This window comes from Pseudomonas syringae CC1557, assembly GCF_000452705.1.
Taxonomy (GTDB): domain Bacteria; phylum Pseudomonadota; class Gammaproteobacteria; order Pseudomonadales; family Pseudomonadaceae; genus Aquipseudomonas; species Aquipseudomonas syringae_F.
On record NZ_CP007014.1, the window covers coordinates 620001 to 850686 of the forward strand.

Below are 230686 nucleotides of genomic sequence, written 5' to 3' on the forward strand. Positions count from 1 at the left end.
TACGCGAAAATCCCTTTGCAATGAAATCGAGTAGGACGGGGCACGAGAAACCTTGTCTGAATATGGGGGGACCATCCTCCAAGGCTAAATACTACTGACTGACCGATAGTGAACCAGTACCGTGAGGGAAAGGCGAAAAGAACCGCGGAGAGCGGAGTGAAATAGATCCTGAAACCGTATGCGTACAAGCAGTGGGAGCCCACTTTGTTGGGTGACTGCGTACCTTTTGTATAATGGGTCAGCGACTTATTTTCAGTGGCGAGCTTAACCGAATAGGGGAGGCGTAGCGAAAGCGAGTCTTAATAGGGCGTCTAGTCGCTGGGAATAGACCCGAAACCGGGCGATCTATCCATGGGCAGGTTGAAGGTTGGGTAACACTAACTGGAGGACCGAACCGACTACCGTTGAAAAGTTAGCGGATGACCTGTGGATCGGAGTGAAAGGCTAATCAAGCTCGGAGATAGCTGGTTCTCCTCGAAAGCTATTTAGGTAGCGCCTCATGTATCACTGTAGGGGGTAGAGCACTGTTTCGGCTAGGGGGTCATCCCGACTTACCAAACCGATGCAAACTCCGAATACCTACAAGTGCCGAGCATGGGAGACACACGGCGGGTGCTAACGTCCGTCGTGAAAAGGGAAACAACCCAGACCGTCAGCTAAGGTCCCAAAGTCATGGTTAAGTGGGAAACGATGTGGGAAGGCTTAGACAGCTAGGAGGTTGGCTTAGAAGCAGCCACCCTTTAAAGAAAGCGTAATAGCTCACTAGTCGAGTCGGCCTGCGCGGAAGATGTAACGGGGCTCAAACCATGCACCGAAGCTACGGGTATCATCTTATGATGATGCGGTAGAGGAGCGTTCTGTAAGCCTGTGAAGGTGAGTTGAGAAGCTTGCTGGAGGTATCAGAAGTGCGAATGCTGACATGAGTAACGACAATGGGTGTGAAAAACACCCACGCCGAAAGACCAAGGTTTCCTGCGCAACGTTAATCGACGCAGGGTTAGTCGGTCCCTAAGGCGAGGCTGAAAAGCGTAGTCGATGGAAAACAGGTTAATATTCCTGTACTTCTGGTTATTGCGATGGAGGGACGGAGAAGGCTAGGCCAGCCTGGCGTTGGTAGTCCAGGTTTAAGGTGGTAGGCTGAGATCTTAGGTAAATCCGGGATCTTAAGGCCGAGAGCTGATGACGAGTGTTCTTTTAGAACATGAAGTGGTTGATGCCATGCTTCCAAGAAAAGCTTCTAAGCTTCAGGTAACCAGGAACCGTACCCCAAACCGACACAGGTGGTTGGGTAGAGAATACCAAGGCGCTTGAGAGAACTCGGGTGAAGGAACTAGGCAAAATGGCACCGTAACTTCGGGAGAAGGTGCGCCGGTGAGGGTGAAGCATTTACTGCGTAAGCCCACGCCGGTCGAAGATACCAGGCCGCTGCGACTGTTTATTAAAAACACAGCACTCTGCAAACACGAAAGTGGACGTATAGGGTGTGACGCCTGCCCGGTGCCGGAAGGTTAATTGATGGGGTTAGCGCAAGCGAAGCTCTTGATCGAAGCCCCGGTAAACGGCGGCCGTAACTATAACGGTCCTAAGGTAGCGAAATTCCTTGTCGGGTAAGTTCCGACCTGCACGAATGGCGTAACGATGGCGGCGCTGTCTCCACCCGAGACTCAGTGAAATTGAAATCGCTGTGAAGATGCAGTGTATCCGCGGCTAGACGGAAAGACCCCGTGAACCTTTACTATAGCTTTGCACTGGACTTTGAATTTGCTTGTGTAGGATAGGTGGGAGGCTTTGAAGCGTGGACGCCAGTCTGCGTGGAGCCAACCTTGAAATACCACCCTGGCAACTTTGAGGTTCTAACTCAGGTCCGTTATCCGGATCGAGGACAGTGTATGGTGGGTAGTTTGACTGGGGCGGTCTCCTCCTAAAGAGTAACGGAGGAGTACGAAGGTGCGCTCAGACCGGTCGGAAATCGGTCGTAGAGTATAAAGGCAAAAGCGCGCTTGACTGCGAGACAGACACGTCGAGCAGGTACGAAAGTAGGTCTTAGTGATCCGGTGGTTCTGTATGGAAGGGCCATCGCTCAACGGATAAAAGGTACTCCGGGGATAACAGGCTGATACCGCCCAAGAGTTCATATCGACGGCGGTGTTTGGCACCTCGATGTCGGCTCATCACATCCTGGGGCTGAAGCCGGTCCCAAGGGTATGGCTGTTCGCCATTTAAAGTGGTACGCGAGCTGGGTTTAGAACGTCGTGAGACAGTTCGGTCCCTATCTGCCGTGGACGTTTGAGATTTGAGAGGGGCTGCTCCTAGTACGAGAGGACCGGAGTGGACGAACCTCTGGTGTTCCGGTTGTCACGCCAGTGGCATTGCCGGGTAGCTATGTTCGGAAAAGATAACCGCTGAAAGCATCTAAGCGGGAAACTTGCCTCAAGATGAGATCTCACTGGAACCTTGAGTTCCCTAAAGGGCCGTCGAAGACTACGACGTTGATAGGTTGGGTGTGTAAGCGCTGTGAGGCGTTGAGCTAACCAATACTAATTGCCCGTGAGGCTTGACCATATAACACCCAAGCAATTTGTTCGAAAGGCCAGATTGCGGTGACTGTGGAGATGACACGAACCGAAGGTTTGCGTCACGAACGACACCTGAACGACTGACTATCACATACCTGATTTGCTGAAGCGCGCCGAAAGGCACGACTCGGTACCCGAATTTCTTGACGACCATAGAACATTGGAACCACCTGATCCCATCCCGAACTCAGTAGTGAAACGATGTATCGCCGATGGTAGTGTGGGGTTTCCCCATGTGAGAGTAGGTCATCGTCAAGATTAAATTCCAAAAACCCTCATCGCTTACGCGTTGAGGGTTTTTGTTTTTATGGCGTGGAAAACATATTTTCGTTTCTATGCATCATGCTTCTGCATGGCTATGATGCGTGCCTCATTGCCGGGCGACTCTAAATGCTGACCTTGTTAAAGCTTCTTGCCGATGGTGCGTTTCATTCCGGACAGGTTCTGGGGGAGGTGCTCGGAGTAAGTCGTAGCGCTGTATGGAAGCAGCTTCAACAGCTTGAAGCTGAACTGGGGATTGAATTTCATAAGGTGCGCGGCCGTGGTTATCGGCTAGCGACACCTGTCTCTCTTTTAAGTCCTGATGCCATCACACAATCCGGGCTTCCTGCTGGCTGGTCCGTGCGCACTTATGACTCCATCGATTCCACCAATGCAGAGGCTGCACGCTTGATTGGCGACGGCCTGCCGATGCCGCTGCTGGTACTTGCCGAGCAGCAGACCTCAGGCAGAGGGCGGCGTGGCAGGAAATGGGTGAGCCCCTTTGCGGAAAACCTGTATTACAGCCTGGTGTTGCGCATTGATGGCGGAATGCGTCAGCTGGAAGGTCTCAGCTTGCTGGTGGGCCTTGCAGTGATGAATGTTCTGCGCGACCTCGGAGTATCGGATGCGGGCCTCAAATGGCCTAATGATGTGCTCGTCGGCAAGCAGAAGATTGCCGGTATTCTTCTGGAGCTTATCGGCGATCCGGCAGACGTATGCCATGTGATCATTGGTATAGGCGTGAACGTGAACATGAAGGCCTCCACTGAGGTGGATCAGTCATGGACATCCATTCGTCTCGAGACCGGCCGTCTTGCTGATCGCAACGATGTTGCGGCCCGTATAAGTGCCCGCCTTGACTCCCTCCTGACCTTACATCGTGAGAAAGGCTTCGCAGCCTTTCGTGAGGATTGGGAGCGTGGCCATCTATGGCAGGGTGCTGCCGTCACCTTGCTTTCCGGTGTCCAGACGGTCGAGGGTGTCGTTCTGGGGGTGGATGTGCTTGGTGCTCTGCGTCTGGAGGTCGGTGGTGTGGAAAAGAGTTTTAGCGGCGGTGAGCTTAGTCTGAGGTTGCGCGATGATTCTTGAACTCGATTGTGGCAACAGCTTCATCAAATGGCGCGTCATGAGTATTAGCGACACTTCAGTGGTGAGCGGTGGTGTTGTGGACTCGGATGAGGCGCTGCTGGAGCAGCTGGGCAATTTGACCAGCGTAATGTTGACTGGCTGTCGGCTCGTGAGTGTCCGCAGTGCTGAAGAAACCGATGAGTTGGTCTCTACGCTGACCAAGGCTCTGGCCATTTCTCCCGAGCGCGCTTTGCCTGCACGAGAGCTCGCGGGGGTCATCAATGGCTATGATGATTATATGCGCCTTGGGCTGGACCGCTGGCTCGCCTTTGTGGGGGCTTATACCATCGCCCGTAATGCATGCCTGGTGATAGATCTTGGCACCGCAGTGACGTCGGATTTCGTCGATGCGCAAGGTCAGCATCTTGGTGGCTTCATTTGTCCTGGTATGCCGTTGATGCGTAGTGAGCTGCGAACCCATACACGGCGAATCAGATATAACGACACAGAGGCTGAAAAGGCCCTTGTCCAGTTGGTGCCTGGTCGGGCTACGCCTGAGGCGGTTGAGCGCGGGTGCTCGCTGATGCTTCGCGGTTTTGTTCTGACCCAGATCGAAATAGCGCGCGGGTATTGGGGTGATGACTTTACTGTCTTCGTGACTGGAGGAGATGCTCCTCTGGTTGCAGATGTATTGCCTGGGGCTCGCGTTGTGCCTGATCTGATATTCGTTGGCCTGGCTCTCGCTTGCCCTTTGCGTTGAGGTCTTTATGCGTTGGTTATTTCTGTTGCTGTTGATGCTGAACGGTTTTTACTACATCTGGCACCAGCAAGAGGCTCCGCTGAGGGCCAAGCAGGTCATGCCCTTATCGCTGACTCGAGCTCCGCAACAGGATATCCGTCTGTTGAGCGAGTCCGACGCCGGGCGTGTGTCACAAGAAGTCGATACCAATTGCCTGTACGTCGGCGGTTTGACCCGTCAGGAAGATGTCCGGCTGGTCGAGCAAAGATTGAACAGTCTTGATATTCAGTCGAAATTTCAGACGCTGCAGGCTAACGGGGTGACGGCATACTGGCTAAGAATAGCCCCTGAAAGCCGGCGCCTTGTGGAACCCGGTCTTATTGCTCAAATGAGCCAGGATTTTCCGCAATTAAAAAATCAAATAATGTCATGCGAAGGCATTGCAACTGGTCAGTAGTTTACATAGAATGGCGCCCGCTTCGCAGCGAGCTGAAAATCTCGCGAACGTAGCGAAAGTTGTCAACGCATGTAACCTCAGGTTTTTAATGAGAAAAAGGTTGACAGAAGGGTAGCATGAGTTGAGAATGCTGCCTCGCTTAGGAGGGGTTCCCGAGCGGCCAAAGGGATCAGACTGTAAATCTGACGTCTACGACTTCGAAGGTTCGAATCCTTCCCCCTCCACCAGATTTAGCGCAAGCTGCAAATTGCGCGGGTATAGTTTAGTGGTAGAACCTCAGCCTTCCAAGCTGATGATGCGGGTTCGATTCCCGCTACCCGCTCCAAGCTTGCAGCTTATGCATTGTGTTTTGCTCTTGTAGCTCAGTTGGTAGAGCACACCCTTGGTAAGGGTGAGGTCAGCGGTTCAAATCCGCTCAAGAGCTCCATTGCTAAAGGCAGATATGAAAATATCTGCCTTTGTTTTAGGTGGGTCGGCTGTACTTGATCCGCTTGATGTCTTGTTCGGACCCTGCTTTTGGGGTGGGGATGTTCTGAATAAGGTGTTGAAAAACTCTCGTCAGGTCCGCATAATGGTCGGCCTGATTTTGCTTTTAGGTCAGTAGCTCAATTGGCAGAGCGACGGTCTCCAAAACCGTAGGTTGGGGGTTCGATTCCCTCCTGACCTGCCAGATTTCCTAGATGTAATCTGGCTTTCTTTTCACAGGATCTCCGTAGATGAATCCCAAGGCTGAAGCATCAGACTCTCGCTTTGATTTGCTGAAATGGCTTCTGGTAGTCGTTTTGGTTGTCGTGGGTGTTGTCGGTAATCAGTATTATTCTGCTGAGCCGATCCTGTACCGTGTTCTCGCTCTCCTTGTTATCGCTGCTGTCGCCGCTTTTGTAGCGCTGCAGACTGGCAAAGGTAAAGCTTTTTTCGTTTTGGCGAAAGAAGCGCGCGCTGAGATTCGTAAAGTCGTTTGGCCTACTCGCCAAGAAACCACTCAAACCACTCTGATTGTCGTGGCGGTTGTGTTGGTTATGGCGTTGCTGTTGTGGGGGCTAGATTCCCTGCTCGGCTGGCTTGTTTCCTTGATAGTTGGCTAAGGGTGTCCCGTGGCTAAGCGTTGGTACGTAGTGCATGCTTACTCGGGTTACGAGAAGCATGTCATGCGCTCGTTGGTCGAGCGTGTGAAGCTGGCAGGCATGGAAGATGGCTTCGGCGAAATTCTGGTTCCCACTGAAGAAGTGGTTGAAATGCGTAATGGCCAGAAGCGCAAAAGCGAACGTAAATTCTTCCCTGGTTATGTGCTTGTTCAGATGGACATGAATGAGGGTACTTGGCACTTGGTCAAGGATACCCCGCGTGTCATGGGCTTTATTGGCGGTACTGCTGATAAGCCAGCTCCGATCACTGACAAGGAAGCAGAAGCCATTCTGCGCCGTGTTGCTGACGGTAGCGATAAGCCGAAGCCAAAAACACTGTTCGAGCCGGGTGAGGTTGTTCGTGTCACCGACGGTCCGTTCGCTGATTTTAACGGCACGGTCGAAGAAGTTAACTACGAAAAGAGCCGTATCCAGGTGGCGGTGCTCATTTTCGGACGCTCTACTCCGGTAGAGCTAGAGTTCAGCCAGGTCGAAAAGGCATAGTTGAGCTGCAATCCCATACCCCGCAGCCTAAGGCTGTGGGGTTTTTTCGTCACTGGGATATACGCGTAAGTAACCGGGGAGCCTTTATTGGCGCTTGAACCCGTAATTGGAGTGCCTCATGGCCAAGAAGATAACCGCATACATCAAGCTGCAAGTGAAAGCCGCTCAGGCTAACCCTAGCCCGCCAGTTGGTCCTGCTCTGGGTCAGCACGGTGTGAACATCATGGAATTCTGCAAAGCGTTCAACGCCCGTACTCAGGGTATTGAGCCAGGCTTGCCGACTCCAGTGATCATCACTGTATACAGCGACCGTAGCTTCACCTTCGAAACAAAAAGTACCCCTGCATCGGTTCTGCTGAAGAAAGCTGCAGGCTTGACCAGCGGCTCGGCTCGCCCGAACACCGTTAAAGTTGGCACCGTGACTCGTGCTCAGCTGGAAGATATCGCTAAAGCAAAAAATGCGGATCTGACTGCTGCTGACATGGAAGCGGCCGTGCGTACCATCGCCGGTTCCGCTCGTAGCATGGGCCTTAACGTGGAGGGTGTGTAATGGCTAAGCTGACCAAGCGTCAAAAGGCAATCGCCAGCAAAATCGAAGCTGGCAAGTCCTACAACTTTGTAGACGCTGCTGCTCTGCTGGCTGAACTGTCGACTGTCAAGTTCAGTGAGTCTGTAGACGTTGCTGTCAATCTGGGTGTTGATCCTCGTAAATCCGACCAGGTTGTTCGTAGCGCTACCGTATTGCCGCACGGCACCGGTAAAACTGTACGCGTTGCAGTTTTCACTCAGGGCCCTGCTGCTGAAGCTGCTCTGGCTGCTGGCGCTGATCGCGTTGGTATGGACGATCTGGCTGCTGAAATGAAAGCAGGCGATCTGAACTATGACGTCGTTATCGCTTCTCCTGATGCGATGCGTGTTGTAGGTCAGTTGGGTCAGATTCTCGGTCCTCGTGGTCTGATGCCTAACCCTAAAGTCGGCACTGTTACTCCTGACGTGGCTAACGCTGTCAAGAATGCCAAGGCTGGTCAGGTTCGTTATCGCACCGACAAAAACGGCATCATCCACACGTCCGTTGGCAAGGTCGGCTTCGACGCCGTCAAGCTGAAGGAAAACGTTGAAGCCCTGATCGCTGATCTGAAGCGTATCAAGCCAGCTTCCTCGAAAGGTATTTACGTCAAGCGCATCACCCTGAGCACCACCATGGGTCCGGGCCTGGTCATCGACCAGGGTTCGCTGGAAGCGTAAGACAAAGCGGCATGGTTTTCCGTGCTGTTTGAAAGATTGGGGTCCCTGCATGGCGGGGGCTATCCAAGACCGTAGGCGACGCAAGTCTTAAACCACAAGCCTACGCAGATGGTGCTCCCGGTTCCTTACCGAATCAGACACCAAAACGACATCTGGCTTCGGTCGGATGAAACGGTAACAAGCAGGAGTTAAACCCGTGGCAATTAAACTCGAAGACAAGAAGGCCATCGTCGCTGAAGTCAACGAGGCTGCCAAAGCTGGTCTGTCCGCTGTCGTGGCTGATGCCCGTGGTGTGACGGTTAGCGCTATGACCGGACTCCGTAAAGAGGCTCGTGAAGCTGGTGTTTACGTACGTGTTGTACGTAACACTCTGCTCAAGCGCGCTGTTGCTGACACTGAATTCAGTGTTCTCAACGACGTGTTCACCGGCCCGACCTTGATCGCGTTCTCCAACGAACATCCTGGCGCTGCTGCCCGTTTGTTCAAGGAATTCTCGAAAGGTCAGGACAAGTTCGAGATCAAGGCAGCTGCGTTCGAGGGCAAGTTCCTCGCAGCTAATCAGATCGATGTACTGGCAAGCCTGCCGACCCGTAACGAAGCAATTTCTCAGCTGATGAGCGTGATTCAAGGCGCTACCAGCAAGTTGGCTCGTACTCTGGCGGCTGTTCGCGACCAAAAAGAAGCAGCTGCGGCCTAAGGCTGAGTCAGATCTTTTCGCGTATTTTTGTTTATTTTGATGGTCGCGTAGGCCGTCCCCCAATTCAGGAATTTGAGTCATGTCCATCTCTCAAGACGATATCCTTAACGCCGTAGCTGAAATGTCCGTTCTGCAAGTTGTAGAGCTGATCAAGGCTTTCGAAGAGAAGTTCGGCGTTACTGCTGCTGCTGGCTCTGCTGGCCCAGCTGTTGCTGCAGCTGTTGTTGAAGAACAAACTGAATTCAACGTCATGCTGCTGGAAGCTGGCGAGAAGAAAGTTAACGTGATCAAGGCTGTACGTGAGCTGACCGGTCTGGGCCTGAAAGAAGCCAAGGCAGTCGTTGACGGCGCGCCAGGCATCGTTCTGGAAGCTGTTGCCAAAGACGCAGCTGACAAAGCAAAAGCTACCCTGGAAGAAGCAGGCGCTAAAGTCGAGCTGAAATAAGCATCGACTTTGAGTGTCCAGCCCACGCGTTGAGCGAAAGGCTGATGGCTGGTGGCTTTTGCCACCGGCCTTTTTCCGTTATAGATGATTGGCGCTGTCAACGTCTGTAACGTGCGGTATCCACCGATGGCGGTGGCGCAAACCAAGGGGTTTGCAAGATTTTCTGGCTGCTTCCGTCGGGAGGGAGCCAAACAAGCAGGTGACCAAGCTGGGGAACGCTGATGGCTTACTCATATACTGAGAAAAAACGTATCCGCAAGGACTTTAGCAAGTTGCCGGACGTAATGGATGTGCCGTATCTCTTGGCCATCCAGCTGGATTCGTATCGCGAATTCCTGCAGGCGGGAGCGACCAAAGATCAGTTCCGCGACGTCGGTCTGCATGCAGCCTTCAAATCCGTTTTCCCGATCATCAGCTACTCCGGCAATGCTGCGCTGGAGTATGTAGGTTATCGCTTGGGCGAACCGGCATTTGATGTCAAGGAATGCGTGCTGCGCGGTGTGACTTACGCAGTACCTCTGCGGGTCAAGGTCCGTCTGATCATTTTCGACAAAGAATCGTCGAACAAAGCGATCAAGGACATCAAAGAGCAAGAAGTCTACATGGGTGAAATCCCCCTGATGACTGAAAACGGTACCTTTGTAATCAATGGCACCGAGCGCGTTATCGTGTCTCAGCTTCACCGTTCGCCAGGCGTATTCTTCGACCACGACCGTGGCAAGACGCACAGCTCCGGCAAGCTGCTTTACTCCGCTCGTATCATTCCTTACCGCGGTTCGTGGCTGGACTTCGAGTTCGATCCGAAAGACTGCGTATTCGTCCGTATCGACCGTCGTCGCAAGCTGCCTGCGTCCGTACTTCTGCGCGCACTGGGTTACACCACCGAGCAAGTGCTCGATGCTTTCTATACCACCAACGTATTCCATGTTCGCGGCGAAAACCTGAACCTGGAACTGGTGCCTCAGCGCCTGCGTGGTGAAATTGCCGTTCTGGATATTCTGGACGACAAGGGCAAGGTCATTGTCGAGCAGGGTCGTCGTATCACTGCCCGTCACATCAACCAGCTGGAAAAAGCCGGGATCAAAGAGCTGGAAGTACCTCTGGACTACGTCCTGGGCCGTACAACTGCCAAGGTCATCGTGCATCCGGCTACGGGCGAGATCATTGCCGAGTGCAACACCGAGCTGAACACTGAAATCCTCGGCAAGATTGCCAAGGCTCAGGTTGTTCGCATCGAAACGCTGTACACCAACGATATCGATTGCGGTCCATTCGTATCCGACACGTTGAAGATCGACTCCACCAGCAACCAACTGGAAGCGCTGGTCGAGATCTATCGCATGATGCGTCCTGGCGAGCCACCGACCAAGGATGCTGCCGAAACCCTGTTCAACAACCTGTTCTTCAGTCCTGAGCGTTATGACCTGTCTGCTGTAGGCCGGATGAAGTTCAACCGTCGTATCGGTCGTACCGAAATCGAAGGTTCGGGCGTGTTGTGCAAGGAAGATATCGTCGCGGTTCTCAAGACTCTCGTTGATATCCGTAACGGCAAAGGCATCGTCGATGACATCGACCACCTCGGTAACCGTCGTGTTCGCTGCGTAGGCGAGATGGCCGAGAACCAGTTCCGTGTAGGTCTGGTCCGCGTCGAGCGTGCGGTTAAAGAACGTCTGTCCATGGCAGAAAGCGAAGGCCTGATGCCTCAGGACCTGATCAATGCCAAGCCTGTCGCGGCAGCGGTCAAAGAGTTCTTTGGTTCCAGCCAGCTTTCCCAGTTCATGGACCAGAACAACCCGCTTTCCGAGATCACTCACAAGCGTCGTGTTTCGGCACTCGGCCCTGGCGGTCTGACCCGTGAGCGCGCTGGCTTTGAAGTTCGAGACGTTCACCCGACTCACTACGGTCGCGTGTGCCCTATCGAAACGCCGGAAGGTCCGAACATCGGCCTGATCAACTCCCTCGCGGCTTATGCTCGCACCAACCAGTATGGTTTCCTTGAGAGCCCGTACCGTGTTGTGAAGGAAGGTCTGGTAACCGAAGAAATCGTATTCCTTTCGGCGATCGAAGAAGCTGACCACGTCATTGCCCAGGCCTCGGCCGCAATGAACGACAAGCAAGAGCTGATCGACGAGCTGGTTGCTGTGCGTCACTTGAACGAATTCACCGTCAAGGCGCCAGCCGACGTCACCCTGATGGACGTTTCGCCCAAGCAGGTTGTCTCGGTAGCAGCTTCGCTGATCCCGTTCCTCGAGCACGACGACGCCAACCGTGCGTTGATGGGTTCGAACATGCAGCGTCAGGCCGTACCCACCCTGCGTGCCGACAAGCCGCTGGTAGGTACCGGCATGGAGCGCAACGTTGCTCGCGACTCCGGCGTTTGTGTCGTGGCTCGTCGTGGCGGCGTGATCGACTCGGTTGACGCCAGTCGTATCGTGGTTCGCGTTGCTGATGACGAAGTTGAAACAGGTGAGGCTGGTGTAGATATCTACAACCTGACCAAATACACCCGTTCGAACCAGAACACCTGCATCAACCAGCGTCCGCTGGTCAGCAAGGGTGACCGTGTTCAGCGTAGCGACATCATGGCCGACGGCCCGTCCACCGATATGGGTGAACTGGCACTGGGTCAGAACATGCGCATCGCGTTCATGGCCTGGAACGGCTTCAACTTCGAAGACTCCATCTGTCTCTCTGAGCGTGTCGTTCAGGAAGACCGCTTCACCACGATCCACATTCAGGAACTGACCTGTGTGGCGCGTGACACCAAGCTTGGGCCTGAGGAAATCACAGCTGACATCCCGAACGTGGGTGAAGCTGCTCTGAACAAGCTGGACGAAGCCGGTATTGTTTATGTAGGTGCCGAAGTTGGCGCTGGCGACATCCTGGTAGGCAAGGTCACTCCGAAAGGCGAGACCCAGCTGACGCCGGAAGAAAAACTGTTGCGAGCGATCTTCGGCGAGAAGGCCAGCGACGTTAAAGATACCTCCCTGCGCGTGCCTACCGGCACCAAAGGTACTGTCATTGACGTACAGGTCTTCACCCGTGATGGTGTTGAGCGTGATGCACGTGCACTGTCCATCGAGAAGTCGCAACTCGACGAGATCCGCAAGGATCTGAACGAAGAGTTCCGTATTGTCGAAGGCGCTACTTTCGAACGTCTGCGCTCTGCGCTGGTGGGTCGTGTAGCAGAAGGCGGTGCTGGCCTCAAAAAAGGTCAGGAAATCACCAACGAAGTGCTCGACGGTCTTGAGCATGGTCAGTGGTTCAAGCTGCGCATGGCTGAAGACGCTCTGAACGAGCAGCTTGAGAAAGCGCAGGCTTATATCGTTGATCGTCGTCGTCTTCTGGATGACAAGTTCGAAGACAAGAAGCGCAAACTGCAGCAAGGCGATGATCTGGCTCCAGGCGTGCTGAAAATCGTCAAGGTTTACCTGGCTATCCGTCGTCGCATCCAGCCGGGCGACAAGATGGCCGGTCGTCACGGTAACAAGGGTGTGGTCTCCGTGATCATGCCGGTTGAAGACATGCCGCACGATGCCAATGGCACGCCGGTGGACATCGTCCTCAACCCGCTCGGTGTACCTTCGCGTATGAACGTGGGTCAGATTCTCGAAACTCACCTTGGCCTCGCAGCCAAAGGTCTGGGCGAGAAGATCAACCGCATGCTCGAAGAGCAGCGTAAAGTGGTTGAGCTGCGCAAGTTCCTGAACGAGATCTACAACGAGATCGGTGGTCGCCAGGAAAGTCTGGAAGACCTCTCCGACAAGGAGATCCTCGATCTCGCGAAGAACCTTCGCAACGGCGTGCCAATGGCTACTCCGGTGTTCGACGGTGCTAAAGAAAGCGAAATCAAGGCAATGCTCAAACTGGCAGATATGCCGGAAAGCGGCCAGATGCAGCTGTTTGACGGTCGTACTGGCAACAAGTTTGAGCGCCCGGTAACGGTCGGCTACATGTACATGCTGAAGCTGAACCACTTGGTGGACGACAAGATGCACGCGCGTTCCACTGGTTCGTACAGCCTGGTTACCCAGCAGCCGCTGGGTGGTAAGGCACAGTTCGGTGGTCAGCGTTTCGGGGAGATGGAAGTGTGGGCGCTGGAAGCATACGGCGCGGCGTACACTCTGCAGGAAATGCTCACAGTGAAGTCGGACGATGTGAACGGTCGTACCAAGATGTACAAAAACATCGTGGACGGCGATCACCGTATGGAGCCGGGCATGCCCGAGTCTTTCAACGTGTTGATCAAAGAAATCCGTTCGCTCGGTATCGATATCGATCTGGAAACCGAATAACACGTGACGCGAATCGGGGGCAGGGCGGTCATGCCTGCTCCCTGCTCCGCCAGGAGGAAAAGCCTTGAAAGACTTACTGAATTTGCTGAAAAACCAGGGTCAGGTCGAAGAGTTCGATGCAATCCGCATCGGGCTTGCATCGCCTGAGATGATCCGTTCCTGGTCGTTCGGTGAAGTTAAAAAGCCGGAAACCATTAACTACCGTACGTTCAAGCCTGAGCGTGACGGTCTGTTCTGCGCCAAGATCTTTGGCCCGGTAAAAGATTACGAGTGCCTGTGCGGTAAGTACAAGCGCCTGAAGCATCGCGGCGTCATCTGCGAAAAATGCGGTGTTGAAGTGGCGCTGGCCAAGGTTCGTCGCGAGCGTATGGCTCACATCGAACTGGCTTCGCCGGTTGCCCATATCTGGTTCCTGAAATCGCTGCCGTCCCGTATCGGCTTGCTGATGGACATGACCCTGCGTGATATCGAACGCGTTCTCTACTTCGAGAGCTATGTCGTTATCGATCCAGGCATGACCACCCTTGAAAAAGGTCAGCTGCTGAACGACGAGCAGTACTTCGAAGCTCTTGAAGAGTTCGGTGATGACTTCGACGCCCGCATGGGTGCTGAAGCTGTCCGCGAACTGCTGCACGCTATCGATCTGGAACACGAAATCGGCCGCCTGCGTGAAGAAATTCCGCAAACCAATTCCGAAACCAAGATCAAGAAGCTGTCCAAGCGTCTGAAGCTGATGGAAGCCTTCCAGGGTTCCGGCAACCTCCCTGAGTGGATGGTGCTGACCGTTCTGCCGGTTCTGCCGCCAGATCTGCGTCCTCTGGTTCCGCTTGACGGTGGCCGTTTCGCGACGTCCGATCTCAACGATCTGTATCGTCGAGTGATCAACCGTAACAACCGTCTGAAGCGTCTGCTGGACCTGTCTGCTCCCGATATCATCGTGCGCAACGAAAAGCGCATGCTGCAGGAAGCAGTCGATGCTCTGCTCGACAACGGTCGTCGTGGTCGCGCCATCACCGGTTCGAACAAGCGTCCTCTGAAATCCCTGGCTGACATGATCAAGGGTAAGCAGGGTCGTTTCCGTCAGAACTTGCTCGGTAAGCGTGTTGACTACTCGGGTCGTTCGGTAATTACCGTAGGTCCGACCCTGCGTCTGCACCAGTGCGGTCTGCCGAAGAAAATGGCTCTCGAGCTGTTCAAGCCGTTCATTTTTGGCAAGCTGGAAATGCGTGGCCTGGCCACGACCATCAAAGCTGCCAAGAAAATGGTCGAGCGCGAGCTGCCAGAAGTCTGGGACGTTCTTGCCGAAGTCATTCGTGAACACCCAGTGCTCCTGAACCGTGCGCCAACGCTTCACCGTCTTGGCATCCAGGCATTTGAACCGGTTCTGATCGAAGGTAAGGCTATCCAGCTGCACCCGCTGGTCTGCGCTGCGTACAACGCCGACTTCGACGGTGACCAGATGGCTGTTCACGTGCCTTTGACGCTGGAAGCCCAGCTTGAAGCGCGCGCACTGATGATGTCGACCAACAACATCCTGTCGCCAGCCAACGGTGAGCCAATCATCGTTCCTTCGCAGGACGTTGTACTGGGTCTCTACTACATGACTCGTGAAGCGATCAACGCCAAGGGCGAAGGTCGTGTGTTTGCGGATCTGCAGGAAGTCGACCGCGTATTCCGTGCCGGCGAAGCGGCTCTGCACGCCAAGGTCAAGGTCCGCATCCACGAAACGGTCAACGACCGTGACGGTGGCAGCGTCAAGAACACCCGTATCGTCGACACCACTGTCGGCCGTGCGCTGCTGTTCCAGGTGGTTCCGGCCGGCCTGTCCTACGACGTCGTCAACCAGCCGATGAAGAAGAAGGCGATTTCCAAGCTGATCAACCAGTGCTACCGCGTGGTTGGTTTGAAAGAGACCGTGATCTTCGCTGACCAGTTGATGTACACCGGTTTTGCCTACTCGACCATTTCGGGTGTTTCCATCGGCGTTAACGACTTCGTTATCCCGGATGAAAAAGCCCGCATCATCGACGCGGCCACCGAAGAAGTTAAAGAGATCGAAAGCCAGTACGCTTCGGGCCTGGTTACTCAGGGCGAGAAGTACAACAAGGTAATCGACCTTTGGTCCAAGGCGAACGACGAAGTCTCGAAAGCGATGATGTCGAACCTGTCCAAAGAACGCGTTATCGATCGTCACGGCGTCGAAGTTGATCAGGAATCCTTCAACTCGATGTACATGATGGCTGACTCCGGTGCGCGTGGTTCTGCTGCCCAGATCCGACAGCTGGCCGGTATGCGTGGTCTGATGGCCAAGCCTGACGGCTCCATCATCGAAACGCCGATCACTGCGAACTTCCGTGAAGGTTTGAGCGTACTTCAGTACTTCATCTCCACTCACGGTGCTCGTAAGGGTCTTGCGGATACCGCCTTGAAAACCGCTAACTCGGGTTATCTGACTCGCCGTCTGGTAGACGTGGCTCAGGATCTGGTCGTTACCGAAGTGGATTGCGGTACCGAACACGGTCTGCTAATGACTCCGCATATTGAAGGCGGTGACGTTGTAGAACCGCTGGGTGAGCGCGTATTGGGTCGAGTTATCGCCCGTGACGTGTTCAAGCCGGGTACGGAAGAAATCATCGTGCCTGCTGGCACCCTGGTTGACGAGAAGTGGGTCGAGTTCATCGAGCTGAACAGCATCGACGAAGTGATCGTTCGTTCGCCAATCAGCTGTGAAACCCGCTATGGCATCTGCGCCAAGTGCTACGGTCGCGACCTGGCACGTGGTCACCAGGTCAACATCGGTGAAGCTGTCGGCGTAATCGCTGCACAGTCGATCGGTGAGCCGGGTACCCAGCTGACCATGCGTACGTTCCACATCGGTGGTGCGGCAAGCCGGACCTCGGCAGCCGACAGCGTTCAGGTGAAGAATGGCGGTACTGTCCGTCTGCATAACCTGAAGCACGTAGAGCGTGTTGACGGTCACCTGGTTGCGGTATCCCGTTCCGGTGAGCTGGCAATCGCTGATGACTTCGGTCGTGAGCGTGAGCGTTACAAGCTGCCATACGGTGCAGTGATTTCGGTGAAGGAAGGCGACAAGGTCGACGCTGGCTCTATCGTAGCCAAGTGGGATCCGCACACTCACCCAATCGTCACCGAGATGAAAGGTACTGTTACCTACGTCGGCATGGAAGAAGGCATCACGATCAAGCGTCAGACAGACGAATTGACCGGTATGACCAACATTGAAGTGCTTGACGCCAAAGACCGCCCGGCTGCTGGCAAGGACATTCGTCCTGCCGTGAAGATGGTGGGTCTGGATGGCAAGGATCTGCTGTTGCCAGGTACTGACGTACCGGCCCAGTACTTCCTGCCGGCTAACGCCCTTGTTGGTGTAGCTGACGGTGCACAGATCGCGATCGGTGATGTTATCGCTCGTATCCCGCAGGAAACGTCGAAGACTCGTGACATCACCGGTGGTCTGCCGCGTGTTGCCGACCTGTTCGAAGCGCGTCGTCCGAAAGAGGCGTCGATCCTTGCAGAAGTCAGCGGTACCATCGCATTCGGTAAAGAGACCAAGGGCAAGCGCCGTCTGGTCATTACCCCGAATGACGGTAGCGATCCGTACGAGGAGCTGATTCCAAAGTGGCGTCACCTGAACGTCTTCGAAGGCGAACAAGTGAACCGCGGCGAAGTTATCTCCGACGGTCCTAGCGATCCACACGACATCCTGCGTCTGCTGGGTGTGAGTGCGCTGGCCAAGTACATCGTCAACGAGATTCAGGACGTATACCGTCTGCAAGGCGTGAAGATCAACGACAAGCACATCGAGACCATTTTGCGTCAGATGCTGCGTAAAGTTGAGATTGCCGAGTCTGGCGATTCCAGTTTCATCAAGGGCGACCAGATGGAACTGACTCACGTACTGGTAGAAAACGAGCGTTTGGGTGCGGACGACAAGTTTGTCTCCAAATTCACTCGTGTGTTGCTGGGTATCACCAAGGCATCGCTGTCCACCGAATCGTTCATTTCCGCGGCCTCCTTCCAGGAGACAACCCGCGTACTGACCGAAGCGGCTGTGACAGGCAAGCGCGATTACCTGCGCGGCCTGAAGGAAAACGTGGTTGTGGGTCGTCTGATCCCGGCCGGTACCGGTCTGGCTTATCACAGCGAGCGCAAGCGCCGCCGTGAAATGGACAAACCGACCCGTGTCAGCGCAAGCGAAGTAGAAGCTGCTCTGACCGAGGCGTTGAACTCCAGCGGTAACTAAGACCAAAGCCTCGGCATTTTCATTCGGCAGACAGCACATTTAGTGCTGTTTGCCAGACGAAGCGGCCGGGGCTTTGTCTTGACTGGGGGCGGGATCCTCTTTAGACTCTTGTACCCCTAAATTTGGCGGGGCCTATGCCCTGTCATTTGCTTTTCTTGTAAGACAATAGCGTCGCAAGACAACAGTGGAGCTAGTAGATGGCAACTATCAACCAGCTGGTACGTCAGCCGCGTAAGCGTATCGTCGAGAAATCCGACGTGCCTGCGCTGCAGAACTGCCCGCAACGTCGCGGTGTGTGCACTCGTGTGTATACCACCACGCCGAAAAAACCTAACTCGGCATTGCGTAAAGTCTGCCGTGTGCGCCTGACCAACGGTTTCGAGGTTTCCTCGTACATCGGTGGTGAAGGTCACAACCTGCAAGAACACAGCGTGGTACTGATCCGTGGCGGTCGTGTAAAAGACTTGCCAGGTGTTCGTTATCACACCGTTCGTGGTTCTCTGGATACTTCCGGCGTTAAAGGCCGTAACCAGGGTCGCTCGAAATACGGTACCAAGAAGCCTAAGTAGTCTTTGGCTTCTGTTTGAAATTGCAGATTTCTATTTTTCTGAGTCGATAAGAGTAAGGTCGGGCGCATCCTTAGCTGGATGGTGGTCCCGAGCTAACCTGAAGACCGTTTGAGGGCTTATCCATGCCAAGAAGACGCGTAGCAGCCAAGCGCGATGTGCTTGACGATCCAAAATACGGCAGCCAGATTCTGGCCAAGTTCATGAACCACGTGATGGAAAGCGGCAAGAAAGCCGTTGCCGAGCGTATCGTTTATGGCGCGCTGGAAAAGGTTAAAGAACGCAAGAACAGCGATCCCCTGGAAATCTTCGAGAAAGCTCTCGACGCCATCGCTCCGCTGGTCGAAGTAAAGTCGCGCCGTGTAGGCGGTGCTACTTACCAGGTTCCTGTTGAAGTTCGTCCGTCCCGTCGTAATGCTCTGGCAATGCGCTGGCTGGTAGACTTCGCGCGCAAGCGCGGTGAGAAGTCTATGGCTCTGCGTTTGGCTGGCGAACTGATGGACGCCGCCGAAGGTAAAGGTGCTGCAGTCAAGAAGCGTGAAGACGTGCACCGTATGGCTGAAGCCAACAAGGCTTTCTCGCACTACCGCTTCTAATTTCAGCGTCACTAATTTTGCGAGGGCTTTATGGCTCGTACTACTCCGATTGGCCGCTACCGTAACATTGGTATCGTCGCTCACGTGGATGCTGGTAAAACCACCACCACCGAGCGCGTCCTTTTTTACACCGGCAAAAGCCACAAAATGGGCGAGGTGCATGATGGCGCCGCGACCACGGACTGGATGGTTCAGGAGCAGGAGCGTGGTATTACCATTACTTCTGCTGCTATTACTGCCTTCTGGCAGGGTTCCGAGAAGCAGCACAAAGACCAATACCGTTTCAACGTTATTGACACCCCGGGTCACGTAGACTTCACCATTGAAGTTGAGCGTTCCCTGCGTGTGCTCGACGGCGCGGTCGTTGTGTTCTGTGGTACTTCTGGCGTAGAGCCTCAGTCCGAAACCGTATGGCGTCAAGCCAACAAGTACGGTGTTCCACGTATCGTTTACGTGAACAAGATGGACCGTGCCGGCGCTAACTTTCTGCGCGTAATTGCTCAGATCAAGCAGCGTCTGGGTCACACTCCGGTGCCGATTCAGTTGGCTATCGGTGCTGAAGACAACTTCCAGGGTCAGATCGACCTGATGTCCATGGAAGCTGTCTACTGGAATGATGCCGACAAAGGTATGGTTCCAGTTCGCAAGCCTATCCCTGCTGAATTGCAGGAACTGGCTGACGAGTGGCGCGGCAACATGGTTGAGGCTGCGGCTGAAGCCAACGAAGAACTGATGAACAAATACCTTGAGGGTGAAGAACTCACCAACGAGGAAATCAAGGCTGCTCTGCGTCAGCGTACTATCGCTGGTGAGATCGTTCTTGCTGTTTGCGGTTCTTCCTTCAAGAACAAGGGTGTTCCCCTGGTTCTCGACGCCGTGATCGACTACCTGCCGGCTCCAATCGACATTCCTGCTATCAAGGGTTCCGACCCTGATAACGAGGAAATTCAAATGGAGCGTCATGCAGACGACAACGAGCCGTTCTCGGCTCTGGCGTTCAAGATCGCTACCGACCCATTCGTGGGTACCTTGACGTTCGTCCGTGTGTACTCGGGCGTGTTGGCATCCGGCGACGGCGTGATCAACTCGGTCAAGGGCAAGAAAGAGCGCGTGGGCCGTATGGTGCAAATGCACGCAAACGCTCGCGAAGAGATCAAGGAAGTACGCGCTGGTGACATCGCGGCCCTGATCGGCATGAAGGACGTCACCACTGGTGAAACCTTGTGCAACGCTGATAAGCCAATCATCCTGGTTCGCATGGACTTCCCGGAGCCGGTTATTTCGGTTGCCGTTGAGCCAAAGACCAAGGATGACCAGGAAAAAATGGGTATCGCACTGGGCAAGCTTGCTCAGGAAGACCCTTCTTTCCGCGTCAAGACTGATGAAGAGACTGGTCAAACGATCATCTCTGGCATGGGCGAGCTTCACCTGGACATCCTGGTTGACCGGATGCGCCGTGAGTTCAACGTCGAAGCCAACATCGGCAAGCCTCAGGTTTCCTATCGTGAGCGCATCACGAAGAATTGTGAAATCGAAGGCAAGTTCGTTCGTCAATCCGGCGGTCGTGGCCAGTTTGGTCATTGCTGGATCCGTTTTGCACCTGCTGACGAAGGTCAGGAAGGTCTGCAATTCGTAAACGAAGTGGTAGGTGGTGTTGTTCCCAAGGAATACATCCCGGCTATCCAGAAGGGTATCGAAGAGCAGATGAAGAACGGCGTTGTTGCCGGTTATCCGCTGATCGGCCTGAAGGCTACCGTGTTTGATGGTTCCTACCATGACGTCGACTCGAACGAGATGGCGTTTAAGGTGGCTGCTTCCATGGCGACCAAGCAACTGGCCCAGAAGGGCGGTGGTGAGTTGCTCGAGCCGATCATGGCGGTAGAGGTTGTTACGCCTGAAGACTATATGGGTGACGTGATGGGCGACCTTAACCGTCGTCGCGGCATGATTCTGGGTATGGAAGATACGGTTTCCGGCAAGGTAATTCGTGCCGAGGTTCCGTTGGGTGAGATGTTCGGTTATGCGACCGACGTCCGCTCCATGTCTCAGGGTCGCGCAAGCTACTCTATGGAATTCAAAAAATACAATACAGCTCCGTCGCACATCGTCGAAACTGTAACCAAAAAACAAGGCTGATTCAGCGCCTTTAGGCTAGGAGTTATTTGTCGTGGCTAAAGAAAAATTTGATCGTTCCCTTCCGCACGTCAACGTTGGCACCATTGGTCACGTTGACCACGGTAAAACCACACTGACCGCTGCTCTGACTCGCGTCTGCTCCGAAGTTTTCGGCTCGGCTCGTGTTGACTTCGACAAGATCGACAGCGCACCGGAAGAGAAAGCTCGCGGTATTACCATCAACACTGCTCACGTTGAGTACAACTCGTCCGTGCGTCACTACGCACACGTTGACTGCCCAGGTCACGCCGACTACGTGAAGAACATGATCACCGGTGCTGCCCAGATGGACGGCGCTATCCTGGTTTGTTCGGCTGCTGATGGTCCGATGCCACAAACCCGTGAGCACATCCTGCTGTCCCGTCAGGTTGGCGTTCCGTACATCGTGGTCTTCCTGAACAAGGCTGACCTGGTAGACGACGCTGAGCTGCTGGAACTGGTTGAGATGGAAGTGCGCGATCTGCTGAGCACTTACGACTTCCCGGGCGACGACACTCCAATCATCATCGGCTCTGCCCGTATGGCGTTGGAAGGCAAAGACGACAACGAGATGGGCACCACTGCCGTCAAGAAGTTGGTTGAGACTCTGGACAGCTACATTCCTCAGCCAGAGCGTGCTGTTGACAAGCCGTTCCTGATGCCAATCGAAGACGTGTTCTCGATCTCCGGTCGCGGTACTGTTGTGACTGGTCGTGTTGAGCGCGGTATCGTCAAGGTTCAGGATCCACTGGAAATCGTTGGTCTGCGTGACACTACCGTCACCACCTGCACCGGTGTTGAAATGTTCCGTAAGCTGCTCGACGAAGGTCGTGCTGGCGAGAACTGCGGCGTTCTGCTGCGTGGTACCAAGCGTGACGACGTTGAGCGTGGCCAGGTTCTGGTCAAGCCAGGCACCGTCAAGCCGCACACTCAGTTTGAAGCTGAAATCTACGTGTTGAGCAAAGAAGAAGGCGGCCGTCATACTCCGTTCTTCAAAGGCTACCGTCCACAGTTCTACTTCCGTACTACCGACGTAACCGGTAGCTGCGAACTGCCGGAAGGCGTTGAGATGGTTATGCCAGGTGATAACGTTAAAGTTTCCGTTACCCTGATCAAGCCAATTGCAATGGAAGACGGTCTGCGTTTCGCTATCCGTGAAGGCGGTCGTACCGTCGGCGCTGGCGTCGTGGCCAAAATCATCGCGTAAGCGTTGATTCCCAAAAAGAGCCCCCGCATTGCGGGGGCTTTTTTATTGGGTTGACACCTTGTTAGCACGTCTATAGAATTGCGCCTCCTTTTAACGGGCGTATTGCGCTCGGTGGGAACAGCAATCTGGAGTCTGAATCCAATGCAAAACCAGCAAATCCGTATCAGGTTGAAGGCTTTTGACCATCGCCTGATCGACCAATCAACCCAGGAAATCGTGGAAACCGCGAAACGTACTGGTGCACAGGTGCGTGGTCCGATTCCACTGCCGACTCGTAAAGAGCGGTTCACCGTTCTGGTTTCTCCGCACGTCAACAAAGACGCGCGCGACCAGTATGAGATCCGTACTCACAAGCGTGTTCTGGACATCGTCCAGCCAACGGATAAAACCGTTGATGCGCTTATGAAGCTTGATCTTGCGGCCGGTGTGGAAGTTCAGATCAGCCTCGGCTAAGACTTGGGTCTTAGTCGTGTAACGCTCTGAAATGGGCGGCCATAGCGGGTGAAAGCCCCGTACACTCATGAGGTTTACAACATGACTATTGGTGTAGTCGGTCGTAAATGCGGTATGACCCGTATTTTCACCGAAGAAGGTGTCTCCATTCCGGTTACGGTCATTGAGATCGAGCCGAATCGCGTCACTCAGTTCAAAACCGAAGAAACCGATGGCTATCGTGCAGTGCAAGTCACTGTCGGCGAGCGTCGTGCTTCGCGTGTCACAGCCGCTCAGGCTGGCCACTTCGCTAAAGCGAACGTAGCCGCCGGTCGTACCGTCATGGAGTTCCGTCTTGAAGAAGGCGACTACCAGGCTGGCGATCAGATCAACGCTGAAATCTTCGCTGCTGGTCAACTGGTTGATGTAACCGGTCAGTCCAAGGGTAAAGGCTTCCAGGGTACGATCAAGCGTTGGAATTTCCGTGGTCAAGACAATACCCACGGTAACTCCGTCTCTCACCGCGTCCCGGGCTCTATCGGCCAGTGCCAGACTCCTGGTCGTGTATTCAAGGGCAAAAAAATGTCCGGTCATATGGGCGCTGAGCGCGTGACCGTGCAGTCCCTCGAAGTAGTGCGCGTGGACGCTGAACGCAATCTGTTGTTGGTCAAGGGTGCTGTTCCTGGCGCTACTGGCGGCAACCTGGTTGTACGTCCAGCAGCCAAGGCTCGCGGTTAAGGGGAAGCTGACATGCAATTAAATGTAAATGACGCTCAGGCAATCGAAGTTTCCGAACTGACATTTGGCGGCGAATTCAACGAGACGCTGGTTCACCAGGCAGTCGTGGCCTACATGGCTGGCGGTCGTCAGGGTAGCAAGCAGCAGAAGACCCGTTCCGACGTTCGTGGTGGCGGTAAGCGCCCTTGGCGTCAGAAAGGTACTGGCCGTGCTCGTGCCGGTACTATCCGTAGCCCAATCTGGCGTGGCGGCGGTACCACTTTCGCGGCTCGTCCTCAGGATCACACTCAGAAGCTCAACAAGAAGATGTATCGCGCAGCACTGCGCTCCATCCTTGCTGAACTGGTTCGTACTGATCGTCTGGTCGTGGTTCAGGACTTCGCTGTTGAAGCACCGAAAACCAAAGATCTGCTGAACAAGCTGACTGGCATGGGCCTGACTGACGTCCTGATCGTGTCTGACGCTGTTGACCAGAATCTGTACCTGGCTGCTCGTAACCTGCCACACGTCGATGTACGTGATGTTCAAGGTTCCGATCCAGTTAGTCTGATCGCATACGACAAAGTGTTGATCACTGTGTCGGCCGTGAAGAAATTCGAGGAGCTGCTGGGATGAACCAGGAACGCGTATTTAAAGTTCTGCTTGGCCCGCACGTTTCCGAAAAGGCTACGGTTCTTGCAGACAAAAAAGGTCAGTTCGTTTTCAAGGTTGCTACTGACGCAACCAAGCTGGAAATCAAGAAGGCCGTCGAAAGCCTGTTCAGCGTGAAAGTAGAGCGTGTTACTACCCTGAATGTTCTGGGTAAGAGCAAGCGCACTGCTCGCGGTCTGGGCAAGCGTAATGACTGGAAGAAGGCAGTTATCTCCCTTCAGCCAGGCCAAGATCTCGATTTCAGCAGCAGTGCTGAGTAAGGAAGGGGTGCATCATGGCAATCGTTAAATGCAAACCGACTTCCCCTGGCCGCCGTTTTGTGGTCAAGGTGGTCAATCAGGAGCTGCATAAAGGCGCTCCTCACGCACCGCTGCTCGAGAAAAAATCGAAGACTGGTGGTCGTAACAACAATGGTCGTATTACTACCCGTCATATCGGTGGTGGCCATAAGCAGCATTATCGTCTGGTCGATTTCCGTCGCAACGACAAGGATGGCATCGCTGCCACCGTCGAGCGTATCGAATACGATCCAAACCGTACTGCTCACATTGCTCTGCTGCTTTACGCAGACGGCGAGCGCCGCTACATCATCGCCCCTAAAGGCGTGAGTGCTGGCGACCAGCTGATTGCAGGTGCTTTGGCACCAATCAAGCCGGGCAACGCTCTTCAACTGCGTAACATTCCAGTTGGTAGCACCGTACACGGCATCGAATTGAAGCCAGGTAAAGGCGCACAGATCGCACGTTCCGCTGGTGCTTCTGCACAGCTGATCGCTCGTGAAGGTGTGTACGTAACCCTGCGTCTTCGCTCCGGTGAAATGCGTAAAGTACTGTCTGAATGCCGTGCAACGCTGGGCGAAGTCTCGAACTCCGAGCACAGCCTTCGTTCGCTGGGTAAAGCTGGTGCCAAACGCTGGCGTGGCGTTCGCCCAACCGTTCGTGGTGTTGCCATGAACCCGGTTGACCACCCACATGGTGGTGGTGAAGGTCGTACCTCTGGTGGTCGTCATCCGGTATCGCCGTGGGGCTTCCCGACTAAGGGCGCGAAGACTCGTGGTAATAAGCGTACCGACAAAATGATCGTCCGTCGTCGCAAGTAAATAGAGGGATACGACAGTGCCACGTTCTCTGAAAAAAGGTCCTTTTATTGATCTTCACCTACTGAAGAAGATCGAAGTGGCGGCGGAAAAGAACGATCGCAAACCGGTGAAAACCTGGTCGCGTCGTTCGATGATCCTGCCACAAATGGTCGGTCTGACCATTGCAGTGCATAACGGTCGTCAACATGTTCCAGTTCTCGTGAACGAAGACATGGTCGGCCATAAACTAGGCGAGTTTGCCGGTACCCGCACATATCGTGGGCACGTGGCAGACAAGAAAGCCAAGCGTTAAGGGGTAAGGAACGATGGAAGTAGCCGCTAAGTTGTCGGGCGCTCGAATCTCCGCCCAGAAAGCCCGCTTGGTCGCCGACCAGATCCGCGGGAAGAAGGTGGGCGAAGCGCTCAACCTGTTGGCTTTCAGCAGTAAGAAAGCCGCCGAGATCCTGAAGAAAGTGCTGGAGTCGGCTGTAGCCAACGCCGAGCATAACGAAGGCGCAGACGTTGATGACCTCAAGGTCTCCACCGTTTTCGTCAACGAAGGGCGTTCGCTGAAGCGCATCATGCCACGTGCTAAAGGCCGTGCTGATCGCATCGTCAAGCGGTCTTGCCATATAACTGTCAAGGTTGCTGACAAGTAACGGAGTCGAAGAGATGGGTCAGAAAGTACATCCCATTGGCATTCGCCTGGGAATCGTCAAGGAGCACACCTCCGTCTGGTACGCAGACGGTCGGACTTATGCGGACTATTTGTTCGCTGATCTGAAAGTGCGTGAGTACCTCCAAGACAAATTAAAAAGCGCGTCCGTCAGCCGTATCGATATCCATCGTCCGGCTCAGACAGCACGTATCACCATCCACACTGCTCGTCCTGGTATCGTAATCGGGAAGAAAGGTGAAGATGTTGAGAAACTGCGTCAGGACCTGACCAAGCAAATGGGTGTGCCTGTGCACATCAATATCGAAGAGATCCGCAAGCCGGAGCTTGACGGTATGCTGGTTGCGCAGAGCGTAGCTCAGCAGCTGGAGCGTCGCGTAATGTTCCGTCGCGCTATGAAGCGCGCTGTTCAGAACGCCATGCGCATTGGTGCCAAAGGCATCAAAATCCAAGTGAGCGGTCGTCTCGGCGGTGCTGAAATCGCACGTACTGAATGGTATCGCGAAGGTCGTGTGCCACTGCACACCCTGCGTGCCGACATCGACTATGCCAACTACGAAGCTCACACCACTTACGGTGTGATCGGTGTAAAGGTTTGGATCTTCAAAGGCGAAGTAATTGGTGGTCGCCAAGAAGAACTGAAACCACAAGCACCAGCGCCTCGTAAAAAAGCTGCTAAGTAAGGGGTACGCCAAATGTTGCAACCAAAGCGTACGAAGTTCCGCAAGCAGATGACCGGCCACAACCGTGGTCTGGCACTGCGCGGTAGCAAAGTCAGCTTCGGCGAGTTCGCGCTGAAGTCTGTAGCTCGTGGTCGTCTCACCGCTCGTCAGATCGAGTCAGCGCGTCGTGCTCTGACCCGTCACGTTAAACGTGGCGGCAAGATCTGGATCCGTGTATTCCCGGACAAGCCTGTTACCAAGAAGCCACTCGAAGTTCGGATGGGTAAAGGTAAGGGTAACGTGGAGTACTGGGTTGCCCAGATTCAGCCAGGCAAAGTCCTGTATGAAATCGAGGGTGTTACTGAAGAGCTGGCGCGTGAGGCTTTCGCCCTGGCTGCTGCAAAGCTGCCGCTCGCCACCTCCTTTGTTAAGCGGACGGTGATGTGATGAAAGCGAATGAACTTCGTGAAAAATCAGCACAGCAGCTGAACGAGCAACTGCTCGGCCTGCTGCGCGACCAGTTCAATCTGCGTATGCAGAAAGCAACTGGCCAGTTGGGGCAGTCTCATCTGCTCTCGCAAGTTAAGCGTGACATCGCTCGCGTGAAAACTGTGCTCAACCAGCAGGCAGGTAAGTAATCATGGCTGAAGCCGAAAAAACTGTCCGTACGCTGACTGGCCGTGTTGTCAGCGACAAGATGGACAAGACCATCACCGTTCTGATCGAGCGTCGCGTAAAGCACCCGATCTACGGTAAATACGTTAAGCGTTCGACTAAGCTGCACGCGCACGACGAAACCAATCAATGCCATATCGGCGACAAGGTCACGATTCGTGAAACTCGTCCGGTAGCCAAGACTAAATCTTGGGCGTTGGTTGATATCCTCGAACGCGCTGTGGAAGTCTAAGGACTAGGGGTCGGAGAAATTATATGATTCAGACTCAATCCATGCTCGATGTGGCCGATAACAGCGGCGCTCGCCGCGTTATGTGCATCAAGGTGCTGGGTGGCTCCCATCGTCGTTACGCTGGTATCGGTGACATCATCAAAGTGACCGTCAAGGAAGCAATTCCGCGCGGCAAGGTGAAAAAAGGCCAAGTGATGACTGCTGTTGTAGTCCGCACTCGCCATGGTGTTCGTCGCGCAGACGGCTCCATCATCCGCTTTGACGGCAACGCTGCTGTTCTGTTGAACAACAAGCAAGAGCCGATCGGTACCCGTATCTTTGGGCCAGTGACCCGTGAACTTCGTACTGAGAAGTTCATGAAGATCGTCTCGCTCGCCCCTGAAGTGCTTTAAGGAGATCCGACATGCAAAAGATTCGTCGTGACGACGAGATCATCGTGATCGCCGGCAAAGACAAAGGTAAGCGCGGTAAGGTGCTCAAGGTTCTCGCTGACGACCGTCTGGTCGTTGGTGGGATCAACCTGGTGAAGCGTCATACCAAGCCAAACCCGATGTCGGGCGTACAGGGCGGTATCGTCGAGAAAGAAGCGCCACTGCACGCTTCCAACGTCGCCATTTTCAACGGCGCAACCAACAAGGCTGACCGCGTTGGTTTCAAAGTTGAAGACGGCAAGAAAATTCGTGTCTTCAAGTCGACCCAAAAAGCGGTTGATGCTTGAACACTGCTAGGTAGAAGACCATGGCACGACTAAAAGAGATTTACCGGAAGGAAATCGCTCCGAAACTTAAGGAAGAACTTAAGCTTTCGAACGTGATGGAAGTTCCGCGCGTTACAAAAATCACCCTGAACATGGGTCTGGGCGAAGCGATCGGCGACAAAAAAGTCATCGAGCACGCTGTTGCTGACCTGGAAAAGATCACCGGTCAAAAGGTCGTTGTGACTTACGCTCGGAAATCCATCGCTGGCTTTAAAGTCCGTGAAGGTTGGCCGATCGGCGTCAAAGTGACCCTGCGCCGCGATCGTATGTACGAGTTCCTGGATCGTCTGCTTTCGATCTCCCTGCCTCGGGTTCGCGACTTCCGCGGCCTGAATGCCAAGTCCTTCGATGGTCGTGGTAACTACAGCATGGGCGTCAAAGAGCAGATCATTTTCCCGGAAATTGACTACGACAAGATCGATGCTCTTCGCGGTCTGGACATCACCCTGACCACCACTGCCAAGAACGATGATGAAGGTCGCGCATTGCTGCGTGCTTTCAAATTCCCGTTCCGCAACTGATTGGAGTAGGACAATGGCCAAGATGAGCATGAAAAACCGTGAGCTGAAGCGTCAGCTCACTGTTGCCAAGTACGCCAAGAAGCGTGCAGAGCTGAAAGCTATCATCGTCGATCTGAACGCAAGTCCAGAAGCGCGTTGGGAAGCTACCGTAGCCCTGCAGAAGCAACCACGTGACGCAAGCGCTGCGCGCATGCGTAACCGTTGCCGCATCACTGGTCGTCCACACGGCGTCTACCGCAAGTTCGGCCTCGGCCGTAACAAGCTGCGTGAAGCAGCTATGCGTGGCGACGTTCCAGGTCTGGTTAAAGCCAGCTGGTAAGGCGCACCTCTCGTTTCCTTCCGGCCGGTCACGCAAGTCACTGGTCGGGATGAAGCCTGAATTTGAATCAAGCCCCTTTTGGGGCTTGATTCATTTCCGGGGTAGGACTAGAATTGCCGGCTCGCCTGAGCCCGTGTTTTTACTTGCCCGGAAGTTCTCGGCGATCAAGCTGTAGCCGCAAGGCTAATTATTTTGTTTTAGGAGCGTCTAGCCCATGAGTATGCAGGACCCGTTAGCGGACATGCTAACTCGTATCCGTAATGCCCAGATGGCTGAAAAGCCCGTCGTAAGCATGCCGTCTTCCACGTTGAAGGTTGCTGTAGCAAAAGTCCTGAAGGACGAAGGCTACATTGCGGGTTATCAGATCAGCAGCGAAGTTAAATCCTCGCTGTCCATCGAGCTTAAGTACTTCGAAGGCCGTCCGGTCATTGAAGAGGTTAAGCGCGTCAGCCGCCCAGGCTTGCGTCAGTACAAGTCCTCCGATGATCTGCCGAAAGTTCGTGGCGGTCTTGGTGTGTCTATCGTCTCCACCAGTAAAGGTGTGATGACGGATCGTGCTGCGCGCGCTGCCGGTGTCGGTGGCGAAGTGCTTTGCACAGTGTTCTAAGGGGGGATAAGCATGTCACGCGTCGCTAAGAACCCCGTTAAGTTGCCATCCGGCGTCGAAGTCAAACTCGTCGGCCAGCAGCTTTCGGTGAAGGGTGCCAAGGGCACTCTAGAACTGAACATCCATTCGTCCGTTGAGATTGTTGAAGAAGCTGGTGAGCTGCGTTTCGCTGCTCGCAATGGCGATCAACAAACCCGCGCAATGGCAGGCACCACTCGTGCACTGGTAAACAACATGGTCCAAGGCGTGAGCCAAGGCTTCGAGCGTAAGCTCCAGCTGGTCGGTGTTGGTTACAAGGCGCAAGCAAAAGGCACGGTATTGAACCTTGCACTTGGCTTCTCGCACCCAGTGGACTACGAATTGCCGAATGGCATCACCGCTGAGACCCCCAGCCAGACCGATATCCTGATTCGCGGTATCGATAAGCAGTTGGTTGGTCAAGTGGCCGCTGAGATCCGCGACTTCCGCCGTCCTGAGCCTTACAAAGGCAAAGGTGTGCGTTACGCAGACGAAGTCGTCCGCCGTAAAGAAGCCAAGAAGAAGTAGGGCATAGCAAATGACCGTCAAAAAAGTTACCCGACTGCGTCGCGCTCGCAAAGCACGCCTGAAAATGCACGAGCTGGAAGTCGTGCGTCTCTGCGTGCACCGCTCTTCGCAGCACATTTATGCCCAGGTCATCTCGGCCGACGGCAGCAAAGTCCTGGCAAGCGCCTCGACTTTGGACAAAGAACTGCGTGATGGCGCCACTGGCAACATCGACGCGGCCACTAAGGTTGGCAAGCTGGTCGCCGAGCGCGCGAAAGCCGCGGGTGTATCGCAAGTCGCTTTCGACCGTTCTGGCTTCAAGTACCACGGCCGTGTCAAAGCGCTGGCTGATGCTGCTCGTGAAGGCGGGCTGGAGTTCTAAGTTATGTCAAATCACGACCAAAAACGCGACGAAGGCTACATCGAGAAGCTGGTTCAAGTTAACCGCGTGGCCAAAACCGTAAAAGGCGGCCGTATCTTCACTTTCACTGCGTTGACCGTAGTGGGTGATGGTAAAGGGCGCGTTGGCTTCGGCCGTGGCAAGTCACGTGAAGTGCCTGCTGCGATCCAGAAAGCGATGGAAGCTGCTCGCCGCAACATGATTCAGGTTGATCTGAACGGCACTACCTTGCAGTACGCAATGAAGTCTGCTCATGGCGCCTCCAAGGTGTACATGCAGCCTGCTTCCGAAGGTACCGGTATCATCGCTGGCGGCGCAATGCGCGCAGTGCTGGAAGTTGCTGGTGTCCAGAACGTATTGGCCAAGTGCTACGGTTCGACTAACCCTGTAAACGTGGTTCACGCTACGTTCAAGGGTTTGAAGGGCATGCAGTCTCCTGAGTCGATCGCTGCCAAACGTGGCAAGCGTGTTGAGGAGATCATCTGATCATGGCTACCGTTAAAGTAACGCTGATCAAAAGCATGACCGGCCGCATCCCTAATCACAGATTGTGCATTAAGGGTTTGGGTCTGCGTCGCATCGGTCACACTGTAGAAGTCCTGGATACTCCCGAAAATCGCGGGATGATCAACAAGGCTTACTACATGCTGCGAGTCGAGGGTTAATCGATGAAACTCAATGATCTGAGTCCAGCGCCGGGTTCCCGTCGCGAAAAGCATCGTCCGGGCCGTGGTATCGGTAGCGGTTTGGGCAAGACCGGTGGCCGTGGCCACAAAGGTCAAAGCTCCCGCTCCGGTGGCACTATTGCTCCGGGCTTTGAGGGCGGCCAACAGCCGCTGCATCGTCGCCTGCCAAAATTCGGTTTCGTTTCCCTGAAGGCCATGGACCGCGCAGAAGTGCGTCTGTCCGAGCTGGCTAAAGTGGAAGGCGACATCGTAACTGTGCAGTCCCTGAAAGATGCCAACGTGATTAACCAGAACGTACAGCGTGTGAAAATCATGCTGTCGGGCGAAGTTACTCGCGCTGTCACTATCAAGGGTATCGCCGCCACCAAAGGTGCGCGTGCGGCTATCGAAGCAGCTGGCGGCAAGTTCGAGGAATAAATGGCTAAGCAAGGTGCTCTCTCTGCGCTCGGCAAAGGCGGTATGTCTGAACTCTGGGCTCGTCTGCGTTTTCTGTTCCTGGCGATTATCGTCTACCGAATAGGCGCACACATCCCGGTTCCAGGTATCAACCCGGACCGACTCGCAGAACTGTTTCGACAGAATGAGGGGACCATTCTTAGCTTGTTCAACATGTTTTCCGGTGGCGCGCTGGAACGGATGAGCATCTTTGCACTGGGGATCATGCCTTACATTTCGGCATCGATCATCATGCAGTTGATGACCGCCGTCAGCCCGCAACTGGAGCAGTTGAAGAAGGAAGGTGAAGCTGGCCGTCGCAAGATTAGCCAGTACACCCGCTACGGCACTGTTGTCCTGGCATTGGTTCAAGCTATCGGCATGTCCGTTGGCCTGGCCAGTCAGGGCGTCGCGTTTTCTGGGGACCTGGGTTTCCACTTTGTGGCCGTTACCACCTTCGTGGCTGGTGCGATGTTCATGATGTGGCTGGGCGAGCAGATTACCGAGCGCGGTGTTGGCAACGGTATCTCGATGTTGATTTTCGCAGGTATCGTCGCCGGTCTTCCGAGAGCGATAGGGCAGTCTTTCGAGTCTGCACGTCAGGGTGATATCAATATCTTCGCTCTGGTTGCAATCGGATTGCTGGCAGTAGCGATCATCGGTTTTGTGGTGTTCATTGAGCGTGGTCAGCGTCGTATTGCTGTTCACTACGCCAAGCGTCAGCAGGGCCGTAAGGTTTTTGCTGCGCAGACCAGCCACTTGCCGCTGAAAGTGAACATGGCTGGTGTGATTCCGGCCATTTTCGCAAGCAGCATTTTGCTGTTTCCGGCTTCGTTGGGGTCCTGGTTCGGTCAGTCTGAAGGTTTGGGCTGGTTGCAGGACATCTCGCAGTCGATCGCTCCTGGTCAGCCGTTGAATATTCTGCTGTTTAGTGCAGGGATTATTTTCTTCTGCTTCTTCTATACGGCGTTGATGTTCAATCCGAAAGACGTAGCGGAAAACCTGAAGAAGTCCGGTGCCTTTATTCCGGGTATTCGTCCAGGTGAGCAGTCGGCGCGCTACATTGATGGCGTTTTGACTCGCTTGACCATGTTCGGTGCTCTATATATGACGGCCGTGTGTCTGCTTCCCCAGTTTCTGGTGGTCGCGGCAAACGTACCGTTCTACCTTGGCGGGACCTCGTTGCTGATCGTGGTAGTGGTTGTGATGGACTTTATGTCGCAAGTACAATCGCACCTCGTTTCGCACCAGTATGAATCCCTGATGAAGAAAGCCAACCTGAAGGGCTACGGTGGCAGCGGCGGTATGCTGCGCTGAAGCACCCCTAAGGTTCGAGGAGTTGGTGATGAAAGTTCGTGCATCGGTGAAAAAGCTGTGCCGTAACTGCAAGATTATTCGCCGCGAAGGTGTTGTTCGAGTAATTTGCAGCGCGGAACCACGTCATAAGCAGCGCCAAGGCTGATTGTGATTTGTGCTTAAGCCCAGCAGCTAGTGCGCTGCTGGGTTGATTATTTGTTACTACAGCGATATTATCTCGCGCCCTATTTCTTGGCTTCCGGGGCGTAGGTAGCTGTCAATTGGAGTCCCACTGAATGGCCCGTATTGCAGGCGTTAACATTCCAGATAACAAGCATACTGTTATCTCGCTGACCTACATCTATGGTGTTGGTCGCACCACTGCACAGAAAATTTGTGCAACCACCGGGGTTAACCCGGCGGTGAAAATCAAAGATCTGAGCGACGAGCAGATTGAACAGCTGCGTGGCGAAGTGGCGAAGTTCACCACTGAAGGTGACCTGCGTCGCGAAATCAACATGAAAATCAAGCGCTTGATGGACTTGGGCTGCTACCGCGGTCTGCGTCATCGTCGTGGTCTTCCAGTGCGCGGTCAGCGTACCAAGACCAACGCGCGTACTCGCAAAGGTCCGCGTAAGCCGATCCGCAAGTAATCGCTCCAGCGCAACGACAGGAATTTAGTCATGGCAAAACCTGCTGCTCGTCCTCGTAAAAAAGTTAAAAAGACAGTGGTTGATGGCATCGCCCACATCCACGCGTCGTTTAACAACACAATCGTCACCATCACCGATCGTCAAGGTAACGCTCTTTCGTGGGCAACCTCCGGCGGTTCGGGTTTCCGTGGTTCACGCAAGTCCACCCCGTTTGCTGCTCAAGTAGCTGCTGAACGTGCTGGTCAAGCTGCGCTGGAGTACGGTCTGAAGAACCTCGACGTCAATGTCAAGGGTCCAGGCCCAGGTCGTGAATCCGCTGTCCGTGCATTGAACGGCTGTGGCTATAAGATCGCCAGCATCACCGACGTGACGCCAATCCCGCACAACGGGTGCCGTCCGCCGAAGAAGCGCCGCGTGTAATCCAGGAGACTGTAAGAAATGGCTCGTTACATTGGTCCAAAATGCAAACTTGCTCGTCGTGAAGGCACCGATCTCTTTTTGAAGAGCGGCGTTCGCGCTATCGAATCCAAGTGCAACATCGAAGCAGCTCCAGGCATCCACGGCCAACGCCGCGGTCGCCAGTCCGATTACGGTACTCAGCTGCGTGAAAAGCAAAAAGTCCGTCGTATCTACGGCGTTCTCGAGCGTCAGTTCAGCGGCTACTATAAAGAAGCCGCCGGCAAGAAAGGTGCAACAGGCGAGAACCTGCTGCAACTGCTCGAATGCCGTCTGGACAACGTTGTATACCGTATGGGCTTCGGCTCTACTCGTGCAGAATCCCGTCAATTGGTTTCGCACAAGTCGGTTAGCGTAAACGGCAAAACCGTTAACGTTCCTTCTTATCAGGTTCGTGCTGGCGACGTCGTTGCTATCCGCGAAAAGGCTAAGAACCAGCTGCGTATTGTTCAGGCTCTCGATCTGTGTGCCCAACGTGGCCGCGTAGAATGGGTAGAAGTAGACACTGAGAAGAAATCGGGCGTTTTCAAGAACGTACCAGCTCGCAGTGATCTGTCCGCCGACATCAACGAAAGCCTGATTGTCGAGCTCTACTCCAAGTAAGGGCTAGAAAATAGGTGCATCCATGCAGATTTCGGTAAATGAGTTCCTGACACCCCGCCATATTGATGTGCAGGTTGTCAGTCCAACCCGCGCCAAGATCACACTCGAGCCTCTCGAGCGTGGTTTCGGCCATACCCTGGGCAACGCGCTTCGCCGCATTTTGTTGTCCTCAATGCCCGGCTGTGCAGTAGTCGAGGCCGAGATTGACGGTGTACTCCATGAGTACAGCGCCATCGAAGGTGTACAGGAAGACGTCATTGAAATCCTGTTGAACCTTAAAGGTCTGGCTATCAAGCTGCACGGTCGAGACGAAGTTACGCTGACCTTGTCGAAGAAGGGTTCGGGGGTGGTTACCGCTGCCGATATTCAGCTGGATCATGATGTCGAGATCGTTAACCCCGATCACGTAATCGCTAACCTGGCGTCTAACGGCGCCTTGAACATGAAGCTCACCGTAGCTCGTGGTCGTGGTTATGAGCCGGCAGACTCGCGTCAAAGCGATGAAGATGAAAGCCGCAGCATTGGTCGCTTGCAGCTCGATTCTTCGTTCAGCCCGGTTCGCCGTATCGCATACGTGGTGGAAAACGCCCGTGTCGAGCAGCGTACTAACCTGGACAAGCTGGTTATTGATCTGGAAACCAACGGTACTCTGGACCCTGAAGAGGCAATCCGTCGCGCTGCAACCATCCTGCAACAGCAGTTGGCTGCGTTCGTGGACCTCAAAGGCGACAGCGAACCAGTGGTAATCGAACAGGAAGACGAGATCGATCCGATCCTGCTTCGTCCGGTTGACGATTTGGAACTGACCGTGCGTTCGGCCAACTGCCTTAAGGCGGAGAACATCTACTACATCGGTGACCTGATTCAGCGCACCGAAGTAGAGTTGTTGAAGACTCCGAACCTGGGCAAGAAATCCTTGACCGAGATCAAGGACGTTCTGGCTTCTCGTGGTCTGTCCCTCGGCATGCGCCTCGACAACTGGCCGCCGGCAAGTCTTAAGAAGGACGACAAGGCTACGGCCTGATCGTCGTAATCACCGAACGCGAGTTTGGTAAGGAATGAACCATGCGTCATCGTAAAAGTGGACGTCACCTGAGCCGTACCAGCTCTCACCGTAAAGCCATGTTTCAAAACATGGCGGTGTCGCTGTTCGAGCACGAGCTGATCAAAACTACCCTGCCGAAAGCCAAGGAACTGCGCCGCGTTGCCGAGCCGCTGATCACCCTGGCCAAGGAAGACAGCGTTGCCAACCGTCGTCTGGCTTTCGACCGTACTCGTTCGAAAGAAATCGTCGGCAAACTGTTCAACGATCTGGGCAAACGCTATGCAACCCGTCAGGGCGGCTACCTGCGTATCCTCAAGTGCGGTTTCCGCACTGGCGACAACGCGCCAATGGCGTACGTCGAGTTGGTTGATCGTCCTATCGGTGGCTCTGTAGAAGCCGCTGAATAAGACATCAGTTTGAACAAAGAACCGGGCCTAGGCCCGGTTTTTTGTTGTCTGCGATTTGGGGTGCTGCCCTCGACCTTGATCAGTGAGCGCTTGAATCGTTGGGCTGAGTCGAAGTGAGAAACAGAACCGCCCTCATTTAGCCGGTTTTTCGCTTCTGAACGGCGTAATATCGCTGCTTTTCGTCTATTTATTGCGTTTTTCCCAGTGACCTCGCGCATCGCTTGGTTCAAACTAGCGCCTTTAAAGCAGGAGTTCGTTGCGATGCAAGGCCACCCGGAAGTAATCGATTATCTCAACACGTTGCTCACGGGCGAATTGGCAGCTCGTGACCAATATTTCGTTCACTCGCGTATGTACGAAGACTGGGGTTTTTCCAAGCTCTATGAGCGTATCAATCACGAGATGGAAGAAGAAGCACAACACGCTGATGCGCTGATGCGTCGTATCCTGATGCTGGAAGGCACGCCACGCATGCGCCCGGATGATCTGGACGTCGGCACCACAGTGCCTGAGATGCTCGCCAGCGATCTTCGTCTCGAATACAAAGTCCGTGCTGCTCTGTGCAAGGGTATCGAGCTCTGTGAGCTGCACGGCGACTACGTGACTCGCGAGATCCTGCGCGTTCAGTTGGCCGACACTGAAGAAGATCACACTTACTGGCTGGAACAGCAGATGGGTCTGATCAAGTCCATCGGTCTGCAGAATTACCTGCAATCGCAGTTCTGATTCAGCGCCCATAAAAAAGCTCCTGCACGTGCGTGACAGGAGCTTTTTTGTGTCCGGGCCTGACCGAAGCCGGGCCGGCCCTCAGCGCATCAGTTACGTTTTGTCTCTGAGCAACAGCGGCTTGAGGTAGTGCCCGGTATAAGACTGCTTCATCTCGGCGACCTGTTCAGGTGTACCTGTTGCGATGATCTGCCCACCTCTCGATCCGCCTTCCGGCCCAAGGTCGACCAGCCAGTCCGCCGTCTTAATCACATCCAGGTTGTGCTCGATCACCACCACCGTGTTGCCGTGGTCGCGCAGACGATGCAGAACATCCAGCAATTGCTGAATATCGGCAAAGTGCAGGCCGGTAGTCGGCTCGTCGAGGATGTACAGCGTTTTGCCTGTATCGCGCTTGGACAGCTCACGGGACAACTTGACGCGCTGCGCCTCGCCACCTGACAAGGTAGTCGCTGACTGCCCCAGCTTGATGTAGGACAGCCCCACATCCATCAGGGTTTGCAGTTTGCGCGCCAATGCGGGAACAGCGTCGAAGAACTCGCGTGCTTCCTCGATCGTCATCTCCAGCACTTCATGGATGTTCTTGCCCTTGTACTTGACCTCAAGCGTCTCGCGGTTGTAACGCTTGCTCTTGCACACGTCGCATGGCACGTAGATGTCCGGCAGAAAGTGCATCTCTACCTTGATCAGGCCGTCGCCCTGACACGCCTCGCAGCGGCCGCCCTTGACGTTGAACGAGAACCGGCCCGGCCCATAGCCCCGCGAGCGAGACTCCGGCACACCGGCAAACAGTTCGCGAATCGGCGTGAACAGCCCGGTATAGGTCGCCGGGTTAGAACGTGGCGTACGACCGATAGGGCTCTGGTCGATGTCCACGACCTTGTCCAGATGCTGCAGGCCGTTGATGCTGTCGTGAGTCGCGGCCTCGAGCGTCGTCGCCCCGTTCAACGCAGTGGCGCTCAGCGGGAACAGCGTGTTGTTGATCAGCGTCGACTTGCCGGAGCCGGAAACACCCGTCACACAAGTCAGCAGACCAATCGGAATCTCGAGGTTCACGTTCTGCAGGTTGTTGCCACGCGCGCCCTTGAGGGTCAGCGACAGCTTCTTGTTACGAGGCGTACGCTTGGCTGGCACAGCGATTTTCACGCGGCCTGACAAGTATTTGCCGGTCAGCGAGTCAGGATGCGCCATTACTTCGTCCGGCGTACCTTCTGCAACGATATGGCCGCCATGCACACCGGCACCCGGACCAATGTCGACCACGTAGTCGGCCAGACGAATAGCGTCCTCATCGTGCTCGACCACAATCACCGTATTGCCGATATCGCGCAGGTGCTTGAGTGTGCCCAGCAAGCGATCGTTATCGCGCTGGTGCAAGCCGATCGACGGCTCATCGAGGATGTACATCACCCCGACCAGGCCTGCACCGATCTGGCTGGCCAGACGAATACGCTGGGCTTCGCCGCCTGAGAGGGTATCGGCACTGCGATCCAGAGTCAGGTAATCCAAACCGACGTTGACCAGAAATTGCAGACGCTCGCGAATTTCCTTGAGGATCTTGTCGGCAATCTCGCCGCGTCGCCCGGTCAGCTTCAGTGTGTCGAAATACTGTGTGGCATCGCCAATCGGTAGATTGGTCACCGCAGGCAGGGTCTTTTCACCTACCCACACATGACGCGCCTCGCGACGCAAGCGCGTGCCGCGGCAGTCAGGGCAGGGCTGTGTACCCAGAAACTTGGCCAGCTCTTCGCGCACGGTCGCTGATTCTGTTTCCCGATAGCGACGCTCCAGATTCGGCACGATGCCTTCGAAGGGGTGCGCACGCTTGACGATATCGCCGCGATCATTCAGATAGCGGAAGTCGACACTCTGCGAGCCACTGCCGTTGAGCAGGATCTTCTGCATATCGGTCGGAATTTCTTTGAACGGCACCTCAAGGCTAAAGCCGTAGTGCTTGGACAACGAACCCAGCATCTGGAAGTAATAGACGTTACGCCTGTCCCAGCCACGTATTGCGCCCTCGGCCAGGGTCAGCTCGGCATTCACCAGGCGCTTGATGTCGAAGAACTGCTTGACGCCCAGGCCATCGCAGGTAGGGCATGCGCCAGCCGGGTTGTTGAAGGAGAACAGCTTCGGTTCCAGCTCGCTGATCGCATGGCCACAGATCGGACAGGCGAAGCGTGCGGAGAAGATCACTTCCTCGCCTGGCTCGTCGTCCATTGGGGCAACCAAAGCGATGCCGTCTGCCAGCTTCAGCGCCGTTTCAAACGATTCCGCCAGACGCTGTTGCAGGTCTGCGCGAACCTTGAAACGGTCCACCACCACATCGATGGAATGCTTCTTCTGCTTGTCCAGCTTCGGCAGCTCATCCAGCTCGCACAGCTTGCCGTTGACTCGTGCCCGGACAAAGCCCTGGGCACGCAGCTCTTCGAAGACCGAAAGGTGTTCACCTTTGCGCTCACGGATGACCGGGGCCAGCAGCATCAACTTGCTGCCTTCAGGCTGAGTCAGCACCAGGTCAACCATCTGGCTGACCGTCTGGGCTTCCAGCGGGATATCATGGTCCGGGCAGCGGGGCTGTCCAACCCGCGCATAGAGCAGGCGCAGGTAGTCGTAAATTTCGGTAATAGTCCCCACGGTCGAGCGTGGGTTGTGCGACGTGGACTTCTGCTCGATGGAAATCGCAGGCGACAAACCTTCAATCGTGTCGACGTCCGGTTTTTCCATCATCGACAGAAACTGCCGGGCATAGGCCGACAGCGACTCGACGTAGCGGCGTTGCCCTTCGGCATACAGCGTATCGAAAGCCAGCGAAGACTTGCCTGAGCCGGAGAGCCCGGTGATAACGATCAGTTTGTCGCGGGGAAGTGTCAGGTCAATATTTTTCAGGTTGTGGGTTCGTGCCCCACGTATCAGGATCTTGTCCACTGCGGCCTCGCTTGGCGGGCATAAACGACGGAGTATACGGCTCCGAGCCATCACGCGGCAAAGCGTCGCGTATGTGCTGTACAACGATGGGACTGGTAGAATCGCCGCCGGTTCACACGAGGTTATTCCATGCACGATACCCACAGCGAACGTATGAGTAGCGGCGAGACCCGCGCAGCAGGCGGACTGGCCCTGGTGTTCGCGTTCCGCATGCTTGGCATGTTCATGGTTTTGCCGGTTCTGGCAACCTATGGCATGGACCTGGCGGGCGCGAGTCCTGCACTGATCGGTCTGGCAATCGGCGCGTACGGCCTGACACAGGCGGTACTGCAGATCCCGTTCGGCATATTGTCCGACCGGATCGGCCGGCGACCGATCATTTATTTCGGGCTGATCATCTTTGCGATCGGCAGCGTGGTTGCAGCCAACGCTGACTCGATCTGGGGGATTATCGCCGGGCGCGTCCTGCAAGGCGCCGGGGCCATTTCCGCTGCGGTCATGGCCTTGCTCTCCGACCTGACCCGCGAACAACATCGCACCAAGGCAATGGCCACGATCGGCATGACCATCGGTCTGTCGTTCGCCATCGCCATGGTCGTCGGCCCGGTGATAACCGGCGCATTCGGATTGTCAGGCCTGTTCCTGGCAACCGGGGGTATGGCGCTTTTCGGGATTCTCATCGTCGCCTTTGTGGTGCCCAAGGCCAACGGCCCATTGCTGCATCGAGAGTCCGGCGTTGCCAAACAGGCACTGAGTGCGACCTTGCGTCATCCGGACCTTCTGCGTCTGGATTTGGGTATCTTCGTGTTGCACGCGATGCTTATGTCGAGCTTCGTGGCATTGCCACTGGCACTGGTCGAAAAAGCCGGTCTGCCCAAGGAAGAACACTGGTGGGTCTACCTGACCGCCTTGCTGATTTCATTCTTCGCGATGATCCCGTTCATCATTTACGGCGAGAAGAAACGTCAAATGAAGCGGGTTCTGCTCGGCGCCGTCACCGTTTTAATGCTGGCTGAGCTATTCTTCTGGGCATTCGGCGATACGTTGCGGGCACTGGTCATCGGAACAGTGGTATTCTTCACCGCATTTAATTTGTTGGAAGCGTCCTTGCCGTCGCTGATCAGCAAGGTTTCACCGGCTGGCGGAAAAGGCACGGCGATGGGGGTATATTCCACCAGCCAGTTTCTTGGATCAGCCGCAGGTGGGATACTGGGCGGCTGGTTGTTCCAGCACGGCGGGCTCAATGTGGTGTTCCTTGGCGGTGCAGCCATGGCCGCCGTCTGGCTCGCCTTCGCAGTGACCATGCGAGAGCCGCCTTACGTGACCAGCCTACGTCTGCCGTTGTCGCCGCAGGCGCAGCGTGAAGCAGGCCTGGCTGCGCGTTTGATGTCCGTAGCCGGCGTGACAGATGCAGTGGTGGTTCCTGAAGAGGCGGCCATCTACATAAAACTCGACACAAAATTATTGGATCGCGCCTCTCTCGAGAAGCTGGTCAATCCAGCATCAGAAGCGTGCGAAGCCTAGGAGAACGTTATGGCCCGTGGGGTTAACAAAGTCATATTGGTCGGTACATGCGGCCAGGATCCCGAAGTTCGCTACTTGCCTAACGGTAACGCCGTGACCAACCTGAGTCTGGCAACCAGCGAACAATGGACTGACAAGCAGACCGGCCAGAAAGTCGAGAAGACCGAATGGCACCGTGTTTCGATGTTCGGCAAGGTTGCCGAAATCGCCGGCGAATACCTGCGCAAGGGTTCGCAGGTCTATATCGAAGGCAAGCTGCAGACCCGCGAGTGGGAAAAAGACGGCATCAAGCGCTACACCACTGAAATCGTCGTCGACATGCAAGGCACCATGCAACTGCTGGGCGGCCGTCCACAGGGCGACGCTCAACAAGGTCAGGGCGGTGGTGGCAACTACAACCAGTCCGCACCTCGTCCACAGCAGTCGCGTCCACAGCAATCGGCGCCGCAGCAGTCCGCCCCTCAGCAGAACTACAACCAGCAGCCGCCACAACAACGCGACTCGCGCCCAGCGCCGCAACAACAAGCGCCGCAGCCAGCTGCTGATTTTGATAGCTTTGATGACGATATTCCGTTCTAGGATATAGCTCGGAGTCAACGCGTAAAGTTTCACCCTGAAGGCCCCAATGCAGAAACGCTTGGGGCTTTTTGTATGCCTGGAAAAAGCAGGATATGCACCGTGCCGATCACGTGGGGGATGTAAAACCAGAATGATTACTGATGAGTGTCCACATTCTCAGCCGGATAAAACTCTCCCTCTCTCCCCTGTTGCTCCAGCCGTTCGCGCACGATTACCTCTACGCTGGCCACCGCGGCCTTATCGTCGGGGTTGACCAGTTGCAAGCACAGGCGCCGGACATTCTGATCGTGAGTGCCCTCGCTGAGCATGTCGTGGGTGAAGACCTGTTCGCCACGCCACAGGCATAGCTGGGTATGAGTCCCGCCGAGCCATATCTCGTTGATCGGTCCAAGGTCAGTGGCTGCCAGTTGGTCCACGGTGATTGTCTTGTCCATTGCGCTGTACCTTTTCAGTGAGTCGATACAGGTCTGACGTACAGGCGTAGCGTGTCGTTCCCGGCTTCGACTGTTCAACAGCGCCAACGGTGGCCGATCAATCAGAAACAGTGGACGCTCTCTCAAGGCAGTGCTCAACCACCCAACTCGCAGGCTTCACCTCACCTCGCGGCCCGAAAACCAATGCACGTTGCGCCAGTGGCCCTCGGGTAGACGTAGCTCCGGCGATGTGCGGGCTGTCCCAAACACCCCACGTAATAACGGTAGATACCGAGCGCGTGGCAAGCACCACGTCGAGATACCGCTTATAAGTCGATGCAACCGATCCATCACGATCTGCGATAGTCCCCGTCAGGCGGCTGTCGTCGACGTCCAGTTCTGTGATGTGGACCGATAAGCCCATATCCCGCACGGCCAGGATAAAGTGCGACAGGCCTGGACCAAATATGTCGCCTGCACGCAGATGCGACTGGATGCCGAGACCCTGTACCGGAATGCCCCGCTGCTTGAGCCCATGCAGCATGGCGAGCACGGCTGCGCGTCGGCTTTCTCCGTAGTGGGTATCTTTTTCCAGCCCGTAGTCGTTGTAGCAGAGCAGGGCGTTCGGATCAGCCTTGTGTGCTGCTTGAAAGGCGATATCCAGATAGCGAGGCCCGAGCATCTGATACCAGAATGAATTGCGTAGCCCGTCAGTCTGACCGTCTTCAATCTGGATGGCTTCATTGACGACATCCCACGCGCTGATGAGACCGTGATAATGACTGGCGACGGTACTGATGTGCGCAGTCAGCACTGCTTCGGCGTTCGCTGGTGTGACTGTCCGATATACCCAGTCGGGTAAGGAGCGGTGCCAGCAGAATGTGTGCCCGCGCATGCGTTGGTCGTGCGCTTTCGCAAAGGCTGCGATTGTGTCGGCAGGTGCGAAATCATAACGGTCTGGCTCGGGATGGACCGTCTGCCATTTCAAAGCGTTTTCGGGCACCACAATGCCGGCCTGAGAGGCAACCAGGTCGCCATAGGCCGCATCGTTATTCAGCTTTACCGGATCGACAGCAAAGCCGAATCGGATGCCTTTTTCGGCTGCAAGCTGCCGCAGCGTCGTAAAGGTTTCAGACGCCGCCAACAGCCTGCTGTTCACGAAGGGCGCGCAAGCCAGCAGGCGGAGGAATGCAGTCAGAAAACTGCGTCGACCTGTCGGGCGCATTACGCACCAAAAATCCCCATCAATTCCTCACCCCCAACCATCACCGTCATCGATCCTTGCTTCTGCTCACCCTCAATCTCACACAACAACCCGGCTTCTCGACAAATCACTGCACCGGCGGCGATATCCCACAGGCTGGTGAATTTCTCCATGTAGCCGTCCGTCTGACCCAGCGCGGCGAATGCCAGGCCGATCGTGGCGCAGCGGTAGCCGGCGAGGCCCCAGCCTTGTTGGCGCAGGCTCAGTTGCAGTTTGCCCAGCTCTTCGGCGTCCCAGCGGGTGTTTTCACCGATGCCGGCGATGCGCAGGTGTTCTGGCGGTTGCGGGCGTACGAAGGGGACGCCGTTGCGCAGCAAGCCATCGCCAGTGCGGGCTGCGAGTGTGTAACCCAATGCCGGGTAGGCGACGACGCCGATTTCGGGCACGCCTGCCGACATGTAAGCGACGGCGATGCCCCACAGCGGGGTGCCGCGCAGGTAATTGCCGGTACCGTCGATAGGGTCAATGACCCAGCCGTCGGTGATAAATTCTCCGCCCATTTCTTCTCCGAGAATGGCGTCGTCGGGGAAGTGTTTGCTCAGTTCTGCACGCAGCAGTTGTTCAACTTCAAAGTCGGCACGGGAGACGAGGTCTTGCGCGCTTTTGGTGGTGATGTCGAGGGTGTGACGGTCATTGAAATACGCCATAGCCAGGCCAGTGGCGTTTTCTACGGCTTGCATGGCGACGCTGAGTCGGTTGTTCATTGTAGGCAGCCTCCGTTTGGCAGGGTCAACAGGTCCGGGTAATCGCTGAGAATCGATTGCGCGCCGTTTTCAAGCAGGTAGCGCGCGCGTTTCGGGCTGTTGATGGTAGCCACGGCGAATTCGACGCCGCTGCTTTTCAGGCGAACAAGGTGATGGTCATCGAGCATGTCGTCAAGTACATGAAGTATCTGGCAGTCATATTCGGCGAGCAGGGCGACTGGATCAGCAGGTGCGACTATCGAGGCCATTGCGAGCGGTACATCGGCCCACAATCGGCGTGCGGCGGTGAGTGAACGCACTGAGAAACTGGAAACATATAACCTGTCGTTATCGGCTGGCCACAGGTGTCTGAGGATTGGCATGACGACTTCTGCTGTCTCGATGTCGTCGCCTATGGTCGGCTTGAGTTCGACCTGCAGCCCGAGGTTCAAACGCAAGGCGCAGGCCACGATTTCTTCGAACGTGGGGATTTGCAGGCCAGCGAATTCAGGTGCGAACCAACTGCCTGCGTCCAGTCTGCGAATCGCATCCAGATCATGCAGCACCACCGCGCCGCGGCCGTTGCTGGTTCGGTCCAGCAGGTCGTCATGAATGACAACGGGCTGACCATCGCGAGTCAGTTTCACATCAATCTCGACCCACTCGGCACCGCATTCGGCAGCTTTTTCGAGGGCCAGCAGCGTGTTTTCCGGGACATAGGCCTTGGCACCGCGATGAGCGATCAGCGGTGAGCGGACGATGGGGGATTGTTTAGGCATGGACGGTCACTTGGCGGGTTGGGAAAAGGAAACGAGTTGGCGCTGGCCACTCTCGATATCGAATAACAAGGGCGTGGCGTTGATCGCCAGTCGAACCTGAGTGCCGGGTGTCAGGCACTGTCGTCCGGCGAGGCTGATCACGCAGCGGGTGCCGGCCAGTTGGCAATACAGCAAGCTGTGGCTGCCCAGGTTTTCCGTGGATTCCACGGTTGCCGTAACACCCTCCGGGTTCAGCGTGAAGGTTTCAGGCCGCAGCCCGATCAGCCATTTGCCCACCCGATTGGAGGCAACGCCGAGCTTGATAGGCAGGCGTTGTCCATCTGCGAGCATCAGGACGTTGTCGTCCAGGCAATTCACCGGCAGCAGGTTCATGGGCGGTGTGCCGATGAAGCCGGCGACAAAGGTGCTGGCTGGTTGAGCGTAGATATCGGCGGGCGTGCCCACCTGCTCGACGTGCCCTGTGTTGAGGATCATCACGCGGTCGGCGAGCGTCATGGCTTCTGTCTGATCGTGGGTGACGTAGAGAATCGTCGCGCCGGTCTGCTGATGCAGGTTGCGGATCAGCAGACGCATTTCGTGACGCAGGGCGCTGTCCAGATTGCACAGCGGCTCATCGAACAGCAGCACTGGCGGCTTGCGGATCAGCGCCCGGCCAATGGCAACCCGCTGGCGCTGACCACCCGAAAGCTCTCCGGGTTTGCGTTGCAGCAGGTCCTCCAGCCCCAATGAGACGGCACATGCCCGAATGCGCTGTTCCCGATCCTTGCGTGAAACACCGGAAAGCTTGAGCGCATAACCAATGTTCTCGGCCACGCTCATGTGCGGGTAGAGCGCGTAGTTCTGGAACACCATGGCGCAGCCGCGTTCCTTGGGTGGCAGCCGGGTGACATCCCGGCCACCCATGAGCACTTGCCCTTGGCTGACTTCTTCCAGGCCCGCCACCAGGCGCAGCAAGGTCGACTTGCCGCAGCCGGACGGGCCGAGAATGACGCTCAGCTCACCGGCCTTGAAGGTGAGGTCGAGCCCGTCAAGGATATGCCCGGCACCGTAACGTTTGTGCAGGCCTTTGAGGACGATATCCGGAGCGCATGCAATAGGTATGAGCGCGGTCATTTACCGACTCCAATCAGGCCTTTGACGAACCATCGCTGCATAAACGCAATGACGAGGATAGGGGGCAGCATGCTGACCACGGCGGCGGCCATCAGCAGGTTCCATTCGGGGACCTGAGTTGTATCGGTCGGCAGGAAGCTGGCGACGCCCAGTACCAGCGTGCGCATGTCCTCACGGTTGGTCGCGACCAGCGGCCACAGGTAGTCTTTCCAGGCACCGATAAACACCAGTGTGCCGAGCGCCGCGAAGTTGGTCTTCGACAGCGGTAACAGAATGTCGACGAAAAAGCGCCAGGGCCCGGCGCCGTCCATGCGCGCGGCTTCGACCAGCTCGGCGGGCAGGGTCTGGTAAAACTGCCGGAACAGAAAAGTGCCAGTGGCCGAGGCGATCAGCGGCAGGGCGAGGCCGGGATAGCTGTCGAGCAGATTGATGGTCGGCACTGGCAGCCACTGGATGTCAAGCCATTGCAATACGGTGCGCACCGGGCCGAACAGATCGCTGGCCACCGCGTAGGTCGGGATGATGCGCACTTCCAGCGGCAGCAGCAGCGCACCCAGTACGGCGAAGAAAATTACCGAGGTGTAACGGCTGCGAAAATACACCACTGCAAAGGCCGTCAACGCCGAGAGTGTCAGCTTGCCAATCACCACCAATGTCGCGACCAGCAGGCTGTTGCCCAACAAGTGCAACAGGTCCAGACGCCGAGTCACCTGTTGCAGATTTATCAGCAACTGGTCGCCGGGTATCACTGCCAGGCCCTGGCTGAATAGCTGTGAATTACTGACCGTTGCCGAGCAGACCGCCATATACAGCGGCCCAAGCGCGAATATCAGCCCCAGCGTCAGCAGCAGGTAGGCACCTGCGTTGAACAGCCGATTGTGCTCACTCATGCTTTCACCCCACGACGCTTGAAGTGCAGCATGAGCTTGAATTGGGCGACGCTCAGCACCACGACCGCCAGCAGCATGAGCACCGAAAGCGTGGATGAACCCGCCAGATCCAGTCCCATGAACCCGTCGGTGTAAATCTTGTACGCCAGCACATTGGTGGTATCGCCCGGTCCGCCGTGCGTCAGGGTGTCGACCAGGCCGAAGCTGTTGGACAGGCTTTCCAGCAGATCGATAACAAACACGAACAGCAAATACGGCGCGATCAGCGGCAACTGGATATCCAGCATGCGTCTGAGCGGACCGGCACCGTCCAGCGCTGCGGCAGCGAGGTAGTCGTCTGGCACCGACTTCAGGCTTGCAACCAGCATCACGAAATTGAACGGCACCAGGCACCACGCATAGGCCACAACCAGCAGCAGCATGCTTTGTACCGGGTTGGCGTAGGGCGCCCAGGTGCCGGGCGCGATGGCGTTGATCCAGGCAAAAATGCCCATCACCGGGTTGGCCAGTACATGAAAGACAATACCGATGGTGGCGCCCGATACCGCGTAGGGCCAGATCAGCAGGTTGCGGAACACGGCGTTGCCGCGCAATTTCAGTTCCAGGCACAAGGCAAGCACCAGCGCGATGAGGATTGAAAGCACCACGCTCGACAGACTGAACACTAGCGTCGAGCCCAGCGACGCGAGGACGCCGGGATCATTCAGAACCCGCCAGTAATTGCTCAGTCCGACAAATACCTCATGGCCTCCAAAGGGCGGCACCAGATGAAACGACCACCAGAGTGCCTGGACCGCGGGCCAGTAGAAAAATAGCCCGAGTGCCAGCAATTGCGGCAGGGCAAACAGCAGCGCCAGACGCGGCTGCGGAAAGTACGCGCGGGGCTTCATGGTGTCGCCTCGTTTGGTGGGGTACTGATGGGCGGCTGATGCATCTGTTGAAACAGGCCGAGCAACTCGTTGACACGCAGGGTTGATTGGCGCAGCGCGTGATCAACGCTTTGTCGGCCTGCCAGTGCGTTTTCCATTTCTTGCGACCAGATCAGGCGCATCAATGTGATGAAACCGCAGCGCAATGGGACAGACGGCTGGCCGTCGATGTCGGCGAGCGCTGTCAGGCCGACTGTCACGGCTGACGGTTTCCGGGCGCTGGATTGCAGCGTCTCTGCAGCAGCCTGAGTGACTGGTAGGTAACCAGTACGTGCGCTGAAGGTCAGCTGGTTTTCCGGCAGCAGCAAGAAGGCGAGGAATTCTGTGACCAGCCGATAATCCCGCACTGAATGCCCGCGCATCACCCACAGCGAGGAGCCGCCGGGCACATTGGCCTTGCGCGTTGTGTTGGCGTAGATCGGCAGCGGGGTCACGTCTATATCGGACTCAAGCTCGTCGTGCATGACATTCCACGCCCCGGTCGAGTCCAGCAGCATGGCGCAATCATCTGTGGAGAACGCCAGCGCCTGCTGACCGCTGCGGGTCGAGGCCTCGTAGCGAACCAGCCCCTCGGCAGTCCATTGCGCCAGGTCATTCATGAGGCGCAGATGCGTACCTGTGTCGAACTGGTAACGATCATTTTTTTCGATGCGCACCGCGACATCCGAGCCCTGCGCCGCGCTGGTTTGTTCCAGCCAGATCCACGGCGCGAACTGAGTAGCGACAGGGCAGGCATGACCGTTTTTCTTCAGCGCGCGCAAGGCCGTGGCAAATGCCTCCCACGTGGCGGGCGGCTGATGGATGCCTGCTGCGGCCAGAGCGTTTCGATGGGTGTAGAGCACGGCTGTTGATACTGCGAAAGGCTGGGCCGCGAGCGCGCCATGGTCGTCCGCGTAATAGCGGCGTAATGCGGGCAGAAAAGTGTCGCTCGCATAAGCCCTCTGATGATTGGCCATCGTTGTCTCGACATGCTCTGTGGCTCCACCCAGCAACATGTCCGGGGTGGCGACGTCGTAAATTTCCACCAGCGCGGGACCGATGCCTGCCCGATAGGCTGCCACCGTTTTCTGCAACGTTTGCTCGTAGGTTCCCTGACGAATGCAGTGCAGGCGATCACCTTCTTCACGCGGCGCATTGAAGCTTTTGCACAGGTCAGCGATGGCGGTGCCTGCCGCGCCGCCGTGGCTGTACCAGAACTCGGCTGGCGCGGCGAGGGTATGGGCGGCGAGTGGCAGCAGAGCCAGCACAGACAGAAATTTATGGATGACAGGCATGGGGGCACTCACAGGAACTGAGTGTTATTTAATACAGGTTGTGTGTAGTATTTGTGACCTGTGGGACTTTTATCAAATGTTCATGATTGAAGTGTGTAATCGACGACGGGCGATACACTGCTCCACACGCCGACTGTTTTAATCCTCTTCTGACACGTTGATTCCATGCCTCTCGACCTCCAAACGCAGCCGCATCCGCTCTTGAGCCTCAATGAACGCAAATTGCTGGACATCCTCCGGCGGCGCGGCGCGATTACGCGCGCCACGGTGTCTGCCGAAATGGATCTGGCGCAGCAGTCGGTTCACCGGCTGATCGAAGAACTGATCAGTCGCGGGCTGTTGCGCAGCGGCGAGCGCGTGAAGAATGGCCGTGGTCAGCCCAGCCCGCGTATCGAACTGGTCAATGAGGCGGTGTATGCCATTGGCGTTTCGATCAACACTGACTCGGCCGTGGTCTGTGTCGCCGACCTGGGTTGCAATGTGCTGGAGCAGGTCACCTTGCGCACGCCGCCGCTGAGCCGCAATAGCACGCTGGATGCGCTGGAGAAAACCATCGAACGGATGCTTCAGCGCAACGGCATCGAAGCGGATCGGGTCATCGGGATCGGCTTCGCCATTGCCGGATTTTTCCTTCAGAACCGCCAGATCAACGCGCCCGAACCGCTGCGCGACTGGTCATTGATAGACTTGCAGCCAGTCCTCGAAGCGCGCTTTGGCATGCCCGTCTGGCTGGAAAACAACGCCACCACGGCGGCTATCGGCGAAAGCCTGGTGGGCGTTGGGGCATGGGCCAGCAACTTCATCTACCTGTCGTTCAACTTCGGCTTCGGCGCCGGCGTGGTCATCAACGGCAAACCGTATTTCGGCAGCCACGGCAACGCGGGCGAGATCACCCTGTACAGCGATCAAGAGTCGATAAACCGCCCGGCCTTGCGCTACTTGCTGGAAGAACTGCATCAGAACGGCGTGCATGTGGATTCAATCGAAGACCTGAGCTCGCGCTTCGACCCGGACTGGCCCGGTGTAGACGCCTGGCTAAAACGCATCCAGCCAACGCTGGACCGATTGGTCAATGCACTGGCAGGGCTGTTCGACCCCCAGGCCGTGGTGTTCGGTGGGCAATTGCCCCCCGAGCTGGGAAGACGGCTGATCGCCGCGACTACTTTCTGGGGGACCCATCGCTATAACGCGCCGCCGCCACGGCCTCAGTTGTTGCTGAGTGAGACAAATGGGGATGCGGCGGCTATCGGGGCGGCGCTGGTGCCGTTGAAAGAGCGGTTTTTTGTTTGATTTTGATGCGTTGTTTGCTGGGTTCGTAATTGTTAATTGCGCTTGGGCGTTGCTGGCTAAACATTCGCGAACCCCGCTGGTGCATTCCAGTATTGAAAAGGCAGTGTCTTCCGCTGTCAGCAGAAAAATCATTTATATACGGCGTTGTCAGCATGTACGGGCGCAGGGCAGCGAAAAGCGTCATAAATAAGCGTTTGTCGTCCAGGCAGCCGGGCTGCGACGTACTCGCGAGACGTATAGACGAGACGACACGCCAGGGCTCCGTCCAACGACCGTCATTCTATTCAGGGCCATCATGAGCCTGACTAATACTTTATTGAAATCAATTCGTTTTTGTTCATGTTGTCGTCCTGCTTAAAATGCGTGCAGCTCTTCACGATAGACAGAATAACGTCTGCCGGGTGAAGAAAAAAATATTGGTCGACGCTGAACAGAGCAATGAGCTTATTCAGGTTTGCCTCAAGAGCAGGGTGCCAGGCCGAGATGAAAAAAGAATTCACATTTGCTATCAAGAGCCTTTGTTTTGATGAGAATTATTTACCCTCAGACACAACGCGTATCACGACTAACTTTGCCAATCTGGCCAGAGGGGAGCGTCGCCAAGAGAATTTGCGCAACACGTTGAAGATGATTGACAATCGTTTCAATGCCTTGGCGCAGTGGGACAATCCTACCGGTGATCGTTATACGGTCGAGCTGGACATCATCTCCGCTGAAATGAACATTGATGCTGAAGGCCGTGACTGTGCTATCCCGTTGATTGAGGTCTTGAAAACAACGATCGTTGATCGAAAAAACAACGAACGTATCAAGGGGGTCGTAGGCAATAACTTTTCCTCTTATGTACGAGACTATGACTTCAGTGTGCGGTTATTGGAGCATAACAAGAGTCAGCCCGGGTTCAGCACGCCAGAGGGGTTTGGAGAGTTGCACGGAAAGCTGTTCAAGTGCTTTATTAATTCAAATGCCTATAAAGAGCATTTCGAAAAGCCACCTGTTATCTGCCTGAGCGTCTCGAGCGCCAGGATTTACCAGCGGACCGAGAATTATCACCCTGTCCTGGGGTTTGAGTACCAGCAGGATCAATACTCCCTGACGGATGAGTATTTCAAGAAAATGGGCTTGAAGGTTCGCTATTTCATGCCGCCTGGCAGCGCTGCGCCTTTGGCTTTTTATTTCTCGGGCGATTTGCTGGGTGATTACACCACCCTAGAGCTGATAGGCACTATTAGCACAATGGATACCTTCCAGAAAATTTATCGGCCTGAGATCTATAACGCGAACTCAGTGGCGGGGAAATGCTATCAGCCGAGCTTGAAAAACCAGGACTACTCATTGACTCGAATTGTGTATGACCGCGAGGAGCGTAATCGACTGGCAGCTGAGCAAGGAAAGTTTGCCGAAGAACACTTTATCAAGCCCTACCAGGCCATGCTTGAACAGTGGTCCATTAGTTGCGCTCTTTGATTCATTACAAAACAAGGCCATTTTCATGAAAAAACTGTTGCCCACATCGACTGCTGGCAGCTTGCCTAAACCCTCCTGGCTTGCACAGCCTGAGACCCTTTGGTCACCGTGGAAATTGCAAGGTGAAGAATTGATTGAAGGTAAGCAAGATGCGTTGCGTTTGTCACTGCAAGAACAACAATTGGCCGGTATCGATATTGTCAGTGACGGTGAACAAACTCGCCAGCATTTCGTGACTACCTTTATCGAACACCTCGACGGCGTTGATTTTGAAAAGCGTGAGACCGTCAGGATTCGTGACCGCTATGATGCGAGCGTGCCAACGGTCATGGGGCCTGTTGCTAGGAAAAAGTCTGTTTTTGTTGATGATGCAAGGTTTCTACGTCAGCAAACGACACAGCCTATCAAGTGGGCGCTGCCAGGCCCAATGACAATGATCGACACCCTCCACGATGCTCATTATAAAAGCCGTGAAAAACTGGCTTGGGAGTTTGCCAAAATCCTCAACCAGGAGGCCAAGGAGCTGGAGGCTGCCGGGGTCGATATTATTCAATTCGACGAGCCTGCCTTTAACGTGTTTTTTGATGAGGTGAATGACTGGGGCGTTGCCACCTTGGAGCGGGCAATAGAAGGACTCAAATGCGAAACGGCCGTGCATATTTGCTACGGTTACGGCATTAAAGCGAATACCGACTGGAAGAAGACGCTGGGTTCAGAGTGGCGACAATACGAAGAGGCGTTTCCCAAACTGCAAAAGTCCAGTATCGATATCATCTCGCTTGAATGTCATAACTCTCACGTCCCTATGGATCTGATTGAACTCATTCGGGGAAAGAAGGTGATGGTAGGCGCCATTGACGTAGCAAGCCATACCATCGAGACGCCCGAGGAAGTTGCCAATACCCTTAGAAAGGCACTCCAGTTCGTCGATCCCGACAAGCTCTATCCATGCACCAACTGCGGCATGGCACCCTTGCCACGTCGAGTCGCCAGCGGCAAGCTGCATGCGTTAAGTGCCGGTGCAGAAATCGTCCGCAGAGAGCTCTCGAACAAACGCTGAGCGACATTCGGAAATGGCTTACGTAGGTTGAGCCGGTTTCATCACTGAAAAGGCTGAGGTCAGCCGGATATCGGCTGCTTCAAGCCTCCTGTCAGCAATGTCAGCCCCATTATATGTTTAGGAGCTGCTATGTCACCTTTTGGTATTGCTATCAAACCATTGAGCTTTCGCGATGCGCTCGGCCACTACGCATCGGGTATCACAGTGATTACATCACACATCGCTGGCGAGCCGATTGGCTTCACGTGTCAGTCGTTCTATAGCGTGTCGATGAGCCCGCCACTGGTGTCATTCAGCGTCATGTGCGGCTCTGCAAGCTATCCCAAAATTCGCCAGGCAGGTCGATTTGCGGTCAATATCCTCTCGGGTGAGCAAGTCAATATTTCCAATCAGTTCGCACGGCGAGGCTCGGACAAGTGGCACGGTGTCAAATGGGAGGAATCGCCGCTGGGTAATCCGATTATTGTCGGCAGCCTGCACTGGCTTGATTGCGAAATTTACGCAGAGCATGCCGCAGGCGATCACATGATCGTGATCGGTGAAGTAAAAGCGTTAAACTTTCAAGAAGCCGCTACTACACAACCATTGCTGTATTTCAAAGGGCAATATCGAAGCCTCGCCGACCTTGGATAACCCTGGCGCTGGAGGGTAGTGAGATGGACTCACACGAGCAATAACCGCTTTTGGCCCACAGCCCCTGATTGTGATCAGCCGTTTGTTTTTCTCCCAACCAATCCAAAATCGGCGTATTTACAGGCTTTGCTTCCACCCATCCTTCCCGCTAAAGTCAGCACCTGGGCGTTTGCTGCGCCTGCGGTCCGGGCGAAGGGGTTACCCAAGGCATGCTTTTTCAATTTTTCATTCCAGCTCCCGGCTTGTCGGCGGACCGAGCCCTGTAAGGAGTTGGCATGCCCGCCACAAATGTTTCCCGTCATCACGGTCTTCTTGATCTACCTTCGCTGCGCAAGCGCGCCAAGCGTCTTTTGAAGGCACTGCAAAACAACGAGGCTGACGATGCGCGCTCGCAGCTGCACGCGCTCGGCTTGTGTGGCCCTGACTATCGCCTTGCCGACACGCAGTGGCTGGTAGCTCGCGAGGCCGGGTTTGCCAGTTGGCCCAAGCTGATCGCTCATGCCGAGAGTGTCGCGTTCGCCGCACGACATCCGGGTTTCGCTGCGACGAGCGAAGCGGCTGTCCAGCACTGGCGTTGCGGCAACGACATCGAGCACCGCCTGCGGATCGCCGGCTTCTCGGGTTCGTTTCATATGTTTGATGATCCGATGGTCATGGGCCCGGTCCCCGCATTACCTGATGACGACTACTGGTCAGTGCGAGCGGCTTTCGTGGAGCAGGCATTTGGGCTGTCTCCTCGTGATAGTCGACAGCGCCAAGCCATACAGCGCGACGCGTTGGCAAAACTGGATGCGGACAGTGAGCTGGTGCTGTGGTGCGAGGGCGACGCTTACGACCAACTGTTTCTTATACGGCTGCTGGCGAGTTTGCCAGCCTTGCCGCGCAGGCTCGAATTGATCGAGATCAATCGGGTGCCTGGCGTGCAGCGATTTATAGGTATTGGTCAACTCGCACCGGATTTGCTCGCCTGGCTCTGGCCGCAACGGCGTTCGCTCGGAGAGGACGCCCTGGCACTGGGGCGTGAAGCATGGACTGCCTATACCGCGCCAGACCCAAGCGAATGGGCGCGCCTCGCAGCACAACAGCATCCCGCGTTACCGCTACTCGGGCCTGCCTTGGCAAGGCAGCTACAAGAGCTTCCCGGCGCTAACGATGGCTTGAGTCTGACGCAACGTTTGACGTTGCGTATCCTCGCCGATCATGGCGAGTTACCCGCCGCCAAGGCTTTCGACCATCTGATGATGAGCTATGAGCCCCTGCCTTATCTGGGCGATCTGATGTTCCATTCGCTGCTGCGACCGCTAATCGAGGCACCACATCCGTTGGTGCACGAGCAGCCTGGAGGCGTGTGGCAGAAGCGCCTTCTTCGAATCACTGCCTTGGGCGAGCAAGCACTGTGTGAGCAGATTAACTGGCTGGATTACGCGCCAGCAGATCGATGGGTTGGCGGGGTGCAGATCGTTGCTGACCAATCACCTTGGGTGGTGAATGGCGAAGGGCGGGTGTGGCGTCGCTGAGCAAAGCCGAGAATGGGTTAATAACGCCAGTCACTGACAGTTACCGGTAATGGGATTCGCATGTGAATTTCCTTATGGGGTATTGGCTCTGCCTGCGCCAAAGCACCGAGACTCGCGTCACCAGCGTGCTATACCTGAGTCCGCCGATTACCTTGCTCTGGGCTTGGGCCATGTTTGATGAACCGCTGTCCTGGCAGATGGGGGCGGGGATGGCGATTTCCGCGATCGGCATCTGGCTAGTGATGCATGCCGAGGCCTGGAAATCCTTTGATGCGCCATGCGATTCAGTTCCTACTGCCCCCTCTGACGATTCAAGCGGTCATCGAGGTGCTGCCCGTCAGCATATCCCGATGGCGAGGGATCGCTGACTTGAGCAAGCGTGCCGATCAGATACTATTTCAGCGTTCGCTCCTGGGTCCATTCCGTCTGCAGGTACATGCCGCGAGCAATCTGCGTTATGGATTGCGGTATCTTGAGAACAGTAAATGACGCGCAGCAGCCTCAAACGCTGCCCTCACGTTCGATAACCAGAATCCGTGCTTCTCCACAAGGATGCGCAACATGTTCACATCCAGTCCCTGCGAAAAACACGTCGCCAACTACCAATGTAACGACGCGCTCGATGCCCGACTCGCGATAATGCATATCCACCGCTCCGTCGAGGACTGCGAAAACTTCCTCACCATCGTTGATATGCCACTTATATGGCTTGTCGGTCCAGTGGAGGCGGACAGTGGTTCCACCCATATTCGCTATGTCGTCAGCCCCCCACGCTTGAGTGGCGGTGAAGTTTTTGCTACGAATAACTCTCATTGATCGCGATTCTCGAACAGGTATTTCCGGCAATCTATCAGAACCATTGACCCACCGCTGCTGGCCAAAAAGAAGACCTGAACTGCACGGCAGCTGTCGGCCGTTTTTTTCTTTTGCCACAGGCAGCTTTGAGTCGATTCTGTTGAAAAAGTCGGAATTTCAAACTGGAAGACTTCGAGATTGATCGTCTCTTCAGAACCGCTCACCACGTTGCGTGGCTTTTCTGGTTCTGCGTTGATCGTTGTGGCTTAGTCAGTAGGTTGATTTGAGGTTTTTTGCTGGTTGCGGGCGTGCCTATCCCGTGGTCGGAGGCCCTTGTGAGGTCAGTTTTGCCAGTCTTCTGAGATTCTGTACCGCAGCCGCCAAGGTGAATTCGTCTTTCGCACCCGTCATTCCTCGTAGTCGCAATCGATCCAGTTTCAGGATTCGGTTGAGGTGAGCGAACAACATTTCGACTTTCTTGCGTTTGTGGCGAGAGCACACGTATTGAGGTGTCTTTGCGATGCGCCGCGCAACATCGCGTGCCGCTTCACGGACGCTGCGTGCAATTTTTCTAAACTAAGTGTTCGGGCAGCAGCGCTCTTTCATTGAGCATTTAGCGCAGTCGGTTTGCCGGGATCGAAAGATGATTGTGTCGGCTTTCGTGATATGTGAGCGCTGGTTCTTGAAGGCCCGCCACTCGCTACGCAACGCGTGTCCGGTGGGGCAACGATATTCTTGCGCCTCTTCGTTCCATTGAAAATCGCTGATTGAGAGGCTGTCGTTCTTGCGCTCGGTTTTGTCCCAAACCGGTACATGTGGCTCGATGTCTTTTTCGTCGACCATCCAGGCAACATCGGTGCGGTTCCATAGGCGGTATCGCCGATGAGCCGATCCAGCTTGATATCGAAGTGTTCTTCGACCCGCTCGATCATGGTCTTGGTGCTCTCGACCTCAGCGGTTCTGTGAGCAGAGGTCGGCTCCACGTCCATGATCACGCAATGCTCGACATTGATCAGGTAGTTCGTCGAGTAAGCGAAAAACGCCGGGCCTCCGGGCGCTGCGGTCCAACGAGAAATCGGATCAGTCAACGACAGACGCTTAGGCAGTGCTTCGGTCAAAGCCTCATCATCCAGCTCATCAAGGTACTCGCGGACGGCGCGAGTACTGAGCGACGGATCGCTCCAGTTGACCTCTTCGTTGCCGGGTACGCCTCTTTGCCGACGGGCATCTGCCTTGATGACGCTAGCGTCGACAGCAAACCCTACGCCCTTGACCAGACCCGCGTCCATGCACCGACGCAGCACCTGGTTGAACAGCCAGCGGAAAGCGAACTGTCACGAAATGACCGTGGCGATTCTTGGAAAACGTAGAGTGATTGGGGACTTCGTCTTCAATACTCAATCGGCAGAACCACCGATACGCCAGGTTCAAATGAGCCTCTTCACACAACCGACTTTCGGAACGAATGCCGTAGCAGTAGCCCACGGCCAACAGGCGAATCATCAGCTCGGGATCAATCGATGGACGCCCGATTGGGCTATAAAAATCGGCGAGATAATGGCGCAGATCGATTAGATCGAGGCATCAATCAATACTGCGCAGGAGGTGATTGGCTGGGATGTGATCTTCAATGTTGAACGAGTAAAACAGTCTTTCTTGCCCGTTCGACAATTGTCCCATCATGCTGCGAATCTTCCAGCTGGCCGATGACCTGACTTTGCCGCAGGCCAGGCAGGAGATCTACTTTTCAACAGAATCGGCCAGAAGCGGTCATTCAGCCCTACCTGCATTTTTAACCAACCCAGTTTTGAAGCGAGCTGCCATCCACCTGTAAAGTGGCAACGTGACCGCTTGTATCAAAATCATTCGAATGATTTGCATCGCCGTCACGAGTGTGACGGCCAGATTCAACGCCTCAGCCGTGAGGCTCATCTCGGGGGCACTTCCAGGCATCATGCCGAGTGCCAGTGAAAGCCAGGAGACGCCCAGCAGCCATCCAAGCACCCACGCGACCGACCCCGTAGCTATCACCGACCCCGCGAGCAAAGACATCACTTTGCACAAGAATGCCGGTGCCCGGCGGAAGAATACGCGATCAAAATTGATCGCAAGCGCGCACCCGACCATCAACTGCCCAAAGGCACTTAGCCAACCTGGCATGCTCATGTGCAGATCGGCGCCTGGGACTACTGCTGCACACACCAGAAAAGGACCAAAGGTCCAGGGGTTAGGAAAATCGAAGCGCTTGAACAGCAATGCTGCGACCAACCCCAACGGCAGAATGGTCAATAGCCACCCCCATACTACAGGGAGAGCAATGCCCTGCACCGCATTGGGTGCAGCAAACGATGCGGCTAACGGGACGCCGAGCAGAATCAATAACAGCCGAACGCTATGCGCTGCCGCTACAAACCCGGCATCTGCGCCGCGTTGGCGTGCCAGGTGGATCATCTCTGTTGAATTGGCAGGCATCAGTGCGAAGTAAGCCGTTGAATAAGGCACGCCCCAACGACACAGTATGATAATACCCAGCAAGGCCAACACCAAGGTGAGCGCAATTGCCACCGTCACAACCCCCAGATTTGAAAGCACCTCGTGCATGACGCTCAAGGTGAAGTGGCAACCGATTGCCGTAGCGACGATCAGTTGCCCAGCTTTACGGCCATGGGGAATCTCTGGCAACAACCAACCGCAGCAGCGCACTACCATCACCAGAGCCAATGATCCAATCACCCAAGGCAGTGGCCAGCCAATCAGACTGGCAAGACCGCCGCCGAGCACGCCAGCGAGCAGAGTTGTAAGAGGGGACACAGGAAGTTTGAGCATGAATGCCTCGATATTCGGGCCACGCAAGAGTCGCAGACCACGATCATTGGCGCGCATATTAATAAGTCGCGCTCATCACGAATAATATTAAGATGTGATGACTTTCATCACAGGTTGTTATTCTGTGATTTTCACCACGAGCGTATCTGCCATGAACCTGAAGGCCCTTAGATGCTGCGTCGAAGTGGCCCGGCAAGGCAGTTTCACCAACGCTGCACAGAGCCTGCACATCGCGCAACCTGCTCTGAGCATGGCTGTGAGCCGGATGGAGGAGGAGCTGGGTGTCACTCTCTTCAATCGCGCAGGCCGGAAAATCACCGTGACCGCTGAAGGGCAAAGCTTTCTGGCACGTGTGCAAGTAGCGTTGCTGGAGCTGGACATGGCGCGGCAAGAGCTACGCGATATGACGCAATTGCAGAGTGGCGAAATCCGCGTAGGCGTGCCCCCGATGTTCGGTCTCAACTATATCCCCGAGGTGCTCAGCGCATTCCGGATCCAGCATCCGGGCATTGTGATGACAGTGCTGGAAGGCAGCGCCGATGACATCAGCCAGCGCCTTGAAGACCGCAAAATCGACATCGCGTTATTGGAGTCGCGACGAGTCCAGTCGAGCTGGGACTCAGTACTACTGGGAACAGACGAGATGGTGCTATGCATGAACAAAGACAACCCGTTAGCCCTGGAACCCTTTCTAGAAGCCCGACACTTGCAGGATGAGCCCATGGTGGTGTTCGACGAGACATTCCTGCAACGCCATTTGCTCGACGCTTTCTGCGATGCTGGCAGCGCAAATTACCGAATTGCACTGCAAAGCAACTTCGTGTCACTCGTCATCAAGGCCACTGTCGACGGGATGGGAATTTCCACGTTATTGCGCTCTGTTCAGGAGCGCGTGTCGAGCATTGTGGGCGTTCCTTTCAAACCCGCACAAACTATGAGTTTCAGCTTGTGCTGGCGGGCGAACGAATACCTTTCCTTCGCTAACAAGCGGTTCGTCGATTTTGTCCAGACGACGGACATTTTTGAGAGGGAGTCGGCCAGCGGACGGAGTGACAGCTATGGGTCGATTCTGTTGAAAAAGTCGAGTGTGGCTTTCACAGCAGAAAAGTACGCGCCTGAGATTGAAATCTAGCGTGCCAGCTGCGATTGGCACGTCGTTAAACATGGTGTTGGATACCTCGCTCGGGCAGAGCTACTGCTCTGCGAACGAATCCCGATTTAAATCACTGTAATAGCCGCATTCAGGATCAACACCACAATCAATCCGACCACAGCCACGATGGATTGAACCACCGAGATAGTCTTGGTGGCTTCGCCCATGGTCATGCCAAAGGATTCCTTTACCATCCAGAAACCTGCGTGGTTCGCATAGTTGAAGAACAGCGAACCGCAGCCAATGGACAGGGCCAGCAAAGGCAGGTTGAGGCTGGGGTCAGCGCCAGCAAGCGGCGCCAGCAAGCCAGCAGCCCCTACGATACCCACAGTGGCGGAACCCGTAGACACCGAGAGCAACATCGCGATCACCCAACCAAGGATCAACGGAGGGAAGGCAGACTGCTGAGTCAGGTGCACAATGGCATCGCCTACTTTGGCGCTGGTCAGCATCTCCTGAAAGGCCCCCCCTCCTGCGATTATCATGATGATGGAGGCGATTGGCTTAAGGCTGTTACCCAGCGAATCGCGCACCTTTTCGGCGTTTCCACCGCGCGCGAGTAGCAGGCTCGCGCCCGCGAACAGCACGCCCAGGAGCATCGCAATCAGAGGGTTGCCGAGGAAACTAGCCATTTGCAGGATAGCATCGCCCTTGGGTAGCACCATCTCAGCGACGGCATGAATAAGCATCAGGATCGCCGGTAGCAAGGCTGCCAGCACGCCGAGCCACACACCGGGCCGGGGTTGATTATCGGCTTTTTCAGCTAGGGTGAATTGATCAAGTAACGTCTGATCAGGCCGAGTGCTCATTCGCCGTGAAATGAACGCGCCGTAAAGCGGGCCGCCCAGAATCATTGCAGGAATGGCCGCGATAAAGCCATAGAGCATGGTCGGCCCAACCGAGGTTTTGAGCGCGGCGATGGCCGTCAAAGGGCCAGGGTGCGGCGGTACCATACCGTGCATAGCGGCAAGCGCCGAAATTACCGGAACACCCACATAGACATAGGCCGAGCCTTTGAAGCGAGCCTGGCTTTCCAGCTTTCTCGCCACGCTGAATATCAGCGGCAGCATGATCACCAAACCCACCTCGAAAAACATAGGTATGCCAATTACAAAGGCAACCATCATCATTGCCCAAGGTATCATGCGATCCGAGGTGCGTTTAAGGATGGCCTCGGCAACTTGCTCCGTGACGCCAGCGTCAGCCAGAATTTTGCCTAGCATCGCGCCAAGCGCGATTACGAGCCCAACTGCCCCCAGTGTCTTTCCGGCGCCGGCGATCAAGTGGGCGACTATACTTTCTGGCTGCATTTGGGTTGCAAAGCCCACGCCAACGGAAACTATGATTAGGGCCAAAAGCGGGTGCATCTTGAGTCGCGACACAATGAGCGCTACCAGCACCAGGACGCTGACCAAGGCGATCATTAAGAGCTCTATATCTAAGGGTGTCATGAAAGGATCTCGGTTGGGCTGGCGCTCGACGTGCACTCAGCATTTGAAAACAGGTTAGAAATCGTAACGCTTGCAGAAGCACGCTAAAAACCAGGCAGCGTTCGCGTGCCTCCACGAGTAACGCCTGCATCATTAGCGAACACTTAATCTCTACAAGTTATCAGCGTCATAGCCCTTCCTTTGACTATCAATCGGCGGACACTATAGGGGCCATCGACGCTCAGTGAAACCCTGGGAATTCGGACATCTGGGTCAGGTCTAAAGCAGGCTAGGTGGAAGGTCTGCTCCTGGCCGTTCTCGGCAGGTCGCCACTACCGCGTACGCTGGTCAAGTCCATGCAGTTTGGCGTGTGAAAACGCGGGCCGAAAGCTCGGTATGAGTGCAGTGCATCTTTATACCCGCGAGAAGATGACCGACAACCTCTCGATTTACCCCAGGCTTGGGTATGTTCAAGTAGCGCTGCGCACTGAGCACGGTTTCAAGCGCGTTTATTTTGAAAAAAAAAGCCTGGGTTCATGAAGCGCGATAGTGCGTTATGTTTGGTAAATCGCAACCGAGTTGTAGCGTCGGGCCATCGGCGCAAAAGCGTTCATGGCAACGTCCTCTAAAATCACCGCCATTCAGAGGACGATCATTCCCGATAGAGCCAACGTGACCATTCAGCATCAGGCCGCTTTCGTTGAGGTCCCTTGTCAGCAACCGCTCACCTGAACGTCATGCCCTGTTCCGAAGTCATAAAAGATACTTCAGCCATGCTCCTCAAAGGTGCCTTATGAGTGTGATACCCGAACTGAATAGCGAAGCTCACGTGTTGATATGCGGAGCCAGCCGAGGTATCGGCCTGGCACTGTGCGCGGCTTTGCTTGCTCGCGATGATGTGGCACAGGTATGGGCAGTCGCACGAAGAGCCAGCACATCCGCAGAGTTGGCAAAGCTTGCAGAGCACTATGGCCAACGCCTGAAACGAGTCGACTGCGACGCGCGCGATGAGCAATCCCTCGAATCTCTCGTGAGCGAGACGCTTGAAGGGTGCAATCATCTGCACCTTGTCATCAGTACGCTAGGCATTCTTCATCAGGACGGCGCAAAAGCAGAAAAGGGCCTGGCACAACTGACGCTTGCGAGCCTGCAAGCGAGCTTCTTTACCAACACCTTTGCTCCGATCCTGCTGCTTAAACACTTGCTCCCGTTATTGCGCAAACAACCTTCAACGTTCGCGGCGCTCTCTGCGAGGGTTGGCTCCATTGGCGATAACCGACTGGGGGGCTGGTACAGCTATAGAGCCAGCAAAGCGGCGCTCAACCAGTTGCTGCACACGGCCAGTATCGAGTTGAAACGCTTGAACCCTGCCTCTACTGTCCTGGCCATACACCCAGGCACGACTGACACGGATCTGTCTCAGCCATTCCAGGCGAACGTACCTGATGGGCAACTATTCGAGCCGGCGTTCTCGGCGGATCGCATTATTGAGGTGTTAGGAGCACATGGACCGGCTGACAGCGGAACATTCTGGGACTGGAACGACAGACCCATTGCCTGGTGACTGCTGCTCAGAATCCTGAAAACCAAGGTAAAACAGCGCTACTGCTATGCCCTTTGTACTCAGCTTGCCCTCGAAGATCGCTGAGGCACATAAACAAACTGATCGTGGCTGGAATAGAAAGAACATTTAGCACCCAGAGAACGCCATTGCTGGAGTCAAATGTCACCAAGGCGACCAGGTTAATGACTGCCATGCTGATGATCAGAATATTGCAGATGAGGTGCTGACGTCTGGAGGAAGCAAAGCCTTCCCAGTCATAAATCAGCCACTCGTGAGAAAAAACTCCGCATTCTGAGCACTTATGAGTGGGCGGTATCCTGATGGGGATATGGCCACAGCTAGGGCACCGAGACTTCATAGCGTTATCCACTGCCTGTTAGATGGTGTTCCTGGTGGCGCTTGCCTGGCGATGTAATCGCAAAAGTCGCCCGGCCTATCGAGGAACACCCGAACTGGAGGGCGAGATTAGCAGGGCGCTCTCTTGTTTTCACTTCTTGCTCGGTAGCCGCTTCCAGCTTAGTGCCATTGGAGCTTACACGCTGCATACGGTCAAAAGTGGCAGTTGAGTACAGCCGTCGGTCATGACTGCTCTCGCAGACGCTAACAATACTACGTTACGCAACACCACTTTCAGAAAACCTGACCTCCAGACTACGTGACGCTTTAACCATGGCAGCACACTCATCACTGATGACCGGCTTACTAAAAAGATAACCCTGCATTTGATCGCAGCCATACGTCACAAGCCGCTCTAACTGGTCGACTGTTTCGACGCCTTCTGCAATGACTTTAAGACCCAGCTCGTGCGCTAATACGATTACCGCCCTGGTGATAGCGGCGTCCTCATGATTGCTCGTTATGTCTTTTATGAACGCCCTGTCGATTTTGAGGGCATCAAGAGGAAAACGCTTCAAGTAGGCCAAACTGGAATAGCCCGTTCCGAAATCATCGACAGAAAGACTTATGCCATATGATTTTATGTCTCGAAGTATTTCAACCGCCGACTCGGGATCAATCATCAGCATCGACTCGGTCAGTTCGAACTCTAAAAGAGCGGGGTTGATACCGTATGCTTCAACGATATGTTTGACGTTCTCGGCCAGGCCTTTTACCTGAAGCTGTCTGACTGACAGATTGATGGCGATCGGTACCAGCCTTATATTATTCTCTTCCCAGCTTTTTAGGGTTTCACAGACTTTCCGGATAACCCACACACCGACAGGGATAATCAGGCCGGTGTCCTCAAGAATAGGGATGAAATCAGCCGGAGAAACCATACCTTGCTCTGGATGATTCCACCGCAATAAAGCCTCCAAGCCACTTATCCTGCCATCGACGAGGCTGACTTTTGGCTGAAAATGTAGAATAAACTCATCGCGCTCAAGCGCGCCCCGCAATAGCGTTTCAGTTTGCAAGCGTTTAGTTAAACTTTCGTTCATCGTGGAGTTGTAAAACTTGAAATTATTACGGCCGCTTTTTTTGGCGTGGTACATGGCGGTGTCTGCATTCTTTAAGATAACGCCCGTGTCACGCCCGTCAAACGGATAGTTAGCAATGCCTACACTCGCTGAAACAAATATATCCTGGCCGCCAAGGTTGAACGGTTTTTCTAACGCATCAACCACATGGGCTGCAAGCGATTTGATGAGGCTCTCGGAATAAAGCTGGTGTGTGACGACGATCGAAAACTCATCGCCTCCCAGCCTCGCAACCACACTGTTCTCATCAATGCAGTATTTCAAGCGTCGACCTGCCTGGATAAGCAATTGATCGCCCACTGAATGCCCCATGGTGTCATTCACGGCTTTGAATCTGTCCAAATCTATGAATATGACGCTTACAGCATCTGGCGCTGACGTTTTCCGACTGATTATCTCGCGCAGATAATTGCTGAGAAACCAGCGATTAGGCAGATGGGTGAGCGAATCGTTTTCGGCCAGATAGGTTAGCTTTTTCTTTGCGTCATACCGTTCAAGCGCGGCTGCCAACAGGTTGGAAAGTGTTTGGATGTAGGTAATGTCTTCACGTGTAAAGGGGGAGTCCGTGCTGGCATAAACCCCAAGAACGCCCTTGAAAACATCCCGGCAAGAGATATCAACCTCTATGCCGCTTCTAATGCTGTAAGCTTCCACTGTTTCAGCAGGAAGCAGCATGTATCTGCTATCAGGCGCATCAAGATGAATGACAGACCCGGCAGAAGAAGCAGTGCCGTTCAAAAAATCATTATGATAGCCACTGCGTATGTCAAAGTGAGTCAAGCCAACCTCCGCTTTGAGGATGATCTCGTGACTCTCTCGATCAACGACTAACACTGCGGCCTTGCTCAATTTCAATCCTTGCGCCGCGGTCAGTGCTGCCAGTTCACCTAGAGCATTGACGTTTTCTTCTGTCAATGCCTGCTGGCCAAACAAGGCAATAAGGTTTTGCCTTCTGGAGTTATCCAGAATCGCGACCTCAAACTCTTTTCGATCTGTAATATCGATGTCGATGCAAATATATTTTTCAACACCGCCCATGTCATCGAGAATAGGTATGACAGTGCGGCGATGCCATGCTTCCTTACCGGTACGACCTGAAAGCCTGACCTCACCGTTCCACACCTCATTTTCGGGTGCCCATTGCCACGGCTCATTGGCTGAAGACATGCCGGTCCAGACTTCATCGATCGTCAACTCTAAAAGTTCAGCTCGCGAATGCTGCGAGCTTGTTACGAATCGTTCGTTAACATAGGTGATACGTCCGGAGGCCGAAACCTCGCAAACGATTGAAACTTCATCCAGGGCATTTTTATGCTGCACCAGGGTGTTCATCAGCGATTCGATACGCAGGCCAAAGTGATTGCGCATACTCGCGGCAGTACGGTTTACCGCTTTTATAGCCTCCTGTATTTCCATGGGAGCATCCGCGACCAACATAGCTTCTGCAGCCACTGCGCCTGAAGCGATTTCTGCCTCATAAGAGTGAAGCTTGCCTAGGTGGGCAAGTGAACGCTTGATCATGAACCCCATTAAAATCAAGCTTATGAGTAAAAAAAATACGGCGAATAGTGTAGCTTGGACTACCAGGTTATAGAGTTCACTGGCAATTTTTTCAGGATTAAAAGACAGACGCATCACGCCATAATCTTTTCCCCCGATAGTAATCGGACGATTGACATCGAATAATCGTGCCGCGACTTCGGATTCTATCCACGCAGGGGCTCTTCCAAAAGGCGCGCTGGCGGCCTGCAGGCGAATGGCTCCACCCGACAGGTCAATAAACATGGCCGACTTGAACGGCGAGCGAGCCAAGGTTTTTTCGAGGGTTCTTTTGATGGTGTCGTAATCGCCGATTACTACACTTTCCTCAACAGCTTGTGCGGCAACCTCTATCAGCATGTTAGCGGTGTCTTGTATCTCTTCAATATGCTGAAGCAGCTGGTTTTTATAAAAAAGAGTCAAGCCAGTCGTCAGGAAAGTCAGTATCAGAATAGATAACATCGCCAATATACGCGACGTCAGTGATTTGGGCAGCAGGCTTTTAAAGAAATTCATTAACAGCCTCTCCAGCTAAAGGTGAAATTGTTTACTTACGGTTTGCGGGCACGCTATTATAAAAATCACGATAGGCAGCATAATCCGCTTCCGTCGCAGGAATGAAGGTGATCGGTGTCGGTGCGTGGACCAGTTCGGTCGCCTCATTAAGAATTCTGCTACCCTCGGCATCATGTTGCATATTGAAAAAAGCGTTGGCTACCGCATCACGTTCTTTTTTAGACACTCGAGGGGATGCCATGAGGGCTAAATCATTGAACGAGGCCGAATTCCAAAGTACGCGAAATGACTTGCCTTCTCTCTCGGTGTAGCTACTCACAAGCTGTGAGTTGGCCCCCATCGCTTGAGCCTTACCACTAAGGAGTTGACTGAACGCACCATCCATGTTTCCTGCAAACACAGTAGACGTCTGTATCCCTTTCTTTACCAATTCCGAGCTTGTGACTTTATAAGCAATAAACGCTTCGGGTCCTGGGTAAACTACTTCCTTGCCCTCTAGTTCCGAAAGGCTATGAATGGGCGAGTCGGCAGGTACCACGATTTGTCCTTCGAGGGCCGGCGCGTCACGGCGACCAAACACCTTCCAGCCCATGGTGTCGCGTTCGGGGCTAAACAGATGGTTGGTAAAAGCGAAATCTACTTCTTGCGCGAGCACATAACTCGTTGTGTCCGAGGACGTTCGCCCTAATTTCAGAGTGAGATTCACCCCGCTTTTTTCGGACACGTACTTTATGATTGGATTCCAAAAACTGGCTGAAAGATTAAGGTTGTATTGATTGACAGGCGAAAAGTTGTACACTTTAAGCTCTTCAGAAACTGCCGCATTTGACAAGGCAAAAGACAGAGCGATCATTATAGCTTTGCAGGTCAGACGTAATGTCACGTGTTAACTCCAGCTGTATACTAACTTCTTGCCCAAAATTGATTAGAGCCAACTTAGGCTCAGCAATATAATAGGATCGGCCGAGGCTCTTGAATCTTAAGCGCCGATTGCATGAATAAATATTAACCGGCCAGCCAACACACCTGGCTGCCCCCGCCGCCAAAGGCGATGGCGTCTACCTCACATTTGAAGCGAGCACCACGCGTAGCCATTCAAGAGGTTTTTCATGCAGCCACAACGCTGTTCCTATTCACATCGTTCAAGGCTCAGGTCAGTCAAGAGTGCGCGCAGTCCATAGCCTCGATTGGCAGCATTGCGCTTAACCACGGCCTCGGCGCGAACCTCCTTCACAAGTGGAGTCTGCTTAAAACGCAGAACAGCATGGGAATGCAGTCCGTTTTTGTGTCATATCCGCGTTGAGATCCAGCACCCTGGCGGCACCGTAAAAATCAATCGGCCAGCCGACAGCGTAGACCCAGAGCAAGAAATCCTTCGTGGGTGTGATCAATGGTTTCTCAGACCATTCCCCTTGAAGGTCTGCGCCTGCCTAAAGATTATTGACGAATTTTTAGTGGCTGGCACAATAATGGCTACTACCGCTGTCGCATGAGGCAGTGGTAAGGCCGCAATTCTTGAAGGGATTCGGACAGACGTTCTGTTATTGACCAAGGAAATCGTAAATGAAACGTGTAAAGGTACTAGGCCTTGCGGCGATGCTGGTATTAAGCGGTTGCGCCAGTTTTACCAAGGATGAAGTAGCGCCCGTCACCATGCCCTCCATGGCCAGCTACGCGAATAAACCCAACGTGTTTGTTGCCTTTGATTTTTACCAGGGCACACCCGGCACCGCTAGCGCAGTAGAAGTGCCGCAAGCTCGGGATGCACTCAGGCCCCAGCTGCAAAAAGCGCTGACTGACTCTGGGTTGTTTGGCCGGGTGACCCTTGATGAGTTCAAGAAACAGCCAGGCGACTACAGCCTGCACCTCAAGGTTTATAACCATCCGCCAACCGGTGGCCAAATGGCAATGGGGTTTATCAGCGGCCTGACCCTGACTATTATTCCGTCGATGGCCACCGATCAGTACAGCATGAGCCTGGACGCGCAGGATCCCCAGGGCAAGGTGTTGAGAACGGTCAGTAACCATGATGCAATCAATACCTGGATGGGCATCTGGTTTGTGCCGATGATGGCCAATACGCCACAGAAGGCTGTAAACGATACATTTACGCGCCAGGTCAATTCACTGCTCAAACAGATGGTGGATAGCCAAAGTCTGAAGTATTCAATGCTGGATGTTACTGTTCCGCGGGCGTGATGAACTCACCGCCCTATAAAAAAGAGCCTCTATTGAGGCTCTTTTTTTATTTGTGATTCAGCGCCTGAGTAAACAGTGGGTCGTTGTATAAGGCCTTGAGCAAGTCACGCACCAGCGGGTTGTAGGCGTTGGCCGCATTAGGGATAGCGATCACACCCCAAAAGCTGCTGTTCCATTGGCTGCTGACCTGCTTGGTGGCGTCGTATTCAACTTTCTCGCCTTCAAGCAGGGTGAAGCGCGCGGCGATTGTGCCGTTGCCGGTGCCCATCCCGGCGGTCAGTTCATTCCGGGTGACCAGCACATTCAGCTGGCGCGGCGATCGCGGGTCGATGAGGCCTGCGCGATCCAGTTCACTGTTGAGGGCATCCTGGATATGTTGCGTGATGCTGCCGCTGGGGGATGTGACAGGGTTACCCCGCACCTGCAGTGAACCCTGACCTGCCGCAGCGCTGACCTGGGCCTGATGGATCGGTCGCAGGGGAGGGCTTTGCTTGAGCGTCTGGACGTTATCAAAGCTGGGCTCGTAACGCGTCATGGTCACGCCACAGCCTTGCATCAACAGTGCAAGCAACGTAACCACCAGTAGATTTCTTTTCACTGCATTTCCTTGCATGAGTTATTTGTGGGCGTGATTATCAGGAACCTCAGGTTCAAGGGCAATGCTTGATCGCCCGCCCTTTAAGCCGTGCAAGTCATGGGGGAACTGTGTCGAGGAAACGGTGATACCCAGGTCAGTGGTTTCTCTGGCAAACCCAAGGCAGTGTGAAGTGAAACTGATTTTTGAGATGTAGTTGATGTTCAGCAGTTACGCGTTTTCCAGTTGCACTAGCATCAATGACCGTAACTTACGCCCAATGTGAATCCGGAAAGCACTGATTTTGGCTGTGCTTATTGATCGTTCCACACGGGCTGTCAGACGTCTGTCACTGCTCATCGCGACCTCTCGCGATGTAAACCTGGAAAAAGAAGTGTGCCCCCCGCAAGGGATGCAATAAGGTTGCGACGGTCCAGATTCCGCCACACGGGGCTTACCTCCGCAGCGCTACAGCCTCTGCCACCAGGCACTCCAGCGCAAACTGCTCGGTATACGTCATCTGAATCGGCGTGGTCTCGCCCTTCACAGTCCTTTCGCCATCGAGAATGTAGCGAATTCGCTTGTCCGTGACACCGATACGCTTGGCGATCCACGAGGGTGTTTGTCCGATGCGCGAGATCAGTTTGTCGGCGTATTCGGTGGAAGGGTTGTAGAGTTCTGCATTGGGTGTCATGTGATTTCCGGATAAAGGTCAGTCGCTATATAGGCGCAGAGTATGCAGCACCGTGCGCTGTTCGTCGCCGTGGGCTGGTAACCGACACTTATTATGCAGCTATGCAGCGACTGGTAGATTGCCTTCACGAGCAAGCTTGTACACAAGACCATGCATGGGATCGAGCGATCCTTCGCCCGTTCACTGTCAGCAAAAAATCAAAGCTTCACGGCCAGCGTCACAAACGCGCTGCGTGGTGTGCCCACTTGAAGAACCTGCAAGTTTTCTGACGGATCAGCCGCCGCGCTGGCGTCGGTGTTGAGGGTGGAGATATAGCGTTTGTCGAACAGGTTGACCATATTCAGCGAGACCGTGGTGTCCTTGAGGGCGCCGAGTTTGCCAAAGTCGTAACCGAGGTTGGCGTTCGCCAGCCAGTAGCCGCTGACGCTGGAGTCGTTGGTGTACGTGTAATAACGTTTACTGACGTAGTTGCCTTGCAAGCCGGCATTCCAGTGTTCCCAGTTCCAGTCCAGGTTGCTCGAATACATCAACTTCGGCGTGTCGACCACGGTCTTGTCTTTTACATGCACCGTGTTGCCGCCACTGACATAGTCATCGTCGTAGGTGCTGCGGTTATAGGACATGGAGTTGGACCAGCGCCAGTTCTCATTGGGTGTCAGGCCGAACGACAGTTCCAGGCCGCGGCTGGTGACCGAGCCGACGTTCGCCACGCCGTTCTGGCAAATCACGATCCCGGTGCAGTTGGTGATGGCGACCAGGCGATTATCAAACTTGGTGCTGTAGACCGCCGCAGAAGCTGAATACAGTTTAGTGCTGCGGCGCAGGCCCAGTTCGACGGTTTTCGACGTCTCGGGCTTGAGGTCCTTGAAGCCGTTCTGCGCATCGACGGCGGTCTGCGTGGTGAAGAACGGGCTGTAACCGCCACTCGGAAACGCCGCCATGTTTTCGGAATACGAGGTAAAGACTTCATCGTCTTCGTCGAGCTTGTAGGTCGCGCCGACTTGCGGCAAGAACCTGTCCCGCGCCTCCAGCGAACCGCTGGCATAACCGCCACCCTTGCCCTCGGCGGTCGAAGTGGTGACTGTATTTTTCGCCCCGAACTCAAGTTTGAGGCGGTCATCGAGCAGGGTGTAGGTATCGCGCAGGTAGAACTGGCGGGTCAGGTCGTTGTAACTCTGGTCCAGCACGGTGGCGGCCAGCGGCAGCCCGTCAGTTTTGACGATATGGTTCTGCGGCGTTGCGTTAGTGGTGTCGAACAGGTAGCGGGCAATGTCGTTCTTGTTGGACTGAATCCAGAACCCGCCCTGAATTTCATGCTGCCCCAGGTAGTAGGTCAGCGAACTCTGGAAGCCGGTTCGGTCAATGCCGTACACGGTGCTGCGAATCGCGTTGCTGGGCACTGTCGTCGAGCCGCTGGTGTAGATGAACGGATAGTAGGAGTTGCCCCGGCCCGAGTCATGATGGTGATAGGCCGTAGCGTCCAGTACCAGATCATCGGTCAGCGAGAAGTTGCCGTTGAGAATATCCAGTTCGTCATCACGCAGGCTGCTGGCGTTGTAAGTAGCATCGCCTGCGCTGGTGACGCCGCCGGTATAAATGCCGTTGGCGGCGTTGACTGCGCGGGTCCAGTCCGGTGTGTAGTAACTCCAGTTGTAGCCAAGGCGCTGGATGATGCTCTTCGACAGGCTCGGCAGGTTGGCTTCGTCATGCGATGAGGTGCTGTGAAAGAAGCTCACGCGATTGTCGCCGAAGTTGTAATTGACCTTGGCGTTCACGGCATCGGATTTCTGCGGGTTGTCGTGGCCTTTCCAGGCGTCGGCGTCGTACTTCTCTCCGGACACGTAGGCCGACAAACCGTTGTACTCGCCTGTGTCGACGCGCATGAACGTGCGCGAGGTGTCGTAGCTGCCCATGGTTTGCGACAGGCGTGCGCCGAACTCTTTGTCGGGGTTGGAGCTGGTGAACTGGATGGTGCCGCCCAGGTCGCTATTCGACGCAGTACCCAGCGATCCGATACCAGGAGCTACTTCGCTGGCGCCGATGTTTTCCGCGATGATCGCCCGGGTAATGCTCAGGCCGTTGAAGTTGCCGAAGCTCATGTTGCCCAGCGTGACGCCGTCCAGCGTGTAGCCCAGGTGGTGCATGTCGAAGCCGCGCAGGCTGATGCGCTGGCTGCCTTCTTCACGGCCCAGCGGGTCGCCGGACTGGAAGTTCACCCCTGGCAGACGTTGCAGGACTTTCAAAGGGCTGGTGCCTGCGGAATAGGCCTTCACATCCTTTTGCGTGACACGCTGTACCTGACGGGTTTCGCCCTGGCCGATTACCGAGACGGTGCCCAGTGTCATCGCTGCGCTGTCGTCGCTGGCGGTTGGCGTTACGGGGGCGGGCACGGTGTCGTCGGCCTGAATGAACGGGCTGATCAGGCACAATGAATTCAATGAAATCAGCAACGCGAGACGTGTTACCGGAAATCGAGGGCTGCGCGGTATCGATCGAGTGTTCATGAACGGTTTTCCTGGGGCGTCAGGGGGCCACGCTTGCGCGGGTCATTGGAATGAACGATTGGTTTTGGTTCAGGGGCTTTCAGTGATAACCGACAGGCGACTGATGCCGGCTTTTTGTACATCGGCCAGCACCTGAGCGACCCGGCCATAGCCTGTCGCCTGATCGGCGCGCAGGCTGACCGCGACGTCCGGGTCCTTGTCGTGCAGGTTTTGCAGTGCTTGCGGCAGGTTCTCCAGCGGCACCGCTTCACTGTCGATGAACACGCCGCCACTGGCGTCGACACTCACGACCACCGGGCTGGCCTGATCCAGCGAGGTGGTGGCGACAGTTTGCGGCAGGTCCAGCGGGATGGAGTTGTTGAGCAACGGCGCGGTGACAATGAACGTCACCAGCAGCACCAGCATCACGTCCACCAGCGGCGTGATGTTGATGTCGCTGATTGCATCGTCATCATTGGAAGTGGAAAAGGACATGTCAGATCACTCCTTTCAGGTTGGGGGCTGTCTTGTCGCGATTCTCGGGTTGCAGTCGGAAGGCGTTGCGCTGCGAGAGGTTGAGAAAGTCCACGGCAAACTCTTCCAGATCCGCGATCACCAGCTTCATGCGCCGTCCGAAAAAGTTGTAAGCCAGCACGGCAGGCACCGCGACAGCGATACCGACGCCGGTTGCGACCAGTGCTTCACCGATAGGCCCGGCGACCACCGCGATGCTGGCCGACTTGGCCTGGCTGATCGCGGTGAGCGCATGAATGATCCCGAACACGGTGCCGAACAGACCAATGAACGGCGCGGTGCTGCCGATCGAGGCAAGCAGAATCATGCCGCTCTCCAGATGGCGTCGTTCCTTGTGAATCTGCTGGCGCAGGCTGCGCTCCAGCAAGTCCTGACGATTCCAGCTATGGCCAAGGTCTGGCGAGTCGTGAGGCGTAGCCAGCGCTTGTGCGCCAGCATCGGTCAGGCGCGCCAGGCTGCCTTCGCCGTGTGGCATTTGCAGCGCGTTCTGCAAGTCGCGTGCGGCCCAGAAATCGGTGGCGTAGCGTCGATTCTGACGAGCCAATCGCCAGTGTTGGAGTGTTTTGCCGAGCAGCAACGCCCAGGTCACCAGTGAGAAGATCACCAGCAGCATCATCGACGTCTGGGTAATGATTACGGAGTAAGCGGTGTTCATGACGTAAGCCTCAGGGTGCGAGTTTGAAAGCCATGGGCACGTTGACCCAACCTTCAACCGGGGTATCGCCGCGTTTGGCGGGAATAAAGGTCCATTGCCGAACAGCAGCCTGCGCGGCTTCATCCAGCGCCGGGACGCCGCTGGTTTGCTGCACTTGCACCTGATCGGCGCGTCCGTTGGGCAGCACGTGAACACGTAGCAAGGTCGTGCCTTCCTGATGCCGGCGTGCGGCCGCAGGCGGGTATACCGGCGGCGGATTATTCAGGTAGCCGGCACGGCCTATCGGCGCGGTGGTGGTTTGCGCTGCCGCCGGTGCAGGTTTTGACGCTACGGGAGCCGGCGCAGGTGCGGGCGTTGTCGGTGCTGAAGAAGGTGCAGGCTCGGCAGGTTTCGCCAGCGTTTTTGTCGGTGTCGGTCTGGCTTGTGCTTTGGGCTTGGGCTGCTCGGCAGGCTTCGGCTCGGCGGGCGCAGATTTTTGGGGCGGCGCAGGCGCAGGCGGTTCTGGCTGATGCACGGGCTCGGGCGGCGACGGCGTCGGTTGAGCTACGGGTGGCGGAGCCGGTGGCACCCATTGCACCGTGATCGGCAGGGGCGGCGTCGGCTCGGGCGCTTGCGGATGATCGGCCATCAGCCAGAACGCCAGAGCTGCATGCAGGACGAGCGCAACCAGAATCGCCAGCGCATTGCCAGGCGATGCGTTCGGAATGACGCTGCTGTGAGGCGCTACAAACAGCGAGGACGGCGCAACAAACCGCAGGCCGGCAGACAGCTCAGGCCGGGTGCGGCGCTCATGCGGTGGTAGTCGGCGGGACAGGATCAGCGTTGACATGAGTTCAGCTCACCATTGAAAGAATGCGAGCTCGACGCGTTGGCGAAGAGCCCGCTTCAACTGGTGCTGATATTAATACTCATAGTGTGTATTAATTATGACCGATGCCAGATGATCCTGTTTTTTCTCTCATGACTGGCGCGGGCATTTCCGGAGACTGACGGATCAGCCCTTGAGGAACGTCAACAAATCTTCGTTCAGTTGCTGCGCATGGGTTACGGCAAAACCGTGCGGTGCTCCCGGATAAACCTTCAGCTCGGCGCCCTTGATCATCGCCGCCGCGCGCTTGCCCGAGGCCTCGAACGGGACGACCTGATCGCCATCGCCATGGATGACCAGCGTCGGCACATCGATTTTCGCCATGTCTGCACGGAAGTCCGTCGCAGAGAACGCCGTGACGCAGTCCAGCGTGCCTTTGAGAGAGGCGAGCAGGGCGATGTTCAAGGTCTGAGTCTGCACGCCCTCGGAAACCGTCTGGCCTTTGTTCAAACCGTAGAACGGCGTGGCAAAGTCGCTGATGAATTGGGCGCGGTCTTTGAGCAGGGCCTCCTTGATGCCGTCGAACACTGACTGATCTACGCCTTCCGGGTTGTCGTCTGTCTTGAGGAAGAACGGCGTGACCGAGCCCAGCAAGGCCAGTTTGGCGACCCGTTCGCTGCCATGGCGGGCGATGTAGCGTGCCACGTCGCCGCCGCCCATGGAGAAGCCGACCAGCGTTACATCGCGCAGGTCGAGGTGCTCGATCAGCGCCGCGATGTCGTCGGCGAAGGTATCGTACTCGTAGCCGGTCCACGGCTGGCTTGAGCGGCCGAAGCCACGGCGGTCAAAGGCGATGGTGCGGTAGCCTTTGCTGCTGAGGTACTCCATCTGGTATTCCCACATGTCTGCATCCAGCGGCCAGCCGTGGCTGAACAGTACCGGCTTGCCCGTGCCCCAGTCTTTGTAATAGATCTCTGTGCCGTCTTGCGTGGTGAACTTGCTCATGCAGATTCCTCTCAATGTCGGGTTGATCGGGCAAGCGTCTTGGCGAACAGGCTCATATACGCCTTCGGCCGCTCCTGATTATTCCGGCAGTGGGCACTTTGCATAGTTCAGTCGAGCAGACTGCGCGTACGGCTCTGACGAAATTTTCTGAAACATCGCCTTATTGTATTTCCCTTCCATAACCGAACTTGCCGGGCATATGGGAATCAGTTCCATGGGGTCGAAGCGTGCTTTGACCTGTCCATGGTTTGACTTGCCCATTGAAGGAGAGAACTGCGTGGCGTCTCAGCTGAAAATCTTGATCCTTTCGGGTCTGCTGCTATTCGCAGGCAGTTTCAATCTCCAGGCGGCTGATGTACCTGCGCTACCCATGGGCGCTGCAGTGCCAGCGGACGATAAGGCGGCTGAAAAAGCCGATACCAAGGCCACCGACAAATCAGCTGCCAAACCGGATGAAAAGGCTGCGGACAAAACTGATGCCAAGTCAGATGCTGCAGCCGACCCGGCTGCGGCTGACCCTGCGGCAGAGCTTCTGGTGCAAGGCGGTTTGCTCGGTGCGATCAGCACCAGCATCGATGACGTCCAGCAAAAGCTCAACCTGGACGACAACCTGTTCGATGCCTGGCGTTTGCGTGCCGACCGTGCCGCTGACGAGCTGGAAAAACTGGTCAACAAGCGCACCACGCGTTCACCCTGGAGCGTCGTTGGCGACTTTCTTGCGCTGTCCTTTGTGTGGATAGGTGCGTTCGCGGTTCTGACTACGCTCGGTCGTTTTCTGGCCGTACGCTTGTGCCGAACGCCATACATCCAGGTGCGCGAGCGCAGCCAGGCACTGCTCAAATACGTATTGCCGTTCACCTTGCCCGCGATCATCTGCCTGCCACTTACGCTGTACGTCAGTCACTTCATGCCGTCTTCGGTCGGCCGGGCGCTGGCGCTGTGTTTCGCTTACGCTACCAGCAGCGGCATCGTGTCGACGTCGGTGCTGCTGTGCGTGATCGTGATGTTCAACTCCGGCCACAAGCGCGCTGCCGTGCGCATGATTCGCCGCTACGCGCCAAAACCGCTGTTTGTGGTGGGCTTTCTGGCGGCGTTGAGCGACGCGCTGACCAGTCCGCAGATCGCCCGTCAACTGGGTAGCAACGTCACCACCAGCGTCGCGGTATTCGCCGGGCTTTTCGCCTCGGTGGTGTTCTGCATGCTGATCGTCAAAGTGCGGCGTCCGGTAGCGCACCTGATTCGTAACCGGTCGTTGGGCAGTCGCCTGCACAGGCCTGCGCTGCAACAATCATTGAAGATATTCTCGAACCTGTGGCACCTGCCGATCCTGCTGATGATTCTGGTCTCGGCGATCAACCTGATCGGTGCCGGTGAGGACAGTCAGGAGGCGCTGCGCTGCGCGTTGTTCACGACCATTTTGCTGATCGCCACCGTATTCCTGAGCACAGTGTTTCAGCATATGTTCAAACCGACTGAGTCTCTGGGGCGCGGCGGGCATGTGTACAAGGCGCGGCTGCTGAGCCTGGTGTACGCGGTGTTGCGCATCGCGCTGGCGCTCACCTTCATCGAAGTGCTCGGGCGTATCTGGGGGTTCTCGATGTTCGAGTTCGCCCAGCGCAATACGCTGGGTCGGGTCATCAGTGATTCGCTGAGCAGCATCGGCCTGATATTCGTGGTCACCTGGCTGTTGTGGGTGGTGCTCGACACGGCCATTCAGGAAGCTCTCAAACCGCCGGTCAATCAGCGCAGCGGACGCCAGCCAAGCACGCGCATCAAGACCATCCTGCCGCTGCTGCGCAATGCGGTGAAAATCATTCTGGTGGTGATCTGCGCCATCACCACCATGGCCAACCTGGGGATCAACGTCGCGCCGCTGCTGGCCGGTGCCGGGGTAGTCGGTCTGGCCATCGGCTTCGGCTCGCAGCAACTGGTCCAGGACGTTATTACCGGCCTGTTCATCATCATCGAAGACACGTTCTCGGTGGGCGACTGGGTGGTGCTCAGCACCGGCCATTCCGGGACGGTTGAAAGTCTGACTATCCGTACTGTGCGCCTGCGCGACGGCAAAGGCTTCGTCCACTCGGTGCCGTTCGGCCAGATCAAGGCAGTCACCAACCAGTCACGGCAATTCGCTTACGCGTTCTTCTCGGTGCGCCTCACCTACGATTCGGATATTGATGACGCGCTGGCGCTGATCCGCGAAACCGGCCAGTCGATCAGCGAAGACATCCTGCTCAAGCACAACCTGCAAGGACCGCTGGAGGTGTTCGGCGTCGATAGCATGGACCTCAACGGCATGGTGCTGACCGCGCAGTTCCGTACCTCTTCCGGCGGGCAGTACGCCGTAGGACGCGCCTTCAATGAGCGTCTCAAGCGGCTTGTGGATAAAAATCCGAACGTGCGTTTCGCGCAGACTTATCCACAGATGGTCATGGGGCCGGGCTTCAACAACCCGCAGGCTGGCGCCGAAGCGGAAGGGCCGCCCGCGCCGTCGGACCCGGCTGCCGCCACCCCATCTGCGCCTGCACCTGCGCCGCTCGGTCTGCCCAAGGGCAACAGTCCTCCGGGGCCTGCGGCTCAGTAGTTCGCCGTGTGATATGTCAGGGGTAAGACGCTGTAACGCCTTGTTTCGGCTTCATTAACCCGACAGGCTGCGCAACTGTTGGGGGTTGGCAGCCAACGTGTTATGTTTGCAGGCGTTTTCAATTTTTTGTTTGATTACTCTGATACCGAGCCTGCTGACTCTATGCGTATGCGCCTTATGCTGTTGGGCGGCGGGAATGCCCTCGGGCAGGCGCTTATTCGTCTGGGTGCCGAGGAAGACATTGGCTTTCTCGCACCACGTCCACCGCAAGACGGCTGGGACGTGGCAAGCCTGACGCAACTGCTCGATGACACCCGTCCCGATGCCTTGATCAACCTTGCTTACTACTTCGACTGGTTTCAGGCGGAGACCGTGAGCGAAGCGCGTCTGACCCACCAGGAACGCTCTGTCGAGCGCCTGGCCGAACTGTGTCAGCACCACAACATCACGCTGGTCCAGCCGTCCAGTTACCGTGTCTTCGATGGCTCGCGGGCGACGGCCTACAGCGAAAAGGACGACCCAGTGCCCTTGGGGCTGCGTGGCCAGGCACTGTGGCGTATTGAACAAAGTGTACGGGCGACCTGCCCGCAGCATGTGCTGGTGCGTTTCGGCTGGTTGCTGGACGACAGCGCCGACGGCGTGCTTGGCCGCTTTCTGTCGCGAGCCAAAGAACCCGGCGAGCTGCTGCTTGCCGATGATCGACGTGGCAACCCGACGCCGGTCGATGATGCGGCGCGAGTGATCATCTCGGTCGTCAAGCAACTCGATTGCGAAGCGCCGCTGTGGGGCACTTACCACTATGCCGGGCACGAGGCGACCACGCCGCTCGCGCTGGGGCAGGCGGTGCTCACCGAAGCTCGCCTTCTGCACCCATTGGTAATCGAATCGCCCACTGCGCAGGCACATGCCGCGCGTCCCGACGCAGCTGAAGAACCGCAACACGCGGTGTTGGCCTGCAAGAAAATCCTTCACACTTTCGGCATCAAGCCCCGCGCCTGGCGAGCCGGCTTGCCAAGCCTTCTGGATCGGTATTATCGACATGTCTGACACTCCTGTTCTGATCACGGGAGGCGCTGGTTTCATTGGCTCGCACCTGGCTGACGCATTGCTCGCCAACGGCTACAGCGTGCGTATCCTCGACAACCTCTCGGCGGGCAAGCGCAGCAATCTGCCGCTCGACAACCCGCGGGTAGAGTTGATCGTCGGTGATGTCGCCGATGCTGCGCTGGTCAGGCACGCCGCGCAGGGTTGCCAGGCGGTCGTGCATCTCGCCGCCGTTGCCTCGGTGCAAGCGTCAGTAGACGACCCGGTGCGTACCCACCAGAGCAACTTCATCGGCACGTTGAATGTCTGCGAAGCGATGCGTGAAGCCGGTATCAAGCGCGTGATCTTTGCTTCCAGTGCGGCCGTCTACGGCAACAATGGCGAAGGCGAGGCGATCACCGAAGGCACCCCCAAAGCGCCGTTGACCCCCTATGCATCGGACAAGCTGGCCAGTGAGTACTACCTGGACTTCTACCGACGTCAGCATGGCCTGGAGCCAGTGATTTTTCGCTTTTTCAACATCTTCGGACCGCGCCAAGACCCGTCGTCGCCGTACTCCGGCGTCATCAGCATCTTTGCCGAACGTATCCAGAAAGGCCTGCCGATCGCTGTATTTGGCGATGGCGAGCAGACGCGTGACTTCTTCTACATAGGTGACCTGCTCAAGCTGCTGTTGCAGGCCCTGTCGAGGGAAAGTGCCATCGAAGGCGCGGTCAATGTGGGGTTGAACCAGACCACCTCGCTCAACGAACTATTGTCGGCGCTGTCGGAAGTGGTGGGCAAACAGCCGGAAGTTACCTATAAGGCGCCGCGCCCGGGTGACATCAAGCATTCCCGCGCCAGCAACCAGCGCCTGCTGGAACACTTCATCCTCGACGAGGCCACCCCCTTGAAGCGCGGGCTTGAGTTGTTGATGGGGGAGTGATTCCCGCGATCGTCCCTACGCTCTGTCTGGGGATGCATTTCTGGACGTTCGGCGTCCGAGCCTGAGCGTATGGTGCAGGGCCTATTTGTGACGCAGAGCGTCACCAACTGCATGCCGACGCAGAGCATCGGCACGATATCCGGCAATCCTGGACGCGGGGCTCAAACCACAAAAGACAAAGGCACCCAATGAGGGTGCCTTTGTGTTTGTGGCGTTTGATGGTCTGCAGATCAGAACTTGTAGCCCACACCCACCATGTACACCCAAGGGTCGATATCTACATCCACCTTGGTTTGACCGACCGCAAGGGCGGAGGGGCCGTCCACGGTGGCTTTGGTGTCGATGTCTACATACCAGACCGAGGCGTTGACCAAGACGTTTTCGGTGATCATGTAGTCCATGCCCAACTGTGCGGCCAGGCCGACGGAGTCCTTGAGCTTGAGGTTGCTGAAGCCCTGACTCTTGCGATTGCTGGTCAGGTCATTGTCGAAGAACGTGGTGTAGTTGATGCCCACGCCAGCATACGGCTGGAATCTGGACGAAGGCTCCATCGGGTAGTACTGCAGCGACAGGGTTGGCGGCAGTTGCTTGATGTCGGCCAGTTTGCCGTCCAGTCCAGGGCCCAGACCTTTGACTGATACGGTGTGGCTGAAGGGCGTGGCGGCCAGCAGTTCGATGCCGACGTGTTGGGTCAGCATGTATGCGAAGGTCAGGCCGAGCTGGTTTTCGCCGTTGACCGTTGCCTTGGTACCGGGAACCTTGGCGCCATCGAGGCGGACTTCGCCGCTGTCTTCGTTAGGCTGGACGTGCGCGACACCGGCACGAACGATGAAATCGCCTTCTTCGTAGGCGTGTGCTGCCACCGGGGCGGTGAGGGTGAGCGCGACAAGGGATGCGCTTAGCAGATGCTTGTTCATGGAGGCTCCAGAGATCATTCAAAATTTATGGGCGTAATGTTAAAGCGCTGTCGAGCGGCGACTTTGACTCAGCTCAATGAAATCGCTGGGAACCTCGTCATCCTCATGAATCCGGCAACTCGTAGACAAGAATCTTGTCTGCCTGCATCTGATAACCCGCTTCTGCCAGCTCGCTGCTTGACGATTTGGCCTGCATCGGTCCTTCGATCCAGTACGGCTGATACAGCTCATCGACCTTCACGCCCAGCTCACTCGTGACATGCACGATCTGGTTCGCTGGCGGCGGCGGCACATGGATGCAGGCGCCGAAATAAGGCACCAGCAAAAACTCCGTCACTCTGCCTTCTTCGCTGACCTCAAGCGGCACGATGTAGCCCGGCAAACGCACCATCTGACCGTCCAGTGCTTTGACCACCGGCGCATGCGGGGCCAGTTGATGCGCCGCAGGCGCCGCCTCCATGGCCAGTGCATCGGACAGCTTCGACATGTCGTGCAGTGGCGCCGTTACCGGTTTCACCACAGGTGCGTCGGGTGGAATCATGTCATTCCAGGTCAGTTCACGCGGCTCGGCGGCCCACAATTGAGTGGAAACCGAGAGCAGCAGAGTGAGTAGCGTGCGCCGCATCATGAAGGTCCTCATAAACGAATTGACAGTCCATCGGCCAGTGACTGCCTGTAGGCTCGCCAGGCTGGCACGGTTCCCATCAACAGCGCGCAACCGAGAATGCCAGCCAGTAATGTCCATTCATATTGGCCAGGTGGCATAGACGAGAGGTACAGACCGTAGTTTTCGAGCACGTAGTCACGTGCCGCGAAGATGCCGATATAGAGCAGCGCAAGGCCACTGACGACACCGGCCAGCGCGAGCGCGAAAGCTTCCAGTATGAGCAGGCTCGCGATATGCCAGGGCCGTGCGCCGACCGATCGCAGGATGGCCATTTCCCGACGTCGTTCGTTGAGGCTGGTGAGAATCGCGGTGAGCATGCCGATCAGGCCGGTCAGTACCACGAACAGCGAAATCACGAACAGCGCTTTTTCGGCGGTGCCCATCAAACTCCAGAGCTCCTGCAAGGCCACGCCCGGCAGGATTGCCAGCATTGGCTCGCCACGGTACTCATTGATCTCGCGTTGCAGGCTGAACGTCGAGATCTTGCTGTTCAGACCCAGCATGAACGCGGTGATCGCGCTGGGCGTCAGGTCCATGTTGCGCGCCTGATCGGCGGAAATGCGTTCGTTGCCGCGTGCCGGAGCGCCGTTGTGCCAATCGATATGAATGGCTTCCATGCCGCCCAGACTGATGTGCAGTGTGCGGTCCACTGGCGTGCCGGTCGGTTTTAGAACACCGACGACGGTAAACGGTTTGTCGTCATGCTTGACCAGGCTGATCGCCGCCACGCCGTGCGCCAACACCAGTTTGTCACCCAGTTTGTAATGCAGTGCCTTGGCCACTTCAGAGCCCAGCACCACTTCGAAAGGATCGGTCTTGAACTCGCGCCCCTCGGCCATCTCCAGGTGCTGCTGGCGACCGAACTGATAATGCTCGAAATAAGCTTCGTTGGTGCCCATCACCCGATAGCCACGGTGGGAGTCACCCAGCGAAATCGGGATCGCCCATTTGACCTGTTTGCTTTGCGCAAAATGCTCGAAACTGTCCCAGCGAATGTTGTTGGTGGCATTGCCGATGCGGAATACCGAATACAGCAAAAGATTGATCGAGCCGGAGCGCGCGCCGACGATCAGGTCGGTGCCGCTGATGGTGCTGGCGAAACTGGCGCGGGCCTCGGTGCGCACCCGCTCCACTGCCAGCAGCAGGCAGACTGACAAGGCGATGGCGAAGGCAGTGAGAAAGGCGGTGAAGCGGCGATTGGCCAGGCTGGCGATGGCCAGACGAAACAGATACATCTCAACTCTCCACGGCGACGGCGGCGCGATTCAAATCGCTCAGCGACAGATTGCGATCAAACAAGGGGGCCAGGCTCTGGTCATGGCTGACGAACAGCAAGCTGGCCCCGGCCTCGCGGCATTCGGCGAACAACAGGCGGATGAACGCCTCACGCGAGTCCGCATCCAGCGCGGACGTCGGCTCGTCGGCAATCACCAGTTCCGGCTGACCGATCAATGCCCGGGCGGCGGCCACGCGTTGCTGCTGGCCGATGGACAGCGAGTCGGCACGGCGCACCAGCATTGCCGGATCTTTCAGGCCCAGGTGGGCGAGCAGGGTGGTTGTGGCTTTTTCCACGCTGCCGTGGCGTTGCCTGGCACGCTCTGCGCGGAGTCTGGAAAAGTGACAAGGCAGCTCGATGTTTTCCCGCACTGACAGGAATGGCAGCAGGTTGAACTGCTGGAAGATGTAGCCGGTATGATCGACTCGAAAACGATCACGCGCCGCTGACGACAGGCCCGACAGTTCCTGATTCAACAGGCGGATGCTGCCACTGACCGGCTTTTGCACGCCGCCGAGCAAGCTCAATAATGTGGTTTTGCCGCTGCCGCTAGGGCCTTTGAGAAACAGCGTTTCGCCGGTTTGCAGGCGGAAGCTGGGGATGTCCAGCAATTGAGGATGACCGGGCCAGTTGAAGCTCAGGTCCGACAATTCGATCAGTGCTTGGGTCATGGCTGACTCACGCTCGGTTGGAAATTAAAAGACCGGGCCAGGCCCGGTCGTGGTGCCGCAGGGTGCGATTAGAATTTCAGCGTCGGATTCGCTGCGATCACTTCTGCGCCCGACTGGCCGCCCGGCGAAATCAGTTGTACCTGAAGCTTCTTGGTATCGGGAAAGGTTTTGAAGATTTGCGACAGGTCGAGCTTGCGCAACACGCCCGGCGCGTCACAGACGAATTTGTAGTGGCCGTGGATCTCACTGTGCTCATGATGATCAGCGTCGCCGGCTTCGGCGTGTTCTTCGTGATCATCATCCTTGTCGCCAAACAGCGGGCTTTCCAGCTTTACCGAGGTAGCCGAGCAATTGGCCGCATCGGCAATGCTGAACAACGCGTTGGGCTTGAGCAGCAATTCACGCGTCTTGGCCACTTTGGCCTTGTCTTCGTCTGACGTCGCAACGTGTTCGAAGCCCACGATGTTCATGGCCGGGCTGTCGAATTCGAACTCCAGTGTCTTGCCTTCCAGCACCACGTCCAGACGCCCGACACCGTGCTCGTGTGCGCCAAGGCTGCCGTGTTCGTCGCCGTGATCATGATCGTGTTCTTCAGCAGCATGGGCAGCAACCAGTGGCAGCAGGGCAAAGGGCAGGGCAAGTAGCAAACGGCGCATAGCGGACTCCGGGGCATCATTCGGTAAACTGTTATGTGATCTTATAACAACTGTGTCGGTGGGTGGACGTGTTTTTATTCGCCGTGCGGCTGGCGAGGCACTTGCAATAAAGCATTCGACAGTGTCGCTGGAATACGCGGCCCAGTGCTTATGCCGAACGGGTCTCACACTCTGCATCATCGAGTCCTACTCTGTAACATGAAAATCGCTACACCTGCGCCTTAAACGCAGCAAATGGTTTCACCCCAGCCGGAACGGCATTCGACCTGCGGCGAGTGCACTATCAAGGACGATATCGATGAACAAGCTCCATCCGAACAGAGAAATCCTGCGTGCGGTGTACAAGGATCTGACACGCATTGCCGAGTTTGCCGATGCCGATATTGTGCTGCACAAGGCGGATCAAGGCGCTGGCGGTGGCTTGTCCATTGCCATCGGCAAAGACGCGGTGCTTTCCCATGAGATCAGTCTGCTCAGGAGCACAGGCCAGACTTTGTACATGGATATCCACGATATCGTTGCCAACGATAACTTCGGCTCGGTGCTGGGAGATATGCGCGCCAGTTGCGAGGGCCGGAAAATCATCATGCCGTTCTGCGGCCTGTGGCGGTTTCGTGATGGCAGGATTGTCGAGCATTGGGAAAACGTCTATGACGTGCGTGCACTGGGCGACTTCCTGAGCGGCAAGCAACCGACCGTCAACCAGTGGCGTTACGCGTGAACATGGGAATACCGGTCAGCCTGTGGGAGCATGTGCGCCTGATTGTCAGCAGGTAAACATCATGTTGCGTATTCGTGGAACCGTAGGCGAGTGGCCGGTGGATTTGACCCTTGAACTGGACGAGAGCGACTGGGCGCAACTGGGGGCACAGCTTAAAGCAGTCGCCCCCGAAGCGTCGGCAGTCGAGGTCGAAAGCAAGCCGGTCAATCAGGATGACAGGCTGTGGCAGGTCGCTCAGGAGTTACTGCAGAAGGCCGGGCACATGAGCGGACCGGATCTGTTGGCACAGCTGGAAGGGCTGACCGGCAGCACGGCGGCAGGCAAGCATCTGCTGGTGCGCTTGCGTCATTCTGCCAACGTGAAAGTCGAGAGTGGCGGCGATGCGCCGTTGTACAGCTGGATCGAGGCGGTTTGATCTGAGTATCAACAACAGGCACCGAAGCAGTGCCTGTTGCTTGATGGATTAGTACAGCGCAGCAAACAGCTTGCGGCGGTACGCCGTGACCAGCGGATGATCGTTGCCCAGCAGGTCGAACACTTGCAGCAAGGTTTTGTGCGGCAGGCCTTCGGCATAATTGCGGTTGCGTATGAACAGCTTGAGCAGGCCGTCGAGCGCTGCTTCGTACTGTTGGCGCGACAACTGCTGAATCGCCAGTTGATGCGTGGCTTCGTCATCCTGCGGGTTTTGCGCTAGACGGCTTTTCAGCTCGGCGGCATCCGGCAGGGTGGCGGCTTCGGCGAGAAACGTCAGCTGCGCCTTGGCGCCTGCCAGTTCGGCCTTGTGCGCATCACCAGTGACAGCATCCAGTACGGCTTTGGCTTCGCTCAGCTCGCCCCGTTCAGCCAGGCAGCGCGCGTACAGAATCAGCGCAGCGGCATTGGTGTTGTCTTCGCCCAGCAGCGCCTTGAGTAGGGCCTCGGCTTCGGAGAAGCGGCTTTCGGCAAACAGTGCTTGCGCCTGCTTGAGCGGATCGGCCGCTGGCGGTGGGGGCATGACGACGTGCTGGTCGAGAATCTTGCGAATTTCCGACTCCGGCTGGGCTCCGGCAAAGCCGTCTACCGGCTGGCCGTCCTTGAACAGCACCACAGTCGGCAGACTGCGAATACCGAAGCGTGCAACGACATCCGGCTCGGCGTCGCAGTTGACCTTGGCCAGCAGCAGTTCGCCTTGATAGCTCTCGGTGATCTGCTGCAACAGCGGCATCAAGACCTTGCAGGGTGCACACCACTCGGCCCAGAAATCGACCAGGACCGGCTGATCGAATGACTTGTCGATCACCAGTTGATCGAAGGTCGCGGTGGTCGCGTCGAAGATGTAAGCAGTGTCCTGGCTCATTGCACGTCTCGAAGATTCTGAATGCCGCCAACTATAAAGCCCACAGGGGAATGCTGAAAGCGGCGTCGGCTATTGGACATGATCGTTGCCACACGCATTGCTGCTCTTGATGCTGGCCGAAGTCCGTGGGAGTGAACTGTTTAGCTGAGCGCTACCGGACTTTTATTCAGCGCTGACCGCACCGCGTGATACAAGCTCACATCCCGGAACTCATGCGGCTCAGCCAGGTCCGGCAGGGTATGCGCGTGCAGCATTGCCAGGCGCTGGTAGGTAGCATGCTTGAAGTCGCGAACGCGAGAGTCTGCCACCAGGGCTTCACGGCCTCGGGAGAGGAAGTGATCAAGCAGCGGCAGGTTGGCGCGGTCGTACAGCACGTCGGCGACCAGGATCAGATCAAAGCGATCAGCCTCAGTAAAGAAATCTGTCGAGTAACTCAATGACACTTGATTGAGTTCAGCGTTGGCCTGACAGGCGGTGATCGCCAGCGGGTCGAGATCACAGGCCACCACCTCCAGCGCACCGGCTTTCACTGCGGCAATGGCGACCACACCCGAACCGGCGCCGAAGTCCAGTACCCGCTTGCCTGCTACCCAGTGCGGGTGTTCAGCCAGAAAGCGCGCCAAGGCCAAACCGCTGGCCCAGCAGAAGCTCCAGTACGGTGGGTCTTCAAGGATGCGGCGCGTTTCATCCGGGCTGAACGCGCGATCCATATTGGAATCATCGATCAGCCACAGTTCCAGCTCGGTGCCCGGCAGCGCCGTAACGACCAGTCGGGCGTCACCGAGCAGCTCGTTCAGCGATTGTTGCAGGTGTTGCGGAGCAGTCATGGTGCCTTGACGAACTGCAACTGCCCTAACGCCTGGGTCGTCGGCTGACCGATACGCATCGACGGCAGGTGCAGGATCAACTGCCCGGACTGGCTGGCGCGGCCACGCAGTTCTACACGTCCACCTACCGGGAACGCTTCCGGATTGAAGCGCAGCTGGAACGGCAGCGATTGACCATTGCCCTTGAGCAATGTGTTGGTCAGCAGCTTTTGTGGACGACCGCGCTCGTCGATCACCAGCATCGCCAGCTCGACTTCGGCCCCGGCCGGTACGCCTAGCAATTGCCCGCTGATTTCACGCTGAAAAGGTTGCAGCGGACCCGGCCCGGCTGGCAGTTTTATCGACGGAGCAACCGGTGGGGCGGCAGCGGGTTTCGGAGCGTCGTTGCTGCTGCAAGCGGCCAGCAAGCCAACGAGGCCTAGCAAAAACAGGGTTCGTAGCGTCATCAAAAGCTCCACAAGGCAAAAATCAAAAGGCTGCGCGACGCCAGAGCTGCAGTATTACCGAGCGCGGGCAATTTAACATCGCTTTAATGCGCGTCTATATACCGCAAAGCCCCAGCCTTGTCTTGCCGACAGGATGCGCTAACATGGCGCTCCTCATTCTTTCGTTGCCAGCCACCATGCACTGTCCCTTCTGCGGTGCCAATGACACCAAAGTCATCGACTCCCGCCTCGTCGCCGAAGGCGAGCAAGTACGCCGCCGACGCGAATGCCTGGCCTGCGGCGAGCGCTTCACCACGTTCGAAACCGCCGAGCTGGTCTTGCCGCGCCTGATCAAGCAGGACGGCAGCCGCCAGCCTTTCGATGAAGAAAAGCTGCGTGCCGGCATGCAGCGCGCCCTTGAAAAGCGTCCGGTGAGTGTCGAGCGTCTTGAAGCGGCGCTGGCCCACATCAAGCACAAGCTGCGGGCAACGGGTGAACGTGAAGTCAAATCTTTGGTGGTTGGTGAGCTGGTCATGGGCGAGTTGCAAAAGCTCGACGAAGTGGCCTATATCCGATTTGCCTCGGTGTACCGCCGCTTTCAGGATCTCAACGAATTTCGTGAAGAAATCGACCGTCTGGCCCGCGAGCCGGGTAAGGAATGAGTGCAGTGTTGACTGAGCAGGCCGCCCTCGACGTTCATTACATGGCTCGCGCGCTGGAACTGGCGCGCAAGGGCCTTTACTCCACACACCCCAATCCGCGAGTCGGCTGCGTCATCGTGCGTGATGGCCAGATCGTCGGTGAGGGCTGGCATGCCCGTGCAGGCGAGCCGCATGCCGAGGTGCATGCGCTGCGTCAGGCGGGTGAGCTTGCCCGGGGCGCAACGGCTTACGTCACGCTTGAGCCGTGCAGTCATCAGGGGCGTACGCCGCCCTGTGCCGATGCCCTGGTGGATGCCGGGCTGGTGCGAGTCGTTGCCGCGATGCAGGACCCTAATCCCGAAGTCTCCGGTCGCGGACTGCTACGCCTGATGAATGCTGGCATCGGTGTTCAATGCGGCGTGCTGGAAAGCGAAGCACGGGCGCTGAACAAAGGCTTTCTCAAGCGCATGGAAACCGGCCGGCCTTATATAAGGGTCAAGCTGGCCATGAGCCTGGATGGTCGAACTGCCATGGCCAGCGGTGAAAGCCAATGGATCACTGGCCCGGAAGCCCGCTCGGCGGTGCAACGCCTGCGCGCGCAGTCAAGTGTGGTCCTGACGGGTGCTGACACGGTGCTGGCAGACAATGCACGCCTGACCGTGCGCCCTGACGAGCTGGGGCTGGACGCAGAAATGAGTGCCTTGGCCGCCAGCCGTCCGCCGTTGCGCGTATTGATTGACGGGCGCTTGCGTGTGCCGCTGGACGCGCCGTTCTTTCAGGCTGGCAGTGCGCTGGTCGTGACCTGTGCCGCTGCGTCAGCGCGGGGTCGTTATCAGGAAGAAGGCCACGAGATGCTCGCGCTGGCCGACAGCGCCGGTCACGTAGACCTGCGCAAGCTGATGGGCGAGCTCGCAACCCGTGGCGTCAACGAGGTCCTGGTCGAGGCCGGTCCGCGCCTGGCGGGTGCGTTTGCGCGTCTCGGGCTGGTCGACGAGTTTCAGATTTTCATCGCGGGGAAGTTTCTCGGCTCATCGGCCCGGCCGCTGCTTGACCTGCCGCTGGCGCAGATGAGTGAAGCGCTGGAGCTGAATATCGTGGAAATGCGGGCCGTCGGCAAAGACTGGCGAGTCATTGCTCTCCCTGTCTTCGCACCCGGCGTATAATTCCCGGCTTCGCCTAGCGCGCAGCCCCTGTTCTCCCGGAGGACCCATGTTTACCGGCATTATCGAATCAATCGGCAGCATCCGCGCCCTGACCCCCAAGGGTGGCGACGTCCGCGTTTACGTGGAAACCGGCAAGCTCGACCTGAGCGACGTCAAACTCGGTGACAGCATTGCCGTGAATGGCGTGTGCCTGACCGCTGTCGAGCTGCCTGGCGACGGCTTCTGGGCAGACGTCAGTCGGGAGACCCTGACTGTTACTGCCTTTGTCGACTTGAAGAGCGGCAGTCGGGTCAATCTGGAAAAGGCCCTGACACCGACCACGCGCCTGGGTGGTCACCTGGTCAGCGGGCATGTCGACGGCGTAGGCGAAATCGTCTCCCGTGCCGAGAATGCCCGCGCCATTCAGTTCACGGTGCGTGCGCCACGTGAGCTGGCCAAATACATCGCCCACAAAGGCTCGATCACGGTCGACGGCACCAGCCTGACTGTCAACTCGGTCAACGGCGCGGAATTCGAGCTGACCATCGTGCCGCATACCTGGAGCGAAACCATCATGGCCGACTACCAGCCAGGCCGTAAGGTCAATCTGGAAGTCGACCTGCTGGCGCGTTATCTGGAGCGTCTGTTACTGGGCGACAAGGCTGCCGAGCCGGGCCACGGTACGATCACCGAAAGCTTTCTGGCCGAGAACGGCTACCTGAAATCCTGAATCAAGGGGGTGCCGCGTGGCGCTCAACAGTATCGAAGAACTGGTTGAAGACATTCGCCAAGGCAAGATGGTCATCCTCATGGATGACGAAGACCGCGAGAACGAAGGCGACCTGATCATGGCCGCCGAGTGCGTGAAGCCCGAGCACATCAACTTCATGGCACGTTTCGCCCGAGGTCTGATCTGCATGCCGATGACTCGCGAGCGCTGCGAAACCCTCAAGCTGCCCCTGATGGCGCCGCGCAACGGATCAGGTTTCGGCACCAAGTTCACCGTTTCCATCGAAGCCGCCGAAGGCGTGACTACCGGCATCTCGGCAGCCGACCGCGCACGCACCGTGCAGGCTGCCGCCGCCAAGGACGCCAAAGCCGAAGATATCGTCAGCCCGGGGCACATTTTCCCGTTGATGGCTCAGGCCGGCGGCACCCTGGCACGCGCCGGTCACACCGAAGCAGCGTGTGATCTGGCGCGCATGGCCGGTTTCGAGCCGTCGGGCCTGATCTGCGAGGTCATGAACGACGACGGCACCATGTCGCGTCGCGCCGAACTCGAAGCATTTGCCCAGCAACACGACATCAAGATCGGTACCATCGCCGACCTGATTCACTACCGGATGATCCACGAACGTACCGTTCAGCGGATTGCCGAGCAACCGATGGACAGCGAACTGGGCAGTTTCAACCTGGTGACTTACCGCGATTCGGTCGAGGGCGATGTGCATCTGGCACTGACCCTGGGCAAGATCTGCGCAGAAGAGCCGACCCTCGTACGTGTTCATAACATGGATCCGCTGCGCGACCTGCTGATGGTCAAGCAGCCCGGCCGCTGGAGCCTGCGCGCTGCGATGCGCGCGGTTAACGAGGCCGGCAGTGGGGTAGTGCTGTTGCTGGGGCACCCTCTGGATGGCGATGTATTGCTGGCCCATATCCGCGAAACCGCCGGGCAACAACCGATCAAGACGCCGACCACTTACAGCACGGTCGGCGCCGGTTCGCAGATCCTTCGTGACCTCGGTGTGCGCAAAATGCGCCTGATGAGTTCACCGATGAAGTTCAATGCGATATCCGGTTTCGATCTGGAAGTTGTAGAATACGTGCCCTCCGAATAAATACCGGCAGGTTGGTGCGTGCGGAAGACGGTTTTTTCGCAGGTTTCGGTCTGACGGTTGCGATTCGTGGCCTAATATCCCTCAAAGTCCGCTTTAAGGCGGGCTTGCTCTTTAATACGAGACTCACCGAATGACCTTGAAGACCATCGAAGGTACTTTCATCGCTCCCCAGGGCCGTTACGCTCTGGTGGTTGGCCGTTTCAACAGCTTCGTCGTGGAAAGCCTGGTTAGCGGTGCCGTTGATGCGCTGGTGCGCCACGGCGTCAGCGAAAGCGACATCACCATCATCCGCGCGCCGGGTGCTTTCGAGATTCCGCTGGTCGTGCAAAAAGTCGCTCAGCGCAGCGAGTTTTCGGCCATCGTCGCGCTGGGCGCGGTGATTCGTGGCGGTACTCCACACTTCGAATACGTCGCAGGCGAGTGCGTCAAAGGCTTGTCCCAGGTTTCCATGGAGTTCGGCATCCCAGTCGCTTTCGGCGTGTTGACGGTCGATTCGATCGAACAGGCCATCGAGCGTTCCGGCACCAAGGCCGGTAACAAGGGCGCTGAAGCTGCGCTGTCCGCCATCGAAATGGTCAGCCTGCTGTCGCAGTTGGAGGCCAAGTGATTTCCGACGATACCGACCAGTTCAACCCACGTGACGCCAAAGCGCCGGAAATCGCCAAAGGCAAGAGCGCCAAACGTCGCGAAGCGCGGCAGATGGCAACTCAGGCCCTGTACCAACGGCACATGGCTGGCCACGCGTTGAACGAAATCGAAGCACAGTTTCGTGTCGACAATGATTTCAGCAACGTTGACGGCACTTACTTCCGTGAGCTGCTGCACGGTGTGGCGACCAACCAGACCGAAATCGACGCTGCTCTGGCACCTTGCCTTGATCTGACCATCGAAGAACTCGACCCGATCGAGCTGGCGGTACTGCGCCTGTCCACCTTCGAACTGCTCAAGCGCATCGACGTGCCTTATCGCGTGGTGATCAACGAAGGCATCGAGCTGGCGAAAGTCTACGGCTCCACTGACGGCCACAAGTTCGTCAATGGTGTGCTGGACAAGCTGGCACCGCGCCTGCGTGAGGTCGAAGTGAAGGCCCACAAGCGCTGATTCGCGCCTGACCTTCATGGGAGAGTTCGAGCTGATCCGCAATTACTTCGCCGCCGCGCCCTGTGCGCAGGCGGGAGAAGAAGTTGCGCTGGGGATCGGCGACGACTGCGCGCTGCTGGCGTTGCCGCCCGGCGAGCAGTTGGCGATCTCGACCGACACCCTGGTTGCCGGGGTGCATTTTCCCGATATCTGCGACCCTTTTCTGCTCGGCCAGCGTGCCCTGGCAGTGTCTGCCAGTGATCTGGCGGCCATGGGCGCTCGCCCGATTGCCTTTACCCTTGCCTTGACCCTGCCGCACGTCGATTCCGACTGGCTGCAGGCATTCGCGCGTGGTCTGAACCAGATGGCGCAAGGCTGTGCGCTGCGCCTGATTGGCGGTGATACCACCCGTGGTCCGCTTAGCCTGACGATGACGGTTTTTGGCAGTCTGCCCACCGGGCTTGCCCTGACCCGCAGCGGCGCTCGCGAAGGCGATCTGTTGTGTGTCGGCGGCGCGCTCGGCGAGGCTGCTGGAGCATTGCCACTGGTATTGAATCAGCTTAGCGCCGAGGCTTCGATTGCCGCGCCTTTACTGGCCCGCTACTGGTCGCCACAACCGCAGTTGGCGCTGGGCCAGGCCTTGCGCGGCAGGGCTACATCGGCACTGGATATCTCCGACGGTCTGCTCGCGGACTGCGGGCATATCGCCCGTGCTTCGGGTGTGCGTCTGCTGATCGAACGCGACAGGTTACCTATATCGGAGCCACTGCTGGCGCTGCTCGGTCTGCAGGTCGCGCAGCAAGCAGCACTGAGTGGCGGTGACGATTACATTCTGGCGTTCACCTTGCCATCCGCGCAGATGCCCGGTTTGCAGGCTGCCGGCTGGCCCGTGCATGTGATTGGGCGGGTGGAAGCCGGGCAGGGCGTGGTCTTGCTCGACAGTGCCGGTAACGACATCACGCCCGATACGCGCGGCTATCAGCATTTCGGCAGCGCGGCGTGCAGGGACAGCTAAAGTCTATGCATCGAACTTTATGATCTAAATGCCCGAGAATTCGCGCTGAGCGTCCGTAAGAACCTGCTGTTACAATGTGAGTCTTGCGAATTTCCAGCCTTCATACTGATCAGGAGCACCCGGTGCCCGTCGTATTTGTTGCCGCTTCCAAGCTGCCTACACCCTTTGCAGAATTTGCCATGCACGGCTTTATCGAGTCGGCAACCGGCCGTGAACATGTTGTCCTGAGTCTGGGTGACGTCGCGGATGGCGCACCGGTTCTTGGTCGTGTGCATTCCGAGTGCCTGACAGGCGACGCGCTGTTCAGCCAGCGTTGCGATTGCGGCTCCCAGCTTGAAGCAGCCTTGCGCGCCATCGCCACCGAGGGCCGCGGCATATTGCTGTATCTGCGTCAGGAAGGCCGCGGTATTGGCCTGATGAACAAGATCCGCGCCTATGAGTTGCAGGACGGTGGTGCCGATACCGTCGAGGCTAATGAGCGTCTGGGCTTTGCTGCCGATCAACGTGATTACGCGATCTGCCTGCCGATGCTTCAGCATCTGGGGGTCCAGTCGCTGCGCCTGATGACCAATAACCCACGCAAGGTCAAAGCGCTGACCGACATGGGCATCAAGGTTTCCGAGCGAGTGCCGCTGCACACCGGACAAAACCCGCATAATCGACTTTATCTGGCGACCAAGGCCGGCAAGCTGGGACATATGATGGGCAATGAGCATCAGAGCGAGGTCGGTCCGGCGTGACACGCAGTGAGGTTCGTCAAAAGCTGGAAATGGCATGGTGGCGCCAACTGGGGCTGACCTTGGCACCACTGCTGGTGGTCTGTCTGTTTTTTGGCTCCAGCGAACCGCTCATTCCAGTGCTGGCGATGCCGCTGTTCATCGCCGGTATCGGCTCGATGTTCGTCAGCGTGAAGCCGTTCGGGGTCTACAAGCGCGCATTGGCGGTTACTCAGGCTTCAATCGATACGCCTGAAGAGCCTGCGGCCTGGATCAGGCTCGCCGCAGTCCGTCGTTTTGCCTTTCTGGCTGCCGGGCTCCCCGCGTGGATCGCCGCTGTCGCTGTGCTGTTCGGCCTGCACCCGCTACCTGTCTGCCTGCTGGCGTTTTCCAGCGTGGTGCTGCTTTACCTGTATCGGCTTCCGACAGCCTGACGCTGATGGGCGTTCCCACGCCCTTCGGCAGAAGCCTGAAAGCCCTGTATTCCGGGCTCTCCCTCTCCATGACGTGTGTATAACGATGACTGCGGGAGCGTGAGGACCGAGAGGTTTCCGGGCGTATCAGCCGATCAACACCAATCGCTCATTGATCGCGGCTTCAATTCCTTCTGCATTCAGCCCGCACTCGGCCAGCATCTGCGCGGGTTTGGCATGCTCGACATAAACGTCCGGCAAGCCCAGGTGAAGCACTGACTTGAGGATGTTGGCACGGGCCAGGAACTCGCTGACCGCCGCACCTGCGCCGCCCATCACTGCATTCTCTTCCAGGGTGACCAGCAGTTCGTGATTGGCGGCTGCTTCGCGCACCAGTGTCTCGTCCAGCGGTTTGACGAAACGCATGTCGATAACGGTCGCATCCAGCTTTTCGGCAACCACCATGGCCTCGGTCAGTTGCACACCGAACACCAGTATCGCAACACCCTGGCCTTGTCGACGCACGACGCCCTTGCCGATTTCGACCGGGTCAAGGTTGGCATCAATCAGCGCATTCGGGCCGGTGCCACGCGGGTAGCGCACTGCCGCAGGTCCGTTGTGCAGGTAGCCGGTGCTGAGTAACTTGCGCAGCTCGTTTTCATCACTCGGTGTCATCACAACGATGCCAGGGATGCAGCGCAGGAAAGACAGATCGAAGCTGCCCGCGTGAGTCGGGCCGTCTTCGCCGACCAGTCCGGCGCGGTCGATGGCGAACAGTACGTCGAGGTTCTGCACCGCGACGTCATGCACCAACTGGTCGTAACCCCGTTGCAGGAAGGTCGAATAGATCGCTACAACCGGCTTGCTGCCTTCACACGCCATACCCGCCGCCAGTGTCACGGCGTGCTGTTCGGCGATGGCGACGTCGAAGTAACGCTCGGGGAAGCGCTCGCTGAACGCCACCAGGTCCGACCCTTCTTTCATGGCAGGCGTAATGCCCACCAGGCGAGCATCGGCTTCAGCCATGTCGCAGATCCATTGGCCGAACACGCCGGAATACTTCGGTGCGCTGATTTTCTTCTGAACGCTGACCGGCGCATTCACGGGTTCAAGCTTGGTGATTGCGTGGTAGCCAATCGGGTCGACTTCTGCCGGAGCGAAGCCTTTGCCTTTCTTGGTCACGACGTGCAAAAACTGCGGGCCTTTCAGATCACGCATGTTGCGCAGCGTGGCGATGAGGGTCGGCAGGTCGTGGCCATCGATAGGGCCGATGTAGTTCCAGCCCAGCTCTTCGAAAAGCGTACCGGGGACCAGCATGCCCTTGGCGTACTCTTCGGTGCGCCGCGCGATTTCCCAAGCACCCGGCAGGCGCGAGAGCACCTTCTTGCTGCCTTCACGCATGCTGGTGTAGGTGCGGCTGGAGAGAATCTTGGCCAGATAGTTCGACAGCCCGCCGACGTTGCGCGAGATCGACATATCGTTGTCATTGAGAATGACCAGCATGTCGGCCGCCACTTCCGGCGCGTGATTCAGCGCCTCGAATGCCATGCCGGCAGTCAGCGCGCCGTCGCCGATGACTGCGATGGATTTACGCTCGCTGCCTTGCAGGCGCGAGGCAATCGCCATGCCCAGAGCAGCACTGATTGACGTACTGGAATGGCCGACGCCAAAGGTGTCGTATTCACTCTCGCTGCGTCGCGGGAAAGCAGCAACACCGTCCTTTTGGCGCAGCGTGGACATGCGCGCACGACGGCCGGTCAGGATTTTGTGCGGATACGCCTGATGACCCACGTCCCACACCAGACGGTCATCTGGCGTATCGAACACGTAATGCAGGGCAATGGTCAGCTCGATGACCCCAAGGCCGGCGCCGAAATGCCCGCCGGTCTGGCCAACGGAATACAGCAATTCCAGGCGCAGTTCATCGGCCAGGGTTTCCAGCTCGGCTTCACCCAGACGGCGCAGGCCTTCCGGTGTGTCAGCACGGTCGAGCAGCGGAGTAACCGGGCGCTCGCGGGGGATGTCTTTGAACGTCGTGGGCATCAGGCGAATCGTTATAAGTAAAAGAGGCGGCAGTTTACCTTATGCATCGCAAGCTGCCCATGAAGTGAGTCAGTGGATAGTCCGTCTGCTCACACGCTTGGTGACTGAGACCTGATGAACCCTGGTTGATTCATCGCAATTCTGATGTCGATGATTGCCTTCAGTGGCGGCGTTCGACGATGTAGCGTGCCAGTTCGCGCAGCGGCTCGGCCGTGGTGCCGAAGTCAGCCAGTGCCTCCAGTGCCTGATCGCGCAATTCGAGGGCATAGCCCTTGGCCGCTTCCAGTCCGATCAGCGCGGGGTAGGTCGGCTTGTCACGCGCCATATCAGCGCCTTGGCGTTTGCCAAGCGTTGCCGTATCGCTTTCGACGTCGAGAATGTCATCCTGGACCTGAAAAGCCAAACCGATCGCGCGCGCATAAACCTGCAAGGCGTCCAGCCGGGGCTGATCAGACTGACCGCTGGCCAGCGCGCCAAGCCTGACACTGGCTTCGATCAGCGCACCGGTCTTGTGGCGATGCATGTATTCCAGCGCGGCCTGATCCAGCTTCAGCCCCACCGAACCCAGATCAATTGCCTGCCCGCCCACCATCCCGGCCGGGCCAGCGGCGGCAGCCAATGTGCTGACCATCTGCAAGCGGGTCTCGGCATCGCGTGAATTCAGGTGCGGGGCGAGCAGGGCGGTGAACGCCAGGCTTTGCAGGCCATCGCCAGCAAGGATCGCGCAGGCTTCATCGAAGGCTTTGTGCGTGGTGGGCTGGCCGCGACGCAGATCGTCATCGTCCATCGCCGGCAAATCGTCGTGTACCAGCGAATAGGCATGGATCAGCTCAACCGCGCAGGCTGCACCGTTGGCGTCTTGAGCCACGCCGCCCAACGCTTCGCAGGCTGCATAGGCGAGCAATGGACGCACGCGCTTGCCGCCGTTCATCACGCTGTAGCGCATGGCTTCATAGAGGCGCGTCAGCTCAGGACTTGGTGCCTGAAACAGACCTTCGAGCGCTGCGTTCACACGAATCTGGCTCTGCGCCTGATAGCTCGCAATCATTCGGGGAGTTCCGCATCGTCGAACGGCTCTTCGGTCAGCTCGCCATCGCGCTCCAGCAGCACCTGAACCTTCTGCTCGGCCTGGGTCAGGGCACTCTGGCAGTCGCGAGTCAGGCGTACACCTTGCTCGAAAGCGGTCAGAGAGTCTTCCAGAGACAATTCGCCATTCTCCAGGCGCTCTACCAGCGCTTGCAGATCAGCGAGGGACTGTTCGAAATCCAGTGCAGCTTTCTTGCGGGCCATGGGGGCATTTCCGGTAGAGGTTAAACCGCGCGACACTAGCAGAGCGGCGGCTCTGGGGCAAATCAAGGCGATGGATCTGTGCCATGGCAGTGGCGCGCAGGATCAACCTGCGTCAAACCCGCTCTGCAGGTCGGCGATCAGATCCTCCGGGCTTTCGAGGCCAATCTGCAAGCGCAGCATCGGTCCTGCGCTTCGGTCAGGGCCGTGCTGTTCGATCTCGGTGATAAGGCTTTCAAAACCGCCCCAGGAATAGCCGATCCCGAACAGCTTCAGCGCACTGACAAAGCGATCCAGCACCTGGCGATCAGCCGTCTTGAATTCGAAGCTGAGCAGGCCGTTGCAACCATGAAAGTCGCGCTTCCAGATCGCGTGGCCCGGATCATCCGGCAACGCGGGATACAGCACGCGAGCGACCTGAGGCTGACCCTGTAGCCATTGCGCCACCTGCATCGCATGCCGTTCGTGCATTGCCATCCGCGCGGCCAGACTGCGTGCGCCGCGCAGCACCAGATAGGCATCGTCGGGGCTGACGGTATTGCCTACGGCGGTATTCATTGTTTTGAGGGCCTGCCAATGCTTTTCGGTGGTACTGACGCTGCCCATCATCACATCCGAATGCCCGGCCACGTACTTGGTCAGCGCCATCAGCGAAATGTCCGCACCCAGTTCAAGCGGCTTGTACAACACCCCTGAGCCCCAGGAGTTATCCACAGCCAGCAGCAGATTTTTCGCCTTACACAGTTTCGACAGGGCGGGCAGGTCGCACATATCAAAGGTCAGCGAGCCCGGTACTTCAGCGTAGATCATCCGTGTGTTGGCTTTGATCATGGATTCCACATCACTGCCATCGGCGGCATAGAAGTCGAATTGAATGTCGAACGCTTTCAACAGGGTGTTCGCCAGTCGCCGCACCGGACCATAGACCGATTCGGTGAGCAGTACATGATCGCCAGGTCGCAGAAAAGATTGAAACATCTGCGCGACGGCGGCGAGCCCTGTCGGGTAAAGGCAGGTGCCGTGAGCACCCTCTAGTTCGGAGACCAGATCCTGCAAGGCAAACGCCGTCGGGTTGCCATTCGCCCCGTAAGTCAGCGAGCGTTCCGGCCCTTTGGTGCGGATCTCGGCTTCGCGCAAGCTGTCCAGGCTGTCAAACAGCACGGTGCTGATGCGCACCACCGGCGGATTGACCGCCAGCCCCGGCCCGCTACTTGCGCTACGGCCACGTTGTGACAGGGCAGTGTGGGCGCGAGGGTCTTTGCTGTGCGGCATGAAGGGCTCCGGAAAGTGACGGCGTTATCTGGCAAGCGTAATGCATCCGTGCGGTTGTCAGGTATTACTGATCGTCCTTCGCGATGTCCATGGCATAGAACTCATGCAGTTTAGCCTGCAACAATTGTCGGTCCGGCAATCGGGTCTGGTATTCGGCAATCAGCGCAGGCGATAACGAACGGTTCAGCGCGTATTCGACCACCTCATCGTTTTTGCTGGCGCAAAGCAGGACGCCGATGGCGGGGTTTTCATGATGTTTGCGCTCAGTCTGGTCCAGTGCTTCCAGATAGAAGTTCAGCTTGCCCAGGTATTCTGGCTCAAAGCGGCCTACCTTGAGTTCGATGGCCACAAGGCAGTTGAGGCCTCGATGGAAAAACAGCAGATCCAGCGCGAAATCCTGGCCGCCAACCTGTACCGGGTACTCGGAGCCGACAAAACAGAAGTCACGGCCCAGCTCGATCAGAAAATCCCTCAGGCGCTGCAGTAACCCGCGATGCAGGTCCGCTTCGGCATGGCCCGCGGGCAGCTCCAGAAATTCCACCATGTAGGCATCGCGGAACACATCCAGTGCGGCCGGCCGGGTTTTCCTGAGCATGGCCGAGGCTTTGGCGGGCTGGGTGACGGTGCGCTCGAACAAGGCAGTCTTGAACTGGCGTTCCAGTTCGCGCTTTGACCACTTTTCTTGACTCGCCATTTTTAAGTAGAACTCACGCTCTTCCGGGCGTTTGCTCTGGCTAAGAATGATCAGATTATGGGACCAGGATAATTGTCGCACCAGTGGTGCGACTTTCTCTTCAACGCGGTAAATCTCGTAGAATTGACGCATGCGAAACAGGTTGCTACGCGTAAACCCACGCAGCCCCGGCTGGGTTGTGGCCAGATGCTCGGCAAGCTGGCTGACCACCGCATCACCCCACTCGGCGTTTTCAATCTTGCGGCTGATATAAGCGCCGACTTGCCAATAGAGTTCGATCAGACGGGTGTTGACGGCCTGTGCCGCCTGCTGCCGAGCGCCCTGAATCATTGCGAGCACTTCATCAAAGCGATCGTTGACCGGAGCTAGCGGTGCGTCAGGAGTACTCATACTGCAAGTACTCCATTGCGTGGCAACCCGGCAGGCAGGGTATTGGCCAGATGGATAATTCCCGGATTCATGTGAGCGCGTCCTTGAACAGTCATTGAGGCCGGCTACTCTACGTGCGGATTGCTCCTGTTAGATCCAGATTTTCAGCTGGGGTTGTGACATCAGGTTTCTGTTCGCGAAGCCTTGACTTACGCCTCACTTATCCAGATCAGACGCGTCGTGCCGCTCCGGAACCTGATCCGCTTCCTCGCCCCAGGTGCGATTGACCTTCTGGCCTTTCACAACGGCCGGGCGCGCTGCGATTTCCTCCGTCCAGCGGATCACGTTCGGATATTCGTGTACCGACAGAAATTCGGCCGCCGAATACACCTTGTTCTGCACCAATGCGCCGTACCAGGGCCAGACCGCGATGTCGGCAATTGTGTAGGTGTCGCCCGCCAGATAGCGGTGTTCGGCAAGGCGACGGTCCAGTACATCCAACTGACGCTTGGCCTCCATGGCAAAACGGTTGATGGGGTATTCAAGCTTCTCTGGCGCGTATGCATAGAAATGCCCGAAACCGCCGCCCAGATACGGCGCAGCGCCCATCTGCCAGAACAGCCAGTTCAGCGTCTCTGTACGTCCCGCCACATCTGCAGGCAGGAAGCTGGAGAACTTTTCTGCCAGGTACAACAAGATCGAACCGGACTCGAAGACCCGCACCGGTGTCTCATGGCTGCGGTCCAGCAACGCCGGGATCTTGGAATTGGGATTGATCTCGACAAATCCGCTGGAAAACTGATCGCCTTCGGAGATGCGGATCAGCCAGGCATCGTACTCCGCACCGCTGTGTCCCAGCGCCAGCAGCTCTTCCAGCATGATCGTGACCTTCACCCCGTTGGGCGTCGCCAGCGAATAGAGCTGTAACGGATGCTTGCCGACGGGCAATTGCTTTTCATGCGTGGGACCGGCGACGGGGCGGTTGGTACTGGCGAACTTGCCGCCCGATTTTGTTTCCTGGTGCCAGACCTTCGGCGGGGTGTAAGACGTTTGGGTCATGAGGATCCTCGCTTGTTCAAGGGTGATCGCTTGATCGGTCGTGTTGCAAAGGACCATTGACGTTATAGATCAACGTGCGTGCAGGGAAGTGCCTTGTGATCGTGAACGAGCGTTGCGGCGCAGCAAGTGGCTAATTCGCTGCCGCGTGGGATATGGCCATGTCAGAGGTTGCGCAGGGACTCAAGGGGCTGCATCGCACCAACGGTAGTGCTCTGTCCATTGCTCCGTCAGTATTCCCGGACGTCGACTGGACGGGATTCTGCTTAGCCAGCCCGACGCTACAACAACGACGCTAGTTACCCGACAGGCAGTCCATTTGTCGCAAGGACGTATGGAATGGCTGGTCGCTGGACGAGCCTTTCCGCTGGGTGGAATACGAAGGCATCGAATATGCGTTGCGAGCATCCCGTGCGGGTATTCCGAACCGTATCAACCCTTTCTGTATAGCTCAGTCGGTGACCTCCCGGGCGCTGCTGAGTGGCAAGGCCCCGGTCGAATCAGTTAACGGATGTTTGGCGGTATCCGGGCCTTGTTATGTGTCCCAGCTGGAAAAGAAACCTCTTTTGAGTCTGTCTGCCGAGACCGCACTGGCCAGATTGCGGCGTTTCGCTGACAAATACTTGACCAACCCTTCTGCGGTCGTCATTCCAGCCGGTCTTGATCACACCCCTGTTCGAGCCTGGATCGAACTGATCGATAATGTAGTTCATCAGTCCACGTTAAAAAACGATAGTGAAACGGCCAGTTTATAAGCGACCTCGAGAGGCTCGTGTTGCTTGAACAGCTACCGAGTACGCGTCAGGAGTTTCTGGTCAATCGCTCCCTCACGGACCCTGTGCTGGACAAACAGACACTGATCACGCAGAGCTGCCAGGTGCGCAATATGTTGCGTCAACGCGGCACGCAGGTTTGCTCGCCAGAAGGATGATTATTTTCACTACAGCCTTCTATCGCACCTTGGCATTTGGTTTCAGTCGTTCGTGCTTATCGAAATAATGGGAAAGTTTTTATTTTGAAAGCCTGTGGGCTGCTGTAAGGGCCATCTACAACTCGACACCCCCCCACGATTTTAACGAGGTGCGATTGAACCGATAATATTTGATGTTATTTCAAGTCAGTTAATTTATTCTCGCCGCGCTCTTCTATGTGGCTAATCGCCACTTTTTTGCTGCGGCACGTTCTCGCTATGCATGGAAGCGCCCCCAACATAAGGAATGAATCGTGAACTCTGTGATGTTTCGCAAGACCCTTCTCGCAATGGCTGTGGCCGCAACTACTGTTCCGGCTTTTGCTGAAACAGTCGAACTGACTAACGCTGGCTACAAAAGCGAGCGCCAGACCCATACCGGCAATCTCGAGATTAACGGTGCCTATACGGGCAGTGCGGTTAAAGATGCGATCCAGCTCAACGGGTCGACCATTGCAAAGGATCTGATCCTCAATGCGAACATCAGCGGTTCCGGCAACTTTGCCAGTGGTGAAGTAGCTAAAGGCATCAGCCTTGAGGGCGGCAAGATTGGCGGCGGCGTAGTCAACCGAGGCTCGGTTGACGTTACTGGCCAAGGCGCGACGGCCCTGAATGTCGCCACGAGTCTGAAAGCTTTCGAAAATCATGGCAGCCTCTCCGCTAGCGGCACGGGGTCTCAAGGTCTTCGAATCGACGGGGTCACCATCACAGGCAATAGTGCGGATATGACCAATACCGGGACGATCCGCGGCGAGGGCGCTGCTATCGTGATGGGTACTACCACATTCGCTATGATCGGCGCTCAACCTTGGTACATAGAACGGGGCGACTTCAATATCTATAACAGCGGTTCGATCATTTCCGCTGACAGGGCCATCGACGCCTCTAAAAGCAATCGTCCTGTCGAGCTGATCCTGAGAAAGGGCAGCGTAGTTGTCGGTAACCTGATCGACTTGAGCAATATCGAGCTGGAAGGGGATACTTCCTTCACAGGTACTGACAGCCGTACGGATGGCTACAACATTCGCCTGAAGAGCGGAGGATCGGTTTACGTTGGCGGCACCTCCGACAGTCCTACCACCATGACTTTTGAGTCCACACACAGCAGCATTGGTGGCGATCTCTATGTCGACGGCAATTCGGCACTCGGCCTGAATCTGAGCAAGGCCACTGATACTAAAACCGCGGTGCTGAGAGTTACCGGCACTACTCAGTTCGAACAGGGAGCGCAAGTAAAGCTCGCGGCCAAGGGTGATGACTTTAGCGCCAACGGCACCACTTACAAGCTTATCGAATCAGGCAGGATCGAATTGCTGACCAAGGATGGACGCGCGGTCGATCCTGCCGGAAAACTCGATGTAGTCAGTACCTCGGCATTACTTAAAATCGACAGCTATACCGTTGACGGCAAAAACGTGGTGGCTGTGGTCACCGCCAAGGGCAGGGAAGAGGTCGCTCAGGTGGTTGCCGACAACGGCGGTTCAGTTAATGAACAGACCACACTGGTTAACCTGACCGGCGACAGCATCATAAGCAAGCTGAACGACAGTGATGCGTTCAAACAGCTTTTGTTGAACGCTGACGGTGGCCAGCTCGCCAAGCTGGCCTCTCAGCTGTCGCCGGAGGTCAATGGCGGGGCAAGAAGCGCCGCTACTACCAGCCAAGGCCTGATCAGCAATGTAACTGGCAGCCGCACTAGCTCGATACGCGGAGCTTCATCTGGTGAAGGCTTCAAAAATGCAGGTGTTTGGGTCCAGTCGCTCTACAGCGATGCTACTCAAGACCAGCGCAACGGGATTGCAGGCTATAACGCTTACAGCAACGGAATTGCGGTGGGCGCTGACGGCAAACTCAACGACAACCTGACGCTGGGGCTGGCCTACAGCTTCATCAATACCGACGTGAATGGCAAAAGTGGCAACAAAACCGAAGTCGACAGCCATGCATTCACACTGTATGGCGGCTTCGAGCTGGGCAATTACTTTGTCGATACAAGCCTGACTTACGGCCTCAATGACAATCAGGGCAAACGCAGCATCGCAGGTACACGTGCCAAGGCTGATTATGACAGTGACCTGCTGGGTCTGAATCTGGTAGGCGGTTACACCTACCATGTCAGCCCGCAAGTATTGGTCGAACCGCGCATGGCGGCGCGTTACAGCCAGGTGAACATCGACGGCTATCGCGAGAAAGGTTCGTCGGCTGCGCTGACAGTTGAAGACCAGCGTTATGAAGCCATTGAGCTGGGCGCGGGCATGCGCGTGGCTGGCAGCTTCCTCATGGGCGCCGGAACGCTGGAGCCGCAGGCTAAACTGATGGCCTACCACGACTTCGCCGCCGACCAGGCGCAGAGCACGTCGACCTTTCTGCTAGGCAGTACGCCGTTTGTGACCAGCGGTGCCAAGGCTGTGCGTGACAGTTACGAGGCGGGTGTGGGTGCCGACTACAAACTGGGTGCAGTCACACTGGGCGTCAACTACGACTACATCGGGAAATCGGGCTTCGATGCCGATGTGTTCTCCGCAAAAGTGCGTTACGACTTTTGATGTGGAGCCACCGCCTCGGTCAAAAACGCTTTGGCGGTATCCTTGCAGTTTTGATGGCGCTGCTGTTAAGCGGTGCCGTTGCCGGTTGTCAGTCGCCACGCGCAGCTCTACAGCAATTGGCGGACCAGCATGGGCGACAGATGCAGATTCTGTCGGCACAGCCCTTTCCACTGGCGGCGCTATTACCGCCAGAGACCTTCAGGACGAACCGTTTGCGGGTCTATCTGGAGGGCGACGGTCATGCCTGGGCCACGGCCACTCAACCCAGTATCGACCCGAGCCCACGTAAGCTACTCGTGCCGCAGATGGCAATCAACGACCCGACTCCCAGCGCCTATCTAGCGCGACCTTGTCAATTCATCACGGCCCAGGCCTGCAACTCTGCACTCTGGACCGATCGCCGTTTCTCCCAGGAAGTGGTCACCAGCGTCAGCGACGCGCTGGACCAGATGAAACAACGTTATGGTAATAAAGAGTTCGAGCTGATTGGTTATTCAGGTGGCGCAACCCTTGCGTTGCTACTTGCTGGACAACGAGACGACATCACCCTAATCCAGACCATCGCTGGCAATCTTGCCCCGAATCAGTGGACAGAACTAAAGGGACTTTCGCCTCTCAACGGATCGTTGAACCCACTCGATTACATCCAGTACCTGGCATTGATACCCCAGCGTCACTTGTCAGGAACGCGTGACGAAATGATCCCGACTGAACTGGCAAAGTTTTATAGCAGGCAACTGGGCAACGGTGCGTGCAGCCAGCTGATTATTGTCTCTGGTCCGAGTCACGAAGATGGCTGGGAAGAGGTATGGGATATTTGGAGAGGGCGGGACGTAAAAGTCTGTCCGTGACAGTCTGTTGTTGACCAGAACGTACTGCATCACACATCGTCGAGCCATGTTTTACGCAAGCGGTCATCTGGCATATCCAGCAAAGCTTGCTGGCTTATTGAAGCTTGCCTGGCATAGCACGAGATCTGCAGCTCAAGCGGATGAATTCCGATTCTGGTCGCGAGTTGGTCTAGCTTCTCAAGCGTCGGGCTCTTCTATCCGCGCTCGATCTCGGACAGATAATTCCTGCCACACACCCCGACAAAATCCTCCTGCGTGAGGCCCTTCGCCTCGCGCGCCTCCTTTAACGCTGCTCCGACTGCTTTGCTCAGATCCATTGCGCCACCACGGGGGTCAATCATGACTGGGCATAGCTTCAAGCTTGTTCAGCAACGCATACGGATCAGTCCCGAGCCCCCGACAGACATCCATGAACTCAATCACATCGAGTGTGCGCTCGGCGTTTTCGGTTTTCGAAACAAAGGACTGCGGTCGCCCGAGCTTTGCGGCCAACTCTTTTTGCGTCATGCCGGCCGCATTACGTGCCTCTAGCAGAAGATCAAGCAGCGCCTGGTAGCGAGCGTTATGAATGGTTTTCAAGGAGGTGCGCCGTCTGAGAGATCCGGCTACTTAAATAAACCTGATTTGGGATTATCCCAAATGTGTTTTCGTTAAGGAGATCAGTCATGGACAATGAAATGAAGCAGTTTCAGAAGGACTTACTGGATTCAGTACGGCAAATGATAGACCGGAAAGCTGAGGGTAAGACCGCGGTGACACTCTCTGTCACGGCTGAGGCCCGGGCTAAAGTCGGTGTTTCTCAGGATGCATTTGCACCACTATTGGGTATTAGCCTGCGTACTCTTCCTGATCGGGAGTTACGTCGTCGGTAACCGGTAGGCGTTGCGCAGACATTGCTGCGCGTTTCCAGTCAGCACCTTGAAGCGCTTCGCGATTAGGCTGGGAGGATTGGTTGTGTCAGTAAACGTTGATCAGGATCAGCAGCTGCGTTGCGACCGCCCATTAAAAAGCCGGCTTGTGGCCGGCTTCTCGTAGGCGATTCCTATCTATTTTTGATAAACCGCAATCGCCTTCAACAGGTGCGCTCCTAAAGAAGCGCGAATAGATAACGGAGCAATCGGATCAAATGCCCCATTCCAGCCCCCGCCGCGCAACGTCGCCGGGTGCTTCGGATGCCGCACAGGATACTAAACCTCTTCGCCAATGCCCAGCCTGAACCCCATGCACCCGATGCCCCTCACAGCAGCAACATCGCATTACGCCGGCTGTTCAGTGTCGACCACCAGAATATCCAGCCCAGCACCCGAATTTTTTCTCGGTCAATATCTTCCGCGCTGAACACTTCGTCCGGGTACTCGGCGTCGTTGTGACTGCGCAGGCGCAGGCCGCCGTTGGGGAGGCGGTAGAGGTAGCGGACGCGCAGGATGCCGCCGTGTTCGAGGGCGTAGATTTCGCCGTCGATGATTTGGGTCAGTTCACGGTCGACGCCGAGGATGGAGCCGTCCTGGATCTTGTCGGCCATGCTGTTGCCGACCATGGCGACGCACATGCAGTTTTTCGGGTCGATGCCCATGGTTTGCAGGACTTGCAGGGGCAAGCGGATTTTCTGTCCGGGGGCTTCGGCCAGGACTGTTTTGCCGACGCCGTGTGGCGATTCGACCTCTGTGAAGATCTGAACTTCCACGTCTCCGCGCAGGACGTTTCTGCTTTGCTGGATAACCATTCGGGTATCGCCGCCGGTGTTTTCATTGGCGGGTTCATTGGGGTGTTTGGGGCCTTCACCGGTGCGCAGCCAGCGGGCGTTAACGGTCAATAATTCAGCCACCTCGTCAATGCGGGCCATGGGCACGCCGCGTTTGAACCAGTTGTTGACGTGTTGCGGCGTGATTTTGCGGTTGGCGGCAAAATCAGTCGCGGTGAGGTGGCACTCCCGAAGGAGGATGCGGAGTCGATCGCCTGATGTATTCATGGGGTGAAGTCTACGGGCGTCGCCTGGGCGTTTAAATGAACGAGGTGTTGAGGTCGACGTTATCCCAAGGGGGTGACGGCTACCCGGACTACGGACGGAATGAATGGCGTGTAGGTCAGTTCCGTAATAGCGATTTTTTGATTAAACGCGGTATCAGGTGTTTACCCCGGCTATACGGGCATTAACGGACTGTTTATCAAATGGTTAAAAGTCGAGTACGTTTTTAAACGGACGATTGGTAAAAAAATGTTACGGGGGTATTTCAGAGCCGGCTTCGAACCGGGGGGAGGGAGCTGGTAGCAGGGAGAGAGCATGTTTCAGGGGGCTTGCCTGCAAGCCCCCTGAAACAGCGGATCGGTGATCAGCCTTTGAACGCTTCAACCGATTTCATGATCTCGGCGCGGGCCGCGTCAGCGTTGCCCCAACCTTCGATCTTCACCCATTTGCCTTTTTCGAGATCCTTGTAGTTCTCGAAGAAGTGCTTGATCTGCTCAAGCAGCAGTGGTGGCAGGTCGGTGTACTCTTTCACGTCGACGTACAGCTGGGACAGCTTGTCGTGCGGTACTGCGATGACTTTGGCATCGCCGCCGCCGTCGTCAGTCATGTGCAGGATGCCGACCGGGCGTGCGCGGATGACCGAGCCTGGGGTAACCGGGTAAGGGGTGACAACCAGCACGTCCAGCGGGTCGCCGTCGTCAGCCAGGGTGTTGGGGATGAAACCGTAGTTGGCCGGGTAGAACATCGGAGTGGCCATGAAACGGTCAACGAACAGGCAATCGGTGTCTTTGTCGATTTCGTATTTGATCGGCGCGTGGTTGGCCGGGATTTCGATCGCGACGTAGATGTCGTTCGGCAGGTCTTTACCTGCCGGAATCTTGCTGTAGCTCATTGGGCATTGCCCCCCTGGTTTAACAGACAGATTGTGGCGCGAACCGCCGTAAAGTGGTCCGGATTATAGGCATATTCTGTTTTGGTTGCTACGCATGGGCTCGGCAGCGCTCAGGTGTCCCGGTAAGACGGGGCGTGTTGCCGTAATGCATTCAGCCGCCCGAGGGTGTCCTGACGGTAGAACGCTTTGAGCTGTCCATAGACTGCCGGGTAGTTGTCGTACAGCAGGTCGGGCGCGCTGAAGAAGTACTCGCTGGTGACGGCGAAGAACTCGGCAGGGTCCTGCGCGGCATAGGGGTCGATAGCGGTTTCGGCCTCCGGGTCTTGATCCAGTTGCCGATTGAGATCATCGAACGCGCTCTGCATGACACTCGCCCATTCGGTCACCCGCATATCGCTGTGCAGCGGCGGCAGGCCGTTGGCGTCGCCGTTGAGCATGTCGAGTTTGTGCGCCAGCTCATGGATCACCAGGTTGTAGCCGTCCCAGTCGCCGCTGCTCAGCACGCCGGGCCAGGCCAGAATCACCGGCCCTTGCAGCCAGGCCTCGCCACTGTGTTCGCCGTCCCACTCGTGTTCGACGCCGCTGGCGTCGCGATGGCGTTGCGGGCTGACGAAATCGTCCGGATACAGTACGACTTCATGAAAGCCCTGATACCAGTTCAGGTCGCCCAGGCTCAGCAACGGCAGTTGTGCCTGGGCCGCAAGAAACAGGCGTTGCTCGTCATCGAGCTCGACGCCCGGCAGCGCGCTGAGGTATTTGTCGTTCAAGAACAGCACGCAGGCATCACGCAGTTGGGCGTCCTGCTCGGCGCTCAAACCGTCGAGGATGGGCAAGCGCTGGCGCACTTTCTGCCATAACTCGGCAGCAACCGGATGTCTGGCGAGGGTTCTTCGCCTGCGCCAGTTGCTGAGTGACCACATGGCTCAGCGAGCGTCGACCGGTGGCGCGCTGCGGCTGCGCACTACACCGATGATCATCGGCACCAGCGATAGCACGATAATCGCCAGCACCAGCAACGTCAGGTTGTGCTTGATGAACGGGACGTTGCCGAAGAAGAAACCCAGCGTGACCAGACTGCCGACCCACAGCACCGAACCCAGCACGCTGAAGCCCACGAAGCGCGGATACGACATTCTGCCGACACCTGCCACGAAAGGCGCGAAGGTACGAATGATCGGCAGAAAACGCGCCAGCGTCACGGTCTTGCCGCCATGGCGCGCGTAGAAGTCCTGGGTGCGCAGCAGGTAGTCGCGGCGGAAGATGCGCGATCTGGAGTTGTTAAACAGCTTTTCGCCAACCGTGCGGCCGATGACGTAATTGGTGCTGTCACCCAGAATTGCCGCGAGCATCAGCAGCCCGGCCAGCAATACCGGGTCCATGCCGCCACCGGCAGCCACGGCACCAGCGATGAACAGCAGCGAATCGCCCGGCAGGAAGGGCATGACCACCAGCCCGGTCTCGCAGAAAATCACCAGAAACAGGATCGCGTAGACCCATGGGCCGTAGTTGGTTACCAGCAGGTCGAGGTAGACGTCGAGATGCAGAATAAGGTCGAGCGGATTGAATTCCATTGAAGCACCTGAGGCGAGCACCCTGTCCGGGGTCGCATGCGGAAGAAGCGACTGCGCGGCATTATAGAAGCAGAATGCCTGGAAGAGGTTCCGTAATAATTCGTGGGTGGTTTCGCGTGTCGCCCAGGGTGTTTTATCGCGGCTAGACGCAGCAATGATGCTGCGTACAGGCCAGCAGGATGATCAGTCTGAACTGATGGGCAATACGTAATTTTTGAACTGCGTATCTTCCTTGAATCCGATGGACTCATAGACCTTCTGCGCCACTTCGTTGTTGCTGCTGGTGGACACACGCAGCCGCACTGCATGGGTTTCCTTGGCCATTTTTTTGGCCTGTTTGATCAGATGGTCGGCCACCAGTTGGCGGCGGGCGTCTTCGGCGACGTAGATGTCGTTGAGAATCCACACCCGTTTCAGTGACAGTGACGAGTAGCTCGGATAAAGCTGACAGAAACCCAGCAGCTTGCTGTCGTCGTCCTTGGCCAGCGCCAGGTAGATCACCGACTCTTCACGGCGCAGGCGTTTTTCGAGGAATTCTCGCGAGGAGTCCGGAAGTGGCGACTCGTTGTAAAACTCCCGGTATTTGATGAACAGCGGGCAGAGCAGGTCCAGATGTTCAAGAGTCGCTTTGATGATCCGCATGGTTTGGCCTCAACTTCCCTATGAGCTAATGCAGTACGCCGGGACGCTTGTGCGATCCTGCCCGGCGGCTTTGGAAAGCACAATCTAATGTGGGTCAACCGGCCCGTCGAGCAGGAAATTGCCGATGTGCTTGCCTGAATGTTCAGCTGAGCTGTCGGATTCTATGGTGTTCAGTTCGGCCTCGTCCTTCAGACTGACCCCGGAAATCTGCCGCCTACAGGCTTCGCGCATCAGGTAAAGCAGGCGATGCGCGGCCATGGCATAGCTCAGGCCTTCAAGCCGCACGTTGGAGATACAATTGCGGTGCGCATCATTCAGGCCGACTTTGGGGCCGTAAGTGAAGTACAGGCCGAGGCTGTCCGGCGAGCTGAGGCCGGGGCGTTCGCCAATCAGGATCACCACCATTTTGGCGCCGAGCAATTCGCCGACTTCGTCCGCCACCGCCACGCGACCCTGTTCGACCATGACCACCGGCGACAGCGTCCAGCCATCGGCACTGGCCTGCTGCTCCAGCCGAGCGAGAAAAGGCACGGCATGCCGATGCACCGCGAGGGCTGATAGCCCATCGGCTACCACCACCGCCAGATCAAGCCCGCCAGGATGAGCGGCGGCATACTCGCGTAATGTTTGCGCCGACTCGTCATTCAGACGCCGCCCCAGGTCCGGGCGTTGCAGGTAGCTGTGCCGATCGGCGGCAGCGCTGTGCAGTAGCAAGGTGTCTCGGCCTTTTTCGGCCAGTTGCGCGCTGATTGCAGCGTGATCAAAGGCAAGGTGCACGGCGTCACGCGCTTGGGCGTGCGCCGCCTGAAAGTCGAGCTGCGCGGAGGTCGGCAGGCTGGTGCCAGTGCGGCCCAGTGCGATGCGCGCGGAGGTCAGGCGGCGCAGTTCCAGCCACGGGTCAGGGGGCAGAGTGCTGTCCTGAATTTCATTCATCGGCTTGTCACTCATGCTAAATGCGCCAGTGCCTGACGAAACGCGGGCGGCAGGCTGTCGCCGAAGCGCACGCGGCCGTCGGCCTGAGTGAATATGCCCATTTTTTCCAGCCAGGCCTCGTATTCCGGCGCGGGGCGCAGGCCCAGGCTTTGCCGGGCGTATAGCGCATCGTGGAACGAGGTTGTCTGGTAGTTGAGCATGATGTCGTCGGAACCGGGGATGCCCATGATGAAGTTGATCCCGGCCACGCCGAGCAGCGTCAGCAGGGTGTCCATGTCGTCCTGATCGGCTTCGGCGTGGTTGGTGTAGCAAATGTCACAGCCCATCGGCACGCCGAGCAACTTGCCACAGAAGTGATCCTCCAGACCGGCGCGAATGATCTGCTTGCCGTTGTACAGGTATTCCGGGCCGATAAAGCCCACCACGGTGTTGACCAGAAACGGATTGAAGTGCCGGGCAACGGCGTAAGCACGGGTTTCGCAGGTCTGCTGGTCGACCCCGTGATGCGCATTGGCCGACAGCGCGCTGCCTTGCCCAGTCTCGAAATACATCAGGTTTTTCCCGAGCGTGCCACGGTTCAGGCTAAGGCCTGCTTCGTAGCCTTCCTGCAGCAATTTGAGGCTGATCCCGAAGCTGGCGTTGGCGGCTTCGGTGCCAGTGATCGACTGGAACACCAGATCGACCGGCACACCGCGATTGATCACTTCGATGGAGGTGGTGACGTGGGTCAGCACGCAGGACTGGGTCGGGATTTCGTAACGCTGGACGATGGCGTCGAGCATTTCCAGCAGGGCGACGATGGAAGAGGTGCTGTCGGTGGCCGGGTTGATGCCGATCATGGCATCGCCATTGCCGTACAGCAGGCCATCCAGAACGCTGGCCGCGATGCCGGACGGGTCATCAGTCGGGTGATTGGGTTGCAGGCGGGTCGACAGGCGACCACGCAGGCCCATGGTGTTACGAAACCGGGTGACGACGCGGATCTTCTGTGCGACCAGCACCAGATCCTGCACGCGCATGATCTTCGAGACTGCGGCGGCCATCTCTGGCGTCAAGCCGGGCGCCAGCGCTCGCAGGCTGGCTTCATCGGCTTGATCGCTGAGCAGCCAGTCCCGAAAACCGCCGACGGTCAGATGGCTGACCGGCGCAAAGGCGAGTGTGTCGTGGGTGTCAATGATCAGACGAGTGACTTCGTCCTGTTCGTAAGGGATCAGCGCTTCTTCAAGAAAATGCTTGAGCGGAATATTCGCCAGCGCCATTTGTGCGGCTACACGCTCGGCATCGTTTTGCGCTGCGACTTCGGCCAGATAATCACCGGAGCGTGCAGGGCTGGCCTTGGCCATGACTTCTTTGAGGCTGTCGAAGCGGTACGTCTGCGCACCGACAGAATGGGAAAAGCTCGCCATACAGGTTCTCCATGACGCCACGCTGTTCGCGTCGGACGTAGTCTTTCGGTCGAACCGGTGACGTCCCGGTTCAAACGACTGTGGGAAGCGATGTAAGCAATTAATACTCCATCCCGGCCGGGAGTGCGAGTTTGGGGGGGTAAGCAGATGCGTATGGGAGAGGATGCATCACGCCAGAGCGCTGAACCGCGGCGTGATGCACAGGGTTGGTGCGCGATGCGTTCTCGTCGCAGAGCGTCCAGAAATGCATCCCCACGCAGGGCGTGGGGACAATCATCGCGGGGCGGGTGCCTAGAAAAAGCCCAGCGGATTCGTGTCGTAGCTCACCAGCAGGTTTTTGGTCTGCTGATAATGCTCCAGCGCGATTTTGTGGGTTTCGCGACCGACGCCGGATTTCTTGTAGCCACCGAATGCGGCATGCGCCGGGTACAGGTGGTAGCAGTTGGTCCAGACGCGCCCGGCCTTGATCGCTCGGCCCACGCGGTAGGCTCTGTTGATGTCGCGGGTCCACAGGCCAGCGCCCAGGCCGAACTCGGTGTCGTTGGCAATGGCCACGGCTTCGGCTTCGTCCTTGAAGGTCGTGACACTGACCACCGGGCCGAAGATTTCTTCCTGGAACACGCGCATCTTGTTGTTGCCTTTGAGCAACGTCGGCTGGATGTAGTAACCGGTGGACAGGTCGCCCTCCAGCTTTTCTACCTTGCCGCCGGTCAGCAGCTCGGCGCCTTCGCCCTTGGCAATGTCCAGGTACGAAAGAATCTTGTCGAATTGTTGCTCGGACGCCTGAGCGCCGACCATGGTGTCGGTGTCCAGCGGGTCGCCGCGCTTGATCTTCTCGACCTTGCGCAACACCGCTTCCATGAACTGCGGGTAAATCGACTCCTGTACCAGCGCACGGGACGGGCAGGTGCAGACTTCGCCCTGATTGAAGAAGGCCAGCACCAGACCTTCGGCGGCTTTGTCGATGAACTCCGGCTCCGCACTCATGATGTCTTCGAAGAAGATGTTTGGCGACTTGCCGCCCAGCTCCACGGTGGACGGGATGATGTTGTCTGCCGCCAGTTTCATGATGTGCGAGCCCACTGGGGTCGAGCCGGTGAAGGCGATCTTGGCAATGCGCTTGCTGCTGGCCAGTGCTTCGCCTGCTTCACGGCCGTAACCTTGCACGATGTTCAGCACGCCGGCAGGCAGCAGGTCGCCGATTAGTTCGATCAGCACGCTGATACCCAGCGGGGTCTGCTCGGCGGGTTTGAGCACGATGCAGTTACCGGCAGCCAGCGCCGGTGCGAGTTTCCAGGCGGCCATCAGGATCGGGAAGTTCCACGGGATGATCTGCCCGACCACGCCCAGCGGCTCATGGATGTGATAGGCCACGGTATTGCCGTCGATCTCGGCGGCGCTGCCTTCCTGGGCGCGCAGCACGCCAGCGAAGTAGCGGAAGTGGTCAGCGGCCAGCGGGATGTCGGCGTTAAGGGTTTCGCGAATCGCTTTACCGTTGTCCCACGTTTCGGTGATGGCCAGGACTTCAAGGTTGGCTTCGATGCGGTCGGCGATTTTCAGCAGGACCAGCGAGCGCGCCTGTACCGAGGTCGAGCCCCAGGCAGCAGCGGCTGCGTGGGCAGCGTCGAGCGCCTTTTCGATATCTTCGGCCGTGGAGCGGGGGAATTCGGCAATCGCCTTGCCGGTGACCGGCGAGGTATTGGTGAAGTACTGACCTTTTACCGGGGCGACAAACTCGCCGCCAATATAGTTACCGTAGCGTTCCTTGAAGTTGACGATAGCGCCTTCGGTACCGGGATGAGCGTAACGCATGGTATGTCTCCTGGTTCTTGTTGTGAGGGAGTCTGTGTCTATTATGCAGTCGGTTATCTGGCAGGCAGCAACCAAGAATAGGCTAATTGCAACTCGCCGTGATCAGGACTTTAGGCTTATCCGCGCGCTATTGAAATGCCTGGCGCGGGCAATATGGCGGACAAACTCAGGGTGCCATTTCAGCGTCCCTACGTTAACCTGCGCGGACGTTCTGAGAGGTTGGTCATGCATATTCATATCCTTGGTATCTGCGGCACGTTCATGGGTTCGCTGGCGGTGCTCGCCAAAGAGTTGGGGCACCGGGTTACGGGGTCTGACGCCAATGTCTATCCACCGATGAGCACCCAGCTTGAGGCCCAGGGCATCGAGCTGACCCAAGGTTACGACCCAGTGCAACTGATTCCGGCTCCGGATCTGGTCGTGGTCGGCAACGCGTTGTCGCGTGGTAACCCGGCGGTTGAATATGTCCTGAATAATGGTTTGCCGTACGTGTCTGGTCCGCAATGGCTGGCACACCATGTGCTGCAAGGTCGCTGGGTATTGGCGGTCGCCGGTACGCATGGCAAGACCACCACCAGCAGCATGCTGGCCTGGGTGCTCGAACACGCGGGCATGAGCCCCGGTTTTCTGATCGGCGGCATTCCGCAGAACTTCGCGGTGTCAGCGCGTCTGGGTGAAACCCCGTTCTTCGTGGTGGAAGCCGACGAATACGACAGCGCCTTCTTCGACAAACGCTCGAAGTTCGTCCACTACCGTCCACGGACTGCGATCCTCAATAACCTTGAGTTCGATCACGCCGATATCTTCCCCGATCTGCCTGCCATCGAGCGCCAGTTTCACCATTTGGTTCGCACCATTCCGAGCGAAGGTCTGGTGATCCATCCGACCACCGAGCCCGCGCTGACGCGGGTGATCGAAATGGGCTGCTGGACCCCGGTGCAGACCACCGGCCAGGGCGGCCAGTGGCAGGCGCGGCTATTGAGCGAAGACGGTTCGCACTTTGAGGTGCTGTTCGAGGGCGAGCTGCAAGGCGCGGTCGAATGGGACATGACCGGTCAGCACAACGTCGCCAACGCGCTGGCAACCCTGGCTGCGGCGCGTCATGTTGGCGTCGTGCCGTTGCTGGGCGTGCAGGCCTTGAGCGCATTCAAGAGCGTCAAACGGCGCATGGAGAAGGTTGCCGATGTGCGCGGCATCACCATTTATGACGATTTTGCTCACCACCCGACGGCGATTGCCACCACGCTGGATGGCCTGCGCAAGAAGGTCGGCGACGCGCCGATCATTGCCGTGATCGAGCCGCGCTCCAATTCGATGAAGCTCGGCGCGCACCGCGATGGTTTGCCGGAAAGCGTGAACCACGCCGATCAGGTGGTCTGGTACGCGCCGCCCAATCTGGGCTGGGACCTTGCCGCCACCGTGGCCGGTGGTTCGGTGCCGTCAAGGGTGTGCGACTCGCTTGAGGCGATCATCGACCATGTCCAACACCTGGCGCAGCCCGGCACCCACATCGTCATCATGAGCAACGGCGGTTTCGGCGGTCTGCATGGCAAGCTCGCGGAGGCACTGAAATGAGTGGTCCGGATCGCGTTACAGTCGCCATGACCGGTGCGTCAGGCGCGCAATATGGTCTGCGCTTGCTGGATTGCCTGGTGCGTGAGGAGCGCGAAGTACACTTCCTGATTTCCAAGGCCGCGCAATTGGTGATGGCCACCGAAACCGACGTGCGCTTGCCGCCCAAGGCGATGATGATGCAGGCGTTCCTGACGGAATACACCGGCGCATCGGCCGGGCAGATTCGCGTTTACGGCCGCGATGACTGGATGTCACCGGTGGCATCGGGCTCGGGCTCGCCCAGTGCGATGGTGGTGGTGCCGTGTTCTACCGGCTCGCTGTCGGCGATTGCCACCGGGGCTTGCAACAACCTGATCGAACGCGCTGCCGACGTGACGCTGAAGGAGCGGCGCCAGTTGATTCTGGTACCTCGCGAGGCGCCGTTTTCCAGCATTCATCTGGAGAACATGCTCAAACTGTCGAACATGGGCGCAGTGATTCTGCCTGCGTCTCCCGGCTTTTATCATCAGCCGCAGACCATCGATGACCTGGTGGATTTTGTGGTCGCGCGGATTCTCAATCTGCTGAACATCCCTCAGGACATGCTGCCACGTTGGGGAGAGCACCATATTGGCGGCGATGAATAAGCTGATGGTGATAGCGCTGGCGCTGGTCATGACCGGCTGCGCGACCGCTCGCACGCTTAACGCGGCCAAGCCCGGAGCGCCCGTGGTGTATGCCGGTACGCGGCTGAATATGTACGCATTGCAGGGCGGTTGCTGTGCGACAGACCGCTTCGGTACCGAAGCGCCAGGCTATCCAGGCCTGGACCTGCCGGGCAGCGCGCTGCTCGACACGCTATTGCTGCCACTGTCGCTGCTGACGGCAGCGGGAGTGGGGGTTCGGGCTACGGGCGGGCTTTAGGGGGATCAGAGACGACTATGGTGCCAATGCTCCGCGTTGGCATGCATTGGGTGACGCTCTGCGTCACAAATCTTCAGTCTGGTGAGATAGCAAGGTGAACGAAGCTTAGGCTTAATGGTGCCTGTCTCTCGATACTGACTGAAACAGGCGTAAAGGCTCCAATATGCGACGCGGAGCGTCACGAAATGCATCCCCACGCGGAGCGTTGGAACGATCAAATCAAAAACGTTATGGCAATGAGCGTGGGGCGATAAGCGCTTACTTGCCCAGCTTGCGCAGCTCATCCGACTCCACAATCCGTTCACCATTCTGCTCTTCCAGTGCCAGACGCCACATGGCGCGGGCCAGCTGGCAGGCTTCGATGGCGCCGTATTTGCCGGGGATCAGTTTGGCGATGGGCGCGGCAAGCTGTTCGACCCAGCGGGTTTCGCTGCGGCTGCCGACCAGCAGGGAAGGGCGGGCTATGGTCAGCTGTGGCCAGCCTTGCGCACGCAGCGCCTGTTCCATTTCGCCTTTGATACGGTTGTAGAAGGTGCTGGACCTGGGGTCTGCGCCAATCGCACTGATCACCAGCAAATGGCGAGCACCCAGCTCACGGGCACGGCGGGCGAACGCAATCACCATGTCCAGATCGACGGCTTTGAAGGCGTCCTGCGAACCGGCTTGTTTGATCGTCGTGCCCAGGCAGCAGAATGCGATGTCCACGCGGCCATCCAGTGTTGGCAGCAGGGTGAGCAAGTCGCCGATCGGATTTTCAAGGTGTGGGTGTTCTGCCAGCGGCCTGCGGGTTGGAGCCAGCACGCGGCTGACGGTCGGCTCGTTGAGCAGGCGGTCAAGCAAATGCTCGCCGGTGAGGCCTGTGGCTCCTGCAAGCAGGATGTGTTGCGGCGTCAAGTACATAATCGTTCTCCTTGATACTACTCAGCCTAGCGGCTAGTCGAGGTCTTCGCTTCCGTGCGCGTCAACGCCGTATTCAAAGCGCGTTCGGCCTGGCTTTTGCGCAATTGCTGCCAGCGCGCCAGGACTCCCTTCGGGGCCCATATCTGAGGTTCCGAGGCTTCAAAGTTATCTTCGTTCTCGCGTCGCGCAACGTAGTTTTTTGCATCATTGAATGCTTGTTGCAGGTCATCGGTTGCGACCAGTGCCCTGGCAAACAGCGCGTCGCCGAAATAGGTGAAGTCAGCCTCTTCCGAACAGCCGAAGGACACTCGGTCAGCGCGTGAAGCCGTGATGATCAGCGTGCGCTCGTCTTTGAGGGCCGGAATGAAACCACCGGAATAACAGGCCGAAATCACCACAACCTTATCGCGGTTTTTCAGCGGGGCGAGGGTCGTAGCCAGGGCGTCGGCGGGCAGATCGGCCAGCGACAGGCGTGGTTGATCGAGCACCAGTTCGTGATCCTGAGTGCCGTGGCTGGTCAGGTAAATGAATACAAGATCTTCCGGGCCGGTGCGTTGCGCGAGTGTCTGGACCGCTCGACTGATGCTCTCGCGGGTGGCCATGGGCCGGTCATCCATGTGATCGCGATGGTTGACCAGGCTGACTTGCCCGACAGCGCCGAATCGTGATTTCAGCAGGTTGCTGACGTAGTCTGCTTCGCGCATGAACACGCTCTGCTTGCCGTCGCCACCCACGACCAGCGTGTACAGCTCGGTGGCGGGCGTCGATGCTGGTACGGCAGCGAGCGCCTTGTCCAGCAGCGGACCCTGGGCCAGCAGCCCTGTTTCAAGCGTATCGGGGAGTAATTTGCCTCGGGCGTCGCGGACGCGCTGGCCGTTGGCCCAGACACCGCGCTGCTCAGTGCCATCCGGAGAAATCAGCACGCCGTTGCCCTGATACGTGTCATCGGCAAACTGACCCACGTAGCGGCTGCCATCGGCCAGTTGCAGCTGACCCTGGCCCATGAACCGCCAGTTATCAAAGTCGCCCTGATAGCGGCTGCCGTCGGAGCCGATCAGCTCGCCCTTGCCTGTCAGCGCGCCTTCCTTGAATTCGCCACTCCAGACGTCGCCGTCACTGTTTTCGTAGCGGCCTTTGCCGTCAATCTGGCTGTTGCGGAAATGGCCGACATATTGATCGCCCTCCGCGCTGGTGAAGCTGCCGATACCCTGCAACTGACCATTGACGAAGTTGCCACTGTATTGATTACCGCTGGCGTCACTGCGCGAGCCTTCGCCGTTGGCCTTGCCTTTGGCGAACATGCCCTGATGCTGGCTGCCGTCTTCCAGCTCCAGACGACCGGCGCCGTCGTACTGGCCTGCCTTGAACTGGCCACGATAGAGCACGCCCTTGTCTTTCTGTGTGCCTTCGCCGTCGCGCAGCCCGAGTTTGAAATGGCCGACGTAGCTTGCGCCGTTATGGCTGGTCAGCCGACCCTGGCCATGAAACAGGCCCTGTTCGAAGCCGCCCTTGTAAACATCGCCATTAGCCGCGTGCCATTCACCCGGGCCCTGCCACAGACCGCTTTCGAAATGCCCGGCGTACCAACTGCCGTTGGGATAGTCGATCCGGCCCTCGCCCTGCAACACGCCATTGACCAGGTCGCCGCGATAACGTCCGCCATCGGGCAGACGGCCGTCTGGGGGCAGCAATGATTCGCCATCACCGCAGCCTGCGATCAAGAGTGTCAAAGCCAGTGGAGCGAGCGCGCGCATGTGAGATCCCGGAAGATTGATTCAGTGGCGAGCCCGACCCTGCTGAGCAGAGTTCATCGGTCACGACCGCGTGGGAGTATGCCGCAGCGAGTCAGGGGTATGAAACAGTCTGTTACGACTGTTTCATATTTTAAACGTGTTACACGAAACACAAGGTCAAGGGTTCGGCGACAAAAGCAGGCTTGTCCTGACCCTCGATCTCCAGCGTGGCCGTTGCCTTGAGCAGCCACTGACCTGGTTTTTTCTCGGTCACCTCAGTCAGCTGTACCTTCAGGCGCACACGCGAATTGACCCGCACCGGCTGCACGAAACGTACGCTGTCCATGCCATAGTTGACGGCCATCTTGAGGCCTTCGGGCAACACCATGATGCCTTCCATGAGTTTGGGGATCAGCGACAGCGAGAGAAAACCATGAGCGATGGTCGCGCCAAACGGGCTCTGAGCCGCTTTGACGGGGTCAACGTGAATGAACTGAAAATCCCCGGTAGCTTCCGCGAACAGGTTGATACGTTCCTGGTCAATGGTCAGCCAGTCTGAACATCCCGGTTCCTGGCCAATGTGCTGCTTGAGTTCTGTAACGGGAACAAAAGGCATGCTGCTTTCCTTGTCTGGGGGGTGTTTAGCAAAGCGCCGCTGCCTGCATCGAGCTGTTGTCCTGGTCGATCAGGGCTTGCAGGCAGACCACAAGATCAGCAGAGGGTTGGCAACTGGTCAAGCGGCGGTCTCAATACGAATACCCGCTGATGGCCCGCGTCACAGCATGTTTATAATGGCGCTGTGAATTCGCCGGATTCTTTTCTTTGCTGGAGTTCTCATGTTGTTAAGGGGTTTGACGTGGCTGGTGCTGTTCCAATTGCTGGGAACCGCACTCAACCACCTGTTTCTGTCGATATTGCCGGGCCCGATCATAGGGCTGGTGCTGTTGATGGCCTGGCTGATGCAGCGCGGTGAGGTCAGTGAACCGCTCAGCGTCGCCGCCAGCAGCCTGCTGCGCTATCTGCCGCTGTTACTGGTGCCGCCTGCCGTCGGGGTGATGGTCTACGCGGCCGCGATTGCCGAGGATTTCTGGGCGATCTTTGGCACGTTGACCCTGTCGCTGATGATTTCAGTGACCTTTGCCGGCTGGTTGATGCAGCAACTCATCAAGCGCCAGCTACGCCGTCAGGAGCAGCCATGAATCTGGACTGGCAAGGCGCGTGGCTGTCGGTGATTCACCACCCGCTGTTCGGTATCGCGATCACCTTGGGCGCCTATCAACTGGCAATGGCCGCCTATGAGAAAACCCGCTGGCTGTTCCTGCAACCGGTGCTGGTCTCGATGGTGGTGGTAATCGGTATCGTGCTGTTCTGCGACCTGGAATATGCTGAATACCGCAAAAGCACCGAGATTCTGGGGACCCTGCTCGGCCCGTCGACGGTTGCCCTGGCAGTGCCGCTTTATCTGAATATGCGCCGTATCCGACAGTTGCTGTGGCCGACCTTGGCTACGCTGGTGATTGGTGGGGTGTTCGCGACCGGGCTGTGTGTTGGGCTGGGCATCATGTTCGGTGCCGATCACATGATTCTGATGACCATGGCGCCGAAGTCGGTTACCTCGCCCATTGCCATGCTGGTCGCCGAACAGATCGGCGGAGTAGCAGCGCTGGCGGCAGTTTTTGTATTGATTACCGGCGTATTCGGTGCCATTTTCGGCCCGGGCCTGTTGACGCTGGCGGGGGTGGATAACCCTGCAGCGCGCGGCATGGCCCTGGGGCTGACTGCACACGCGGTAGGCACATCCGTGGCGTTGCAGGAAGGTGAGGAAGCAGGGGCTTTTGCTGCATTGGCAATGAGTCTGATGGGCGTTGCAACGGCATTGTTCCTGCCGTTGGCAATGTCGCTGGCCATTTAAAAGGGGGGATGCTTTTCCATGACATTGCCATTATTTCCGTTGAACGCCGTGCTGTTTCCGGGGTGCATTCTTGATTTGCAGCTGTTCGAAGCGCGCTATCTGGACATGATCGGCCGCTGTATGAAGCAGGGCGAAGGATTTGGCGTGGTGTGCATCACCGAGGGCAGTGAGACCGGCCCGGTGCCGGGCGGTTATTCGTTGATCGGCTGCGAAGCGCTGGTTCAGGATTTTCAGCAGCAGGAAAACGGCCTGCTGGGCATCCGTGTGGTTGGCGGGCGTCGTTTCCGCGTGATTGCTGCTGAAGTGCAGCGTGATCAGCTGCTGGTGGCCGATGTCGAGTGGCTGGAGGAGCCTGAAGAACGACCGTTGCAGGAAGAGGACGCCGATCTTGTGGCGCTGCTTGAGGCCCTTGCTGAACACCCTATGGTTGCGTCCTTGAACATGGGCGTTTCCGCTGCTGGCCAGTACGCACTGTCCAATCAGCTCGCGTACTTGCTGCCGTTTACCGAGCAGGACAAAGTCGAACTGCTGGAAATCGACGACCCCGAAGAACGCCTCGACGCGATTCAGGAACTGCTCGATGAAATGCAGGGCGATATGCAGGCCTGAGCCTTGGGAGTGGGGCTGAAACCACACTTGCTCTTGTGCCCACGCTTTGCGCCGCAAGAAGACGCGGAGCGTCGCACGATAGTTGAGATCATCGTTCCGCACGCTCCAGTGACACGATAGTCAGTTGGATTTGTGTATGGCGATCAGCGCAGGCGCGTTGGGACGAGAGCAAGTGGGCCATGCCGCACCCACATCAAATCCCGTCAACGCGGTGGATACTGCTCCAGGATTTTCGCGACGGTTGTGCGGATCGCCTGGTCGCGTTCAGCCGGGTTGCCAGCGTTGTCGTTGAGGATGCGCTCGGTGCTGCCGCGCCAGACCAGTTTGCCGTCCTTGGCGTCGAACAGGTCGATCTGCAGGGTGCTGACCTTGTAATCCACACTGCGTGTTTCGGTGTTCATCGGGCCGTTCCAGTAGCCATAGCCACCCCAGGGGTTCCAGCCGCCACCGTAGTTGGTACTCACGGTCTGCTGACGGTTTTCGACGATCAGCCAAGCCTGCACCTTCAGGTCCGAGCGAGCACCGGCCGCGGCCATGCGCAAGCCGCGCTGATCCAGTTGCTCGCTGATTGACTGGCGGATGCGCTGTTCAGTCAGGTCACTCTTGAGCCGTGGGTCGTTATCCGGCTGATACTGAACGGCGGGCTCTTTCCAGCTCCAGTTGCGATAGCCGCCAAAATCCCGCTGTGCATCGAAATCGCGGTTGATCGAGTTGCTCTGACAGGCAGCCAGCAGCAGGGCGCAGGACAGCATGACAATACGGTGGAACATGGCAGTTCTCCGAAGCGATTACGAAGGAGGATAGGCCGTCAGCGCCTGTTGCACGGCCTGACGAAGGGCTTTGCTGCGGTCTGCCAGATTATTGCTGCTGCGCGCGTCTGCGCTGGCGCTCCAGACAGGCTGGCCGGTACGGGCGTCGAACAGGTTGATCTGGACCACCATCACTTTTTCCTGATACGTGCGCACCACCGGCACGCTGGCGTAGCCGCCATAACCCGGCCTATAGCCGCTGTAAGGACCATAACCCGGGCCGCCACCGTAATACGGATCGACATCTTCACGCACCTGACGCAGCCGAACTTCCTGGCGCGTCGTGGTGCTGACATACAGGTCCGCAGGCTGATTGTTGCGCGCCGGGCGCAAGCCTCGCTGGTCAAGGCCATTGCTCAACACCTCCACCACCTGCGCCGAATCGACCCATGCGGTGCTGGGCGGTAACTGGCCGTTGAGCCAGCCCCAGGTCCGATAACGCCCGTAATCGCGCTGCGGCGCGGGGTAGGCGCTCAGGTCCAGCGTGTTGGCCGCTTGCGGGGGCGCAGGCGGCATGGGCAGCGAACTGGCCACATACGGGTTGTTGCTCTGGCAAGCGCTGATCCCGAAAAACAAAGTCAGCAAGGCAAGACGGTGTTTCATGATGGTCTCCGCAGTGGTATCAGACCGGACGGCACATCCAGTGCAAATAGCGCCCCAAGCCTGCAAAGGCCGGATGGCGCCGATGGGCCAGCTCCATTTCCAGCAGGTCCGTCAGGTCGGCCCGAGCCTGGAACTCAACCGGCATGTAATCGTGGAACACCCGCACGCCGCTACGGGTTTCGACTTGCCACAGCCCTTCGAGTTGCGTCGCCAGCTCACGAGGATCGAGGGGCTGCTGAGGCGTCAAGCTTTGTTTTTCCCCGGCCATGTCGTTCTTGCGCATCTTGCGGAAATGGCCTTTCAACAGGTTTCGATAGATCAGCGCGTCGCGGTTGTAGAACGCCAGCGACAGCCAGCCATCGGCATTGGTGAGCTGGCGCAGCACGGGAAGGATCGCGTGCGGTTCGGCCAGCCACTCCAGCACGGCGTGGCACAGCACCAGATCGTACGTGTCGCTCAGCAAATCGGGCAACGCCTGCCAGGGGGCCTGAATAAACGTTGCCGTCTGTCCGGCGTCGGCGAAACGCTGGCGGGCGCCTTCCAGCATCGGCTCGGCGGGCTCTGCCAGCGTCACCTCGTGACCGTGCTCAGCCAGCCACAATGACATGTGACCCAGCCCCGCGCCTATGTCCAGCACGCGCAGCGGCCGCTCGGGGAGCGTTTCAGTCAGGTCGGCCTGCAACACGGCAAGGCGAATGGCCCCTTTGGCGCCACCATAGATCTTTTCCGCGAAACGGGTCGCCAACTGGTCGAAATGACGATCACTCACCGGGCGAATCTCCGCTCGCTGTCCGCCAGTTTGCTGCGCACCACGGCCTCCATGTCCAACCCCAGCTCGCTACACAACAGCAGCAGGTACAGGACAATATCGCCGACTTCCTGGCCAGCATGTTCCAATTGGTCGGCAGGCAACTCGCGAGACTGATCCTCGCGCAGCCACTGGAATATTTCCACCAGCTCGGCCATCTCCACACTGGCCGCCATGGCCAGGTTCTTGGGGCTGTGAAATGGCTTCCAGTCGTTCTGGTCGCGAATGCGGTGCAGGCGTTGGGTCAATTCGTCGAGGTTCATGGTGTTCTCCTGAAGACGCATAGCTTCAGGGGGAACGAGTCGCCAGGCAAGTGGGCGTTGAGCTTTGTTCAGCACGGATACTGCCATGACAAGGGAGCAAGGCTCCCTGATCAGGGAAACGCTTAAGGCGTAACGGGCTGCCAACTGCCGGTCATGTGCACGATGTCCTGATCATTGTCGACCTGAAACTGGCCGTGTGAACCCGCAGCACTGGCCGATAGCATCACATCGGCGGGTAGGCGCACGGCCTTCTGGAATTGCACGCTGATCTCGACGTTCGAGGCGGGCAGATGGTCGTCCAGCGCCGCCAGTGTGCGCGCCTTCAGCCACATGCCGTGTGCGATGGCACGCGGGAAACCGAACATCTTGGCACTCGGTGCGCTCAGGTGAATAGGGTTGTAGTCGCCGGACACTTTGGCGTAATCGCGGCCGATCTGTGGCGACGCGCGCCAGCTTTCCACCTGCAGCAGTGGCAGCCGTGCGGGTTCTTCCTGGTCGGCAGACGAGCTGTCCGGCTGCGCGGCGGTGCAAAGCATGGTGCTTTCTTCTTCCCAGAGCAGGCCAAGCCCGTCTTCAGCCTGCGTCACCAGGGTGAACATCGCGCCTTTGCGATGCGGCCGCAGATCAGTGGCCTGGACGCTGATATACAACTGGCTCACGCCCCCCAGCGGGCGATGGATGCGGATGCAATTGTCGACATGAATCAACCCCAGCAGCGGGAACGGGAATTCCGGCGAGGTCATCAACTGCATCTGTAGCTGAAACGCCATGACATGCGGATAGGTCGGTGGCAGCAGGCTGCTGTCTTCGAAGCCGCACACTTTACGGTAAGCCTCCAGCTTGTCGGTATCCACCGCGATCCAGCTACGCAGGCCAAGATCGGGTAACTGTGAGCCGGTGACCTTGCGGCGGCGCAGTGCCGCTTGAAGAAACAGATTGGACAGGGGTTGCAGGGAATCGAGGTAGCGCCAGTGAGCCGTCATTATCCATCTCCTTGAACTCAGTACAGGACCTCAGGCCCCGATTACACTTTGACCGCATACGCGCAAAACCTGGCCGCTTACCGCGCCGCTGCCGGGCTGGCTGAACCACGCCACGGCTTCGGCAACATCCTGAGGCGAACCGCCCTGACCCAGCGTGCTCATGCGCCGACCCGCTTCGCGCAGAGTGAAAGGCATCTTGGCGGTCATCTTCGTTTCGATAAAACCCGGTGCGATGGCGTTGATGCTGATACCGCGTGCCTTGAGCGCCGGGGCCATGGCGCGGGCGAAACCGATCAGCCCGGCCTTACTGGTGGTGTAGTTGGTCTGGCCACGATTACCGGCGATGCCGCTGATTGAGGCCATCAGCACGATCCGCGCGTTATCGTTCAGCGCGCCGCCGTCGAGCAGTGCCTGGGTCAGCACTTGCGGGGCATTGAGGTTGACGGACAGTACCGAATCCCAGAAATCTTCCGGCATGTTGGCCAGTGTCTTGTCGCGCGTGATGCCTGCGTTATGGACCAGAATGTCGACGCCGCCGGGCAACTGCTCAAGCAGTTGGGCAGGTGCATCCTCGGCACAGATATCCAGCGCCAGCGCCTGCCCCCCGAGCCTTGAAGCCAGCGCTTCCAGCTCGTTTCGGGTTTGCGGCACATCCAGCAGAATGACGTGTGCGCCATCACGGGTCAGGGTTTCGGCAATCGATGCGCCAATGCCCCGCGCTGCACCGGTGACCACTGCCTTGCGCCCGGCCAGCGGGCGGGTCCAGTCCTGGACTTGGGTCGGGCAGGCACTCAGATGAACGAGTTGCCCCGTGATGAATGCCGCCTTGGGCGTCAGGAAGAAGCGCAACGCGCCTTCCAACTGGTCCTGGGCGTCTTCATCTACCTGCAACAGCTTGACGGTCGCGCCGTTACGCATCTCTTTGGCCAGCGAACGGCTGAAACCTTCAATGGCTTGCTGAGTACTGGCCGCCAGCGGGTCTTCCAGGGTGGCCGGCGATCTGGCGAGAATCACCACATGCGCGCAGTGGTCGAGGTTGCGCAGCAAGGGTTGAAAGAAGTCACGAAGCTGCCGGAGCTGTTCGGTGCGAAGGATCTGGCTGGCGTCGAAGACCACCGCTTTCAGCCGCGGCCCCTGATTGGCAACCCAGGTACTCGCCCCGGGCATTTCGCTGCCGAAGCTGTAAAGCGAGTCGGTCAGGCGGCTGGCGAATTGCCGAACCCGGTCGCCCAGTGGTCCGGCGCTGATCAGCAGTGTGCCTTCGACAGGGCGCAGACGCCCGGCTTGCCAGCGCTCCAGGTGCGCCGGGGCTGGCAGACCGGCGGCGTTCACCAGACGCCGACCCATGTCGGAATTGGCGAAATCGATATAGCGATCTGACGGCATGGAACACTCTCCTGAAGTCGGGGTTCAAAGGAATGGACCACGCTGGCACGACGTTCGTTCTTGCGATCGACACGGCTCATTCATTCGTTTGTAGAAAGGGAGTTTTCCATGACGCATCCACGTCGGGTCGCCATCGTCGGCGGCAACCGCATTCCGTTTGCTCGCTCCAATGGTCCTTACGCCACGGCCAGCAATCAGAACATGCTCACGGCGGCGCTCGAAGGCCTGATCGAGCGGTTCAACCTGCACGGGTTGCGCATGGGCGAAGTGGTGGCAGGGGCAGTGCTCAAGCACTCCAGAGACTTCAACCTGACCCGCGAATGCGTGCTGGGCTCGCGACTGTCTGCGCAGACGCCCGCCTATGACATTCAGCAGGCTTGTGGCACCGGGCTGGAGGCTGCGTTGCTGGTGGCCAACAAAATTGCGTTGGGGCAGATCGAGTGCGGCATTGCCGGAGGGGTGGACACGACGTCCGATGCGCCGATCGGCGTCAATGAAGGGCTGCGCAGGATTCTGTTGCAGGTCAATCGCGCCAAAACACCGGGTGACAAGCTCAAGGCCCTGCTGCAATTGCGCCCGCATCACCTCAAACCGGAACTGCCGCGCAACGGCGAGCCTCGTACGGGTCTGTCCATGGGGCAGCACTGCGAACTCATGGCGCAGACCTGGGGCATAGAGCGCTCAGCCCAGGATCAACTGGCGCTGGAGAGTCACCTGAAAATGGCCGCTGCTTATGCCGAAGGCTGGCAGGATGATCTGATGACTCCGTACCTTGGGTTGATCCGCGACAACAACCTGCGCCCGGACCTGACCCTGGAAAAACTGGCCAGCCTCAAGCCAGCGTTCGAGCGTAGCGCCAAGGGCACGCTTTCGGCGGGTAACTCGACGCCGCTGACCGATGGGGCGTCGGTGGTGTTGTTGGCCAGTGAAGAGTGGGCTCGCGAGCGGGGCTTGCCGGTGCTGGCTTACTGGCGTGATGGCGAGGCGGCGGCAGTGGATTTCGCCAAGGGGGCGGAAGGGCTGCTAATGGCACCGGTCTACGCCGTGCCGCGTTTGCTGGCGCGCAACGGGCTGACGCTTCAGGATTTTGATTATTACGAGATTCACGAAGCGTTTGCGGCTCAGGTGCTGTGTACGCTCAAGGCGTGGGAAGACGCCGAGTACTGCAAAACCCGCCTTGGACTGGACGCGCCGCTTGGATCGATTGATCGCAGCAAAATGAATGTCAAAGGCAGCTCGCTTGCCGCTGGCCACCCGTTCGCCGCCACTGGTGGCCGGATTGTCGCCAACCTGGCCAAACTGCTCGACGCCGCAGGCAGCGGACGCGGCTTGATCTCGATCTGCGCCGCGGGCGGCCAGGGCGTAACGGCAATTCTGGAACGTTAGGCAAATGGCGGGCGCGTGGGCATAATCCGCGTGCGCGTTGCGCTGCGCAGTCAAGATCGGACGCGGAGCGTCACACCCGTGCGTGGGATGATCAAGCTACTGGCCGGTAACGTCGAGGTAAAACATGGGGCTCATTATCGGTATATCGGTACTTCTGATCCTGATCGGTGCCGTGCTCTATCTGTTCGATAAAGGCTCGCGGACTCGCTGGTTGCGGCCTTACGTCGGCCTCGCGCTGATTGGTCTGCTGATCGGCGGGATGGGGCTGCTGGTGGGGCTGGTCTCCGATGACATCGAAGGGTATTTTCTGCTGGCTGCCAAATGGGTGATCGCCGTGACCGGGATCATGTTCTGCCTGCGACTGATCATGTTGATCGCCAAACGCTTTATCGTTAAACATTGAGCGCGCAACCCGCCCATGCGTAACAGGACAACGTGGACAATCATTTCAAGTTTCTGACCTTGCCCAAGACCGCGGGCGAGGTCGCCAACGTCTTCATTCACGGCTATTCGTCCGGTCATGATCTGGATGACCGGCGCATGCTGGCCAACAGCATCCCCGGTGCCTTGCGCCACAGCGTGAATATCCTCGCCTTCTGGCCGTCGAGCCATTTCACGCAAATGGATAACCGCTCTCGCGGCCTGTTGATGGCGGCTGCTCGTGTGCATCCGCTGGCTGGTGCGGCGGCGCTTGCGGGAGACCGGGTGGTTCATTTTGCGCGTATCCGCAACCGAGCCCGCGACATGGGTAAAGTGTTGCTGGCACAGCTGGATCGCTACCTGTTCGAGCATCATCCGGGTGTAAAACGCGTCAATCTGATCGGCCATTCGCTGGGTGGCCGACTGCTGGTCAGTGCACTAAAGAACTTTGAACACCCCCTCGAACACGGCCTGGTGATCGTCGATGTACTGCTGATGGCCGCCGCGGTGCGCATCACTGCCGCCGAGGCACAGGTGCTCAAGCGCAGAATCAGTGGACGGCTGATCAACGCGTATTCCAGTGAAGACCATGTGCTGTTGCTGAACTTGGGCGAGAGAAGCCTGGGGCGCACGCCGGTCGAGCATTTTGAAAACGTGCGCATGCCTGGCTACCGCCATCACCATTACTGGCGACGCTTGCAGGAAGTGCTGATCGCGACCGGGTTCAGCGGCTGTGAAGGGCTGGAAACGGGCGTAGCGGTTCTGCCGACAACGACCCGTGATCCGGTCCTGCAGGACACTTGGCTGCACGAGGTTCTGGCGCGCTCGCCGGATTACGTGCTGGATGCAGCGATCAAGCATCTGCGCAGTAGCCGCTGGACCCGTCTCAAGGAAACCGAAGCGGACCGCACGTATGCATTCGTACGCGAATTCCAGCTGGTCGCCGGACACTTTCTGATCAACGCCGCCCGGCGTCGTGGCGTGCCCTATACGCGGGTGCTGGGCATGCTTGCGCGGCAATATGGTCTGGACGATGCGCTGCATCACTGCGCGACGGTGGTCGAGGTAGAAGAGCTTCTGCTCAAGACCTTCTTCCGGCAGGCGTTCAACAGCGCGCATCCGTTGGTGCAAATGCCTCGCGCCAGTGTCAGGGCGTTGAGTTGGGAGGTGTACGCGGCTCATGTCGATACATTGGCCGAGCGCCTGACGGTGGCGGCGTTTTTCAAGCCCGCACTGCCTGACCCGCCCGCGCAGCCCGAAAAGGCCCCCGGCTCGATCAAGGGGTTGCTGAGCGCCATTCGCCAGGCTCCTGTGCAGCGTTTACTGACACACTTCGGTACTGCACTCAGGCCCGGTTATTCAGCGCTGATCCCCACCGTGGCGATCATTTTCTATGCGCGCGTCACGCTTGATGATGACGCGCTGATGTAGTGCCTGTCAGGCGGCGCGCGCGTCTTCCAGCGCAGCCTCCGAGAGCTGCTGGCGATGGCGGCTGGCGTAGCTTTCGGCAATCACCGAACAGACGATCAGTTGCATCGGGTGATAAATCATGATCGGCAGCAGGATCAGGCCCAGCCCCGGATTGCCGCTGAAAATCAACGCTGCCATCGGCGCACCGGCTGCCAGCGACTTCTTGGTGGCGCAAAATACCGCCGCGACCTTGTCTGCATGGTCGAACTTGAGCGCCCGCGCGGTGCGCGTGGTCAGCAACAGAATCACCGCCAGCAGCAGCGCGGTGCCGATGAAGGCGGTCAGGATCACACTGTTGCCCTGGCTCTGCCACATACCGGAGATCATCGAGTTGCAGAACGCCGCGTAGACCAGCAGCAGAATCACCGATTTGTCGATCAGGTTAGTGGTCTTCTTGTGGCGTGCGAAGAATTTGCCCAGCAGCGGTCGCAGCATCTGGCCCAGAATCAGTGGCAGCAGGAGCAGTGCGCAAAGGCTCAACAGTGTATCGCCCAGATCGATGCCGCCAGCGCCACTGCCGACCACCAGGCTCACCAGCCACGGCGTGATGAAAATCCCGATGACGCTGGACATGCTGGCGTTGAGAATCGCTGCCGGAACGTTACCGCCCGCGCTGCCGGTCAGTGCCACCGACGACGAGATGGTCGAGGGCAGGGCACACAGGTAGAGGAAACCCAGCATCAGCAGGGCGGGGACATGCGAGCCCAGCAGTTTGTCGCAGGCCAGCCAGATCAGCGGGAACACCACAAAGGTGAACGTCTGGATCATCACATGCAGGCGCCAGTTGCTCAGGCCTCGCTTGATCTGCTCGCTGGACAGGTTCACGCCGTGCAGAAAGAACACCACGAACACACCGGTATTGATGACGTATTCGGCGTGCATGGTGCCGCCTGTGGCCCCGAAACGCGGGAAGAAATAGGCGAGGACTGTTGCCAGCACCATGCCCCACAGGAACCAGTCGGTGGCGACGCGTTTGAAGTGTTTGAGTGATTGCATAGCGGGCTCGGACAACTTTTCTAATCAGGAATGTGTGCAGGCTAACCTGCCCGACGCTGTGTTGCGACACAGGGCCGTAAGGCGAGTTGGCGCGCGACTGTCTTTTTCAGGTTCTGCACTGCAACAGCGCGTAAGTGTAACCAATACCGCGCGGCTGTGTGGGCGCTGCGTTCGAGGGATTGCCGGGGCATTCGGATGATGCTTTGTTCAAGTAGTGAGGCAAGTTGCGCGGGCGCTAATGAGGCGTCATGTGTGGTCTTTTCCTACGACAGTACATTTTGTCCCGGAATATCTTTCACCTGCCGTACGGCACGAAAGGTGCTTGAACCGGGGCATTGCGCGGTTTTTTCTTAAAAAACCCTTCAATCCAAAAGGCTCTACCCCTACTCGCTAGCGGAAGATTGCCGTATAACGGCAACAATCGCGTATCTGGCAACAAAGGACCCACAATAAAAGCTGATGAAAACTCCTAAACGCATTGAACCCCTGATCGAAGACGGTCTGGTCGACGAGGTGCTGCGCCCGCTCATGAGTGGTAAAGAGGCAGCTGTTTATGTGGTGCGCTGTGGCAATGAGCTGCGGTGCGCCAAGGTTTACAAGGAGGCCAACAAACGCAGTTTCCGTCAGGCGGCCGAGTATCAGGAAGGTCGTAAGGTACGTAACAGTCGACAGGCCCGGGCCATGGCCAAGGGTTCCAAGTTTGGCCGCAAGGAAACCGAAGACGCCTGGCAGAACGCCGAGGTGGCTGCACTGTTTCGTCTGGCCAGCGCGGGTGTCCGCGTGCCCAAGCCGTATGACTTCCTGGAAGGCGTATTGCTGATGGAACTGGTCGCCGACGAGTACGGCGATGCAGCCCCGCGCCTGAACGACGTGGTGTTGGAGCCGGATCAGGCGCGTGAGTATCACGCGTTCCTGATCGAGCAAATCGTGCTGATGTTGTGTGCCGGTCTGGTGCACGGTGACCTTTCCGAGTTCAACGTGCTGCTGGCGCCGTCCGGTCCGGTGATTATCGACCTGCCGCAAGCGGTCGATGCCGCAGGCAACAACCACGCGTTCAGCATGCTGGAGCGCGACGTCGGCAACATGGCTCTGTACTTCGGTCGCTTTGCGCCGGAGCTGCGCAGTACCAGGTACGCCAAGGAAATGTGGTCGTACTACGAGGCTGGCACCCTGTCGCCAACCACGGTGTTGACCGGCGAGTTCGACGAGCCGGAGGACGAAGCCGATGTGGGCGGCGTACTGCGCGAAATCGAAGCCGCCCGTCTCGACGAAGCCCGCCGCCAGGCAGCCCGTGCAGCAGACGACGCACCGCCGAGCAAATCCACCGAAGAACCGCCACCGCCGTGGATGCAGTAAAACGGTAGCGTGAGGATTTGAACGATAACCTCAACTATCGTGTGACGCTCCGCGTCGGCACCCATCAACAACAGCCACCCGACGCCAGATCCTTGAGGATCGGGCAGTCCGGGCGGTCGTTGCCCTGGCAGTGTTCCACCAGTTCCTGAAGCGTGTCGCGCAGGCTGGCCAGTTCGTTGATCTTGCGGTTCAGTTCGGTTATGTGCTGACGGGCCAGCGCCTTGACGTCAGCGCTGGCGCGTTGGCGGTCTTGCCAGAGGGTCAGCAGTTTGCCGACTTCTTCCAGTGAAAACCCAAGGTCTCTCGAACGCTTGATGAACGCCAGCGTGTGCAGGTCTTCTGTGCTGTACAGGCGATAGCCACTGTCGCTGCGATGGGCCGCCTTCAGCAGGCCGATGGATTCGTAATAACGGATCATCTTCGCGCTCAAACCGCTGCTCTTCGCTGCCTGACCGATGTTCATGGTGCGTCCTCCAAGTTGCGCGGTTTCCAGGTCTTCAGCAGCAGGGCGTTACTGACTACGCTGACGCTGGACAGCGCCATGGCCGCGCCAGCCAGGACTGGGTTGAGATAGCCGAACGCGGCGAGCGGAATGCCGATCAGGTTGTAGACAAATGCCCAGAACAGATTCTGGCGGATCTTGGCGTAGGTCCGACGGCTGATGTCCAGCGCGGCCGGCACCAGTCGTGGGTCGCCGCGCATTAGCGTGATGCCCGCCGCATGCATCGCGACATCCGTCCCGCCGCCCATCGCAATGCCGACGTCAGCCGCCGCCAGCGCCGGTGCATCGTTGATGCCGTCGCCGACCATGGCCACCACATGGTTGCTTTTCAACTGATTGACTGTAGCCGCCTTGTCGGCAGGCAGCACCTCGGCGTGTACATCCTGTATGCCCAGCGCTTTGGCAACCACCTGAGCGCTGCCCCGGTTATCGCCGGTCAGCAGATGGCTGGTGATGCCGCGCGCGGTCAGTTCCCTGATCGCCTGGTCCGTTCCGGGTTTCAGCGTGTCACCGAAGGCGAACATGCCGATGACTTTCGGCTCCGGAGCCTGCTCTATCAGCCAGGACAGCGTTCGCCCGTCGGCTTCCCAGATACGTGCGGACTCGGCCAGTTCGCCCATGGGCAGGCCGCTTTCGTCCAGCATGCGTCGATTGCCCAGCGCCAGTTCACGGCCCTGAACAGTACCGGCAATACCGCGTCCGCTCAGGGCGTGGCTGTTTTCAACCGGATCGAGTCTGAGTTGCCATTCATGGCAGACGTCCAGCACGGCCTCGGCCAAGGGGTGTTCGCTGCCGCGTTGCAGCGCGCCCGCCAGTTGCAACAGGTGCTCTTCGTTGCCCAGTACCGCGCTCATGTTGGTGATGCGCGGCGTGCCTGAGGTCAGTGTGCCGGTTTTGTCGAACACCACGGCATCGACGTCATGGGCGCGTTCCAATGCTTCGGCGTCCTTGATCAGAATGCCGTAGCGCGCCGCCACACCGGTCCCGGCCATGATCGCCGTTGGCGTTGCCAGGCCCAGAGAGCAGGGGCAGGCGATCACCAGCACGGCGACGGCATTGATCAGCGCCACTTCGAGGGACGCACCGACCAATAGCCAACCCGCCAGGGTACACAAGGCGATCACCAGCACGGTCGGCACAAACACCTGGCTGACTTTATCCACCAGCCGCTGAATCGGTGCCTTGCCCGCCTGTGCGTCTTCAACCAGGCGAATGATGCGTGCCAGGACGGTTTCCGCTCCCAGCGCCGTAGTTTTAATCAACAAGCGACCTTCACCGTTGATGGCGCCCCCGGTGACTCTATCGCCGGGCTGTTTGGCCACCGGCAGGCTTTCACCGGTGATCAGCGCTTCGTCAGCATGACTTCGGCCCTCGATCACTTCCCCGTCTACCGGGAAACGTTCGCCAGGCTTGACCAGCACTGCGTCGTCAAGCCGAAGTTCGCTGATCGCAACATCACGCTCAATGCCGTCTATCAAACGCAGGGCGCGATCCGGGCGCAACGCTTCAAGCGCACGAATGGCGCTGGCGGTCTGGCGTTTTGCACGGCTTTCCAGGTATTTACCCAGCAACACCAGTGCGATGACCACCGCCGAGGCTTCGAAGTACAGATGCGGCGCAGTGCCGGGCGAGGCGCTCAACCACTGGTAGACACTCAGGCCGTAGCCTGCGCTGGTGCCGATGGCCACCAGCAGGTCCATGTTGCCCGCCCCCGCCCGCACGGCCTTCCAGGCGGCCACGTAAAAACGCGCGCCCAGAATGAATTGCACCGGGGTCGCCATCGCGAACTGAGCCCAGGCGGGCAACATCCAGTGCACGCCCAGCGACGTCAGTAGCATCGGGGTGATCAACGGCAGCGCCAGTGCAATAGCCAGCAGCAAGGCCCAGCGTTCACGGTGCAGGTGGCGGCGCTTTTTATCGGCTTCAGCGTGACGGTCCTGAACCAGCGTTGCGCCATAGCCTGCACGACTGACGGCGTCGACCAGGGTCCGCGGATCGATGTGGGGTGCGCTCGTCACATGGGCGCGCTCATTGGCCAGATTGACTGTCACGCTGTTGACCCCTGGTACTTTCGCCAAGGCACGCTCGACCCGACCGGCGCAGCTGGCGCAGGTCATGCCGCTGATCGGCAGGTCGAAGGTGGTGGTGTCTTGCATGTCTGTCACTCCCTGAGGCTGATACCTACAAGGATCAACCTTGCCACATGGGCAAGGTCAAGCGCGATTCAATAGTTGAGATCGGCTTTCTTGAGGTACAGCCCGTTCAGGTCAGTGGCAATACGGTATTTGAGGATATCCCCGGCATGCAGCTGGATTTTGGTGCTGCGCTGCGCCTCCATGCCGCCCTCGCAGCCTCCCACATTGCCGCGAAGAGTGGTCAGACGCACAGACACCTCACCAGGCGGCAGGTTGAAAGATACCGAGTCTTCCTGAAAAAGCCTTCCGGCCAGGCGGTTCTGGACGTAGATGCCGATCTCGCAGGAGGTCGCCACTTCCAGCCGCTCCCGGGAAATGATCAGGATGCCGTAATCCTGAGCAGCCTGAGTGGCGGGTGCGATAGCCAAGAAACCGAGAATGCTGAAGAGCCCCACTGCTGACCAGCGCATCGCTGATACTCCTGATGTAAACGTTGATGGCTATACAAGATAAGCGTTGATGACCAGCTTGGCCCACGATTACGCTGAATGCCAGCCCGGCAGGAACAACAGAAACTTGACCTTGCCACAATGACAAGGTTGAAGATGCTGGCGTCCATCATCAAGGGAGACATCTCATGCAGTTATTCAACGTGCAAGGCATGACCTGCGGGCACTGTGTTCGCGCCGTGACCGAGGCGATCAAACATGAAGACGCAGCCGCTGAAGTACAGGTCGAGCTGGCCAGCAAGCAGGTAAAGGTACAGAGCAGCCTATCGCCGGAGCAGATTATCGGACTGATCGATCAGGAGGGTTATCAAGCGCAATTGGCATAATTCGAAAAGGGGGAGGTCAGTCGATTTCCCCGGTTATGTATCTGCAATCACGCTGAAAAATTTTGAATTAATTCCCCTGTCTGTCGTTCTGTGCAAGGTAAGCCGGGTAAACTAGCCCGTTGCTCTGCATCTGTGAATGGACACCTGATGAATCTACGAACGATCCTTATTTTGGGCTCATTGAGCGCCTTCGGCCCTCTGGCCATCGACTTCTATCTTCCTGGCTTTCCAGCCATGGCCTCGTATTTCGGGACCGATGAAAAACATATCCAGTTGACGTTGGCGGCCTACTTTCTGGGGCTTTCGCTGGGGCAACTTGCTTACGGCCCGGTGGCTGATCGGTTCGGTCGGCGCATTCCAATGCTGGTCGGCGTCACGCTTTTCATGCTGGCGTCAGTGGCCTGCGCGTTTGCGCCGAGTCTTGAATGGCTGATCGCTGCACGCTTCGTTCAGGCGTTGGGAGGCTGTGCCGGAATGGTGCTGTCGCGGGCGATTGTCAGCGACAAGTGCAATGCCGTCGAGTCTGCCAAGGTCTTTTCGCAACTGATGCTGGTCATGGGCCTGGCGCCGATTCTGGCCCCGATGCTCGGCGGCGTACTGGTCAGCACCTACGGTTGGCAGTCGATCTTTGTCAGCCTCGGATTGTTCAGTGGGGCATGCCTGACAGCGGTTGCGTTGGGGCTGCCGGAAAGCATGCCTGCCAGCACGCCGCGTCAACCGTTGAGTGGCGCGTTTCGGCAGTACGCCAATCTGTTCAAGGATGGGGTGTTCATTGGTCATGCCATGACAGGCGGCATCGCCATGGCCGGTATGTTTGCCTATGTCGCCGGATCGCCGTTCGTCTTCATCAAACTGTACGGCGTACCGGCCGAGCACTACGGCTGGTTGTTCGGAATGAATGCGGCGGGCTTTATTCTGGTCGCGCAGATCAACGCCCGTATTCTGCGCAAGACAGGCCCAGCGTTTTTGCTGTCGCGCACGGTCTGGATCTACCTGGCGGCGGGGCTGGTCTTGCTGGCGATCAGCTTGCTGCGCACCGAAGCGCTCTGGCCGTTGCTGGTGCCGCTGTTCATTTGCGTGGCGAGCCTGGGTTGCATCATCCCCAACGCATCGGCCTGCGCCATGAACGGGCAGTGGGCGCGGGCGGGCAGTGCCTCGGCACTGTTGGGCTGTCTGCAATTCAGCGTCGCCGCCATCGCCGCCAGTCTGGTCGGCTTGCTGCATGACGGCACGGCTACGCCGATGGCGTTGGTCATCAGCCTGTGCGGCGTGCTGACGGTGATCATCTCGGTGCTGACACGCCGTGCGCAGGCAAAACGGGATGCGCAGCTCAAAACTGCCTGATCGCTACGACGCTGGAGTCAGCCGCGCAGTGCGTGGCTGACTCCAGCGCTTTCAGGTTCAGAAGCCTTCAAGCACGACCTTGCCCTTGGCCTTGCCGCTTTCCAGCAGCGCGTGAGCGCGGCGCAGGTTCTCGGCGTTGATGCTGCCGAAGTGTTCACCGAACGTGGTTTTCAGCGTTCCGGCGTCGATCAGCTCGGCCACTCGATTAAGCAGGTTGTGCTGCTCGATCATGTCCTCGGTTTCAAACATTGACCGGGTGTACATGAACTCCCAGTGCAGCGAGAGGCTCTTGCGCTTGAGCTTCGACACATCCAGCGCCTTGGGGTCATCGATCAACGCCAGTTTGCCTTGCGGCTTGAGCGCTTCGACCAATTGATCCAAGTGCTGTTCGGTCTGCGTCAGGCTCGCCACATGGGTCACCTGATTCAGGCCAGCGCGCTTCAGTTCTTCGCTCAACGGCTTGCTATGGTCCAGTACTTCGTGTGCGCCCAGCTCGCGAACCCAGCGTTCGGTTTCGGGGCGAGAGGCTGTGCCGATGACTTTCAACGAAGTCAGTTGCCGTGCCAGTTGGGTCAGGATCGAACCGACGCCGCCTGCTGCGCCAACGATCAACAGGCTTTGCGAGCCTTCGCCTCTCTGCTGGGCAACCTGAAGACGCTCGAACAGCAGCTCCCAGGCCGTGATTGCAGTCAATGGCAACGCTGCCGCGTGAGCAAAACTCAGGGTCTTGGGCATGTGGCCTACGATGCGCTCATCGACAACGTGCAGTTCGCTGTTGGCGCCGGGGCGGGTCAGTGAACCGGCATAAAATACCTTGTCGCCAGGCTTGAACAACGTGACCTGGCTGCCGACGGCCTTCACCACACCTGCGACGTCCCAGCCCAGCACTTTGGCCGCGCCGTCTTCGGGCTGGACGTTCTGGCGAATCTTGGTGTCCACCGGGTTGACCGAAATGGCCTTCACCTCGACCAGCAGGTCGCGTTCGCCGGCGACCGGCTCCGGCAGCTCGATATCCTGCAATGACTGAGCGTCGCTGATCGGCAGGGACTGGTAGTACGCAATGGCTTTCATGGCAGAGGCCTCCATAGGGAAAGTGATGAAGGGATCATTAGCTATTTCCAGTAAAGATAAAACCCGCTAAAACGGCAGTCTCTTTCAATTTATTTTTGATAATACGAGGGTTCGATGCTGCGTTTTGATGACTTGCAGTTGTTTGTGCGTGCTGCCGACCTGGGCAGTCTGTCGGCTGCGGCGCGTGTCATGGACCTGTCGGCAGCGGTTGCCAGCGCGGCCCTCAAGCGCATTGAGCAGCAATTGGGTGCTCGCTTGCTGGCGCGTTCCACCCGCAGCCTGCGCCTGACTGCTGAAGGTGAGGGTTTTCTGGAATACGCACGCGCAGCTTTGAGCAGCCTGGAAGAAGGGCGACGTCTGCTGGCCAGCAGTCAGGATCGCTGCGAGGGCGTGCTGCAACTGTCGGCTCCTTCCGATCTTGGGCGCAATGTGCTGTTGCCGTGGCTGGACGAGTTCCAGCAACAGCACCCGCAACTGAGCGTGCGGCTGTTACTGGGTGATCGCATGGCGGACCTGTTTCGTCAGCCCGTGGACGTCGCACTGCGGTACGGCGAACCCGAGGATTCCAGCCTGGTCGCATTACCGGTGTTGCCTGACAACCGGCGTGTACTGTGTGCCGCGCCGAGTTATCTGCAGCGCCACGGCGAACCGCAGCAGGTCGAACAACTGGCGCAGCATAACTGCTTGTTGTTCATGCTCGGTGACCGTGTGCATGACCGCTGGACACTGCATGACGGCAAGCGCGAGATCAGCCTGACCGTCAGTGGCAATCGTTTCAGCGATGACGCCGACGTGGTGCGTCGCTGGGCGGTGGCTGGCGAGGGCGTGGCGTACAAGTCATGGCTGGATGTCGCGGCGGATGTGCGGGGTGGGCGCCTCAAGGTACTGATGGCTGATTTGCAAGGCGAGCGCGCACCGCTGAACCTGCTGTGTGCACATCGCGCGCAACTCAGTAAGCCGGTCAATCTGTTACTGGATATGCTCAGGTCGCGCTGTAAGCAACATGCTGTAGGCCAGTAGCCTGTTGGTTTGTTTTAACGGCTACGCCACGCGGGGAAACAGCCTACGGAAGTGTCGGAAAATAGAGTATTTAAATGCATTTCAAAAATGCAAAATTCCTGTACAGGAATGAAACAGAAACGGGCTGTTGTTGAGCGCTTTTGGCATTTTTGTCATGAGCGTTGCGCTTGTATTTTTAATTGTTGCTTTGCATAACGGCCCAAAGCCCTTGAATAGAGCTGTTCAGCCATCAAGGGCCAAACTGTTCAATGGCCTGGCACGAGAGAACGTCGAAGCGCTTTCCGAATAGTTGCGAGACAACAGTTTGTACGAATGGTTTTTTACTCAATTTGGCCGGAGGGCATAGAGTTTATACTTGTCATTTCAAGTTAAAGCCGCGTTCAACTTTATTAAAGTGTGATCGCTGTCATTAGCTCATCTCGACAGATGAATGTTTCAACAGGGAGTGAACACATGGAATATGCACCTTGCATCAGCCAGATAGCAACGTTGCTGGCTGATCCCAAGCGTAGCGCAATGATATGGGCCTTGATGGACGGGACGGCTCGCTCTACCGAGGAACTTGCCATTCTGGCGGGGCTCTCCGCTTCCTCTGCGGGCGCACACCTTGCGCGTCTGACCAGTGGTGGTCTGTTGAAACAGGAAACACGCGGGCGCAAGCGTTTCTTTCGATTGGCCGCGCCTGAAGTGGGCGCAGCGGTGGAGGCGCTGGCCAGCGCGTCAATAGCCAGTGCCGATCAGATCAGTCGCCGCTTGGCTCAGTCCGTTCCGCCGTTGCCGTTGCGTCGTGCAAGGATCTGTTCCGATCATCTGGGCGGAGAAATGGCCGCCGAACTTTATCAGCGTCTATTGGGGGCGGGCTGGATCGAGCAACAGGAGAAACGCATCGCAGTGACCAGCAAGGGCGTTGCCAGATTCGCCGAGCGCGGTATCTACATACCGGCACTTGCCCAGCGCAAGCGCGAAACGGTCTGTGCCTGCCCGAAATGGAGCGAACTCAGCCCGCATCTGGGCGGCGCATTGGGGGCTGGGCTGTTGCAGTTGTTCATTCAGATGGGCTGGCTGCGCACCACCGAAGAATCCAGCACCTTACAGGTCTCGTCGAACGGGCAGCGGGAAATCAGCAAGATAGCGGCCGCGGCGTGAGTGGAGCGGCAGGTGTAGCCTGCTCCACCACTATCGCGCCTATGCTCCGCGTCCTCTTGCGACGCAGAGCGTCGCGCAAGGCACTCCTGCGCGGAGCGTGAGGAACGATAGGTTTAGCCTGCTCAATTACTATCTAGGGCTTGATCAGTCGTGCATCCAGGCTGTTTTGCGCCAGGCGGCTGGCCTGATCCTGGGTCATGCCCAAGTGCGTATACAGCGCGTGGAAGTTCTCGGTCACGTAACCGCCGAAGTAGGCAGGGTCGTCCGAGTTCACGGTGACTTTCACGCCGCGTTCCAGCATGTCGAGGATGTTGTGCTGCGCCATATCGTCGAACACACACAGCTTGGTGTTGGACAACGGGCAGACGGTCAGCGGGATCTGTTCGTCGATGATGCGCTGCATCAGACGCTCGTCTTCGATAGCGCGCACGCCATGGTCGATACGCTGAATTTTCAGCAGATCCAGCGCTTCCCAGATGTACTCTGGCGGGCCCTCTTCGCCCGCATGCGCCACGGTCAGGAAACCTTCGTTGCGCGCCCGATCAAACACGCGCTGGAACTTGCTCGGCGGATGGCCCATTTCCGAGCTGTCGAGGCCAACGGCCACAAACGCATCACGAAACGGCAGCGCCTGGTCGAGGGTCTTTTCGGCTTCTTCCTGCGACAGGTGACGCAGAAAGCTCAGGATCAAGCCGCTGTCGACACCCAGCTTCGACTTGCCGTCTTTCAGCGCGCCGGTAATCCCCGCCAGCACCACTTCAAACGGAATACCACGGTCAGTGTGGGTTTGCGGGTCAAAAAACGGTTCGGTGTGGATAACGTTCTGTTCCTTGCAGCGCAGCAAGTAAGCCCAGGTCAGGTCGTAGAAGTCCTGCTCGGTGCGCAACACGTCTGCGCCGCGGTAGTACAGATCAAGGAATTCCTGCAGATTGTTGAAGGCATAGGCCTTGCGCAGGGCTTCGACGTCATTCCATGGCAGGGCGATTTTGTTGCGCTCGGCCAGGGCGAACAGCAACTCGGGTTCCAGCGAGCCCTCAAGATGCAAGTGCAGTTCTGCCTTGGGCAGGGCGTTCAACCAGTCGTACATATTCTTTTCTCATCAGGTGCAGATCGCGGGCATTCTACAGATGCACGCCGCTGCGCAGGGTAAAACCTGACCGAACGTTCAACTTGCCTCCTGTTCGCGACGATAAGCGTAAGTGTCGGCAAAGCGTGAAAGCAGAAATTCGGCGCAGGTCGTTACAGGATAGCGGGCCGGATGAGTTGCGCTCTGGCAGCCGGGCAGACATTCAATGCGGGTGTCTGGATGCGGCTCGGCGAAGAACGGCATCGAATAGCGATCAACGCCCAGCGGGCTGATGACCCGGTGCGGCGTGGACAGGTAACGGTCGTTGCTCCAGCGCGCCATCATGTCCCCGAGGTTGACCACGAAAGTGCCATCGACTGGCGGCGCGTCGATCCATTCGCCGCGCACATCGCGCACCTGCAAACCGCCTGCTGTGTCCTGATACAACAAGGTGATACAGCCATAATCGGTGTGTGCGCCGGCGCCCTGTTGCTCGCTTGACGTGGCCGTGTGGCGCGGCGGGTAGTGAATCATGCGCAGCACACTGACCGGGTCCTGGAAGCGCTGATCAAAGAAGTCACGCTCGATGCCCAGCGCCAGCGTCATGGCGCGCAGCAGGGTTTGCGCCAGCGCCTGCATGTCCAGGTAATGCTGCTCCATCAGGCTTTCCCAGCCGGGAATGTGTGGATGCCGATTGGGGCCGCGCAGCGGTTTGCCGGCCAGCACGTCGGGATGATTGGCATCCATATGCAGGCCCATGTCGAAGGTTTCTTTCAGGTCACTCGGCAGGCTGGGGTCCAGTTGCTCGGTGGCAATCGCGCCGTAGCCGCGATGATGTGTGCTCTGGGTGATATCGATGCTTAGCTTTTCGGCAGCATCCCGTGCGAAGAAATCCTTGGCTGCGGATTGCACCTGCTCGATGCGCTCTGCGCTAATCGGGTGACCTTTGATGTAGAAAAAGCCCCACTCCCGGCAGGCACTGTCGATTTGCGTGGCAACAGCTTGCCACGCCTGGGTATCTGCGCCGTAAAGCGGGCTGATGTCGATGACGGGAAGCTGGTCCATTAACCGGTCCTGGAAATTCTGTGGTGTTCAGTATCGATGAGCGTGCCCGCCGCAACGGGCACCAGACGCCACCCGGTTATTTAGGCAGTTCGGCCTTGATGCCTTCAACGTAGTAGTTCATCGACGCCAGCTCGGCGTTGGTCGCGACCGCGCCGTCAGCAATCTTGATCGTGCCGTTCTGGTCCTTGATCGGGCCGGTGAACGGGTGGAATTCGCCGCTTTCGATGCTGGCGATGATTTTCTGCGCCTCAGCCTTCACGTCCGCAGGCACCACGTCGCTGATCGGCAACTCGACGGTGCCTTCCTTCAGGCCACCCCAGTAATCCTGAGGCTTCCAGGTGCCGGCGATGGCGCCCTCGGCTGCCTGAATGTAATGCGGGCCCCAGTTATTGACGATCGAGGCCAATACCGCTTTCGGCCCGAAGTGCGCCATGTCCGAGGCATAACCTACGGCATAGACGCCACGACGCTCGGCCGTCTGGATCGGAGCAGGGCTGTCAGTGTGCTGGAATACTACGTCCACGCCCTGGTCGATCAGCGCATTGGCGGCATCGGCTTCCTTGCCCGGATCGAACCACGAGTTGACCCATACCACTTTGATCTCGGTGCCAGGATTGTATTTGTTCAGCGCCAGCTGGATGGCGTCGATGTCGCGCAGCACTTCAGGGATCGGGAACGAGGCGACGTAACCGATCTTCTTGGTCTTGGTCATCTTCGCCGCGATGTAACCGCTGACATAGCGGCCTTCGTAGGTGCGGGCCAGGTAAGTGCCCATGTTCTTGTCCTGCTTGTAGCCGGTCGCGTGCTCGAATTTTACTTTCGGAAATTGCTTGGCAACTTTCAGGGTCGGGTTCATGTAACCGAAGGAGGTGCTGAAAATCAGGTCGTAGCCACCCTTGGCCATGTTACGAATCACCCGTTCGGCATCTGCACCTTCCGGCACGTTCTCCACGTAGCTGCTGCTGACCTTGTCACCCAGCGCCTTGACCATCGCCTGGCGGCCCTGCTCGTGCTGATAGGTCCAGCCGTGGTCGCCGATAGGGCCGATATAGACGAATCCGACTTTCAGCGGATCGGCTGCCGAGGCGAGCAGGCTGGAGCCGATGCCGACAACGGCGGCCATGGCGCACAGCAGTTTTTTCAGGGGACGACGTGGGTTGCTCAGGTGCATCGGGTCTAGCTCCTTGCGGTCTTGTTGGAGTGCATACCCCCAGCAATGCAAATAACTGACCAACAGGACAACTTAAGATGCTGGCTTGCTCACCATCTAGCAACAGTGCGTGGGTAGGAGCGGACTTGTCCGCGAAGAAGGCAGTTCAGACGATGTATTTTTGGAGAATGTACCGACCTTTTGGCGAACAATGCGGATCGCCGCCCCGGTCGCTCCTGCTGCCTTCGGCGAGCATCAAGAGCAGTGTTGCGTATAGCCGGAGTGCAGCGGGAAGGTGCAGGCGCGGTGGGCTGCGCCGCTAACTGGTGCAGCGGGTGCTGCGCTCGACAATACACATCGGCGTGCCGGCCACCGGCTCGCGCATGATCTGCACCTGTACATCGAACACCTGGCAGACCAGCTCGGCGGTCAGTACATCGCCGGGTGCGCCGCAGGTCACCAGACGCCCGCCCTGCATCACCGCCAAATGGTCGGCGTAGCGGCAGGCCTGATTGATATCGTGCAGCACGGTAATCACCGTTTTGCCTTCGGCACTCAGTTCACGCATCAGGTCCAGCAGTTCGACCTGATGGCTGATGTCCAGGTAGGTGGTCGGTTCGTCGAGCAGAACGATGGCGGCGTCTTGCGCAAGGATCATCGCCAGCCATGCGCGCTGGCGCTGCCCGCCGGACAGATCTGACAGCGGACGCTCGGCCAGCGTCTCCAGCTCCATGCGCTGCATGGCCTGATCGACGCTGTGTTGATCGGCCCCGCTCAAGCGCCCCCACAAACTGTTGTGCGGGCTGCGTCCGTACGCCACCAGTTGGCGCACGCTGACCCCTTCAGGAATCGGCAGCACTTGCGGCAAAAAAGCGACTTTGCAGGCCAGTTCCCTGGCCGACAACTGGCTGTAGGCTTTGCCATCCAGGCTAAGGCTGCCCGATTGCGGCGTGAGAATTCGTGCAAACGCCTTGAGCAACGTGGATTTGCCGCAGCCGTTAGGGCCGATCAGGGCGGTAACCTGTCCCGCTGGCGGGCTGAACGACAGGTCCTGCACGATGCGCGTGCTGCCGTAACCGATATCGAGGTGCTGCGCCTTCAGAATGCTCATGGGTTCAACCTTTGAATCGGGCCAGCAGCCAGAGAAAATACGGAGCGCCAATCACAGCGGTGAGAATTCCGGCGGGAATTTCACTGGGGGCGATCAGCGTGCGGCCCAGCGTATCGGCCAGCACCAGCAGCAATGCGCCCAATACCATCGACGCAGGCAACAGGTATTGATGATGCCCACCCACCAGTCGGCGAGCCATGTGTGGCGCAACCAGACCGACGAAACTCACCGGCCCGATGATGCCCACGCCAAGACTGGTCAGCAGCACGGCACTGCCCATTGCCAGCCAGCGAGTACGTTTGAGGCCGGTGCCCAGGCTTTGCGCCGCCTCATCGCCAAGACCGATCAGATTCAGGGGCTTGGCCAGCAGCAGGCTGAGCGGGATCAGCAGCAGAAGCGGCGTGGCCAGCAACACATGGTGCCAGTTGCGGCTCCACAAGCTGCCGGTCAGCGCCAGCAGGGCAGTGTTGATGTCCAGCGGATTGGCCAGGATCAGGAATTCGGTGACGCTCGACAGCGTGACCGCGATCGCCACCCCGGACAGCGCGAAGCGCACGCCGGAAAACTGTACGCCGGTGTTGTACAGCGCCAGCAGCAGTGCGCCCGCCGCGCCGCCCAGACACGCCACGAACGGCAGCGCGGCCACTGGTAGTTGCGGCAGGCCGATGATCGCAATGGTCAGCGCCAGCCCTGCGCCCTGGGTTACACCAAGGATTTCCGGCGAGGCCAGCGGGTTGCGAATCACACCTTGCACGATGGCGCCAGCCAGGCCCAGTGCGCAGCCGGTCAGAATCGCAATCAGCCCGCGTGGCAGGCGATGATTCCAGACCTCAAAATCCTTGCTGTCGTGGGCGATCAGGTGATCGAGCACCGCACCGGGTGTCAGCCAGACAGTACCCGCGCTGAGGCTCAACAGCAGGGCCAGCGCGAGCAGCGTGATCAGCAACAACAATCGTGAGCGGGGCTGATTCATAGCGCGCGCCTCGCCAGAAACAAAAAGAACGGCGCGCCGATCAATGCCGTGACCACGCCGGCCGGTGTCTCCACCGGGAACGCCACGGCGCGGCTGATCAGGTCAGACGCCAGGACGATGGCCGCACCCAGCCCGGCGCTGATCGGGATCAGCCAGCGGTAGTCATTGCCCAGCCATTGGCGGGCAATGTTCGGCGCGATCAGGCCGACAAAGCCAATCGGCCCGACCGCACAGACACTGGCTCCGACGAGTAGCAGGCTGACCACGAACACAAGTAGCCGCAGGGCACCGATGCGCACACCCAGCGACCGGGCGGCGTCTTCGCCGAGGTTGATCAGGTTCAGGCGTGGCGCACAGGCAACCGCCAACACCAGGCCGATCAGCGTGCAGGGCCAGAGCAGTTGCAGTTGCTCAGCACCGACATTGGCCAGTGAACCGGCCAGCCAGTTAAGGACGCTTTGCGCCTGGGCTTCGACAAGAATCACGGTGAGACGGGTCAAGGCTGCGCAGAGTGCGGCGACTGCGACGCCCGCCAGCACCAATCGCCCTTGGGTGGTGGCAGGCGACCATGCGCCGCCAAGGCTGAACACGGTAATCCAGGCCAGCGCACCGCCGAGGCAGGTCATCAGCAGTGCGCCACCGGGGAAGGGCAGGGCGACCAGCCCGGTGGAAAACAGTGCCAGCCCCAGTGCCGCACCTGCCGTGACGCCGAACAGGGAAGGCGAGGCCAGGCGATTACGCGTGATGCCTTGCATCAACGCGCCTGCCACGCCGAGACACGCGCCGACCAGTGCGGCGCACAAGGCGCGTGGCACTCGCAACTGCGCGACGATGTAGGCAATGTTGCCGCCCTCGCGACCCAAGGTGAACAGCCCGTTCCAGGCATCGATTTGCCGGATGCTGAACGACGACAGCGCGAACAGCGATACCCAGAACAGCCCCAGACAGGTCGCCGTGATAACGCCTGCCATCAGCCAGCGGCGCATTTAAGGGTTCAACGCGGCCTTGCCGCCCTTGAGCACGGCAAGCGCGTCGTCGGCGATCTGTTCGGACGCCATGATCCCGCGATTGCGCGCCCAGCTGTCACCATCGACTTCGGCCACCTGTTTATTACGTACCGCGCCAAGCACCTGCCACAGCGGCTGCTTGCTCCAGCTGTCAACAATGCTTGGGCGACGATAATGGCCGACCAGCAGCCAGCCAGGGTCCAGCGCCAGCAGTTGCTCCAGGCTGACGAACTCGGTCGGCGCGGCCTCTTTGCGCACTTCCGGCACCTGCAAACCGATGGCCTGCAACACGCTGCCAGCGTAAGAGTGCGGACCATGCACTGAGAAGCTGTCTTCACGGGCAACCCCGAACAGCACGTTGGTATTGGCCGGGATCTGCTCGGCGACGGTCTTCAGGTGCTGTTTGTTTTCCGCGATACGTGCCTGCATTTGCGGCCCCTTGCCCAGCGCCTTGCCGATCAGTTCAGCCGATTTCAGGCTGCCCTGATAGTCCTCGCCGCGTGACGGCAACATCAGCGTCGGCGCCAGGCTGGCCAGATCGTTGTACAGCGCCTGATGGCGGCCCAGGTCAGCAATGATCAGGTCTGGCTTGAGCCGCGCGATCACTTCGATATTGGGTTGCGAGCGCAGCCCCACTGATTGCCACTCGCCCACGGCTTTGCGCACCTTGGGCAGTACGCGACTGGCATCACCATCGTCGGCAGCACCGACGGGTGTAACGCCGACCGAAGCCAGCCCGTCGAGAAACGAAAACTCCAGGACCACCACGCGCTTGGGGGTGTCTGGCAGATGGACTTTGTGCTGGCCGTCATCGATATCGATGGGCGCTGCCTGTACGGCGCTTGCCAGCAAGGTCAGCAGGCCGCAAGCCATTAGATGCGGAAGTTGAAAAGCACGCATGGCGTATGTCCTTTCTAACGGAAGCAGAATCGTGAAAAACAGGCGTGCCATAAGGCCGCGAAGAAAATGGCGGGCACTATTTCACATCGTGGCGACGGGATCAAAAGTCATTTACGCGTGGGTGCGGTTCTCATTCGGGCTATTTTATGAAACCTTTTGTCACACACGCTACTCTGAGACGCTTCACTGTTGGCCACCTTCATGTACATCCGCGGCGATGTCGCAAGGTTTGGGGAATAAAAAATGGGCGCATTGCTCAAGCAAGAAAAGTTTCTGCTACTGGCGATCATTGCCATGTTCGTCGCCTACCCACTGGAGCACGTGCTGCTGGGCAATGGCCAGGTAGTCGCACTGGTTTCCGGTCTGGCGCTGGTTGGCTTCATCGTCTGCGCCTCGATGCGCGTTGCGCACCACGCCGAGATGCTCGCGGAAAAAGTCGGCGATCCTTACGGGACGATGATCCTTACGCTGTCGGCGGTGACGGTCGAAGTGGTGATTCTGGCAATCATGATGAGCAACGAGCCATCGCCGACGCTGGTGCGCGATACGATTTACTCGGCGGTGATGCTCGACATCAACGGCATCCTGGGGCTGGCAGCCTTGATGGGCGGTATCAAACATGGCGAGCAATCGTATAACGACGATTCGGCACGCACTTACAGCGTGATGATTCTGACCGCCATGGGCGTTTCCATGGTCGTGCCAGAGTTCATTCCCGAGGGTGACTGGAAGATATATTCGGCGTTCACCATCGGCGCGATGGTTCTGCTCTACACCTTGTTCCTGCGCATGCAGGTCGGGCCGCACAGTTACTTCTTCAGCTACAGCTACCCGGAGAAGAAAAAGCGCCAGGGTCAGGCCGAAGAGCATGAGCCCGTCAATCTGCCCCGTTCGATTGGCACGCTGGTAGTCGGCGTTGTGGTGATCGGTGCGCTGGCTGAAGTGATGTCCAAGACCGTCGACCTCGGCCTGGAAGGCACGGGTGCGCCGCCGGTCATGACCGCGATTCTGGTCGCGGCGATTTCCGCTGCGCCGGAGATCCTGACCGCCTTGCGCGCAGCCCTTGCCAACCGCATGCAGTCGGTGGTCAATATCGCTTTGGGTGCGTCGCTGTCGACGGTGATTCTGACGGTTCCGGTCATGGAAGCGATGGCGCTTTACAGCGGCCAGCCGTTCCAGATGGCCATGACCCCGGTGCAGACGGTGATGATCTTCATTACCCTGCTGGTGTCTGCCATCAACCTCAACGACGGCGAAACCAATGCAATTGAAGGCATGACCCATTTCGTGCTGTTCGCGACGTTCATTATGCTGTCGTGCCTGGGGCTTTGAGGCTGTAGCGCTCATCGCCTATCGTTCCCGCGCCCCGCGTCGCAGTGGACGCAGAGCGTCCAGAGCAGCATGCCGACGCGGAGCGTCGCACGATAGTTGAAGGCATGACCCACTTGCTTATCTTTCCCACGCTCTGCGTGGTAATGCATTTCGTGACGCTCTGCGTCACATTGCAGCCATGACGCATCACCCAATGCATGCCAACGCGGAGCATTGGCACGATAGTCACGCTCTGCGTCGCACGATGTTGATATTTTCCTTGTGCAGGTTCAGCCCTGAATCAGTTCCCGCGCCGCCTGGCTGTGATCGGCGATCAGCTTCTTGATATCCAGCCCTTCGACCTGACCGTCGATCACTCGCCATTGCCCTGCAATCATCACCCGGTCCGCACGATCTGCGCCGCACAGCAGCAGCGCGGACAACGGGTCGTGGCTGCCGGAGAAGCGCAGTTTGTCCCGCTTGAACAACGCCAGATCAGCCTGTTTGCCCACTGCCAGCTCTCCAATATCAGTGCGCCCCAGCAACTGTGCCGAACCCTTGGTCGCCCAGCCAAGTACCCGTTGCGGGGTGATTTTCTCGGCGCCGTAGCGCAGGCGCTGCAGGTAAAGCGCCTGTCGGGCTTCGAGGATCATGTTCGATGCATCGTTGGACGCCGAGCCGTCTACCCCAAGCCCGAGCGGCGCGCCGGCAGCTATCAGGTCCAGGGTCGGGCAAATCCCCGAGGCCAGGCGCATGTTCGAACTGGGACAATGACAGACACCGGTGCCCGCTGCGCCAAGGCGGGCGATTTCATCGGGGTTGAAATGGATGCCGTGCGCCAGCCAGGTGCGTGGGCCGAGCCAGCCGACGCTGTCCAGATAGTCAACCGTCCGCAAACCAAAGCGCTGCAGGCAGAAGTCTTCTTCATCCAGGGTTTCGGCCAGATGCGTGTGCAGGCGCACATCGAGCTTTTCTGCCATCGCAGCGCTCTCGGCCATGATCTGCGGCGTCACCGAAAACGGCGAGCAAGGCGCCAGCGCGATCTGAATCTGCGCGCCGTCGCCGCGCTCATGATACGTCTCGATCAGGCGCTGGCTGTCGGCCAGAATCACCTCGCCCTGTTGCACCGTCTGCTGCGGCGGCAACCCGCCATCCGCTTCGCCCAGGCTCATGGAGCCGCGTGTCAGCATCGCGCGCATGCCGAGCTCTCGCACGCTCTGTACCTGCACATCGATGGCGTGCTCCAGCCCGTTTGGAAACAGGTAGTGATGATCGGCAGCCGTCGTGCAGCCCGACAACAACAGCTCCGCCAGCGCCACCTTGCTGGCAATGGCGAGCTTGTCTGGCGTCAGGCGCGCCCACACCGGGTACAGGGTCTTGAGCCACGGAAATAGAGGCTGATTGACCACCGGTGCCCAGGCCCGCGTCAGGGTTTGATAAAAGTGATGGTGGGTATTGATCAGCCCCGGCAACAACACATGCTCGCGGGCATCGAATGTCTGGGTGCAGGGCGTGGACGGTTGCTGACCGGCGGCCAGAACCTCAGTGATGACACCATCCTCAATGACCAGGCCGCCACGGGCGTCCAGGTCATTGGCGGTAAACACAGCAAGGGGATTTTTCAACCAGATACGGATCGCGGGCATGGGCCGGCTCCTCTGAAAAGGGTTCAGGGTTAGCCAGCTCAGTGATGCCCTGTCTGCTGATCCAGGGTTGCCAGGGCGTAAAGCGCCCCGGCAAGGTTTGCGAGTCTATCGGGGTGATCGGAGCTTGATCAATACCCGTCCGTTACCAGGCAATGGTCTTGCCCTGATAATCGATGAAGTGATGCCCACCTTTGCCTGCATAGGCATTGAGCTGTTCCACAAGCCCGGTGGTGCTGGTCAGCACGTCAATGGCGGCGTTCTCGCCGCCCATGTCAGTCTTGACCCAACCCGGATGCATCGATAGCACGGTCGGGCGTTTCTCGTCCAACTGACTGACAAAGGTGTTGGTCATCGAATTGAGTGCCGCCTTGCTGGCCTTGTACAGCGCCAGGTTCGCGCCATCCGGACATGTGACGCTGCCCAGCCAAGAACTCATGAATGCCAGAACGCCTGTTTCCGGACGAATTTGCGCGACAAAGCGTTCAGCCAGACGAATCGGCGCGACCGCATTGGTCAGGAACAACTGGCCTAGCTCGGCAGCGGTCGATTTCGCAGCGCTTTGATGCTCAGCACCGGTGATCCCGGCATTGACGAACAGGACGTCAAAGACTTCGCCTTTCAGCTTCTGGACCAGCACCTCAAGCGAAGCGGTTTCGTCCAGGTCCACGGCTTCAATTCGAACACCCTCGACGGCCCTTAGATTCTCGGCGTTCTGCGGATCACGAACGGTAGCCGTGACCTGCCAGCCCTGCTCGGTCAAACGCTGCACCAGCCCAAGCCCCAAACCGCGAGAGGCGCCGATGATGAGGGCGGTTTTTTTGGTAGTGGTCATGAATGATTCCTTGGCAGATTGAGAGACAGACTCCATGGCAGCGCCAGCAAGATCTCTCGAAAGTTTCGACCTTGCAGCGTACTCCTGCCCATGAGGTGTTGGAATCTCTGTCAGCCGAAATCGTTCAGGGGAATAACATGGACGCTCGGACATCTCTCGTTCCTCACGCTCCAGCGTAGGAATGCCTTTCGTGACGCTCTGCGTCAAACCTCTGCGCCGCGGCGCACAGTCAAGATCGGACGCAGAGCGTTCAGAACGGCGTGCCAACGTGGAGCCTTGGCACGAGCGGCAAGCAAATGTGTATGCATCCCGAGCACACAGTGCGGATCAAGCTTGCAGCTGCAAACCCGTCAATGCCCCGCCCGCCATGGCTGGCCCAGCGATACCGGCGCATAGAGCCGGGTGCGCAGGGCGTCGCGGGAGAGCAGGACGAGGACGATGATGGTTGCCACGTAAGGCAGCATTGCCAGCAGGTTGGACGGGATCGCCAGGCCAATGCCTTGTGCCACCAGATGCAGGATGCTGGCGAGACCGAACAGGTAGGCGCCAAGCAGCAGGCGCCAGACGCGCCAGCTGGCGAATACCACCAGGGCCAGGGCAATCCAGCCGCGTCCGGCGCTCATGTTTTCTGCCCACATCGGCGTGTACGCCAACGACAGGTAAGCACCGGCCAGCCCGGCCATCGCGCCGCCGAACAGCACTGCCAGCGTACGCACCCGCAACACCGGCAGGCCCATGGCGCTGGCGGCATCCGGGTTTTCGCCAACAGCCTGGATGATCAGCCCGATGCGGCTTTTCAGCAGTGCCCATGCCACCAGAGCAAACAGCGCGAACGACAGGTACACCAGCAGGTCCTGGGCAAACAGCATGCGACCGATGAGCGGGATATCGCTGAGGAAAGGAATCGCAACCGGCTCGAAACCACTGAGCGGCTTGCCGACCCAGGCCGCGCCGACGAAGCTGGAAAGGCCGACACCGAAAATAGTCAACGCCAGCCCGGTCGCCACCTGATTGGCATTGAATACCAACGCCACCACCGCAAACAGTGCCGACAACAGCATTCCCGCCAGCATTGCCAGCAGCACGCCCAGCCAGAGATTGCCGGTGCTCAACGCGATAATGAAACCGATCACTGCGCCAAACAGCATCATGCCTTCCTGGCCCAGGTTGATGACGCCGCTCTTTTCGCAGATCAGCTCGCCCAGTGCGACCAACAGCAGAGGTGTGCCGCAACGCACCATGGCGTAGAAAATATTGCTCAGCAGGTCGATATCCATCATGCGGCTCCTGTGACGGGTGTCATCTGGCGCTTGGCCCAGCGTTGTTTCAAGCGTGGGCGGTAGAGAATCAGCACGTCACAGGCGAGCAGGAAGAACAGCATCATGCCCTGAAACAACTGAGTGATTGCCAAGGGCAGGTTCAAGGTCATCTGCGCGCTTTCTCCGCCCAGATAGAGCAGGGCGATCAGCAGACTGGAGAACAGAATGCCGATGGGGTTCAGGCGCCCGAGAAACGCCACGGTAATCGCGGCATAGCCGTAACCCGGCGAGACCTGCGGCACCAGTTGGCCGATAGGGCCGGTGACTTCCGACACGCCCGCCAGCCCGGCCAGACCGCCGCTGATCAACAGCGCCAGCCAGACCAATTGCTTCTCACGGAAACCGACGAACCCGGCTGCGCGCTTGTCCAGCCCCAGCACTTTAATCTGAAAACCGATAAAGCTGCGTTGCAGCAAGACCCACACCGCGACCAGCGCCAGCAGCGCGAAGTACACGCCGATATGCGCGCGGCCATCTTCCATCAACAGCGGCAGACGGCTGGCGTCGCCGAAGGTCGCGGACTCCGGGAAGTTCATGCCCGCCGGGTCTTTGAGTGGCCCATGCACGAAATACAACAACAGATTCAGCGCGATGTAGTTGAGCATGATGCTGGTGAGGATTTCGTTGGCGTTGAAATGCGTGCGCAGCCACGCCGTCACGCCTGCCCAGGCCGCGCCAGCGAGGGTTCCTGCCAACAGCACCATGACCAGGGCCCAGCGGCTTTCCATCTCGATGATGTTCACCGCCACCGCGCTGCCTGCCAGCGCGCCGAGCAGCAACTGGCCCTCCGCGCCGATGTTCCAGATACGTGCCTGATACGCGACCGCCAAACCCAGCGCGCAGAGCAGGATCGGCAAGGTCTTGACCATCAATTCAGACAGGCCGTACCAATCGCTGACGGGCGCGATCAGCAAGGTATGCAGCGTCACCCACGGGTTCAGGCCGAGACCGATGAACAGCAGCGAGCCGCAGACCAGTGTCAGGGCGGCGGCCAGCAGCGGCGAGCACCACAGCATGGCGCGCGATTGCTGGCCGCGCGGTTCCAGAGAAAGCAGCATGTTTTGCTCCGTTAACCCGGTGTGTGGGCCTGGGTGTGAGAATGATCGAACTGCCCTGCCATCCAGCCGCCGATCTGCACGGTGCTGGTCTGTTCGGTGGGGATTAAATCGGAAAGCTGGCCGCCGCTCAGGGCCGCGAGTCGGTCGCTGATCTGGAACAGTTCGTCCAGATCTTCTGAAATCACCAGAATCGCTGCGCCTGCATCACGCAAGGCGATGAGTGCCCGGTGAATCGCTGCTGCGGCTCCGACATCCACGCCCCAGGTCGGGTGCGCGGCAATCAGCAGTTTCGGGTTCTGCAGGATTTCCCGGCCAAGAATGAATTTTTGCAGGTTGCCGCCTGACAGGCTGCGCGCCGGGGCCTGGGCATCGGGCGTCTTGACCGCAAAGCGGCGAATGATTTCGTCGGCCAGCGCGCGAACCTTGCCACGCTGAATCAGGCCGTTGCTCACCAGCCCTTGCTGGAAAGCAGTGAGCAGCGCGTTATCAGCCAGGCTCAGCTCCGGTACTGCACCGTGACCGAGCCGCTCGGCCGGAACAAATGCCAGGCCGCGTTTGCGGCGGGCATCAGGGCGCAAATGCCCGACCGGCGTCTCTTCGAAACGCAGGGTAGCCGCTTGCGCGTGCGCGAGCGTTTGTTCGCCGCTCAGCAGCGCAAGCAGCTCATCCTGACCATTACCCGCCACGCCTGCGATGCCGACAATCTCGCCGCTGCGCACGTCCAGGCTCAGATTTTTCAGTGAGCAACCAAACGGATCGGGGTTGTGCCAGGACAGCCTGTCGACGCGCAGAAACGCCGCGCTGCCGCTGACTTTCTCATAGTGCGCAGTCAGGCCCTCAGCATCACCGACCATCATCCGCGCCAGTGCCAGATCAGAGCACTCAGCCGGAATGCAGTGCCCGGAGACTTTGCCGTTGCGCAGCACGGTTGCGCTGTGACACAAGGCCCGAACCTCGCCCAGCTTGTGGCTGATGAACAGAATGCTGCAGCCTTCCTCGGCCAGGTGCCTGAGGGTGACGAACAGCTCTTCGGCTTCCTGAGGCGTGAGCACCGATGTGGGCTCATCGAGAATCAGCAGGCGGATGTCCTGCATCAGGCAGCGAATGATTTCGACTTTCTGCCGCTCGCCAATCGACAGGCTGTGGACCAGGCGTTGAGGCTCCACAGCCATGCCATAACGCTGCGACACTTCACGAATGCGCGGCTCGAGCTGTTTCGGTTTGCCAGCCGCTGCACCCATGGCCAAGGCGATGTTCTGCGCGACACTCAAGGTTTCGAACAGCGAGAAATGCTGGAACACCATGCCGATGCCCAGGCTTCTTGCCTGGGCCGGGTTGCGCATGACCTGCGCCTGACCTTGCCAGATGATCGACCCAGCGTCCGGTTGAGTGACGCCGTAGATGATCTTCATCAATGTGCTTTTGCCGGCGCCGTTTTCGCCCAGCAAAGCATGAATCTCGCCGGGCTGAATAGTCAGGTCGACTGCGTCGTTGGCCAGGCAGCCAGGATACTGCTTGGTGATATGGCGCAGTTGGAGGCGCGCAGGTATCGCGTGGTTTGGCATGAAAGACTCTGAGGCAGAAGTGGTTCGCCTGTGCATAAAGCAAAATCCTGGCCAATGAGTCAGGATTCAGGCTGGCCGCAATGAATCAGGTGTGGATGGGGGGTTTTTGCGTGTCTCGGCATTCAGAGGCTGCCAGTTCAGCACCAGTTCGGGGCGCGCTGGTGGGCAGTGCGTCGATTATGGCTCATTGATTTGAACAAGAAACGTACAGCCGCCGTGGAGAGCGGTACGGCCAATGGCTGCGCAACCCTTGCACCTGTTATCCACAGGTTATTCCACAGTTAATGTGTGCAAACCCGAAAGTGGAGAATAACGCCAGACGGGTTAGCTTCCAACGGATCTAAGGCGCTCCAACAGACTGTTTTTACGCCGTTTTTAATATTTCCATAGAATATTGTATAAAAAATGATCAGTCGTCTGAAACGCCCGTCCGGCAAGGCGCGCAGTGGAGTGTGCTCAGGTTATCCACAACCGGATGCACAGTAGATGTGGGCAATTGTCGAAAGGCTGTCGAGAGGAGCATTCAGTCGTCCATGACGCTGTGCAAAACGATCCTTCCACGACTCAGATCGGCCAATTGGCGTCGTAATGTGTCGAGATGCTCAGGGCCGATGGCAATCGCCATCTGTACACCATTGGCGGTGAAATCCTCGCTTTCCAACAAACCGTTCAGCTCTGCCAGCCGCACCTTGACCAGAGCCAGCTCACTGAAGCTGCACTCCAGATTGAACAATGAGCGCTGAATCAGCGGTAGACGTTCCGCCTGCTGCAAACACTTGTTGGCACCGCCACCATACGCACGGGCCAGCCCGCCGGTGCCCAACTGAATGCCGCCGTACCAGCGAATCACCAGGACCACGACCTGATCGAATTCCTGCGCTTCGATGGCTGCCAGAATCGGTCTGCCGGCGGTGCCGCCCGGTTCGCCATCGTCATTGCTGCGGTATTGGCCGCCGACTTTCCAGGCCCAGCAATTGTGGGTCGCGTTCAGGTCGCTGTGCTGCTCGATGAACGCTTGCGCGTCGACGGGGCTGGCGATGGGGGCGGCGAGGGTAATGAAGCGGCTCTTGCGAATTTCTTCACGAAACTCGCAAGGGCCGACCAGGGTAAAAGGCATGCAGGTGTCCTTGCTGGCGGCAAGGCACAGATTCTACAAGGCTGGCGGCGTCAGCCCACAACCTTTGAGGATGATCCTGATCAGATTGTCGCTGGCCTGATCCATATCCTGACGCGTCAGGCGGCTGCGCCCGGTCACGCGACAGATTTGGGTCGCGAAGTCGGCGTAATGCTGAGTGCTGCCCCAGAGCAGGAAGATCAAATGCACCGGGTCGACCGGGTCCATCTTGCCCGCATCGATCCAGGCCTGAAAAACCGCTGCTCGCCCTTGGAACCAGAGGCGGTAATCCTGACTGAAATATTCGCTCATGCATTCGCCACCGCTGATGATCTCCATGGCGAAGATACGTGAGGCCTGCGGCTGGCGGCGCGAGAATTCCATCTTGGCGCGGATGTAGCGCGCCAGTGCTTCGGTCGGATCGTCATCGACGCTGAGGTGGTTGAAGGTGCCGTCCCACAAATCGATGATGTTGCTCAGCACCGCGACATACAGGCCAAGCTTGTTGGTGAAGTAGTAATGCAGGTTGGCTTTCGGCAGCCCGGCTTTCAGCGCAATGGTGTTCATGCTGGTGCCCTTGAATCCGTGACGGGCGAATTCATCTTCGGCTGCCTGGATAATCGCTTCCTCATTCTTCTGACGAATACGGCTTGCGGGCTTGGTGATGTGCGCGCCGTGCGCTGGGACTTCAAGTGTCATGGGCAATTCCGGACAGGTCGTGGAGGCACAACAAGTGAACAGATAGCGCACCAGCGGCCATCCGGCAAGCGCTGGTGTGGCTGTCGACAGTTATCGTGGTTGCTCAAGGGGTTTGGGTTCCTTCACCGGATCAGCCTGAGTGACGCTGACGTTGCTTTCCGGGATCAGCAGGCACATGACGATGGCGGTAATGCCGCCGCTGGTGATAGCCGAGTCGAACAGGTTCTGCACCAGTTTGGGCATGAGATGCAGCAGTGCAGGCTGCGCGGCGATGCCCAGACCGACGCCGAACGAGGTTGCGATAATCAGCATGCTGCGTCGGTCCAGTGGCGACTGGGCCAGAATCCGTACGCCTGCCGCCGCGACGCTGCCGAACATCACCAGCGTCGCGCCGCCCAGTACCGGCTTGGGAATCTGCTGAACGATGGCGCCGATGTGTGGGAACAGGCCGAGGATGAACAGCACCGCGCCGATGTACAAACCCACATAGCGGCTGGCAACGCCGGTCAGCTGGATCACGCCATTGTTCTGCGCAAACGTGGTGTTGGGAAACGCGCTGAACGTGGCGGCAATCATGCAGCTCACGCCATCGCCGAGCACGCCCCCCTTTAGGCGTGCGATATAACCCGGGCCGCTGATCGGCTGGCGCGCCAGCATGCAATTGGCGGTCAGGTCGCCGACTGTTTCGATGCTGCTGATCAGATAAATCAGCGCGACCGGCAGGAAGGCGGTCCAGTCAAAATTGAAACCGAACCTGAACGGCACCGGCACACTGATCAACGGCAGATCGTGAATGGGTTGGGGAACCAGCTTGCCGCTGAACCACGCGGCGAGACTGCCGACGGCCAGGCCGATGATGATCGCCGACAAGCGCACCCACGGTGTATTGGAGCGGTTGAGCACGATGATCACCGCCAGTACGAACACTCCCAGCGCAAGGTTCAACGGCGCGCCGAAATCCGCTGCGTTGAAGCCACCACCCAGATCGGTCACGCCGACCTTGATCAGGCTCACCCCGATCAGTGTGATCACGATACCGGTCACCAGTGGCGTGATGACGCGCCGCAACTGGCCGATGCAGCGGCTCAGAACGATCTGCACCAATGCGCCGAAAAAACACACGCCGAAGATCATCGCCATGATGTCTTCCGGGCTGCCACCACGCTGCTTGACCAGAAAACCCGCTGACAACACAGCACCCAGGAATGCGAAGCTGGTGCCTTGCAGGCAGATCATGCCGGCGCCGATACCGAACGGTCGGCGTGCTTGAATGAACGTACCGGTACCCGACACCATCAAGGCCATGCTGATCAGGTAGGGCAAGTATTCGGTCAGTCCAAGCGTCGAGCCGATGATCAGCGGCGGGGTGATGATGCCGACGAAGCTGGCAAGGACGTGTTGCAGCGCTGCCAATAGGGCGGTCAAGGGTTTGGGGCGGTCATTCAGGCCGTAGATCAGGTCATTGTTTTCAGAATTCTCAACGCTTTCGGGCTGCATGGCGAAGTCTCGGAATGGGAAGTGCCATGTGCTGGCGTGACGTTATCCGGAATACCTGCAAAAAGCTGTCCACTTGCTCAGGTTATCTGTCTTGGGGCTTGTTTATTGCCAGATATATCAGCCTGATAGCGCTTTCGAGACGCTTCATTGCGTGAGCCCTCTGAGTATTCGCCATACGGCAGTGTGTCAGCGGGTAGCAGCGAGTCCTTCCAGAAAGCTCTCAAGCACCAAATGAGGGCGTCGGCCCTTGCGTGTAACGGTGACCAGATCAAGGTCATAGAATTTCGATTCGGGTTTTAGCGCACGCAACCTGCCTTCCTGCACCCAGGCGTTGGCGTAATGATCCGGCAGGTAGCCGATGTAGCGGCCCGTCAGGATCAGAAACGCAATGCCTTCACGGTCGGAGGCGCTGGCGGTGCAAGTGAGTGCCTGATAGTGAGCCTGAATGTCATTGGGCAGGCGAAAGGTCGGGGCGATGGCTTCCTGCAGTGCCAAGCGTTCATCATTCAGGGCTGCATTTTCTGCATAGAACAGGGGATGACCAACCGCGCAGTAGAGCAGCGAGCGCTCGCTGTAGAGGGCGTGATATTCCAGCCCTGGCAACGCGCTGGCCTGTGGCACGACGCCGACATGCAGCCCGCCGCCCAGCACGCCTTGCTCGACTTCGGCGGGAGCGCTCATGCGGATATTGATGTGCACGCCAGGACCGCGCTCCTTGAGGCGCGACAGCGCATGGGTGATGCGCATGTGCGGGAGGGTGACCAGATTGTCGGTCAGGCCGATGTTCAGCTCGCCGCGCAGATTCTGGTGCAGGCCGTTGACCTCGGTCCTGAAGCTTTCCAGAGCGCTGAGCAGTTGCAGCGAAGACTGGTAAACCTCACGCCCTTCGTCAGTCAACGAAAATCCCGCCCGTCCTCGCTGACAGAGGCGCAAGCCGAGACGCTGTTCCAGGTCGCTCATCTGCTGACTGATGGCTGAGCGACCGATGCCGAGCACGCTTTCCGCGGCCGAAAAACCGCCAGCCTCGACGACGCTTTTGAAAATACGCAGCAAGCGAATATCAAAGTCACTGACCTGCGCCAAGGGATCGGGGCGGCGGATGCTCATTGTTTAGTAGTTGCCTAACTAAAGATCAGGGAAATCAGGTTTTACGAACCTTAGTCGCATGGCAACTTGGCTGCAATCACTGTTCGCTCAAGCGCCTGCGAGGCCTGCTCCCATGAATATGTTCGAAGCGTCCGATCTGCCCGTCACCAGCCAGTTGAAACTTGATGCTCACTGGATGCCCTACACGGCAAACCGTAATTTCCAGCGTGATCCGCGCATGGTCGTTGCGGCAAGCGGCTGCTATCTGACCGACGACAAGGGGCGCAAGATCTACGACGGGCTTTCCGGCTTGTGGACCTGCGGTGCAGGGCACACGCGCAAGGAAATTCAGGAGGCTGTTTCGCGCCAGCTCGGTGTACTGGATTACTCGCCGGGCTTCCAGTTCGGGCATCCTGCTTCGTTTCAGTTGGCGGAAAAGATCACCGATCTGACCCCCGGCAACCTCAATCACGTCTTTTATACCAACTCCGGCTCCGAGTGCGCTGACACGGCCGTGAAAATGGTGCGGGCCTACTGGCGACTGAAAGGGCAGGCGACCAAGACCAAGATGATCGGCCGTGCGCGTGGCTATCATGGTGTAAACGTGGCTGGCACCAGCCTCGGTGGAGTGAATGGCAACCGCAAGATGTTCGGTCAATTGATGGATGTCGACCACCTGCCGCACACCTTGCTGGCCAGCAATGCGTTCTCCAAGGGCATGCCTGAGGCTGGCGGTATCGCATTGGCTGACGAAATGCTCAAGCTGATCGAGCTGCATGATGCGTCGAACATCGCTGCCGTCATCGTCGAGCCGATGGCAGGCTCGGCGGGTGTGATCGTCCCGCCACAGGGCTATCTGAAGCGCCTGCGTGAAATTTGCGACCAGCACAACATCCTGCTGATCTTCGACGAAGTCATTACCGGGTTTGGTCGCACGGGCTCGATGTTCGGTGCCGACAGCTTCGGTGTGACGCCGGACCTGATGTGCATCGCCAAACAGATTACCAACGGTGCGATTCCGATGGGCGCGGTGATTGCCAGTAGCGAGATCTACCAGACCTTCATGAATCAGCCGACGCCGGAGTACGCCGTCGAGTTTCCGCATGGCTACACCTACTCGGCGCACCCGGTGGCCTGTGCGGCGGGGCTGGCAGCGCTGGAGCTGTTGCAGCGTGAGAATCTGGTGCAGCAGGCGGCGGAAATCGCCCCGCATTTCGAAAGTGTATTGCACGGCATCAAGGGCGCGAAGAACGTCGTCGATATCCGCAATTACGGATTGGCCGGTGCCATCCAGATCGCTCCGCGTGATGGCGATGCGATTGTGCGTCCGTTCGAGGCAGGCATGAAGCTGTGGAAGGCTGGCTTCTACGTGCGCTTCGGCGGCGACACCCTGCAGTTCGGCCCGATGTTCAACAGTCAGGCGCAAGATCTTGACCGCCTGTTCGATGCGGTTGGCGAGACGCTGAACCTGATCGACTGATCGTGCTGCCAGCGCTTCTTCTTATATAGGTCACTTTTCAACCTTGGGCGCGGAGTCATTCGCGCCTGAAGCAGTTTTTTGGAGCTTTTTCATGAGCAGCATTCAGCACTTGATCCACGGCGAATTTGTATCCGGTAACGATCGCACAGCAGATGTGTTCAATCCTTCGACCGGGCAGGTCATTCATCAGGTCGCACTGGCCAGCCGTGAAACCGTCCAGCAAGCCATCGACTCGGCCAAATCTGCCTTCCCGGCCTGGCGCAACACACCGCCCGCCAAGCGCGCCCAGGTGATGTTTCGCTTCAAGCAACTACTTGAGCAAAACGAGGCGCGTATCGCTCAGTTGATCAGTGAAGAACATGGCAAGACGCTGGAAGATGCAGCGGGTGAGCTGAAGCGCGGTATCGAAAACGTGGAGTACGCTTGCGCTGCGCCGGAAGTGCTCAAGGGTGAGTACAGCCGTAACGTGGGGCCGAACATTGATGCTTGGTCTGATTTCCAGCCGCTGGGCATTGTCGCGGGCATCACGCCGTTCAACTTCCCGGCCATGGTGCCGTTGTGGATGTACCCGCTGGCCATTGCGTGCGGCAACTGCTTCATTCTCAAGCCATCCGAGCGTGATCCGAGCTCTACGCTGTTGATTGCCGAATTGCTGCATGAGGCCGGATTGCCGAAGGGCGTGCTCAATGTTGTGCATGGCGACAAAGTGGCAGTGGATGCGCTGATCGAAGCGCCAGAGGTCAAGGCGCTGAGTTTCGTGGGGTCAACGCCGATTGCCGAGTACATCTATAAAGAAGGCGCGGCGCGAGGCAAGCGGGTGCAGGCGCTGGGTGGTGCCAAGAACCACGCAGTGCTGATGCCGGACGCGGACCTGGACAACGCGGTCAGTGCGTTGATGGGTGCTGCTTATGGTTCTTGCGGTGAGCGCTGCATGGCGATTTCGGTTGCGGTCTGTGTGGGTGATCAGATCGCCGATGCGCTGGTCGCCAAACTGGTTCCGCAAATCCAGAGCCTGAAGATCGGTGCCGGGACGACCTGCGGCCTGGACATGGGGCCGCTGGTCACCGGGCAGCATCGCGATAAAGTCAGCGGCTATATAGAAGACGGCGTGCAGTCGGGCGCTACCCTTGTCGTGGATGGTCGCAATCTTCAGGTTGCCGGGCATGAGGCGGGTTTCTTCATGGGCGGGTGTCTGTTTGATCGCGTGACGCCACAGATGCGTATCTATAAGGAAGAGATCTTCGGGCCGGTGCTGTGCATCGTGCGCGTAGATAGCCTTGAACAGGCCATGCAACTGATTAACGATCACGAGTACGGCAACGGTACGTGCATCTTCACTCGTGATGGCGAAGCTGCGCGGCTGTTCTGCGATGAGATCGAAGTGGGGATGGTCGGGGTCAACGTTCCGTTGCCAGTGCCGGTTGCCTACCATAGCTTCGGTGGCTGGAAGCGTTCGCTGTTCGGCGACCTTCATGCCTATGGCCCTGATGGCGTGCGCTTCTATACACGTCGCAAGGCGATTACTCAGCGCTGGCCACAGCGTGCCAGTCATGAAGCATCGCAGTTCGCCTTCCCCAGCCTGTAAATTCTTCGGAGGGTAGATCGTCTTTAAAGAACAATCTCCCGTGTTTACTGGGGGGTCAGGAAGTGGAGGGCAGATAGTTGAAAATAACGGTTGACGCCCTCTGTGATCTGTCTATAATTCGCCCCACTTCCGGCGCAGACGGAAACGAAAAACTCTTGTAGATCAACAGTTTACGAAGGTTTGGAGTTGAGAGTCAGCGAGGAAGGAGGTCGAGTCTGGAGTGATCGACAGCGGTGAGAAAAAAGAGTTTGACACGCGGTTGTAACGCTGTAGAATTCGCCTCCCGCTGATGAGCAACCTAGAGTTGATCGAAGCGCAAGTGGTTGAAGTTACAAAGGAAACTTTGAAAGCTTCTTGAAATAACCGCTTGACAGATGCAAGAGACGCTGTAGAATGCGCGCCTCGGTTGAGAGTAAAGCTCTTAACCACCCGCTCTTTAACAACTGAATCAAGCAATTCGTGTGGGTGCTTGTGGTGTCAGACTGAAGTCAACAGATTATCAGCAACCCAAGTTACTCCGCGAGAAATCAAAGATGTAACCAACGATTGCTGAGCCAAGTTTAGGGTTTTCTCAAAACCCAGTTAGATGTTTGAACTGAAGAGTTTGATCATGGCTCAGATTGAACGCTGGCGGCAGGCCTAACACATGCAAGTCGAGCGGCAGCACGGGTACTTGTACCTGGTGGCGAGCGGCGGACGGGTGAGTAATGCCTAGGAATCTGCCTGGTAGTGGGGGATAACGCTCGGAAACGGACGCTAATACCGCATACGTCCTACGGGAGAAAGCAGGGGACCTTCGGGCCTTGCGCTATCAGATGAGCCTAGGTCGGATTAGCTAGTTGGTGAGGTAATGGCTCACCAAGGCGACGATCCGTAACTGGTCTGAGAGGATGATCAGTCACACTGGAACTGAGACACGGTCCAGACTCCTACGGGAGGCAGCAGTGGGGAATATTGGACAATGGGCGAAAGCCTGATCCAGCCATGCCGCGTGTGTGAAGAAGGTCTTCGGATTGTAAAGCACTTTAAGTTGGGAGGAAGGGCAGTTACCTAATACGTATCTGTTTTGACGTTACCGACAGAATAAGCACCGGCTAACTCTGTGCCAGCAGCCGCGGTAATACAGAGGGTGCAAGCGTTAATCGGAATTACTGGGCGTAAAGCGCGCGTAGGTGGTTTGTTAAGTTGAATGTGAAATCCCCGGGCTCAACCTGGGAACTGCATCCAAAACTGGCAAGCTAGAGTATGGTAGAGGGTGGTGGAATTTCCTGTGTAGCGGTGAAATGCGTAGATATAGGAAGGAACACCAGTGGCGAAGGCGACCACCTGGACTGATACTGACACTGAGGTGCGAAAGCGTGGGGAGCAAACAGGATTAGATACCCTGGTAGTCCACGCCGTAAACGATGTCAACTAGCCGTTGGGAGCCTTGAGCTCTTAGTGGCGCAGCTAACGCATTAAGTTGACCGCCTGGGGAGTACGGCCGCAAGGTTAAAACTCAAATGAATTGACGGGGGCCCGCACAAGCGGTGGAGCATGTGGTTTAATTCGAAGCAACGCGAAGAACCTTACCAGGCCTTGACATCCAATGAATCCTTTAGAGATAGAGGAGTGCCTTCGGGAGCATTGAGACAGGTGCTGCATGGCTGTCGTCAGCTCGTGTCGTGAGATGTTGGGTTAAGTCCCGTAACGAGCGCAACCCTTGTCCTTAGTTACCAGCACGTTAAGGTGGGCACTCTAAGGAGACTGCCGGTGACAAACCGGAGGAAGGTGGGGATGACGTCAAGTCATCATGGCCCTTACGGCCTGGGCTACACACGTGCTACAATGGTCGGTACAGAGGGTTGCCAAGCCGCGAGGTGGAGCTAATCTCACAAAACCGATCGTAGTCCGGATCGCAGTCTGCAACTCGACTGCGTGAAGTCGGAATCGCTAGTAATCGCGAATCAGAATGTCGCGGTGAATACGTTCCCGGGCCTTGTACACACCGCCCGTCACACCATGGGAGTGGGTTGCACCAGAAGTAGCTAGTCTAACCTTCGGGAGGACGGTTACCACGGTGTGATTCATGACTGGGGTGAAGTCGTAACAAGGTAGCCGTAGGGGAACCTGCGGCTGGATCACCTCCTTAATCGACGACTCAGCTGCACCATAAGCACCCACACGAATTGCTTGATTCATTGAAGAAGACGATTAGAAGCAGCTTTAAGCTCCAAGCTGATAGCTCAAAGCTAGCGGCTACAAGCTCGAAATTGGGTCTGTAGCTCAGTTGGTTAGAGCGCACCCCTGATAAGGGTGAGGTCGGCAGTTCGAATCTGCCCAGACCCACCAATTTTGTGTGGGGAACGCCTGTAGAAATACGGGGCCATAGCTCAGCTGGGAGAGCGCCTGCCTTGCACGCAGGAGGTCAGCGGTTCGATCCCGCTTGGCTCCACCACTTACTGCTTCTGTTTGAAAGCTTAGAAATGAGCATTCCATTGATCCTGAGGATTGATGCGTGAATGTTGATTTCTAGTCTTTGATTAGATCGTTCTTTAAAAATTTGGGTATGTGATAGAAAGAAATATAGACCGGGCACCTCTTTCACTGGTGTGTGTCCGGGCTAAGGTAAAGTTTGTGAAATGCAAACTTTCGGCGAATGTCGTCTTCACAGTATAACCAGATTGCTTGGGGTTATATGGTCAAGTGAAGAAGCGCATACGGTGGATGCCTTGGCAGTCAGAGGCGATGAAAGACGTGGTAGCCTGCGAAAAGCTTCGGGGAGTCGGCAAACAGACTGTGATCCGGAGATGTCTGAATGGGGGAACCCAGCCATCATAAGATGGTTATCTTACACTGAATACATAGGTGTAAGAGGCGAACCAGGGGAACTGAAACATCTAAGTACCCTGAGGAAAAGAAATCAACCGAGATTCCCTTAGTAGTGGCGAGCGAACGGGGACCAGCCCTTAAGTTGTATTGAGATTAGCGGAACACTCTGGAAAGGGTGGCCATAGTGGGTGATAGCCCTGTACGCGAAAATCCCTTTGCAATGAAATCGAGTAGGACGGGGCACGAGAAACCTTGTCTGAATATGGGGGGACCATCCTCCAAGGCTAAATACTACTGACTGACCGATAGTGAACCAGTACCGTGAGGGAAAGGCGAAAAGAACCGCGGAGAGCGGAGTGAAATAGATCCTGAAACCGTATGCGTACAAGCAGTGGGAGCCCACTTTGTTGGGTGACTGCGTACCTTTTGTATAATGGGTCAGCGACTTATTTTCAGTGGCGAGCTTAACCGAATAGGGGAGGCGTAGCGAAAGCGAGTCTTAATAGGGCGTCTAGTCGCTGGGAATAGACCCGAAACCGGGCGATCTATCCATGGGCAGGTTGAAGGTTGGGTAACACTAACTGGAGGACCGAACCGACTACCGTTGAAAAGTTAGCGGATGACCTGTGGATCGGAGTGAAAGGCTAATCAAGCTCGGAGATAGCTGGTTCTCCTCGAAAGCTATTTAGGTAGCGCCTCATGTATCACTGTAGGGGGTAGAGCACTGTTTCGGCTAGGGGGTCATCCCGACTTACCAAACCGATGCAAACTCCGAATACCTACAAGTGCCGAGCATGGGAGACACACGGCGGGTGCTAACGTCCGTCGTGAAAAGGGAAACAACCCAGACCGTCAGCTAAGGTCCCAAAGTCATGGTTAAGTGGGAAACGATGTGGGAAGGCTTAGACAGCTAGGAGGTTGGCTTAGAAGCAGCCACCCTTTAAAGAAAGCGTAATAGCTCACTAGTCGAGTCGGCCTGCGCGGAAGATGTAACGGGGCTCAAACCATGCACCGAAGCTACGGGTATCATCTTATGATGATGCGGTAGAGGAGCGTTCTGTAAGCCTGTGAAGGTGAGTTGAGAAGCTTGCTGGAGGTATCAGAAGTGCGAATGCTGACATGAGTAACGACAATGGGTGTGAAAAACACCCACGCCGAAAGACCAAGGTTTCCTGCGCAACGTTAATCGACGCAGGGTTAGTCGGTCCCTAAGGCGAGGCTGAAAAGCGTAGTCGATGGAAAACAGGTTAATATTCCTGTACTTCTGGTTATTGCGATGGAGGGACGGAGAAGGCTAGGCCAGCCTGGCGTTGGTAGTCCAGGTTTAAGGTGGTAGGCTGAGATCTTAGGTAAATCCGGGATCTTAAGGCCGAGAGCTGATGACGAGTGTTCTTTTAGAACATGAAGTGGTTGATGCCATGCTTCCAAGAAAAGCTTCTAAGCTTCAGGTAACCAGGAACCGTACCCCAAACCGACACAGGTGGTTGGGTAGAGAATACCAAGGCGCTTGAGAGAACTCGGGTGAAGGAACTAGGCAAAATGGCACCGTAACTTCGGGAGAAGGTGCGCCGGTGAGGGTGAAGCATTTACTGCGTAAGCCCACGCCGGTCGAAGATACCAGGCCGCTGCGACTGTTTATTAAAAACACAGCACTCTGCAAACACGAAAGTGGACGTATAGGGTGTGACGCCTGCCCGGTGCCGGAAGGTTAATTGATGGGGTTAGCGCAAGCGAAGCTCTTGATCGAAGCCCCGGTAAACGGCGGCCGTAACTATAACGGTCCTAAGGTAGCGAAATTCCTTGTCGGGTAAGTTCCGACCTGCACGAATGGCGTAACGATGGCGGCGCTGTCTCCACCCGAGACTCAGTGAAATTGAAATCGCTGTGAAGATGCAGTGTATCCGCGGCTAGACGGAAAGACCCCGTGAACCTTTACTATAGCTTTGCACTGGACTTTGAATTTGCTTGTGTAGGATAGGTGGGAGGCTTTGAAGCGTGGACGCCAGTCTGCGTGGAGCCAACCTTGAAATACCACCCTGGCAACTTTGAGGTTCTAACTCAGGTCCGTTATCCGGATCGAGGACAGTGTATGGTGGGTAGTTTGACTGGGGCGGTCTCCTCCTAAAGAGTAACGGAGGAGTACGAAGGTGCGCTCAGACCGGTCGGAAATCGGTCGTAGAGTATAAAGGCAAAAGCGCGCTTGACTGCGAGACAGACACGTCGAGCAGGTACGAAAGTAGGTCTTAGTGATCCGGTGGTTCTGTATGGAAGGGCCATCGCTCAACGGATAAAAGGTACTCCGGGGATAACAGGCTGATACCGCCCAAGAGTTCATATCGACGGCGGTGTTTGGCACCTCGATGTCGGCTCATCACATCCTGGGGCTGAAGCCGGTCCCAAGGGTATGGCTGTTCGCCATTTAAAGTGGTACGCGAGCTGGGTTTAGAACGTCGTGAGACAGTTCGGTCCCTATCTGCCGTGGACGTTTGAGATTTGAGAGGGGCTGCTCCTAGTACGAGAGGACCGGAGTGGACGAACCTCTGGTGTTCCGGTTGTCACGCCAGTGGCATTGCCGGGTAGCTATGTTCGGAAAAGATAACCGCTGAAAGCATCTAAGCGGGAAACTTGCCTCAAGATGAGATCTCACTGGAACCTTGAGTTCCCTAAAGGGCCGTCGAAGACTACGACGTTGATAGGTTGGGTGTGTAAGCGCTGTGAGGCGTTGAGCTAACCAATACTAATTGCCCGTGAGGCTTGACCATATAACACCCAAGCAATTTGTTCGAAAGGCCAGATTGCGGTGACTGTGGAGATGACATGAACCGAAGGTTTGCGTCACGAACGACACCTGAACGACTGACTATCACATACCCGATTTGCTGAAGCGCGCCGTAAGGCACGACTCGGTACCCGAATTTCTTGACGACCATAGAACATTGGAACCACCTGATCCCATCCCGAACTCAGCAGTGAAACGATGTATCGCCGATGGTAGTGTGGGGTTTCCCCATGTGAGAGTAGGTCATCGTCAAGATTAAATTCCAAAAACCCTCATCGCTTACGCGTTGAGGGTTTTTGTTTTTATGGCATTTGAAAAGCATTATCTCGCCCCTCATACATCCCCCGTAACCGTCCGGCCAACTCTACCCAGCCCCGCGAAGCCCGAACATGGCGTGCACTTGAATTTAAGTGGACCCTGAGTCGGAGGCTGTTTGCAAGGCCGAGGCGATGAGGCTGCGTAGCCAAATATGGGCGGGATCTCGGTGCAGTCGTTCGGGCCATAACATCAGCATTTCAAAACCCGGAATAGCGAGTGGAGGCGCTTGGACGCGAAGTGCTGGCTGATCTCGCACCAGCCTTTCTGGCACCACCGCAACCAAGTCGCTGTGCGTCAACGCTGAGACGAGCGAGTTGAAATTAGACACTGATAACACGACTCTTCGTTCCAGACCTTTAGCTGCCAGTGCCTGGTCAGTACTCCCAATGAATCCAGCGCCATTCGGTGACATAACGGCATGTTCAAGAGCGCAGAACGCTTTGAGCGATAGCCTGGTTGCCAAAGCGGGATGACCGCGCCGTCCTGCCAGCACGTAGTGTTCGTGAATCAAAGACCGCTGACGCAGTTTTGGCGGCGCTTCATCGCGAGTGTGCAGAGCCAGATCGAGCTGGCCGTTTTCCAGATCATTGGCAAGACTAACGGGATGTTTGTTCAACAGTGCCAAGCGGGTATTGGGGGCCAGGCGCCTAAGCAGCGCTAGCGAGGGCCAGACTAAAGCAGTCGCTGCATAATCACTGGCAGCAACCCTCCACGTCTGATTGGAAAGTGCAGGCTCAAAAGTAGCACCAGGGCTCAGTGCGCCTTGCAAAGCTACCAGTGCTTCACGCAGTGGCCCGCGTAATTGACGGGCACGCTCGGTAGGCGACATCCCTCGGGGCCCGGGGAGCAGCAACGGATCATCCAGAACTTCTCGCAGCCGACCCAGTTGCAGGCTGACGGTCGGTTGAGCGAGATTGAGCAATCGCGCCGCCCGTGTCACGTTTTGCTCAGACAACAGCGCATCCAGCGTGACCAACAAATTAAGATCTAGACGACGTAAGGTATTGTGCATGTAAATACCATCTGTTTCTGAAATTCATTTCTATCATATCGGGTTAGTCGTTACGGTGAGGAATACATCCACTCGGAGCCCCTTATGAAACTACTACTGATCTACGCCCACCCAGAACCTCGTTCGCTCAATGGCTCGCTCAGGGATTTCGCGATCGCTCATCTGAAAACCGCAGGTCACGAGGTCAAGGTCTCAGATTTATACGATATGGGTTGGAAAGCTGCCATTGATGCGAACGACGCACCAGGCTATGACGACGAAAAACCGTTCAACCCAGCAATAGAATCGCAGCGTGTATTCGCCGCCGGCACCCAGCCGACAGACATCGAGGAGGAGCAAGCCAAACTGTTATGGGCAGACGCCGTGATCTTTCAATTCCCACTGTGGTGGTTCTCGATGCCTGCGATCCTCAAAGGCTGGGTTGAACGCGTCTACGCCTACGGATTTGCCTACGGTGTCGGCGAACACAGCGAAAGCCACTGGGGCGATCGCTACGGCGAAGGCAGCATGGCAGGAAAGCGGGCTATGCTGGTGGTCAGCATGGGCGGGTGGCAGTCCCATTACAGTGGTCGAGGGGTGAACGGTGCGCTGGATGATCTGCTATTCCCTATCCAGCATGGGGTGCTTTTCTATCCTGGGTTCACCGTCATGCCACCCTTCCCAATCTATAAAACCGGCAAAATGGACGCTGCTCGGTTCGAACAGCTATGCAAGGCATATGGCGCTCGGCTGGATAACCTGTTCGATGATAAGCCTTTGCAGTTTCGTCGCCAGAATGCCGGGGACTATGAAATTCCAATGTTGACACTTAAGCCGCATCTCGCACCAGGACGTCACGATTTGGGAATTCATCTCTGTGAGGACATGGCACCTGAAGGCTAGACGTTCGCTGGCAGATGGTGACCATTTTTCTAAAGGTTGAGCGTTCCTTACCACGCCGGGCGACAGGTTGCCGCATCGCCGGTGATCGGCCTGGTTAAGCAAGGCGAGATGCCCCGGCGCATATCACCCCCCGACAGTCATCCGGATCAACATGCGTATGGCAATCCTGCGCGCTTGCCCTTATGGTTCGGCCTCAGGTTTCAATTGCACTGGTCAAGGAAGCAAGCATGCCCGTTACAACCTCACTAAGCGCCGGTTTCATGGTGGTTCAAGGTAACCGCCCGGACGAACTGCGCAGTCTGGTTGTGTCCTGGATGCGGCGATATCCCTTGTCGCCACTGGAGAACGAGATCGCTCTGGTGCAAAGCAATGGCATCGCGCAATGGCTCAAGCTGGCACTTGCCGAAGATGCTCAGGATGAGGACACCGGTGGCTGTGGTATCGCAGCAGCCATAGACGTTCAGTTGCCCGGCAGTTTCATGTGGACGCTGTATCGAACCGTTCTTGGCCGTGATGAAATCCCCGAGACCTCGCTGCTCGACAAAGGTCCTCTGACCTGGCGTCTGATGCGCCTACTCCCTGCGCTCATCAACCAGCCGCACTTCGAACCACTGCAGCGTTTTCTGACCGACGACACCGACCTGCGCAAGCGCTATCAACTGTCCGAGCGCCTGTCCGATCTCTTCGACCAGTATCAGGTCTACCGCGCCGACTGGCTGGAAGACTGGGCCGAAGGACGCCATCAATTACGCGACGCCCGAAACCAGGCCAGACCTCTGACTGCCGCCAATTGCTGGCAGGCCGAACTGTGGCGTGCGTTGCTTGACGATGTCGGTGCCGAAGGCATGGCGCAGAGCCGGGCGGGTGTGCATCAGCGCTTTATCGAACGCATCGGCAACATGACCGAAGCCCCTGCGGGCTTGCCGGCACGCGTGATCGTATTCGGTATTTCATCACTGCCCGCGCAAGCACTTGAAGCGTTGGCGGGCCTGGCGAAGTTCAGCCAGGTACTGCTCTGCGTGCATAACCCCTGCCGTCACCACTGGGCTGACATCGTCGCCGACAAAGACCTGCTGCGCCATCAGTACAAGCGTCAGGCGCGCAAGACCGGAATGCCGATGATCCTTGATCCACAAGCGCTGCACCAGCACGCTCACCCGCTGCTTGCCGCCTGGGGCAAACAGGGCCGTGACTACATCAACCTGTTGGACAGCCATGATGATCCGCGCAGCTATCGTTCGTCATTCAAGGACGAGCGCATTGACCTGTTCAGTGAAGTCGAGCCGGCCAACCTGCTGAACCAATTGCAGGACGACATCCTCGAATTGCGTCCCCTGGATGAAACGCGGGAAAAATGGTCAGCAGTCGATCCCCTCGAAGATCGCTCGGTGCGTTTTCACATTGCCCACAGTGCCCAGCGCGAAGTGGAAGTGCTGCACGACCAGCTCCTGGCCAGGTTCAGCAAGGACCCCGGCCTGCGCCCGCGTGACGTGATCGTCATGGTCCCGGATATCGACAGCTACGCGCCGCATATTCGCGCAGTGTTCGGCCAGATCGACCGTGATGATCGGCGCTTCATTCCTTTCACACTGGCTGACCAAGGGCAACGTGGCCGTGAGCCTTTGCTGATCGCGGTCGAGCATTTACTCAAGCTCCCCGACAGTCGTTTTCCGGTCAGCGAAATCCTCGACTTGCTGGACGTTCCGGCATTACGTGCGCGCTTCCGCATTCAGGAGCGCGACCTGCCAACGCTGCATCGCTGGATCGAAGGCGCGGGCATTCGTTGGGGGCTCAATGCTCAACAGCGTGCTGGCCTGGGGTTGCCTGATGCACTGGAGCAGAACAGCTGGCATTTCGGCCTGCGCCGCATGTTGCTGGGCTACGCAGTGGGTGCCGGTATGGCCTACGACGGTATTGAACCCTACGACGAAATCGGCGGGCTGGATGCGGCCTTGATCGGTCCTCTGATAGCCTTGATCGACGCCCTTCAGATTGCCCACTCGCAATTATCTACACCGACCACGCCACAAGCGTGGGGCGCACGTCTGCAAGCGCTGCTGCAACTGTTCTTTCAGGCCGAAAGCGAGCATGACGACTACTTGCTGGCTCAGTTGGAAACACTGCGCGAGAACTGGCTGGAAACCTGTGCGACAGTCGGGCTGATCGACGAACTGCCGCTGACGGTAGTTCGTGAAGCCTGGCTGGCCGGTCTTGACCAGGGTCGATTGTCCCAGCGCTTCCTGGCCGGCTCGGTGAATTTTTGTACGTTGATGCCGATGCGCGCCATCCCATTCAAGGTCGTCTGCCTGCTGGGTATGAACGACGGTGACTACCCTCGCGCTCAACCTCCGCTGGACTTCGACCTGATGGGCAGTGATTACCGTCCTGGCGATCGCTCGCGGCGTGAGGATGATCGCTATCTGCTGCTCGAAGCGCTGCTGTCAGCGAGGGATCAGTTGTACGTCAGTTGGGTGGGCCGGAGCATTCGCGACAACAGCGAGCGTCCTGCGTCGGTGTTGATCGGCCAGTTGCGTGACCACCTCGCCAGCGGCTGGAAACTGACAGGCGAAACCGATGCTGCCAGCCCGCAGGACGAAGGCGAGCGTCTGCTCAAAGCCCTGACTTTGCATCATCCGCTACAACCGTTCAGCGCCAGTTACTTCCATGCAGGCACAGGCTATTTCAGCTTCGCCCGGGAGTGGCGTTTGCTGCACGAGACAGAAGCTTCGTTGCCTGCCACGAGTGAGCTGCCACCCCACGTACAGGAAGAGCCGCTGACCATCGCGCAATTACAGGACTTTCTGAGAAACCCGGTTAAGCACTTTTTCAGTCAGCGACTGAAGATCTATTTCGAAGTGGCCGAAGCACCTCTGGCCGATGAGGAGCCGTTCGTACTCGACGCCCTTGAGCGTTACGGGCTTAGTGAAAGCCTGCTCAGCGCCGCCATGGCTGCACCTGACGACATTGACGCCGCCCTCCACGCGCAAGCGCTGAAACTGCAGGCCAGCGGTTTATTGCCGCTCGCCGGTTTTGGCACTTGCATGCAGGACGAACTGATCGAACCGCTGCCGGATGTGTTGAAGCGTTACCACGACGTGTTGGCGCTCTGGCCCGAGACGCTGAGCAGCGCCTTGCCGATCAGCTTCGTCCATGGCGCAGTCAGCATTGATGGCTGGCTGGGAGGATTGCACCGCAACGCCAATGGCGACCTGTTGCTGGTGACGGCGATACCCAACAGCATCGGCTCGAAAAAGACCCGTAAATGGCACCGGCTGATTCGTCCTTGGGTGAATCATCTGGTGGCCTGCGCCTGTGGGCTGCCATTGAGCACTGCGTTGGTCGCCAGTGATGAAAGCCTGATGCTGGAGCCGCTGGAAAAAGACGCTGCCATGACCACCTTGAGTCACCTGCTGATGGCCTGGCTGCATGGCATGCAGCAACCGCTGCCGGTGGCCGTCAAAACCGCGTTCGCCTGGCTGGGACAGCCCGCCGACAAAGCTGAAGCTGCTGCGCGCAAAGCGTACGAAGGCGATGGCCAGACCACTGACGGCGAGCGCCGCGAAAGCACTGCACTGGCCCGGCAGTTCCCGGATTTCGATGCGCTGACGGACAGCGAAGAGTTCGCAGGCTGGTGCGAGACGCTCTACAAACCGATTTACGACGCGCCCTGGCAATCATTGTCCGGCGGGGAGGGTGGCGCATGAATAACCTGTCACTCCCTCTGGCGTTACGCTTTCCATTACGCGGCAGTCAGTTGATCGAGGCCAGCGCCGGGACTGGCAAGACATTCACCATCTCGGCGCTGTACTTGCGTCTGGTGCTTGGCCATGGCGCCGAACCGTCAGGTTTTGGCCGTGAACTGCTGCCCCCGCAAATCCTGGTGGTGACCTTCACGGATGCAGCAACCAAGGAACTGCGCGATCGGATTCGGACCCGGCTGGCCGAGGCCGCTCGGTTCTTTCGTGACGAGATTTCAGCGCCAGATGGTCTGATTGCCGACTTGCGCGAGCAATTCGAGGCCGAACAGTGGCCAGCCTGCGCCAGCCGACTGGACATTGCCGCGCAGTGGATGGACGAAGCAGCCGTTTCGACGATCCACAGCTGGTGCCAGCGCATGCTGCGTGAGCACGCATTCGACAGTGGCAGTCTGTTCACCCAGACGCTGGAAACCGATCACAGTGATTTGCTCGGCGAAGTGCTGCGCGATTACTGGCGGCGATTCTGTTACCCCATGAGTGGCGACGCGTTGACCTGGGTGCGGGAAAACTGGAGCGGTCCGGCGGCGCTGTTGCCGCGTGTGCGAGGCCTGTTTGGCCGCGAACGCAATACGGACAATCGAGAGCCCGCCGAACTGATCGAAGCATCATTGCAGGAACGTCGAGCTGCATTGGTCGCCCTTAAAGCGCCGTGGGCCGCTTGGGCAGACGAGCTATACGCAATCTGCCAGGACGCCGTCGCGCGCAAGGCGGTCGATGGTCGCAAGATGCAGGAGCGTTACTTCAAACCGTGGTTCGAAAAACTCTCCGCATGGGCCGCCGACGAACATGAAGAAACGCTGGATCTGGGCACCGGTTTCACGCGCCTGACGCCAGAAGGCGTGGCCGAGGCCTGGAAAAGCGATCCGCCTTCGCACCCGGCGTTCGAGGCGATGGCCGGGCTCAAGTCTGCGCTCGATGCGCTACCCAAACCGGATGCTGCGGTGTTGCAGCACGCTGCGCAGTGGGTCAGCGCGCGCTTTGAAGAAGAGAAACGCCGACGCGCCGAGATGGGTTTCGACGACATGCTGCTCAGGCTCGACGCTGCCTTGCGCAGTGCTGGCGGCGAGCGCCTGGCGACCCTGATCCGCGAGCAGTTTCCGGTGGCGCTGATCGATGAATTCCAGGACACCGACCCGGTTCAATACCGCATCTTCGAGAGTATCTATCGTCTCGAAGACAACGACGAGCAAACCGGCCTGTTCCTGATCGGCGACCCCAAGCAGGCGATCTACGCGTTTCGCGGTGCCGACATCTACACCTACCTGCGCGCCCGTCACGCTACCCACGGTCGATGGCACACACTGGACACCAACTTCCGTTCGAGCCACGCCATGGTTGAGTCGGTCAATCATGTCTTCATGCGCGCAGAGCAGCGTCCGGAAGGGCGTGGCGCATTCCTGTTCCGCGAAGGCGGCGACAACCCGGTGCCGTTCTCCAGTGCGCTGGCCCAGGGTCGTAAAGAGACGTTGGAGCTCGATGGCAGCCCACTGACGGCGTTGACGGTCTGGCATCTGGAAAGCGAGCAGCCGGTGTCCGGTGTGGCCTATCGACAGCAACTGGCCGCCAGTTGCGCCAGCGAGATCGTGCGCCTGCTCAACGCGGGTCAGGAAAACCGTGCTGGCTTTGTCGCGCCTGACAAGCCACTGCGCGGGCTGCGTCCAGCCGACATCGCGATTCTGGTCCGCGACGGCAAAGAAGCGCAGGCCGTGCGCAGTCAACTGTCGGCACGGGGCGTGCGCAGCGTGTACCTGTCGGACAAGGATTCGGTATTCGCTGCCCAGGAAGCCCACGACCTGTTGTCATGGCTCAAGGCCTGCGCAGAACCGGACTCCGAGCGCATGCTACGGGCAGCGCTGGCCTGTATCACTCTGGACCTGCCATTGGCCGAGCTTGAGCGTCTGAATCAAGACGAACTGGCGTGGGAGCAGCGCGTTATGCAGTTCCGCCGCTACCGCGACGTATGGCGCATTCAGGGCGTGCTGCCGATGCTGCGTCGTTTGCTGCACGACTTTGCCCTGCCGCAGACACTGATCTCGCGTACCGACGGCGAGCGGGTGCTGACCAACCTGCTGCACTTGTCCGAGTTGCTGCAACAGGCGGCTGCGGAACTGGATGGCGAACAAGCGTTGATTCGTCACCTGAGCGATCACCTGGCGCTGTCCGGTCAGGCGGGAGAAGAGCAGATCCTGCGCCTGGAAAGCGACGAGCAACTGGTCAAAGTGGTGACCATTCACAAATCCAAGGGGCTGCAATATCCGCTGGTGTTCCTGCCGTTCATTTGCTCGTCCAAACCGGTCGATGGCAGTCGTCTGCCGCTGCAGTTTCACGATGCCGAGGGCCGGGCGCAGATCAGTTTGCAGCCCACCGAGGACTTGATTCAGCAGTCGGATAACGAGCGTCTGGCCGAGGACCTGCGTTTGTTATACGTCGCACTGACTCGCTCGGAACACGCCTGCTGGCTGGGCGTCGCCGATCTCAAGCGCGGTAATGCCAACAGCTCGATGCTGCACCGCTCGGCGCTCGGTTATTTGCTGGGCGGCGGCGCGGCGTTGCCAGAGTCGGCGGCCTTGAAAATCTGGCTGCGTGAACTGGCCGAGGGCTGCGCAGCGATTGCCTTGCAGCCCGTCCCTGAGCCCACCGTCGACAGCTTTGTCGCGCCCCGCAACGAGGCTTCACTGGTCAAGCTGCTGGTGCCCAAACGCCGTGCTGCCGAGAACTGGTGGATCGCGTCGTACAGCGCTTTGCGAATCGGCGACACGGTGACCGCCGGTGCCGACGAGTCGCCGGACAGCCCGCAGGCCCAGAAGCTGTTTGACGATGAACGTCTCGACCCTGAAGCACCTCGCGACATCCTTACCAGCGGCGGTGATATCCATCGTTTTCCACGCGGCCCGAACCCCGGCACCTTTCTGCATGGCTTGCTGGAGTGGGCGGGCAACCACGGTTTTGCGCTCACGGCGCATAACATGGCGCTGATAAGAGATGCTGTTGGCAGTCGCTGCAATCGACGCGGTTGGGCTGGCTGGATCGAGACCCTGCGCGACTGGCTGCATCACTTGCTGAACATGCCGTTGCGTCTTTCGCCCGGCACTACACCAGTGGCGCTGGGCGATCTGAGTCAACCAAATCAGTACCGCGTCGAAATGGAGTTCTGGTTCGCCAGCAACAACGTCAACGTGGCGCAAATGGATGCCCTTGTGCGCCGCTTCACCCACGACAATGCGCCGCGTGCCGCGACCGAAACCGTCTCGCTCAACGGCATGTTCAAAGGCTTCATCGACCTGACGTTCGAGCATGAAGGTCGTTACTACGTCGCCGACTACAAGTCCAACTGGCTGGGCGCCGACGACGATGCCTACACCGAGCTGGCGATGGAGGCCTCGATACTCGACAACCGCTACGACCTGCAATATGTCCTGTACCTGCTGGCGTTGCATCGGCAGCTCAAGGCGCGGCTGGCCGATTATGATTACGACCAGCACATGGGCGGCGCGCTTTACCTGTTCCTGCGCGGCAGTCGATCTGTGTCTCAAGGTGCCTATTTCACCCGCCCGCCTCGCGAATTGATCGAAAGCCTGGACTTGCTGTTTCAGGGCAAGCCTTTACCGCATGACCTCTCGGGAGCATTGGCATGATCCGCACGTTTGACGACCTGTCGCCCCCTGCTCTGGGCGATGCCGGCCTTGCGGAGCTGAGTCCGCTGACCCGTGTCGACGACCTGTTAATGCTCCTCGAACGCTGGGTCGAGCGCGGCTGGTTGCGCGCACTGGACCGGGCGTTCGTCGCGTTCCTTGGCGAACTCGATCCGCAGTCCGATCCGCTGGTGTTGGTGGCTGCGGCGTTTACCAGCCATCAGCTTGGCCACGGTCATGTCTGCCTTGACCTCTACGAGACGTTGAAAGAACCGGACTTCGCCTTGTCGCTACCGCCTGAAGGCGATCTGCAAAGCACACCCATGCTGCTGCCATCGCAATTACTGGCGGCACTGGACGGTGCGACCTGGTGCGAGGCCCTGGCCCGCAGCACGCTGGTGGCCGAGGAGGGCGACTCAAGCGCCGAGGCACTGCAAAAACCATTGGTGCTGGCGGAGCGGCGTCTATACCTGCGCCGTTACTGGACCTACGAGCGCCGTATCGCTACGGCACTGCGTCAACGGCTCGCATACGCTGACGCTGCGCCAGAAGACCTGCCGCAGCGCCTGGACGCGTTGTTCGGGGCTGCTGACTCTGCGCCGGGCGCCGTCATCGACTGGCAAAAACTGGCCTGTGCGCTGGCAACTCGTCGAGCATTCAGCATCATCACCGGCGGCCCAGGCACCGGCAAGACCACCACCGTGGTGCGCTTGCTGGCGTTGCTTCAGGCACCTGCCGTGCAGCGTGGCCAGCCGTTACGCATCAGGTTGGCCGCTCCGACCGGCAAAGCCGCGGCACGTCTTACCGAGTCCATCAGTCAGCAAGTGCAGAGCCTGGATGTCAGCGCCGACGTGCGACAGAAAATCCCCAGTGAAGTGACCACCGTGCATCGCCTGCTGGGCAGTCGCCCCGGTACTCGGCACTTCCGTCATCACGTCGGCAACCTGCTGCCACTGGACGTGCTGGTCGTCGACGAGGCATCGATGATCGACCTGGAAATGATGGCCAATCTGCTCGACGCACTGCCGCCCCATGCGCGCATGGTGCTACTGGGTGACAAGGACCAGTTGGCCTCTGTTGAAGCGGGCGCAGTGCTGGGCGATTTGTGTCGCGATGCTGAAGAGGGGTTCTACAGTCCCGAAACTCAGGCCTGGCTTGAAGCTGTCAGTGGTGAAGACCTGAGCAAAGGATCGCTGCAACCGGGTGATGTGCAACAGCATCCATTGGCCCAGCAAGTGGTCATGCTGCGGCATTCGCGCCGCTTCGGCCAAGGCAGTGGCATCGGCCAACTGGCCCGACTGGTCAACCAACAGCAGGACAAACAGGCACGCGTATTGTTGTCGGCAGGCAGTTACGACGACCTGTTCGCCTTGGCGCTCAAGGGCGAGCAGGACCTCAAGTTCGAACGACTGGTGCTGGACGGCCTTGGCAAAGGCGAGCAAGGCCCGCAAGGTTATCGGCATTATCTCAACGTGCTGGCCGCCGAGCGTCCCGCGCAAGATTCGGCACTCGACGACGCGTGCTGGACGCTCTGGGCGCGCTCGGTGCTGAACGCTTTCGATGCATTCCAGTTGCTGTGCGCTGTGCGCAAGGGGCCGTGGGGCGTGCAAGGCCTGAACCAGCGCATCACCCACGCATTGTTCAACGCTGGCCTGATCGAAAACGAACAGCAGTGGTACGAAGGCCGCCCGGTGCTGATGACCCACAACGATTACGGCCTCGGCCTGATGAATGGCGACATCGGCATCGCCCTGCGATTGCCCGAGCGAGACGGCGACGGCAAGCAAGTCCTGCGTGTCGCCTTCCCGCGTAACGACGGCAGCGGCGGAGTGCGCTTCGTCCTGCCCAGCCGCCTCAACGAAGTGGAAACCGTGTACGCCATGACCGTGCACAAATCCCAAGGCTCGGAATTCGCCCACACCGCCCTGATCCTGCCCGAAGCACTCAACCCGGTGCTGACCAAGGAACTGATCTACACCGGCATCACCCGCGCCAAACACTGGTTCAGCCTGATCGAGCCCCGCCAGGGCATCTTCGAAGAAGCCCTGCGCCGTAAGGTCAAACGCCTGAGTGGATTGATGTTGGGTCTTTGAACCTGCCAACGCCCGTGCCCAAGCGGGCTGCAGTCTGTAATCCACACGTCGTGAAGGCCCGAAAAGCTGGCTTCTGCCCGGAGGGCGTAAGAGCGAACTTGTTCGCGATCTGCCGGGAACCGGCAGTAAAGCCGGTGCACGCGGTACATCCGACGCAACCGAGATCACCGACGACTGTAGTGCCAATGCGCGTGGGCACGCGTCCCTTGACGCTCCGTGTCACAGATCTCCAGCCTTGCGCTATATCAGGCGTAACTGAGGTTGGAGTTTTGCCTTTACCCGACCTCGAGCAACGCTTCGCTACAGACTTTACACAACACCTCACACGCCATAATCCACATACCTCGCCATCAGATTAGGGCGGCTAAATGTGTCGATGGCATACACCCGCTGCCACATGGCATCGACCTCGGCTTTGAACGAGTCATTATCCATGTCGATCCAGTAGCGCGGGTTGCGGCCGTTTTGCTGATCGTAGCTGGCGGTGACGGGGTCTAAATGCCGGTACGGTTCGAACAGCGGAATATCCGGAATCGGGCCGCTGACGTCCATGTAGTTTTGCAGAAAGTCCCAGAGCGCGCAGGGGCGTTGCTGGAAGTCGTCAGGACCGAGCAATGCGTGAAAGTTTATGCGCTGATCTGTGTAGCGATGCTGGAGTAGCAGGCCATAGTAAGATCCATGGCGATCACGCGTGGTAACCATGTAGGCATCGAACTCGTAGAACGGGGCGATAAACTCGTCGATTACTCCTTCCTTTCTGTGGCGTTTGTAGTCGAAAATCGTGACCAGGCCGGTTCTGCGGTTTAGCTCCCAGAGTGGGCCTTTTGGTGGACGGAACCAGATTTTGGGGAAGTGGTTTATGACGGTGTAGCCAACGAGCCAAAGAACTAACCAAGGTCCCATAAGAACGGGAAATGTCTCTGTAATATTATTAAAGTACAGAGTGATAAATGAGGCGGTCTGTATATCGGTGCCTAATAAGCTTACGAGTAGGAATATAGGCAGTAAAATAATGAAAGACCATTTCCCTCCCTGTTGTACGAATAACCAAGCTTGCGATCTGAGCGGCAACTGGGCAAAGCGAAATCGCTCTTGATCATAATGTTGATGTAATTCAGCTTCTTCAAAGATTGCTGCTATGTAAGTTCCGTCAGCTTTCTGCTTTATCTTTTCTTTCTGGGCTTTTTGCCAAAATCTCATGCTCTCAGGCGATGGACTCTTCATAACCTCAATAGGCACTGCCTCCTGAGTCGATGACCAAGGCAAGCGCGTTGCGCCAGACATGATAGAGCGGTGCGTCACGGCACGCATTTGTTGTAAAGTGGCGTCGGGCCTGTACGAGCAAGGACCATAATAAGGCTTCTGGGTTGATTCAGTCATTGGGCCCGGTCCCGTGAGTCATTTCATCAGCCCAAAATGGCTGGTTGACTTTATTAAAATCTGGCTTGGCCCACGCGTCGCTAAACTGAGTTCTGTCCTTGATCGGCGGAGCAGGGAAGTATCGTTTTTCTCCACTGCGTACCAGAGTAAACTGGGCTCTTACTGCCCATTCGAAACTATGTGAATCGTTGATGTGTGATAGTGTTGTGTTTATGGGTGTAGAGAAAAATAGCTCAAGCGCTTCAGGATAAAGACGCTGCGCTTTAGGTAATTCTGCCTTTAGGGTATTTTCCCTGTTTGTCTGATAGGGTATCCCTTGATTGCTTGAAACGTTGGTAACACGTTTCAGCCTGCACTCGGCTTTGATGCTGAGGCTCTCCAGTGTTCCAATCAAGCCAGGTAGGCGACTATCTAAACGAATGATCGTGTCAGTACTACGTATTGCATGAGGTATTTCTGCGCGGGTATCAAATTTTGCTTGCGGTTCATAAAACGGGTTTTTACTAACGGTTATACGTATGCCGGCAAGCAGGCTAATAAGCCGATAAAATGCTTCCAGCGGGTCCTGTAGATAATTGTCCGATTGATTGCTTTCGCCAAATGGACCGTTCGCCATCCAGGATTCCATTGGTGTTGAACTGAGTGCAACAACTAACCCTATACCTGCACCGACCAGCAGTAGCGCTATCCAGCTCAGGATATTTAGTTTGAATAGCGTTGTTGCTCCTCCAAACCCTGTGCCCATGGTGCCTGCTAATCCTCCTGAAGATATTAGCAAATAACCGTACATGGCATGATCGGCCCATAGCCAAGCAGACCAAGCGTCATAGATGTTTAATCCGGTCAAAGCCACACCGGATAAAAACTGCAAAATCAATCGAGCCGTAAGCTCTTTAGTTAGTACGTTGCCTAGAAAACTACCAAGCCAACGTTTGGCCTGTTTTTCTGAAACTGTTAATAAAGTTTTTCTTGAAAATGCTACGGCAGATTGCGTGCCGCTCAGTTTTACAGCCAAAGCTTCCATTGCAATCAGCAAGTCCAGTCCTGCGCTTAGCACACCGCCGGATGCTCGAGATTTATTTTTCTCCCTAACCGCCTGCTCCCACGCAGATATCTCCGAGCTCACATTCCAAACCTCCAACATCAACACCGCCAGACAAAACGGCGTCGACGCCAGTACCCTATAAGCCGCCTTGTTCTTCTGCGAGTCCAGCCCTTCTATTGCTTCACTCAGCCCGCTTTTCGCCCGGATATGAGCCAGTTCCGCATCACTTACCGTACCTGCCGTTTCCCGAGCGTTTGTCAGCGTTCGGTTCATGTCACCGACCACCTGCGCAGTCTTGTGCCCGCGAGGGATCACCAGTACCAGGTTGTCGCCCTTGGGCAGGCGGGTGGAGGACGGGGGCGGCGGGGCGATGTCGCCGAAGGGGCTGCCGTCGGCGCGCATGTATTCGCCGTAACGTGTCTTTGGCAATGACTCCCGGCCGGGGAGATCTTCCAGGCCGAATACGTAGTGTTGAGGCGTGACCTGATTGCGGTGGGTCAGAAAGGCAGCGCCGAAATGCTCGGGCATCATGCTGCGCAGCTGTTGCACGCCGCGGCCCTGGCGGTTGATGTTGATCTGGTGTGCGTTGGCACCGAGTCGCTCTTGCATCTGGGCCAGTCGGTCAGTGGCAGACCGGGCTTTGGTATTGGCGCTTTGCACATTGCCTTTGGCTGATGCGAACGCCTGGCTGGCCTTGTCGACTGCATGTGCAGCGCCATCTGCGGCGTTCTGCAGATTTTCGAAGATCCCGACCAGCGCTGCCGTTGTGGCTTTGCCGTTATTGAGCAAGAAGAAGTTCTGCAGGCTGTCGCTTTCCAGCAGGTTGGCCAGCGTGGCGGCGTCCAGCGTGACTTGAGCGACTGGATCGGGCGTTGGGCTGTTCTCGAAGCCCGCGAGTTCGGTGGCCCGGAAGCGGCCGTCGCCCAGATTTTTATCGCCCTTGGCTGGCGTCACATAAGGCGCGCATGCGATTTGCAGGTCGCACTCGGGCCACAGCATTGTATGCAGAGGCGAGGCTTCGTCGCTGGCGATACCGTTCAGAAATTTCTGTCCCGGACTCACAGCCTGATCCCAAAGACCAATACCTGTGACTGCATCCACAATGTCGCCACCGGGTGCCAGCGGATCGAGATTGGACGGCACCAGCGCGACGGTCGCCAGTGTCCGGCTCAACTCGTACATTGCCGCCACATATTCAAAGCCGTCCAGACTCAGGTGGTCGGCGAGCATTTGCACGGTGCTGGCCTGCTTCAGGCTGTCGACCAGCGCGTCTTGAGCGCCGATCATGTGCCGCCAGACCATGGCGCGTTCGATGGTGGCGGTGCATTGATTGATGGCTTGCCTGCCGGGCTCATGCAGCTTCGCCATTGTTGCGTGTAGCGGGTTTTCCTGGCCGCGAATGCTGCGCGGCACGACCAACTGTTGTACCAGCAGCGCGCTGGCGTGATGAGGTTGACGAATGGCCTGTCGGGCGCACAGGCCGAACAGTTGCTGGCAAGTGTCGACGCGTTGTCGCAAATGACGCAGCCGAAAATACCCATCGTCCAGTAGCACGCCGCATACCTGACGCTGTCGCGCGTTGCTCAGCACATCTACTGCATTTTTTTGCGCTTCCCAGAGCGTATTCGTATCGTTGGTTTCACCATCTGTTTCAACCGGTAAGCTGGCCAGCAGGGTATCGGCCATCGCCGTCAGTTCCAGATGCTTGATGCCCTGAACGGTCGTTCCCCTCGCAGCCTGTGCCAGAAAGTATTTGGCTTCTCTGAAAGACTCGACTGGAAACTGCCCCGACAGATCACACAGATAGCGCGCCGGATGATCCAGCAACCGTTCGTAACCAGGCTGTCGAGCGCGCTGCGGGGCCGCCAGGCTGACCGGGAAGGCGCTTTGCTCCAGATTCAGGCGAGTGGCTTTGACCTGAGCGAGGGCGGCTTGGGCCGCATAATCCTGTGCATCAAATTCGGAAAACGCCTTAAGCATCGCTGCGCCATCGGGCTTGCCCTTGTACAGGTCTGTGAAGCGCTCTTTCGAGCAGCTCAGGTCAGGGCTTTTGCAGCGCTGTGCTCTCAGAGCAGTGTCGTCCTCCAGGCGCTCAAGACGCGGCGCGCTGAGCTGTACTTCCGAGAAGCACAGTTGCAGATCCTGCACGCGTCGGTTGTTGCAGATCGCTGGCAGCCAGATATCTTCGAGTGCTGCGCCGGATGTCTTGCGCTCGCCGGGCAGGAAACCGTCTTGCTGGCGATAACGGGCTACGTCTATGTCGTGATAAGTGCTGCCGGTTTCGCTGACCTGAACCTCCAGTTCACGCCACAGCTTCTCTTGATAAAACACGTACACGTAACCCGCACGAGCCAAAACGGGTGTACCCATGTCGTACACGGTCTTCGAACCGGGCAGTGACACGAATGGCAGCACCGGCACTATCTGGTTGAACTGCGCATCAGCCTGACGTGGCGTTACCTGCGGATTGCTGAGCAGGGGCAGGCGAATCGGCTCGCCTTCGATGGTCGCGATCTGCAGGTGCAGGTGCGCGCCATCGATGTGATCCCAGACCTCCAGGACGCTGCTGTACCGCGTGTGGTCCAGCTTTTCCGGTTGTGACGGATAAACCCGATCGCCTTTGGCGCTGACCAACAGAAGCTGTTGCTGGTCCGTATGATCCTTGCCCACAATCTGGGCGATCAGCTTCCCCGTTTCGCAGGAAGGTCCAACGCTCAAACGGCTTGCGGTCATTGTGGAAATTCCTTGTTCTGGCGGCGCAGTGCTTGTTCTTGACGCGGACTCAAAGCCAAGGCCATCCGAGTCAGCGGCGGTGCCCAGCGAGAGGCATGCTGATTATCGATGCTGATCCAGCGCTGATTGCCTTGAGCGAGGTCCGCCCAGGTTCCGCCATGCCAGCAAAGTCGAGAAATGGGCCCCAGCCAGTGGGCACTGGATTGCGGTGTGTCAGCGGTAAAGAAGTAGCTGGCAGTCACCGGGTGTGAATAGCGTAAAACGCCTCGGCGTATCCCCTCGAACCGGACAACTAAAATGTGCCTGAGATGAGCGAGCACTACCTCGGCCGATGAAGCGCTTTCGACGATCAGGCCGGGCCAGCCTTCGGGCGTTTCACGAACGATGTCCAGTAGCGAATTCTGGCCGGACGCATCCAGCAATATGGGGCTTTTCTCCCTGTAAGCGGCCAGTTCGGTCTTGTCAAATAGCAGCGTTGGCGCAGGGTTGGGCAGCGTCTGGTAAAGCTGTTCCAGTAGCGTGTCAGTGCGTTCCAGCAACAGGTAAATACTCATTGCTCGCTTCTCGGCTGCAATGCTTTTCGACAGCCACAATCGGCAAGCGGGCAGTCCGCAGGCGTACCACCCTTCGGTTTTTGGCAGAGTTCGACGATGGGGTCAGGCCCGCTCAGCCGTTGCATCAGCAATTGTCCCGGCCTGGTGTCATCGACCTGTTTCACGAGCCCCGGTATCATGGGTGTTGCCTCTGTTCCAGCAGCCGACTGGCCTCCAGAGTTGAGCTTTATTTGCGGCCCGTTCACGGTCACGCCACTGGCGTCGATCTTGATGAAGGAGCCGCCAGCGATGAGGGTGATTTCCAGGCCCGCCTCGATCACCACGGTGTCGCCAGCCTTGAGGTGAACTTCCTGCCCGGCCTCCGCCAGCAATCCATCGCCCACGTTGATGTGTTGTGTTCCGGCCACCGTCAGATGGTCATTCATTTTGAGCTCAGTCAGCCGGTCGCCATCAACGGTCCGATGCTCCTCTGCCTTGAACTCGCTGTAGCTATTGGCTTCAACCCGGTCATAGCGCTCATGACCGACGTTGATTGTCTGATCGTGCCTGATGTGTTGCTCCCAGTCGCGCTGGGCATGAAGGTAGATCTGTTCCTGGCCGGTCCGGTCCTCTATGCGCAGTTCGTTCGAGCCTTCGCCGCCAGGGCTACTCAAGGTTTTGAACACACTGCGGGTCTGATGCGCGGGCAAATCGTAGGGCGGGACATGCTCGGCGTGGTACAGGCAGCCGCTGATCAGCGGCCGGTCGGGGTCGCCCTCAAGAAAGGTCACCAGCACTTCCATGCCGACTCGCGGGATGACCATGCCGCCGTAACGATGGCCGGCCCAGCTGGACGAAACCCGCAGCCAGCAACTGCTGCGGTCATCGCCCTGGCCTTCGCGATCCCAATGAAACTGCACCTTGACCCTGCCGTGCTTGTCGCAGTGGATTTCCTGATCTTTCGGGCCGGTGACCACGGCGGTCTGGCTGCCGAAAATCCTCGGCTTGGGGTGACGCAGGGAAGGGCGGTACAGCGTCTTCCATGGCGTGGCCAGAAACGTATTGCGATAGCCCTGATGAAAGTCGTCATCGCCCTTGCCAATAGATGATGATTCCTCCAGCACCTGCGGCTGACGGCCTTCGTGGCGCACTTCGGTCAGTAGCCAGAGGTCGTTCCGGTCCTGGTTGGGATGTTCGCTCAACTGTAGAAAATGACCGCTGACCAGTCGGGGCTGATTACTGTGTCCATCGCTCAGCCGGTAATCGTAGCGATGCCGTTCAAGCGCACGTATGGCCAAATGTGCACCCCGATCACGATGGCTGAAGCCGCTGGGGTAATCGTAGTGCTCAAGGTCTGGATGGTCCTCATCCTGTGCCGAGCCCTCCATGGTCAGGAATGGTTTTTCAAAATGGTAATCGCGCCGGGTAGCGCGACTGGAGCGGGTTTCCAGACGCAACTGGAAATGCCTGATCACCGGATCGTCGGCGGCCATGCCGGTGTCTTGCTTGTAGGTCACCGGCCCCAGTTTCGGGAACACCGTCTGGTCATCGCCAAACACCAGCTGATGCGCTGTCGGACTGTGTTCAAAGTGGTAATGCAGACCTTCCTCTTCACACAGTCGCTGGACGAAGTGCAGATCAGACTCGCCATACTGCACGCAGTATTCTCGCTCCGGGTACGTTGCGCCGAGTTCGAAGCGGTAGGCGTTGGCCAGCAGACGGTGATCTTCCAGCACCTGGGCGATGATCTGCGGCACCGTCTTGTGCTGGAAAATGCGTTGATTGGTGCGGTGACCCAGTCGGGCCAGATGCGGTCGCAACGTGATTGCGTAATGCGTCAGGCGCGCGCCGGAATCGCCTTGTGCTATGCGATCAACCAACCCGTGGACGCCGCTGCCATCGGGGCTGAATTGCAAAAAAGCCGGGTGCCCAAGCAGGCTTTCAAGTTCCAGCGATGCACACTCGCTGACCAGTTCCAGCGTAAAGCAGAAGGGCTGGCTGATGGCTTCGTGGCCGGTGAATGCAAGTACCTGAAAGCCATGATCAGTGCCGTCGGGGCTGTCGATGCTCAAACTGAAGCGTGGCGTGTTGGCAGAAGCGAACATCCAAATCTCTCCGCAGTAACGGGCAATCGCGCCCGTTAAACTGGAGGAGTCATTACAAGAACAGTGCCAGCAGTATTTTTTCTATAAATATCAGTTGCTTAAAAATCTAATGGCTAAAAAATGAGCGAAACACAGAATAGATCTGCGCAGGTTGCTGCGCGCTTTCTACGTTACATTGCGCTGCACCCTGATAGGCCTACAACCCGGGCCGTCGGGTCTGAAAGTGGGTGGTAATGCCGGTTTGACTGAGCAACCTCTTGCGCATTACCCGACGAACCTCGCCGCCGCCACTTCCCCCAACAAAAACCCCTTGTTCAACTCCGTCACCTCCCGAATGTAATCCCACAGCAACGTGATCCGCTTCAGCTTCCTCAAGTCCTCCCGACAGTACATCCAGAACTGACGCGTGATGTTCACCTCATCCTCCAGCACTGGCAGCAGCCTCGGGTCCTGAGCTGCCAGAAAACACGGCAGGATCGCCAGTGCGCGACCTTGCAGGGCGGCGGTGTATTGGGCGATGACGCTGGTGCTGCGCAGTTGCGCATGGGCGTTGGGCAGCAGGTTGCTCAGGTACAGCAGCTCGGAGCTGAACGCCAGGTCGTCGACGTAGCTGATGAAGACATGTTCGGTCAGGTCGGCCTTGCGCTGGATCGGCGGATGGTTGTCCAGATACTCCTGAGTCGCGTACAGGCGCAGGCTGTAGTCGCAGAGTTTGCAGCACACGTAGGGGCCATGTTCCGGGCGTTCCAGGGCGATGACGATGTCGGCTTCGCGCTTGGACAGGCTGATGAAGTGCGGCAGTGGCAGGATGTCCACTGAGATGCTCGGGTAACTGTCGAGGAAGTGGCTCAACTGCGGGGTGATAAAGAAGCTGCCGAAACCCTCGGTGCAGCCCATGCGGATATGCCCGGACAACGCCACGCTGGAGCCGGAAACCTGCTCGCAGGCCATGTGCAGCGTGCTTTCTATGGATTCGGCGTAGCCCAGCAAATGCTGACCTTCGGCGGTCATGATAAAGCCGTTGTTGCGCGACTTTTCAAACAGCAATGTGCCGAGCGAGGTTTCCAGCGAGTTGATGCGGCGCGACACGGTGGTGTAGTCGACAGCCAGGCGTTTGGCGGCGCTGCTGACTTTTCGGGTGCGTGCCACTTCGAGGAAAAACTTCAGGTCATCCCAGTTCAACAGACTCAGGGAAGTGATGTTTTTTTGCATGTTGACCCTGCTTTTATCTGCGTTCTTATTAGAAGTTTGCACATCTATACTCCAAAGCGCGCGCCCTGACCAACTCAAAAACAATACTGTCGGGAGACCACGAGCATCCACCGAGAAACGCTGCGGATGGCGTGGTTTGCTGAAGGGAGAACAGCTGAAATGAATGCCTCGCTGAACACCACCACGACCTCGGTAGCCCGCGTCAAACTGCTGATCGATGGTCAATGGATAGACTCGCAGAGCAGCGAATGGCAAGACATCGTCAACCCGGCCACCCAGGAAGTGCTGGCGCAGGTGCCCTTCGCAACGGCCGCTGAAGTAGACGCTGCCGTTGCCGCTGCGCATCGGGCTTATTGCAGCTGGCGTGAGACGCCCATCGGCGCCCGCATGCGCATTATGCTCAAGTTGCAGGCGCTGATACGCGAACACTCGAAACGCATTGCGGCGGTGTTGAGTGCTGAGCAGGGCAAGACCCTGGCCGATGCCGAGGGAGATATCTTTCGCGGCCTTGAGGTGGTCGAGCACGCATGCTCGATAGGCACGTTGCAGATGGGCGAGTTCGCTGAAAACGTGGCCAGTGGCGTCGACACCTACACCTTGCGCCAACCCATCGGCGTGTGTGCCGGAATCACCCCGTTCAACTTCCCGGCGATGATTCCGCTGTGGATGTTTCCAATGGCGATTGCCTGTGGCAACACCTTCGTCCTCAAGCCGTCCGAACAGGACCCGCTCTCGACCCTGCTGCTGGTCGAGCTGGCGATCGAGGCTGGCGTACCTGCTGGTGTGCTCAATGTGGTGCATGGCGGCAAACAGGTGGTGGACGCTATCTGCACGCACAAGGACATCAAGGCTGTTTCCTTCGTCGGCTCGACCGCTGTCGGCACGCATGTTTACGACCTGGCCGGTCGGCATGGCAAGCGCGTGCAGGCGATGATGGGCGCGAAGAATCATGCAGTGGTGCTGCCCGATGCCAACCGTGAGCAGACGCTGAATGCGCTGGTCGGTGCAGGCTTTGGTGCGGCGGGGCAGCGCTGCATGGCGACGTCGGTGGTGGTGCTGGTCGGCGCGTCGAAACAGTGGCTGCCGGACCTCAAAGCACTGGCGCAGAAACTCAAGGTCAATGCAGGTCACGAGCCAGGCACCGATGTCGGGCCGGTGATTTCCCGACGGGCGAAGCAGCGCATTCTCGATCTGATCGAAAGCGGCGTGCGTGAAGGTGCGACCCTTGAGTTGGATGGTCGGGAAGTGTCGGTGCCGGGTTATGAAGGTGGCAACTTTGTAGGGCCGACACTGTTCTCGGGTGTTACCACCGACATGCAGATATACACCCAGGAAATCTTCGGTCCGGTGCTGGTTGTGCTGGAGGTTGGCACTCTTGATGAGGCCATCGCACTGGTCAACGCCAACCCGTTCGGCAACGGCACCGGCTTGTTCACACAAAGCGGTGCCGCAGCGCGCAAGTTTCAAAACGAGATCGATGTCGGTCAGGTAGGGATCAATATTCCGATCCCTGTGCCGGTGCCGTTTTTCAGCTTCACCGGCTCGCGGGGTTCCAAGCTGGGTGATCTGGGGCCATATGGCAAACAGGTGGTGCAGTTCTACACTCAGACCAAGACCGTCACCAGCCGCTGGTTCGATGACGACAGCGTGAATGACGGCGTGAACACCACGATCAATTTGCGTTGAGTGCTGACCGGTAAAGCGCCAGGTCAGGCCAAGGAGAACAACAATGAACATCGCCTTTATCGGTCTGGGCAATATGGGCGCGCCCATGGCCCGCAACCTCATCAAAGCCGGGCATCACCTGCAATTGTTCGATCTGAACAAAGACATACTGGGCGAGTTTGCCGAGTTAGGCGCACGGATCAGCGCCTCACCGAGGCAAGCTGCCGAAGGCAGTGAGCTGGTCATCACCATGTTGCCCGCCGCAGCGCATGTGCGCAGCGTGTACCTGAATGACGACGGTGTATTGAAAGGCATCGCGTCCGGTGTTCCGGCAGTCGATTGCAGCACCATCGATCCCCAGACCATCCGCGACATTGCCGCCATTGCCGCGCAACAAGGTGTTGTATTGGGCGACGCGCCGGTGTCGGGCGGGACAGGCGGTGCGCAGGCCGGGACGTTGACGTTCATGGTCGGCGGCTCGGCGCAGCACTTTGCAACGCTCAAGCCGGTGCTGGAAATAATGGGCCGCAACATCGTGCATTGTGGTGACGTGGGCACCGGGCAGATCGCCAAAATCTGCAACAACATGCTGCTGGCGATTTCCATGATCGGCGTGTCTGAATCGATGGCGCTGGGCAATGCGCTGGGTATCGACACCGAAGTGCTGGCCAGCATCATCAATACCTCGACGGGCCGTTGCTGGAGTTCCGAGGCGTACAACCCTTGGCCCGGCATTGTTGAAACCGCGCCGGCATCGCGCGGCTACAGTGGTGGCTTCGGTGCCGAGCTGATGCTCAAGGATCTGGGGTTGGCAACCGAAGCAGCGCGCTCGGCGCGTCAACCGGTAATACTCGGCGCGGTGGCCCAGCAGTTGTATCAGGCGATGAGCCTGCGCGGCGATGGCGGCAAGGATTTCTCGGCGATTATCGAGGGGTACCGCCAGAAAGCGTAGGTGCTTCATGGATGGGGCCTTGATATGTGTATCCGGTTTTTACATTAGGAAAACGCGGCATAACCGGCTACTTTGGACCTCGTCAGACCCGCGCAGGGATGCCCGGTACGCCTCGATAAGAAGCGCCGCGTCCCTTGCCCGGAGGCTGGCGCTGCACTCATCAAACGTCCCTGACTCAGAAAAAGAAGAGATCGATCATGAAGTTCGAACCCCTCGCCAGGTCGCTGCTCGCGACGGCATTGATTGTCGCGTATTCCCCCACATTCGCCGCGTCACAAGCCCCGGTTGCTGCAGAAAACGGCATGGTCGTGACTGCCCAGCAGTTGGCCACTCACGTGGGTGTCGATGTGCTCAAGAATGGTGGCAATGCGGTCGATGCCGCCGTTGCAGTCGGCTACGCGCTGGCAGTGGTTTATCCCGCAGCCGGCAATCTGGGCGGTGGTGGTTTCATGACCATTCAACTGGCAGACGGGCGGAAGACCTTTCTCGATTTCCGTGAAAAGGCGCCGTTGGCCGCCACTGCCGACATGTACCTGGACAAGGACGGCAAGGTCATCCCGGACCTGAGCGCCAAGGGCCATCTAGCCGTCGGCGTACCGGGCACCGTGTCCGGCATGGAAATGGCGCTGAGCAAATACGGCACGCGCAAGCGTGAGGAAGTCATCGCGCCGGCGATCAAGCTGGCCGAGGACGGTTTCGTGCTGGGGCAGGGCGACGTCGACATGCTGTCCAGTGCTACGGATGTGTTCAAGGCGGACATGGTCGATTCCGGTTCGATCTTCCTCGATAAGGGTCAACCTATGCAGGTCGGCCAGAAACTGGTGCAGAAAGACCTCGCCAGGACCCTCAAGGAAGTTTCCGAGAAGGGCAGCGACGGTTTCTACAAAGGCTGGGTCGCCAAGGCGCTGGTCGATTCGAGTCAGGCCGGCAAGGGCATCATCACCCAGGCGGACCTTGATCATTACAAGACCCGCGAGCTGGCGCCGGTCGAGTGTGATTATCGCGGCTACCACGTCGTATCCGCGCCGCCACCGAGTTCCGGCGGTGTAGTCATCTGCCAGATTCTGAATATTCTGGAAGGCTACCCGATGAAAGAGCTGGGCTTCCGCTCGGCGCAGGGGATGCATTATCAGATCGAAGCGATGCGTCACGCCTACGCGGACCGCAACAGCTACCTGGGCGACCCCGATTTCGTCAAGAATCCGGTCGAGCATCTGCTGGACGTCAAATACGCCGCCAAGCTGCGCGCAGCCATCGATCCGCAGAAAGCTGGTGACTCAAACAAGATCAAGCCAGGCGTCGCGCCCCATGAAGGCAGCAACACCACGCATTACTCGATTGTCGACAAATGGGGCAACGCGGTCTCGGTGACCTACACCCTGAACAACTGGTTTGGCGCGGGCGTCATGGCCAGCAAGACCGGTGTGATTCTCAACGACGAAATGGATGACTTCACGGTCAAGGTCGGTGTACCCAACATGTACGGACTGGTGCAGGGCGAAGCCAATGCCATCGCGCCAGGCAAGACGCCGTTGTCGTCGATGAGCCCGACCATCGTCACCAAAGACGGCAAGACGGTCATGGTCGTCGGTACACCGGGCGGCAGTCGCATCATCACGGCAACCCTGCTGACCATGCTCAACGTTATCGACTACGGCATGAACATTCAGGAAGCGGTGGACGCGCCGCGTTTCCATCAGCAGTGGCAGCCTGAAGAAACCAACATCGACACCTTTGCGGTCAGCCCTGACACGCTGAAGATTCTCGAGAGCTGGGGCCACAAGTTTGCCGGACCGCAACCGCTCAACCATGTAGCGGCGATTCTGGTCGGTGCGCCTTCGCTGGGGGGCAAACCGGTCGGTAACAACCGCTTCTACGGTGCCAATGACCCGCGTCGCAACACCGGGTTGTCGCTGGGTTACTGAGTTGCTCTGCTGATCACGCCACGGCCCTGAGCTTCAGGGACGTGGCGTTTTGGTTTGCGGGTATCGGGTCAGTTGCGCACCCAGCGCTGGCGGCTCCAGCTGCTCAACGCATCGACGGCGAACACCAGGATCAGCATCGCCAGGATCACGCTGCTGGCCTGCGCCTCCTGAAACAGACTGAGACTGACGTAAAGCATCTGCCCCAGTCCGCCTGCGCCGACAAAGCCCAGCACGCTGGCCATGCGAATGTTGTTTTCCCAGCGGTACAGCGTGTAGGCCAGCAACTGCGGCCACAGATCGGGCAGTGTGCCGTAGACGAATGCCTGCCACGCGCTGCCACCTTGCAGACGAATCGCAGCGGCGGGCTCTGGCGAGGTATTTTCCAGCGCTTCGGCAAACAGGCGGCCGAGCACCCCTGTGGTGTGCAGCGCCAGTGCCAGCGTGCCCGCATTGGGTCCGAGCCCGGCAGCCAGCACCATCAGCACCGCCCACACCAGTTCGGGGATGGCGCGTAGCGCATTCAACAGCAGACGACTCAGGCTGCGCAACGGCCAGCCCAAACGCCCGGCAGCGGGCAACGCGAGCAGCAGACCGCCGATGGCTGCCAGCAACGTTCCCAGTGCCGACATGGCCAGAGTTTCCAGCGCGCCCTTGGCGATTGCCTGTACATGATCGCCGCTGAGATCCGGGCTCATGAAGCGCAGCGCATAACGGCCCATCTGTGTCAGATTGTCGTGACTGCCCAGCGTAAACAGGTCCATGCCTAGGTACAGAAACGATCCGGCCACCGCTGCGACCATCGCCAGCAACAGCAGTACGTTACCTGCGCGCCTCATGTGAACTGCCTGCGCAGCAAGCGACTGAGCTGGTCGGCGAGCAGCACCAGCAGCAAGAACGTCAGCAGCATGCTCGCCACCTCATCGCCTGCGAACATACGCATCGACAGATCGATCTGCTGCCCCAGTCCGCCTGCGCCGACAAAGCCCATGACCACTGAGGCCCGCACGGCGCACTCCCAGCGATACACGGTGTAAGAAGTCAACTCGGCTGCGGCGTTGGGCAGGATGCCGTAGGCCAGCGCCGCGAGGCGTCCGCTGCCCGACTGGAGCAGGGCGTGGGCCGGGCGCTGATCCACTGATTCGAAAATCTCGGCGTACACCTTGCCGAGCATGCCCGCGTAAGTAATGGCGATGGCCAGCACGCCGGCAGTGGGTCCGAGGCCGACCGCGCGCACGAACAACAGCGCCCAGACGATCTCCGGCACGCTACGCAGGAAGATCAGGATGCCGCGCACCGGCCAGCGTAAACATTGGCCCGGCCAGCCGGTACGCCCGCCACGCGAAGCTGCCGACAGCGAAAGCGCCTTGCTGGCGAGCAGACTTGCCGGCACAGCCAGCAGCAGCGCCAGGGCGATACCGGCAGTGGCGATGGCGAGGGTTTGCAGGGTGGCCTCCAGTAGCAGGCCGAGGAATTCTGCGGAATGCGCAGGGGGCCAGAACCCGGCGAGAAAATTGCCCATCGTTCTGGCGTTATCGGCTTGCAGCAGTACAAACGGATTCAGCTCGGCCAGACGAATGCCCGGCCACAGCAGTGCGATGGCCAGCAGCGCCAGCAACAGACGCGGTACCGCCGCCGGGTCGCGCTGATCCCGACTCAGCATCGTGGCGTCCAGGCCGTTTCGGCGACGCTGGAGGGGTTCTGAGGGCTCAGTTGTTCATTGGCATACAGTGTGTCGAGGTGTTGCCGTTCGACCTCGCTGGCAGGGAGATCGAAGTGGATGCGTCCATCACGCACGCCGATGATGCGTGGAAAGTGCGCCAGCGCCAGCTCTACGGCGTGCAAGCTGGCGACCAGCGTCACATTGTGCTCGATGGCGTGCTGACACAGCAGCGAGAGCGTGTGATCGGCCAGACGCGGGTCCATCGCCGAAACAGGCTCGTCGGCCAATAACAGTTCAGGGGCTTGATACAAGGCGCGGGCGATGCCGACGCGTTGCAACTGACCGCCGGATAACTGCTGACAGCGCTCGAACAGTTTGTCGGCCAGGTCTAGGCGCGCCAGCACTGCGCGTGCGCCGGGCACGTCCAGTGGATGCAGCAGGTTCAACAGGCTTTTGCCCAGCCCCCATTGCCCCAGCTTGCCCGCCGTTACCGCCGTGACCACGCGCTGGCGCGGCGGTAACGGCGGTGCTTGATGAATCAGCGCAATGCGGCTGCGCAATTGCTGGCGTTGTCTGCTGGAGAGTTGCCAGGGATTTGCCCCCAGCACTTCCAGTTGCCCGGCACTGGGCGGCAGTGCGCTGGCCAGCAGGTTGAGCAAGGTGGTCTTGCCCGCCCCGGATGGCCCGATAATCGCCACACGCTCGCCGCGATCAATGCTCAGGTCCAGCCCGCGCAGCGCCAGCGTGCCATTGCTGTGGCGCAGGTCGATGGCGGACAGACGCAGGGTCATTTCAGCAGGTCGGCAGCGCGAGCGGCTTCTTCGATGCCCTTGTAGTTCTCAGGCTTGGTCTCGATGAAACGGCTGGCGGCCTGCAAATCGAGAATCGCCTTCTGCTCGGGGTTGGCCGGGTCGAGGTCAAGGAATGCCTGTTTGATCTTCGCCGCCAGTGCTGGGTCGAGGCTGCCGCGCACGGTCCAGTTGTAGTCGAAATAAGCCGGTGTGGTCTCGAAGACGTGGACCTTGCTGGTGTCTACCTTGCCGCTGGCGACCAGTTTGTCCCACACACTGGCATTCAATACGCCCGCATCGACCTTGCCAGCTTGAACCCAGGCAGCGGTCGCGTCATGCGCGCCCGAGTAAGCGACGCGGCTGAAGAACGTCTCCGGCTTGATGTTTTCCTTGAGCATGAAATAGCGCGGCATCAGGCTGCCGGATGTCGACGACACCGAGCCGAAGGCAAACGTCTTGCCCTTCAGGTCGGCGAGGCTTTTCACGTTCGGATCGGAGGTGATGAATTTGCTGGTGAATTTGGCGTCCTGTTCGCGCTGTACCAGCGGCACGGCGTTGCCAGTCTTGAGGTTGACCTGAACAAAGGTGAAGCCGCCCAGCCAGGCCATGTCGAGCCGGTCGGTGGCCAGCGCTTCAACCACTGCCGGGTAATCCGCCACCGGGACGAACTCGACTTTCATGCCCAGTCGTTGTTCCAGATAAGCCCCCAGCGGTTTGAATTTGCGCAGCAGTTCGGTGGGTGCTTCGTCGGGAATGGCTGAAACGCGCAGGGTGTCGGCTGCATGGCTGGTCAGCGCGGAGAAGGACAGGGCAAGGCCGGCGGCGAGCGCCAGGGTACGCTTGAGCATGGAAGTTCTCCGGTTCAATAGTGAAAAAAGGGGCGAAGGCCGCGTGAGTGAACAGGCAGCGTTGCGCAGGATTCAGTGGTGGTGCGCGGGGATTATAAGAGGCATGGCGAGAAAGGCCAGTTAAGCAGCGTACTGTCGGCTGGCACAACCGGCGGGCGACGCGGTTTGCGCTGATATGCGAACAGCACCTAGACTCCGCAGCCTGTTTCCCGCTTACCGAGAGTGTCGCCATGAATGAGCCAATCCGCCTGACCCAATACAGTCACGGAGCAGGGTGTGGCTGCAAGATTTCCCCCAAGGTGCTGGACGTGATACTCGCCGGCAGCGGCGCGCAGAACCTTGATCCGAAACTCTGGGTCGGCAATGCCTCGCGTGACGACGCAGCGGTTTACGCGCTGGACGACGAGCGCGGCGTGGTGTCGACCACTGACTTCTTCATGCCCATCGTCGATGACCCGTTCGATTTCGGCCGCATTGCCGCCACCAACGCCATCAGCGATATCTATGCAATGGGCGGCGACCCGCTGATGGCCATCGCCATTCTCGGCTGGCCAGTCAACGTGCTGCCGCCCGAAGTGGCGCGCGAAGTGATTCGCGGCGGTCGTGCCGTATGCGACGCTGCCGGTATCCCGCTGGCGGGCGGCCATTCCATTGATGCGCCGGAGCCGATCTTCGGTCTGGCCGTCACCGGTGTGGTGCAGAAAAAGCACATGAAGCGCAACGACACCGCCCAGGCCGGCTGCACGCTGTACCTGACCAAACCTCTGGGTATCGGCATCCTCACGACCGCCGAAAAGAAGGCAAAGCTGCGCGAAGAGGACGTCGGTCTGGCACGCGACTGGATGTGTACCCTGAACAAGCCGGGCAGCCGCTTCGGCAAGCTGGCCGGTGTAATGGCCATGACCGATGTGACCGGTTTCGGCCTGCTCGGGCATCTGGTTGAAATGGCTGACGGCGCGGGCCTTACCGCACGCCTGGATTACGCCGCCGTGCCGCGCCTGGCCGGCGTCGAGCACTACATCGCCGAGGGCTGCGTGCCGGGCGGCACATTGCGCAATTTCGACAGTTATGGCGACAGGATCGCGGCCTTGAGCGATGCCCAGCGCGACCTGTTGTGCGACCCGCAGACCAGCGGCGGCCTGCTGGTCGCGGTCAGCCCTGAAGGCGAAGCGGAGTTTCTCACCGTTGCTGCCGAACTCGGCTTGCTGCTCAACCCTATCGGCACCTTGCTTGAGCGACAGACCCACGCCGTCGAGGTGTTCTGATGGCCGACAACAGCAGCGACTACCGCGCACTCTTTCTCAACGATGTGCCGATGATGGATGCCCGCGCCCCGGTGGAGTTTTCCAAGGGCGCTTTTCCGGGTGCGATCAACCTGCCACTGATGAACGACATCGAGCGGCAGAAGGTCGGCACCTGCTACAAGCAACAGGGCCAGGACGCGGCGATTCAACTCGGGCATCAATTGGTCTGCGGTCAGGTCAAGGACGAGCGAGTCGAGGCCTGGGTCGAATTCGCCAGGGCCAACCCGAATGGCTATCTGTACTGTTTTCGCGGCGGTCTGCGCTCGCAGACCGTGCAGCGTTGGCTGAAAGACGCCGGGGTCGATTACCCGCGCATTCTCGGCGGCTACAAGGCCATGCGCACCTTCCTCCTCGACACCTTGCACGCCGCCGTGACCGAGTGTGAGCTGGTGGTTCTCGGCGGCATGACCGGCACCGGCAAGACCGAAGTATTGACCCGGTTGTCCAACAGCCTCGACCTGGAAGGGATTGCCAATCATCGCGGCTCCAGCTTCGGCAAGCGCGCCACCGGGCAACCGGCGCAGATCGATTTCGAGAACCGTCTGGCCATCGACCTGCTTAAAAAACGAGCAGCCGGTATCGAGCAATTCGTTGTCGAAGACGAAAGCCGTCTGGTCGGCAGCTGCAACGTGCCGCTGGAGCTGCACCAAGCCATGCAAAACTGTCCGATGGTCTGGCTGGAAGACAGCTTTGAACATCGCGTCGAGCGCATTCTGGCGGATTACGTGGTCGACCTCTGCGCCGAGTTCATCAACGTCAAGGGCGAAGAGCTCGGCTTCGGGCTGTTCGCCGATCGCCTGCTGCAAAGCCTGAACAACATTCACAAACGCCTGGGCGGCGAGCGTCATCAGCGTTTGCTGTTGCTCATGCAGGCGGCGCTTGAAGAGCAACAGCGCAGCGGCGCGGTTGACCTGCATAAGGGCTGGATCGAAGGTCTGCTCGGCGAATACTACGACCCGATGTACGGTTATCAACGCGAACAGAAAGCGGCCCGCATCGAATTCGCGGGCAATCAGATGGAAGTGTCGGGTTATTTGAATGAGCGTGCAGCGCGGCGGGGTTAGCTGCGAGGCCTTTAGCAAGCGGACAGGGATGCCATGAGCACAGTCTTCGATTTCTACCAACACCTTGGATGGGGCCTTTCGGCGCTGGTGATCGGCACCTTTCTGCTGGCGGGCATGGTCAAGGGGGTCATTGGCCTCGGTCTGCCGACGATAGCGATGGGCCTGCTGGGCCTGGCGATGTTGCCGGCGCAGGCTGCGGCACTGCTGATCATTCCCTCGACCCTGACCAACGTCTGGCAATTGGCCGCCGGCGGGAATTTGCGGCCGCTGCTGAAACGTCTATGGCCGATGCTGAGCATGATCTGTATCGGCACGCTGGCCGGTTCTTTCTGGCTGGGCATGAGCGGCAGTCATTCGATGACGCGGGTACTGGGCGGGGCGCTGCTGCTTTATGCGCTGAGTGGACTGTTCCTGCCGACGTTCAGGGTCGCGGCGAGTGCCGAACGCTGGCTGGGGCCGTTGTGTGGTTTGGTCACCGGGGTCATTGCTTCGGCGTCCGGGGTTTTCGTGATTCCGGCCGTGCCTTATCTGCAAGCGCTCGGGCTTGAACGTAATCAGCTGATACAGGCGTTGGGATTGTCGTTCACCGTTTCTACCCTTGCGCTGGCAATCGCGTTGTCATGGAGCGGCGCGTTGGGCGGTGCGGAACTGGGTGCGTCCATGCTGGCACTGGCACCGGCGCTGCTGGGCATGCTGTTCGGCCAATGGCTACGGCAGCGGATCAGCGCGGTGTTGTTCAAGCGCATGTTCTTTATCGGGATGGGTCTGCTGGGGCTGCATTTGCTGATCGCGGGCTAGGTGCTTCAGGGCTGACATGCTTGTCTTTTAGTACGTTTTTTGACCAGCGCATAAGGCCTCGAGGGTTTCGCCCGGCCTCTGTAGAAGCGGACCTGGCGAAGCTTTGATTGTCCACGAAGGCTATGTGCAGGGCGATAAATTCTCTGAGAATGTACGACCCTCTTCGCGGACAAGTCCGCTCCTACAAAAAACCAGCTTCACGCTCTTCCGTGAACTTCGCAAAAGTTTGCGTGGCTTGCGGGCCTGGAATTCATGCCCGCGCAATCGTCAGTGATGCTCGCGGGTAGCGCGGAATTTCACGTCAGGCCAGCGTTCTTCCATCAGGGCAAGGTTCACGCGGGTAGGGGCGAGGTAGGTCAGGTGACCGCCGCCGTCCACTGCCAGGTTTTCCACCGCCTTGTTTTCAAACTCTTCGAGCTTCTTCTTGTCGGCGCATTCGATCCAGCGGGCCGACCAGACGGTGATCGGCTCGTAGGCGCATTCGACCTTGTACTCTTCCTTCAAACGGCTGGCGACCACATCGAACTGCAGTACACCGACGGCACCGAGAATGATGTCGTTGCTGCGCTGCGGGAAGAACACCTGGGTGGCACCTTCTTCGGCCAGCTGTTGCAGGCCCTGACGCAGTTGCTTGGACTTGAGCGGATCCTTCAGGCGCACGCGACGGAACAGTTCCGGGGCGAAGTGAGGGATACCAGTGAAGCCCAGTGCTTCGCCTTCAGTGAAGGTATCGCCGATCTGAATGGTGCCGTGGTTGTGCAGGCCGATGATGTCGCCTGCGTAGGCTTCTTCCAGTTGTTCACGTTCCGAGGAGAAGAATGTCAACGCGTCGCCGATCCGCACGTCTTTGCCCAGGCGTACGTGGCGCATTTTCATGCCTTTCTCATAGCGGCCCGAGCAGATGCGCATGAAGGCAATCCGGTCGCGGTGCTTGGGGTCCATGTTTGCCTGGATCTTGAACACGAAACCGGCGAATTTCTCTTCGACCGGCTCGACGGTACGCTCGTTGGCCACGCGTGCCAGTGGTTTGGGAGCCCAGTTCACCACCGCATCAAGTACGTGATCGACGCCGAAGTTGCCCAGTGCCGTACCGAAGAACACGGGGGTCAGTTGACCGTCGATGAACTCCTGCTGATTGAACTCATGGCAGGCGCCCTGAACCAGCTCCAGTTGCTCGACAAAACGGTCGTACTCGTCGCCCAGGTGGTCGCGCGCTTCGTCCGAATCGAGCTTCTCGATGATCCTGGTCTCGGTGCGTTCGTGACCGTGGCCAGCGGTGTAGACAATGATGTAGTCGTCCGCCAGGTGATAGACACCCTTGAAGTCCCGGTAGCAGCCGATCGGCCAGGTGATCGGCGCCGCCTTGATCTTGAGGACCGCTTCGATTTCGTCGAGCAGTTCGATCGGGTCACGAATGTCACGGTCGAGCTTGTTGATGAAGCTGACGATAGGCGTGTCGCGCAGTCGGCAGACATCCATCAGGGCGATGGTGCGTGGCTCGACGCCTTTACCACCGTCGAGAACCATCAATGCCGAGTCGACCGCCGTCAGGGTGCGGTAGGTGTCTTCGGAGAAGTCTTCGTGGCCCGGGGTATCGAGCAGGTTGATCATGTGGTCGCGATACGGAAACTGCATCACGGATGTGGTAATGGAGATACCACGCTGCTTTTCCATTTCCATCCAGTCGGAGGTGGCGTGACGGTCGGATTTACGCGACTTGACCGTACCGGCGATGGAAATGGCCTTGCCCATCAGCAGGAGTTTTTCCGTGATGGTGGTTTTACCCGCATCCGGGTGGGAAATAATGGCGAAAGTGCGGCGTTTCGCGACTTCGGCGGCCTGTTGGGTCATGGGAAATCGCCTGGGATGGGATCGAAAAAGGGCGCAGATTATAGCTCAACTTGCGGCAATATCCGAACCGTTCAGACAATAAACGATGGCGAGATAATGTCTCGTGTGGGAACCTTTCGGGTCGTGGAGACGTCCACTCCCCCGTCAAGGCTCGCAACGAAGCCAACGCAAGGGGCTGATTCATCAGCATGTTGGTTTGACGAAGCTGCGCTTATGGCTTGTGTTTTCGCCGAGGTTAAACCCTTACCGGCGACCCACCCGCTGCTCTTCGCGAACGTTATTGTCGGCGTCCTTTCCGGATGTCCAGATCAACGCGTTCGCCGACTGAAATAAGGAGTCCGCCTGTGGCAAATCGCTATGGCAAGGGGCTATTGGGAGGTGCGGTTGCAATCGCATTCCTGGCCCTGCTGATCCACTGGATCGGCATTAGTACTATCAAGCAATACCAGGATGACCTGTTGTTCTACCTTCAGGCTCACCTGATTCTGGTTCTGGTTTCAATGTTGGCGGCCCTGGTGGTCGGCATCCCTGCGGGTATTGCCCTCAGTCGACCGAGTATGGTTGGACGCGCCGAACGCTTCATGCAGATATTCAACATTGGCAATACCATTCCGCCTCTCGCCGTTCTGGCCATTGCCCTCGGTATTCTCGGGATCGGCAGCGGACCTGCCATCTTCGCGCTGTTCCTCGCCTCCTTGTTGCCTATCGTGCGTAACACCTATGAAGGCCTGAAAAACGTTCAGGGCTCGCTCAAGGAAGCTGCCGTCGGCATCGGCATGACCCCGCGCCAGGTGCTGTGGCAAGTGGAATTGCCCAACGCCGTGCCGATCATCGTCGGCGGTGTGCGAGTGGCATTGGCGATCAACGTCGGTACTGCGCCGCTGGCATTCCTGATCGGTGCCAACAGCCTTGGCAGCCTGATCTTCCCGGGCATCGCCTTGAACAATCAGCCGCAATTGGTGCTGGGCGCAGCGTGTACCGCTCTGCTCGCGTTGCTGCTCGATGGCCTGGTGACACTCGCCAGTCGTACTTGGCTGGAACGTGGCCTGACTCGCTGAGCGAAGGAAATCCAATGAAAAAATTATGCTTGTTTCTAGGCTTTGCCGTGCTGTTGCCGGCATTGGCCCAAGCGGCTGATAAACCGCTGCTGCGCGTTGGCGCGCGGGTGTTCACCGAGCAGACCATGCTGTCTGAACTCACTGCGCAATACCTGCGGACCAAAAATTACGACGTGCAAGTCACCGGCGGTCTGGGCAGCACCCTGGCGCGCAGTGCCCAGGAAAGCGGCCAGCTGGATCTGATCTGGGAGTACACCGGTGTATCACTGGTCAATTACAACCACATCGATGAAAAGCTCGACAGCGCGCAGACCTATGCCCGGGTCAAGGAACTCGACGCAAAGAAAGGTCTGGTCTGGCTTTCCCCGTCGAAGTTCAGCAACACCTATGCCTTGGCCTTGCCGCAGAAAGTCGCCGACAAGTACCCACAGGTCAACACCATGACCGACCTGACTAAAGTCCTCAAGGACGAAGCCAACGAGGGTCATCTCGTAGCGCTGGACACCGAGTTCGCCAACCGTTCTGACGGATTGCTCGGCATGGTCAAGCATTACGACATGAATCTTGGTCGTGAGAACACGCGGCAGATGGACGCCGGGCTGGTCTACACCGCGTTGCGTAACGGCCAGGTGTTCGCCGGGCTGGTGTACACCACAGACGGCCGCTTGAACGCCTTCAAACTCAAGGTGCTGCAAGACGACAAAAGCTACTTCCCGGACTACACCGCTGCTCCGGTAATCCGTCAGGACTACCTGGACAAGCACCCGGACATCGCCGCGTTGCTCAAACCACTGGCCGACCTGCTGGACACCCAGACCATGATCGACCTCAACGCTCGTGTCGACGTCGGCCACGAAAGCCCCTCCACCGTTGCCGCAGATTTCCTGCGTCAGCACCCGATAAATTAAGGAAGGAGACGATATGAGTTTCTTGAGCGCCTTCTCCCATCTGGACTGGGCACAGGTTCTGCACCTGACCTGGCAGCACATCACGCTGGTCGGCATCGCAGTGACCCTGGCAATCCTCGTCGGTGTGCCGCTGGGTGTCCTGATGACGCGTTTCCCGGCATTGGCCGGTCCGCTGCAAGCCAGCGCCACGGTGCTGCTGACAGTGCCGTCGATTGCCCTGTTCGGCCTGCTGCTGCCGTTCTACTCCAAGTTCGGTCAGGGCCTTGGCCCGATGCCGGCGATTACCGCAGTGTTTCTCTACTCGCTGCTGCCGATCATGCGTAACACCTATTTGGCGCTGACCGGCGTCGAGCCGGGTATCCGCGAAGCCGCCAAAGGCATCGGCATGACGTTCGGCCAGCGCCTGCGCATGGTCGAGCTGCCTATCGCCGTGCCCGTCATTCTTGCCGGTGTGCGCACCGCGGTGGTGATGAACATCGGTGTCATGACCATCGCCGCAACCATCGGTGCCGGTGGTCTGGGTGTACTTATTCTTGCTTCTATCAGCCGCAGCGATATGTCGATGCTGATCGTCGGCGCGATTCTGGTCAGCATTCTGGCCATCATCGCCGACCTGCTTCTGCAATGGCTGCAACGCACGCTGACTCCAAAAGGATTACTGAAATGATCGAACTCCAGAACCTCTCCAAGACTTTCCAGAGCAACGGCAAAGAAGTGAAGGCTGTCGATTCGGTCAGCCTCACGGTCAACGAAGGCGAAATCTGCGTCTTCCTCGGCCCGTCGGGCTGCGGCAAGAGCACCACGCTGAAAATGATCAACCGTCTGATCATGCCGACCTCCGGCAAAGTGCTGATCAACGGCGAAGACACTACCGATCTGGACGAAGTGACCCTGCGTCGTAATATCGGCTATGTGATTCAGCAGATCGGTCTGTTCCCGAACATGACCATCGAAGAGAACATCGTGGTGGTGCCCAAGCTGCTCGGCTGGGACAAGCAGCGTTGCCATGACCGTGCTCGCGAACTGATGAGCATGATCAAGCTTGAGCCTAAACAGTACCTGCACCGCTACCCGCGTGAACTGTCGGGTGGTCAGCAACAGCGGATCGGTGTGATTCGCGCACTCGCCGCCGACGCGCCTTTGCTGTTGATGGACGAACCGTTCGGTGCGGTCGACCCGATCAACCGCGAGATGATCCAGAACGAGTTCTTCGAGATGCAACGGGCGCTGAACAAGACCGTGATCATGGTCAGCCACGACATCGACGAAGCCATCAAGCTGGGGGACAAGATCGCAATCTTCCGTGGCGGCAAACTGCTGCAGATCGACCACCCGGACACCTTGCTCGCGCACCCGGCGGACGACTTCGTCAGCAGCTTCGTTGGCCAGGACAGCACGCTCAAACGCCTGCTGCTGGTCAAGGCCGAAGACGCCGCCGACAACGCGCCGTCCGTCAGTCCGGAAACTCCGGTGGCCGATGCGCTGGAAGTGATGGACGAAAATGACCGTCGTTACATCGTTGTCACCGACAGCGAGAACAAGGCAATGGGCTATGTGCGTCGTCGTGATCTGCATCGTCAGCAGGGTACGTGCGCGCAGTTCCTGCAAGAGTTCAATGCCACCGCAGCGTACGACGAGCACCTGCGCATTCTGCTGTCGCGCATGTACGAGTTCAACCGTGCCTGGCTGCCGGTGCTGGATGCCGAGAACGTGTTCTTGGGTGAGGTCACGCAGGAGTCGATTGCGGCTTATCTGAGCTCGGGCCGTTCGCGTGGCATGAAGACCAGTATTGTTTCGCCGGCTGAAACGGCTGCGGCAGAAGCCGCGAGCTGATGGCGAGCGAACCCTGCGCCGCCAAGGCGCAGGGTTCAAGACCCACTCCCGATCCCTGAGACACGAATTCATTCGTGAAATCGGCACTTCAGGCAGGCAACATACCTACGCAGGTGCCTGATTCTTTGCGAATAAGTTCGCGCAGGGAACAGCTTCTAGTAAGGATTGCAGCCCTGTTTGAACACTTCATCCCATGAGACCGCCGGGCGAACAGGTTCGAGGTTCCAGACGCGTTTGTCGCGGGTGTAGATCTTTTTGCCGTTATCGTCGCCGCTCCATTCCAAATGGCACACCAACTGTTGGTACATGCTGCCGTTATCGGGATTCCATTGCTTGTCATTGCCGTATTTGCTGAACAGCTCGGCATACGCTGCCGCTTGCTGCTGTTTGGTCATATTCCTGCCGCATTCGGTGGGCGTAATTTGCAGCGACCAGGGTTGGCCTTTGAGAAACGGGTCGTCTCGTTGCAACCAGGTGGCGCTGGCAATATAGCTCTTGCATTCGTTGTCGATTTTAGGGACCGGGGCGTCTCGGTGTTGATCACCCTCGTTGTAGGTGAAGCGGGCGTCGACATTGTTTGTTGTCGGCAGGTCCACCCGGATAACAGGGACCCATTTGCCGGTCTTCTGAAAGTACCGTTTCTGGTCGCCCCTGGCTTTTTCCAGCCCGGACGGTAGCCCAGGGTTGGGCGTGTAGATGAAGGCAAGGACCGGTAGCTGCGCGTCCTCTTCTGCCCCCCATGCAGGCACCCGTATTTCGCTTTGGGTTTCCATGGCATCTCTGTCGTTCTGGATCATTTGTCTGGCACGGACACCCTGCCAAAATGATTCGGCTTTATCAGCGCGATCTTTGATTTCGAACCCGCATTGTTTTTGATGATCGCTGTTGACCCTTCGGTAATCAGCCAGCCATTGCTCTGCTGTTTTAACCCCGAGGTCCTGACAGGTTTTTTCAATATAGGTCGTCGTGTTACTGTTTTCGCTGCACCCCTCATGGGTTCGATAGTCCGTCCAGGCGTCCAGGGGAAAGAAACACAACGTACTTATTTTGTTTTCGTTCTTGCTAATGAAATCATTCGGTTTCAAAACGAAGCCGTTGGCCTTTTTCAGACCCAGATCTTTATATTTTATGTCCTTGCGCAAGAATGACATCGAGACGCCACCGCTTTTGACCGAGTTCGGGCTTGGGTCCCAGGGTTCGAAGGCCTGCCCGCTATCCGTGCCGCGCAGCCTCAGCCCTGAGCACTGATCAAGCGGTCTTCCCGTTCCGCAATCAGTCGGCGTTCGGTTGTAGTAGTAGCTCATCAGCCAGGCAACGTCGGTGCCTTGACCTGCATACACGGAAGGCGCAGCCAATAAGGCCGCTAATGAAAGTGCGATGAGTATTGTCTTTAGGCGATCCATGCCCCATTCCTCTTTCCTGTGGAAAAGCAGTCAGTAAATTTTTGCTTCGTGCACAAGGAGCGTAAGCAGGTCTGCGAGGGGCGAACACTGTCAGAACTGACAGTGGGTTAGAACGTTTGAGCGCTACAGTGGCTGTTATTAGTGCCAACGGTCAGGCGGGTGCTTGCGTCAGGTTTTGCCAAGTAGTCCGGGCGGGGGTGCAGTGACTGTTACATCTTTTGACGGTCGGCCCTGGAGGCTATTTCGGCGGGAAAGGGGCTCAGAATCTGGAACATTTTCCAGGGGAAAGGGCAGGTCTTACGCTGACAGGGGGATCGAAAAAAGTGGCAGATCATCAGCAAATCCTTTCCAAAATGAACATCAGGCTGTCATGCAGGTCGGTTAATACAATGGGGCATACGTGCCGTACCGGCAGAAACGTCTGCAAATGCGAGATTTTTTGTTGATCTATAACCCCTCAGGTCCTAAAGTTCGCGCCGAACGTCCATGCTGGAAACGATCCATCCGGCTCAAGTACTGACGACGAGACAGCAAGGCCAGGAAGGCAGCCCTTCAGGGCCTTTTTGCTTTCGGCGACATGCCTTGGGAAGTAGGCGAACCAAAGTGGGGATACAGAGGGCGTTCATTTGCACCCATTTACCAATACCGTTTGCCATCAGGAGTTCCAGCAGCATGTCGATCAATGTCGAAGACTACTACTCAGCCGAAACCTTCAAGAAAATGAAGGCGTTCGCTGACAAGCAAGAAACTCCGTTCGTGGTCATTGATACCGCCATAATCAGCAAGGCATATGACGACCTGCGCGCGGGCTTCGAATTCGCCAAGGTTTACTATGCGGTCAAGGCCAACCCGGCCGTTGAAGTCATCAATCTGCTCAAGGAAAAGGGTTCGAGCTTCGACATCGCGTCGATCTACGAGCTGGACAAGGTCATGAGCTGTGGCGTTGGCCCGGAACGCATGAGCTACGGCAACACCATCAAGAAATCCAAGGACATTCGCTACTTCTACGAGAAGGGCGTGCGTCTGTTTGCGACCGACTCCGAAGCCGACCTGCGCAACATTGCCAAGGCGGCACCGGGTTCGAAAGTCTACGTGCGCATCCTGACCGAAGGCTCGACTACGGCTGACTGGCCACTGTCGCGCAAATTCGGCTGCCAGACCGACATGGCCATGGATCTGCTGATTCTTGCCCGCGATCTGGGTCTGGTGCCTTACGGCATCTCGTTCCACGTTGGCTCGCAGCAGCGCGACATCAGCGTCTGGGATGCTGCCATCGCCAAGGTCAAAGTGATCTTTGAGCGTCTGAAAGAAGAAGATGGCATCGTTCTCAAGCTGATCAACATGGGCGGCGGCTTCCCGGCCAACTACATCACCCGCACCAACAGTCTGGAAACCTACGCCGAAGAGATCATCCGCTTCCTGAAAGAAGACTTCGGTGATGACCTGCCGGAAATCATTCTGGAGCCAGGCCGTTCGCTGATTTCAAACGCCGGGATTCTGGTCAGTGAAGTGGTGTTGGTCGCGCGTAAGTCGCGTACCGCAGTCGAGCGTTGGGTGTACACCGATGTGGGCAAATTCTCCGGCCTGATCGAAACCATGGACGAAGCCATCAAGTTTCCGATCTGGACCGAAAAGAAGGGCGAGATGGAAGAGGTTGTCATCGCCGGTCCTACCTGTGACAGCGCCGACATCATGTACGAAAACTACAAGTATGGCCTGCCGCTCAATCTGGCCATCGGCGACCGTATGTACTGGTTGTCGACCGGTGCCTACACCACCAGCTACAGCGCAGTGGAATTCAATGGCTTCCCGCCGCTGAAGTCGTTCTACCTGTAAATTCCTGCGTCAGAAAAAAGCCCATGAAAGTGGGTTTTTTTTTGTCCCGTTTTTCATGACAGACGGGGTTTTGTTTAGGGCAAAAGACACGTTACAGATGGACACGATATGGTCGTCGGTGCATTAATTGCGCCGCGCAATATGAGTGAGAGTAGCGAGCGTGTTGAAGAAAGCCTTGTTTCAGCTGCACTGGTTCTTCGGAATCACGGCAGGTCTGGTGCTGGCCCTGATGGGCATTACCGGAGCCCTGTATTCGTTCGAGGACGAAATTCTCGATGTTCTGAATCCGGACGTGCTGCTCGTTGAGGCGCGTGCCGCCACCCTGCCGCCCATCGAACTTGTCCACAAGCTGGAGGCCGCAACCGGCCTGACTGTCGCCATTCTGCGTGTCGAAACCCTTGGCAATCGGGCCGCTCAGGTGTATTTCACCCCTGAACCCGGCGAGCGGCGAGGTCCCAAACGTAATTTCGATCCTTATACCGGCGAGCTTAAAGGCGATGCCGTCGGTGAAGGCTTTTTCGATTTTGTCCTGCAATTGCATCGCTACCTCGCCGCCGGTGAAGTGGGCAAGCAGATTACGGCGGTCTGTACGCTTATTTTGCTGTTCTTCTGTCTGTCCGGGTTGTATCTGCGCTGGCCTCGCCAGGCGCTGAACTGGCGTGTCTGGTTGACAATGGACTGGGCGAAAAAGGGCCGTAGCTTCAACTGGGACCTGCATTCGATTTTTGGCACATGGTGCCTGGTGTTCTATCTGCTCTTCGCCATCACCGGCCTGACCTGGTCTTATGACTGGGTGAGCAATGGTCTGAACAAATGGCTGGGCGACTCGCCGCTGGAGCAGCGCAAAGTCTCTGCGGGTGGTGCCAGCAGCAAAGCGCCGTTGGTAGTGGATTATGTGGCCATCTGGGACAGCATTCAGAAAACCGCCGGGCCCGAGCTGCGCTCCTATAACCTGCGTTTGCCTGCTGCAGGCGGTCAGGCAGCTAGCGTGTTTTACCTGCTCAAGGACTCTCCGCACCCGCGTGCGCTGAACAGCATCACACTTGATCCAGCCAATGGGCGGGTCAGTTCGGTGTCGCGCTATGCCGAGCGCAGCTTCGGTGCGCAGCTGTTGGCCAGCAACTATGCGCTGCACGTCGGCAGCTACTTCGGCCTGGTCGGCCGAATCGTCATGACTGGCGCATCGTTGATGATGCCGCTGTTTTTCATTACTGGCTGGTTGCTGTACCTGGACCGCCGGCGAAAAAAGCGCGATATCAAAAGCGCTCGTTCTGCTGTGCCAGAAGGAGTGCCAGAAGACGTTTCTGCTGATACGCCTTCCTGGCTGATCGGTTTCGCCAGTCAAAGCGGTTTTGCCGAGCAACTGGCGTGGCAGACCGCCAGCCAGTTACAGGTTGCAGGAGTGCCTGCGCACGTACGGCGACTCGGCGATTTGACCGAGCATGACCTGAGCCAAAGCGCGAACGCGCTGTTTATCGTCAGTACGTTTGGCGACGGAGAGGCGCCGGACAGCGCTCGGGGCTTCGAGCGCAAGCTGCTGGGCAGTCCGCTTGTTCTGGATACGCTTAACTATGCGGTACTGGCGCTGGGTGACCGGCAGTACCCGCATTTCTGCGGTTTTGCCCATCGCCTGCACGAATGGCTGGCGCAATGTGGTGCTCGCACGTTGTTTGCTCCGGTCGAAGTGGACAGGGTCGATGCCGCAGCGTTGCAGCAATGGCAGCAGCAGCTCGGACAACTGACCGGATCTGTGCCGCAATCGAGCAATTGGCAGGGTCCTGTTTTCGAAAACTGGACCCTGGCGCGTCGCGAGCACCTGAACCCTGGCAGCAGCGGCTCGAAGGTGTATCTGCTGAGCCTGATAGCGCCAGTATCCGCCAATTGGCAGGCGGGTGATCTGGTCGAAGTAATGCCCCGAACCCCGGCATCTGTCATTGAACAGTTTCTCAACGGGTTGGGTATCGATCCGTTTACCCACGTGCAGGTCGATGCGTTGCAGGAGTCGCTTTTACAGGCCTTGGCCAGCCGTCAACTGCCGCAAAACCGTGCGCATCTGGTAGGGATGCATGCGCAAGCGCTGGTTAATGCGCTGGCGCCGGTGTCCGCTCGTGAGTACTCGATTGCGTCGATCCCTGAGGATGCCTGTCTGCAACTCATTGTGCGTCAGGAAATTCATCCCGATGGCAGTCTGGGATTGGGCTCCGGCTGGTTGACCGAGCATGCGGCGCTCGACAGTGCCATCAGCCTGCGGTTACGCCGCAACGGCAGCTTTCACCTGCCGACCGAGCCGGTCCCGTTGATATTGCTGGGCAACGGCACCGGACTTGCCGGGTTACGCAGTTTGCTCAAGGCGCGCATCGCTCAAGGGGCTGTGCGCAACTGGTTGCTATTTGGCGAGCGTAACCGGGCGCACGACTTCCATTGCGGTACAGAAATCGATGGCTGGCTGGAGGCCGGTTATCTGACTCGGCTGGACTTGGCCTTCTCTCGTGATCAAACAGAAAAAATCTACGTGCAGGACCGCTTGCGCGAAGCCGCGGATGAACTGTGCGCATGGGTAAGCGAGGGGGCGGCCATCTATATCTGCGGCAGCTTGCTGGGTATGGCGGCGGGGGTGGATGAGGTCTTGAAGGAAGTGTTGGGCGAGCAGGCACTCAGCGAGCTGATCGAGCAGGGGCGCTATCGGCGGGATGTGTATTGAATGGCGCTCGTAGCAATGTGTCGGCATGCGAGCAAGATCTGACGCGGAGCGTCCAGAACTGCATGCCCACGCTGGCGTGGGCACGATAGTCTTATAGCCTGAAGCTACGCCGCTACAAACTGCTCCGCGTAGTGGCAAGCCACCTGGCGGTTATCGACCAGCCTCAGTTCCGGGACGTCTGTTGCGCAACGCTCGGTCGCGTAGGGGCAGCGCTTGTGAAAGGCGCAGCCGCTTGGCGGGTTGAGAGGGTTGGGCAGCTCGCCGACGATCTTGATCTTCGGTTTGAGCGGGTCCGGGTGAATGGTTGGGGTCGCTGACAGCAGTGCTTGCGTGTAAGGGTGCAGCGGGCGGTTATAGATTTCTTCCTTGGGACCCATTTCCGCAGGGCGGCCCAGATACATCACCAACACCGTATCGGCGACATGACGCACCACCGACAGGTTGTGGGAAATGAATACATAGGCGGTATTGAATTCCTTCTGCAGGTCCATGAACAGGTTCAGCACCTGCGCCTGAATCGACACGTCCAGCGCCGAGGTGGGTTCATCCGCCACCAGTACTTTCGGCTGCAGCATCATCGCCCGTGCCAGCGCGATACGCTGACGCTGACCGCCGGAGAACATGTGCGGGTAGCGCTGATAGTGCTCAGGGCGCAAACCGACCTGAGCCATCATGGCCTGCACTTTTTCGCGGCGTTCTGCGGCTGACAGTTTGGTATTGATCAACAGTGGCTCGCCGAGTTGGTCACCGACCTTCTGGCGCGGGTTGAGCGAGGCGTAAGGGCTCTGGAAGACCATCTGCACGTCCTTGCGCAGCTGTTTGCGCTCGGACTTGCTGGCCCCGGTCACTTCCTGGCCGGCGATTTTCAGCGAGCCGGATGAAGGCTCTTCGATCAGCGTCAGGGCGCGGGCCAGAGTCGACTTGCCACAGCCGGATTCGCCGACCACGGCCAGGGTCTTGCCTGCTTCCAGTTCAAAGGACACGCCGTTAAGCGCGCGCACCAGCGCGGTACCTTTGAACAAGCCGCGAGAAACTTCGTAGTGACGGGTAAGGTCGCGGGCGGTAAGTACGACGCTCATTACGCCACCTCCTGGTTCAAGGGATAGAAGCAACGAGCCAGGCTATGCGCCTTGGGGGCCAGATCCGGACGCTGCGTCCGGCAGTTGTCACGCACATACGGGCAGCGCGGCGACAGCAGGCAGCCCTGCGGACGGTCATAGCGGCCCGGGACCATGCCCGGCAGCGTGGCGAGGCGCTCGGCGCCCATGCTGTGCTCGGGAATGGCCGCCAGCAAGGCTTCGCTGTACGGGTGGGCTGGCACGTTGAACAGGCCAGGCACTTGACCCACTTCGACCGCCTGACCGGCGTACATTACGCAGACGCGTTGCGCAGTTTCTGCCACCACGGCCAGGTCATGAGTGATCAGCACCAAGGCCATGTCCTGCTCTTTCTGCAGGCTTAGCAGCAGTTCCATGATCTGCGCCTGGATGGTCACGTCCAGTGCAGTGGTCGGCTCGTCGGCGATCAACAGCTTTGGCTCGCCGGCGATGGCCATGGCAATCGCCACACGCTGGCTCATGCCGCCCGACAATTGGTGCGGGTAGGCATTCAGACGCGCAGCGGCGCCAGGGATTTCGACCTTTTCCAGCAGCTCCAGCGCACGCTGGCGTGCAGCCTTGCCCGACATGTTCAGGTGCTGACGCAGGACTTCCTCGATCTGGAAGCCCACGGTGTAACTTGGATTAAGGGCGGTCATCGGGTCCTGGAACACCATTGCCAGGTCTTTGCCAATAATGCGACGACGCTGCCTGGAGTTGAGCTTGAGCAGGTCCTTGCCGTCGAAATTGAGCGCGTCGGCGGTGATGATGCCAGGGGAGTCGATAAGCCCCATCAGCGCCATCATGGTCACCGACTTGCCGGAGCCCGACTCGCCGACAATGGCCAGTACTTCACCCTTGTCGACGCTCAGGGACAGGCCGTCCACAACAGGTACAGCAGTAGTGTCGCCGAAGCGGACGTTGAGATTCTTGATTTCAAGAAGTGACATGCGAATCTCCTCAGGCGGCGTTTTTGAGTTTCGGGTCCAGCGCATCGCGCAGACCGTCGCCCATCAGGTTGATTGCCAGCACGCTGAGCAAAATGGTCAGACCGGGCAGGCTCACGACCCACCAGGCACGTTCGATGTAGTCGCGCGCCGAGGCGAGCATGGTGCCCCACTCAGGCGTTGGCGGTTGTACGCCAAGCCCCAGGAAGCCCAGTGCTGCGGCGTCGAGAATTGCCGACGAGAAGCTCAATGTTGCCTGAACGATCAGCGGTGCCATGCAGTTCGGCAACACGGTGATGAACATCAGGCGCGGCAGGGTTGCACCGGCCAGACGTGCAGCTGTCACGTAGTCGCGGTTCAGCTCGCCCATCACCGCAGCGCGGGTCAGACGAACATAGGAAGGCAGCGACACGATGGCGATGGCGATCACGGTGTTGATCAGGCCAGGGCCGAGGATTGCCACAATGGCGACGGCCAGCAGCAGCGAGGGCAGGGCCAGCATGATGTCCATCAGGCGCATGACCGAAGGGCCGAGTACGCGAGGGAAGAAACCGGCCAGCAGGCCCAGCAGGATGCCCGGGATCAGCGACATGACAACCGATGCCAGACCGATCAGCAGCGACAGGCGCGAACCCTGGATCAGGCGCGACAGCAGGTCGCGGCCCAGCTCGTCTGTGCCAAGGATGAACTGCCATTGACCGCCTTCAAGCCAGACCGGAGGGGTCAGCAGGAAGTCGCGGTATTGCTCGCTCGGGTCATGGGGTGCAACCCATGGGGCGAACAGGGCACAGAACACGATCAGGATCATGAACAGCAGGCCGGCAACGGCGCCTTTGTTTTTCGAGAACGCTTGCCAGAATTCTTTGTACGGGGATGGGTAAAGCAGGCTTTGATCGACTGCTACCGCAGGAGTAGGGGTGCTCATATCGATGATCTCAGCGCTGATGACGGATGCGTGGGTTGGCAAAGCCGTAGAGGATGTCCACCACGAAGTTGACCAGGATCACCAGACAGGCGATCAGCAGAATGCCGTTTTGCACGACCGGGTAGTCCCGCGCGCCAATGGCTTCAATCAGCCACTTGCCAATGCCGGGCCAGGAGAAGATCGTTTCGGTCAGAACCGCACCGGCCAGCAGTGTGCCGATCTGCAGACCGAAGACGGTCAGCACCGGGATCAGCGCATTGCGCAGGCCGTGAACGAACACTACGCGTGCAGGCGACAGGCCTTTGGCACGGGCTGTACGCACATAGTCTTCACGCAGCACTTCAAGCATCGACGAGCGGGTCATCCGGGCGATCACTGCCAGCGGGATGGTGCCCAGCACGATGGCCGGAAGAATCAGGTGATGCAGGGCATCGAGGAACGCGCCTTGCTCGTCGCTGAGCAGCGTGTCGATCAGCATGAAACCTGTTACTGGCGGAATGTCATACAGCAGATCGATCCGCCCGGACACCGGGGTCCAGCCCAGGGTCACCGAGAAAAACATGATGAGGATCAGGCCCCACCAGAAGATCGGCATGGAATAGCCGGCCAGGGAAATGCCCATGACCCCATGGTCGAACAGGGACCCTCGCTTGAGTGCGGCGATTACGCCTGCAAGCAGCCCGAGGATACCCGCGAAGATCAGTGCGGCAATCGACAGTTCGAGCGTTGCCGGAAACAGCGAAGTGAATTCACTCCAGACACTGGTGCGCGTACGCAGCGATTCACCGAGGTCGCCCTGGGCGAGCTTGCCGATGTAGTCGATGTACTGGGCATAAAGTGGTTTGTTCAGGCCAAGACGTTCCATGGCCTGAGCGTGCATTTCCGGATCGACCCGGCGTTCACCCATCATGACTTCGACCGGGTCGCCCGGAATCAGACGAATCAGTGCGAACGTCAATAAGGTGATGCCGAAGAAAGTGGGTATCAACAACCCCACTCGGCGGGCGATAAAACTAAACATCTTGGTGTGTACCTCATCAGCCGGTTAGGCGTGCTCCGGCGAGTCTCGGGTAGAGCTCGCCGGATTATTTTTCTACTTCACCCTGGTAGTGGCGAAGTTGTTAGTGGTGAGCGGGCTTATTTGGTAGCCCTCAACGTTGTTGCGCATGGCCGTGAACATTCTGGTGTGAGCCATACTGATCCACGGCTGATCCTTGTTGAATATTACCTGGGCCTGCTCATAGAGCGCGGCGCGCTCCTCCGGGTTCACTGTTTCACGAGCCTGATCGATCAGTTTCTGGAAATCGGCATTGCACCAGCGGGCGTAGTTCTCGCCGTTTTTTGCCGCTTCACAACTGAGCATCGGGGTCAGGAAGTTATCAGGGTCGCCATTGTCGCCTGCCCAGCCGGCAGACACCATGTCATGTTCGCCATTCTTGGCGCGTTTAAGCATTTCGCCCCATTCCATGACACGAATGTCGATCTTGATGCCGATTTTGGCCAGATCAGACTGCATCATTTGCGCGCCGAGCATCGGGTTGGGGTTGGTCGGGCCACCACCGTTGCGGGTGAACAGGGTAAACGTAGTGCCTTCCGGTACGCCTGCTTCCTTCAGCAAGGCGCGTGCCTTGTCCAGGTCAACCGGCGGATTCTTCAGGCTGTTGTTGTAACCCAGCAGGGTCGGCGGATACGGGTTGACCGCGACCAGCGCATTGCCTTTGCCAAACACAGCGTTGACATAAGCGTTCTTGTCGAACGTCATGTCAATGGCTTTACGTACCCGCACGTCGCTCAAGTACTTGTGCGTCGTGTTGATCGCAATATAGCCGGTGGTCATCGCCTCCAGTTCATCGACTTTCAGGTTCGGGTCTTTCTTGATGCTCGGGATATCGTCCGGCTTGGGGTACAGCGCGATCTGACATTCATTGGCCTTGAGCTTCTGCAGGCGCACGTTGTTGTCAGTGGCGATGGCCAGGATCAGCGCTTCGGATGGCGGCTTACCTCGGAAGTACTCCGGGTTGGCCTTGAAGCGGACCTGTGCATCCTTGGCGTACCGCTGGAAGATGAACGGTCCTGTGCCGATTGGCTTGCTGTTGAGGTCGCCGGTCTTGTTGGCTTTCAGCAACTGGTCGGCGTATTCGGCCGGGTAGATAGAGGCGAAAGCCATGGCTATGTCTGCCAGGAATGGCGCTTCGCGGCGGGTCAGGCTGAACTTGACGGTGTAGTCGTCGGTTTTCTCGACGCTTTTCAACAGCTCTTTGAAGCCCATGCTTTCAAAGTAGGGGAAGCCGACGCTCGACTTGTCATGCCACGGGTGTTTCGGGTCCAGCTGACGCTGAAAACTCCAGAGCACATCGTCGGCGTTCATGTCGCGGGTCGGTTTGAAGTAATCGGTGGTGTGGAACTTGACGCCTTTACGCAGGTGGAAGGTGTAGGTCAGGCCGTCGTCGCTGATGTCCCAGGATTCAGCCAGTGCCGGAATCACATCGGTAGTACCAGGTTTGAAATCCGCCAGGCGGTTGAACACGGTTTCAGCCACGGCATCGGCCGTTACTGCTGTCGTGTATTGCACCATGTCAAAGCCTTCAGGGCTGGCTTCGGTGCACACCACCAGAGGTTTTGCCGAAACACTGACGGCGACGCTGAGCAGGGCCAGGGCGATCGAGTTGCGTAGCGATAACAGTTGCATTGTGAACCCTCCATAGAGTTGACGCCGATGGTGGTGTTCTGACGCAAGGCTGTTGCCCGGCGCCAGAACGGTTTTCAGCGACTCAAAGAATGTTGAACGGAACGGTGGTCACCAGACGGAATTCGTTGATGTTGCCATCAGCCTGATTCTCGCTGGCGCGGTGCGTGGTGTAAGTCGCGCGGATAGCAGTGGCCTTGAGCGGGCCGGACTGCACGGAGTACGACGTACCGATGCCGTACTCGTAGTGAGTTTCGCCGTCCATTGCGTTTACGCCGGACGCTGTCCGAACACCATTGATTGTCTGGACGTCGCCATAGACGTTGCCTTTGTATTTGGTACCGTCGATGTCCCAGCCACGCGCCTGGTAGATGTTGAATTTCAGACCCGGCACGCCGTACTCGGCCATGTTCAGTACGTAGGCGATCTGCAGGGACTTCTCGTTCGGGCCGTTGAAGTCCGAGAGCAGGGAGTTCGCCAGGAAGATCGCGTTGGTGTCGTGCGCATAGTCGAAGTACTCATCGCCAGACACTTGCTGATAAGCAAGGCTGACGCTGTGAGCGTTATGCGTACCGGTGAAGGACAGGCTGTAGGTATCGTTGTCGATAGGGCCTTGTTTGCTCTGACCGGAGTCCTTGGTTTTGTAGTAGTTCAGGTTGGTGCTGAGCGCCAATGCCTTGCTGTCACCCAGTTCGTGGGTGAAGCCGAAGTAGTACTGGTGCCAGAAATCTTCCAGGTTCGATGCATAAAAGCTGGTTGTCAGGCTGTCGGTCGGCTTGTAGTCGGCACCGAACATGTCCAGACGGTCAGCGGTCTGGCTGCGATCACCGTACTCGGAACGGAACTTGTCCAGGCTTTGTTCCATACGTGGCGATACGCGGTCGAAACTACCGGCTTGAAAGGACAGGTTATTCAACTCATCGCTCTGTACGGCAACACCCTGGAAGCTGGAGGGCAGTGCGCGGTTGCCGATGAAGGCGATGACCGGGGTATTCACCGATTGGCGACCCATCGTCAGGACCGTGTTGGATACACGTGCCTTGACGTTGCCCAGACCCATTTTGCTCCACTGACCGACTGCGTCGCCGTCGCTGTGTGCCAGGGTACGGTTGGAGTTTCCTGCAAAGTCATCGGTGTCACGGTCCAACGCAATGGCGTTGTACAGCGCCAGTTCGGTGGAGAAACCTACAACGCCCTGGGTGTACCCCGAGGTGTAGTTGACGATGGTGCCCTGTTGCCAGTTGATGCGACGCGAGGTCTGCTCGGGAACGCCGTTGTCTCTGTAGCTGAACACTTCGCCGCGACGCTTGAGTTCATTGGCGTACCAGTTACGTGTCGTGCCGGTCAGGTGTTGATCTTCGATAAAGCCGTTGGCGTCGGCCTGTGCATTCTTTGAACTCAGCTCGGTCGGTACGAACGTCTGGCTTGCCGGTTCAGCCTGAACCAGTGCGCCAAACGACGATAGAGACAATGCCAGTAACGCAGTGCTAGTTGTTTTCACGATGTGCAGCTCCCTTTGTAACTTTTATAAATGCCAGTTCTTTAAGGTCTGGCTTTTGGTGGTGCAGGGTTTGTGGCCCTGCGTTGTTATAGGTATCAATGCGTAAGTGCTGGCTCCTGCCGTACACAAGACGGCAAGAGCAAGCCTGGCAGGTGGTCAGTCGACGACGCTCACCCCCGAAAAGTTGTTGCGCCCGAACGGGCTGACGTGAAAGTCCTTGACCTCGGTACGCAGCGGCTGATTTACGGTTGAGTGGGCGACCGGGGTGATCGGCACCTGTTCCTTCAGATAGCGTTGCGCCTGTTTGTACAGATCGGTGCGCTGCCCGCGATCGGTGGTGGCCACGGCGGCCTTGATCAACTGGTCGTATTTCTCGTCACACCACATCGAGTAGTTGTTACCGCCAATGGCGGCGCAGCTGTACAGGGTGCCGAGCCAGTTGTCCGGGTCACCGTTGTCACCGGTCCAGCCAATCAACGAGATATCGTGCTCGCCGTTCTTGGTGCGCTTGAGGTATTCACCCCATTCATAACTGACGATGTTGACCTTGATGCCGACTTTGGCCCAGTCGGATTGCAGCATCTCGGCCATTAACCTGGCATTGGGGTTATACGGTCGCTGGACCGGCATGGCCCAGAGGTTCAGCACGGTGCCTTCCTTGACCCCGGCGGCGCGCAACAGCTCTTTGGCTTTTTCCGGGTTGTACGGTGCGTCCTTGATGCTGTCATCGTAGGACCACTGGGTCGGCGGCATGGCATTCACTGCCAGTTGCCCAGCGCCCTGATAGACCGCGCTGATGATGGCCTTTTTGTTGACTGCCATGTCCAGTGCCTGACGAACCTGGAGGTTGCCCAATGGTTCATGGCGTACGTTGTAGGCGATGTAGCCTAGGTTGAAGCCCGGCTTCTCGATCACCTGCAGGCTCTTGTCCTCCCTGAGATTGGCGAGGTCCGCCGGGCGCGGATTAAGTGAGACCTGGCACTCGTTGGCCTTTAGCTTTTGCATGCGCGCAGAGGCGTCGGTCACGATGGCGAAGATCAACTGGTCGATCTTCACTCTGCTCTGATCCCAGTATTCCTTATTGCCTTTGTAGCGAATCTGCGAGTCTTTCTGATAGCGCTGGAACACGAAAGGGCCGGTGCCAATCGGCTGCTGGTTGATGTTTCTCACATCACCCTTGGCCATCAGTTGTTCCGCGTATTCAGCGGACAGAATGGCTGCGAAGTTCATCGCGATGTTTTGTATGAACGCGGCGTCGACCGTATTAAGGGTGAACACAACGGTCAACGGATCGGTTTTCTCGACGGACTTGATCTTCTTGTTCAGGCCCATTCCAGTGAAATACGGAAACTCGGTCGGGTAAGCGACGCGAAAGGGATGGTCAGGTTTGAGCATGCGGTTGAAAGTGAACAGCACGTCGTCGGCGTTGAAGTCGCGACTGGGCTTGAAGTCCTTGTTGCTATGGAATTTCACCCCTTCACGCAGATGAAAGGTGTAGATCAGGCCATCTGGCGAAACATCCCACGAAGTTGCCAGGGCTGGAACCACAGTTGTATCGCCCTGTTTGAACTCGGTCAGGCGGTTATAGATCGGTTCGGAAGCATCATTGTCAGTCCCGGTCGTGTACTGGGCAATGTCAAAGCCCGCCGGGCTTGCTTCCGAACAGAACACCAGATTGCTCGCCTGTGCCAGCGGAGCCAGAGCAAGCAGCCCCAGGCACGACGTCATCGCAAGAGTTTTACGCATGATGATCCCTATCCTTCAAAGGACGAGCCAAGGCTCGATGTCTAACACGCCCATAGGCAGCAATCGGAACAGCACGCCCGATACATCAGGATTTACCTGAGCCATGAAGCAGCAGCTCCCTGCCTGTTACTGCAACCTTTCGACGGTAAGTCGGTAGAGGCGGGCGGTATGTAGGCTTGAAGTCTGCAAAGCTCGTAGGAAAAATCTTGGTGACAGTGAAAAAGTGTCATTGACGACACTTTTTCAACTTGTCGCACGGGTCTCAGAGTCAGGTATAGCGGAGGGCTGCGCCGGATGAACGGCGCAGTAACCGCCGCGATTACTTCCCGGTCACGCTCACACCGTAGAAGGAGTTCAAGCCAAACGGGCTGATCTTGAAGTCCTGAACGCTGGTACGCATGGGCTGATAGACCGTCGAGTGCGCGATAGGGGTCATCGGCACTGCATCTTTCAGGAGGTGTTGCGCCTGTTTGTACAGTTCGGTGCGCTTGGCCTGATCCGATGTTTCCTTGGCCTGATGGATCAGGGTGTCGAATGGCTTGTCGCACCATTTGGCAAAGTTGTTGCCATTCAGTGCATCGCAGCCAAACAGGGTGCCGAGCCAGTTGTCCGGGTCACCGTTGTCGCCGCTCCAGCCAATCAGCATCGCGCCGTTCTCGCCATTCTTGGCACGCTTGATGTATTCGCCCCATTCGTAGCTGACGATCTTGGCGTTGATACCGATCTTCTTCCAGTCAGACTGGAGCATCTCGGCCATCAGTTTGGCGTTGGGGTTGTAAGGACGCTGAACCGGCATCGCCCAAAGGGTAATCTCGGTGCCTTCCTTGATGCCGGCTTCCTTGAGCAACTGGCGAGCTTTCTCGGGATCGTACTTGGCGTCCTTGATAGTGGTGTCATAGGACCACTGGGTCGGCGGCATGGCGTTGACCGCCAATTGACCTGCACCCTGGTAAACCGAGTCGATGATCTGCTGCTTGTTGACCGCCATGTCCAGCGCCTGGCGCACTTTCAACTGAGCCAGCGGGTTTGGATGGTCTTCGCCCTTGATCTGAGGCATCACGTTGTAGGCGATGTAACCCAGGTTGAAGCCCGCCTGATCAGGCATCTTCAGGTTTTTGTCGGCCTTGAGCGGTTCGAGGTCGGCAGGACGAGGATAAGCCGTGATCTGGCACTCGTTCTTCTTGAGCTTCTGCATGCGCACCGAAGCATCGGTGGTGATGGCGAAGATCAGGTTGTCGATCTTGACGTCTTCAGGCTTCCAGTAATCCTTGTTGCCGGTGTAGCGAATGTTGGAGTCTTTCTGATAGCTCTTGAACACGAACGGACCGGTGCCGATCGGCTGCTGGTTGATCAACTCCGGCTTGCCTTCCTTGAGCAGCTTGGCCGCATATTCTGCGGACTGGATCGACGCGAAGCTCATGGCCATGTTCTGGATGAACGCGGCGTCGACCTTGCCCAGAACGAACTTGACGGTGTGGTCGTCGATCTTTTCGATCCTGGTGATGTTGGTATCCATCGCCATGTCGGTGAAGTACGGGAATTCAGTCGGATACGCTTTGCGGTAAGGCATGTCCTTGTCAATCATGCGATTGAACGTGAACAACACGTCATCGGCGTCGAATTCGCGGGTCGGTTTGAAATATGGCGTGGTGTGGAACTTGACGCCTTCGCGAAGGTGGAAGGTGTACGTCAGGCCATCCTCGGAGATGTCCCATTTGGTCGCCAGGCCTGGCACAACTTTGGTGCCCCCGCGTTCGAACTGGGTCAGACGATTGAAAACAGTCTCTGCCGCAGCGTCGAAGTCAGTGCCAGTGGTGTACTGGCCTGGGTCGAAACCGGCAGGGCTGCCCTCGGAGCAAAACACCAGGTTTGATGCTGCGTGGGCGAAAGGTGCGCTGGCGAGCAAGCTGGCGCCGAGCAGAAACGGAATGACCGCGTGTTTGAGCATGGTTGCCTCAGTTGTTGTCATTTTTGATTAGAGGGAACGACCTCATGAGCCGATCCGTCCGATACTTATGCAGGGGCCATACCCAAAGCAAGACACTGACGCCAAAGAAGCGACAAAGAGTGGCACGTTCGTACAGGAATGTCGCGAAAGTGTAATTTTCCTGGTAGTTGATCGTTTGCGCGAAGCATTTTGATACGTTTAACGCACCATTGAGGCGCAACCGGGTGAGAAAAATGCACCCGGTTGGAGCCCTGTTGTTACTTCACTGTACCCAGACTGACACCATAGAAGGGGGTCAGACCGAATGGACTGATCTTGAAGTCCTGCACTTCCTGGCGCATTGGCTGAAACACCTTCGAGTTGGCAATCGGGGTGATCGGCACCTGTTGCTTGAGAATGTGCTGTGCCTGTTGGTAGAGCTTGATGCGCTCATCGCGATTGGTGGTGACCTTGGCCTGCTGCACCAGCTTGTCGTAAGCCGGGTCGCACCATTTGGCGTAGTTGCTGCCTTTAACCGCAGCGCAGCTGTAGAGCACGCCGAGCCAGTTATCAGGATCACCGTTGTCGCCTGTCCAGCCGTAGATCATCGCGTCGTGTTCGCCGGCTTTGGCGCGCTTGATGTATTCGCCCCATTCATAGCTGACGATGTTGGCCTTGATGCCGATCTTCTCCCAGTCGGACTGGATCATCTGTGCGGACATGCGCGCATTGGGGTTTGACGCGCGCTGGACGGTCATGGCCCACAGGTCGATTTTGGTACCCGGTGCTACACCTGCTTCCTTGAGCAGTTGTTTGGCTTTGGTCAGGTCGTGCGGGGCGTCCTTGATGGTCGGGTCAAAGCTCCACTGGCCGGGCGGCAGGGCGTTTTCGGCCAGTTGGCCTGCGCTCTGGTATACCGCCTTGATGATGGCCGGCTTGTCGATGGCCATGTCCAGCGCCTGACGAACCTTGAGCTGGTCCAGTGGCGCATGCGTCACGTTATAGGCCAGAAAACCCAGGTTGAAACCCGGCTGACTCAGGACCTTGAGCTTCGGGTCCTTCTTCATCTCTTCGATATCCTGCGGACGCGGATAGCCGCTGACCTGGCATTCACCGGCCTTGAGCTTCTGCATACGCACGGCGGCATCGCTGCTGATCGAGAAGATCAGGTTGTCGATCTTCACATCCTCGGGCTTCCAGTAGTCGGTGTTGCCGACGTAACGGATCTGCGAGTCCTTCTGGTAGCGCTTGAACACGAAAGGCCCGGTGCCGATGGGTTTCTGGTTCAGCTCCTCCGCCTTGCCTTCCTTGAGCAGCTTGTCCGCGTATTCAGCGGACTGGATGGAGGCGAAACTCATCGCCAGGTTCTGCACGAACGCTGCATCGATGTTGTTCAACGTGAAGCGGACGGTCTGCGGATCGACTTTCTCGACGCTCTTGATCGTCGTGTTGAGCCCCATGTCGGTGAAGTACGGCGACTCCGACGGATAGGCTTTGCGGAACGGATGGTTGGCGTCGAGCAGGCGGTTGAAGGTGAACAGCACATCGTCGGCGTTGAAAGTGCGGGTCGGCGTGAAGTAGTCGGTGGTGTGGAATTTCACACCGTCGCGCAGGTGGAAGGTGTAGGTCAGTCCGTCTGGCGAAACGTCCCAGCGTGTGGCCAGGCCCGGTTCCACTTCGGTGCCGCCACGCTTGAACTGGGTCAGGCGGTTGAAGACGGTTTCAGCGGAGGCATCGAAGTCGGTACCGCTGGTGTACTGACTGGGGTCGAAACCTGCCGGGCTGGCCTCGGAGCAATACACCAGCGTGCTCGCCGCCTGGGCAATGGGTGCGCAGGCTAGCAGCGCAGTGGTCAGCAGCAGCGGTTTGAAGAGTGTTTGTCCCATGGATCCCTCGCGTGGTACGGCAATAACCGTGCTTGAAAGTCGACAGTCAGGTAGACAACGGATAGTGCCGTACTTGGTCGGGATCGGACAATACGCTTACTTGCCGGTAATCCTCGCCCACAAGTCTGACAGCGAGGTACTTTCGAAAAAAACGCTGGAAAAGGTGCTGCTGTCCTGACTGAAACGCTGGATGTCTCGCTTTGCGTTGCCCTGCAAGTCGGCCTGGTACTGATTCAGCTCGCTCTTGAGTGCGGCACGTTCGACCTGCTCCGGATTTGCCTCGGCCCATTCACGGACGATGACGTCCTGCCAGTCGCTGTCCATTGGGTGAGTGAAAAATCGTGCGGCAACGTGGGCTGGACCCTCGGCACCCTCTTTGCCATGCCAGTCGCTCAGAACGGCCTGACCCACTTGAAGCACAGCGTTTCTGGCGAGTAGTGCGGCGAGCTGGTGCAGCGGGTGTTGCGCGTGATCCTTGGCCAGTTGCGAATGTGACGGGTCGGTCGAACCACTGGTGTTCGGATCTTCGTCGAGCAGGGTTTGCAGGTCGTCGACGCTGTTACCCAGCCACACGGCCAGGCTCTGCATGGCGATACCGAACGCATTGCCCAGCAAGCGCCCGGGCGTAGCGATGAATGCGTAGAACTGTTCGACCTGCTCGGAGAACGGCTGGCTGGCCCATTGGTCACGTGCCCGCAAGAAGGCCTCATAGCCTTCAAGCAATTTCTCGTCCGGGTGCTCGCCGAGGATGATCTGGATAATCTGGTCGCGCTCATAACGTTCTCCAGCCTTGAGCGCCTCGAACGGTTTGTCGTCTGGCGAAAACAGAATATTGCCAAGCGGTTCTGCGAGGCTGGCGATGATATCGCTGCCGCCGAACGTACCGGTCACCAGCGGCAGTTGATGCTTGCAGTCTGCTGTGGACGTCCAGGGCAGCACATGAGTATGGCCGAGCTTGATCAGGCTCAGTTCGGCGAAGTTGGAGTGGGCGAAGAAGTCCTCGAGAATATGCAGTGCCGCGCCCATGTCCCGGAGCCCTTCAGTAGACCCCTGACCTGCTTTTGCAGCCGACTCAAGACCGGTAGCCATGAGGTCCGCCGAGCGCTGGATATAACGCTTCATCGACGTGTCGTAGTCGACGTTTAAAGCCGGATCGTCGGGCAGTACCCAGTCATCAAAGTCGGCGTCGCGCTCTTTGGGGTTTACCGGGTTGGGGTTGATGGCCTTGGGGTTATCGATGTGCTCAGCAGGACGATAGACGCCGAGTCGCTCCGGCGTCACCACAAAGCGTGGGCGATCTATCTTCATCAGATCGGTGAATTCCTTCACTGCCAGCACGTCCACGATGCGGGTCAGCGCTTCACGGGACAGCAGGTCAGGAAAGCTTTTCGGCATGTTCGTCGCCCTGACGATTTTCGGGTCGAGTAGTTGCGAGTAGTCGCGCAGCCAATTGCCGAAATAGATCGCACGGATCTCTTCAGGACTGAAACCTGCAGATTCGAGAACGGTTTCGATAGCGCCATGAGTCTGTTTGTGTTCGTCGCCTTTTCCGGCTTCAAATCGTAAGGGGGTGGGAAGCGGCTCGCCGTTTGTATTCGCATCCTGATCAATGGCAGCAGCAAAGCTTTCGGCAGTAGTCTCTGGGGGATTCATCCTTGATTCCTTGAGGGTAAAGGCGCGCCGGCCGTTTCACTCGGTCAGGGCGGTTATAGTTAAAAGTAGGTGGGTAGTTTCGCCGTCGACGCAGCTGTCGCCAATCAGACGACACGTCAGCAGACGTAGGAGGTTGCCGAGGCGCAGAGGGGGATCAAGAGGGAGGGGGGCGGGAAGTGGCGGCAGTCGAAACTGCCGCCTGGTGAATCAAGGAATCGCGACTTCAATCACGCCATCAGCCGCAACGCTGACCTGGCTGGTGCCCGCTTCGACTTCTGGCGTTGGCGCCGAGTCTGCACGCAAAGACTTTGCCATCATCATGACCGGCGCGCGCAAATACGGCTGCGGGTAGCCCGAAGTATTAAGGTTCAGGTTGACCAGCTTGTAGCCTGTACCGCCCAACGCTTCGGTGACCAGTTGCGCACGGGCCTTGAACGCCGTCACGGCATCCTTGAGCAACGCGTCTTCGCTGGTCTTGCGGGTCGACGGCGAGATCGAGAAATCCATGCCGCCCATTTTCAGATCGGTCAGCATTTCCCCGGTGAGCTTTGACAGGACCGCGAAATCGGCGCTTTCCAGACGCAGTTCGGCACGCTCGCGCCAGCCGGTGATCTTCTGGCCTTTATCGTCGTAGACCGGATAACTGTTGCGGCTGCCTTGACGAATTTTCACGTCTTTGACCTGACGCGCCTGGCCTAGCGCCTTGTTCAGCGTTTCAGTGATCTGCGCCGCGAGTTTGGCTGGGTCGCTGTCCTGCGCTTCGGTGTACAGCGTCACGAGCATCAGGTCACGCTGGACTTCCTGATTCACTTCGGCGCGCAGGGAAATCTGGTTGTAACGGGCTTCTTCAGCCAGAGCCGGCAGGCTGGACAGAGCAGCGGCCAGCGCGACGAGCGCGGCAGCAGGGCGGAGATTGAACATGGAAGCTCCTTGTTATCAAACGGCCCTCCGACAATTGCCGGAGGGTGCAAAGCCTTGAGACTGTAGCGTTATACACGGGTTCCTGCGATGACCTGGCGTCCGCTGCGCCAGGTCAGGTATGTGGTGCGTTGACGCACGTTTCGAGTTTTGCCTCCCGCTTGGTTATACTCGTCGCGATCCACCTGGAGCACTCATCAGGAGAGCTCATGCTCGCCCCCGTTCAAATGCTTTCAGCCACACGTCAAAACCTGTGGCGCCTGACATTCATCCGCATTCTGGTGCTGGCCGCGCAAGCAGGTTCGGTCGGGATTGCGTGGCTGTTCGATTTTCTGCCGTTGCCTTGGCTGCAGCTGTCGATCACGCTGGGTTGCTCGCTGGTTCTGTGCGGCCTGACCGTCATCCGGCTGCGCACGTCCCTGCCGCTCACCGAGTTTGAGTACGCCTTGCAACTGGCCCTCGACCTGTTGATTCACAGTGCCTTGCTGTATTACTCGGGCGGCTCGGCCAACCCGTTCGTCTCCTATTATCTGGTGCCATTGACCATCGCCGCTGCCACGCTGCCCTGGCGCTACTCGCTGATCCTGTCTGGCTTCGCGCTGACGATGTACACGATGTTGATGGTTCGTTCCTATCCGCTGGAAACCGACTCCATTGCCCGCGAAAACATGCAGGTCTACGGTATGTGGCTGAGCTTTGCGCTGGCCGCGGGCGTCATCACCTTTTTTGCGGCGAAGATGGCCGAGGAACTGCGCCGTCAGGAACAGCTGCGTGCCGAGCGTCGTGAAGAGGGCTTGCGCGATCAGCAGTTGCTCGCCGTCGCGACTCAGGCCGCAGGCGCTGCTCACGAACTGGGCACACCCCTGGCGACCATGAGCGTGCTGCTCAAGGAAATGCGTCAGGACCACAGCGACCCGGCCTTGCAGGAAGACCTGTCGGTATTGCAGGAGCAGGTCAAACAGTGCAAACAGACCCTCCAGCAACTGGTGCGTGCTGCCGAAGCCAACCGGCGCATGGCCGTGGAGCATCAGACCGCCACCCGCTGGCTGGACGAATCGCTCAACCGCTGGCATTTGATGCGACCGGAAGTAAGTTACCGCTTCTATCAACTGGGCAAGGGCGAGGTACCGATGCTGGCCCCGCCGCCAGACTTGACCCAGGCGCTGCTCAATTTGCTCAATAACGCCGCCGATGCCTGTCCTGATGGGCTGGAAGTCAATCTGGACTGGGACAGCGCAGAAGTCTGCATCAGTATTCGCGACCACGGCGCGGGTGTGCCGCTGGCAATTGCCGAGCAGATCGGCAAACCGTTCTTTACTACCAAGGGCAAAGGTTTCGGCCTGGGTCTGTTCCTGAGCAAAGCCAGTGTTACCCGTGCGGGTGGCTCGGTAAAACTCTACAGTCATGAGGAAGGCGGTACGCTCACCGAGCTGCGCCTGCCCCGTGACACGCGAGGAGAAGAAGCATGAGTGACGATATTCAGGTTGAAGGCGAAGAGCTGCCGCATTTGTTGCTGGTCGATGACGATGCCACGTTCACCCGCGTGATGGCGCGCGCCATGAGCCGGCGCGGATTTCGCGTCAGCACGGCCGGGTCGGCTGAAGAGGGTTTGGCGCTGGCGCAGCAGGACATTCCTGAATACGCCGCGCTGGACCTGAAAATGGATGGCGATTCCGGGCTGGTGCTGCTACCCAAGTTGCTGGAAATGGACCCGGACATGCGCGTGGTGATCCTCACCGGTTATTCGAGCATTGCCACGGCGGTCGAAGCCATCAAGCGTGGTGCCTGCAATTACCTGTGCAAGCCCGCCGACGCCGATGATGTGCTTGCTGCGTTGCTGTCCGAGCACGCCAACCTCGACACGCTCGTGCCCGAGAACCCGATGTCGGTCGACCGCTTGCAGTGGGAACACATTCAGCGCGTGCTGGCCGAGCACGAAGGGAATATCTCTGCGACTGCGCGTGCGCTGGGCATGCACCGCCGAACCTTGCAGCGCAAGTTGCAGAAGCGTCCCGTGCGGCGTTGATGAAGGTTTTTTCATAGTGATCGTGTAGGCTTTTTTTTGCTTCATTGTGCTCAGGCATCGGACTTCCACAGAGAGCGAGCCTGAACTACATGAATCGCAATGCTGAATATTCTGTCGTTAACGATACGGTAAAAGGGGCGTTCTTCTCCGGTGTCTGGAGGCTGATAGCGCCGTATTGGCGCAGCGAGGAAAAGAAGTCTGCCTGGGCTTTGCTGATCGCGGTAATCGCCCTGTCGCTGTTCAGTGTGCAGATATCCGTCCTGTTCAACAGTTGGTATCGAGAGTTTTACAACGCCGTCCAGAACAAGGATCTGGCTGCGTTCACCCACCTGATCCTGTATTTCAGCGGGATTGCCGCTATCGCCATTCTGGCCGCTGTGTATCGCTTGTACCTGACTCAAATGCTGACCATTCGCTGGCGTCGCTGGCTGACCGAGCAGCACTTTGCCCGCTGGCTGGCGCAGAAAAATTACTACCACCTGGAGCAGGGCGGTTACACCGATAACCCTGACCAGCGCCTGTCCGAAGACCTCAACGAATTCACCACCAGCACACTGAGCCTGGCGCTGGGTCTGATGAGCGCAGTCGTAAGCCTGGTTTCATTTTCGGTCATTCTCTGGGGCGTTTCGGGCAGCATCGAACTGTTTGGCGTCACCATTCCGGGTTACATGTTTTGGGCGGCCATGCTCTATGCCTTGGTGGGCAGCCTGCTGACCCACTGGATTGGCAAGCGCCTGATCCCGCTGAACAACCAGCAGGAGCGTTATGAAGCAGACCTGCGTTTTGCCTTGGTGCGGGTACGGGAAAATGCCGAAAGCATTGCCTTGTCCGCAGGTGAGAAGAATGAAAACCAGCGCTTGAGCGAGCGTTTCACGATGATCTGGAATAACTTCCGGACCTCCATGAAAGTCCAGAAGCGCCTGACATTCTTCACCTCGGGCTATGGGCAAATCGCACTGATTTTCCCCTTCATCGTCGCTGCGCCCCGGTATTTCGCAGGCAAGATCGAACTGGGGGATCTGATGCAGATCAATTCGGCGTTCGGCAATGTGCAGGAGAACTTCAGCTGGTTCATCAGTGCCTACAGCACGCTGGCTTCATGGCGCGCCACGTCTGATCGTCTGCTGAGTTTCCGCCAGGCCATGACCGATTATGAGGCGCAACAGCCTGCCATCCAGACAGTCGTCGTCGATGACGCGTTGGTTCTTCGCGACCTGGGGCTGAGCATTGTGGGTGGTCGACAGCTGCTGAGCGATGCCAATCTGCGCATAGGTGCA

Annotated in this window: 204 protein-coding genes, 6 tRNA genes, 5 rRNA genes and 6 pseudogenes (2 of these 221 only partly in view); 121 read left to right on the forward strand and 100 right to left on the reverse strand. The window is 57.8% G+C overall.

What is annotated here, in order from left to right:
* The 50 genes from N018_RS02890 to bfr form a co-directional block, all read left to right on the forward strand.
* A 23S ribosomal RNA gene (locus N018_RS02890) occupies positions 1–2562 on the forward strand; it begins 332 nt to the left of the window's first position.
* Between the two features lie 156 nt (positions 2563–2718).
* A 5S ribosomal RNA gene (gene rrf, locus N018_RS02895) occupies positions 2719–2834 on the forward strand.
* 132 nt (positions 2835–2966) lie between these two features.
* Entirely contained in the window at positions 2967–3926 is a 960-nt protein-coding gene (gene birA / locus N018_RS02900) for a bifunctional biotin--[acetyl-CoA-carboxylase] ligase/biotin operon repressor BirA (RefSeq protein ID WP_025388810.1), read from the forward strand.
* Positions 3916–4665, forward strand: a complete 750-nt coding sequence (locus tag N018_RS02905) for a pantothenate kinase (protein WP_024646110.1) — start codon at positions 3916–3918, stop codon at positions 4663–4665. Before birA ends, N018_RS02905 begins: the two co-directional genes overlap by 11 nt.
* A gap of 7 nt (positions 4666–4672) precedes the next feature.
* Positions 4673–5101 carry a hypothetical protein gene (locus N018_RS02910; RefSeq protein ID WP_025388811.1) on the forward strand — a complete coding sequence of 143 codons (429 nt, stop codon included), beginning with the start codon at positions 4673–4675 and terminating at the stop codon, positions 5099–5101.
* Positions 5102–5243: 142 nt separating this feature from the next.
* Positions 5244–5328, forward strand: a tRNA-Tyr gene (locus N018_RS02915).
* 24 nt (positions 5329–5352) lie between these two features.
* Positions 5353–5426 (forward strand) — tRNA-Gly (locus N018_RS02920).
* Between the two features lie 26 nt (positions 5427–5452).
* Positions 5453–5528: transfer RNA gene (locus N018_RS02925), tRNA-Thr, on the forward strand.
* 167 nt (positions 5529–5695) lie between these two features.
* Positions 5696–5771 (forward strand) — tRNA-Trp (locus N018_RS02930).
* A gap of 46 nt (positions 5772–5817) precedes the next feature.
* Entirely contained in the window at positions 5818–6186 is a 369-nt protein-coding gene (gene secE / locus N018_RS02935; RefSeq protein WP_024646112.1) for a preprotein translocase subunit SecE, read from the forward strand.
* 9 nt (positions 6187–6195) lie between these two features.
* Complete coding sequence (gene nusG / locus N018_RS02940) at positions 6196–6729, forward strand: transcription termination/antitermination protein NusG (protein ID WP_003317113.1); 534 nt, start codon at positions 6196–6198, stop codon at positions 6727–6729.
* A 118-nt stretch (positions 6730–6847) separates the two neighbouring features.
* Positions 6848–7279, forward strand: coding sequence for a 50S ribosomal protein L11 (gene rplK / locus N018_RS02945; RefSeq protein ID WP_002555500.1), 432 nt, complete (start codon positions 6848–6850; stop codon positions 7277–7279).
* Positions 7279–7974: a 50S ribosomal protein L1 gene (gene rplA, locus N018_RS02950; RefSeq protein WP_007253317.1), complete on the forward strand. Its 696-nt coding sequence runs from the start codon at positions 7279–7281 to the stop codon at positions 7972–7974. The genes rplK and rplA overlap by 1 nt, the downstream gene beginning before the upstream one ends.
* Before the next feature lie 196 nt (positions 7975–8170).
* A complete protein-coding gene (gene rplJ / locus N018_RS02955; protein ID WP_007253316.1) occupies positions 8171–8671 on the forward strand; it encodes a 50S ribosomal protein L10 in 501 nt (166 codons plus the stop codon).
* 79 nt (positions 8672–8750) lie between these two features.
* Positions 8751–9116 carry a 50S ribosomal protein L7/L12 gene (gene rplL / locus N018_RS02960; protein WP_024646113.1) on the forward strand — a complete coding sequence of 122 codons (366 nt, stop codon included), beginning with the start codon at positions 8751–8753 and terminating at the stop codon, positions 9114–9116.
* A gap of 221 nt (positions 9117–9337) precedes the next feature.
* Positions 9338–13411, forward strand: a complete 4074-nt coding sequence (rpoB, locus tag N018_RS02965) for a DNA-directed RNA polymerase subunit beta (RefSeq protein WP_024646114.1) — start codon at positions 9338–9340, stop codon at positions 13409–13411.
* A 64-nt stretch (positions 13412–13475) separates the two neighbouring features.
* Positions 13476–17675, forward strand: coding sequence for a DNA-directed RNA polymerase subunit beta' (gene rpoC, locus N018_RS02970; RefSeq protein WP_004397078.1), 4200 nt, complete (start codon positions 13476–13478; stop codon positions 17673–17675).
* A 197-nt stretch (positions 17676–17872) separates the two neighbouring features.
* The gene (rpsL, locus tag N018_RS02975; RefSeq protein ID WP_002555494.1) at positions 17873–18244 is read left to right on the forward strand and encodes a 30S ribosomal protein S12; all 372 of its coding nucleotides are present in this window, start codon (positions 17873–17875) and stop codon (positions 18242–18244) included.
* Between the two features lie 122 nt (positions 18245–18366).
* Complete coding sequence (gene rpsG / locus N018_RS02980; protein ID WP_003400433.1) at positions 18367–18837, forward strand: 30S ribosomal protein S7; 471 nt, start codon at positions 18367–18369, stop codon at positions 18835–18837.
* A 30-nt stretch (positions 18838–18867) separates the two neighbouring features.
* Positions 18868–20973 carry an elongation factor G gene (gene fusA, locus N018_RS02985; protein ID WP_025388812.1) on the forward strand — a complete coding sequence of 702 codons (2106 nt, stop codon included), beginning with the start codon at positions 18868–18870 and terminating at the stop codon, positions 20971–20973.
* 31 nt (positions 20974–21004) lie between these two features.
* On the forward strand, positions 21005–22198 hold the full coding sequence (gene tuf / locus N018_RS02990) for an elongation factor Tu (protein ID WP_024646116.1): 1194 nt from the start codon (positions 21005–21007) through the stop codon (positions 22196–22198).
* A 141-nt stretch (positions 22199–22339) separates the two neighbouring features.
* Positions 22340–22651: a 30S ribosomal protein S10 gene (gene rpsJ / locus N018_RS02995; protein ID WP_003186070.1), complete on the forward strand. Its 312-nt coding sequence runs from the start codon at positions 22340–22342 to the stop codon at positions 22649–22651.
* 81 nt (positions 22652–22732) lie between these two features.
* Complete coding sequence (gene rplC, locus N018_RS03000) at positions 22733–23368, forward strand: 50S ribosomal protein L3 (protein ID WP_002555490.1); 636 nt, start codon at positions 22733–22735, stop codon at positions 23366–23368.
* Between the two features lie 12 nt (positions 23369–23380).
* Complete coding sequence (gene rplD / locus N018_RS03005) at positions 23381–23983, forward strand: 50S ribosomal protein L4 (RefSeq protein WP_002555489.1); 603 nt, start codon at positions 23381–23383, stop codon at positions 23981–23983.
* Positions 23980–24279 carry a 50S ribosomal protein L23 gene (gene rplW / locus N018_RS03010; protein WP_002555488.1) on the forward strand — a complete coding sequence of 100 codons (300 nt, stop codon included), beginning with the start codon at positions 23980–23982 and terminating at the stop codon, positions 24277–24279. The genes rplD and rplW overlap by 4 nt, the downstream gene beginning before the upstream one ends.
* A gap of 14 nt (positions 24280–24293) precedes the next feature.
* On the forward strand, positions 24294–25118 hold the full coding sequence (rplB, locus tag N018_RS03015) for a 50S ribosomal protein L2 (protein ID WP_024646118.1): 825 nt from the start codon (positions 24294–24296) through the stop codon (positions 25116–25118).
* A gap of 16 nt (positions 25119–25134) precedes the next feature.
* The gene (gene rpsS, locus N018_RS03020; RefSeq protein ID WP_002555486.1) at positions 25135–25410 is read left to right on the forward strand and encodes a 30S ribosomal protein S19; all 276 of its coding nucleotides are present in this window, start codon (positions 25135–25137) and stop codon (positions 25408–25410) included.
* Between the two features lie 13 nt (positions 25411–25423).
* Positions 25424–25756, forward strand: coding sequence for a 50S ribosomal protein L22 (gene rplV / locus N018_RS03025; RefSeq protein ID WP_002555485.1), 333 nt, complete (start codon positions 25424–25426; stop codon positions 25754–25756).
* Between the two features lie 13 nt (positions 25757–25769).
* Positions 25770–26456: a 30S ribosomal protein S3 gene (gene rpsC, locus N018_RS03030; protein ID WP_003176422.1), complete on the forward strand. Its 687-nt coding sequence runs from the start codon at positions 25770–25772 to the stop codon at positions 26454–26456.
* 12 nt (positions 26457–26468) lie between these two features.
* Positions 26469–26882 (forward strand): 50S ribosomal protein L16, encoded by a 414-nt coding sequence (gene rplP / locus N018_RS03035; RefSeq protein WP_002555482.1) that lies wholly within the window; start codon positions 26469–26471, stop codon positions 26880–26882.
* The gene (gene rpmC / locus N018_RS03040) at positions 26882–27073 is read left to right on the forward strand and encodes a 50S ribosomal protein L29 (RefSeq protein WP_002555481.1); all 192 of its coding nucleotides are present in this window, start codon (positions 26882–26884) and stop codon (positions 27071–27073) included. Before rplP ends, rpmC begins: the two co-directional genes overlap by 1 nt.
* Before the next feature lie 2 nt (positions 27074–27075).
* On the forward strand, positions 27076–27342 hold the full coding sequence (gene rpsQ, locus N018_RS03045) for a 30S ribosomal protein S17 (protein ID WP_002555480.1): 267 nt from the start codon (positions 27076–27078) through the stop codon (positions 27340–27342).
* Positions 27343–27365: 23 nt separating this feature from the next.
* Complete coding sequence (gene rplN / locus N018_RS03050; RefSeq protein ID WP_002555479.1) at positions 27366–27734, forward strand: 50S ribosomal protein L14; 369 nt, start codon at positions 27366–27368, stop codon at positions 27732–27734.
* A gap of 11 nt (positions 27735–27745) precedes the next feature.
* Positions 27746–28060: a 50S ribosomal protein L24 gene (gene rplX, locus N018_RS03055; protein WP_002555478.1), complete on the forward strand. Its 315-nt coding sequence runs from the start codon at positions 27746–27748 to the stop codon at positions 28058–28060.
* Positions 28061–28080: 20 nt separating this feature from the next.
* Positions 28081–28620, forward strand: a complete 540-nt coding sequence (gene rplE / locus N018_RS03060) for a 50S ribosomal protein L5 (RefSeq protein ID WP_002555477.1) — start codon at positions 28081–28083, stop codon at positions 28618–28620.
* A 13-nt stretch (positions 28621–28633) separates the two neighbouring features.
* Positions 28634–28939, forward strand: a complete 306-nt coding sequence (gene rpsN / locus N018_RS03065; RefSeq protein WP_003400428.1) for a 30S ribosomal protein S14 — start codon at positions 28634–28636, stop codon at positions 28937–28939.
* A gap of 214 nt (positions 28940–29153) precedes the next feature.
* On the forward strand, positions 29154–29546 hold the full coding sequence (rpsH, locus tag N018_RS03070) for a 30S ribosomal protein S8 (protein ID WP_002555475.1): 393 nt from the start codon (positions 29154–29156) through the stop codon (positions 29544–29546).
* A 12-nt stretch (positions 29547–29558) separates the two neighbouring features.
* Positions 29559–30092: a 50S ribosomal protein L6 gene (gene rplF / locus N018_RS03075; protein ID WP_003369019.1), complete on the forward strand. Its 534-nt coding sequence runs from the start codon at positions 29559–29561 to the stop codon at positions 30090–30092.
* Positions 30093–30102: 10 nt separating this feature from the next.
* Positions 30103–30453: a 50S ribosomal protein L18 gene (gene rplR / locus N018_RS03080; protein ID WP_002555473.1), complete on the forward strand. Its 351-nt coding sequence runs from the start codon at positions 30103–30105 to the stop codon at positions 30451–30453.
* Between the two features lie 3 nt (positions 30454–30456).
* Positions 30457–30957: a 30S ribosomal protein S5 gene (gene rpsE / locus N018_RS03085; RefSeq protein WP_003317099.1), complete on the forward strand. Its 501-nt coding sequence runs from the start codon at positions 30457–30459 to the stop codon at positions 30955–30957.
* A 2-nt stretch (positions 30958–30959) separates the two neighbouring features.
* On the forward strand, positions 30960–31136 hold the full coding sequence (rpmD, locus tag N018_RS03090) for a 50S ribosomal protein L30 (RefSeq protein WP_002555471.1): 177 nt from the start codon (positions 30960–30962) through the stop codon (positions 31134–31136).
* 3 nt (positions 31137–31139) lie between these two features.
* Positions 31140–31574: a 50S ribosomal protein L15 gene (rplO, locus tag N018_RS03095; protein WP_002555470.1), complete on the forward strand. Its 435-nt coding sequence runs from the start codon at positions 31140–31142 to the stop codon at positions 31572–31574.
* Positions 31575–32909, forward strand: a complete 1335-nt coding sequence (gene secY, locus N018_RS03100) for a preprotein translocase subunit SecY (protein WP_002555469.1) — start codon at positions 31575–31577, stop codon at positions 32907–32909.
* A 28-nt stretch (positions 32910–32937) separates the two neighbouring features.
* On the forward strand, positions 32938–33054 hold the full coding sequence (rpmJ, locus tag N018_RS26010) for a 50S ribosomal protein L36 (protein WP_002555468.1): 117 nt from the start codon (positions 32938–32940) through the stop codon (positions 33052–33054).
* A gap of 130 nt (positions 33055–33184) precedes the next feature.
* The gene (gene rpsM / locus N018_RS03105) at positions 33185–33541 is read left to right on the forward strand and encodes a 30S ribosomal protein S13 (RefSeq protein ID WP_002555467.1); all 357 of its coding nucleotides are present in this window, start codon (positions 33185–33187) and stop codon (positions 33539–33541) included.
* 30 nt (positions 33542–33571) lie between these two features.
* The gene (gene rpsK, locus N018_RS03110; RefSeq protein ID WP_002555466.1) at positions 33572–33961 is read left to right on the forward strand and encodes a 30S ribosomal protein S11; all 390 of its coding nucleotides are present in this window, start codon (positions 33572–33574) and stop codon (positions 33959–33961) included.
* Between the two features lie 18 nt (positions 33962–33979).
* On the forward strand, positions 33980–34600 hold the full coding sequence (rpsD, locus tag N018_RS03115; protein WP_002555465.1) for a 30S ribosomal protein S4: 621 nt from the start codon (positions 33980–33982) through the stop codon (positions 34598–34600).
* A gap of 22 nt (positions 34601–34622) precedes the next feature.
* Positions 34623–35624, forward strand: a complete 1002-nt coding sequence (locus N018_RS03120) for a DNA-directed RNA polymerase subunit alpha (protein WP_003176403.1) — start codon at positions 34623–34625, stop codon at positions 35622–35624.
* A gap of 41 nt (positions 35625–35665) precedes the next feature.
* Positions 35666–36052, forward strand: a complete 387-nt coding sequence (gene rplQ, locus N018_RS03125) for a 50S ribosomal protein L17 (RefSeq protein WP_024646120.1) — start codon at positions 35666–35668, stop codon at positions 36050–36052.
* A 261-nt stretch (positions 36053–36313) separates the two neighbouring features.
* Positions 36314–36778: a bacterioferritin gene (bfr, locus tag N018_RS03130; protein ID WP_002555461.1), complete on the forward strand. Its 465-nt coding sequence runs from the start codon at positions 36314–36316 to the stop codon at positions 36776–36778.
* A 93-nt stretch (positions 36779–36871) separates the two neighbouring features.
* On the opposite strand, the gene uvrA is transcribed toward bfr, so the two are convergent.
* Entirely contained in the window at positions 36872–39706 is a 2835-nt protein-coding gene (gene uvrA / locus N018_RS03135; protein ID WP_025388813.1) for an excinuclease ABC subunit UvrA, read from the reverse strand.
* 129 nt (positions 39707–39835) lie between these two features.
* Between uvrA and N018_RS03140 the strand changes: the two genes are divergently transcribed.
* Together N018_RS03140 and N018_RS03145 are read left to right on the forward strand one after the other, a co-directional pair.
* Positions 39836–41230: an MFS transporter gene (locus N018_RS03140; RefSeq protein ID WP_024646122.1), complete on the forward strand. Its 1395-nt coding sequence runs from the start codon at positions 39836–39838 to the stop codon at positions 41228–41230.
* Between the two features lie 9 nt (positions 41231–41239).
* On the forward strand, positions 41240–41809 hold the full coding sequence (locus N018_RS03145) for a single-stranded DNA-binding protein (RefSeq protein WP_024646123.1): 570 nt from the start codon (positions 41240–41242) through the stop codon (positions 41807–41809).
* 134 nt (positions 41810–41943) lie between these two features.
* Here N018_RS03145 and N018_RS03150 read toward each other — a convergent pair whose 3' ends face one another.
* The 8 genes from N018_RS03150 to N018_RS03185 all read right to left on the reverse strand — a co-directional run bounded on the left by N018_RS03150 (position 41944) and on the right by N018_RS03185 (position 49154).
* The gene (locus N018_RS03150; RefSeq protein WP_025388814.1) at positions 41944–42243 is read right to left on the reverse strand and encodes a hypothetical protein; all 300 of its coding nucleotides are present in this window, start codon (positions 42241–42243) and stop codon (positions 41944–41946) included.
* A 97-nt stretch (positions 42244–42340) separates the two neighbouring features.
* Positions 42341–43447 (reverse strand): endo-1,4-beta-xylanase, encoded by a 1107-nt coding sequence (locus N018_RS03155; protein ID WP_025388815.1) that lies wholly within the window; start codon positions 43445–43447, stop codon positions 42341–42343.
* The gene (locus N018_RS03160) at positions 43447–44190 is read right to left on the reverse strand and encodes an inositol monophosphatase family protein (RefSeq protein ID WP_025388816.1); all 744 of its coding nucleotides are present in this window, start codon (positions 44188–44190) and stop codon (positions 43447–43449) included. Before N018_RS03160 ends, N018_RS03155 begins: the two co-directional genes overlap by 1 nt.
* Positions 44187–44948, reverse strand: a complete 762-nt coding sequence (locus N018_RS03165) for a glycerophosphoryl diester phosphodiesterase (RefSeq protein ID WP_025388817.1) — start codon at positions 44946–44948, stop codon at positions 44187–44189. The genes N018_RS03160 and N018_RS03165 overlap by 4 nt, the downstream gene beginning before the upstream one ends.
* Positions 44949–44954: 6 nt before the next feature.
* Positions 44955–46061 (reverse strand): ABC transporter ATP-binding protein, encoded by a 1107-nt coding sequence (locus tag N018_RS03170; protein ID WP_025388818.1) that lies wholly within the window; start codon positions 46059–46061, stop codon positions 44955–44957.
* Entirely contained in the window at positions 46058–46951 is an 894-nt protein-coding gene (locus N018_RS03175) for a carbohydrate ABC transporter permease (protein ID WP_025388819.1), read from the reverse strand. Before N018_RS03175 ends, N018_RS03170 begins: the two co-directional genes overlap by 4 nt.
* On the reverse strand, positions 46948–47841 hold the full coding sequence (locus tag N018_RS03180) for a carbohydrate ABC transporter permease (protein ID WP_024646130.1): 894 nt from the start codon (positions 47839–47841) through the stop codon (positions 46948–46950). The genes N018_RS03175 and N018_RS03180 overlap by 4 nt, the downstream gene beginning before the upstream one ends.
* A complete protein-coding gene (locus N018_RS03185; RefSeq protein ID WP_025388820.1) occupies positions 47838–49154 on the reverse strand; it encodes an extracellular solute-binding protein in 1317 nt (438 codons plus the stop codon). Before N018_RS03185 ends, N018_RS03180 begins: the two co-directional genes overlap by 4 nt.
* A 165-nt stretch (positions 49155–49319) precedes the next feature.
* On the opposite strand from N018_RS03185, the gene N018_RS03190 reads away from it, so the two are divergent.
* From N018_RS03190 to N018_RS27895, 6 genes and pseudogenes are all read left to right on the forward strand, one after another.
* Positions 49320–50444, forward strand: coding sequence for an ROK family transcriptional regulator (locus N018_RS03190; protein ID WP_024646132.1), 1125 nt, complete (start codon positions 49320–49322; stop codon positions 50442–50444).
* 483 nt (positions 50445–50927) lie between these two features.
* Positions 50928–51911 (forward strand): DUF1852 domain-containing protein, encoded by a 984-nt coding sequence (locus N018_RS03195; RefSeq protein WP_024646134.1) that lies wholly within the window; start codon positions 50928–50930, stop codon positions 51909–51911.
* A 25-nt stretch (positions 51912–51936) separates the two neighbouring features.
* A complete protein-coding gene (locus N018_RS03200; protein WP_025388821.1) occupies positions 51937–52971 on the forward strand; it encodes a methionine synthase in 1035 nt (344 codons plus the stop codon).
* Positions 52972–53100: 129 nt separating this feature from the next.
* Entirely contained in the window at positions 53101–53604 is a 504-nt protein-coding gene (locus N018_RS03205; RefSeq protein WP_025388822.1) for a flavin reductase family protein, read from the forward strand.
* 275 nt (positions 53605–53879) lie between these two features.
* Complete coding sequence (locus N018_RS03210) at positions 53880–55121, forward strand: DUF1835 domain-containing protein (protein WP_025388823.1); 1242 nt, start codon at positions 53880–53882, stop codon at positions 55119–55121.
* 80 nt (positions 55122–55201) lie between these two features.
* Positions 55202–55378 (forward strand): annotated as a pseudogene (locus tag N018_RS27895) (EamA family transporter); the annotation flags it as partial.
* 244 nt (positions 55379–55622) lie between these two features.
* Here the strand turns inward: N018_RS27895 and N018_RS03225 are convergent.
* From N018_RS03225 to N018_RS03240, 4 genes and pseudogenes are all read right to left on the reverse strand, one after another.
* Positions 55623–55934, reverse strand: a complete 312-nt coding sequence (locus tag N018_RS03225; RefSeq protein WP_025388825.1) for a cupin — start codon at positions 55932–55934, stop codon at positions 55623–55625.
* Complete coding sequence (locus tag N018_RS03230; RefSeq protein WP_154219929.1) at positions 55931–56140, reverse strand: hypothetical protein; 210 nt, start codon at positions 56138–56140, stop codon at positions 55931–55933. The genes N018_RS03225 and N018_RS03230 overlap by 4 nt, the downstream gene beginning before the upstream one ends.
* Positions 56141–56228: 88 nt before the next feature.
* Positions 56229–57599: pseudogene (locus N018_RS03235) on the reverse strand (transposase).
* Between the two features lie 87 nt (positions 57600–57686).
* A complete protein-coding gene (locus N018_RS03240) occupies positions 57687–58742 on the reverse strand; it encodes an AbrB family transcriptional regulator (protein WP_051476192.1) in 1056 nt (351 codons plus the stop codon).
* Between the two features lie 151 nt (positions 58743–58893).
* Between N018_RS03240 and N018_RS03245 the strand changes: the two are divergent.
* Positions 58894–59772: pseudogene (locus tag N018_RS03245) on the forward strand (LysR family transcriptional regulator); the annotation flags it as partial.
* A gap of 188 nt (positions 59773–59960) precedes the next feature.
* On the opposite strand, the gene N018_RS03250 reads toward N018_RS03245, so the two are convergent.
* Entirely contained in the window at positions 59961–61346 is a 1386-nt protein-coding gene (locus tag N018_RS03250) for a GntP family permease (RefSeq protein ID WP_024646146.1), read from the reverse strand.
* 348 nt (positions 61347–61694) lie between these two features.
* On the opposite strand from N018_RS03250, the pseudogene N018_RS27900 reads away from it, so the two are divergent.
* Positions 61695–61865: pseudogene (locus N018_RS27900) on the forward strand (GNAT family N-acetyltransferase); the annotation flags it as partial.
* Positions 61866–62118: 253 nt separating this feature from the next.
* Positions 62119–62889, forward strand: a complete 771-nt coding sequence (locus N018_RS03260; protein WP_025388830.1) for an SDR family NAD(P)-dependent oxidoreductase — start codon at positions 62119–62121, stop codon at positions 62887–62889.
* Between the two features lie 614 nt (positions 62890–63503).
* Here the strand turns inward: N018_RS03260 and N018_RS03265 are convergent.
* Both N018_RS03265 and N018_RS03270 read right to left on the reverse strand, forming a co-directional pair.
* Positions 63504–66422: a putative bifunctional diguanylate cyclase/phosphodiesterase gene (locus N018_RS03265; protein ID WP_025388831.1), complete on the reverse strand. Its 2919-nt coding sequence runs from the start codon at positions 66420–66422 to the stop codon at positions 63504–63506.
* Between the two features lie 31 nt (positions 66423–66453).
* Positions 66454–67275, reverse strand: a complete 822-nt coding sequence (locus N018_RS03270; protein WP_032632897.1) for a phosphate/phosphite/phosphonate ABC transporter substrate-binding protein — start codon at positions 67273–67275, stop codon at positions 66454–66456.
* Positions 67276–67985: 710 nt separating this feature from the next.
* Between N018_RS03270 and N018_RS03280 the strand changes: the two genes are divergently transcribed.
* On the forward strand, positions 67986–68621 hold the full coding sequence (locus N018_RS03280; RefSeq protein ID WP_024646150.1) for a hypothetical protein: 636 nt from the start codon (positions 67986–67988) through the stop codon (positions 68619–68621).
* Positions 68622–68667: 46 nt separating this feature from the next.
* On the opposite strand, the gene N018_RS03285 is transcribed toward N018_RS03280, so the two are convergent.
* The 7 genes from N018_RS03285 to N018_RS03315 form a co-directional block, all read right to left on the reverse strand.
* Positions 68668–69219 carry a hypothetical protein gene (locus tag N018_RS03285; RefSeq protein WP_024646151.1) on the reverse strand — a complete coding sequence of 184 codons (552 nt, stop codon included), beginning with the start codon at positions 69217–69219 and terminating at the stop codon, positions 68668–68670.
* A gap of 430 nt (positions 69220–69649) precedes the next feature.
* Entirely contained in the window at positions 69650–69889 is a 240-nt protein-coding gene (locus N018_RS03290; protein WP_024646152.1) for a hypothetical protein, read from the reverse strand.
* A gap of 197 nt (positions 69890–70086) precedes the next feature.
* Positions 70087–72393, reverse strand: coding sequence for a TonB-dependent receptor (locus N018_RS03295; RefSeq protein WP_025388832.1), 2307 nt, complete (start codon positions 72391–72393; stop codon positions 70087–70089).
* Between the two features lie 69 nt (positions 72394–72462).
* Entirely contained in the window at positions 72463–72867 is a 405-nt protein-coding gene (locus N018_RS03300) for an ExbD/TolR family protein (protein WP_024646154.1), read from the reverse strand.
* Between the two features lies 1 nt (position 72868).
* Entirely contained in the window at positions 72869–73561 is a 693-nt protein-coding gene (locus N018_RS03305) for a MotA/TolQ/ExbB proton channel family protein (protein WP_024646155.1), read from the reverse strand.
* A 10-nt stretch (positions 73562–73571) separates the two neighbouring features.
* A complete protein-coding gene (locus tag N018_RS03310; protein ID WP_025388833.1) occupies positions 73572–74390 on the reverse strand; it encodes an energy transducer TonB in 819 nt (272 codons plus the stop codon).
* Between the two features lie 165 nt (positions 74391–74555).
* Positions 74556–75374 carry an alpha/beta fold hydrolase gene (locus N018_RS03315; RefSeq protein ID WP_025388834.1) on the reverse strand — a complete coding sequence of 273 codons (819 nt, stop codon included), beginning with the start codon at positions 75372–75374 and terminating at the stop codon, positions 74556–74558.
* Positions 75375–75651: 277 nt separating this feature from the next.
* Here N018_RS03315 and N018_RS03320 point away from each other — a divergent pair, with 277 nt between their 5' ends.
* From N018_RS03320 to N018_RS03330, 3 genes are all read left to right on the forward strand, one after another.
* Positions 75652–77958 carry a mechanosensitive ion channel family protein gene (locus tag N018_RS03320; RefSeq protein WP_024646158.1) on the forward strand — a complete coding sequence of 769 codons (2307 nt, stop codon included), beginning with the start codon at positions 75652–75654 and terminating at the stop codon, positions 77956–77958.
* A 162-nt stretch (positions 77959–78120) separates the two neighbouring features.
* Positions 78121–79005 (forward strand): sugar nucleotide-binding protein, encoded by an 885-nt coding sequence (locus N018_RS03325; protein WP_032632914.1) that lies wholly within the window; start codon positions 78121–78123, stop codon positions 79003–79005.
* Entirely contained in the window at positions 78998–79927 is a 930-nt protein-coding gene (locus N018_RS03330) for an NAD-dependent epimerase/dehydratase family protein (RefSeq protein ID WP_024646160.1), read from the forward strand. Before N018_RS03325 ends, N018_RS03330 begins: the two co-directional genes overlap by 8 nt.
* Positions 79928–80157: 230 nt before the next feature.
* On the opposite strand, the gene N018_RS03335 is transcribed toward N018_RS03330, so the two are convergent.
* The 5 genes from N018_RS03335 to N018_RS03355 all read right to left on the reverse strand — a co-directional run bounded on the left by N018_RS03335 (position 80158) and on the right by N018_RS03355 (position 84114).
* Positions 80158–80844, reverse strand: coding sequence for an OmpW/AlkL family protein (locus N018_RS03335; RefSeq protein ID WP_025388835.1), 687 nt, complete (start codon positions 80842–80844; stop codon positions 80158–80160).
* Between the two features lie 103 nt (positions 80845–80947).
* The gene (locus N018_RS03340) at positions 80948–81472 is read right to left on the reverse strand and encodes a DUF3299 domain-containing protein (RefSeq protein WP_024646162.1); all 525 of its coding nucleotides are present in this window, start codon (positions 81470–81472) and stop codon (positions 80948–80950) included.
* A gap of 8 nt (positions 81473–81480) precedes the next feature.
* The gene (locus N018_RS03345; RefSeq protein WP_025388836.1) at positions 81481–82746 is read right to left on the reverse strand and encodes an ABC transporter permease; all 1266 of its coding nucleotides are present in this window, start codon (positions 82744–82746) and stop codon (positions 81481–81483) included.
* A 1-nt stretch (position 82747) separates the two neighbouring features.
* On the reverse strand, positions 82748–83458 hold the full coding sequence (locus N018_RS03350; RefSeq protein ID WP_024646164.1) for an ABC transporter ATP-binding protein: 711 nt from the start codon (positions 83456–83458) through the stop codon (positions 82748–82750).
* A 68-nt stretch (positions 83459–83526) separates the two neighbouring features.
* Positions 83527–84114, reverse strand: coding sequence for a DUF2796 domain-containing protein (locus tag N018_RS03355; RefSeq protein ID WP_025388837.1), 588 nt, complete (start codon positions 84112–84114; stop codon positions 83527–83529).
* 298 nt (positions 84115–84412) lie between these two features.
* On the opposite strand from N018_RS03355, the gene N018_RS03360 reads away from it, so the two are divergent.
* Together N018_RS03360 and N018_RS03365 are read left to right on the forward strand one after the other, a co-directional pair.
* Complete coding sequence (locus N018_RS03360) at positions 84413–84835, forward strand: nuclear transport factor 2 family protein (protein ID WP_025388838.1); 423 nt, start codon at positions 84413–84415, stop codon at positions 84833–84835.
* A 61-nt stretch (positions 84836–84896) separates the two neighbouring features.
* Positions 84897–85250: a hypothetical protein gene (locus N018_RS03365; protein ID WP_024646167.1), complete on the forward strand. Its 354-nt coding sequence runs from the start codon at positions 84897–84899 to the stop codon at positions 85248–85250.
* Positions 85251–85298: 48 nt separating this feature from the next.
* On the opposite strand, the gene trxA is transcribed toward N018_RS03365, so the two are convergent.
* From trxA to N018_RS03380, 3 genes are all read right to left on the reverse strand, one after another.
* A complete protein-coding gene (gene trxA, locus N018_RS03370) occupies positions 85299–86171 on the reverse strand; it encodes a thioredoxin (RefSeq protein ID WP_024646168.1) in 873 nt (290 codons plus the stop codon).
* 140 nt (positions 86172–86311) lie between these two features.
* Entirely contained in the window at positions 86312–86998 is a 687-nt protein-coding gene (locus N018_RS03375) for a class I SAM-dependent methyltransferase (RefSeq protein ID WP_025388839.1), read from the reverse strand.
* Positions 86995–87444 carry a hypothetical protein gene (locus N018_RS03380; protein WP_025388840.1) on the reverse strand — a complete coding sequence of 150 codons (450 nt, stop codon included), beginning with the start codon at positions 87442–87444 and terminating at the stop codon, positions 86995–86997. Before N018_RS03380 ends, N018_RS03375 begins: the two co-directional genes overlap by 4 nt.
* Before the next feature lie 176 nt (positions 87445–87620).
* Between N018_RS03380 and nrdR the strand changes: the two genes are divergently transcribed.
* The 9 genes from nrdR to N018_RS03425 all read left to right on the forward strand — a co-directional run bounded on the left by nrdR (position 87621) and on the right by N018_RS03425 (position 94289).
* A complete protein-coding gene (nrdR, locus tag N018_RS03385) occupies positions 87621–88085 on the forward strand; it encodes a transcriptional regulator NrdR (protein ID WP_003379141.1) in 465 nt (154 codons plus the stop codon).
* Positions 88082–89227: a bifunctional diaminohydroxyphosphoribosylaminopyrimidine deaminase/5-amino-6-(5-phosphoribosylamino)uracil reductase RibD gene (gene ribD / locus N018_RS03390; protein ID WP_080274785.1), complete on the forward strand. Its 1146-nt coding sequence runs from the start codon at positions 88082–88084 to the stop codon at positions 89225–89227. The genes nrdR and ribD overlap by 4 nt, the downstream gene beginning before the upstream one ends.
* A 46-nt stretch (positions 89228–89273) precedes the next feature.
* Positions 89274–89936: a riboflavin synthase gene (locus N018_RS03395; protein ID WP_007250874.1), complete on the forward strand. Its 663-nt coding sequence runs from the start codon at positions 89274–89276 to the stop codon at positions 89934–89936.
* Positions 89937–89952: 16 nt separating this feature from the next.
* Positions 89953–91044 (forward strand): bifunctional 3,4-dihydroxy-2-butanone-4-phosphate synthase/GTP cyclohydrolase II, encoded by a 1092-nt coding sequence (ribBA, locus tag N018_RS03400; protein WP_024646172.1) that lies wholly within the window; start codon positions 89953–89955, stop codon positions 91042–91044.
* A gap of 130 nt (positions 91045–91174) precedes the next feature.
* Complete coding sequence (gene ribH, locus N018_RS03405; RefSeq protein WP_024646173.1) at positions 91175–91651, forward strand: 6,7-dimethyl-8-ribityllumazine synthase; 477 nt, start codon at positions 91175–91177, stop codon at positions 91649–91651.
* Positions 91648–92145, forward strand: coding sequence for a transcription antitermination factor NusB (gene nusB / locus N018_RS03410; RefSeq protein WP_024646174.1), 498 nt, complete (start codon positions 91648–91650; stop codon positions 92143–92145). The genes ribH and nusB overlap by 4 nt, the downstream gene beginning before the upstream one ends.
* 16 nt (positions 92146–92161) lie before the next feature.
* Entirely contained in the window at positions 92162–93139 is a 978-nt protein-coding gene (gene thiL / locus N018_RS03415; RefSeq protein ID WP_025388842.1) for a thiamine-phosphate kinase, read from the forward strand.
* Positions 93140–93261: 122 nt separating this feature from the next.
* Positions 93262–93879, forward strand: a complete 618-nt coding sequence (gene ribA / locus N018_RS03420) for a GTP cyclohydrolase II (protein WP_024646176.1) — start codon at positions 93262–93264, stop codon at positions 93877–93879.
* Positions 93876–94289, forward strand: coding sequence for a hypothetical protein (locus N018_RS03425; protein ID WP_025388843.1), 414 nt, complete (start codon positions 93876–93878; stop codon positions 94287–94289). The genes ribA and N018_RS03425 overlap by 4 nt, the downstream gene beginning before the upstream one ends.
* 126 nt (positions 94290–94415) lie before the next feature.
* On the opposite strand, the gene dxs is transcribed toward N018_RS03425, so the two are convergent.
* From dxs to yghU, 6 genes are all read right to left on the reverse strand, one after another.
* The gene (dxs, locus tag N018_RS03430; RefSeq protein ID WP_025388844.1) at positions 94416–96311 is read right to left on the reverse strand and encodes a 1-deoxy-D-xylulose-5-phosphate synthase; all 1896 of its coding nucleotides are present in this window, start codon (positions 96309–96311) and stop codon (positions 94416–94418) included.
* A 160-nt stretch (positions 96312–96471) separates the two neighbouring features.
* Positions 96472–97359, reverse strand: a complete 888-nt coding sequence (locus tag N018_RS03435; protein ID WP_024646179.1) for a polyprenyl synthetase family protein — start codon at positions 97357–97359, stop codon at positions 96472–96474.
* Positions 97356–97601, reverse strand: coding sequence for an exodeoxyribonuclease VII small subunit (locus N018_RS03440; protein WP_003379121.1), 246 nt, complete (start codon positions 97599–97601; stop codon positions 97356–97358). The genes N018_RS03435 and N018_RS03440 overlap by 4 nt, the downstream gene beginning before the upstream one ends.
* Before the next feature lie 102 nt (positions 97602–97703).
* Entirely contained in the window at positions 97704–98870 is a 1167-nt protein-coding gene (gene metC / locus N018_RS03445; protein WP_024646180.1) for a cystathionine beta-lyase, read from the reverse strand.
* Between the two features lie 64 nt (positions 98871–98934).
* A complete protein-coding gene (locus tag N018_RS03450) occupies positions 98935–99954 on the reverse strand; it encodes a PDDEXK nuclease domain-containing protein (RefSeq protein WP_025388845.1) in 1020 nt (339 codons plus the stop codon).
* A gap of 195 nt (positions 99955–100149) precedes the next feature.
* Positions 100150–100992 (reverse strand): glutathione-dependent disulfide-bond oxidoreductase, encoded by an 843-nt coding sequence (yghU, locus tag N018_RS03455; protein ID WP_024646182.1) that lies wholly within the window; start codon positions 100990–100992, stop codon positions 100150–100152.
* A gap of 146 nt (positions 100993–101138) precedes the next feature.
* Between yghU and N018_RS28340 the strand changes: the two are divergent.
* The 3 genes and pseudogenes from N018_RS28340 to N018_RS03470 form a co-directional block, all read left to right on the forward strand.
* Positions 101139–102087, forward strand: a pseudogene (locus N018_RS28340) (hypothetical protein); the annotation flags it as partial.
* Positions 102088–102225: 138 nt separating this feature from the next.
* Complete coding sequence (locus N018_RS03465; protein ID WP_038400952.1) at positions 102226–104505, forward strand: autotransporter family protein; 2280 nt, start codon at positions 102226–102228, stop codon at positions 104503–104505.
* Positions 104505–105356 (forward strand): alpha/beta hydrolase, encoded by an 852-nt coding sequence (locus tag N018_RS03470; RefSeq protein WP_025388848.1) that lies wholly within the window; start codon positions 104505–104507, stop codon positions 105354–105356. Before N018_RS03465 ends, N018_RS03470 begins: the two co-directional genes overlap by 1 nt.
* Positions 105357–105550: 194 nt before the next feature.
* On the opposite strand, the gene N018_RS28345 is transcribed toward N018_RS03470, so the two are convergent.
* Both N018_RS28345 and N018_RS03480 read right to left on the reverse strand, forming a co-directional pair.
* Entirely contained in the window at positions 105551–105697 is a 147-nt protein-coding gene (locus tag N018_RS28345; RefSeq protein ID WP_324294015.1) for a helix-turn-helix domain-containing protein, read from the reverse strand.
* Positions 105690–105935, reverse strand: coding sequence for a helix-turn-helix domain-containing protein (locus N018_RS03480; RefSeq protein ID WP_025388849.1), 246 nt, complete (start codon positions 105933–105935; stop codon positions 105690–105692). Before N018_RS03480 ends, N018_RS28345 begins: the two co-directional genes overlap by 8 nt.
* Before the next feature lie 86 nt (positions 105936–106021).
* Between N018_RS03480 and N018_RS03485 the strand changes: the two are divergent.
* Positions 106022–106294 (forward strand): annotated as a pseudogene (locus N018_RS03485) (helix-turn-helix domain-containing protein).
* 299 nt (positions 106295–106593) lie between these two features.
* Here the strand turns inward: N018_RS03485 and N018_RS03490 are convergent.
* From N018_RS03490 to exaC, 8 genes are all read right to left on the reverse strand, one after another.
* Entirely contained in the window at positions 106594–107325 is a 732-nt protein-coding gene (locus tag N018_RS03490) for a LexA family transcriptional regulator (RefSeq protein WP_024646187.1), read from the reverse strand.
* Positions 107326–107686: 361 nt separating this feature from the next.
* Complete coding sequence (ppa, locus tag N018_RS03495; RefSeq protein ID WP_003379107.1) at positions 107687–108214, reverse strand: inorganic diphosphatase; 528 nt, start codon at positions 108212–108214, stop codon at positions 107687–107689.
* Between the two features lie 110 nt (positions 108215–108324).
* Positions 108325–109134, reverse strand: a complete 810-nt coding sequence (locus tag N018_RS03500; protein ID WP_024646188.1) for a zinc-dependent peptidase — start codon at positions 109132–109134, stop codon at positions 108325–108327.
* 3 nt (positions 109135–109137) lie between these two features.
* Positions 109138–109785, reverse strand: coding sequence for a DedA family protein (locus N018_RS03505; RefSeq protein ID WP_024646189.1), 648 nt, complete (start codon positions 109783–109785; stop codon positions 109138–109140).
* Positions 109786–109968: 183 nt separating this feature from the next.
* Positions 109969–110427 (reverse strand): GNAT family N-acetyltransferase, encoded by a 459-nt coding sequence (locus N018_RS03510; protein WP_024646190.1) that lies wholly within the window; start codon positions 110425–110427, stop codon positions 109969–109971.
* 84 nt (positions 110428–110511) lie between these two features.
* Positions 110512–111351, reverse strand: a complete 840-nt coding sequence (eutC, locus tag N018_RS03515) for an ethanolamine ammonia-lyase subunit EutC (protein WP_418903465.1) — start codon at positions 111349–111351, stop codon at positions 110512–110514.
* Between the two features lie 20 nt (positions 111352–111371).
* Positions 111372–112766 (reverse strand): ethanolamine ammonia-lyase subunit EutB, encoded by a 1395-nt coding sequence (locus tag N018_RS03520; RefSeq protein ID WP_025388851.1) that lies wholly within the window; start codon positions 112764–112766, stop codon positions 111372–111374.
* 291 nt (positions 112767–113057) lie between these two features.
* A complete protein-coding gene (exaC, locus tag N018_RS03525) occupies positions 113058–114578 on the reverse strand; it encodes an acetaldehyde dehydrogenase ExaC (protein WP_024646193.1) in 1521 nt (506 codons plus the stop codon).
* 225 nt (positions 114579–114803) lie between these two features.
* Between exaC and mpl the strand changes: the two genes are divergently transcribed.
* The 3 genes from mpl to N018_RS03540 are packed head-to-tail and all read left to right on the forward strand — an operon-like array spanning position 114804 to position 117056.
* Positions 114804–116153 carry a UDP-N-acetylmuramate:L-alanyl-gamma-D-glutamyl-meso-diaminopimelate ligase gene (gene mpl / locus N018_RS03530; RefSeq protein WP_025388852.1) on the forward strand — a complete coding sequence of 450 codons (1350 nt, stop codon included), beginning with the start codon at positions 114804–114806 and terminating at the stop codon, positions 116151–116153.
* Positions 116150–116779 carry a flavin prenyltransferase UbiX gene (gene ubiX, locus N018_RS03535; RefSeq protein ID WP_024646195.1) on the forward strand — a complete coding sequence of 210 codons (630 nt, stop codon included), beginning with the start codon at positions 116150–116152 and terminating at the stop codon, positions 116777–116779. The genes mpl and ubiX overlap by 4 nt, the downstream gene beginning before the upstream one ends.
* Positions 116772–117056 (forward strand): YceK/YidQ family lipoprotein, encoded by a 285-nt coding sequence (locus N018_RS03540; RefSeq protein ID WP_025388853.1) that lies wholly within the window; start codon positions 116772–116774, stop codon positions 117054–117056. Before ubiX ends, N018_RS03540 begins: the two co-directional genes overlap by 8 nt.
* A 258-nt stretch (positions 117057–117314) precedes the next feature.
* Here N018_RS03540 and N018_RS03545 read toward each other — a convergent pair whose 3' ends face one another.
* The 3 genes from N018_RS03545 to N018_RS03555 all read right to left on the reverse strand — a co-directional run bounded on the left by N018_RS03545 (position 117315) and on the right by N018_RS03555 (position 120305).
* Complete coding sequence (locus tag N018_RS03545) at positions 117315–117956, reverse strand: NAD(P)H-binding protein (RefSeq protein WP_024646197.1); 642 nt, start codon at positions 117954–117956, stop codon at positions 117315–117317.
* Between the two features lie 26 nt (positions 117957–117982).
* Positions 117983–119710 (reverse strand): C13 family peptidase, encoded by a 1728-nt coding sequence (locus tag N018_RS03550; RefSeq protein ID WP_024646198.1) that lies wholly within the window; start codon positions 119708–119710, stop codon positions 117983–117985.
* 139 nt (positions 119711–119849) lie between these two features.
* Positions 119850–120305 carry a MaoC family dehydratase gene (locus tag N018_RS03555; protein ID WP_025388854.1) on the reverse strand — a complete coding sequence of 152 codons (456 nt, stop codon included), beginning with the start codon at positions 120303–120305 and terminating at the stop codon, positions 119850–119852.
* 220 nt (positions 120306–120525) lie between these two features.
* Here N018_RS03555 and N018_RS03560 point away from each other — a divergent pair, with 220 nt between their 5' ends.
* Genes N018_RS03560 through N018_RS03570 form a run of 3 tightly spaced genes read left to right on the forward strand, consistent with a single transcriptional unit; the run spans position 120526 to position 122210 of the window.
* Positions 120526–120888 (forward strand): CidA/LrgA family protein, encoded by a 363-nt coding sequence (locus tag N018_RS03560; protein ID WP_024646200.1) that lies wholly within the window; start codon positions 120526–120528, stop codon positions 120886–120888.
* A complete protein-coding gene (locus tag N018_RS03565; protein ID WP_025388855.1) occupies positions 120885–121601 on the forward strand; it encodes an LrgB family protein in 717 nt (238 codons plus the stop codon). Before N018_RS03560 ends, N018_RS03565 begins: the two co-directional genes overlap by 4 nt.
* 18 nt (positions 121602–121619) lie before the next feature.
* Complete coding sequence (locus N018_RS03570; protein WP_025388856.1) at positions 121620–122210, forward strand: LON peptidase substrate-binding domain-containing protein; 591 nt, start codon at positions 121620–121622, stop codon at positions 122208–122210.
* Between the two features lie 203 nt (positions 122211–122413).
* Here N018_RS03570 and N018_RS03575 read toward each other — a convergent pair whose 3' ends face one another.
* The 6 genes from N018_RS03575 to N018_RS03600 all read right to left on the reverse strand — a co-directional run bounded on the left by N018_RS03575 (position 122414) and on the right by N018_RS03600 (position 127062).
* Positions 122414–122980, reverse strand: a complete 567-nt coding sequence (locus N018_RS03575) for a DUF4136 domain-containing protein (protein ID WP_025388857.1) — start codon at positions 122978–122980, stop codon at positions 122414–122416.
* An 18-nt stretch (positions 122981–122998) separates the two neighbouring features.
* Entirely contained in the window at positions 122999–123622 is a 624-nt protein-coding gene (locus N018_RS03580; RefSeq protein WP_024646204.1) for a DUF4136 domain-containing protein, read from the reverse strand.
* Between the two features lie 19 nt (positions 123623–123641).
* Positions 123642–124391 (reverse strand): methyltransferase domain-containing protein, encoded by a 750-nt coding sequence (locus N018_RS03585; protein ID WP_025388858.1) that lies wholly within the window; start codon positions 124389–124391, stop codon positions 123642–123644.
* Positions 124388–124693 carry a MazG-like family protein gene (locus tag N018_RS03590; protein ID WP_024646206.1) on the reverse strand — a complete coding sequence of 102 codons (306 nt, stop codon included), beginning with the start codon at positions 124691–124693 and terminating at the stop codon, positions 124388–124390. Before N018_RS03590 ends, N018_RS03585 begins: the two co-directional genes overlap by 4 nt.
* Positions 124694–124815: 122 nt before the next feature.
* Positions 124816–125676: a MaoC/PaaZ C-terminal domain-containing protein gene (locus tag N018_RS03595; protein ID WP_025388859.1), complete on the reverse strand. Its 861-nt coding sequence runs from the start codon at positions 125674–125676 to the stop codon at positions 124816–124818.
* A 30-nt stretch (positions 125677–125706) separates the two neighbouring features.
* Positions 125707–127062, reverse strand: a complete 1356-nt coding sequence (locus N018_RS03600) for a 3-oxoacyl-ACP reductase (RefSeq protein WP_024646208.1) — start codon at positions 127060–127062, stop codon at positions 125707–125709.
* A gap of 108 nt (positions 127063–127170) precedes the next feature.
* Here N018_RS03600 and N018_RS03605 point away from each other — a divergent pair, with 108 nt between their 5' ends.
* From N018_RS03605 to N018_RS03615, 3 genes are all read left to right on the forward strand, one after another.
* Positions 127171–128448: an acetyl-CoA C-acetyltransferase gene (locus N018_RS03605; protein ID WP_025388860.1), complete on the forward strand. Its 1278-nt coding sequence runs from the start codon at positions 127171–127173 to the stop codon at positions 128446–128448.
* A 124-nt stretch (positions 128449–128572) separates the two neighbouring features.
* The gene (locus N018_RS03610) at positions 128573–128851 is read left to right on the forward strand and encodes a hypothetical protein (RefSeq protein WP_024646210.1); all 279 of its coding nucleotides are present in this window, start codon (positions 128573–128575) and stop codon (positions 128849–128851) included.
* A 32-nt stretch (positions 128852–128883) separates the two neighbouring features.
* Entirely contained in the window at positions 128884–130299 is a 1416-nt protein-coding gene (locus tag N018_RS03615; RefSeq protein ID WP_025388861.1) for a DUF726 domain-containing protein, read from the forward strand.
* Between the two features lie 6 nt (positions 130300–130305).
* Here N018_RS03615 and N018_RS03620 read toward each other — a convergent pair whose 3' ends face one another.
* Entirely contained in the window at positions 130306–131334 is a 1029-nt protein-coding gene (locus N018_RS03620) for a bile acid:sodium symporter family protein (protein WP_025388862.1), read from the reverse strand.
* A 459-nt stretch (positions 131335–131793) separates the two neighbouring features.
* Here N018_RS03620 and N018_RS03625 point away from each other — a divergent pair, with 459 nt between their 5' ends.
* On the forward strand, positions 131794–132690 hold the full coding sequence (locus tag N018_RS03625; RefSeq protein WP_024646213.1) for a PA4780 family RIO1-like protein kinase: 897 nt from the start codon (positions 131794–131796) through the stop codon (positions 132688–132690).
* 64 nt (positions 132691–132754) lie between these two features.
* On the opposite strand, the gene cueR is transcribed toward N018_RS03625, so the two are convergent.
* From cueR to N018_RS03640, 3 genes are all read right to left on the reverse strand, one after another.
* Positions 132755–133153, reverse strand: coding sequence for a Cu(I)-responsive transcriptional regulator (cueR, locus tag N018_RS03630; protein ID WP_024646214.1), 399 nt, complete (start codon positions 133151–133153; stop codon positions 132755–132757).
* On the reverse strand, positions 133150–135348 hold the full coding sequence (locus tag N018_RS03635; RefSeq protein ID WP_025388863.1) for a heavy metal translocating P-type ATPase: 2199 nt from the start codon (positions 135346–135348) through the stop codon (positions 133150–133152). The genes cueR and N018_RS03635 overlap by 4 nt, the downstream gene beginning before the upstream one ends.
* Before the next feature lie 68 nt (positions 135349–135416).
* Entirely contained in the window at positions 135417–135797 is a 381-nt protein-coding gene (locus N018_RS03640; protein WP_024646216.1) for a hypothetical protein, read from the reverse strand.
* A gap of 167 nt (positions 135798–135964) precedes the next feature.
* Here N018_RS03640 and N018_RS03645 point away from each other — a divergent pair, with 167 nt between their 5' ends.
* A complete protein-coding gene (locus tag N018_RS03645) occupies positions 135965–136162 on the forward strand; it encodes a heavy-metal-associated domain-containing protein (RefSeq protein ID WP_024646217.1) in 198 nt (65 codons plus the stop codon).
* 147 nt (positions 136163–136309) lie between these two features.
* The gene (locus N018_RS03650) at positions 136310–137506 is read left to right on the forward strand and encodes a multidrug effflux MFS transporter (protein WP_024646218.1); all 1197 of its coding nucleotides are present in this window, start codon (positions 136310–136312) and stop codon (positions 137504–137506) included.
* A gap of 57 nt (positions 137507–137563) precedes the next feature.
* Here the strand turns inward: N018_RS03650 and N018_RS03655 are convergent, their stop codons facing one another.
* Complete coding sequence (locus tag N018_RS03655) at positions 137564–138577, reverse strand: zinc-binding alcohol dehydrogenase family protein (protein ID WP_024646219.1); 1014 nt, start codon at positions 138575–138577, stop codon at positions 137564–137566.
* A gap of 114 nt (positions 138578–138691) precedes the next feature.
* Between N018_RS03655 and N018_RS03660 the strand changes: the two genes are divergently transcribed.
* On the forward strand, positions 138692–139597 hold the full coding sequence (locus tag N018_RS03660; protein WP_038400958.1) for a LysR family transcriptional regulator: 906 nt from the start codon (positions 138692–138694) through the stop codon (positions 139595–139597).
* A 453-nt stretch (positions 139598–140050) separates the two neighbouring features.
* Complete coding sequence (locus tag N018_RS03665) at positions 140051–140743, forward strand: ArsR/SmtB family transcription factor (protein ID WP_024646220.1); 693 nt, start codon at positions 140051–140053, stop codon at positions 140741–140743.
* A 133-nt stretch (positions 140744–140876) separates the two neighbouring features.
* Here N018_RS03665 and N018_RS03670 read toward each other — a convergent pair whose 3' ends face one another.
* From N018_RS03670 to N018_RS03700, 7 genes are all read right to left on the reverse strand, one after another.
* Positions 140877–141830 carry an adenosine deaminase gene (locus N018_RS03670; RefSeq protein ID WP_025388864.1) on the reverse strand — a complete coding sequence of 318 codons (954 nt, stop codon included), beginning with the start codon at positions 141828–141830 and terminating at the stop codon, positions 140877–140879.
* Between the two features lie 78 nt (positions 141831–141908).
* Positions 141909–142874 carry a 2-oxoglutarate and iron-dependent oxygenase domain-containing protein gene (locus N018_RS03675; RefSeq protein WP_024646222.1) on the reverse strand — a complete coding sequence of 322 codons (966 nt, stop codon included), beginning with the start codon at positions 142872–142874 and terminating at the stop codon, positions 141909–141911.
* Between the two features lie 76 nt (positions 142875–142950).
* A complete protein-coding gene (locus tag N018_RS03680) occupies positions 142951–144045 on the reverse strand; it encodes a BMP family ABC transporter substrate-binding protein (protein ID WP_025388865.1) in 1095 nt (364 codons plus the stop codon).
* Positions 144046–144343: 298 nt separating this feature from the next.
* On the reverse strand, positions 144344–145135 hold the full coding sequence (gene fecE / locus N018_RS03685) for a Fe(3+) dicitrate ABC transporter ATP-binding protein FecE (protein ID WP_024646224.1): 792 nt from the start codon (positions 145133–145135) through the stop codon (positions 144344–144346).
* Positions 145136–145139: 4 nt separating this feature from the next.
* Positions 145140–146108: a FecCD family ABC transporter permease gene (locus tag N018_RS03690; protein WP_024646225.1), complete on the reverse strand. Its 969-nt coding sequence runs from the start codon at positions 146106–146108 to the stop codon at positions 145140–145142.
* Positions 146105–147094: an iron-dicitrate ABC transporter permease FecC gene (fecC, locus tag N018_RS03695; protein WP_025388866.1), complete on the reverse strand. Its 990-nt coding sequence runs from the start codon at positions 147092–147094 to the stop codon at positions 146105–146107. The genes N018_RS03690 and fecC overlap by 4 nt, the downstream gene beginning before the upstream one ends.
* Positions 147095–148015, reverse strand: a complete 921-nt coding sequence (locus N018_RS03700) for a Fe(3+) dicitrate ABC transporter substrate-binding protein FecB (protein WP_025388867.1) — start codon at positions 148013–148015, stop codon at positions 147095–147097. It abuts the gene before it with no gap.
* Between the two features lie 243 nt (positions 148016–148258).
* On the opposite strand from N018_RS03700, the gene N018_RS03705 reads away from it, so the two are divergent.
* Positions 148259–149347, forward strand: coding sequence for a calcium:proton antiporter (locus tag N018_RS03705; RefSeq protein WP_024646228.1), 1089 nt, complete (start codon positions 148259–148261; stop codon positions 149345–149347).
* A 269-nt stretch (positions 149348–149616) separates the two neighbouring features.
* Here the strand turns inward: N018_RS03705 and N018_RS03710 are convergent, their stop codons facing one another.
* The 9 genes from N018_RS03710 to N018_RS03750 all read right to left on the reverse strand — a co-directional run bounded on the left by N018_RS03710 (position 149617) and on the right by N018_RS03750 (position 160163).
* Complete coding sequence (locus N018_RS03710; protein ID WP_025388868.1) at positions 149617–150972, reverse strand: 8-oxoguanine deaminase; 1356 nt, start codon at positions 150970–150972, stop codon at positions 149617–149619.
* 142 nt (positions 150973–151114) lie between these two features.
* Positions 151115–151804 carry an SDR family oxidoreductase gene (locus tag N018_RS03715; protein ID WP_024643923.1) on the reverse strand — a complete coding sequence of 230 codons (690 nt, stop codon included), beginning with the start codon at positions 151802–151804 and terminating at the stop codon, positions 151115–151117.
* Positions 151805–152154: 350 nt separating this feature from the next.
* Positions 152155–153081: an ABC transporter permease gene (locus N018_RS03720; protein ID WP_024643345.1), complete on the reverse strand. Its 927-nt coding sequence runs from the start codon at positions 153079–153081 to the stop codon at positions 152155–152157.
* Positions 153081–154181, reverse strand: coding sequence for an ABC transporter permease (locus N018_RS03725; protein WP_025388869.1), 1101 nt, complete (start codon positions 154179–154181; stop codon positions 153081–153083). The genes N018_RS03720 and N018_RS03725 overlap by 1 nt, the downstream gene beginning before the upstream one ends.
* Positions 154182–154192: 11 nt before the next feature.
* Positions 154193–155746: an ABC transporter ATP-binding protein gene (locus tag N018_RS03730; RefSeq protein WP_025388870.1), complete on the reverse strand. Its 1554-nt coding sequence runs from the start codon at positions 155744–155746 to the stop codon at positions 154193–154195.
* A 523-nt stretch (positions 155747–156269) separates the two neighbouring features.
* Positions 156270–156863: an IMPACT family protein gene (locus N018_RS03735; RefSeq protein WP_025388871.1), complete on the reverse strand. Its 594-nt coding sequence runs from the start codon at positions 156861–156863 to the stop codon at positions 156270–156272.
* Between the two features lie 33 nt (positions 156864–156896).
* Complete coding sequence (locus N018_RS03740) at positions 156897–157559, reverse strand: TetR/AcrR family transcriptional regulator (protein ID WP_025388872.1); 663 nt, start codon at positions 157557–157559, stop codon at positions 156897–156899.
* A 90-nt stretch (positions 157560–157649) separates the two neighbouring features.
* Positions 157650–159056 carry a uracil-xanthine permease family protein gene (locus tag N018_RS03745; protein ID WP_025388873.1) on the reverse strand — a complete coding sequence of 469 codons (1407 nt, stop codon included), beginning with the start codon at positions 159054–159056 and terminating at the stop codon, positions 157650–157652.
* Between the two features lie 186 nt (positions 159057–159242).
* Positions 159243–160163 (reverse strand): LysR family transcriptional regulator, encoded by a 921-nt coding sequence (locus N018_RS03750; protein ID WP_024643351.1) that lies wholly within the window; start codon positions 160161–160163, stop codon positions 159243–159245.
* A 112-nt stretch (positions 160164–160275) separates the two neighbouring features.
* Here N018_RS03750 and N018_RS03755 point away from each other — a divergent pair, with 112 nt between their 5' ends.
* From N018_RS03755 to rrf (N018_RS03785), 7 genes are all read left to right on the forward strand, one after another.
* Positions 160276–161622, forward strand: a complete 1347-nt coding sequence (locus N018_RS03755) for an aspartate aminotransferase family protein (protein WP_025388874.1) — start codon at positions 160276–160278, stop codon at positions 161620–161622.
* 91 nt (positions 161623–161713) lie between these two features.
* Positions 161714–163207, forward strand: a complete 1494-nt coding sequence (locus tag N018_RS03760; protein WP_024643353.1) for a CoA-acylating methylmalonate-semialdehyde dehydrogenase — start codon at positions 161714–161716, stop codon at positions 163205–163207.
* Between the two features lie 592 nt (positions 163208–163799).
* Positions 163800–165338, forward strand: a 16S ribosomal RNA gene (locus N018_RS03765).
* 123 nt (positions 165339–165461) lie between these two features.
* Positions 165462–165538: transfer RNA gene (locus N018_RS03770), tRNA-Ile, on the forward strand.
* 30 nt (positions 165539–165568) lie between these two features.
* Positions 165569–165644: transfer RNA gene (locus tag N018_RS03775), tRNA-Ala, on the forward strand.
* Between the two features lie 242 nt (positions 165645–165886).
* Positions 165887–168780, forward strand: a 23S ribosomal RNA gene (locus N018_RS03780).
* A gap of 156 nt (positions 168781–168936) precedes the next feature.
* A 5S ribosomal RNA gene (gene rrf, locus N018_RS03785) occupies positions 168937–169052 on the forward strand.
* Together the 16S, 23S and 5S rRNA genes with 2 tRNA genes alongside form the textbook arrangement of a ribosomal RNA operon.
* A 151-nt stretch (positions 169053–169203) precedes the next feature.
* Here rrf (N018_RS03785) and N018_RS25695 read toward each other — a convergent pair.
* Complete coding sequence (locus N018_RS25695) at positions 169204–170127, reverse strand: LysR family transcriptional regulator (protein ID WP_051476164.1); 924 nt, start codon at positions 170125–170127, stop codon at positions 169204–169206.
* An 84-nt stretch (positions 170128–170211) separates the two neighbouring features.
* Here N018_RS25695 and N018_RS03795 point away from each other — a divergent pair, with 84 nt between their 5' ends.
* The 4 genes from N018_RS03795 to recD all read left to right on the forward strand — a co-directional run bounded on the left by N018_RS03795 (position 170212) and on the right by recD (position 180492).
* Positions 170212–171009: an NAD(P)H-dependent oxidoreductase gene (locus N018_RS03795; RefSeq protein WP_024647456.1), complete on the forward strand. Its 798-nt coding sequence runs from the start codon at positions 170212–170214 to the stop codon at positions 171007–171009.
* Between the two features lie 227 nt (positions 171010–171236).
* Entirely contained in the window at positions 171237–174713 is a 3477-nt protein-coding gene (gene recC / locus N018_RS03800) for an exodeoxyribonuclease V subunit gamma (protein ID WP_024647457.1), read from the forward strand.
* On the forward strand, positions 174710–178402 hold the full coding sequence (gene recB, locus N018_RS03805; RefSeq protein WP_025388875.1) for an exodeoxyribonuclease V subunit beta: 3693 nt from the start codon (positions 174710–174712) through the stop codon (positions 178400–178402). Before recC ends, recB begins: the two co-directional genes overlap by 4 nt.
* Complete coding sequence (gene recD / locus N018_RS03810; protein WP_025388876.1) at positions 178399–180492, forward strand: exodeoxyribonuclease V subunit alpha; 2094 nt, start codon at positions 178399–178401, stop codon at positions 180490–180492. Before recB ends, recD begins: the two co-directional genes overlap by 4 nt.
* A gap of 321 nt (positions 180493–180813) precedes the next feature.
* Here recD and N018_RS27720 read toward each other — a convergent pair whose 3' ends face one another.
* The 5 genes from N018_RS27720 to N018_RS03835 all read right to left on the reverse strand — a co-directional run bounded on the left by N018_RS27720 (position 180814) and on the right by N018_RS03835 (position 189500).
* A complete protein-coding gene (locus N018_RS27720; protein WP_024647460.1) occupies positions 180814–181716 on the reverse strand; it encodes a hypothetical protein in 903 nt (300 codons plus the stop codon).
* A 148-nt stretch (positions 181717–181864) separates the two neighbouring features.
* Positions 181865–185650 (reverse strand): toxin VasX, encoded by a 3786-nt coding sequence (locus N018_RS03820; protein WP_025388877.1) that lies wholly within the window; start codon positions 185648–185650, stop codon positions 181865–181867.
* A complete protein-coding gene (locus N018_RS03825; protein WP_025388878.1) occupies positions 185647–186204 on the reverse strand; it encodes a DUF4123 domain-containing protein in 558 nt (185 codons plus the stop codon). The genes N018_RS03820 and N018_RS03825 overlap by 4 nt, the downstream gene beginning before the upstream one ends.
* A complete protein-coding gene (tssI, locus tag N018_RS03830) occupies positions 186201–188288 on the reverse strand; it encodes a type VI secretion system Vgr family protein (RefSeq protein ID WP_025388879.1) in 2088 nt (695 codons plus the stop codon). Before tssI ends, N018_RS03825 begins: the two co-directional genes overlap by 4 nt.
* Before the next feature lie 264 nt (positions 188289–188552).
* Entirely contained in the window at positions 188553–189500 is a 948-nt protein-coding gene (locus N018_RS03835; protein WP_025388880.1) for a LysR family transcriptional regulator, read from the reverse strand.
* Between the two features lie 159 nt (positions 189501–189659).
* On the opposite strand from N018_RS03835, the gene N018_RS03840 reads away from it, so the two are divergent.
* The 3 genes from N018_RS03840 (at position 189660) to ggt (ending at position 194042) form a co-directional block, all read left to right on the forward strand.
* The gene (locus tag N018_RS03840; protein ID WP_025388881.1) at positions 189660–191186 is read left to right on the forward strand and encodes a CoA-acylating methylmalonate-semialdehyde dehydrogenase; all 1527 of its coding nucleotides are present in this window, start codon (positions 189660–189662) and stop codon (positions 191184–191186) included.
* Positions 191187–191229: 43 nt separating this feature from the next.
* Positions 191230–192117 carry a 3-hydroxyisobutyrate dehydrogenase gene (gene mmsB, locus N018_RS03845; protein WP_024645592.1) on the forward strand — a complete coding sequence of 296 codons (888 nt, stop codon included), beginning with the start codon at positions 191230–191232 and terminating at the stop codon, positions 192115–192117.
* A gap of 197 nt (positions 192118–192314) precedes the next feature.
* Positions 192315–194042 carry a gamma-glutamyltransferase gene (gene ggt, locus N018_RS03850; protein ID WP_025388882.1) on the forward strand — a complete coding sequence of 576 codons (1728 nt, stop codon included), beginning with the start codon at positions 192315–192317 and terminating at the stop codon, positions 194040–194042.
* 68 nt (positions 194043–194110) lie between these two features.
* On the opposite strand, the gene phnE is transcribed toward ggt, so the two are convergent.
* Genes phnE through N018_RS03870 form a run of 4 tightly spaced genes read right to left on the reverse strand, consistent with a single transcriptional unit; the run spans position 194111 to position 197341 of the window.
* A complete protein-coding gene (gene phnE / locus N018_RS03855) occupies positions 194111–194878 on the reverse strand; it encodes a phosphonate ABC transporter, permease protein PhnE (protein ID WP_025388883.1) in 768 nt (255 codons plus the stop codon).
* A complete protein-coding gene (locus N018_RS03860) occupies positions 194875–195702 on the reverse strand; it encodes a PhnE/PtxC family ABC transporter permease (RefSeq protein WP_025388884.1) in 828 nt (275 codons plus the stop codon). Before N018_RS03860 ends, phnE begins: the two co-directional genes overlap by 4 nt.
* Positions 195696–196493, reverse strand: coding sequence for a phosphonate ABC transporter ATP-binding protein (locus N018_RS03865; RefSeq protein ID WP_025388885.1), 798 nt, complete (start codon positions 196491–196493; stop codon positions 195696–195698). The genes N018_RS03860 and N018_RS03865 overlap by 7 nt, the downstream gene beginning before the upstream one ends.
* Positions 196490–197341 carry a putative selenate ABC transporter substrate-binding protein gene (locus tag N018_RS03870; protein WP_024645587.1) on the reverse strand — a complete coding sequence of 284 codons (852 nt, stop codon included), beginning with the start codon at positions 197339–197341 and terminating at the stop codon, positions 196490–196492. The genes N018_RS03865 and N018_RS03870 overlap by 4 nt, the downstream gene beginning before the upstream one ends.
* Positions 197342–197571: 230 nt before the next feature.
* On the opposite strand from N018_RS03870, the gene selD reads away from it, so the two are divergent.
* The 3 genes from selD to N018_RS03885 are packed head-to-tail and all read left to right on the forward strand — an operon-like array spanning position 197572 to position 200507.
* Complete coding sequence (gene selD / locus N018_RS03875; protein ID WP_024645586.1) at positions 197572–198606, forward strand: selenide, water dikinase SelD; 1035 nt, start codon at positions 197572–197574, stop codon at positions 198604–198606.
* Entirely contained in the window at positions 198606–199709 is a 1104-nt protein-coding gene (mnmH, locus tag N018_RS03880) for a tRNA 2-selenouridine(34) synthase MnmH (RefSeq protein WP_025388886.1), read from the forward strand. Before selD ends, mnmH begins: the two co-directional genes overlap by 1 nt.
* Before the next feature lie 33 nt (positions 199710–199742).
* Positions 199743–200507 carry a sulfite exporter TauE/SafE family protein gene (locus N018_RS03885; RefSeq protein ID WP_025388887.1) on the forward strand — a complete coding sequence of 255 codons (765 nt, stop codon included), beginning with the start codon at positions 199743–199745 and terminating at the stop codon, positions 200505–200507.
* Between the two features lie 267 nt (positions 200508–200774).
* On the opposite strand, the gene N018_RS03890 is transcribed toward N018_RS03885, so the two are convergent.
* Positions 200775–202358, reverse strand: a complete 1584-nt coding sequence (locus tag N018_RS03890; protein WP_024645583.1) for a peptide chain release factor 3 — start codon at positions 202356–202358, stop codon at positions 200775–200777.
* Between the two features lie 299 nt (positions 202359–202657).
* On the opposite strand from N018_RS03890, the gene N018_RS03895 reads away from it, so the two are divergent.
* The 4 genes from N018_RS03895 to N018_RS03910 are packed head-to-tail and all read left to right on the forward strand — an operon-like array spanning position 202658 to position 206157.
* A complete protein-coding gene (locus tag N018_RS03895) occupies positions 202658–203416 on the forward strand; it encodes an ABC transporter permease (RefSeq protein ID WP_195757165.1) in 759 nt (252 codons plus the stop codon).
* A gap of 14 nt (positions 203417–203430) precedes the next feature.
* On the forward strand, positions 203431–204324 hold the full coding sequence (locus N018_RS03900) for a glycine betaine ABC transporter substrate-binding protein (protein WP_025388889.1): 894 nt from the start codon (positions 203431–203433) through the stop codon (positions 204322–204324).
* Between the two features lie 13 nt (positions 204325–204337).
* Positions 204338–204991, forward strand: a complete 654-nt coding sequence (locus tag N018_RS03905) for an ABC transporter permease (protein ID WP_024645580.1) — start codon at positions 204338–204340, stop codon at positions 204989–204991.
* Positions 204988–206157 (forward strand): osmoprotectant ABC transporter ATP-binding protein OsmV, encoded by a 1170-nt coding sequence (locus N018_RS03910; RefSeq protein ID WP_024645579.1) that lies wholly within the window; start codon positions 204988–204990, stop codon positions 206155–206157. Before N018_RS03905 ends, N018_RS03910 begins: the two co-directional genes overlap by 4 nt.
* 155 nt (positions 206158–206312) lie before the next feature.
* Here N018_RS03910 and N018_RS03915 read toward each other — a convergent pair whose 3' ends face one another.
* The gene (locus tag N018_RS03915; protein WP_229631255.1) at positions 206313–207560 is read right to left on the reverse strand and encodes a DUF2599 domain-containing protein; all 1248 of its coding nucleotides are present in this window, start codon (positions 207558–207560) and stop codon (positions 206313–206315) included.
* Positions 207561–208232: 672 nt separating this feature from the next.
* Here N018_RS03915 and N018_RS03920 point away from each other — a divergent pair.
* Together N018_RS03920 and N018_RS03925 are read left to right on the forward strand one after the other, a co-directional pair.
* Positions 208233–209396, forward strand: coding sequence for a type III PLP-dependent enzyme (locus tag N018_RS03920; protein ID WP_024645577.1), 1164 nt, complete (start codon positions 208233–208235; stop codon positions 209394–209396).
* 163 nt (positions 209397–209559) lie between these two features.
* A complete protein-coding gene (locus tag N018_RS03925) occupies positions 209560–212097 on the forward strand; it encodes a PepSY domain-containing protein (protein WP_025388890.1) in 2538 nt (845 codons plus the stop codon).
* Positions 212098–212201: 104 nt separating this feature from the next.
* Here N018_RS03925 and N018_RS03930 read toward each other — a convergent pair whose 3' ends face one another.
* From N018_RS03930 to N018_RS03980, 11 genes are all read right to left on the reverse strand, one after another.
* Positions 212202–213176: a peptide ABC transporter ATP-binding protein gene (locus tag N018_RS03930; RefSeq protein ID WP_024645575.1), complete on the reverse strand. Its 975-nt coding sequence runs from the start codon at positions 213174–213176 to the stop codon at positions 212202–212204.
* Positions 213176–214144: an ABC transporter ATP-binding protein gene (locus tag N018_RS03935; RefSeq protein ID WP_025388891.1), complete on the reverse strand. Its 969-nt coding sequence runs from the start codon at positions 214142–214144 to the stop codon at positions 213176–213178. Before N018_RS03935 ends, N018_RS03930 begins: the two co-directional genes overlap by 1 nt.
* A gap of 10 nt (positions 214145–214154) precedes the next feature.
* Entirely contained in the window at positions 214155–215066 is a 912-nt protein-coding gene (locus tag N018_RS03940) for an ABC transporter permease subunit (RefSeq protein WP_002555194.1), read from the reverse strand.
* 10 nt (positions 215067–215076) lie between these two features.
* Positions 215077–216087, reverse strand: coding sequence for an ABC transporter permease subunit (locus N018_RS03945; protein WP_024645573.1), 1011 nt, complete (start codon positions 216085–216087; stop codon positions 215077–215079).
* Positions 216088–216159: 72 nt separating this feature from the next.
* Positions 216160–217755 carry an ABC transporter substrate-binding protein gene (locus N018_RS03950; protein WP_024645572.1) on the reverse strand — a complete coding sequence of 532 codons (1596 nt, stop codon included), beginning with the start codon at positions 217753–217755 and terminating at the stop codon, positions 216160–216162.
* 82 nt (positions 217756–217837) lie between these two features.
* Positions 217838–219253, reverse strand: coding sequence for an OprD family porin (locus tag N018_RS03955; RefSeq protein WP_024645571.1), 1416 nt, complete (start codon positions 219251–219253; stop codon positions 217838–217840).
* A gap of 156 nt (positions 219254–219409) precedes the next feature.
* On the reverse strand, positions 219410–220999 hold the full coding sequence (locus N018_RS03960; RefSeq protein ID WP_024645570.1) for an ABC transporter substrate-binding protein: 1590 nt from the start codon (positions 220997–220999) through the stop codon (positions 219410–219412).
* A 319-nt stretch (positions 221000–221318) separates the two neighbouring features.
* The gene (locus N018_RS03965; RefSeq protein ID WP_024645569.1) at positions 221319–222947 is read right to left on the reverse strand and encodes an ABC transporter substrate-binding protein; all 1629 of its coding nucleotides are present in this window, start codon (positions 222945–222947) and stop codon (positions 221319–221321) included.
* Positions 222948–223204: 257 nt separating this feature from the next.
* Positions 223205–224812 (reverse strand): ABC transporter substrate-binding protein, encoded by a 1608-nt coding sequence (locus N018_RS03970; RefSeq protein WP_025388892.1) that lies wholly within the window; start codon positions 224810–224812, stop codon positions 223205–223207.
* 96 nt (positions 224813–224908) lie between these two features.
* Positions 224909–226465, reverse strand: a complete 1557-nt coding sequence (locus N018_RS03975) for an HET-C-related protein (RefSeq protein WP_025388893.1) — start codon at positions 226463–226465, stop codon at positions 224909–224911.
* Between the two features lie 207 nt (positions 226466–226672).
* Positions 226673–227386, reverse strand: coding sequence for an SIMPL domain-containing protein (locus N018_RS03980; RefSeq protein WP_024645566.1), 714 nt, complete (start codon positions 227384–227386; stop codon positions 226673–226675).
* Positions 227387–227592: 206 nt separating this feature from the next.
* Here N018_RS03980 and N018_RS03985 point away from each other — a divergent pair, with 206 nt between their 5' ends.
* The 3 genes from N018_RS03985 to N018_RS03995 all read left to right on the forward strand — a co-directional run.
* Positions 227593–228852, forward strand: coding sequence for an ATP-binding protein (locus N018_RS03985; protein WP_024645565.1), 1260 nt, complete (start codon positions 227593–227595; stop codon positions 228850–228852).
* Positions 228849–229409, forward strand: a complete 561-nt coding sequence (locus N018_RS03990) for a response regulator transcription factor (RefSeq protein WP_024645564.1) — start codon at positions 228849–228851, stop codon at positions 229407–229409. The genes N018_RS03985 and N018_RS03990 overlap by 4 nt, the downstream gene beginning before the upstream one ends.
* 89 nt (positions 229410–229498) lie before the next feature.
* Positions 229499–230686 carry the 5' portion of an ABC transporter ATP-binding protein/permease gene (locus N018_RS03995; protein ID WP_024645563.1) on the forward strand. Its footprint extends 546 nt past the window's final position, so the window shows 1188 of its 1734 coding nt (coding positions 1–1188); the start codon lies at positions 229499–229501; its stop codon lies beyond the right edge, outside the window.

Coding starts and splice junctions, on each gene's coding strand:
- birA (WP_025388810.1), top strand. CDS start 2,967: ATGCTGACCTTGTTAAAGCTTCTTGCCGATGGTGCGTTTCATTCCGGA.
- N018_RS02905 (WP_024646110.1), top strand. CDS start 3,916: ATGATTCTTGAACTCGATTGTGGCAACAGCTTCATCAAATGGCGCGTC.
- N018_RS02910 (WP_025388811.1), top strand. CDS start 4,673: ATGCGTTGGTTATTTCTGTTGCTGTTGATGCTGAACGGTTTTTACTAC.
- secE (WP_024646112.1), top strand. CDS start 5,818: ATGAATCCCAAGGCTGAAGCATCAGACTCTCGCTTTGATTTGCTGAAA.
- rplK (WP_002555500.1), top strand. CDS start 6,848: ATGGCCAAGAAGATAACCGCATACATCAAGCTGCAAGTGAAAGCCGCT.
- rplA (WP_007253317.1), top strand. CDS start 7,279: ATGGCTAAGCTGACCAAGCGTCAAAAGGCAATCGCCAGCAAAATCGAA.
- rplL (WP_024646113.1), top strand. CDS start 8,751: ATGTCCATCTCTCAAGACGATATCCTTAACGCCGTAGCTGAAATGTCC.
- rpoB (WP_024646114.1), top strand. CDS start 9,338: ATGGCTTACTCATATACTGAGAAAAAACGTATCCGCAAGGACTTTAGC.
- rpsL (WP_002555494.1), top strand. CDS start 17,873: ATGGCAACTATCAACCAGCTGGTACGTCAGCCGCGTAAGCGTATCGTC.
- rpsG (WP_003400433.1), top strand. CDS start 18,367: ATGCCAAGAAGACGCGTAGCAGCCAAGCGCGATGTGCTTGACGATCCA.
- fusA (WP_025388812.1), top strand. CDS start 18,868: ATGGCTCGTACTACTCCGATTGGCCGCTACCGTAACATTGGTATCGTC.
- rpsJ (WP_003186070.1), top strand. CDS start 22,340: ATGCAAAACCAGCAAATCCGTATCAGGTTGAAGGCTTTTGACCATCGC.
- rplC (WP_002555490.1), top strand. CDS start 22,733: ATGACTATTGGTGTAGTCGGTCGTAAATGCGGTATGACCCGTATTTTC.
- rplD (WP_002555489.1), top strand. CDS start 23,381: ATGCAATTAAATGTAAATGACGCTCAGGCAATCGAAGTTTCCGAACTG.
- rplW (WP_002555488.1), top strand. CDS start 23,980: ATGAACCAGGAACGCGTATTTAAAGTTCTGCTTGGCCCGCACGTTTCC.
- rplB (WP_024646118.1), top strand. CDS start 24,294: ATGGCAATCGTTAAATGCAAACCGACTTCCCCTGGCCGCCGTTTTGTG.
- rplV (WP_002555485.1), top strand. CDS start 25,424: ATGGAAGTAGCCGCTAAGTTGTCGGGCGCTCGAATCTCCGCCCAGAAA.
- rpsC (WP_003176422.1), top strand. CDS start 25,770: ATGGGTCAGAAAGTACATCCCATTGGCATTCGCCTGGGAATCGTCAAG.
- rplP (WP_002555482.1), top strand. CDS start 26,469: ATGTTGCAACCAAAGCGTACGAAGTTCCGCAAGCAGATGACCGGCCAC.
- rpmC (WP_002555481.1), top strand. CDS start 26,882: ATGAAAGCGAATGAACTTCGTGAAAAATCAGCACAGCAGCTGAACGAG.
- rpsQ (WP_002555480.1), top strand. CDS start 27,076: ATGGCTGAAGCCGAAAAAACTGTCCGTACGCTGACTGGCCGTGTTGTC.
- rplN (WP_002555479.1), top strand. CDS start 27,366: ATGATTCAGACTCAATCCATGCTCGATGTGGCCGATAACAGCGGCGCT.
- rplX (WP_002555478.1), top strand. CDS start 27,746: ATGCAAAAGATTCGTCGTGACGACGAGATCATCGTGATCGCCGGCAAA.
- rplE (WP_002555477.1), top strand. CDS start 28,081: ATGGCACGACTAAAAGAGATTTACCGGAAGGAAATCGCTCCGAAACTT.
- rpsN (WP_003400428.1), top strand. CDS start 28,634: ATGGCCAAGATGAGCATGAAAAACCGTGAGCTGAAGCGTCAGCTCACT.
- rpsH (WP_002555475.1), top strand. CDS start 29,154: ATGAGTATGCAGGACCCGTTAGCGGACATGCTAACTCGTATCCGTAAT.
- rplF (WP_003369019.1), top strand. CDS start 29,559: ATGTCACGCGTCGCTAAGAACCCCGTTAAGTTGCCATCCGGCGTCGAA.
- rplR (WP_002555473.1), top strand. CDS start 30,103: ATGACCGTCAAAAAAGTTACCCGACTGCGTCGCGCTCGCAAAGCACGC.
- rpsE (WP_003317099.1), top strand. CDS start 30,457: ATGTCAAATCACGACCAAAAACGCGACGAAGGCTACATCGAGAAGCTG.
- rpmD (WP_002555471.1), top strand. CDS start 30,960: ATGGCTACCGTTAAAGTAACGCTGATCAAAAGCATGACCGGCCGCATC.
- rplO (WP_002555470.1), top strand. CDS start 31,140: ATGAAACTCAATGATCTGAGTCCAGCGCCGGGTTCCCGTCGCGAAAAG.
- secY (WP_002555469.1), top strand. CDS start 31,575: ATGGCTAAGCAAGGTGCTCTCTCTGCGCTCGGCAAAGGCGGTATGTCT.
- rpmJ (WP_002555468.1), top strand. CDS start 32,938: ATGAAAGTTCGTGCATCGGTGAAAAAGCTGTGCCGTAACTGCAAGATT.
- rpsM (WP_002555467.1), top strand. CDS start 33,185: ATGGCCCGTATTGCAGGCGTTAACATTCCAGATAACAAGCATACTGTT.
- rpsK (WP_002555466.1), top strand. CDS start 33,572: ATGGCAAAACCTGCTGCTCGTCCTCGTAAAAAAGTTAAAAAGACAGTG.
- rpsD (WP_002555465.1), top strand. CDS start 33,980: ATGGCTCGTTACATTGGTCCAAAATGCAAACTTGCTCGTCGTGAAGGC.
- N018_RS03120 (WP_003176403.1), top strand. CDS start 34,623: ATGCAGATTTCGGTAAATGAGTTCCTGACACCCCGCCATATTGATGTG.
- rplQ (WP_024646120.1), top strand. CDS start 35,666: ATGCGTCATCGTAAAAGTGGACGTCACCTGAGCCGTACCAGCTCTCAC.
- bfr (WP_002555461.1), top strand. CDS start 36,314: ATGCAAGGCCACCCGGAAGTAATCGATTATCTCAACACGTTGCTCACG.
- N018_RS03140 (WP_024646122.1), top strand. CDS start 39,836: ATGCACGATACCCACAGCGAACGTATGAGTAGCGGCGAGACCCGCGCA.
- N018_RS03145 (WP_024646123.1), top strand. CDS start 41,240: ATGGCCCGTGGGGTTAACAAAGTCATATTGGTCGGTACATGCGGCCAG.
- N018_RS03150 (WP_025388814.1), bottom strand. CDS start 42,243: ATGGACAAGACAATCACCGTGGACCAACTGGCAGCCACTGACCTTGGA.
- N018_RS03155 (WP_025388815.1), bottom strand. CDS start 43,447: ATGCGCCCGACAGGTCGACGCAGTTTTCTGACTGCATTCCTCCGCCTG.
- N018_RS03160 (WP_025388816.1), bottom strand. CDS start 44,190: ATGAACAACCGACTCAGCGTCGCCATGCAAGCCGTAGAAAACGCCACT.
- N018_RS03165 (WP_025388817.1), bottom strand. CDS start 44,948: ATGCCTAAACAATCCCCCATCGTCCGCTCACCGCTGATCGCTCATCGC.
- N018_RS03170 (WP_025388818.1), bottom strand. CDS start 46,061: ATGACCGCGCTCATACCTATTGCATGCGCTCCGGATATCGTCCTCAAA.
- N018_RS03175 (WP_025388819.1), bottom strand. CDS start 46,951: ATGAGTGAGCACAATCGGCTGTTCAACGCAGGTGCCTACCTGCTGCTG.
- N018_RS03180 (WP_024646130.1), bottom strand. CDS start 47,841: ATGAAGCCCCGCGCGTACTTTCCGCAGCCGCGTCTGGCGCTGCTGTTT.
- N018_RS03185 (WP_025388820.1), bottom strand. CDS start 49,154: ATGCCTGTCATCCATAAATTTCTGTCTGTGCTGGCTCTGCTGCCACTC.
- N018_RS03190 (WP_024646132.1), top strand. CDS start 49,320: ATGCCTCTCGACCTCCAAACGCAGCCGCATCCGCTCTTGAGCCTCAAT.
- N018_RS03195 (WP_024646134.1), top strand. CDS start 50,928: ATGAAAAAAGAATTCACATTTGCTATCAAGAGCCTTTGTTTTGATGAG.
- N018_RS03200 (WP_025388821.1), top strand. CDS start 51,937: ATGAAAAAACTGTTGCCCACATCGACTGCTGGCAGCTTGCCTAAACCC.
- N018_RS03205 (WP_025388822.1), top strand. CDS start 53,101: ATGTCACCTTTTGGTATTGCTATCAAACCATTGAGCTTTCGCGATGCG.
- N018_RS03210 (WP_025388823.1), top strand. CDS start 53,880: ATGCCCGCCACAAATGTTTCCCGTCATCACGGTCTTCTTGATCTACCT.
- N018_RS03225 (WP_025388825.1), bottom strand. CDS start 55,934: ATGAGAGTTATTCGTAGCAAAAACTTCACCGCCACTCAAGCGTGGGGG.
- N018_RS03240 (WP_051476192.1), bottom strand. CDS start 58,742: ATGCTCAAACTTCCTGTGTCCCCTCTTACAACTCTGCTCGCTGGCGTG.
- N018_RS03250 (WP_024646146.1), bottom strand. CDS start 61,346: ATGACACCCTTAGATATAGAGCTCTTAATGATCGCCTTGGTCAGCGTC.
- N018_RS03260 (WP_025388830.1), top strand. CDS start 62,119: ATGAGTGTGATACCCGAACTGAATAGCGAAGCTCACGTGTTGATATGC.
- N018_RS03265 (WP_025388831.1), bottom strand. CDS start 66,422: ATGAATTTCTTTAAAAGCCTGCTGCCCAAATCACTGACGTCGCGTATA.
- N018_RS03270 (WP_032632897.1), bottom strand. CDS start 67,275: ATGATCGCTCTGTCTTTTGCCTTGTCAAATGCGGCAGTTTCTGAAGAG.
- N018_RS03280 (WP_024646150.1), top strand. CDS start 67,986: ATGAAACGTGTAAAGGTACTAGGCCTTGCGGCGATGCTGGTATTAAGC.
- N018_RS03290 (WP_024646152.1), bottom strand. CDS start 69,889: ATGACACCCAATGCAGAACTCTACAACCCTTCCACCGAATACGCCGAC.
- N018_RS03295 (WP_025388832.1), bottom strand. CDS start 72,393: ATGAACACTCGATCGATACCGCGCAGCCCTCGATTTCCGGTAACACGT.
- N018_RS03300 (WP_024646154.1), bottom strand. CDS start 72,867: ATGTCCTTTTCCACTTCCAATGATGACGATGCAATCAGCGACATCAAC.
- N018_RS03305 (WP_024646155.1), bottom strand. CDS start 73,561: ATGAACACCGCTTACTCCGTAATCATTACCCAGACGTCGATGATGCTG.
- N018_RS03310 (WP_025388833.1), bottom strand. CDS start 74,390: ATGTCAACGCTGATCCTGTCCCGCCGACTACCACCGCATGAGCGCCGC.
- N018_RS03315 (WP_025388834.1), bottom strand. CDS start 75,374: ATGAGCAAGTTCACCACGCAAGACGGCACAGAGATCTATTACAAAGAC.
- N018_RS03325 (WP_032632914.1), top strand. CDS start 78,121: ATGCGTATGCGCCTTATGCTGTTGGGCGGCGGGAATGCCCTCGGGCAG.
- N018_RS03330 (WP_024646160.1), top strand. CDS start 78,998: ATGTCTGACACTCCTGTTCTGATCACGGGAGGCGCTGGTTTCATTGGC.
- N018_RS03335 (WP_025388835.1), bottom strand. CDS start 80,844: ATGAACAAGCATCTGCTAAGCGCATCCCTTGTCGCGCTCACCCTCACC.
- N018_RS03340 (WP_024646162.1), bottom strand. CDS start 81,472: ATGATGCGGCGCACGCTACTCACTCTGCTGCTCTCGGTTTCCACTCAA.
- N018_RS03345 (WP_025388836.1), bottom strand. CDS start 82,746: ATGTATCTGTTTCGTCTGGCCATCGCCAGCCTGGCCAATCGCCGCTTC.
- N018_RS03350 (WP_024646164.1), bottom strand. CDS start 83,458: ATGACCCAAGCACTGATCGAATTGTCGGACCTGAGCTTCAACTGGCCC.
- N018_RS03355 (WP_025388837.1), bottom strand. CDS start 84,114: ATGCGCCGTTTGCTACTTGCCCTGCCCTTTGCCCTGCTGCCACTGGTT.
- N018_RS03360 (WP_025388838.1), top strand. CDS start 84,413: ATGAACAAGCTCCATCCGAACAGAGAAATCCTGCGTGCGGTGTACAAG.
- N018_RS03365 (WP_024646167.1), top strand. CDS start 84,897: ATGTTGCGTATTCGTGGAACCGTAGGCGAGTGGCCGGTGGATTTGACC.
- trxA (WP_024646168.1), bottom strand. CDS start 86,171: ATGAGCCAGGACACTGCTTACATCTTCGACGCGACCACCGCGACCTTC.
- N018_RS03375 (WP_025388839.1), bottom strand. CDS start 86,998: ATGACTGCTCCGCAACACCTGCAACAATCGCTGAACGAGCTGCTCGGT.
- N018_RS03380 (WP_025388840.1), bottom strand. CDS start 87,444: ATGACGCTACGAACCCTGTTTTTGCTAGGCCTCGTTGGCTTGCTGGCC.
- nrdR (WP_003379141.1), top strand. CDS start 87,621: ATGCACTGTCCCTTCTGCGGTGCCAATGACACCAAAGTCATCGACTCC.
- ribD (WP_080274785.1), top strand. CDS start 88,082: ATGAGTGCAGTGTTGACTGAGCAGGCCGCCCTCGACGTTCATTACATG.
- N018_RS03395 (WP_007250874.1), top strand. CDS start 89,274: ATGTTTACCGGCATTATCGAATCAATCGGCAGCATCCGCGCCCTGACC.
- ribH (WP_024646173.1), top strand. CDS start 91,175: ATGACCTTGAAGACCATCGAAGGTACTTTCATCGCTCCCCAGGGCCGT.
- thiL (WP_025388842.1), top strand. CDS start 92,162: ATGGGAGAGTTCGAGCTGATCCGCAATTACTTCGCCGCCGCGCCCTGT.
- dxs (WP_025388844.1), bottom strand. CDS start 96,311: ATGCCCACGACGTTCAAAGACATCCCCCGCGAGCGCCCGGTTACTCCG.
- N018_RS03435 (WP_024646179.1), bottom strand. CDS start 97,359: ATGATTGCGAGCTATCAGGCGCAGAGCCAGATTCGTGTGAACGCAGCG.
- N018_RS03440 (WP_003379121.1), bottom strand. CDS start 97,601: ATGGCCCGCAAGAAAGCTGCACTGGATTTCGAACAGTCCCTCGCTGAT.
- metC (WP_024646180.1), bottom strand. CDS start 98,870: ATGCCGCACAGCAAAGACCCTCGCGCCCACACTGCCCTGTCACAACGT.
- N018_RS03450 (WP_025388845.1), bottom strand. CDS start 99,954: ATGAGTACTCCTGACGCACCGCTAGCTCCGGTCAACGATCGCTTTGAT.
- yghU (WP_024646182.1), bottom strand. CDS start 100,992: ATGACCCAAACGTCTTACACCCCGCCGAAGGTCTGGCACCAGGAAACA.
- N018_RS03465 (WP_038400952.1), top strand. CDS start 102,226: ATGTTTCGCAAGACCCTTCTCGCAATGGCTGTGGCCGCAACTACTGTT.
- N018_RS03470 (WP_025388848.1), top strand. CDS start 104,505: ATGTGGAGCCACCGCCTCGGTCAAAAACGCTTTGGCGGTATCCTTGCA.
- N018_RS28345 (WP_324294015.1), bottom strand. CDS start 105,697: ATGATTGACCCCCGTGGTGGCGCAATGGATCTGAGCAAAGCAGTCGGA.
- N018_RS03490 (WP_024646187.1), bottom strand. CDS start 107,325: ATGAATACATCAGGCGATCGACTCCGCATCCTCCTTCGGGAGTGCCAC.
- ppa (WP_003379107.1), bottom strand. CDS start 108,214: ATGAGCTACAGCAAGATTCCGGCAGGTAAAGACCTGCCGAACGACATC.
- N018_RS03500 (WP_024646188.1), bottom strand. CDS start 109,134: ATGTGGTCACTCAGCAACTGGCGCAGGCGAAGAACCCTCGCCAGACAT.
- N018_RS03505 (WP_024646189.1), bottom strand. CDS start 109,785: ATGGAATTCAATCCGCTCGACCTTATTCTGCATCTCGACGTCTACCTC.
- N018_RS03510 (WP_024646190.1), bottom strand. CDS start 110,427: ATGCGGATCATCAAAGCGACTCTTGAACATCTGGACCTGCTCTGCCCG.
- N018_RS03520 (WP_025388851.1), bottom strand. CDS start 112,766: ATGGCGAGCTTTTCCCATTCTGTCGGTGCGCAGACGTACCGCTTCGAC.
- exaC (WP_024646193.1), bottom strand. CDS start 114,578: ATGCGTTACGCTCATCCCGGTACCGAAGGCGCTATCGTCAACTTCAAG.
- mpl (WP_025388852.1), top strand. CDS start 114,804: ATGCATATTCATATCCTTGGTATCTGCGGCACGTTCATGGGTTCGCTG.
- ubiX (WP_024646195.1), top strand. CDS start 116,150: ATGAGTGGTCCGGATCGCGTTACAGTCGCCATGACCGGTGCGTCAGGC.
- N018_RS03540 (WP_025388853.1), top strand. CDS start 116,772: ATGAATAAGCTGATGGTGATAGCGCTGGCGCTGGTCATGACCGGCTGC.
- N018_RS03545 (WP_024646197.1), bottom strand. CDS start 117,956: ATGTACTTGACGCCGCAACACATCCTGCTTGCAGGAGCCACAGGCCTC.
- N018_RS03550 (WP_024646198.1), bottom strand. CDS start 119,710: ATGCGCGCGCTCGCTCCACTGGCTTTGACACTCTTGATCGCAGGCTGC.
- N018_RS03555 (WP_025388854.1), bottom strand. CDS start 120,305: ATGCCTTTTGTTCCCGTTACAGAACTCAAGCAGCACATTGGCCAGGAA.
- N018_RS03560 (WP_024646200.1), top strand. CDS start 120,526: ATGTTGTTAAGGGGTTTGACGTGGCTGGTGCTGTTCCAATTGCTGGGA.
- N018_RS03565 (WP_025388855.1), top strand. CDS start 120,885: ATGAATCTGGACTGGCAAGGCGCGTGGCTGTCGGTGATTCACCACCCG.
- N018_RS03570 (WP_025388856.1), top strand. CDS start 121,620: ATGACATTGCCATTATTTCCGTTGAACGCCGTGCTGTTTCCGGGGTGC.
- N018_RS03575 (WP_025388857.1), bottom strand. CDS start 122,980: ATGTTCCACCGTATTGTCATGCTGTCCTGCGCCCTGCTGCTGGCTGCC.
- N018_RS03580 (WP_024646204.1), bottom strand. CDS start 123,622: ATGAAACACCGTCTTGCCTTGCTGACTTTGTTTTTCGGGATCAGCGCT.
- N018_RS03590 (WP_024646206.1), bottom strand. CDS start 124,693: ATGAACCTCGACGAATTGACCCAACGCCTGCACCGCATTCGCGACCAG.
- N018_RS03595 (WP_025388859.1), bottom strand. CDS start 125,676: ATGACGGCTCACTGGCGCTACCTCGATTCCCTGCAACCCCTGTCCAAT.
- N018_RS03600 (WP_024646208.1), bottom strand. CDS start 127,062: ATGCCGTCAGATCGCTATATCGATTTCGCCAATTCCGACATGGGTCGG.
- N018_RS03605 (WP_025388860.1), top strand. CDS start 127,171: ATGACGCATCCACGTCGGGTCGCCATCGTCGGCGGCAACCGCATTCCG.
- N018_RS03610 (WP_024646210.1), top strand. CDS start 128,573: ATGGGGCTCATTATCGGTATATCGGTACTTCTGATCCTGATCGGTGCC.
- N018_RS03620 (WP_025388862.1), bottom strand. CDS start 131,334: ATGCAATCACTCAAACACTTCAAACGCGTCGCCACCGACTGGTTCCTG.
- N018_RS03625 (WP_024646213.1), top strand. CDS start 131,794: ATGAAAACTCCTAAACGCATTGAACCCCTGATCGAAGACGGTCTGGTC.
- cueR (WP_024646214.1), bottom strand. CDS start 133,153: ATGAACATCGGTCAGGCAGCGAAGAGCAGCGGTTTGAGCGCGAAGATG.
- N018_RS03635 (WP_025388863.1), bottom strand. CDS start 135,348: ATGCAAGACACCACCACCTTCGACCTGCCGATCAGCGGCATGACCTGC.
- N018_RS03640 (WP_024646216.1), bottom strand. CDS start 135,797: ATGCGCTGGTCAGCAGTGGGGCTCTTCAGCATTCTCGGTTTCTTGGCT.
- N018_RS03645 (WP_024646217.1), top strand. CDS start 135,965: ATGCAGTTATTCAACGTGCAAGGCATGACCTGCGGGCACTGTGTTCGC.
- N018_RS03650 (WP_024646218.1), top strand. CDS start 136,310: ATGAATCTACGAACGATCCTTATTTTGGGCTCATTGAGCGCCTTCGGC.
- N018_RS03655 (WP_024646219.1), bottom strand. CDS start 138,577: ATGAAAGCCATTGCGTACTACCAGTCCCTGCCGATCAGCGACGCTCAG.
- N018_RS03660 (WP_038400958.1), top strand. CDS start 138,692: ATGCTGCGTTTTGATGACTTGCAGTTGTTTGTGCGTGCTGCCGACCTG.
- N018_RS03665 (WP_024646220.1), top strand. CDS start 140,051: ATGGAATATGCACCTTGCATCAGCCAGATAGCAACGTTGCTGGCTGAT.
- N018_RS03670 (WP_025388864.1), bottom strand. CDS start 141,830: ATGTACGACTGGTTGAACGCCCTGCCCAAGGCAGAACTGCACTTGCAT.
- N018_RS03675 (WP_024646222.1), bottom strand. CDS start 142,874: ATGGACCAGCTTCCCGTCATCGACATCAGCCCGCTTTACGGCGCAGAT.
- N018_RS03680 (WP_025388865.1), bottom strand. CDS start 144,045: ATGCACCTGAGCAACCCACGTCGTCCCCTGAAAAAACTGCTGTGCGCC.
- fecE (WP_024646224.1), bottom strand. CDS start 145,135: ATGAGCATTCTGAAGGCGCAGCACCTCGATATCGGTTACGGCAGCACG.
- N018_RS03690 (WP_024646225.1), bottom strand. CDS start 146,108: ATGAATCAGCCCCGCTCACGATTGTTGTTGCTGATCACGCTGCTCGCG.
- fecC (WP_025388866.1), bottom strand. CDS start 147,094: ATGCGCCGCTGGCTGATGGCAGGCGTTATCACGGCGACCTGTCTGGGG.
- N018_RS03700 (WP_025388867.1), bottom strand. CDS start 148,015: ATGCGTGCTTTTCAACTTCCGCATCTAATGGCTTGCGGCCTGCTGACC.
- N018_RS03705 (WP_024646228.1), top strand. CDS start 148,259: ATGGGCGCATTGCTCAAGCAAGAAAAGTTTCTGCTACTGGCGATCATT.
- N018_RS03710 (WP_025388868.1), bottom strand. CDS start 150,972: ATGCCCGCGATCCGTATCTGGTTGAAAAATCCCCTTGCTGTGTTTACC.
- N018_RS03715 (WP_024643923.1), bottom strand. CDS start 151,804: ATGACCACTACCAAAAAAACCGCCCTCATCATCGGCGCCTCTCGCGGT.
- N018_RS03720 (WP_024643345.1), bottom strand. CDS start 153,081: ATGGATATCGACCTGCTGAGCAATATTTTCTACGCCATGGTGCGTTGC.
- N018_RS03725 (WP_025388869.1), bottom strand. CDS start 154,181: ATGCTGCTTTCTCTGGAACCGCGCGGCCAGCAATCGCGCGCCATGCTG.
- N018_RS03730 (WP_025388870.1), bottom strand. CDS start 155,746: ATGCCAAACCACGCGATACCTGCGCGCCTCCAACTGCGCCATATCACC.
- N018_RS03735 (WP_025388871.1), bottom strand. CDS start 156,863: ATGCCTTTTACCCTGGTCGGCCCTTGCGAGTTTCGTGAAGAAATTCGC.
- N018_RS03740 (WP_025388872.1), bottom strand. CDS start 157,559: ATGACACTTGAAGTCCCAGCGCACGGCGCGCACATCACCAAGCCCGCA.
- N018_RS03745 (WP_025388873.1), bottom strand. CDS start 159,056: ATGCAGCCCGAAAGCGTTGAGAATTCTGAAAACAATGACCTGATCTAC.
- N018_RS03750 (WP_024643351.1), bottom strand. CDS start 160,163: ATGAGCATCCGCCGCCCCGATCCCTTGGCGCAGGTCAGTGACTTTGAT.
- N018_RS03755 (WP_025388874.1), top strand. CDS start 160,276: ATGAATATGTTCGAAGCGTCCGATCTGCCCGTCACCAGCCAGTTGAAA.
- N018_RS03760 (WP_024643353.1), top strand. CDS start 161,714: ATGAGCAGCATTCAGCACTTGATCCACGGCGAATTTGTATCCGGTAAC.
- N018_RS25695 (WP_051476164.1), bottom strand. CDS start 170,127: ATGCACAATACCTTACGTCGTCTAGATCTTAATTTGTTGGTCACGCTG.
- N018_RS03795 (WP_024647456.1), top strand. CDS start 170,212: ATGAAACTACTACTGATCTACGCCCACCCAGAACCTCGTTCGCTCAAT.
- recC (WP_024647457.1), top strand. CDS start 171,237: ATGCCCGTTACAACCTCACTAAGCGCCGGTTTCATGGTGGTTCAAGGT.
- recB (WP_025388875.1), top strand. CDS start 174,710: ATGAATAACCTGTCACTCCCTCTGGCGTTACGCTTTCCATTACGCGGC.
- recD (WP_025388876.1), top strand. CDS start 178,399: ATGATCCGCACGTTTGACGACCTGTCGCCCCCTGCTCTGGGCGATGCC.
- N018_RS27720 (WP_024647460.1), bottom strand. CDS start 181,716: ATGAAGAGTCCATCGCCTGAGAGCATGAGATTTTGGCAAAAAGCCCAG.
- N018_RS03820 (WP_025388877.1), bottom strand. CDS start 185,650: ATGACCGCAAGCCGTTTGAGCGTTGGACCTTCCTGCGAAACGGGGAAG.
- N018_RS03825 (WP_025388878.1), bottom strand. CDS start 186,204: ATGAGTATTTACCTGTTGCTGGAACGCACTGACACGCTACTGGAACAG.
- tssI (WP_025388879.1), bottom strand. CDS start 188,288: ATGTTCGCTTCTGCCAACACGCCACGCTTCAGTTTGAGCATCGACAGC.
- N018_RS03835 (WP_025388880.1), bottom strand. CDS start 189,500: ATGCAAAAAAACATCACTTCCCTGAGTCTGTTGAACTGGGATGACCTG.
- N018_RS03840 (WP_025388881.1), top strand. CDS start 189,660: ATGAATGCCTCGCTGAACACCACCACGACCTCGGTAGCCCGCGTCAAA.
- mmsB (WP_024645592.1), top strand. CDS start 191,230: ATGAACATCGCCTTTATCGGTCTGGGCAATATGGGCGCGCCCATGGCC.
- ggt (WP_025388882.1), top strand. CDS start 192,315: ATGAAGTTCGAACCCCTCGCCAGGTCGCTGCTCGCGACGGCATTGATT.
- phnE (WP_025388883.1), bottom strand. CDS start 194,878: ATGAGGCGCGCAGGTAACGTACTGCTGTTGCTGGCGATGGTCGCAGCG.
- N018_RS03860 (WP_025388884.1), bottom strand. CDS start 195,702: ATGCTGAGTCGGGATCAGCGCGACCCGGCGGCGGTACCGCGTCTGTTG.
- N018_RS03865 (WP_025388885.1), bottom strand. CDS start 196,493: ATGACCCTGCGTCTGTCCGCCATCGACCTGCGCCACAGCAATGGCACG.
- N018_RS03870 (WP_024645587.1), bottom strand. CDS start 197,341: ATGCTCAAGCGTACCCTGGCGCTCGCCGCCGGCCTTGCCCTGTCCTTC.
- selD (WP_024645586.1), top strand. CDS start 197,572: ATGAATGAGCCAATCCGCCTGACCCAATACAGTCACGGAGCAGGGTGT.
- mnmH (WP_025388886.1), top strand. CDS start 198,606: ATGGCCGACAACAGCAGCGACTACCGCGCACTCTTTCTCAACGATGTG.
- N018_RS03885 (WP_025388887.1), top strand. CDS start 199,743: ATGAGCACAGTCTTCGATTTCTACCAACACCTTGGATGGGGCCTTTCG.
- N018_RS03890 (WP_024645583.1), bottom strand. CDS start 202,358: ATGACCCAACAGGCCGCCGAAGTCGCGAAACGCCGCACTTTCGCCATT.
- N018_RS03895 (WP_195757165.1), top strand. CDS start 202,658: ATGTCCAGATCAACGCGTTCGCCGACTGAAATAAGGAGTCCGCCTGTG.
- N018_RS03900 (WP_025388889.1), top strand. CDS start 203,431: ATGAAAAAATTATGCTTGTTTCTAGGCTTTGCCGTGCTGTTGCCGGCA.
- N018_RS03905 (WP_024645580.1), top strand. CDS start 204,338: ATGAGTTTCTTGAGCGCCTTCTCCCATCTGGACTGGGCACAGGTTCTG.
- N018_RS03910 (WP_024645579.1), top strand. CDS start 204,988: ATGATCGAACTCCAGAACCTCTCCAAGACTTTCCAGAGCAACGGCAAA.
- N018_RS03915 (WP_229631255.1), bottom strand. CDS start 207,560: ATGGATCGCCTAAAGACAATACTCATCGCACTTTCATTAGCGGCCTTA.
- N018_RS03920 (WP_024645577.1), top strand. CDS start 208,233: ATGTCGATCAATGTCGAAGACTACTACTCAGCCGAAACCTTCAAGAAA.
- N018_RS03930 (WP_024645575.1), bottom strand. CDS start 213,176: ATGAGCGTCGTACTTACCGCCCGCGACCTTACCCGTCACTACGAAGTT.
- N018_RS03935 (WP_025388891.1), bottom strand. CDS start 214,144: ATGTCACTTCTTGAAATCAAGAATCTCAACGTCCGCTTCGGCGACACT.
- N018_RS03940 (WP_002555194.1), bottom strand. CDS start 215,066: ATGAGCACCCCTACTCCTGCGGTAGCAGTCGATCAAAGCCTGCTTTAC.
- N018_RS03945 (WP_024645573.1), bottom strand. CDS start 216,087: ATGTTTAGTTTTATCGCCCGCCGAGTGGGGTTGTTGATACCCACTTTC.
- N018_RS03950 (WP_024645572.1), bottom strand. CDS start 217,755: ATGCAACTGTTATCGCTACGCAACTCGATCGCCCTGGCCCTGCTCAGC.
- N018_RS03960 (WP_024645570.1), bottom strand. CDS start 220,999: ATGCGTAAAACTCTTGCGATGACGTCGTGCCTGGGGCTGCTTGCTCTG.
- N018_RS03965 (WP_024645569.1), bottom strand. CDS start 222,947: ATGCTCAAACACGCGGTCATTCCGTTTCTGCTCGGCGCCAGCTTGCTC.
- N018_RS03970 (WP_025388892.1), bottom strand. CDS start 224,812: ATGGGACAAACACTCTTCAAACCGCTGCTGCTGACCACTGCGCTGCTA.
- N018_RS03975 (WP_025388893.1), bottom strand. CDS start 226,465: ATGAATCCCCCAGAGACTACTGCCGAAAGCTTTGCTGCTGCCATTGAT.
- N018_RS03980 (WP_024645566.1), bottom strand. CDS start 227,386: ATGTTCAATCTCCGCCCTGCTGCCGCGCTCGTCGCGCTGGCCGCTGCT.
- N018_RS03985 (WP_024645565.1), top strand. CDS start 227,593: ATGCTCGCCCCCGTTCAAATGCTTTCAGCCACACGTCAAAACCTGTGG.
- N018_RS03990 (WP_024645564.1), top strand. CDS start 228,849: ATGAGTGACGATATTCAGGTTGAAGGCGAAGAGCTGCCGCATTTGTTG.